Raw genomic sequence first — 224068 nt, 5'->3', positions numbered from 1 at the left:
CGGCAGCTCGGAGGGCTTCTCGATCACGATCCAGGTGTCGAGCCCGATCTTGCGGCCGATCAGTGCCAGGCGGATGTACTCGCGATCCTTGTAGCCATTGCAGACGATGAGCCCACCCGGGCGCGACAGCGCCATCACCGCCATCAGTTCGGGCTTGCTGCCGGCCTCCAGGCCGAAGCCCTCGCCGCGGTGCGAGGCGAGCGTGCCGGCCACGCCCTGGTGCTGGTTGACCTTGATCGGATAGACGGCGGTGTAGCCGCCGGCGTAGTTCCAGTCGGCCATCGCCTGGGCGAAGGCGCCCTGCAGGCGGCCGAGGCGGTCGCCGAGGATGTCGGGAAAGCGCAGCAGCAGCGGCAGCTTGGCACCGTTCCCGCGCGCTTCGTCGACCAGGGTCGACAGCGGGACCGCCGGCCCTTCCCCGCCCCGCGGCTGCACGGTGACGCGGCCAGACCCGTCGACGTCGAAATACCCCTCGGACCAGTGGGGGATCGAGTAGGTCTTGCGGGCCTGATCGGGGGACCATGCGGTCATCGGCGGAGCACCTGTCGGCGGAACCAAGGGGACGCGCATTCTACCGCCCGGCGGGCGATGCCGGCGTGTGGGGTCCGGCCGCGGTCAGCGCGCGGTCACGGCATGTTCGCAGGGGTTCGCTACAATTCGCGGCCTTGAAGGTCCGCCGGACTGGCTCGCATCGCCGCCCGCCGGACACCCTGCTTCCCGGATGCCACGCCGGACGCCGGGATCCGTTCGGAACGACGTGGCGGCATCGCAGGACGAGTGGAATGAACACCCAGACGACGTGGCACCACGAGAACTTCGAACCGACCGGTTCGTCGATCGGCTACCGCATCACCCGCAAGCTGGACGAGGTGCAATCGCCGTTCCAGAAGATCGAGATCTTCGAGAGCACCGACTGGGGCAACCTGATGCTCATCGACGGCGCGATGATGCTGACCACGAAGGACAACTTCCTCTACCACGAGATGATGTCCCACCCGGCGCTGTTCACCCACGCGGCCCCGAAGCGGGTCGTCATCATCGGCGGTGGCGACTGCGGCACCCTGCGCGAAGTGCTCCGCCACCCGGGCGTCGAGAGCGCGACCCAGTGCGACATCGACGAGCAGGTCACGCGCATGGCCGAGAAGTGGTTCCCGGAGCTGTGCGAGTCGAACGGCGATCCGCGCGCCGAGCTGCTGTTCGATGACGGCGTGGCCTACATGGCGAACTGCCCCGCCGACAGCGTCGACATCGTGATCGTCGACTCGACCGACCCGGTCGGTCCGGCCGAAGGCCTGTTCAACAAGGCCTTCTACGAGAGCTGCTTCAAGGCGCTCAAGGACGACGGCATCCTCGTCCAGCAGTCCGAGTCGCCGCTGATGCTGCTCGACCTGATCAAGGAGATGCGCGGCGAGATGGGCAAGGCCGGGTTCACCACCTTCAAGACCCTGCCGTTCCCGCAGCCGTGCTACCCGACTGGCTGGTGGAGCTGCACCCTGGCGCGCAAGGGCGGAGGTTTCGACTTCCGCACCGCCGACGCGCGCGCCAAGGCCTTCCCGACGCTGTATTACACCGCGGACATCCACGCCGGTGCGTTGTCGACGCCGCCGTTCGTGGCCGCGGCGCTCGGCGAGTAACGCCGTCCGCATCTGCGGAGTGCGGGGCCCGCTCCGGCGGGGCCTGCGCGCTTTGGGGGGGCTGCGCGCTCTGGAGCCTTGGGGCCTTGGGAGCGGCGCAGGGCGTCAATGCCGGGACGATGCGACCAGGTCACCGATCTCGTCGTCCGTGATGGGTGTCGAGGGCAGGTGCCAGGTATCGCGCACCAGCCCCAGCAGGGCATTGGCCCAACGGGCGTTCCACACGGTCCCGGCATGACCGTCCGCGAGCGTCGCATGCGTGGGTGCGTTGCCGATGCTGTTGTCGACCCTGACCCCACCGGGCAGCGAGACATCGTGGTAGACGGCCTGTCCGTCGACGATCTCCCCACCGAACTGCGCGTGGAACCAGGCACGGTCGTCGAAGAAGGCGATTCGCGGATCGGCGGCAGCCATCCTGTCCAGGCCCGAATCGAAGCGGTCGAGCGCGGTCGCGACGCGGGCATGCTCGGCCCCGGTCCAGCCTTCATCGAAGTAGCGCGCCCAGTGGGTGTTGTCGAAGATCCCGACGAGCACGATCCGCGTGTCGGGATGCGTCTCATGGATCAACGCCACCGATCGCGCAATCGCCTCGATGCAGGCATCGATGACGGGAACCAACGTCGGATCCCGCGGATCCCGTGCGAGCGCACGCAACTCGCTGCCCATGCCGAAATCCTTCACTCCGATCCGGAACACCACCACGCCGCGCCGCCAGCGCGCCGGATCGGCATCCATCATCGCCACCAGGCTTCGCACTTCGCGGTGACCCTCCAGCAGGTCGCCGCAACCCGCGCCCGTCACGGCGAAGTTGTAGGCACGGTCGTCCTTGCGGGGAGAGCGTGAGGGAATCCCCACCGCATTGAGCACGCGTGCGATGCGGCCCCGGGTGCCCCGGATGCCCCGGACGCCCGTATCGACCTCTTCGCCGCGCAGCCGTCCGACCAGCTCATGCCAGTTGAAGCTGACGGCATGGTAGGCGCCGCCGCGCAGTCCGCCGGAGGGCGGGAAATGCACGCTGTCCTGGTAACCGTGGCTGTCGGAGTCCCCCACCACCGCCAGCGCCCAGCGACCGTCCGGTCCCGGCGATGCGACGTCGGCCCGGCACCCCACCAGAAGCAGGACCCCGGTGAAGAGCAGGAGCCATGCACCCCTCATGCCACGCCGCGCGCCCCCAGCACCGAAGCAATGCCCCGCGCCGCGTTCCACAGGCCCGCCTTGGTAGCCACGCCGGGCGCGCCCATCGCCACGCGACGGGGTTCCATGCCGACGCGCGACAGCCAGCGGCGCGCGCGCTGGTTGAACAGCAGCGCGCGCATCAGGCGCCGGCTCTCGGCCGTCTTGAAGATGATCGACACGGAGATCGACACGTCATCGTCGCCGTTGCGCACATGGTGCCCGGCGGCAAAGGGGATGTGCAGCGCCTGGCCGGGGCTGAACGCGAAGCGCTCGCCGAGCGGCTCCGCTTCCGGCCGCCACGGCGGACGGTCACCGGTGCGGGCGAAGAACTGTTCGGTGTCCCGATCGGCCACCACCCGCGGGTCCCACGGCGGATAGACCACCACTTCCTTGTGGCCACGCACCTGCATCAGGCAGGTCGAGTAGCGATCGATATGGAAGGGCGTGACACTGCCGGGCGAAGCGAGGAACAGGTACAGCATGGCATCGTCGACCACGGGCGGCAGCCCCGCCGCCGTTGCCATCCGGGCGACATCCGCGCACAGGGCGTCGTACAGCGGCTTGAAGGACGCGTGCACCTCGGGCTGGCGGACCATGATGTAGGCGTCGGTGGTACGCAGCTGCTCCAGCGCCTGCGCCAGGCTTTCTTCCGGTCTGTGCAGGTTGTGCGCATTGTCGAAATCGTCGCCGTTCTGCAGGCGACCATTGGAGTGGAACACCTGGTTCGCCGGCAGGGCCGGGATGACCTCGGCCAGGTTCGCCAGGGACATCGCGGGGTGCGCTTCCAGCGTATGCCCGAACAGGAATGCCTTGCGATCCAGGCAGGTCCGCGCCTGGGTTTCATCGATCCCGCTCAGTGCCCTCACGTCCCCCTCCGCTCCGGTCCCCCGGCATCCGGGGCACTCCGGTCAACGGTCAAGGGGACAACAACCGGCCACCGGAGGCCTCAGAGGGCGTCGCCGTCCAGTTCTCCGGTGCGGATCCGCACGACACGCTCCAGGCTGGAAACGAAGATCTTGCCGTCCCCGACCTTGCCGGTCCCGGCTGCCTTCATGATGGCCTCGACCACGGCGTCCACCTGGTCGTCGACCACCGCCACCTCGAGCTTGATCTTCGGAAGGAAGTCCACCACGTACTCGGCGCCGCGGTAGAGCTCGGTGTGGCCCTTCTGGCGGCCGAACCCCTTGACCTCGGTGGCCGTGATCCCTGCCACGCCGACCTCGGCCAGCGCTTCGCGTACGTCGTCGAGCTTGAACGGCTTCACCACCGCCATGACCATTTTCATCGCTTTCCTCGTGTGTCCCGGCCGGCATGGGACCGGCCCCGGCAGGATACCCGCATGCCGGCAGCGCCGGGATCGGCTACAGTGCCGGCCCGCGGCCTGCCGTAGGATTTTCCTGACATCGCGGCGCGGCATCCGCCGACTGCGCCGTCACGCGCGACGGGCCAAGCTGGATGCATCGCCGGAGGATGCCCATGATCGACCTGAGCCACATCGACGAACTCGCACGCCGCCTGAGCAACCTGGTGCCGCCCGGCATGCGGGAAGGCCGGGAGGAGCTGCAGGAGAACTTCCGCAGCGTGCTGCAGGGCGGACTCCAGAAGCTCGACCTGGTCACGCGTGAGGAGTTCGAGGTCCAGCGGGCGGTACTGCAGCGGACCCGCGAGAAACTCGAAGCGCTGCAGCGGACGGTCGACGAGCTGGAATCCCAGCGGGCTCACCCCCCGCACCACTGAGGCCACCCCGCATGAACCTCGCCCTCGTGCACGGACGTGCGCGGTCGGGGGTGCGTGCGCCCGCGGTGCGGGTGGAAGTGCACCTGGCCGGCGGCCTGCCCTCCATGTCGATCGTCGGCCTGCCCGAGGCCGCGGTCCGTGAATCCAAGGACCGGGTGCGTGCGGCCCTGCAGTGCGCACAGTTCGAGTTCCCGGCGCGCCGCATCACCGTCAACCTGGCCCCCGCCGACCTGCCCAAGGACGGGGGGCGTTTCGACCTGCCCATCGCGGTGGGGCTGCTGGCGGCCAGCGGACAACTGCCGCTGGATGCACTGGACGGCCTGGAGTTCATCGGCGAACTGGGCCTGACGGGCATGCTGCGCCCGGTGGACGGCGTACTGCCGGCGGCCCTTGCGGCAGCGGAGGCCGGACGGCGTCTGGTGGTGCCCGCCGACAACGGCGCGGAGGCGGCCCTGAGTGCCGGCACGGAGGTCCTGACCGCACATACGCTGCTGGAGGTCTGCGCCTACCTCCAACAGGGCAAGCCGCTCGCCCGGGCCACGCCTCCCCTCCGACAGCCCGCCGCCTTGCCGGACCTCGCCGACGTGCGCGGCCAGGCGCAGGCCCGGCGCGCCCTGGAAGTGGCAGCCGCGGGCGCGCACCACCTGCTGCTGGTCGGTCCGCCCGGGTGCGGGAAGACCCTGCTCGCCTCCCGCCTGGCGGGGCTGCTGCCGCCCGCCAGCGAGGCCGAGGCGCTGGAGTCGGCATCGATCGCCTCGATCGGCTCCCGTGGTTTCGATCCCGCCTGCTGGCGGCAGCGTCCCTTCCGGGCACCGCATCATTCCGCAAGCGCGGTGGCGCTGATCGGCGGAGGCAGCCGGCCACGTCCCGGGGAGGTCTCCCTGGCCCACCACGGCGTGCTGTTCATGGACGAACTGCCGGAATGGAGCCGGCATGCGCTTGAGACGCTCCGCGAACCGCTGGAATCCGGCACGGTCACGGTGTCGCGCGCGGCGCACAGCGCGGAATTTCCGGCGCGCTTCCAGCTCGTGGCCGCCATGAATCCGTGCCCCTGCGGATGGGCCGGAGACCCGGACGGGCGATGCAGTTGCGGCGGCGACGCCGTGCGCCGGTACCGGGCGCGGATCTCGGGACCGCTGATGGACCGGATAGACCTGCACGTCGCGGTGCCGCGACTGCCTCCGGCCGAATTGCGGCCGCACGCCGGGCGCGGCGAGTCCTCCTCCGTCGTGCAGGTACGCGTGGCCGCCGCACGCCAACGGCAGTTGGACCGCTGCGGCCAGCTCAACGCCCGGCTTGGGCAGGCAGAGACGGACCGGCACTGCCAGCTGGACGGCGCCGACCAGCGTCTACTGGAGCGTGCGGTGGACGCCATGCGGCTCTCAGCCCGCTCGATGCAGCGCATCCTGCGGATGGCCCGGACGATCGCGGACCTCGACGCAGCCGAGTCGATCGCCACGCCCCACCTGGCCGAGGCGATCGGTTACCGCACGCTGGAGCGGCCGGCGTGAACCTCCGCGCGACGCGCGGCTCGCCTACAGCCCGCCTTCCAGCCCCCTGCCGCTTCCGCAATCGCCGCTGCAGCGGGTCGCACGATCCAGGTAGCCACGGGTGTCCTGCTGGACGGCCCGCAGTTCGGCCACGGTCGCGCAGCGCGTCTCCTTCATGTTGGTCCCGACCTTGTGCTCCCGCCAGCATTCCTGGCGATCGTCCTCGTTCTCGGTCAGCACGGCCTTGACCTCCTCGAGCGCGTTGAACAGTTCGGCCTGTTCGCTGCCGGGCAACTGGTCGACCGAGGTCACGCCGTCCAGCAGGTCGAAGATCTGCGTCTGCGCGCTCTCGATGCGTTGCCGCGCCTCGGGGTTGAAGCGGGCGTAGTCGCCGGTCGACTTCTCGGTCTGTTCCTGGATGTACCGTTGCTGCTCGAGGATCTGCCCGACCTTGTCGGCGCTGGCCAGCGCCAAGGCCGGGGCCAGGAGGACGACGGCACCAAAGAACAACGTGGACTTGCCCATGGTCATGCTCCGAAGCGGGGGAAGCTTCGAAGATACGCCGCAAAAAACGGGGGCTCAAGCCAGCCGGCCCGAGCCCCTGCTCGTCTTGCCCGGTCAGTGACGACCCGCGCCGCGCAGGCCCTCAGTTGCCGACGCGCATGTTGCGGTCGCCCCGCATCATCTCGGCACGGGCGCGCTCGCGCATCTCGCGCTGCTGGGCGACCGTCATGCAGACCCGTTCCTTGCGGTTGCTGCCCAGCTGCTTGCGGCGTTCGCAGACCATGCGCTCGTCTTCCGCCCTGTTGATGGCCGCCTCGATCCACTCGAGATCGTTGAACACGGCGATCTGCGCATCTTCGGTGAGCTCGGCGCCGCGGGTCTTTCCGTCGATGGCACGCAGCACGCGGTCCTGGCGCTCCAGCAATTGCCGCCGGTTCGCTTCGCTCATGTCTTCGTAGATGCCGGTGGCGGCATTGACGCCGGCACGGATATCGGCCTGCTGGCTGCGTACTTCATCGAGGTTGAGCGATTCGGTCTCCCCCGCCCAGGCCGAGGAGGCCATGGCCAGGCTTGCAGCCACGACGAAGGTAACGAGCTTCCTGCACATGGGGGTCCCCTGTTTCGTTGCACGATTGCGGAAAAGCGAGGCTAGCCGAGCCGCAAGGGGCCTGTCGAGTGCCCGGTTTCACTCCCCTCGCGGCGCCCATACTTCACCGGCGGGGTCGAACTCGGCCGTTTCCATCCGGGGGGCCCGCCAGCCGAAGCCGCCGATCGCCAGGATACCCTGCCGGGCCGGATCCAGCCCCAACGCGCGCTCCAGCTGGCGGTCATTGACCGCCCCTGTCACGAAGGCGCCCAGGCCGGCCTCCGTCGCCGCCAGGTACAGCATCTGGGACAGGTGGCCCGCCTCCATCAGCACCACGCGGTAGGCCTTCGCGTGCTGGCGGTATTTCCAGAAACTGCGGTCGAAACGGGGCACCAGCACCGCCGCGCAATGGGCGTCGGCGAACCAGTGCTGGCCGGCCATCGCCTGCTCCAGGAACGCACGGACCGGGACGTCCGGTGCGGGCTGCGGGTGCAGCGCATGACGCAAGGGATCGTAGCGATAGATCCCGTCCGCCATGCCCTCCACGCGCTGCAGGACGAGGTGGCAATCGATCGGGTGCAGGCCGCCGCCGGACGGCACGTTCTTCTTCATGAACACGGTGTCTTCCGCGACATGGACCTGCGCCTGTGCCGCGAACACCCGCTGCAGCACCTGTGCGAAGCTGTCGAAAGGCAGCGCGCGCGCGGTGTCGAAGTTGCGGCAGGTCGTACGGCGTGCCAGCAGCGCGTCGAACGCGGTCGGCGGGGCCCAGGGCAGCACGACGCCCTCTCCGTCGCCGGGGGGATCGGCAGCCGGCGGCGGGCCCAGCGAGGCACGCAGGCCCTCCGCCCGGTCCAGCCCGCTTTCGCGCATGTGCGCCACCGCTTCCACGCCGTCCCAGCGGGTGAAGGCATGGAGGGTGGCCGCCAGCGGGTGCCAATGCGCGTCGCGCATGCGCTGGTCCCGCGCCGCCATGGTGGCATGGGCGGGGGCATCGGACAGCACCAGACCCGACTCGAGGAGGAAGGCCAGGCATGCTTCCGGGACGTCCGCGGCGGCGGCCCCGGTCCATTCGCCGGGGCTCAGCGCGGTGAGCACGCGGCAGGCTTCGGCATCGATCTCCACCTCGGCGTCGAGATGGGCGGCCAGCGCGACCAGACGGCGACGCCGCGCCACGCCATCGCCGCCACGAAGCAGACTGCCGAAGTCGAAGACGGCCGACTCGCGCGGCTCGATCAGCAGGATCGCGCAGCGGCGGATCCGCATCCAGGCCTCCTGTGTCCTGAAGATAAAGAATGGCCGGGCGACCGCGATGCCCGCGTGCCCATGCCGGCATGCCTGCTTGTCGGCACGCGGCCCAGCCCTTAGATTCGCAAGCTTACGGCCCGCCGGGCCGCAACGGGGAGATTGCGCGATGACCGATACTTCGAAAGGGGGACAGCACCCCACCCTGTCGGCTGCAGAGGCCGACAAGCTGCTCGACCTGCTCGGCAACGATGATCGCTTCCGTGCCGAATTCCAGGCCAACCCGCGTGCGGCGATGGCGGGCATCGGCTATGCGCCGGCCAGCTTCGGCGAAGCCAGCGGCGTTCCGGCCCAGGGCGAGGCGTTCTACTGCATGACGACCGGCACGCTGGCCTCCAAGGAAGAAATCCAGCAGTCACGCGAGGCGCTGAAGAGCCACCTGACCGCGCAGACCAATCACATCGTGGTGTTCGCCTTCGAGGCGGGCAAGATGGACTCGGTGCTGCGCAGCAAGTAATCGGGCCACCGGCTCCGCGGCCAGGTGTCGAGGAGCCGGTCCACCTCGGCGCGGGCGCCCTCGGCGTCGCCCCCCGCCTGCAGCGACCGTGCCGCCTGCAGGTGCGCCAGGCGTGTATCGACCACGTTCATCAGTTGCAGGACCTGCGAGGCGTTGGCTTCGGCGTAGGCGCGCGGCTGCTGGGCCTGCAGCCAGCGCGCGCGCTCCAGCGCCTCGTCATGGCGGCCTGCCGCGTTGAGTGCCTCCCACATCGCCACGTGGGCCTGGACCAGGCCGGCCCCGCGCACCTGCGGCTGCAGCAGGGCGATGGCGCGCCCGGCATCCCCCGACAGCCGCGCCTGGCCCGACTCGACCACCGCCGCCATGTCTTCGACCTGCGTGCCCTCCAGCGCGGGCAGGTCGTCGTGGAGCGCGGCCAGCACCTGGCGGCCGACGGTCGCGTCGCCACCGCGTTGCGCCAGGTACGCGGCGACCAGCGCCATGAACGCGTCGTCCACGCGGTTCGCATTGTCGGGCTGCCCGAACGCCTCCAGCTGGCGGCGGGCCAGGGCCTCGAGCCGCGACGGGGCGGCACCGCCATCGCCGTTGCGCAGCGCGTCGAGTGCGGCCACTTCAAGCTCGAACTGCCGGGCCAGCGGGCTGTCGGACCCGTCGAGCGCTTCGCGCGCACGCGCGTATGCGGCGCCTGCCGTGTCCCACTGGCCCTCGTCGGCAGCGAGGGTGGCGAGATCGATGTACCGCACGAGGTCCTCGGTGACGACCCCCCGGGACGGCATCGCTTCGATGAGCGCGCGTGCCTCGCCAGGCTTGTCCTGGGCCGCCAGCCACCAGGCACGCCGCCGCAGGGAGATGCCCGGCGTCACGGCTTCGGCGGCATCGAAACGCAGCTTCGCTTCGTCCAGCCGCCCCTGGGCCAGCAACGCGCGTCCCATCATGTCGGCGACGACGCCCTGCATCGGCTGTTGCGGCAGGTTGATGTCTTCCAGCGCCGCCAGGCTCGCGGCGTACTCGTTGCGCTTGAACTGGTGTCCCGCCACGTTCGCCTGTCCCGGCAGCGAGTCCGGATACATCGATGCCAGCACTTTCCAGCGCGACAGCGCCTCGCCGGGCAGGAGCAGCTCCGCATGCCACGCGTCCAGGTAAAGGCGGTCGCGCGGCGGCAGGTGCGCCTTCAGCTCCAGCGCCCGCTGCAGGTGCACGAGGGCGCGCTGGCGATCGCTCAACGCGGTATGGACGCGGGCCAGCGCCTGGTGTGCCAGTGCGAAATCGGGGTCCAGTTCGATCGCCTGCCGGTACAGCCGGATCGCTTCGTCCGCGCGGTCCTCGGCGAAAGCGGTCTGTCCCAGCGCATACGCACGCAGGGCATCGATGTTCGACGTCGTCACCTGTGGCAGGGGCGCGGCGGTCCCGTCGACCGCGGCCAGCGCCTCGCCCAGGTCGGTCCGCAGGGACGCCACCACCCGGTCGATCGACGCCAGCGCGGAATCGCTGCCCTGGCCTTGCGCCTGCAGGGCGTGCACCGTGCTGCCGGTGGCCGGGTCGACGACTTCGACACTGACCCGCAGCTTGCCGCCGACTTCGGAAACGGTCGGCAGCACGACGGCGCGCACGCCCTCGCGCAGCGCGATCTCCGCGCCCACGTTGCGATCGACCACGGTGCCCGGATCCAGTTCCATGCGTCCCAGCGAATCGCGCACTTTCAGGTCGGACAGCACGTTGACGAAGCGGGACTGCTCCAGGCTGATGCGGAAGGCCTGTTCGAGCGAGTCGTCGAGGCGGGCGTCGCCGGTCAGGTTGCGCATGTCGCCCACCACGACCCAGTCGCGCTCGTTGAACGCGATCGCAGGCGGTGGCCGGGTCGCGAACCAGCCCCCCACGGCGATGGCCGCCACCAGCGCCGCTTCGGCCGCGAGTGCCGCGGGCCGGCGCCAGGACGGGACGTCGCGTCGCGCCTTGGGACTTTCGATGGGCCGCTTGAGCGGCACCAGGCCGGGCTCGCCGACCTCGAAGATCTCCTGCCGTTCGGTGACCCCCTTGAAGCGCCAGCGCCCGTGGGATTTCCATACCAGCGACTGTCCGCGCTCGCCGATGTCGCGCACGGCGCGGTGCACCAGCGGTTCCGCGACCGCGGACAACAGGATCTGGCCGGGGCGGGCGATCGACATCAGCCGCGCGGCCATCGGTTTGGCCAGGCCTTCGACCTCGAGCGGCTTCGCGCCCAGGCGCACGGCTTCGTCGCTGTTGCGCCAGGTCAGCACTTCGCCGACGTGCAGGCCGGCACGGGCCTTCAGGTCGAGTTCGCGCAAGCGGCCGATGTCGCGCAGGCCGAGCAGGTAGTCCAGCGCGAACCCGAGGCCGTCGATGGGGCGTTCGAACAGCAGCAGCAAGCCGTCGGACCGATCGATCAGGCGTCCACGCCACTGCTGCTGGAGGCGCAGGACCAGGCGGTCGTGTTCGCGGAACAACTGGGCGGCGGCGGTATCCCCCAGCACTTCGACCAGTTGGGTCGAATCGCAGATGTCGAGCAGCAGCAAGGTGCGCAGCTGCGGGCTGCGAGGATTCTCCTGGGCATGGCCGTCGTTCGGCCCCTGGCCCTCATGGTGTCCGGCGTCGTCCCTAACCCCTTCCATCCTCAATCCTCCGGCGCGTGGGCGTCCTGCCACTCGACGCGGTCGCCGCCCGACCGCTTGGCCCGGTACAGCGCCAGGTCGGCGCGTCCGTACCAGTCCGTCCAGTCGGCGTTGCCCGCCACCAGGCAGGCCCCGACGCTCAAGGGGCAGATGATGGGGGGCGCATCGGCATCGTCGCCCGGCTCGCCATCGAGCTCCAGCAGGCTCTGCGCGGTCCGTACCACGTAATGGGCGAAGCGCATGACTTCGTCGGCCGTACCGGCGCGCACCACCAGGCAGAACTCGTCGCCGCCGAGCCGGCAGGCGATGTCATCGGGCCCGACGACCGCCCGCAGGATGCTGGCCACGCTTTGCAGGACCCGGTCGCCGGCCACGTGGCCGTGATGGTCGTTGACCTGCTTGAAACGGTCGCAGTCCACCAGCACCAGGCCCATGGTCGGCGGCATGCCGATGGTGCGGCATTCGTCGAGGTGCAGCATCAGGCCGCGGCGGTTGTACAGGCCGGTGAGCTCGTCGGTGCGGACCAGCTCCTCGGTCTGGTTGAGCTGGCGGGTGGTGGCGTGGAGGGTGTCGAGCGCGGCCTGCAGGTCGTGGTTGCGGCGACGCAGGCGGCGGATCAGCGACTGCTCGTTGAGCACCACGCGGGTGATCGCGCGCCGCAGGAACGCGCCGACCATGATCGGGTCGCGGTCCACGAGGGACTCGAATTCCTGGTGGTGGAGTTCAAGCAGGCGCGCATCTCGGGCGACGACGGCATCGGCGGTGCGTGCGTGGTTGCCGATCAACAGGCCGAGCTCGCCGAAGAATTCGTACGGCCCCAGGCGCTTGCCCACCAGGTCGTCACCGAAGTGCAGGTCGACCTCGCCATCCTCGATGACGAACATGGTGGTACCCAGGTCGCCGCGGCGGAACAGCGGCTCGCCGGCGCGCGCCTCGCGCATGCGCCCGGCATGGGCGAACAGGCCGAACTCGCCGGCACTGAGTACGGCTGAACTCATTTCGGACGCGCGCAGGGACAGGGGTGCGGCGCTCATCGCGCTACGCACCGGGCGAGCCGAGCCTGTCAGCGCAGCAGTACCGCGGTTCATCTCCATCCCCCGGGGCTTTGACGCCGTGGTCCATGTACAGGGCCTGCGAACCTGAATGACGCAGTCCCACCGAGGATAGCACTACCTGCGTCACACAATGGAAGGCCCGGCCCCGGGCGGACGAACGGTCCACCCGGGGTCGGGCCGGCACGGCAGCGGCGCTACGATCAGGCGGCCAGCGCCTTGGCGTCGCCCTGGAACTGCTCCTCTTCGGTCGATCCCTTCAGCGCGACCGTGGACGACTGTCCGCCCTGGATGGTCTGGGTGACCGCATCGAAGTAGCCGGTCCCGACCTCGCGCTGGTGCTTGACCGCGGTGAAGCCCTTCTCGGCGGCGGCGAATTCGGCCTCCTGCAGCTCGACGAAGGCGCTCATCTGGCGGCGCGCGTACCCATGGGCGAGGTTGAACATGCCGTAGTTGAGCGCGTGGAAGCCGGCCAGGGTGATGAACTGGAACTTGTAGCCGTACGACGCGATTTCCTTCTGGAACTTCGCGATGGTGGCGTCGTCGAGGTTCTTCTTCCAGTTGAAGCTGGGCGAGCAGTTGTAGGCCAGCAGCTTGCCCGGGTACTTCGCGTGGATCGCCTCGGCGAACTTGCGGGCGAACTCGAGGTCGGGCTTGCCGGTCTCGCACCACACCAGGTCGGCATAGGGCGCGTAGGCCAGGCCGCGGCTGATCGCCTGGTCGAGGCCGTTGCGGGTCTTGTAGAAGCCCTCGACGGTGCGCTCGCCGGTGCAGAAGTCCTTGTCGTTGTCGTCGATGTCGCTGGTCAGCAGGTCGGCGGCCTCCGCGTCAGTGCGGGCGACGATCAGGGTCGGCACGCCCATCACGTCGGCGGCCAGGCGCGCGGCGACCAGCTTGTCGACGGCCTCGCGTGTGGGCACCAGGACCTTGCCGCCCAGATGGCCGCACTTCTTGGCCGAGGCCAGCTGGTCCTCGAAATGCACGCCGGCGGCGCCGGCTTCGATCATGCCCTTCATCAGCTCGAAGGCGTTGAGCACGCCGCCGAAGCCCGCTTCGGCATCGGCCACGATCGGCTGCAGGAAGTCGACGTCGCCGCCGCCCTCGCCGCCATTGCGTTCGGCGCACTGGATCTGGTCGGCGCGCAGCAGGGTGTTGTTGATGCGCTTGACCACCGCCGGCACCGAGTCGGCCGGGTACAGCGACTGGTCGGGGTACATCTGCCCGCCGAGGTTGGCGTCGGCGGCGACCTGCCAGCCGGACAGGTAGATGGCCTTGAGGCCGGCCTTGACCTGCTGCATGGCCTGGTTGCCGGTCAGCGCGCCCAGGGCGTTGACGAAGTCCTCGGTCTGCAGCGAGTGCCACAGCTTGTCGGCACCGAGGCGGGCGAGCGAATGCTCGACCTGCACGGTACCGCGCAGGCGGACGACGTCCTCGGCGGAGTACGGGCGGGTGATCCCGGCCCAGCGCGGGCTGCTCGCCCATGCCTGGCGCAACTGGTCGGCGGTGGTCTGGTGGTGGCTCATGGCGGTGGTCCTTTCTTCGTGTGTCGCGGGGCGAACGGCGGAAACGGACAGCGGTGCGCGGCGCGTGGCGGGGGCGCCGGAGCGGATGCCCCGGCATCGGGTCGGGCGGTCAGTCCAGCCGTGCGTACGCCGGCAGGGTGAGGAACTCTTCGAGTGTGTCGGCATGCGTCAGGCGGTCGAGCACGCCGATCGCCTCGTTGATGCGGCTGCCGCCGGGCAGCGCGGCGCGGTCGCCGAGGCGGGCGGGCAGGCCGATCAGCGCGCGCTCGAGCAGCGCGAAGTCGACTTCGGTGCCGTCGTCGAGGTGCAGGCCATCGCTGTGCAGCCATGACCAGAGCTGCGCTCGGGCGATCTCGGCGGTGGCGGCGTCTTCCATCAGGTGGTGGATGGGCACGCAGCCATTGCCGTCCAGCCACGCCGCGAGGTAGCGCACGCAGACATCGACGTTGCCCTCGAACCCGGCGCGGGTGATCGTGCCCAGCGGCGGGCGTACCAGGTCGTCGCGCGACACGCTGACGTCCTCGCGCAGCACGTTCTGCTGGTGGCGACCGGGCATGCGTTCGTCGAACACCGCGCGGGCGACCGGGATCAGCGCCGGGTGCGCGACCCAGGTGCCGTCGTGGCCGAGCGTCACTTCGCGCAGCTTGTCGGCGCGCACCTTGGCGAGTGCGGCGGCGTTGGCCTCGACGCTGGCCGGGTCGGTGCCGGACACCGGGATCTGCGCGGCCATGCCACCCATCGCGTGGGCGCCACGCCTGTGGCAGGTCTGCACCAGCAGCTCGGCATAGGCCTGCAGGAACGGCTGTGCCATGGTGACCTGGCCGCGCTCCGGCAGGACCTTGTCGCGGTGGGCGCGGAAGGTCTTGATGTACGAGAACATGTAGTCCCAGCGCCCGCAGTTCAGGCCGACGATGCGGCCCCGCAGGGCGTGCAGGATCTCGTCCATCTCGAACGCCGCCGGCAGGGTCTCGATCAGCACCGTGACCTTGACCTGCCCGGCCGGCAGGCCCAGCGCCTGCTCGACGTGGCCAAGCACGTCGTCCCACAGGACCGCCTCCTCCATCGACTGCAGCTTGGGCAGGTACAGGTAGGGTCCGCGATCCTTCGCGGCGAGCACGTCCGCATTGTGGAAACAGAACAGCGCCGCATCGAACAGGCTGGCGGCAATGGGCTGGCCGTCGACGCGAACGTGCTTCTCGTCGAGGTGCCAGCCGCGCGGGCGGACGATCAGCACCGCCTGCTCGGCGAAGGGCTTGAGCGTGTAGTGCTTGCCCGGCGCACCGTCGCGCCCGGGGGTGGTGTGCGTGAGCGTGTCCGCGACCGCGCCTTGCAGCGCCTGCTGGCCTTCGACCAGGTTGCCCCAGGTCGGCGAGGTGCTGTCCTCGAAATCAGCCATGTAGCACTGCGCGCCGGAGTTCAGCGCATTGATGACCATCTTCGGGTCGACCGGACCGGTGATCTCGACGCGGCGGTCGAGCAGCGCGCGGGGGATGGGCGCGACGCGCCAGTCGGCGGCGCGGATGCCGGCGGTGTCCTCGCGGAAATCCGGTACGCCGCCGGCGTCGAAGAAGGCCTGGCGCTCGCGGCGGTCCTGCAGGCGTGCCTGGCGGCGGGCTTCGAAACCGCGGTGCAGGTCGGCCAGCAGCCGGAGGGCGGCCGGGGTGAGGAGCGCGTCCTGCCCGGGGTGCCGGGCCAGCACTTCGATGCCCGCCAGGGCGGGGGTGTCGTCGCGGGCCGGGGCCCGGCGGTCTGCCATCACTGCCGACATCATGGATCTCCTGCGGTTCCGGATAACGCGGACGGGAGCTCCCGGCCGTGTCTGGCACCATGCGGCGGCGTCGGGTATTTGACAATCAAGTTTTTGCAATGCACAACATAAGTTCTGCTTATACGGAGTTCCAATGCCACGCAAAAGCGCCAGCGTGCCGCGGTTTTCCTACAAGGCCGACCGCCTCAAGCCGCTCCGGGCGTTCTGCCAGACCGCCCGCCTGGGCTCGGTGTCGCGTGCGGCAGAGGCGCTGTACGTCAGCCAGCCCGCGGTGACGCTGCAGCTGCAGGCGCTGGAACGGGAGATGGGCGTGAAGCTGCTGGAACGCAGCGGCCGGCGCCTGGTCATGACCCGCGAGGGCGAGGCGCTGTACGAACTGGCGCGCCCGCTGGTGGAAGGGCTGGACGGCATCGACGGCGCCTTCCGCGAACGCATGCAGGGCATGGACGCCGGGGCACTCAACGTCGCCGCCGGCACCTCGACGATCCTGTACCTGCTGCCGCCGATCGTGGAGCGCTTCAAGGCCGAACATCCGGACGTGCGGTTGACCCTGCACAACGTGACCGGCGCCAGTGGCCTGGACTTGCTGCGTTCGGACGATGTCGACCTCGCGGTCGGCTCGATGCTGGACGTGCCCGCCGACCTCGACTACGCCCCGGTGCACCGCTTCGAGCCCATGCTGATCACGCCGCCCGGGCATCCCTTGGCGAACAAGCCCGACCTGGCGCTGGAGGACCTGTCGCCGTATGGGCTGATCCTGCCGCCGCAGCGGCTGACCACCTACCGGATGGTCGACCTGGTGTTCCAGCGCGCGCGCGTGCCCTACACGGTGGCGCTGGAGGTCGGCGGCTGGGAGATCATCAAGCAGTACGTGGCGATGGGCCTGGGCATCAGCATCGTCACCGCGATCTGCCTCACCGATACCGACCGTGACCGGCTGCGTGCACGCTCGCTGGCCGGCTGGTTCCCGGACCGCAGTTACGGCGTGGTGGTGCGCAAGGGCAAGTTCCTGAGTCCGCAGGCGCGGGCATTCACCGAACTGATCAAGCCCGCCCTGTTCGTGCGGGGCGGCTACGACGACACGGGCCCCTCGGAGCGCTGAGCTCGCGACTCAGGCAGGCCGCACCAGCGCCTTGCGGGGCCAGCGCCAGGGCAGCACCAGCACGCTGAACAGATCGGTCCACTGCAGGCCGTGGCGCAGCGGCAGCGACGCCACCCCCTTGCCCAGCATCACCAGGCGATCTTCGCGCCGGGTCACTGCCCAGAGCACGGCCAGCCACACCGCCGCATCGATGAGCAACAGGGCGAGCAGCCATCCCCATGCGGCCATGAAGGCCAGCGCCAGCACCGCCGCCGGCATCGCGAGCTTCTCCAGCACCGCGAAGAACAGCACCCAGCCGACGGGGCGCCCATGCCGCTGCGTCAGGCGCTCGCCGAACGGTTGGCGATAGGCCTCCACGACCCGGCGCGCATTGCGCATGTCTTCCTGTCGCCGGCGCGCCTCGGGGCTGCGCTGGTGCCACCAGTAACGCGGCCACTTCACCGGCGTGCGCAGCAGGGCATCGAACGCATGGCAGCCCTGCAGGAAGGCCGCGGTGGCACCGTGGTGCTCGACCGGCAACGCATGCGGCCCGGGCGCCGGGGCATGCGCGACGACATCGGCCACCTGGCTGTTGTGATAGCCCTCGTGGCAGAGCGCCATCGCGATGAACAGGTCCGGACGCGCGGTCAGGCGGTCGCCGTACAGCGGTTCGTAACGGTCGAACATGTCCTTCAGGTACCGGCGTCGATAGGCGGTCGCGGTGAAGGTCGGCGCCCCCACCCCGCCGAACAGCGCCATCTGTCCGCGGTCCAGGAAGCGCTGCTGGAACATCGCGGTGCATTCGCGCGCCGAGGTCGACAGCCAATGCAGCGCACGCCCGATGCGCCCCCCCGGTTGCCGCGGATCGCGGTACACGTCACCCGCGACCCAATGGCGGAAGCTCTCCGTCCCCGCCCAGCGCACCCGGTCTGCCGGTCGGCTGGGCCGGTGCAGGCCGCGGACACTGGCGGTCCCCGCCCCTTCGTACAAGGTCTGGACGCAGCGGGTGATGTAATCGGGCGATTCCAGCACCACGTTGCCATCAAGCACGAAGAGCACGTCGCCGTCGAGTTCACGCGCCTGGCGCTTCAGGGTCGCCGCCCACCCCATCGACCACACCCGCTCCACCACCACCAGCGCCAGCCCGTTGACCCGTGCGAACTCGCGGGCGATCTGCACGGTGTGGTCGCGCTCCGCACCACCGTCATCCACCAGGATGACGCGTCCCGGCGGCCGGTCCTGCGCCAGCAACGACGCCAGGCAATAGACGATGTCGGGCTGGTGGCGGTTGACATGGATGAGCACGTCGACGCGGGCCTCCCGCCAGTCCTCGCCGGGCACCGGCGATACGGGGCTGGGACCGAACCACAGCCCCAGGGCGCTCAGCAGCGTATTGGGTCCAAGTGCGCACACCGAGTGGGCCATGATCGACATTCCGTGTCACCCGGCGCGAACCCGCCCGGGCGACGCCTTCGCGCCACCGGGGGGCCACCGGTTGTGGTTGTTTGCACGCATCGCTGCGTTCCATGGCGACCCACGCCACACGGGCGCACCGGGCCATACGAAACGTCACGCAAAAAACGTGCCATTCCGCACACTTTGCAAGCGCATCCCGGTTCAAAAACGGCCGGCCATCCGCCCGGTGCCGTCAGCAGGTATCGCGGTTGCGCCCCACCCACGGGCGGTACCACTGCCGGATGCGTGCCATCTCCGCTTCCAGGTCCGGGCCGATCTCGAACAGGGGCCCCAGACCGATGCGCTTTTCCGGGTAATGGAAATAGGCCGGCACCACGGGCACGTCGGCCGCGCGGGCGATCTTCAGGAAGCCGGACTTCCACTTCTCCACCCGCTTGCGGGTGCCTTCCGGGGCGATCACGAACCACATCCGCTCCGCGTCGCGGATCATGCGGGCCGCCTGTTCCACCGTGCCGCGCGGTGCCCGGCGGTCGATCGGGATGGCGCCCAGGCGGCGCAGCAGCGGCCCCAGCGGCCACCAGAACAACTGGTGCTTGCCCAGCACCCGCACGTCCAGCCCCAGCGCCAGCTTGGCGGCAAACCCCCAGATTCCGTCCCAGTTGGAGGAGTGCGGCGCGGCGATCACCACCGCCTTGGCGACGTCCGGCACCGGACCGACCACGTGCCACCCACCCAGGCGCAGCACGCTGCGGCCCAGCCAGCGGGTGAAGCGGTTTGGCCGCACGCGCGGCATGGACGGCGGGATTGCCGGCAACAGGGGGGTCGGGTCGGGCAAGGGGACTACTCCCAGTTCTGCGGCGAGCGGCCGCGCTTGATGGTACTGCGCTGGCGTTTCTCGCCCAGGCGCCGCTCCTTCGCACCCCGTCCCGGACGGGTGGCGATGCGCGGCTTGGGTACGTGCAGGCCGGCTTCGATGAAGGTCGCGAGCCGTTGCCGGGCGTCTTCGCGGTTGCGCTCCTGGGTGCGGAACCGCTGCGCGCTGATGACCAGCACCCCATCGCCGGTCACGCGGCGGTCACGGCGCGCCAACAGGCGCTCGCGCACGGCCTCCGGCAGCGACGGTGAACCGGCGACATCGAAGCGCAGCTCCACCGCGGTCGCCACCTTGTTCACGTTCTGCCCGCCCGGACCGGCCGACCGCACGAAGCGTTCCACCAGTTCCGCGTCATCGATTCTCAAGGGTCCAACCTGCAGGGACACGCCGCCAACATGCTATGAAGTGCGCCGATTGTAGTTCGAACCACCGGCAACGGCCCAGCGTTGGGGAATTTGACCCCGATCACGAACGCGGCGAGGATGCGAGCCTGCCGCTCCGGCTTCACAAGGACCCGTCCCGATGACGCGACGCCTGCTCGCCACCCCGCTGCTCGCCCTGTTGCTGGCCTGCGCCAGCCCCGCCCTCCGGGCCGCGCCGCCCAGCGATGCCGAGGTCGACCGGCTGATGGAGCTGACCCGCGTGCGCAGCACGCTGGACGGCATGTGGCCCCAGCTGGAAGCCATGCAGCAACAGATCGTCGCGCAGGTACAGGCCGAACAGGGGGTCAGCCCCAGCGCGGAGGAACAGGCAGAACTCGACGCCCTGCTGCGCCGCCAGACCGCGACCATGCGCGAGGCCATGAGCTGGGAGCGCGTGCAGCCGATCTACCGCGAGATCTACCAGCAGACCTTCGACGCGGCGGATGTCGAGGCGATGATCGCCTTCTACGAGAGCGATGCCGGGCAGAACCTGGTGGCCAAGACGCCGCTGCTGATGCAGAACACCATGCTGGCGACCCAGAAGCTGCTCGGACCGATGATCGAGCAGATGCAGCAGGATATCCAGGCGACGGCCGCGCAACGCGGAACGCCCGCCGACGGCACGCCCTGAAGTTCAGTCCGGGGCCGGGTGTCCAAACAGCGCCAGGGCCTTCGCGAACGCCCGGTCCGGAGGGGCCAGCGCTTCGACCTGCCTGCCGGTGTCCGGATGCCGGAACGCCAACCGCCGGGCATGCAGCAGCATGCGGTGGATACCCAGCATGCGGAAGGTCCGGTTATGGCGGCCATCGCCATGGCTGGTGTCGCCCAGCAGGTGGTGGTTGGCATGTTTCAGGTGCCGGCGGATCTGCCGGTAGCGGCCGGTTTCCAGGCGGGCCTCCAGCCATGCGTACCGGGAGGTCGCGAAACCCGTCGACGGGATGTCGAGCTCGGTGGTGGCCAGCCGCTGGAAATGCGTGGTCGCAGGCTTCTTCAGTGGCTTGCCGGGGCCGCCGTCCAGCGGATGGTCGATGGTGAACGCCTCATCCGGCCAGCCCCGGCAGATCGCCCAGTAGGCCTTTTCCACCTCGCGCGACATCAGCACCTTGCCCAGCGCCGACGCCGTGTCGCGGTCGAAGGCCAACAGCAGGCAACCGCTGGTGGCGCGGTCCAGCCGGTGCACGAGGAAGATCGGCCGGTCGAACTGCGCACGCAGGCGATCGGCGGCGAAGTCGCTCTCCCCACGGGCCAGCGCGCTGTCGTGGACCATCAGGCCCGCCGGCTTGTCGACCACCGCCAGCACTTCGTCGCGATACAGGACATCCAGGTGCAGCGCGGCGGATGGGGTCGGGTCTTCGTTCATGGAACCGGCTTCGTTCGGACGGGGGCCTGGTCTATTGTCCCCCGGTAGCGTCGGGGCGGCCATGCGTGCCCGGTCGCCCCTGTCCCTCCCATCGTGAAAAGGAGTCCCGATGACGCTCCGCCGTACCCGACCCGCCCTGCTCGCCATCGCGCTGGCGCTGTGCGTGCCCTCGCTGGCCGCCCAGGGCATCGATCCCCCTCGTGGCATCGATGCGGGCCCGTGCATCGAAGGCATCTGCGAATACCGGCTCGAGAACGGGTTGCGCGTGCTGTTGTTCCCCGATCCGGGCAAGCCAACGGTGACCGTCAACATCGCCTACGGCGTGGGCTCGGTGCACGAGAACTACGGCGAAACCGGGATGGCGCACCTGCTCGAACACCTGATGTTCAAGGGCACGCCGACCCATCCGGAGATTCCCGCGGAGCTGCAGCGCCGCGGCATCGAGAAGAACGCGACCACCTCCCTCGACCGGACCAACTATTACGGGTCGTTCCCGGCCAATGACGCCACGCTCGACTGGCTGCTCGGCCTGGAAGCCGACCGGATGGTCAATTCCAACATCGCCCGCGCGGACCTGGACAGCGAGATGACCGTGGTCCGGAACGAGATGGAACGCGGCGAGAACAACCCCGGCGCGGTGATGATGCAGCGACTGCGCTCGACGGCGTTCCTGTGGCACAACTACGGCCAGTCCACGATCGGAGCCCGCTCGGACGTGGAGCACGTTCCGATCGAGCGCCTGCAGGCGTTCTACCGGCGCTGGTACCGCCCGGACAACGGGACCCTGATCGTCGCGGGCCGCATCGACCCCGCAACGACGCTGGCCATGGTCCAGCGGCACTTCGCCGGCATCGAACGTCCGGAGGCGGCCCTGCCGGTGGCCTGGACGACGGAACCCACCCAGGACGGGGAACGCGAGGTGACCGTGCGCCGCAGCGGCGACATGCGGCTCCTCGCGGCGGGCTACCACGTGCCCGCCGCGACGCACCCGGACAGCGCGGCGCTCGCCGTGGCGATGAACATCCTCGGCGACACGCCGGGCGGGCGCCTGCACAAGGCCCTCGTCGAGGGCGGCCTCGCGGCCGGCACCGGCACCGGAATGGACACCCTGCAGGCGGCGGGCCTCGCCACGGTCATCGCCGTGACCCAGCGCGACGGCGACGCCGATGCCCTGCAGGAGGCCCTTCTGGCCCAGGTCGAAGCGCTGGCCGAGGCACCCTTCACCGACGCGGAGGTCGCCCTGGCCCGGCAACGCATCGCCAATGGCTACGAGCAGAATTTCAACAACGTCAACGCAGTCGCGATGGCGCTGACCGAATCCGTCGCGGCGGGTGACTGGCGCCTGTACTTCCTGCGCCGCGACCGCATCGCGGCGGTCACGGCGGATGACGTCAACCGCGTCGCGACGGCGTACTTCAAGCGCAGCAACCGCACCCTCGCGCGTTTCGTGCCCACCGATGCGCCCGATCGCGCCGCCATCCCCGAGGCACCGACCGCCGCGGACGCGCTCGAGGGGTACGTCGCCCGGGAGGCGCTCGCCTCCGGCGAGGCCTTCGACCCGACGCCCGCCAACATCGACGCGCGCACCGAACACCTGCGGATCGGCACCCTCGATGTCGCCCTGCTGCCGAAGGAGACACGGGGCGACGTGGTGACCGTCAACGCGACCTTCCGTTTCGGCGATGCGGAGAGCCTGCGGGGGCGCGAGGCCGGCGCCCTGGCCGGCGCGATGCTGATGCGCGGCAGTACCACCCTCAGTCGCCAGCAGATCGCGGACAGGCTCGATGCCCTGCGCACGACCGGGGGCGTCAACGGCGGGCTGCAATCGGCCGGGTTCACCCTGCAGTCGCGCCGCGACACCGTGGCCGAAGCCCTTGAGCTCGCCGCCGACGTGCTGCGCCACCCGGCCTTCCCCGAGGCCGAGTTCGAACAGTTCCAGCGCCAGGCGATCACCGGCCTGGAGGCGTCGCGCAAGGAACCGGGACCGGTTGCCTCGAATGCCATGGGGCTGCACTTCGACCCGTGGCCCGAGGGCCATCCCCTGCATGCGCAGTCGACCGACGAGACGCTCGCGATGCTGCGCGCCACCACCGTCGACGAGCTGCGTGCGTTCCATCGCGAGTTCTACGGCACGGCGCAGGGCGAGATCACGGTGACCGGCGACTTCGATCCTGACGCCATGAAGGCGCAGATCGAACGCCTGTTCCCGGACTGGACGTCCGCGCATCCCTACGCGCCCATCCACACCCGCCATACCGCGGTCGAGCCGGTGGACGTGCGGCTGGAAACCCCCGACAAGGCCAACGCCGTCCTGCTGGCCCGCGGGAACCTGTCGCTGAACGAGGACGACCCCGACTACCCTGCGCTGGTGGTCGCCGACCGCATCCTCGGAGGCGATCCCCTCAAGTCGCGCCTGGGCGACCGCCTGCGCCAGCGCGAGGGCCTGACCTATGGCGTCGGCAGCGGCCTCAGCGCGGATGCCAGCCGGACCGGACGGGACGACGCCGGCCGCTGGATCGTCCAGGCGAGCGCCGCGCCCGGGAACATCGACGCGCTCGCGTCCGGCATCCGCGAGGAACTCGCGCGGCTGGCCGCGGACGGCATCACCGCCGAAGAACTGGCCGATGCCGTGAACGGATTGCGCGTCGAACGCGAACAGGCGCTGGCGTCGGACGGCACCCTGGTCGGCACGCTGGGCCGCAACCTCTACCTGGGACGCACCATGGCGCATTGGGCCGCGTTCGACGAACGCCTGGCCGCATTGACCGTCGAGGACGTGAACGCTGCCCTCCGGCGCCACCTGGTGCCGGAGCGCTTCAGCATGTTCGTGGCCGGGGATTTCGACGGAGCGGACTGATCGCCGGGACCGCGGTGGCAGTCAGCGCCGCCGCGGCCACGCCGCCAGCAGGGCCCACACGCCCCCCAGGCCGGCGATCCAGCTGGACGCCGGCACCGACAGCCAGGACGGGCCGCCGGCCTCCAGCGCGTACATCACCGCGGCCACGATCAGCAGGCCGGTCCCGAGCAGCGCGGCGACGGTGCGGCGCTGCAGGTCCTTGACCGCCCGGGTCAGTTCGGTGAGGTCCCGGGACTGCATGCGCAGCGTATGCTCGCCATCGACCTGCTGTTGCAGCCACGCGTGCAGCAGCCGCGGCATCTCCGGCGCGCGCGTCACCAGCTCCGGCAGGCGCTTGCGGAACTCGCGCGCCAGCCGCGCCGGGCTGTAACGCTCGACCAGGATCTTCTGCAGCACCGGCCGCGCGACCGCCCAGATGTCGAGCTTCGGATCCAGCAGCCGGCCCACGCCTTCGATGTTGAGCAGGGTCTTCTGCAGCAGGATCAGTTGCGGCTGCAGGGTCAGCTCGTAGCGCTGCGCGACCCGGAACAGCTTGAGCAGTACCTCGGCCAGCGAGATCTCGCTGAGCGGGCGGGTGAAGTAGGGCTCGCACACCGAGCGTGCCGCGGCCTCCAGCTCGTCGATGCGGATCGTCGACGGCATCCAGCCGGCCTGCACGTGCAGTTCGGCGATGCGGCGGTAGTCCTGGTTGAAGATCGCCATGAAGTTCTCGGCCAGGTAGTACTGGTCCTCGTCCGAGAGCTGGCCCATGATCCCGAAATCCAGCGCGATGAAGCGCGGGTTCGCGCGCCGCGCCGGGTCGCTGTCGACCCAGATGTTCCCCGCGTGCGCGTCGGCATGGAAGAAGTTGTCCCGGAAGACCTGCGTGTAGAACACGCGCACGCCCTTGGCGGCCAGGGCCTTGCGGTCGATGCCGGCGGCGTCCAGTGCTTCCACGTCGTCCGAAGGGACGCCATGCACGCGCTCCAGCGTCAGCGCGCGCTCCGCGGTGTGGGTCCAGATCACCTCCGGCACGTACAGGTCGTCCGGGTGGTCTTTCCAGAAGCGCCGGAGCACGCTCGCATTCGCGCCTTCGCGCTGCAGGTCGAGCTCCGCCGCGAGCGTGTTCTGGACTTCGTCCACCACCGCGCGCGGCCGGATCTTGTCGGCGTTGGGGTGCGTGCGTTCGACCAGCGCGGCGAGCGCACCCAGCAGCGCGATGTCGCCGGCGATCTGCTTCTCGATGTCCGGTCGCAGGACCTTGACCACCACTTCGCGTCCCGGCCGCCCCCGATCGGACGGCAACGTCGCGGCATGCACCTGGGCGATCGACGCGGACGCCAGCGGAGTGGTGTCGAACGAGGCGAAAGCCTCGGCGATCGGCCGCTCCAGCGCTTCCTCGACGATGGCGCGGGCGCGCTCGCCATCGAACGGCGCGACACGGTCCTGCAGCAGCGACAGCTCGTCGGCGACGTCGGGCGGCACCAGGTCGCGCCGGGTCGACAGGATCTGCCCGAACTTGACGAAGATCGGCCCGAGTTCCTGCAGCGCCATGCGCAGGCGTGCGCCACGCGATTCGTTCGCCACCTCTCGCGGCGCTTTCGGAACGAAGGGCCGCGCGAGCCTGAGCCAGCGTTCGGCCGGGGTGCCGTCGAGCAGGTCGTCCAGGCGATAGCGCAGCAGTACGCGGCCGATCCGCCACGCGCGCAACGCGGACCTCACGTGGCGCCCCCGGCCGTCCCGGCGCGCAGCCGCGCGACACGCGAGGCCAGCCGTTCGACGTCGTCGCGGATCGAATCGACGTCGTCGTGGAACGCGTTGAGTTCGTCCCGGCCGACGATGTCGCGTGATTCCTCGGTCAGGAACTCGGTGGCAGCGGTGGCGAATGCGCCGCCGGCCGCGCGCGCATGGCGCAGCGCCGCCGCCAGGGCCTGTGCCACCTGCACGCCGAGGACGTCACCGAACACGGCCACGAACGGCTGCTGCCAGTCCGGATCGAAACGTTGTGCGAGGCGCTGCAGGCGCCGCGCGAGCTCGGCATCGCCCTCGACGCGCAGCTGGCCCACCGGCGGGGCATCATCGTTCCGCAGGAACGGGAGTTGGCTGACGAGCCCGGCGAGACTGGTGCGGACCGACAGGTCGGGCGACCCGTCCTGCTCGACGACGGGCCCGACTTCCAGCCGCGTGCCGGCCACGCGCACCTGGAGCGCGAGCGGCGGCGCGGCGACATGCAGGGCGACGGAGCGACCGTCCAGCGACGCCAGTGCGTCGCGGGTATCCGGGTCCATTGCCAGCGCCCGGTTGAGCGCCTGCTCCAGCGCACGCCCGGCGACGGGCTTGATCGCGGTCAGGAGCGAATGAGGGAAGGAAGCCATGCGGCATTGTAGCCGTGCCGCACGGCGACCCGGGGTGTCGAACGCCGCGCTAGACGCGCTTGCGGAAGAACGACACGATCGCGAGGATCAGGAAGACGACGAACAGGATCCAGGCGATGTTGCTCGCCGCGCCGGCGATGCCGGTGAAGCCGAGCACGGCGGCGATCAGGGCGATCACCAGGAAGATGATGGCGTAGTGAAGCATGGGAGTGGCTCCTCTCGTGCCCCGTTGGCACGGCTGAAGCATCGCCCCGGCCGCATCAGGACGACGTGAGCGTCCGCCGGGACGTCCAGTCCGCCTTCAGCCTCGTGAGCCCCTCGTCAATGCCGACCCGCGGCACGTAGCCGAAGTCGCGTTGGGCCGGCCCCATGTCGTACCAGTGGGTGGTCGCGAGCTGTTCGGCGAGGAAGCGCGTCATCGGCGGCTCGCCCTTCAGCCCCAGCAGCGGCCAAAGGCCTTCGCAGGCCGCGCCGATCGCGTAGGCGGCGCCGAACGGCAGCGAGCCATGGACGGTCGGCGCGCCCGCCGCGGCCAGCAGGCCGTTGACGATGTCGCGCATCTCGCGCGGTTCGCCGTTGCTGATGAAATAGGCCTTGCCCGCGCATGCGCTGCCGACCGCAAGGTGGTCGAAGGCATCGAAGTGCGCCTGGGCCGCGTTGTCCACGTACGTGGTGTCGATGCGGTTGCGACCGCCGCCGACGAAGCGCAGCCGACCCGCCTCGGCGCGTTCGACCAGACGCGGCAGCAGCTGGTTGTCACCCACGCCCCAGATCAGCCGCGGCCGCAAGGCGACCGTCGCCAAGGTGCTGGAATTTGCCGCAAGCACGGCCTTCTCGGCGATCAGCTTGGTCTGGGCGTACGGCGCCTTGAGGTCTTCGCCATAGGGCACGGTGTCGGCGGTGCCGCCTTCGACCGGATGGGTTGCACGGTGCGTTACGCTGGGCGTCGAGGTGTAGACCAGCTTGCCGATGCCATGCACGCGGCACGCAGCGATCACGTTGTCGGTGCCCAGCACATTGGCATCGTGGTAGCCCTGGTAATCCCCCCACGCACCGGCCTTGGCGGCATTGTGGAACACCGCCACGCAGCCTTCGGCGGCGGCGATCACGCCATCGCGACGCGCCAGGTCGCCTTGCACCTGGTCCACGCCGATCGCCTCGAGCTCGGGATAGAGGCCACGGTTGTAGCTGACTACGTGGTGGCCGCGCGCGCGCAGCCCCCTGCACAGCGCCTGCCCGAGGAAGCCACCGCCCCCGGTCACCAGGATCTTCATCGCACGTCCCCCCGTATCAACGCGTCGCCGCCCAGGCCGCGAGCGTCTCGCGGCCGATCTTCGCATTGTGGCGGATGTCGACGGGAAAACGCGGGTGGCGCAGGAAACGGTCGATGCCGACGCAGTGGGCATGCGTGGCGGCGATCGCCCGCAGCGCCTGTTCGATGGCGGGCCATTCCCGCTTCGGCACGCCCTCGGCCAGTTCGACGCACAGCACCGGCACCTGCCGACCCCGTGGACCGACCCCGACCAGTGCCGTGCGCCGGACCCGGGGATGCACGTTGAAGACCGGCTCGACCTGCTCGGTGTACAGCGGGCCAGCGAACGTTTCGACGCGATGCGACTTGCGCCCGCAGAACCACAGCCGCCCGTCGCCATCGAAGTAGCCCACGTCGCCCATACGGTGGACGACGCGTTCGCTGCCATCCGGTAGCGTTTCGCGGATCTTCGCCAGACGGGTCTGCACGTCGCGCTTGAAGTAGGTGTCGGTGACGGTGGGACCGGCGACGGTGATCTCGCCCACCTGCCCGGCCGCCAGCCCTTCGGCGTCCGGCCACTCGGCGATGGCTTCGTCGGTGATGCGGACGATCCTCACCTCGTTGGGCGGGACCGGGTGGCCCACGCAGGTGCCCGCGCCGGCCTCGGTCGCCGCACGCGCCGCCTGCAGTTCGCGGCCCTCGATGACCGCCACCGGCAGGCATTCGGTGGCCCCGTAGGGCGTCCAGAAGCCGGCATCCGCCGGCAACAGTTCGCGCATCCGGGCGACGACCTCGGCGGGCACCGGGGCCCCCGCGGAGGTCACCCGCTTCAGGGTCGGGAGCGGCTGGCCGTGGCGCGCCAGCACGCCCATCAGGGCTGGCGACCCGAACAGCTGGTCGACGCCGAAGCGCTCGATCGCCTGATGCAGCCGTCGGGGGTCCGCCATGGCGGGCCGGGTCGGGTCCATGTCGGGAATGATCGACGTCAGGCCGAGCGCCGGATCGAACAGGGCGAAGGGCGGAAAGGTCGGCAGGTCCACCCCGCCGGCCTCGATGCCGAAGGCACGCCCCAGCATGTCCACCTGCGCGGCGAAATGGCGATGTCGGTAGACGACGCCCTTGGGGATGCCGGTCGAGCCGCTGGTGAAGAGGATCGCGGCGACGTCGTCCGGTGCGGTGTCGGCGAGTTGCGGGCCGCTGCCCGCACCCGCGGCCTCGACATGGGCGAGGGTGGCATCGGCCAGCCAGGGCCGCCGCGAAGTGGTGATCCGCACCCGCGCCGAGCCGGCCCAGCGCAGCAGCACCCGCGCGACCTGGGCGAGCGGGATGCCGATGAACGCCTCCGCCTCCGCCTCGTCCAGGCATTGCTTCAGCGCGCGCCGGTCGATGCCGGGATCGACCAGCACCGGCACCGCGCCGGCCTTGAACAGGGCGAACATCAGCAGGAAGAACTCGGGCGACGGGCGCACCATGACCACGACGCGCGTGCCGCGCGCGATGCCGTGGGTGGCCAGCCCGGCCGCGATCGCGTCGCTGCGGTTGTCGAGGTCGCGGTAGGTCAGGGCCTGGTCGTATCGCGCGAAGCCGTCGGGCCCCCGCCCGCCGGGACACCGCATGGCGACCCGGTCCGGCGCCTCGGCGGCGAGGCGGGGCAGGCTGGCGGCGATGTTGCAGGGCGTCGGAGCAGTTTGCGAGCGCCCGGGGAGATCAGAGCTGGCGTCCATGAGTCCATTGTCGCCGTTCCGATCGATGCATGGCCACGTCTGCCCCGTGCCTGAACCGTCAGAAGGGCGGCACTTGCGCGGTGCCCGGCAATCGCGACAATGCCGCGACCCGGCGCCGCATCCCGGCCGCGCCTCTTCTTGACCCGACCGGCCATGAGCCACCCCTGCCTGACCTGCGGCGCCTGCTGCGCCCACTTCCGCGTGTCCTTCCACTGGGCCGAGACCATGCCGACGCTGGGCGGCACGGTGCCCGAAGCGCTGACGGAGCGTTTCGACCCGCATCGTGTGGTGATGCGCGGCACGTGGGAGCCATCGCCGCGCTGCGTGGCGCTGGACGCGGAGATCGGGGTGCGGGCGCGTTGCAGCATCCACGCGATCAAGCCGAGCGTGTGCCGGGAAGTGCCGGCGTCGTGGGAGTACGGTGCGCCGAGCCCGCAATGCGACAAGGCGCGCCTGGCGCACGGGATGCCAGTGCTGACGCAGGCGGACTGGGATTTCCCGACCGAACCCACCGAACCCCCGACCGAACCGCCCGCGCCGATCGCGCCGCTGGCGGCCTGAAGTTCGACGCGTTTGGAGTGAAGCATCAGCGAGTGACGCGGGCAGGCATGGCAGTCCGGAACACGCCGTAAACCCATCCCTGGGGGCTCGGACGCGGCATCCATGCCGCGTACGGTTCCGGACTGCCATGCCCACCCACGTCCATCCAGTGGGCTTGGACAGCCAAGAGAAAAGCAGCTCGGTCTTGGTGACCCATCAGCCCGCGCACGTGCCCATACGACGGTCCGCTTTCTTGCCGCAACAACCGGCCTGGTGCCGGGACGTGGGTGGCCGTGCCAGCGGGGGACCGTACGCGGCATGGATGCCGCGTCCGAGCCTACAAGGACGTATTCACGGCGTGTCCCACGCTGGCACGGCCACCTGCGTCATCGCAGCGACTGCCCACCCGGCAACGTCCTTCGCGACAAGACATGCTCTGCTTTACAGAGGATGCCGATCGAGGAACGCCCGGATCGCAGGCACCAGCACCTCGGCCTTGTCCTGCAGCACGTAATGGTTTGCGTCCTCGAACGCATGCACCTCCGCGCCCGGCAGCGCGGCCTTGAAGCCCTCGAGGAAGTGCCGGTCGAACACGAAATCGCGCAGCCCCCAGCCGATGAACACCGGCCGGTCGGCGTACTCGTGCAGCACCCGGCCCGACTCCGCCACCAGCGACCACGCGCGGTCGCCTTCCGCCAGTGGGATGTCCTGCATGAAACGCAGCGTGCTGATCGCGTTGGTCCAGCCGTTGTACGGCGCCTCGAAGGCATGGCGCACGCCGGCCGGCATCTTCGTTTCGACGCCGAACCGGGTCGCACCCCGCGCGAACAGGTTGAACGCGCGGATCAGGAAGCCGCCGATGCGAGAATCGCGGCCCATCGACAGCTGCCACGGCATCGGCTTCGCCGCAGGCAGCGGGAACGCCGCGGTGTTCAGCACCACCAGCCGGCGCACCCGTTCCCGCCGTGCCAGCGCCCAGCCGAAGCCGACCATGCCACCCCAGTCGTGCACCGCCAGCGTCACCGGGCCGGTGACGCCCAGGTGCTGGAGCAGCGTTTCGAGATCGTCGACACGCGACTGCAGCGTGTATGCGTAGGCGGCATCGTCCGGACGATCGGACAATCCCATGCCGACGTGGTCCGGCACGATGCAGCGGTAGCGGTCCGACAGACCCGACACCAGTTTGCGCCAGTAGTAACTCCACGATGGATTGCCGTGCAGCATGACGACCACTTCGCCGTCGCGAGGGCCCTCGTCGAGGTAACTCATGCCGATGCCCGGCCGCACCTCCAGGCGTTTCGGGGTGAAGGGGTACTCGGGATAGGACGCGACGGGCATCGGCAGCTCGGGGACGGCGGGGGCGCCATTATCCCGTGCCGGCGGCCCCCCGCACAGGCCGGTGCCCATAGCGGGCCCAAAGGGCTTCGAATTCGCCCGCGTAACAGCGGACCAGGTGCGTATTGTCGGTGACCGCCAGGTTCTCCTGGTTGTACACGCTGGCACTCCGCGTCCAGTTGAAACTGCCGTTCGCCAGCAGCCGGCCGTCGAACAGCGCGAATTTGTGGTGCATGTGGTGGCGGCTGTCGTCCAGTCGCACCGCGACCCCGCGATCCCGCAACCAGGCAATGTCGTTGCCGGTATCCAGCACCTTCTCGTCGTCACTGATGACCCGCACCCGGACGCCACGCCGATGGGCATCGAGGATGGCTTCGCGCAGGCGATCGTCCGAGATGGTGAACACGCAGATGTCGATCGACGCGCGTGCGTCGCGGCAGAGTTCCCGGAGTTTGCGCAGGCAGGCGTCGCCCGGCGTGAAACAGGCCGTGGAGGCCACCGTGGAGACGGCGGTGGCGCCGTCCAGCGTCCGCACCACCTGCTCCAGCCACTTCAGCAGCGCCCGCGCGTCGCCCGGGTTCGCCTCAAGGCCCTCGCGGACCATCGCGAAGGCGCGGTTGCGCAGGAAGCGCACCTGCTCGCGATCGATGCGTTCACCCAGCTGCCGGAGTTCATGGCGCTCCTCGTTGTCCAGCCGCTGGTCGGCGATGCTGTCCCGGAGCTGCCGGTCGAGTGCGTCGAAGTCCATTTCGCCGATCCTAGCGGGATGTCCGGCCGTGCAGGCGATCGGCGAACTCCTTCAACGCCTGTTCCAACTGCATCTGCCGCTCGGTTTCGCTGAGGACGACGGCATCCGGACTGCGATCGGCGAGCCGCACCAGCTCGGCCAGCAGCCGTGATTGCTGTTCCGCCCGTGCCTGCAGGCTGTCCACCAGCGGGGCGAAGGCCGCGACCACCGCCGCGGCGAGACCCGGCGCCTCCGACGCGTGCGATGCTTCGGTCGGCGGCGCGGCCGCGACCGCGTTCTCCCCCTGTGGCTTCGCGATGCGCTCCAGCACCTCCAGCAACGCAGGCCACGGCGCGTCGGCTACCGCGCTCCGCCGTGTGTCCGCATCGGCGCTCCAGGCGCGCACGCCCTCGGTCAGGTCGGCCAGCTGCGCGACCACGCGCTGGCCGACGTCGGCGTCCTCGCCGCCCATGGCCTTGTTCCGCATGAAGTCGCGCTTGATCTGCGCCCAGCGCTGCTGCTGGTCGGCATCCTGCGTCCCCCGAAGTTCGGCCAGCTTCAGCAGGTTCTCTTCCGCCCCCGTGGTCAGCAGTTGCGCCTCGCCCAGGTAGTGGTCGTCGATCAACTGCTTGAGCTCCGCATCGTTCATGACCGGTGACAGCTTCTCCGCCAGCTTGTTCATGTTGCGGTAGCTGCCCTGCAGCTTGAACGGCGGTTCGGTGCGGTAACGGTCCGCCTGCGCGGCACTGGCGATGTACTGCTGGTTCACGCGGTAGACGGTGTCACGCACCTTGAGCAGGCGCTCGAGTACCGCCGTGATCTCGTTGACCTCCGCGCCGCTGTAGGCATGGCTGAGGGCATTGGCCGAGAACGCGAGGCCACGCGCCTTGTCCACGAAACGGTAGAGGTCGGCGAGATCCCGCGTGGCGAGCGGCGCCAACACGGGATTGGAGGTCAGGCAATTCTCGATGTAACTGAGGGTGAAGGCATCCTCCATGCCGCCCAGCACGTCGCCCAGGTTGTAGATGTCGGCCCGGTTGGCCAGCATGTCGGGGATCCGGAAGACCTCGCCCGACTCGGTGTACGGGTTGCCTGCCATCACCACGCAGAACTTCTTTCCGCGCATGTCGTAGGTGCGGGTATCGCCCTTCCACACGCCCTCGATGCGACGCGTCCCGTCGCACAGCGATATGAATTTCTGCAGGAACTCCGGATTCGTGTGCTGGATGTCGTCCACGTACAGCATCACGTTGTTGCCCATCTCCAGGGCCAGGTTGAGCTTCTCCAGTTCCTGGCGGGAGGTCGCGTCGGGCGCCTGCGCCGGGTCCAGCGAACGCACGTGGTGCCCGAGCGCCGGCCCGTTGACCTTCATGAAATTCAGGCCCAGCCGGTGCGCCACGTACTCCATCAGCGTGGTCTTGCCGTAGCCGGGGGGCGAAATCATCATCAGCAGCCCCATCAGGTCGCTGCGCTTGGATTCGCCCACGGTGCCCATCTGCTTCGCGAGGTTGTCGCCGATCACCGGCAGATAGACCTCGTTGATGAGCCGGTTGCGTACGAACGAGCTCAGCGGCCGCGGCTTGAACGCCTCCAGCTTCATCGCCTTGCGCTCGCGTTCGACCACGGCCTGGCGCTGCGCCTGGTAGCGCTGGAACCCGGGCACGAACCGGTCGCGGTGCTGCCGCAGGCGCGTGGCGAAGTCGTCCACGGCCAGCGACATGCCACCGTCCTCGATGCGCGGATGCTCCCCCAGCAGGCCATCCACGCGGACCGACAACGCGGTTTCCGACACCTTCAACCCGAGCGGCTCCCCGAGCAGCAACAGGCCCACCGCTTCGTCCACGTGGCGTGCCGATGGGGCATGCCCGGGTTCCGCGGCGAGCGCCTGGAGCCAGCTGCGCGCCAGCGCCCACTGCGCGCCGGGACGCGCCTGCAGGACTGCAAGCGCCTGCTCGAGGCCCTCCCAGGCATGGCTGGCGGTCAATCGCGAACGCAGCGCTTCGAGGAGGTCGCGGGCCGGGCCGCTCGCCCACAGGCGCGGATGCGGGGCCGACAATTCGGCGGCAAGATACGCCGCCGCAGAAGCCGCAAGGGCGGGCGCGAAGGGCCAGTCCAGCGCTTCGATCCGGCCGGCAATGGTCTCGGCGATCTCCGCCTCCAGCGCGGCGATGCCCTCGCGGCGTCCCAGCAGCCGCGCGATATCGGCGACCGTTCGGGCACGCCCGGGCCAACGTTCGCCCGGCTCCGTACCCCGCAGCGCGTGCCAGGACAGCCAGGCCAGCGCGCGGGCATCCGGCGCGTGGATCAGGCCGCCTGCGCTCTGTTGCAGCGGGATCAGCGCTTGCAGGATCAACGCGGCATCGTGGTCGTGGATGCCTTTCTCGTACCCTTCCCGATACCGGGGTGCAGCGAACTGCCGGACCCGCGCCGCCATGGCATCGGGTTGCGCGAGCGCCTGCGTGAGCAGCGCCATGTCCAGCCCGTCGCGGCCTTCGCGGGCGGCGTCCAGCACCAGGCCCGCAAGATACTCGCCGCGGTAGAGCGCCGGCGATTCGGAGTCCAGCGAGACCTGCCAGTAGTCGCGCGATGCCTCCAGCACGTCGTCATGCAGCGGTTCGAAGAAGTCGGTCCCGGTCAGGTGCAGGGCCAGTCCGTCGCCACGGGGCAGCACGGTGATGTCGAGGGGCTGGGTATTCACGCTGAAGCGATGGCGCGGCCCCAGCCTGATGACATCGCCGCCGGCTTCGAACAGCTCGCTGCGGTCGCGTTGGCCCCTGACCGCCTGGTCGCGCGTGGCCTTCAGACGCGCTTCGATGTCGTCGGCCCGCACGTTGTCGCGCAGATCGCGCAGGCGTTCGACCAGTTCCCGCAGCTTGAGGATCAGCGGGTCCCCGGCGAAGAAGGCGTTGAGCTCATCCGCGCCCTGCAGGCGTTCCGTGCGGCGCCCCAGTCCGTCGAGGATCCGGGTGGCCGCGTCGGCGACCGCCTGCGCCTTGCGCTGGCGCACGTCCACGAGCGTCTGCTTGTGCGCCTCGAACGTCTCCAGGAGTTCCTCGCGCTTGGCGAGGATGTCGTCGAGGAACTGTTCGTGCTCGCCGAACTGGCTCTCCAGCTCCTCCAGCTGCACCATCAGCCGCGACAACTGCTCGTCGCAGGCCTCGGGATCCTGCGCCAGCGCCAATGCGCTGGCAATGCTCTGCGAGAACAGGCTGAACTGCGCGCCGAACTGCGCCACCGATTCGGCCGAACCCAGTTGCTTCCGTCGCTGCGATGCCCGCGCCTTGGCCTGGTTGAGGCGCGCATACAACGCCGATATCGACTCGACGATGCGGGTGCGCTGGGTGGCATCCTCGACCTTCAGGCGCGCCATCAGTTCCGACAGCATGTCCAGGTCGGCCGACATGGACTGCATGGCCTGCAGCGGGGCATCGATCCCGTTGACGCTGCCCACGGCCTGCGCTTCCGCATCCAGCGTTTCCAGGCGCGCTTCGAACGGCTGCAGGGACCGTTCACTGGCGAGGTAGCGCCCGGTGGCGCTGCCGATGCCTGCCTGCGCCTCCTGCACCCGCGCTTCGAGTTCATCGATGCGCACCGTGTCGACATAGCGCTGCTCGCGCAGCGTCAGCAGGCGGCCCCGGTGGCGGGAGAGTGCGTTCAGCGCTTCCACGAACGGCTGCACCTCGTCCCAGTCGTCCGGCCGCAGTCCGCCCAGCAGCGCCTTCTGCGCCGCTTCGGCCGAGGCCATCGCCTCCGCGGACTGCCGGCGTATGCCCTCGACCTTCTCGTACTCGTCCAGCACCGACTCGCTCGTCGCGACGATCTCGTGCAACAGCGAAGCGATCCCGCCCGACTGGGCCTCCGCGATCCAGTGGTGCAGGTCGAACAGGCGGCGGGCGTCGTGCGCGAGCTGCTCGTAGCGGTGTGCCGATACCTCGCCTCCGCCGATCGCACGCGCCAGCCCGTACAGGTCCGAAATGCCGCGTACCAGCTCGGCATTGCCGATACGCCCCAACGCACTGTTGTCGGCCGGTTGCCGCGCCGCGAACTCGTCGCTGGTGAAGGGGGTCTGCCAGACCTGCATCGGGTGCACGCGGGTCGGTTCGTCGCTCTCGGAGGAGAACAGCACCATCCGGCCATCGGACAGCCGCGCCATGCCGTGGCCGAACATCGGCGTCTGCAAGCGACGCTCGATCATGTTGTAGGTGAACAGCGCGGTGCGGCCCGCTGCCGGCTCATAGAAGACGTAAAGCACGTCCTCGCCATTGGGGGAGCGCAGCGAACGGCTGAAGCGCATGCCCTGCATGGACTGTTCGAACGCCTTGTACTCGCCGTTCTGCAGGTAGTAGCCGCCGGGGAACACGATGCCGTGGTCCTCGGGCAACTGGATGCAGGCCTGGCCGATCTCGTCGATGCGGCGCACCTGGCGGGTGTGGATGTTGTAGACGAGGTAGCGCCAATCGCGCTCCCGGTACGGGAGGATCTTCAGCAGCAGCAAACTGCCGAGCCGGGCGAATGCCACCCGGGCATCGTCGAGCGACTGGGTCGCGTCCTCCACCGGCTCGGTGTAGATACCGGCACCGTCCTCGGTGTTGTCCTCGATCTTGATCGTGAGGTCGCCGCCGAGGGTCTCGACGAACACCGTGTCGAGGATGTTGAGGTGCGGATGGCGGCCGTTGACGGCCATCTCCCGGGTGGCTTCGGTCCATTCGAAGTCATAGGGCGCGGGCAGGGCGATGTCGCGCTCGCCGCGATTGTCGATGTACCGGACCTCCCGGCCCTCGTCCGAAAGCGTCCAGCGGAACACGCGCAGGTCGTCGAGGCGCTCGCCGATCTGGAACGCGGCCAGCAGTTTGCCGTCCCGCACCGCCAGCTGCACCAGCCGGGTGTCCTTGTAATAGGCGTACAGCTCGCGGAAATCCTGCACGAAGGCGTCGTTGCCGAGGAAGCTGTCCGCGATCGCCACCGGGGTGACGTCGTGGCCTTCGGCGGTCTCGACCAGCTGATACAGCGAGAACACGTCCTCGACCCGGGTTTCCTTCTTCAGCCCGAGGAACACGTTGTAGCCGAACAGCAGCCGGTCGCCGACCTGGACCAGGTCGCGTGCGACGCAGTTGTGCCCGGTGCGGACCCTCAACCGCCCCAGCAGCTCCATGCGACTGCTGCCGAAGGTCTCCAGGCGGCGGGCATTGAGCGTCGCCGCATGCGCGTCCAACTGCCGGCCCTGCTCCACCAGGCGGCGCTGCAACACCTCGTAGGCACCGCCTTCCGCGACTGCCTTGTCGACCGCGGAGCCCGGCCGTTCCGGCGCGCCTTCCGTCTGTACGTCCCGTTCCGCCATCGCCTGCCTTCCCCACCCCTTGCCGGGGCCACGTCATGTCGTGGCACGGCGCATGGCCGTGCCGCCCTCCCGTCCGGCCGGCGCGCCGCCCCGGCCGGACGCCGGATCAGGGATCCAGCGCGGACCCGTCCTTGCGGTCGCCGGTCTTGATCGATGCCAGCTTCTCGAGCAGTTCCTGCACGATCGGGCTCTTGCCGGCCACGCCCTCGATGGCCTTGCCGACCGACAGCGCCTTCGCGAAGGAATTGAAGAACTCGCCTTCGCCCCCGACGATGTCGATGTTGGCCTTGCCCAGCGCGGTCGCCAGCACCTCGGCCTGCTCACGGGCAATGTCCTTGTTGGCCTCGATCCCCGCAATCGCCTGCTCAAAGCTCTTCTCAAGCTGCATGCGGAACTCTTCGTGGGAACGGGCGTTCTCGGACAGCGCTTCCAGCGATGCGAACTTGTCCTCCAGTCCCTCGGCCTCGGACTTCAACTTCGTCAGCAGCACCTCGGCCTCGGACAGGCCGACGTCGCGCGTGGCCTTGGCCTTGGCCTCGCCCAGCGACTGCTCGCCGCGCGCCTGCGCCGACAGCTTCTCCTCCAGCACCTTGGCCTCGGTGAGCCCCTTCTCCTTGTCGCCCCGCGCCTCGGCGGTCAGCTTCTCGGCGATGACCTTCGCTTCGGCCAGGCCCTCCTTCTCCAGCGCCGCCGCTGTCACTTCGCGCACGCGTGCGTCGGCCAGGCCCGGCGCGGCGCGCTCCGCCTCGACACCTTCCGCCAGCTTCTTCTTGGCTTCGGACTGCTTGGCCGCCGCCTCCAGGTCCGCCTGCGCCAGCACCGTCACTTCGACCGCCTTGTGGCGTGCCGCCGTTTCGTCGGCCTCGGCCTGCTTCACCTGCCGCACCAGTTCCTGCTCGGCACGGGCCTGCGCATCGAGGATGGTGACCTGCTTCTGGCGGTCCGCCTCGGACACCTCGCGCACCTCCTTGATGCGCTCCTCTTCCTGCGCGACGGTCTTCTCGACCGCGACGCGCTCGCGGATGACGTTGGCGATCTCCTTGCGCTGTTCCTCCAGCGCCTTTTCCTTCTCGATCTTCTGCAGCTCCACCTCGCGCTCGCGCGAAACGACCTCCAGGTCCTTCGCGCGGGTGACCTTCTCGACTTCGATGACCACCGCCCGCTGGCGGTTCTGCTGGGCAACCTCGACTTCACGCAGGCGGTTCTCCTCGCGGATGTCGAGTTGTTCCTGCACGCCGATGCGCGCCTGCTCGGCCTTGAGGCGCTCTTCCTCCTGCACTTTCAGCGTCTCCGCTTCCTCGCGCGCACGGATCGTCTCGATCTCGCGCTTCTGGCGCGCCTCGGCGTCGGCCTGCTGGCGTTCCAGCGCGAGCATGGCCTCGCGGGTCTCGACGTTCTTCTTCTTGATCGCCAGCTCTTCGTTGCGCGAGAGCTCATTGGTGATGACGTTCTGCGCCGCGGTCAGCTCGGTGATCTTCCGGATGCCCTCGGCGTCGAGGATGTTGCTGGGATCGAGCGAGGCCTTGGGCGTCTGCTCGAGGTAGTCGATCGCCACGTCTTCGAGGACATAGCCGTTCAGGTCGTTGCCGATGACCTCGATGATGCGGTCCCGGAACTCCTGCCGGTTCTCGAACAGCTTCACGAAATCGATCTGCTTGCCGACGGTCTTCAGCGCCTCGGAGAACTTGGCGTTGAACAGCTCGTTGACCGCGACGCGGTCGGAGGCGCGATCGACGCCGATCGCCTTCGCCACCTTGAGGACGTCCTGCTGGGTCTCGTTGACGCGCAGGTAGAAGGCGACCGTGATGTCGGCGCGCATGTTGTCCTGGCAGATGAGTCCATCCTTGCCACGCCGGTCGACTTCCAGCGTGATCAGGGAGATCTTCATGAACTCCTGCTTGTAGATCACCGGCAGCACCATGGCACCGGTGAAGTGGACCTTCGGCGTGGCCGACAGGTCGTTCACGATCAACGCGGTGCCCTGCGGCACCTTCACGTAGAAGGCCTTCACCAGGCCGAAAAGCCCGAAGATCGCCACGATCACCACGCCGACGACCACCAGGAACGGCATCAACTGTTCAAGCACCATTGCCCCATCTCCCTAAGTACGGGTTGTCCATCCGATGGATCGCGACACCGTGGTCACGACCCCCTGAATTCATCCTCGCCGACGACACGGTAGGCGTTCACGTCCTCGAGGTATTCCAGCAGTACCACGCGGTCGCCGCGCCTGAATCCGCTGGCGGCGTCGCTGCGCACCTGCAGCACCAGCCCGGCGCCACCGTCCTCGACCGCGGCGATGCCCTGTCCGGCATCGACCACCGGGCTGCGGACGGTGCCCGCCATGCCCAGCAGCGAGCGCGGCGGTTCGGGGCGCAGCCTGTCGTAGAGCGCCCGGACGGGACGCAGCAACACCCCGGTGACCGGCACGGCCGCCACCAGCGTCGCCAGCACCACGCCGCTGCCCAGCAGCAGGCGGAACAGCCCGCCGGGCAGGTGGCGAAGCAGCAGGTAGTCGGCGAAGTAGCTGAGCAGCCAGCCCACCAGCACCAGGACGGTGACCACGATCATCAGGGGCAGGCCGGCGAGGCCGAAGCGCGCCATGATGCCGGCGAAACCGCCGCTGTCGACCGCTTCCGCCGCATCGAGGTCAAGGTCGGCCTCGAACCAGCCGTCCACCGCGTCCAGGTCGATCATGCCGAGCATCGCGACCAGCCAGTACACGACCACCACGGCCAGCAACACGCTGTAGACCACGGTCGGGTAGGACAGAACGATCTGCAGGAATACGTCCATCGGCGATCTCCCCTGATGCCGGCGTGCGGGCCCCGGAGCCGGCGGTACCGGTCGGGTCGCCGGGCATCCATGCCCGGCTTGAGGGCGGCCTCCGTGCCGCTGCGTACGTGTGCGTGCAGGCAGTGCCCGTGGGGGCTCAGCCGGCCTGTTGCTGTTTCAGCCGCTCCAGCACCGACTCCGCGCTGGCATCGTCCGCGATGATGCCGGCATCCCTGAGCTTGGCGTCCACGGCATCCTGGCCTTCGTCCCGGGCCAGTTCCGCGGCCGCGTCCATCCGGGCGCCCCGCTCCGCCTGGCGCTGCTTGATGCGCTCCAGCGAATCCACGGCGGTCTGCATCCGGCTCTGCGAGCCGCTGTACCGGTGCGCGACCGTCGCCTGCGCCCGTTGGACGCTCTCGGTGGCCTTGACCGTGTCCACCTGCTGCTTCAGGCGACGGATATTGGTTTCGGCCTGGCCGATCGCCCTGCGAAGCTCCGCGATGCTGGCCGCGAACTGCTCGACCTGCGCCTGCTCGCCATTGCGCGCCCCCTCGAGCACCGCGATCTTGCCGGCCACTTCGCGCGCGAGCGCTTCGTCGTCCGAGGCCAGGGCCTTCAGTGCGTACGCCTCGTATTCGGCCACCTTTTCGCTGGACTGGGCCAGCCGGGCCTCGGCCAGCTTGTGCTTGGCCATGATCCCGGCAAGCGCTTCCTTGGAACGGCGCAACTCCGCGTCGGAATCACGGATTTCCTGGTCGAGGATGCGCAGCGCCTGTCCGTCGACGATCGACTCACCCACCTCGTTCGCACCGCCGCGCAGTGCGGTCAACAGCTTGCTCCAGATGTTCATGGTGTCTCTCCGTAAAGTCGGACGCTGCGGTCACGCCGCGCGCAGGCGGGGTTCGAAAGCCTCGGTGACCTTGATGACGTTGTCGGCCAGGGTGTCAATTTCGAACACCACGTTGGACAGGCTGGAATTGGCATCCAGTGCGCCGAACATGATGTAGACGGGATCGCCGTCGATCACTTCGATGCCGATGGTCGACAGCGGGAACAGCTTGTGGGTACGCAGCACTTCCTCGTTGAAGGCGGCGGGATCCTCCACCTGGGACAGCGGCCAGAGCAGCGCTTCCACCACGATCTGCTCGCCCACGACCGCCAGGAACACCGGCAGGTCGCCATAGTCATGCATCACCAGATGCAGGCTGGGGGTGGCTCCGTCCAGCAGTTCCACCGATACCGCACCGCTGCGGAAGGCGTCCGTGGCCGACAACGCCTCGTGCAGCGCGGTGGCGGTCCAGACCTTGGGCTCGTTCATACCACTCTCCTTCTGGGTAGGCACCGAGCCTCGCGGCTGGCGCATGCGTCGCTCCACTGCCGCGAGTTCGTCAGCGAACTCCGGCAGGATCCAAAGCTCCTTCTTCACCAGCCCCATCTCGCGCAATCGCTCGCGATGCCGGCGCTGGTAGTAGGCGGAGGTCTTGCGTTCCATGGGTCGACTCTACACATCACATGTGACATCTGTCAACACATTACATGTGGTGTGATATCCGCATTACATGTGAGCGCCGGAGCGACCTCAGACCGGCTGGTCCCACCCAAGGGCCGGATGACGCCGGCAGCCTCGCTCGGCCGTCTATCCTTTGCGGGAGCGGTAACGCCCGTGATCGCGGCGGCGCGCCCCGTGGACGGCGCATGGGCCCACCTTTCGCGCGCGGCGCAAGGTGGGCGGCGAGACGGACACGGACCGTGAAGCGTCATCGTTGCCCGGATGCAGGCGTCGCGCGGGCACGCTCGCGTGGCCGCGGCGGGGGATGCTGGATGCTGCACCTTCGCTCCCCGAGCCCGGCGGCAGGCCGCTCAGGGCGTCGGCACCACGGCCATTCCAGTGGCGAGCATCAACAGCGCGAACACCACGAAGCCCCAGGGACGGCGGGGCGCCTCCTCGACGGTGTCCGGGCGCTCGGCCTCGGCGCTGTGCGCGGGATTGTCCTGCATGACGGTGTACTCCTGGGTGGGCGTGTCCGGGCGGGCATGGGGCTGCCGCTATCGGGGCCGAACCACGGGTCGTCGAACGGCGGTCCTGCAGCGGGACATGCCCAGCAACGCGGATTCGCGCCTGGACAGGCCATCCCCCGGATATACAGCGCGACGAAGACAGAAACGAGAACGCCCCGGCGCATTCGCATCGGGGCGTTCAGCAGGACGCGGCGGTGACGCCGCTTGCAGCGCTTACCAGACCACTTCGGCCATCGAGCAGTTCAGGCCGGACCCGATGCCCAGCAGGGCGACGCGGTCGCCCTTTTTCAGCCGGCCCATCTCACGCAGCTTGCTGAGGACGATCGGCACCGAGGCCGGACCGATGTTGCCGTGCTCGCCGAAGATCGTCAGCACCTTCTTCGGATCGATGCCGAACGCCTTGACGAAGGCCTTGGTGTGGACCTGGCTCACCTGGTGGATCACGAATTCGTCCAGCTCGTCCGCCACCCAGCCCAGCGCCCCGCGCGCGGCGGTCCAGGTCGCCTGCGCCAGCTTGAGGCCCTCGCTGAGCAGCAGGCGGGTATCGGTGACCATCCGGTCGAGGTTGCCCCGGCACAGGCCGTTCCACTGGGTGGCGGCACGGGTCACGCCACCGCGGTAGCGCGGAGCGCCCGGAGCGAGTTCGGCGCGGGCCAGGACCATCGCGGCGGCGCCGCAGCCCAGGGTGAGGGTGGCGAGTTCGTTGCGGAACTGCTCCTCGGTGGTGTCGGGCGACGACAGGCGTTCGAGCGTTTTCTCGTAGGCGAGGCCGGCGGTTTCACCGTCGACGACCAGCGCATAGTCGATCTCGCCGCGCTCGATCATCCGGCTGGCGATGTCCATGCCATTGATGAAGGCCAGGCAGGCGTTGGCGACGTCGAAGTTCTGGCAGTGCTCGGTCAGCTTGAGGTTGCCGGCGACGATGCTGGCCGTGGACGGCTCGAGGTAGTCGCGGCTGACCGAGGTGTTGACCAGCAGGCCGACGCGGTCCGGCTCGATGCCGGCATCGGCCAGCGCCTTCACGCCGGCCAGGGTGGCGGCATCGGAAGCCTGCATCTCACCGTCCCACAGGCGGCGGGCATTGATGCCGGCGATGTCCTTGAGCACGTCGATGCGGATGCCGAGACGATCGAGGGTCGGCTTCAGCCGCTCGTTGATCTCGTCCGAGCTGAGGCGACGCGGGGCGTCGATATGGGCCAGGCCCGCGATGGCGACGTGTTGGAACAGCATGACGGCATGTACCGGAATCGTGATAGCACGCCAGCATACCGCGTCGGGAGCCCCCGTGCATCCGCTACCGCATGGTCGGCTCAGCCGCTGATCGGGTGCGTGGTCGTGCCCGCCGAAGGGGCCGCGGTGGAGCCGTTGCAACGGAAGCCGGCGAACCGCTGGCTGCCGTCGTCGGGGTGGCCGAGCGGCTGGATCGTGTCCGCGCCCAGGCCCGGTGCCTCGTTGCGGGCCAGGGTCTCCAGTTCCTCGCGCACCCGGAGTTCGTTACGGTCGTAGAAGGCCACGTTGTCCTTCACCGACACGCTGATCTCGCCCAGCTTCTGGCATCCGGCCGGGGCAGTGCCCGCCGAGACCACGCGTACCGCGCTCGCGCCCGGCGCCATGTGGACCCAGGTGCAGCCCGCCATCAGGGACAGCGTGGCAACGGCCAGAAGAAGGGACGGTGTGCGGTGGATGCGGGGCATGGAAATCCTCGGAAGGCGTTCACGGCGACGATACCGTGCGTCCGGCCGCGGCAAAAGGCCATGCCGGACGACACGGAACGGACGGGCGGCGCCCTTGGACGCCACCCCTTGGGGCAGAGGGCCATTCATAGCGCCCCCTGCCCTCCCCGCCGCTGAACGGCGGGGCATTCCCGAAGCGAGGTGTTACGGAGCCGCTACCGGCTTGCCGTCGGCGTCGAGCACCGTCACCTCGCCAAGGTCCAACGCGCGGATCGGGGCTTCCATCTGGGCGAGGTCGCCGACCACCACCCAGACCAGCTGCGACGGGTCGATCGCCCTGGACGCCTGGGCGACCTGGGCCGGGGTCATCGCCTGGATCGCCTCGTTGCGCTGCACGACGTAGTCGTCCGGACGGTCGTAACGGACGATGCCACCGATCGTGCCCATCACCGCACCGGCCGTCTCATAGGCACCGGGCAGGCTGCGGCTTTCGTTGGCCTTGATCCGGTCGATCTCCGCCTGCGTCGGCGGAGCCTTCCCGCTGACGTAGTCCGACACCTCGCGCTGGATCTCCGCGAGCGACTCGGCCGCCTTGTCGATCTGGACCGGCGCGACCGCGAGCCACGGGCGCGGGCCCAGCGCGTCGACCAGCACCGTGCGCGCACCGTAGGACCAGTGCTTGTCCTCGCGCAGGTTCATGTTGAGGCGCGCGACGAAGGAGCCACCGATCACTTCATTGGCCATCGCCAGCAGGGTCTCGCCATCGCTGCCGGTCGGCGGCATCAGCTCGCCGGCGAAGATGTTGGCCTGCACCGAACCGGGCTGGTCGATCAGGTAGACCTTGGCGCTGGACGGGCGATCGACGTGCGGGACCTCGATGGCTGCCGGCGCCTGGCCCGCGCCGCGCCAGTCGCCGAAGTGGCGGTTCAAGGCGGGCACGACGGCGTCCAGCGTCGTGTCGCCGACCACCACCAGCGTCGCCCCCTCCGGACGCACCCAGGCCCGGTGGTAGGCGACCAGCTCATCGCGCTCGAGGGCGGCAATCGAGGCCTCGGTACCCGAACCGCTGAACGGCATCGCGTACGGGTGGCCGTCGCCGTAAAGCAGCGGCGGCAACACGCGCAGGGCGGCGGAGTTCGGACGCGCCTTCTCCTGCTTGATGCCGGCGATCCAGCTCGCCTTCACCCGGTCGATCTCCGCCTGCTCGAAGCGCGGTGCGCGCAGCATGTCGGCGAACAGGTCCAGCGACGGATCCAGGTTCTCCTTCAATGCCGACAGGTAGGCGCTGCCGCCATCCAGCGACGCCCCGGCACCGAGGTTGGCGCCCAGCGATTCGGCGCGGTCGCGGAACTCGAGCGCACCGTAGTCGCCCGCGCCCTCGTCGAGCATGCTCATCGCAAAGCTCGACGCGCCGAGGCGGTCCGAAGGATCGGCACTGTAGCCACCGTCGAACATGTAGCTGAACTGCACCACCGGGATGTCATGGCGCTGGGCCAGGACGACCCGGGTGCCGTTCTCGAGGGTCGCCCGCTGCAGCGAGGGGAACTCGAGGTCCGGGAACTCGGTCGGCATCGGCACGCCGCCACTGCGGTCCACAGACGACGGCGATACGGCGTACTTCGGGTCCACGGCCGGAAGCTCGAACGGTGCCGGCGTCACTGCCGGCTCCTCGGCCAGCGGCGTGCGCGCACCGGGTTCCACGACGAGGGTGTGGGAACCGGTACCGAGCCACGTCCGGCCCACCGCCTGCACGTCCGCCGCGGTCGTCGCCTGGACGTTCGCCAGCGACTCGCGGAAGCAGCCCGGGTCACCCTCGAACACCGCGCATTCGGCCAGTGCGTCGGCCTTGCCGCCGAAGCCGCCGATGCGCTCGATGCCGCGGATGAAACCGGCGCGGAACACCGTCTTCGCCTGCGCCAGCTCGCTTGCGCTGGGGCCCTCGGCCACGAGGCGCTCCAGCTCCTCGTCGACGATCGCCTCGACCTTCGCCACGTCCACGCCTTCCTTCACGTTGACCATGACCATGAAGTTCGAGCCCAGCTGCGACCCGTAAGCCCCGGTGCTGACGCTGTCGGCGAGCTTGTCGCCATGCACGAGGCGCTTGTCCAGGCGCGAGGACGCACTGCCGCCCAGCACCTGCGACAGCACCTGCAACTGGTCGAGGTCACGCGTGCCGGTCTGCGCGACGTTCCAGACACGGTAGATGCGCGCCTGCGGCACCTGGTCCTGCATCACCTCGCGCGTGTCGGCCGGGCGCTGGGCCACGTCGACCGCGGGCTGGGCCATGGTCGGGCCGGCCGGGATGTCGCCGAAGTAGCGCGCGACTTTCGCCTTCGCGGTCTCGACGTCGATGTCGCCGGCCAGCACCAGCACCGCGTTGTTCGGCCCGTACCAGGTGCGGAACCAGGTCTTCACGTCGTCAAGCGACGCGGCGTTGAGGTCGGCCATCGAACCGATGGTGCTGTGGTGGTACGGATGTCCCTTCGGGTACATCGCCCGCCCGAGCTTCTCCCAGACCTGGCCGTACGGCTGGTTCTCGCCCTGGCGCTTTTCGTTCTGGACCACGCCGCGCTGTTCGTCCAGCACCTTCTGGTCGATCGCCCCGAGCAGGTGGCCCATGCGGTCCGATTCCATCCACAGCGCCATGTCCAGTGCGGTGGACGGGACGTTCTGGAAGTAATTGGTGCGGTCGGAGTTGGTGGTGCCGTTCATGTCGGTCGCACCGACCAGTTCGAAGGGTTCGAAGTATTCGCCGCGGTGGTTCTCCGAGCCGTTGAACATCAGGTGCTCGAACAGGTGCGCGAATCCGCTTCGACCAGCCGGCTCGTCCTTGCTGCCCACGTGGTACCAGATGTTCACCGCGACGATCGGCGCCTTGCGATCCGTGTGGACGATGACCCGCAGCCCGTTGGGCAGGGTGAACGACTCGTACGGGATATCGACCTGCGGACCCGTCTGCGCGCGTGCGATCTCCGGCGCGGCGAAGCTGAACCCCCCCAGCGAGGTGGCCAGCGCGGCCGCGAGGACGCCGCGACCCAACAGGCGTCGACCGGCATTGGAACGGGACACGGCGCGGCCCTGCGGCCGTTGGTGCTTGGACATCGGTACTTCCCCTTTTCGATGGTGAGCCCGCGCCGACCGTGGCGCGGGATGCATGTGCGTCCACGATCCTAGCCTGAACGGCGGGGGGGCCACAGGGTCACAAGTCAGGGCCGCGGCTCGCATGCATGCCCTTGCTGACCCGGCGCACACGCCCCCGCCAGTACGCTGCAGGCACGCCTGCGGCCACCACCCGGAGCCCTCCCATGCCCGCGCAACGCCGATGCCTCGTGACCGGTGCCAACCGCGGCCTCGGCCTGGGTTTCGTCCGGCACCTGCTTGCCCGGGGCGACGCGGTGATCGCGACCTGCCGCCATCCCGGGCGGGCCACGGCGCTCAACGCGCTCACCGACGAGCATCCGGGCCGCCTGCACGTGGTGCCGCTCGATGTCGGCGATCCGCGTTCGATCGACGCCCTGGTCCACGAGCTGCCGCTGGTCACCGACGGGCTCGACCTGCTGGTCAACAACGCCGGGATCCTGCACGCGGGGGAGCGTTTCGGGACGGTCCCGGCGGGGCATTTCGACGACAGCCTGCGGACCAACGCCACCGGCCCGTTCCTGGTGACGCAGGCGCTGGCACCGCACCTCGCACCGGGCGCCCGTGTCGCCAACATCTCGTCGTCGCTGGGCTCGACGGGGGAGCTGGACGCCTTCCGCACGCCCACCTATGCGGTTTCCAAGGCGGCGCAGAACATGGTGACCGCGCTGCTGGCCAAGGCGCTCGCGGCGAGGGAGGTGGTGGTGCTGGCGCTCAATCCGGGCTGGGTGCGCACCGACATGGGCGGCGGCAGCGCCGAGCACTCGATCGACGAGGCCATCGAAGCCTTGATGCACGTCATCGACACCGCCACCCCCGCCGACAACGGCCGCTTCCTCGACTGGCGCGGTAACGCCGTACCCTGGTGACGGTCGATTTCGAGCCCACGCAGGGTCGCGTTGGCGTTATCCGGACCCTGTCCGGATCAACGGCAACAGTTATTCTGGCGCGCAGTCGCCGGAATAACCCATGTTCGACGTCATCCTTTACCAGCCCGAGATCCCGCCCAACACCGGCAACGTGATCCGGCTATGCGCCAACACCGGCGCCCGCCTGCACCTGGTCGCCCCGCTGGGTTTCTCGCTCGAGGACAAGCAGCTCAGGCGTGCCGGGCTCGATTACCACGAATACGCGAGCGTCCAGGTCCACGACGGCCTGGATGCGGCGCTCTCGGCGATCGGGCCTGCACGCGTGTTCGCCCTCAGCACGCGCGGCCGCACCCGCTTTGACACCCCCCGTTACGGGCCAGGGGACGCCTTCCTGTTCGGCCCCGAAACCCGCGGCCTGCCCGACGAGGTGCTTGGACGCCTGCCAGAGGACCAGCGCCTGCGCCTGCCGATGCGCCCTGGCAACCGGAGCCTGAACCTGTCCAACAGCGTGGCCGTGGTCGTGTTCGAGGCCTGGCGCCAACGGGCGTACGACGGCGGGGCCTGATCCCACGACTTCACATGGGCATGAACAGGGGAAACCAACCCTGAACCGTCCGGTTCAGTATTAAGTTGCGATTCGGTTCGCCCCGGGATACTGGCCCTCACCGGACGACGGCCATGCAGAAGCCTTCGCCGGCCCATAACGGACTACAAGAGGCCAAGACCTTATGAAGCGTTCCCCCATTTCGAAGCTTGCCGCCCTGGGCCTGATCGCCGCCCTCCCCTTCGCCGCCAGCGCCGCCGATGGCGTGTCCTACAGCTACGTGGAAGGCGGCTACATCGCCACCAACCCGGATGAAGGCCAGGACGCCGATGGCTGGGCCATCAAGGGCTCCGGCGCGATCGCCCCCAACTTCCACCTGTTCGGTGAGTACAACAGCCAGGAACTCGACCGCGTCGACGTCGACGTCGACCAGTGGCGCCTCGGCGTCGGTTACAACCACGAGGTCAACCGCAACCTCGACCTGGTCACCCGCGTTGCCTACAAGAAGTTCGACGCCAATCCGGTCGACCTGGACGGCTGGGACGTCGAAGCCGGCGTGCGTGGCGCGTTCACCCCGAACTTCGAGGGGTACGCCATGGCCGGTTACGAGGACTACGAGCGCACCGACGGCAACTTCTATGGCCGCGTCGGCGCCAACGTTAAGTTCAACCCGAACTGGTCGATCAATGGCGACGTGAAGGTCAGCGACGACTACACCGAATGGTTCGTCGGCCCGCGCTACACGTTCTGATCGACCGGCTCCCTCAAACCGCTCCATCGAGTATCCATCGCGCTGTCTCTCTCCCCCTCCCGCAACGCGATGTCAGCCCGGCCGAACGGCCGGGCTTTTTTTTGGCGCGGCGTCAGGACCCACGCCTAGCCGCGGTGCTCCAGCGCGAGGTATTCCGCGCTCTGCATCTCGATCAGGCGCGAGGTGGTGCGCTCGAAGGCATGACCGAGCCGGTGCCCCTGGTAGAGGGAGACCGGCTGCGCGTCGGCCGTGCAGACCAGATTGACGTGGCGGTCGTAGAGCTCGTCGATCAGGTGGACGAAACGCCGCGCGGGATCGTCGTTTCCGCCGTCGAACACCGGAATGCCGCCCAGCAGGACCGTGTGGTGCTCGGTGGCGATCTCGATGTAGTCGCTGGCGGCCCGCGGCCCGTCGCACAGGGCGGCGAAGTCGAACCAGGCATGCCCTTCGGCGAGGCCCCGCACCGGGATCTCGCGCTCATCGATCACCAGCCGTGCCTCGTCGCGCGGGCAGCCGGCGGTCAGCGTGCGCCAGCGCGCCTCGAGCCAGGCGTCCGAACCGGCGTCCAGGGGCGCGCGGTAGGTGGGCGAACGGGTCAGCTCACGCAGGCGGTAGTCGGTGTCGCTGTCCATGTGCATGACCCGGCAGTGCTGCTCGAGCAGGGCGATCGCCGGCAGGAAACGTTCGCGCTGCAGGCCATCCTTGAACAGCCCGGCCGGTTCGATGTTGGACGTGGTGACCAGCGCGACGCCCTCGGCGAACAGGCGTTCGAGCAAGCGTCCCAACAGCATCGCATCGCCGATGTCGTTGACGAAGAATTCGTCCAGCACCAGCACGCGCAGGTCATGGCGCCACTCGCGGGCGATCGACGCCAGTGGATCCGACTCACCCTTGCGCGCGCGCAACGCCGCGTGGATCTCCCGCATGAAGCGGTGGAAGTGGGTGCGCCGCTTCTCGCGGAGGGGAAGGGCATCGAAGAACAGGTCGATGAGGAAGGTCTTGCCTCGACCGACGCCCCCCCACAGGTACAGGCCGGTCGGCGCCCCGGGCGCCCTGCCGCGCAGTCGATCGAACAGGCCCTGCCTCGGGGGGTCGAGCAGCGCCCGGTGCAGCCGGTCGAGCTCGTCGAGCACCCGACGCTGGGCCGGGTCGTCGTTCCAGTCGCCACGCGCCACCCCGTCCGCATACCGTTGCGACGGCAGCGCGGCCATTGCCGGATCCCGAAGGGACTCAGCCATTCGCGGTCGCGATCTCGGCGGGCAGGTAGGGGCGGATGCCGTTCTTGATCGCGCCGCGCAGGTCCATCAACCGGCGGTGGAAGAAGTGACTGGTATCGGGCATGCGCACGACCTCGGGCGCGGTGCGCAGCCCCTCCAGCCCGTCGAGCCAGGCGTACACGGCCTCCGGATCGACCACCTCGTCGGCGTCGCCCTGGATCACCAGCCAAGGGCAATCGGGCAGGTCGATGGCGTCGAAATCCCAGTTGCGGCCGGCCGGCGGGGCGATCGAGACCAGCATGCCCGGCTGCAGTTCGGCCGCCGCTGCCAGCGAGACGTAGGCACCGAAGCTGAAGCCGGCCAGCCACAGGCTGTGGGCCGGCCGCTGCTGCCGGACCCAGGCGGCCACCGCGCGAAGATCGTCCTGCTCGCCGCGGCCTTCGTCGAACACGCCTTCGGACGCGCCGGTGCCGCGGAAATTGAAGCGCACGGTGCCGATGCCGGACTCGCGCAGCGCGCGGGCCGCCATGGTCACGACCTTGTTGTGCATGGTGCCGCCTTCGGTCGGCAACGGGTGGCAGATGATCGCGGTGGCGCGCCGGGCACTGCCGTCGGCGGGCTCGGCGATGAGCTCGATCGCACCTGCCGGCCCGGGCAGGGAGAGGGTTTCAGCGGCGTCTGCGGGGAAACGGGGCGTCTTCATCCGCCCATGATACGGGGCGGCGTTAATTCCCCGTCGAGGCCGGCGGCCGCGTCCAGTCGAAGCCGACCACGATCGGGTCGTGGTCGGAGCTGCGCCAGGGCCCGGCCTCATGCAGTCGGCCGAAGTAGCCCGCGTCGCGCGGCTCGTCGGCATTGCTGTGCCAGATCGCGGCGCCCGCCAGCCGCGCGGCCAGCGCAGGGGTGGCGAGGGCATGATCGAGCCGGCCCGCCTCACCCTCGTGTACGTAACTGTAGGGCTCGAGCACGCCGGCGACGGCGAACGCATCCTGCCAGCCGGCATCGAGGAGGAGCTGGATCGGTGCCTCGGCGGCATAGCTGTTGAGGTCACCGATGATGAGCCCCAGGTCCGTCCCGCTGCCGGTGGGATCGCCGTCGAGCCAGGCGGCGAGCCGGCTTGCCGAGTCCACCCGCACCGCGTTCCAGCACCCGGCGCCATTGTCGGCGTCGTCGCCAGCGGCCTCGTTGCAGCCCTTGGACTTGAAGTGGTTGACCGCCACCACCAGCGCCGGGCCGCCGGCGAGCGGCTCGAACGCCTGGGCGAGCGGCACCCGGCTGCGCGGCCCCAGGGGCCCGTCCGACAGGGTCGCCGGGCGTCCGACCGCACGCACGCGATCACCGCGATAGACCAGGCCTACGCGGATCGCGTCGTCGCCCGGGCCTCGGCCACTGCGGCGACACTGGCGGTCGCAGGCATCGACGAAACGCCATTCACCGCCGTCCGCATTGAGGGCCTCGACGAACCGGGCCAGGCTGGAGTCGGGACCGTACCCGTCGTTCTCCAGTTCCATCAGGCCCGCGATGTCGGGATCCAGCGCGTGCAGCGTCGCGACCAGCTTGGCCTGCTGCCGTGCCAGCTGGTCGGCGGTCCGCGCACCGCGTGGCGTCGGGAAGCCGCCGCCCGCGCCGTCCCCGTTGAACAGGTTCTCGAGGTTGAGGGATGCCACGCGCAGGTCGCCGGCCACGCGGGGCACGGCGGGGCGGGGCTGCGGCTGCAGGACCGGCGGCACGGTGAGCTGGAGGCGGTAACGCCCATGCCGATGGTCGATGATGCCCTCGGCGCGCGTGACCTCGCTGCCGCTGCGCAGGCGCTCCACGCCCTCCGGCCAGACGCTGCCGGCAACGGAAAGGTCGCGGCCGCCGCGGCCATCGTCGAGGACGAAGCGGCGGCGCGCATTGTCGGCGGCGATCGCCCGGGCCGCGTCGCTGCCCGGCGCTGCACGCTCCGCGGGTTGCCATGGACGCCCGTCGAAACTCGCGCCCACTTCGCCGAAGCGCGACAGGTCCGCCAGCGTCGTCACGGTCAGCGGGGCCTCGATCCGCACCCACATGCCCTCCAGCGGCTCCCAGTCCGCCGGCGGGCTGCGCAGCACGGTGGGCGCAACCTCGCCCAGGCCCAGCTGCTCCACTTCCATCGGGACCAGGGCGGTCAGTCGAACCCCACCGCCCGCATCCAGTTCCGTGACCTGGCCGCGCACGCTCAGCCGGGCGCCCTGCCGTACCTGCGCGCGGAACGGAGCATCGGCGTCGACCTGGAGGAAAATCGCGTCGGACGTACCCGGATCGCCATCCCCGGCGTCCTGCAGGTAGACCCCGCCCAGCCCAGCCGCTTCACTGAAGTCCGCCGTCACCACGCCCTGCACGAGGACGTCCTCGCCGACCCGCCGGCTGCGCGCACGATGTCCCTGCACCTCGCCGATCATCAGCTCCGAAGGGGCCGAGGCGTGGACGGCACTGTTGTCATCCCCTGGCAGGGCATCTCCGCATCCTGCAAGGGCAAGAGCAAGGGCGGCCAGAAAAAGCGTCAGGGGCAGGGCCTGGGGACGGCAACAGCGCATTGAAAGCCTCGGAAGCATCACCGGCCATTATCGGCAGGCCCGGGGGTTAAAACGACGACGCCGCCCGGAGGCGGCGTCGCGGTTCAGCTTGCAGACGACTTAATGCAGGTTGTCCAGCATCCAGTCGACGGCCGCGATGACCTGCTCGTCGGTCAGGGCCGGGTTGCCCCCCTTGGCGGGCATCACGCCGGCGTCGCCGGTGAAACCTTCGATGGCGTGCCGGTGCAGGGTGTCGGTGCCCTTGCCGAGGCGCGCGTCCCAATGGCTGTGGTCCAGCGTGGGCGCACCGCCGGCGCCGGTGTTGTGGCAGCCCATGCACAGGCTGTTGTAGATCACCGAGCCGTCAAGCGTACCGCCGTAGGCCACCTGCGACGCGGCGGCGGCCTGCGCGGCGGCGGCGGCGGCGGCCTGCGCGGCGGCGCCGGTGCTGCCGGCATACACGGCGCCGACCGGGGCGATGCGACGCTCGGTGCGCTGCGCGACCGCCGGGTCCACTTCAGGCGGGATCTTGTTGTGCAGGATGCCGGCCCCGACGATCAGGCCCACGGTCACCAGCATCAGGAAGCCGATCACCATCGAGAAGTGCTTGAGGAATTCGAGGTCGTAGTTGCGCACGATCCACCTGTGTGGCGCCGCCCCGGAGGCGGCGCGAAGCCATCAACAAGGACCGCACCACGCGGCCCACGCGCCAGTATACGACCGCCCCCGCCCTCTACCTGGCGGGGGTGGCGCGCCTGGAGGGATTCGAACCCCCGACCAATGGCTTCGGAAGCCACTACTCTATCCGGCTGAGCTACAGGCGCCTGGCTGGTACCCGGCGGGCGACGGAAACGCTCGTCGCTCGCCCGGGGGAGGCATTCTAGCGACAATTGCGAGGTTTCGCGCCATAGTGCCCGCCAATATCCGTCCAGGGTCGCCCGGCACGACGTGCCGCAGGGTGCCCACCGGCCCCGTCCGATGAGCTACGAACGCTTCGAAACCCCCGTCGAACCCGAATGGCGACGCAGGCTGCGCCTGTATTGGACACTCGTGCGCGGCGACCGGCCCATCGGTTGGTTGCTCCTGCTCTGGCCCACCTGGTGGGGTCTGTGGCTGGCGGCGGGTGGGGTGCCTCCGCTGTGGACGCTGTTCGTGTTTTCGGCGGGCGTGTGGCTGACGCGTTCGGCAGGCTGCGTGATCAACGACTATGCGGACCGCTGGCTGGACCCGCATGTCGAACGCACCCGCGGCCGCCCGCTCGCGACGGGTGCGGTCTCCGGACGCGAGGCCCTGTGGGTGTTCGCCGTCCTCATGCTGGCGGCCTTCGCGCTGGTGCTGACGATGAACCGGCTGACGGTGCTGCTCAGCGTGGTCGGCGTCGTGCTGGCCGCGAGCTATCCCTACCTGAAGCGCCACACCTACCTCCCGCAGGTGTACCTCGGGCTGGCGTTCGGCTGGGGCATTCCGATGGGCTTCGCCGCGATCCAGGGCGAGGTGCCGCCGCTCGCGTGGTTGCTGTACATCGCCAACATCGTCTGGTCCACGGCCTACGACACCTGGTACGCGATGGTCGACCGCGAGGACGACATCCGCATGGGCAGCAAGTCCACCGCGATCCTGTTCGGGCAGGCCGACCTCATCGCGCAGGGCGTGCTGTTCGGGCTGTTCCTGCTGGCGATGGCGCTGGTCGGACAGCGCGCGTCGCTGGGGGTGCCGTACTGGATCGGCTGGATGGCCGCGGCCCTGCTGGTGGGCTGGCAGTTCTGGATCTGCCGCCGGCGCGAACCTGCCGCCTGCTTCAGGGCGTTCCTGCAGAACCACTGGGTGGGGCTGGCATTGTTCGCCGGCATCGCGATCGCAGTGTGGCGGTCGCCCGTGGCTGGCTGAGATCAGTCCGGGGCGTCGGCTTTCGCCGGCGTGCCGGGTACCGGCAATCCTTCCCAATGCTCACGGGGCACCAGCTTCGGCGCTTCGGTGTCGCCACGGTAGTTGGGCGACATGATCTGCACGCCCGCCTCGTTGAAGGCGTCCTGGACGTTCGACAGCAGGGTCGTGCGAATGGCATTGCGCCGCATCGGGTCGGCGAGGCGCGTGCGCAGGGTGTACTCCACGTAGAAATCGCTGAGGGCGGTCTGCAGGACGAACGGCTCGGGGGCCTCCTGCACGCCTTCGGTCGCGGCAGCCGCCTGGAGCAGCAGCCGCTGCACCTGGCGCCACGGCGTGTCGTAGCCAATGGTGACGTTCGTATCCATCCACAGCCCCGCACCGTCGGGATGGCGGGAATAGTTCTCCAGCCGTCCGTTGAGCACCACGGTGTTGGGAAAGCTCACCTCGACGCCGGTGAAGGTGCGCAGTCGGGTGGTGAACAGGCCGATCTGCAGCACCACGCCCTCGGTATCGCCGATCCTGACGAAATCGCCGTTCTGCATCGTCCGCGAATACAGCAGCGTAAAGCCGCCCGCCGCCTGCCCGATGATGCTGGAGGCGCCCAGCGAGACCATCAGGCCCACCAGCACGCTCAGGCCCTTGAAGGCGTCGGTCTGCGCGCCAGGCAGGTAGGGGTAGGCCATGGCCAGCGCGAACAGCCAGATCACCGCGACCATGAGCTTGCGGGTGGGCTCGGCGAGCTGCGCATCGATGCCCAGCAGGTTGTAGCGGCCATGCTCGACGCCCTTGAGCATCAGGCCCAGCGTCTTGGTGATGGCACGTGCGAGCAGGAAGATCAGCACCACCGTCAGCAGCCCCGGGATGGCGCTCAGCACGCCGCTGCCGAAATCCTTCAGGCGGGCGACGATCCAGCCGGTCATCGCATCCGCCCAGGGACGGGTATAGGCGAACTGGCCCAGGCAGAAGCGCAACCACTCCTCCACCAGCACCAGCACCACCACCCATTCGATGATCCGCACGGTCCATCGGAGCACCGTGACCATGCCGCGGATCAACTGCCGGCCCGCCTCGGCGCGGGTCGCGGACAGGCGCTTCTGCACCTGCCGCTCCAGCCACTGGTGCAGGCGCAGGACCAGCCAGCGGTAGCCCCACAGCACGCCGACCAGGATGGCCGTGGCAAGCAGGCAGAACAGCGCGCCCCGCAGCAGGTGGCGGGGTTCCTGCTGCTCTTCGGCAGCGGCGATCGCGGCGCCGAGGCGCGATACCAGATCCGCCTGCGCCTGCGCGAAATCCTGGCCGGAGAGCGGGTCCACATCGCCCGGGGTCAGCACCAGCGCAGCGGCCCCGCCCACGGTGATGACCACGCCCTGCGGGACCTTTCGCTCGCCCAGGGATGCCACGCCCGGCTGCGCCACCGCGGTGGCGATGGCACTTTCCGCGTTGCGTGCGCGGCGCTCCGGCGGGATTCCGAGGAAGGGTGCCCGGAACGTGACGATGTCGCGATTGAAATAGGTGACGGTGGCTTCGCGTTCCGGCGTCGCCCCGTCCGTGGATTCGGCGGGGGTCGCCTCGCCGCCATCGACGAGGTCCGGCAACTGCGCCGATGCCAACGGTGCCCACAGGACCAGCAACAGGCCAAGCAACAACGCCCCGGCCGCGCGTCGGGCATGGCCATGGCGGAGCATCGAACGCACCGTTCCCTCCCCCGTACCCGCCCAGCTCAGCCGGCCTTGAGCGAGCGCAGCTTGAAGCCTGCGAACAGCTGCACCAGCCCGTAGAGAAGCGCGCCAATGCCGATCCACAGGCCCACCGCAGCGAGGCCCACCACGGGACTCATCGCGAACAGCAGACCGATCACGATCGCAAGCACGCCGCTCAGCGCAACCAGCCATTCGCCGGAGATCTGCTTGCGGACCCGGATCGCGAACACGAGCCGATAGACCCCGCCCACGATCAGCCAGGCGGCCAGGAACATCACCAGCACGCCGGCGGTGGCCACAGGATTGGCGATGGTCAGCACGCCCAGGGCCAGCGAGGCCAACGCATAGACCACCTGCCAGCCCTTCGACAGCGCATGCTTGCCGGTGAACAACGCGATGACCGCGAAGATGCCTTCAACGAGGGCCATGAAGCCGAAGAGCCAGGTCAGGCTGAGGGTCACCGCGGCGGGGCGGAACAACGCGAACAGACCGAACGCGACCGCGATCAGCCCATAGATGACGAGCAACCACCAACTGCGTGCCAACTCCTGTACCAGCGGCGACCCTGCGACCGCGGCGCGAACCGTGGTGTTCTGTGACGTGCTCATGCGCATCCTCCCCGGATGGACTCGACGGTGGGCCTGGCAGCGGCGCCGACCCCCGTCGCAGGATGCGCGAGGCCATGTAAGCCCGGCGTCAAGGAACCCGTGCGCAGACCCAGGCATCGACGCGCTCGATGCCGGAGCGCCGCAATGCGTTGGCCGCGGCGTGCAGGGTCGTGCCGGTGGTCATCACGTCATCGACCAGGACCACGTGCCGCGGCAGGCCGACGCCACCCCGGACCTCGAATGCGTTCCGCAGGTTGAGCCTCCGGGCCGGGCCGTCAAGCCGCGACTGCGGCACGGTGTCGCGGGTCCGCAACAGCAGGTCGTGGCGCAGCGGCAGGCGCAGGCGTCGCGCCAGCGGCCGCGCCAACTCCAAGGCCTGGTCGTAACCGCGGCGTCGCAGGCGTGCGCGGTGGAGCGGCAACGGCACGATCGCCTCGGGCCATGGAACCGTCGGCAGGTGCCGCCACAGCGCCGCGGCCATCCATTCGCCCAGGACCCGGCTGGCGGCGAGGTCCCCGTGGAACTTCGCCCCCGGCAGCAGGCGATCCATCGGCCAGCGGTAGGCGAAGGTGGCATGGCAGCTCGCCAGCGGCGGCGGGCAGCGCTGGCATGCCCCGCAGGCGCGGCCGGCTTCCTCCATGGGCAGCGGCTGCGCGCAGGCCGGGCAGGCGTGGCGATTCCACGGCAGCACCTGTGCGCACACGGCGCAGAGGCTGTCGAGCCCGCCCTCGCCGGCTTCGTCGACCGGCTCCCCGCACACCAGGCACCCGCGCACCCGGCATTGCCTCAGCAGTTGGCCGACCCGGCCGTAAACTTCGCGGAGACGATGCTGGTTGACAGGAATCTGCATGGTTTCCAGACTGGCCGCCCCGCCCGGCCATGTCTGTCAGAAAAGTCCTATGCCTGCCGTCAGAGAAGTGCCCGCCCTGCGCCACGACTGGGGCCGCGCCGAGGTCCGCGCGCTGTTCGACCTGCCCTTCCCGGTCCTCCTGCGCCGTGCCGGCGAGGTCCACCGCGCCCACTTCGACCCGGCCGAGGTGCAGGTCAGCACCCTGCTGTCGGTCAAGACCGGCGGCTGCCCCGAGGACTGCGGCTACTGCCCGCAGGCGGCGCGCTACCACACTGGCGTCGACGCGACCAAGCTGATGAGCACCGAGGCGGTGGTCGAGAAGGCCCGCCAGGCCAAGGCCGCCGGCGCCAGCCGCTTCTGCATGGGCGCCGCCTGGCGCTCGCCGAAGGATCGCGACATCCCGAAGGTCGCGGCGATGATCCGCGAGGTGAAGTCGCTGGGCCTGGAAACCTGCGCCACCCTGGGCATGCTCAGTGGCGAGCAGGCCACCGCGCTGCGCGAGGCCGGGCTGGACTACTACAACCACAACCTCGACACCGCGCCGGAGTTCTACAACGAGATCATCCACACGCGCGAGTTCCAGGACCGCCTGGACACGCTGGGCCATGTCCGCGATGCCGGCATGAAGACCTGCTGCGGCGGCATCGTCGGCATGGGCGAGGGCCGCGAACAGCGCGCCGGCCTGCTGCAGACCCTGGCCAACCTGCCGGCGCACCCCGACTCGGTGCCGATCAACCGGCTGGTCCAGGTCGAGGGCACGCCGCTGGCCGGGACGACCGAGCTGGACCCCTTCGAATTCGTCCGCACGATCGCCGTGGCCCGCCTGCTGATGCCCCGCTCGATGGTGCGCCTGTCGGCCGGCCGCGAGGCGATGAGCGACGAACTGCAGGCGCTGTGCTTCCTCGCCGGGGCGAATTCCATCTTCTACGGCGAGAAATTGCTGACGACCGGCAACCCCGACACCGAGCGCGATATGGCATTGTTTGACCGACTCGGGCTGCGACCGATGCCCGTGGTCGAACAGGGGGACACCGTCCATGCGGACATCATCGATGCCCAGGCGCGCGGCTGCGCAGCCTGATCCATGCCTTTTCCTCGACGCCGCCCCCTTGGGGGTGCGTCCGTGAGCCGCCCGTCCTGGCATGAACGGGTCGAGCGGGAGCGTGCCGAACGTGACGCCGGGCAACGCCGCCGCCACCGCCGGCGCGTCACCCAGCGCGACGGCGCCCGCTGCCAGGTGGACGGCCACTCCCTGCTCAACTTCTGCGGCAACGACTACCTGGGCCTGTCACAGCACTTCGCCGTCGTGGGCGCGCTGCAGGATGCCGCCGCCCGCGAGGGAGCGGGCGGGACCGCCTCCCACCTGGTCTGCGGCCACCATGCCCACCACGAGGCCCTGGAACGGGAGCTGGCCGACTGGTTGCAGGTACCCGCGGCGCTGCTGTTCGGCAGCGGTTTCACCGCCAACCTCGCGGTCATGCAGGCCCTGCTGGACGACGGTTCGATCTGTGTCCAGGACCGCCTGAACCACGCCAGCCTCATCGACGCCGCGCGTCTCGCCGGCTGCCGCCTGCGCCGCTATCCCCATGCCGATGCCGAGGGTGCGATCCGGCAACTGCGCAGCCTGCCGGACGGCCTGGCGATGCTGGCCACCGATGGCGTCTTCAGCATGGATGGCGATATCGCCCCCCTACGCCAGCTGGCGCTGGTGGCGCGCGTGCAGCGCGCATTGCTGTACGTGGACGATGCCCACGGTATCGGCGTGGTCGGACCCAACGGACGCGGGAGCGTCGCCGAGGCCAAGCTGGGGGTGCAGGATGTCCCGCTGCAGCTCGCCACGCTGGGCAAGGCGCTCGGCAGCTATGGCGCCGTCGTGGCCGGGGATGCCGACCTCGTCGGCCATCTCGCCGAAACCGCCCGCCCCTACCTGTACACCACCGCGCTGCCCCCTGCGCAGGCCGCCGCCACGCTGGCCGCGGTGAAGCTCGCACGCAGCGACCAGTGGCGCCGCGACAAGCTGCGGGACCTCGCCGGGCGCTTCCGCGCCCGTGCGCTGGCAGCGGGGCTGCCGCTGCTGGACAGCGACACCCCGATCCAGCCGGTGATGTGCGGCAGCGAAGCCAGTGCGCTTGCGATGTCCGCCGCGCTCGAGCAGGCTGGTTACTGGGTCGCGGCCATCCGCCCGCCCACCGTGCCCGATGGCCGTGCACGGCTGCGCATCACCCTGTCGGCCCTGCACGGCCCAGGGGATGTCGACGGACTCGTGGACGCCCTCGCACATGCCCGCGACCGCCACCCCATCGAAGCCGCCCACGCCTCATAGCGGCCGGTTGTCCGCCCCTTTCCCCCACCCCTGTTGTCCCGATGCACATTGAAACCCACGGCCGCGGTCCGGCACTGGCCCTGATCCACGGCTGGGCCATGCACGGCGGCCTGTTCGCCCCGCTGGTCGAACGGCTGTCCGACCGCCATACCCTGCACCTGGTCGACCTGCCCGGCCATGGCCATGCGCGCGACAGCGCCACGCCCCTGGACCCCGCGGCCCTGGCCCGGGCGCTGGTCGAGGCCGTGCCCGACGCGGTCTGGCTGGGCTGGTCGCTGGGCGGCCAGTTCGCCCTGCGCGCGGCACTCGACCATCCCGACGCCGTCCGTGGCCTGGTGATGGTCGCGGCCTCGCCCCGCTTCGTCGCCGGCGAGGACTGGCCGCACGGGGTCGGCCCGAACCTGTTCCGTGATTTCGGCGACGCGCTGCGCCGCGACTTCCGGGGCACGCTCGAGGGCTTCCTCGCGCTCGAGGCACTGGGTTCGGCCAGCGCCCAGGAGGAGCTTCGCGCCCTCCGCGCACGGGCATTCGAACGGGGCGAACCGGCCGAACGCGCATTGCAGGAGGGGCTGGTCCTGCTCGACCGGCTCGACCTGCGGGTGGAGCTGCCGGAACTCCAGGTCCCCAGCCTGTGGCTCAGCGGCCGGCGCGACCGCCTGGTGCCTTCCGGCGCGATGCCCGCTGCCGCGGCGCTGGCGCCGGGTGGCCGCAGCGTGGTGATCCCGAATGCCGGCCATGCACCCTTCCTCGGCGCGGCCGACGCCGTGGCCGCCGAAATCGATGCGTTCGTCCAGTCGCTGCCCGCACCGGTGGTCCCGTGAGCACGTCGCCCCCGCTTCCGCTGTTCGACCACCGCCAGGTCCGCCGCGCCTTCTCCCGCTCGGCGGACCATTACGACGAAGCCGCGGCCCTGCAGCGCGAAGTCGCCTCACGACTGATGGAGTCGCTGGATTACCTCTCCGACCCCGCGGTGGCGATGACGCCCGGCTGCGTGCTCGACGTCGGCTGCGGACCGGGCCACGCCGCGATCGCCATGCAGGCCCGCTGGCCGAAGGCACGCGTGGTCGCCCTGGACCTGGCCGCGCCCATGCTCCAGGCGACCCGTGGCAACGCCGCCACGCGACCCGGCGCCGGCCGCCCCCGCTGGCTGGGGGGTCGCGCGGCGCCGCTGCCCGTCTGCGCCGACGCCCGCGCGCTTCCGCTGGCCGATGCCAGCGTCGACCTGCTGTTCTCCAACCTCTGCCTGCAATGGGTCGAGGACCTGCCCGCGGTGTTCGCCGGGTTCCGTCGCGTGCTGCGCCCGGGCGGACGCCTGCTCGTCTCCACCTTCGGGCCCGACACCCTGCACGAGATGCGGAGCGCCTTCGCCGAAGCCGACGCCGCGCCCCACGTCAGCCTGTTTCCCTCGATCGCGCAGTTCGGCGACGCCCTGGTCGCCGCCGGGTTCCGCGACCCGGTGCTGGACCGCGACCTGTTCGTCCACGGCCACGGGACGCTCGGCGGGCTGATGCGCGAGCTGCGCACGCTCGGCGCCACCAATGCGAGCGTCGAGCGGCGCCGCAGCCTGACCGGTCGCGCCCGGTTCGCTCGCGCGGCGGACGCCTACGAGGCGCTCCGCGGGGCCGCCGGGGGCCCGTTGGCGGGCCTGCTGCCCGCGACCTGGGAGGTGATCTACGCGCAGGCCTGGGCACCGCCGCCGGGAACGCCGATCAAGCTCGACGGCATCGACGAAGTCCACCTGCCCGCGCACGGCATCCCGGTTCGCCGGCGCTGAGTTCCAGCCGCCATGACGGGCATGCCGCACGGCGCGCACACTGGCGGCATGCCCGAGCGCCGCACCGCCCTGCTTGCCGTCGCAATCGCACTGCTGTCCGCCCTGTTCTTCACCTGCACCTACGTGATGAACCGTGCGGCAGCGGTCGATGGGGGCCACTGGGCGTGGACCGCATCGCTGCGCTACCTCGCGACGCTGCCGCTGTTGTGGCCGCTGATGCGCTGGCAGGGAGGCAGCGGCGCCGTACTCACGGCGCTGCGCCGCCACCCGCTGCCCTGGCTGGCATGGAGCGCCGTCGGCTTCGTCCTGTTCTACTGCGGCCTGAGCTTCGCCGCGGCCAGTGGCCCGTCGTGGCTGGTGGCCGGCACGTTCCAGTTGACCGTCGTCGCGGGCATGTTGTGCGCTCCCTTCCTGTATCGCGATGCGCGTCGGCGCATCCCACGCGCGGCGCTGGGGGTTGGGCTGGTGGTGGTGGCCGGCGTCATGCTGATGCAGTTCGGCGAAGCCGACGGCGGGCTCGATGCCGCGGGCTGGATCGCGCTGGCCAGCGTCGCGGTGGCCGCCTTCGCCTACCCGCTCGGGAACCGCGGGCTGCTGCTGCACCTCGAGCGCACCGGCGAGCCCCTCAACGCGACCCAGCGGGTCTTCGGGATGACCCTCGCCAGCCAGCCCGCGTGGCTTGCGCTGGCCGCGTTCGCCTGGTTCAGGGCCGGCCCGCCCGGGGGATCGGAAATCGGCCTCGCGATCGGCGTCGCGATCGGCGCGGGGATCATCGCGACGGTGCTGTTCTTCCAGGCCACGGGGATGGTCCGGAACGATCCCAGCGCGCTCGCGGCGGCGGAAGCCATGCAGGCGGCGGAGATCCTGTTCGCAACCCTGTTCGGCGTGATGTGGCTGGGGGAAGCCTGGCCCCACGGACGCAGCGCATGGGGTGCGGTACTGGTGGCCATCGGTATCGTCGCCTTCAGTGCGGTCGCCGCGCGCAGCGCGGCCGGCTCGAGCCGCGCGACCCGCCAGCTCCGCAGCGACCGCGGCGCCTGAACGAACGCCCCGCCGCGCGGCAACGCGTCATGACGGTTCAGCCGCCCGCGGATAGATTCGGGGTTTCGCCCTTGCCGGATCGTCCCGATGCGCCCCTTCGCCGTTTCCACCCTGTGCACGCTTGGCCTGGCGATCGGACTGGCGGTGGCCAGCGCGCGACCCGCGTCGGCCACGCCGCCGCCCGGTCCGGATACCCGCGCGATGATGGAGGCCTGGGGCCTGGACCCCGCGGTGCTGAGCGGAAATGCCTCGCAGCTCCTGCTGCGTACGCCGGACCCGGCGGTCGACACGCTTTACCAGGCGGTGCACCACAGCCTGCAGGACCCACGCGAGGCCCGCCTGCTGTGCGCGGCCTTCGAGCCCGGCGGCGACCGCAGCCTGGACGGCCTGAACCGCGTCGCGGCGGGCCTCAGCGATACCAGCCGGCAACGCTTCGCCAACGCGGTGGTGCTGGTGCTGATGAGTGCGGCGCAGGGCGTGGCCCAGCCGTGGGACGTCGACGCGGCGCGACAGGCGCTCAAGGCCGCCGCGGTGCGTGCGGCCATCCTCAACGACGGGTTCACCGCCGCCCTCAACGGAAACGATGCGGACGCCCGCTGCCGGGCGGTCGGCCAGCTCACCGCCGCCCTTGAAGACCAGCCGCAGGCCGAACGCGCCGCGGTCACCCGCCTGCTGCTGATGGAAGGCGTGGCCATGCTGGCGGGCGCGGCCTCCAGCGACGCCCTCAGCCGCTGACCTGCTCCAGCCAGTCCTGCAGGTTGTAGTAGTTGGTCACGCGGGCGATGCACCCGCCCCGGATATCGAAGAACGCGCCGCCCGGCAGCCGATAGCGCTGGCCGCGCGCCGGCGGCAGGCCTTCGTCGTCGGCCCTGTATTCGCCATGCACCACGTATTCGGCCGCGGCCCGCGAGCCGTCGGAGGACACCAGGACCACCACGTCGTCAAGGCGTTCGCGGTAGCAGCGCGCCATGCGCCCCAGGAACGCCTCGAATGCCGCCTTGCCGCTTTCACGCGGCCCGTTGTTCACGTCGTGCACGACGTCGTCCGCCAACAGCTCGAGCATGCCGGCCCAGTCACCGCGATTGAAAGCCGCGTAGTAGGCCAGCAGAAGCTCGGTGGCACGGTCGTGGCTGCGGGTTCCGTCGATCCTCACGGCGGGCTCCTGCAACGGGAAGGCCGCCATGATGCCACTGCTTCAGGACGTCACGAACATCGCCGACACGGCGTCCAGGTCGACGTTGCCCCCCGAGAGGACGAGGCCGACCCGGCGCCCGGCGAAGCGCTGCGGATGCCCCAGCACCACGGCCAGCGGGATCGCCGCCGACGGTTCCACCACCAGCTTCAGGCGCTCCCACACCAGCCGCATCGCCCGGATCACCGCGGTATCGTCGGCCAGCAGGACCTCTCGCAGGTGCGCCTGCAGGATGGGGAAGGTCACGCTCCCCAGCTCGGCGCGCAGGCCGTCGCAGACGGTATCGGCGATGCGTCCGGTGATGCGCTCTCCGGCGGCAAGCGAATCGTGGGCATCCCGCGCGCCCAGCGGTTCGGCACCATACATCGCAATGTCGGGATCGGAGGCGTGGGCCGCGATGCAGGCGCCCGACAACAGGCCGCCCCCACTGACCGGCGCGACCACGGTGTCCAGCCCCGGGGCCTGCCGCAGCAACTCCAGCGTGGCCGTGCCCTGCCCGGCGATCACCCGCGCATCGTTGAACGGATGCACCAGCACGCCGCCGGTATCGGCGAGCACCTCGGCGGTCGTCGCATCGCGGGACGCCTGGGCGGTCTCGCAGGGGACGATCCGCGCGCCGTAACCGGCGATCGCGGCCAGCTTCACCCGGGGCGTGCTTCGCGGCGCCACCACGGTCGCGTGGGTGCCACGCAAGCGTGCGGCCAGCGCCACCGCCGCGCCATGGTTGCCCGAACTCTGGGTGACGATGCCGCGCGCGGCCTCGGCATCATCCAGGGAGAACACCGCGTTGCAGGCACCCCGGAACTTGAACGCTCCGACGCGTTGCAGGTTCTCGCACTTGAAATGCAGCTCGCAGCCCGCCATCGCGTCCAGCGCGCTGGAGCGCAGCACCGGCGTGACATGGGCATGGGGGGCGATGCGGGCAGCCGCGGCCAGGACGTCGGAGGCCGTGGGAGGAGTCGCTGGATTCATCCCCGAAGCGTATCCCAGCCCCGTCGCGCCAGCACCTTCAACGCGGACTCAGCGGAGCTCGCCCGCAGTCGGTTCCGGGGGGATCGAGGGCGGCAGGGTGGTCACGACCGGTGCCGCCCTGCGCCGTCCCAGCAGGCTCACCGTCACTGAACCCGCGACCACCAGCAGCGCACCCGCCCACCCCAGCGTGTCGATGCGCTCCGGCGCCAGCCAGCCGGGCCAGAGCACCGCGACGGCCGCCGATGCCGCGATGCAGAGCAGCGGCGTCGTGGCGAGTACGACGGACACCTTCGACGCTTCCCAGTGCGCCAGCGCTTCGGCAAACGCGCCGTAGGCCCCGATGGTGTTGAACGCACAGTAGCCGAGGAGCAGCCAGTGCAGGCCATCCAGGCGCAACAGCGCACTGGGCGTCGCGAAGGGCCAGAGGGCCAGCGTGGACAGCGCATAGATGAACAGGAGGATCTGCATGGAGCCCAGCTTGAGCAACAGCTGTTTCTGCAGCAGCGCATAGATCGCCCACGTCACCGCGGCCACCACGACCAGCAGCGAACCGGTGAGGTATCCGGGGCCGCGCGCCCCTTGCCACTGGTCCAGCGAGAACACCACCAGCCCCCCCACCAACATGCCGAAGCCGATCCACTGCGCCGCCCGGAACGACTCGCCGAACACCCAGATCCCGCCCAGGGCCATCAGCAGCGGCGCCAGCTGGATCAGCAACTGGGTGTTGGCCGGCGAGGTGTACTGGATCCCCAGCAGGTAGAACACGTAGTTCGCGAGCAGCATCACACCCGCCAGGGCCAGCAGCCCCCAGCCCACGCCTCCCAACCGGGCATAGCCGCCCAGGCGACCGCGCAGGCCCAGCCACGCCGCGGTGAACACGGTCGCGACCAGGAAGCGGAACCAGGTCAGGGTGATCGCGTCCAGCTCGTCCAGGACCACCTTGAGGGCGATCGGCAGGGTCGCCCAGCACAGGGCGGTGGTCAGCGAGAGACCCAGGCCCAGACGCCAGTTGCCTGAGGCACGGTGAAGGTTCATGGTGGGATGCATCGACGCGGGGAGCGCATGCTCTCACCCTCCCGCACCCCCCACAAGCCTTCGTCCGCCCGCTTCGCGACCCGTACGCCCGGGACCGTTCGGAGAGGGACGAATTAAGCGCGAGTTCAATGACTTACGCGCATGGTGGACCCATCCCAAAAGGGGGATCCTTGTCATGATCCGCACCATCGCCCTTCCCGCCGCAGCGCTGCTCCTGCTGGGCGCATGCAGTACCTATTCGTACCGCCCGACCGGCAACGGTGGCGGTTACTACTACGGCCAACCGTCGGTGGAGTACCGCCAGTACGGCGGCTATGGCTACGGTCGCTACGGGTACGGCTATGGCCCGTGGAGCTACGGTTACGGGTACGCCCCCTGGGGCTATTACAACCGGCCGGGCTGGGGCAATCCCTACTACCCGGGAAATCCCTACTACCCCTACTACCCGCGCCCGCCGGTGGTGATCCGCCCCCCGCACCGGCCGGATCACCCTGATCGGCCTGATCGGCCTGATCGGCCCGACCGTCCCGGCAGGCCGGATCGTGGCGACCGCCCCGATTCGCCCTGGGATCACGTCAACAACATCAACCGTCGCGAGCAGCGACCGCCCAGGATGGTGCCGGACCGGACCGCCCGCGAGGTCCAGACAGCACCCCCGAGGCCGGCCCCGCGTCCCTCGGCCCCGCGCAGCGGCGGGAATCGGGAGCGCAGCCCCTGGGGTGCGCTGGAGCAGGAACGCTGACCCACCCTGCGGCACCGCACGTCGGGGACGTGACCGCCGTCGCTTGACGGCCTGCCGCCCGGAGGCGCAAAGTAGGGCCACCTGACCTAAATCGTCGCATTGCGACGTTGAATGGGTCAGGGAAACTGGAAACTGCAAGCGTCGATGTCGGCGTTCGACGAGGAATCACGGATCCCCCCTGTTCCGTCCCCGTCGAGCGTCGGCGCCTTGCAACGCACCACACTGACTTGGCCGCGAAATGCGGCCATTTTCTTTTTGGGCATTCCCCCGGGAACCCCGCAGACGGATAAGCGGGCAGCAACGGCCCTGGAAGAAGCGACCTCGCGCGCGACGAGAAGCGCGACGAAAGATAAAAAAAGGGCCGAACGTCCCCCGACATTCGGCCCTCTGCTTCCCCGGCGGGCACTTGGCCAGCCCCTGTTCCAATTCCGGCCAGCGCGTGAAGCGCCTGCCCCGTCGGGTGCATGTATAACGATGCAGGATGCGTGCCAACTTTTTGTGGGAACAGGCGATCCGCCCCTCCAGGCCTTAGAATGGGCGCTCGCGGTTTGCGTTCCGTGACCGGCTTCCCATTGACCCCTGCATCCGCGCCGCGTGCTGCGGCCCGCATCCAAGGTATGCACGGCCACTTGGGGTGACCGATTGCGACACCCGTGGCCGGGCCGGGTCACAAGCTGCCATCGGGCGGACCCGCCCACCAATTTCCGAGACCAGAGGCATGGGCAAATCCTTCTACCAGTACGACGTGATCGTGGTCGGTGGCGGCCACGCCGGCACCGAGGCCGCGCTGGCGTCCGCGCGCGCCGGTGCCAGGACCCTGCTGCTGACCCACAACGTCGAGACGGTGGGCGCGATGAGCTGCAACCCGGCGATCGGCGGCATCGGCAAGGGCCACCTGGTCAAGGAGATCGATGCGCTCGGCGGCCTCATGGGGCGCGCCGCGGACGCGGCCGGCATCCAGTGGCGGCGCCTCAACGCAAGCAAGGGCCCGGCGGTACGCGCGACCCGCTGCCAGGCCGACCGGTCCCTGTACCGGGCGTTCATCCGGCGCGCGGTGGAAGGCCAGCCGAACCTGACCCTGTTCCAGGCCGCGGTGGACGACATCGAGTTCGCGGGCGACGCCGTACGCGCGGTGGTGACCCAGACCGGCCTCCGCTTCGAGGCCCCGGCCGTGGTGCTGACCGCGGGCACCTTCCTCGCTGGCAAGGTCCACATCGGCCAGGCCACCCATGCCGCAGGCCGTGCCGGCGACCCGCCCGCGCAGGCGCTGGCGCAGCGCCTCCGTGAAGGGCCCTTCGTGGTCGACCGCCTGAAGACCGGCACGCCGCCGCGCATCGACGGGCGCACGCTGGACTATGCGGTGATGGAAGAACAGCCCGGCGATGATCCGCGCCCGGTGATGTCGTTCATGGGCAGCGCCGCCGACCATCCGCGCCAGGTGTCCTGCTGGATCACGCATACCTCCGAACGCACCCACGAGATCATCCGCGGTGCGCTCGACCGCTCGCCGCTGTACACCGGCCAGATCGAGGGCACCGGCCCACGCTACTGCCCATCGATCGAGGACAAGGTCGTGCGCTTCGCCGAGAAGGCGAACCACCAGATCTTCGTCGAACCGGAGGGCCTGGAGGTCGCGGAGATCTACCCGAACGGCATCTCCACCTCGCTGCCCTTCGACGTGCAGCTCGAGCTGGTGCGCAGCATCCGTGGCTTCGAACAGGCGCACATCACACGGGCCGGCTACGCGATCGAGTACGACTACTTCGACCCGCGCGGCCTGAAGACCACCCTGGAGACCAAGGCGATCGCCGGCCTGTTCTTCGCCGGCCAGATCAATGGCACCACTGGTTACGAGGAAGCGGCGGCACAGGGCCTGCTGGCCGGCGTCAACGCCGCGCGCTTCGTGCGCGAGGCGGCCGGCTGGTCACCGCGCCGGGACGAGGCCTACCTGGGCGTGCTGGTCGATGACCTCACCACGCACGGCACGTCGGAGCCGTACCGGATGTTCACCAGCCGCGCGGAGTACCGGCTGCAGCTGCGCGAGGACAACGCCGACCTGCGGCTCACGCCGGTCGGCCGCGACCTCGGCCTCGTCGACGATGCGCGCTGGTCGCGCTTCGAAGCCAAGCGTGACGCCATCGCGTGCGAGAGCGCCCGCCTCGGCGCCCTGTGGGCAGCGCCGAACAACCCGCTGGGCCGCGCACTGGCCGACACGCTGGGCATCGAACCCAGCCGCGAGACCCGCGCACGCGACCTGCTCAAGCGCCCGGAACTCGACTACGCGAAGCTGGCATCGGTGCCCGGCATCGGTCCCGGCGTGGACGACCCCGAAGTGGCCGAGCAGGTCGAGATCGACGTGAAGTATTCCGGTTACCTGGATCGCCAGCGCGAGGAAATCGAACGCGCGCGCCGCCACGAAGACACCGCGATCCCGACCGGTTTCGACTACGCCACGGTGCGCGGGCTGTCCGCCGAAGTGCAGGGCAAGCTCGACCGCGTGCGCCCGCAGACCATCGGCCAGGCCCAGCGCATTCCCGGCATGACCCCGGCGGCCATCTCGCTGCTGCTGGTGCACCTGACCCGGCAGCGGCGCAGCCGGGTGGCGTGATGGCCCCGGCCAACCCTGCCATCCGCGCGCAGGGTACCGGCACTCAGCGCTGGAGTTCGAACACCGCGCGGACCGACGCGCTGTACTCCACCGTCGGCTGGACGTAGCGACCGGGGTCCAGGCGGGAGCCGCTCACTTCGATCCGGTCGAGTGAGGTACCCCCATAGCCATCCATGACGCGTGAGCCGACGCTGTCGATGCTGTAGACCGGCCCCAACGTGGTTCCGAACGAGCGGGCCATTTCGCCGGCCTCGCGCCGGGCATCCTCCACCGCCTTCGACTTGGCTTCCTGGCGCAGCGCATCCGCCCGGCTCGACTCGAATGCGACGGAAGAAATCGAGGTCGCACCGGCTTCCAGTCCACTGTCACGAAAGGCGTTGAACCGTTCCAGGTCGCGCAGGGTCGCCGTTACTTCGCGGCGGGCGTAGTAACCCTTGCGGACGGAATTTCCCTCGTCGTCGTAATCCACCTCTTCTCCGGTGTCGAGCGACGATGCGACAACGTCTTCCTCGTCGACCTCGAATCCCGGCAGGCCCTCCAGCAAGCGATTGACCGCCGCATCCACACGCTGCTTGGCGGGCAGGGGGGCATCGGCCAGGCTCCGGAACTCGAAGGTGACCGTAACGGCATCCGGTTTCACGCTGACCTCGCCGGACCCGCTCACGACGATGTGCGGTGCGTCAGGCAAGGGTGTACCCGCGCGAGCCGCGGCGAGGGACAGGCACAGCACCGGCAACAGGATGAAACAGGACGACGGTCTCATGGGCGCACTCCGCGCGGGACAATCGGCCGAGCTTACTTCTCCTTGCGCCAGTTGAGATAACCGCGGCTCTCGATCGAGCTGCTCTCGACCTCGACGTCGAAGCCCATGCCGAGCAGGTACTTGAGGGTCAGCACGGTGCCGTTGCCGAGCAGGGAGACGCCGTAGCCGACGTACAGGCGCGGCGACAGGCGCTTGCCGAAGCCGAACACACCGCCGGCCGTGCGGCTCTCCATCATGCCGGCATCGTCCAGGCCAAGCTTGTCGCCCAGCTGCGAGGCCAGCAGGCTGCCGCCCGCCGCCAGCGCGGCGTTGGCGGCGCTGAGGCTTTCGGTCTCGCTGTCGCTGGCGGTCGAAAGCGGGCGTCCCAGGGTCAGGTAGGCCAAGGCTTCCGACTGGGTGGATGCCGGGTCCGACCAGACCTCGACCTTGGGGCTGCTGACGCGCCCGGTGATGGCGACGCCCGCGGTCACGTCACCGATGCCGCGCTCCGCCCGCACGTCGAGGAGCGGATCCGACACCGGTCCACCGGACCAGCCCAGTTCTCCCCGGGTGATGGTGAGGTCCTGCCCATAGGCCTTGTAGCGGCCGGACACCTGCAGGGCGCCGCGCGCCGTCATTTCGCGCCCCGGAACCGCACGCACGCGCATGCCGCCGTCGAGCTTGCCCGTCAGCCCGAAGCCGTTGAGACGCACGTCGTCGCCGAGGGCGACCTCCAGATCGAGTGCCAGTGGCGACGCGCCGGTGTCTTCCGGATCGACGGGGTCGAGCACGACGACGTCGTCCGACGGCGACACCGCGCCGTCCAGCCGTTCCAGGTCGAGCAGGGCCGACGGCACTTCGACCCGGCCGGTGACTGTGATCGGCTCGTCCGCCGCGATGCGCACCTGCAAATCCGGGCTGGCGACCGCGCGCAGGTCGCGGGTATCGGACACCAGCACGTTGTCGCCGCGCACGTTCAACTGCAGCGGCGGCACGCCCTCGCGGAAACCAAGCACGCCGTCGATGTCGAGCCGTCCACCGGCCTCGTCGCCATTGCTGCTGAAGACCGAGCCGCTGAGTCGCGCGCTGCCGTCGCCCTGCGCGGCGAGCGTGATGTCGCCGTCCTGCAGCAGGATGCCGAGCGCGGGCACCTCGGTGGTGAAGTCGGTCAGGCGCAGCTGGCCGCCCAGGTGCGGCGCCTCGCGGGTGCCGGACAGGGCCAGCTGGCCGACCAGGTGCCCCTGCGGCTCCAGCACGTCGGGCGAGAACATCTCGACCCAGACCAGGTCGTCGATGTCGATGCCGATGCTGCCGTCGAGCGCCGACTGCGCGTCCCAGCCCGTCCGCAGCCGGGCGTCGAGCCGGCCGTCATCGTTGATCGTGCTGTCCAGCGTGGCTTCGATGCGGTTGGCGTCGAATTCGGCCGACAGGCGCAGGCCGCTGTAGTGGAAGGGCTCGTTCTGTGCTTCGGGCCGGAACTTGAGGCCACCGGAGGGCGAACTCAGTTCGACGTGGCCGTCCCAGGCGTTGCCGACTGGGCGCAACCGGGCATCCAGCGCCAGCTCGCCACGCATCACCCAGGGACGACCATCCCCGCGCTCGGGCAGGTAGGGCTCGACGAGCAGCAACGGCAACTGTTCGCCCTGCACGGCGACACCCTGCCGCGGCCAGTCCGCGCTTGCGCACAGATGGCCGCCCTCGCTGGCGGCCAGGCAGCTCCGGTCGAGCCGGATGTCCGCACCCGCGATGCGGAAGCCCGCGGGCTGCTCCAGCGTCCAGCTGGCGCCGCGTGCCGGGGCCAGGCGCAGGCGGGCCAGCTGGCCTTGCCAGGCCGCGCCCCGCCGGTCGACACCGCCGGCCAGTGACAGCTCGCCGATCTCGCCGCGGGCCTCGGCGTCGAGCTGCAAGGCTTCCACCGCACCGCGCGCCTGCACGTCGAGGGTGTCCAGGGCGACGCCTGCCTGCACGCCCTGGGCCTGCAGGGACAAGCGTCCGCCGCCGCCGCGCCAGGGCAGGTCGCCCTGCAGCGACAGCCGTTCGGCGGCGTAGCCGGCCACACCCAGCGCATCGCCGCGAAGGTTGGCGCTCAGGTCTGGCGCGTCGCGCCGACCCTCCAGCTGGATCGTGCCTTCGAGCCGGCCATGCCCATCGGGCAGCAGGTCGGCCAACTGCAGGGGTGCGACGCGGGCATCGATGTCGAGCGTGTCGGCGATCCGGCCCTCGGCCTCGATCCGGCTGCCGCCCAGACCGAGCGCGATGTCACCGCTGTAGGTGTCCCCTTCGATCGCGACGTGGGCCTCGCCGTCGAGCGGTCGGTCGCGCAGGCGGCCGCCGAGGTCCTCGATGTCGACGGTCGCCTGCAACGCGCCACCGTCAAGCACGCGCCCTTCGCTGGCGATCCGGCCATCAACCGCGCCCGCCCAGTCGGCGAGGAAGTATCCAGGGTCGAAGCCCGCCAGTCGTGCCTCCGCCTGCCAGGCCAGTGCGGGCGCCCACGCCACGTTGCCTTCGACGTCGAGGCGACCGGTCGGCATTTCGACTTCGAGCTGCTGGATGCGTGCCTTCTCCGCATCACCCCGCGCATCGAAGTGCATGTCGGCCTGCTCGAGGTCGCGGGTCAGCGTGGCGCGGCCGACCGCGGCCCAGGCGTCCAGGGTGCCGGCGACGCCGAGATCGGCGTCGGCGCGAATGGCGGGGGCCGCCGTTTCGCCTGCCGCGGGTGCGGCACCGGTCCAGGTCAGCCCGCGTGCATTCACCGCGACGCGCAGGCGGGTGTGCCCGGGGTCGCTGAAATCGGCATGGCCCTCCGCACGGACGCGTCCCTCGAGCGCCTCGACCACCAGCGGATCGACGTCGAGCACGTTGTCGCGCAGGCGCACGGTCGAAGGCAGCACGCGCGCCGAAAGCTCGCCCTGGACGACCTCGCCCTGCAGTTGCGCCTCGCCATCGACGCCGGCGATGCGCAGCTCCACCTGCAGCGGCGTTTCGGCTGGCACATCGCTGCCCGCCAGCAGGCCGGGATCGATCGCGTCGGCGTCGACGTCGAGATTCCAGCGCACCGGCGATTCGCCACGCAGCGTCGCGGTCGCGCGCAGGGCCCCGGGTACACGACCGCCGATGCCAACATCCATGTGCGCGAGGTCGCCGCGCGCCACCAGGCCCAGGCGGCCCGGGGTACGGCCAGGGGCGGCCGGCAGCACCGCAGTGGCCAGCAGGTCGGTGCGGTAGTTGTCGCCCGGCCGGTACTCGCCGTGCACGTGGAACAGGCCCAGGTCACTGTCGATGTCGAGGCGTTCGACTTCCAGGATTCCGCTGCGCGCGCGCAGGCCACCACGCAATTGGCGGATGCCGACCACCGGCACCGCTTCGACCGCGCCACCCGGGGATGCCTCCAACCGGGTGACGACGAAACCATCGACCTGCACATGGTCGGCCTCGAGCGCCAGCGGCGGCTCGATTGCCGGGAGCACGTCGGGCCAGCGCGGCAGCTCGAAAGGCTCGTCCTCCGACGGCGGCAGCTGCAGCGTCGCATCATCGAGCTCCAGCGCGTCGAGCCGCAGGGTGCGCCCGATCAGCGGGCGGATCGCCGGGTCCACGGTGGCGCGCTCGGCGGTAAACACCAGCCCGTCCATCTCGAAGCGGATGCCCCGCAGGGTCATCGGCCCGGCGACCGGGCCCTCCGCCTCGCGCCACTCCAGGCTGGCGTTCGCGGGCAGCCGGGCCTTGACCTGCGACAGCAGCATGTCGCGGCCGCCGACGGTCATCAGCAGCCAGTACAGCAGCATCGCCACCAGCCCGCCCAGCACGACGCCGAGGATGGCCGCCCGCACGGCCAGCCAGCGCAGGCGCGCGCGTCGCCGTTCGCGCAGCTCGCGGATGCGGGCTTCGCGTTCTTCCGGCGTCGGGCTGGGCGTGTTCGCGGCCATCGTCAGAGATTCGCGCCGATGTTGATGTAGATCTGGTAGTCCGAATCCGGGTCGTCCAGGCCATGCGCCACGTCAAGGCGCAGCGGCCCCACCGGCGAGATCCAGCGCAGTCCGATGCCGACGCCGGTGCGCCAGTCCGGGCTGTCGTCGAAGGCCGAGCCGCTGTCGACGAACACCGCCGCGCCCCAGGTGTCGTTGAAGTAGTGTTCGTACTCGACGCTGGCGGTCACCAGGTTCTTCGCCCCGGTGTAGTACTCGCCGAAGTCGTTCTCGAACGAGGGCCCGACTTCCTGGTAGGCATAGCCGCGTATGCTGTTGTCGCCACCGGCATAGAAGCGCAGGCTCGGCGGCAGGTTGACGATATCGTCGCCATAGGTGTTCCCGAGCTCGCCGCGCAGGATCAAGCGGTCGATGTCGCCGAGGCCGATATACCAGCGACCGAGCACGTAGACCTGGGCGAAGCTGGCGTCGGAGCCGGCGCCCTCGACCGCCCCCTTGACCTGGCCGGTGATGCTGACCGCGTCGCGCGGGAACAGCGGGTTGTCGACGTCGCTGTAGGTCGCCCGCAGGGACGGATAGAAATAGGTCCCGTAGAGATACTCGGGCAAGGGAGCGAGCGCGCCGCCGCCGTCATCGGCTACCGCATAGCGCCAGCGCTCCCGCAGGAAGTGCACCGATGCGGTTGCATTCCAGTGCCGGTTGATCTGTCCGCTGCGCGAGCCGACGAATTCCACGCGCCGCGAATCCACGTAATCGGTCTGTTCGTCGGCGTACTGCCCACTGATCGTGTACCAGCCGTCCAGCCAGGCGAACGCCGGGATCAGGTACTGCACCGTGGCGGTCTTCTTCTTCTCGGCCCAGTCGATCTGGCTCTTGAGCTTGTGGCCGCGGTCGTTGAGGTAGCGGCGGTCGAGTCCGAGGCGGATGCCGGCCCCGGTGTCGGTGCCATAGCTCAGGCCGGCCGTGTACACGGTGCGCTTGGCCGGGGTCAGTGTCACCGTGACCGGGACTTCGCCGTCCACCGCCTGCGAGGGATCGGGAGCGATATCGATCGTCGAGAAATAGTCCAGCGCGGACAGCGACTGGCGCAGGCGGTCCAGCTTGCCCTGGTGGTAGTAGCTGCCCTGCTCCCAGTACACGAGCCGTTCGATGATGCCCGGGCGGATGATGGTCTCCGGGTCCTGCACGAAGGTGATCGGCCCCATGTCGTAGCGGATGCCGCTTTCCCAGACCAGGTCGATGTCGGCGGCCTTCGCGGCGCGGGTGACTTCGACCCGGTGCGACAGGTAGTCGGAATCGAAGTAACCGCGCTCGGCCAGGCGGCGGCTGATCCGTACCTTGCTCGCCTCGTACGCGGGATGGTTGAAGACCTCGCCCGGCGCGGGCTTGAACTTGGCCAGATCCTCCTTGAGGTACCGGTCCTGGGCGCCCTCGCCGATGATCGCGATGTCGGAACGGCGCACCTTCACCGGTTCGCCGGGTGCCACGGTGATGGTGACGGAGACCGTTTCGCCCACGCGCTCGCGCTCGACGGCGATCTCGGGGTCGTAGTAGCCGAAGGGCTCGAGCGCCGTGCGGGTCTCGTCCTCGGCCTGCCTCACCAGGAAACCCAGTCGCCGCGGCCGCATCTCCTCGCCCTCGGCGTCGACCAGCGACAGCGACTCGCGGACGTTGGTTTCCATGGCCTCGTCGTCGAGGCCGACGATCGTGACCTCGCCGACCTTCGCCGCCCATGCCGGCCCCACGCTCGCGACGAGCAGCAGGGCGGCGATGGCAGGCAGGCGAGGGGGCATGGCCGCAGGATACCGGGCGGGTGTCAATCGTCCATGAAAGCCGCCGGCCGGTCGATCCGGCCCTGCGGCGTCCGGTCAGGCAGACAGGTGTTCGATCGCCGCCACGCTGCCCAGGCGTTCGCCCAGGCGCCGCAACAGGGCCAGGCGGTTGGCCCGCACCGCCGGGTCGTCGGCGTTCACCATCACCGCGTCGAAGAAGGCATCGACCTGCGGGCGGACGCGCGCCAGGTGGGTGAGCACGTTGGCGTAGTCGCCGCTGCGCAGCGCGCCGGCGGTTTCGCCGTAGAGCGCCTCGACCGCCTCGGCCAGCGCGCGCTCGGCCGGCTCCGACAGCAGGGCCGGATCCTCCATGCGCGGCACCTCGATGTCGGCCTTCTTCAGGATGTTGCCGATGCGCTTGTTCGCCGCGGCGAGTGCCTCGGCTTCGGGCAGCTGCGCGAAGCCGCCGATCGCGTCGATGCGGCGGTCGAAGTCGTATAAATGCACGCCGCCAAGAGGAATGTGTCGTGCAGCCCGCACCTCGGAGTCCGCCAATGCGTAGGCAGCTACTGCGTTGAAGTGCTGTGCCGGCACGCCCTTATCGGCGTAGTAGCTACGAAGTCGTTCGATGACGAAGTCATGGAGCTCCAGCTGAATCGTGTCCGAATTCTGATCAGCGCTCGCCTGAACCTGACTCGGGAGCAATCTGAAAGCATCGTTGATCAACTCGAAGAGGTTCAGTGAATATCCACTCTCGATGATCGTCCGCGCCAGTCCCAGCGCGTTGCGGCGCAGTGCGAACGGGTCTTTGTTGCCGGTGGGCTTCAGGCCCGCGGCGAAGCCGCCGGCCAGCGTATCCAGGCGCTCGGCGATCGCCAGCACCTTGCCGGCCGGCGACAGCGCGATGTCGTCGCCACCGAAACGCGGGCGGTAGGCCTCATCGACGGCATCGGCCACCTCGACCGGCTCGCCGGCCGCGACCGCGTAATAACGTCCGGCGATGCCCTGCAACTCCGGGAACTCGCCGACCAGGCGCGATTGCAGGTCGTTCTTCGACAACTCCGCCGCACGACGTGCGAGCTGCGGATCGGCGCCCACCGCCGTCGCCACGGACGCGGCCAGTGACGCGACACGCGCGGCCTTGTCGGCCACGCTGCCCAGCTTCGCCTGGTAAGTGACCTGCTTCAGGCCCTCGCCCATGCCCGCCAGGCCCTGCTTCATGTCCTCGACGAAGAAGAAACGCGCGTCGGCGAAACGCGGACGGATCACCCGCTCGTAGCCCTTGCGGACCTCGGCCTCGTCGCTGGACTCGATGTTGGCGATGCCGACGAAATGCTCCGACAGCCTGCCGTCGCCATCCAGCACCGGGAAGAACTTCTGGTTGGCTTCCATGGTCGCCACCAGCGCCTCGGCCGGCACCGCGAGGAACTCCGGTTCGAAGCCGCAACGCACGGCCTTCGGCCACTCGACCAGGCCATTGACCTCTTCGAGGTTGCCGGCATCGATGCGCGCCGTGCCGCCCACCTCGCGCGCCGCCGCCTCGACCTCGGCGACGATGCGCGCGCGGCGCTCGTCCGGGTCGACCAGCACTTTCGCGCCGCGCAGGAACTCCACGTAGTCCTCCGGCGCGGAGAACCACACCGGCTTGTCGTGCATGAAGCGGTGCCCGCGACTCATGCGGTCGCCGGTGACACCCATCAGCGGCGCCTCCACCACGTCCTTGCCCAGCAGCACGACCAGCCAGTGCACCGGCCGCGCGAAGCCGTGCGCGTGCGCGCCCCAGCGCATCGGCTTGGGAATCGGCATGCCGGCGACCGCTTCGGCGATCACTTCGCCGAGCAGGTCAGCGGTGCGCGCACCCGGCGTTACCGAGCGGTGCACGAAACGCTCGCCCTTGGCGTCGGTGGTGCGCTCCAGGGCCTTCCAGTCGACGCCGGCCTTGGCCGCGAAACCCTCCAGCGCGCGCGTCGGCAGGCCGTCGGCATCCAGCGCGATGTTGAGGTAAGGGCCGAGCACTTCGCCGCGCTGCTCGGGCTGCTCGACGGCCACGCCGTGCAGCAGCACCGCGAGCCGGCGCGGTGTGTACAGCGGCCTGGCGTCCGTCGCATCGACCTCGATGCCGCGCTTGCCCAGCCCGGCGACCACGCCGTCGAAGAATGCGCGGGCCAGGCCCGGCAGTGCCTTGACCGGCAGTTCCTCGGTGCCCAGTTCGATCAGCAGGGGCTGCAGCTTGGCGCTCATGCCGCCACCTCCGCGCTTGTGGCCGCCTGCTTCACGCCGGGGAACCCGAGTTTCTCGCGCTGCGCGAAATAGGCCTGGGCCACGCCCTGCGCGATCTTGCGCACGCGCAGGATGTAGCGCTGGCGCTCGGTCACGCTGATCGCGCGACGCGCATCGAGCATGTTGAAGCTGTGGCTGGCCTTGCAGACCTGCTCGTAGGCCGGCAGCGGCAGTTCGAGCTCGATGAGCTTTGCCGCCTCGGCCTCGCAGGCGTCGAAGCGATGGAACAGCTCGGCGACGTCGGCATGCTCGAAGTTGTAGGTGCTCTGCTCCACTTCGTTCTGGTGGTAGACATCGCGGTAGGTCACCGGAGTGCCGTCGGGGCCGTGCGTCCAGACGATGTCGAAGACGTTGTCGACGTTCTGCAGGTACATGCACAGGCGCTCGAGGCCGTAGGTGATCTCGCCCAGCACCGGCCGGCATTCAAGGCCGCCTGCCTGCTGGAAGTAGGTGAATTGGGTGACTTCCATGCCATTGAGCCAGACCTCCCAGCCCAGGCCCCAGGCACCGAGCGTCGGCGACTCCCAGTTGTCCTCGACCAGTCGCAGGTCGTGCACGCGCGGGTCGATGCCCAGCGCCTTCAACGAGTCGAAGTACAGCTCGACGATGTTGTCGGGCGACGGCTTCATCGCCACCTGGTACTGGTAGTAGCGCTGCAGGCGGTTGGGGTTCTCGCCATAGCGGCCGTCGGTCGGTCGGCGGCAGGGCTGCACGTAGGCGGCGTTCCACGGCTCCGGGCCCAGCGCGCGCAGGAAGGTCGCCGGGTGGAAGGTGCCGGCGCCGACCTCGAGGTCGAGCGGCTGGATCAGCACGCAGCCCTGTTCGGCCCAGAAGGCGTTGAGGCGCTGGATGAGTTCCTGGAAGGTCGGTGCGGCCATGCGTGTGCGATGGATCGGGGGACGGGGCAGTATAGCGGCCCCGTCGGCGCGGGCCCGCGCCCAGGCCGCGGCTGCGCGCACGCGGCGCGCATGCGCGAGAATGGACGCCCTTCTCCGTGCGGATCCCGTCGTGCCCCAGCGCTTCCTGATCGTCGAAACCGGCCAACCCCTGCCCGCGCTGCGCCGCCACGGCGGTTTTCCCCACTGGATCCGGGTGGCGGCCGGGCTCGCGGAACGGGACACCGCCACGGTCGACGTCGAGGCCGGCGAAACGCTGCCCGCCGCCGACGGCTTCGCGGGCGTGATCGTCACCGGCTCGGGGGCGATGGTCAGCGACCGGCTCGACTGGAGCGAGCGCACCGCCGCCTGGCTGGCCGAAGTGGCGCGTGCCGGCATCCCGGTGCTGGGCATCTGCTACGGCCACCAGTTGCTCGCGCACGCGCTGGGTGGCGAGGTCGGCGACCACCCGGGCGGTCGCGAGATGGGGACGTTCGAGATCGTCCTTGAAGACGCGGCCCGCGACGATGCCGTGCTCGGCCCGCTCCCGTCCCGCTTCGACGCCCAGCTGACCCACGTGCAGAGCGTGCTGCGCCTGCCGGATGGCGCGACCGTCCTGGCCCGCTCCGCCCATGAGCCCGTGCAGGCGTTCCGGTGGGGCGAGGCGGCCTGGGGCGTGCAGTTCCACCCGGAGTTCAGTGCCACCCACATGCGGGGCTACATCCGGGCACGGCGGGTGGCGCTGATGCGCGAGGGCCAGGATCCCGACGCGTTGTCGAAGGCGGTCGGTGCCGCGCCGCAGGGTCGCCGGGTGCTGAAGCGGTTCGTCCACGTGGCGCGCGAGGCCCGCGCCTGATGCGGCCATCGCGGCGTCGCTCCGGTGCTGGCACACTGGCGCCGGAGCGGCCGTGCCCGCTCGCACCGGCTCCCCCTGAACCCCCGCAACGCATGCAGGCGTCATGATGTCCCAGATCAACAAGGTTCCCGCCAGCAATGGCGCCCAATGGCTGCTCGATGGCTTCGCCACGCTCCGCAAGGCGCCGCTCGCGCTCGGCATGATCGGTCTGGCGTGGGGCCTGGTGTCGGCACTGGTCGCCGTGAGTGGCCAGCTCTGGCTCAACGCCATCCTGACGGTGCTGGGCCCGGTCCTGTTCGGGGGCGTCGTATTCGCCGCACGCGAGGTCGAGCAGGGTCGCAACGCCCATCCGCTGCACCTGTTGCAGGGCCTGCGGGACGGCAAGTTCGTGCACTTCCTCGCCCTCCTGCTGCCGCAGGTCGTCGCCCTGATCGTACTGGCGGTCCTGCTGGTAGTGATGGTCGGCGGCGACCAGTTGCAGCACATGGTCGACGTGATGGAAAAGCTGCAGGCCTCCCCCGAGCCCGATCCGGCGCTGGTCGAGTCGCTCCCGCTCAACGCCCTGTTCGCCTGGTTGATCGCGGTCCTCGTGGTCAGCGTGGTCGCGGGCTTTTTCACCTTCGTCGCGGTACCCGAAGTGATGCTGGGCGACCGTGGCGGTTTCGCCGCGATGGGCCTGAGCTTCCGCGCGTGCCTGCGCAACCTTGGCGCGGTACTGGTGTTCATGCTGCTGTTCGTCGTGATGCTGTTCGCCATCACCCTCGCCGTGCAGATCCTGGTGGCATTGCTGCAGTGGATGCTCGGCCAGGCGTTCGCGGTGTTCACGGGTCAGCTTCTGTTGACGGCGGTCCTGCTGCCCCTGCTCGGGGGCACGCTGCTGTCGGCGTGGCGTTACCTGTTGGGTGCGGGTGCGGGTCTTGGCGTCGCACCGCCGCCGATGCCCAGTACCGGGATCGAGGCCTGATCCCGGGAGCAGCGATTCACCGGCTCAGCCCAGCGCGGCCGTCAGGGCCGCCTCCGCGAGCTGCGACAGCGAGACTGACAGCACGACCACCAGCGCCAGCGTGCCCAGGCCGAGCAGGGCCAGCCATGCACGGCCCCATGCAGGCAGGCGCTGCGGTCCGCCCACGACACGGGTGCCCGTGAGACGGTCGTGCAGGGCGGCATGCGCGGGGGGCACCGCGGCCAGCGCATGACCCACGTTGAGCGTGAGCCAGGACAGCACGCCGGCCAGCTGGCGCGACAGCGCCCGGCCCGGCGTGAGCCGCCCGCCCTCGGACGTGGCCACCCGCAACCCCAGCAGCCGCTTGCCGGGGCCGCCCTGCCACGGACTCGCCTCGCCCAGCGCCTGCAGGATGATCGCAACGAGGACGAACAACAGCAGCGGCATGGCGAACGTCGTCCACACATCCGCATGGAGGGCGGCAATGCCCTCGTGCAGCCAGGGCGCACGCAGCGCCCGCGGCAGGAAGGCCAGCGGCGCCTCGCCGCCGGCAAACGCCAGGTGCATCTCGCGATATGCCGCGGTCAGGAACGCCAGCAGGTCCGCCCGGAGCCTGGCCAGCCCCCGCGCGAGCGGTCCTGCCAGCCATGGCGCGCACAGCAGGGCCGCAAGCAGCATGTCCAGCGACCACGCCACGCTGCGTGGCCAGAAACGCGCCGGCGCCGTCACTCCGGCGTGCGATCGGGCGCGGGCGAAGGCGCCAGCCAGCGCGACGCGAGGATACCCAGCTCGTACAGCGCCATCATCGGCACCGCGAGCATGAACTGCGAAATCACGTCAGGGGGCGTCACGATCGCCGCCACAACGAAGACACCCACGACCGCATAGCCACGCGCATCGCGCATCTGCTGCGGCGTTACCCAGCCCAGCAGCGACACGATCACCAGCGCCACCGGCAATTCGAAGCTCAGCCCGAAGGCCAGGAAGATCACCAGCACGAAGTCGAGGTAGGCGTTGATGTCGGTCATCATCGCCACGCCCTCCGGCGTGACCCCGGTGAGGAAACCGAACACGGTGGGCAGCACGAGGAAGAACGCGAACGCGCACCCGGCGTAGAACAGCAGCACGGCGGACACCAGCAAGGGCATCGCCAGCCGCTTCTCGCGCTGGTACAGCCCTGGCGCGACGAACGCCCAGGCCTGGTACAGCAGCCACGGCATCGCCAGGACCAGGGCGACGAAGAACGCGAGCTTGAGCGGCGCGAAGAACGGCGAAGCGACCTCGACCGCGATCATGTGCGCGCCTTCCGGCAACTTCGCCAGCAGCGGCGCCGACAACCACGCATAGAGGGTATTGGCGAACGGCAGCAGCGCGACCAGGGCCACCAGCAGGCCCAGCACGGCGCGCATCAGACGGCTGCGCAGCTCGACCAGATGGTCGATCAGGCGCGGCTCGTCCGCGTCTGCATGGCCGTCGCTGGCGTCAGGCGCGCGGTGCATCGCGTTTCTCGTCGGCAGCGCCGGGGCGGTCGTCCCGGGGGCCGTCACCCTGCTCCACGGTCGGCGGGTCGTTGGCATCCGGCAAGGTGCCCGTCGCGTCGCGGACCGCATCGCGCACATCGCTGGCGGAGCCCTCGATGTCGCGCTTCAGGCGTTCGCCGCCGTCGCGCATCACGCGGCCGGCATCCCGGATGTCGTCCTGCATGTCGCGCAGGCTGCGCTTCAGCTCATCGTCGGCGAGTTCGCGCTCGAACTCGGACTTCACCGAGTACCACTGCGCGCGCGCGCGCCGCACCCACAGGCCGGTGAAACGGGCCGCCTTGGGAAGGCGCTCGGGGCCAAGCACGAGCAGGGCCACGACCGCGATCACGAAGATCTCGGAAAAACCGATGTCGAACATGGTCGGCTGGAAGGCTTGACCCGGAGGGACTCAGCGCGGCGTGCGCTGGTCCTCGGGCTGTTCGGTGCGCTTGGCCTCGTCGGCCGCGTCGTCCTGCGCGATGCGCGCGGACGGCTTGTCATCGCCAACCCCGTCCTTGAAGCCCTTGACGGCTTCGCCGAGGTCCTTGCCGACGTTCTTCAGCTTCTTGGTGCCGAACACCAGCACGATGATCAGAAGGACGACCAGCCAGTGCCAGATACTGAAACTGCCCATGGGATTGCCCGTGGAGAGAGGACGCTCAGGATACCGCAGCCCGATGACAGCCGATGCGCACGCCGATCACACGGCCGGTTCAGGTTTCCGGCGGGAGCGGCTCGGCCTGCACGGGCTGCTCGACGGTCTCGAACGGCGCCGGCTGGGGCGCCTGGCCGGTCGCGGGCGGTACCACCGGGGCGGTGGCGGCCTCCGGCTGCACCGTCGTCGCCGGCATCGTGTACTGCGCCGGCTCGGCGCTGCCATCGCTGCGATTGGCCCGGGCGAAGGCGGTGGCTTCTTCCAGCTGGTCACGGAACGCGACCACGGCGTCCGACGGCGCCTGCGGGGCACGCCCCTCGAACACCATCCGCGGGGTCGTGCCGGACCCGTACACGGCCAGATTGGCGTCGTCGTCGATGCTCAGCACCGCGCCATCCAGGGCGATGCCGGCAAACAGGCCGCGCGCACGCGACCACGACCAGATCTCGGCCTTGAGCTGGCCATCAGTGGCGGTGGCGGCGTTGCGCCCGACCGGACCGGCGGCGACACCCGCATCGGCGCCCAGCGTGACCTTGCCGTTGACGATCGAATCCAGACCGCGCTCGCTGCGGAACACCAGCACCACGTCGGCCGACTGCACGCCGGCCTGCAGGCCGATGCTGCCGCCGGTCAACTTGACGAAACTGGGGTTGGACCAGGTGCCGTCGGGGTTCTTCACCGACATCAGCCCGTGGCCGCGACGACCGCCGAGGACCAGGCCGATCTTGAGGGTGTCCGGCACCACCACGATCCCCTTCGCCTCGTCCAGCAGCTTGTCCGGGATCGCCGACTCCGGGATGGCCTGGATCTGCGAGAGCACGCGTACCGCGTTCTGGGCGCGCTCGTCCTCCTGGGCACCGGCGAACGCGGGCGCACTGGCGAGCAGCGCGGACACCGACAGGAGCAACGCGGCGGACAGGCGGCGGATCGGGGCGTGGGGCATGGGTCAACTCCGTCATGGCGTCGTGGCACGCGACGGCGGCGCGTGCGAAGGTGGGCCGGTCTTCGCGTCGGTCCGGTTCATCGCAGGCTACGGCCGCTCGAATGAATCGTCACGAAATCCGCGACAATGTTCGCATTCTCCGGCGCAGGATGCGCGTCCACGCACCCTTGACGAACCCATGAGCCCTGCCCCCCACTCCGCCCTGGTCCTGGTCAACCTCGGGACGCCCGACGCACCGACGCCCGCCGCGGTACGTCGCTACCTCGCCGAGTTCCTCGGCGACCGCCGCGTCGTGGGCTTGCCGCCGCTGGTGTGGCAACCGATCCTGCGCCTGGCCGTGTTGCCGCTGCGGGCGCGGCCGGTCGCCGCCAAATACGCGAGCATCTGGCTGCCGGGCGAGGACGGCGGCTCGCCTCTGGCGGCATACACCCGTCGGCTGGCGCGCGCGGTACAGGCCGAGCTGCCCGGCGTACGCGTGGTGCATGCGATGCGCTACGGCCGGCCATCGCTCGCCTCGGCCCTGGACGGGCTGCGCGAGGCCGGCATCCGCACGATCGGGGTGCTGCCGCTGTACCCGCAGTATTCGACGACCACCACGGCGTCGGTCGGCGACGTGGTCGCGGCGTTCCGCGCGCGCGCGCGCGACACGCGGGTGACGATGGTCGATGACTACCATGTGGATGCGGGCTGGGTCGCGGCGGTCGCGGCGGCGATCCGCGAACACCGCGGCGCGCACGACCGCCACCTGCTGTTCTCCTTCCATGGCCTGCCGCAACGCCTCGTCGACGCGGGTGATCCCTACCAGCGCCAGTGCGAAGCCAGCGCGGCCGCGATCGCCGACGCCCTCGGCCTGCCGGAGGATGCCTGGTCGTTGAGTTACCAGTCGCGCTTCGGCCGCGACCGCTGGCTCGAGCCCTCGACCGAACACACCCTGCAGGCGCTCGCCGCACGCGGCGTGAACGACGTGGACGTGGTCGCGCCGGGCTTCGCGGTGGACTGCATCGAAACGCTCGAGGAAGTGGCGATGATGCTGGCCGAGTCGTTCCACGCCCAAGGCGGGCGCCTGCACTACATCCCATGCCTGAACGACCGTCCCGCGCACGCGGCCGCCCTCGCGGCGATCGCCGCCCCGGCCCTCGCGGAGCAGGCCTGATGGACCCCTTCTCCCTGGAGACCCCGCTGGGCACGGTGGCGGCCCTGCGGACACCCCCGGCACGCCGCCCCGCGGATGGCCCCCGCGTGCTGGCCCTCCATGGCTGGCTGGACAACGCCGCCAGCTTCCTGCCGATCGCCCCTCACCTGCCGGGCCTGGACCTGGTCGCGCTGGACCTGCCGGGCCATGGGTGCAGCGCCCACCTGCCGCATGGCGCCGACTATTCCTTCCCCGGTTCGGTCAACGCCGTGCTGGACGCGGCCGACGCGTTGGGCTGGGAACACTTCGTTCTGCTGGGGCATTCGATGGGAGCGGGCATTGCCAGCCTGCTGGCGGCGTCCTGTCCGGAGCGTGTGTCGCGCCTGGTCGTGATCGAAGCGCTGGGCGCGCTGGCCGAGGAGCCGGCCCGCACCGCCGAGCGCATGCGCGATGCCATCAGCGCCGCGCGGGCACTCCGGGGCAAGCAACTGCGCACCTTCCCCGACCTGGCCGTCGCGGCGCGGGCACGCATGGCCGGCGGGCAACGCGTCGGCAGCCGCCTGGAAGAGGACGCAGCGCGCCTGCTGGTGGAGCGCGGGACCCGCCCCGTCGATGGGGGCTACTGCTGGAGCAGCGACCCGCGCCTGATGCTGCCCACCTTCCTGCGTCCCACCGAAGCCCAGATCCGCGACCTGGTCGCCGCGATCACCTGTCCCACGCTCGCGCTGTTCGCGGACCCGGCCCAGCCGTACCTGCCGGATGCGCTGCGGCGGGAACGCGCCGCGCTGCTCCCGGACGGCCGGCTGGTGGTGATGGAAGGCGGCCACCACCTGCACATGGAGCAGCCGGAGGCCGTGGCCGCGACCATCGGCGAATTCCTGCGCGGCTGAGGCCGGCTTACTGCCGGTCGCGCAGCTGCATGCCGACCTGGACGTCGCCGTCCTCGCCGGCACCCACCGAGATCACCGCGTTGCGGTCGTCCTTCTCGAAGGTCGACATCGCGCTCCGGTCGTCCTGCTGGAGCGTCAGCGTTTCCTTCCAGCCCTGGTCCTGCATGCGCGCACGCGCATCGGCATACAGCGACAGCGGGTCACCCTTCGCCGTCAGCGACAGCACCTGGGTTCCGGCCATCTCCAGCATGCTTTCGACCCGGTAATCCACGGGCAGGAACACGTCGTCGGGGAAGTCTTCCGGCAAACGGACACCTTCGCCGCTGGCGACACTGATCTCGCCCTGGTCGGTGGAGATCGTCATCCGTTCGCCGTCCTGTTCCACCTGCACGTCCTGACCCGACGCGGCCTTGATCGCGCTCTCGGCGAGGCGTTCCTCGACCGACTGCTGGCAACCCACCAGCACCAGCGCTCCGGCAAGCATGCAGGAGGCGGCCAGGGGCTTGCATACGGTCGACATCGGGACGGGCATGGCAGGTATCCAGGGGCAGGGCCGCGACAGGGCCGGTCCTACGAATGACGCAATCCGCGGGAGGGGCCGGCCAGCCCTGTCAGCCCAGCAGCGCACGCGCCTCGGCCTTCAGTCGGCGACCCTCTGTCCGGAAATAGTCGCGCTCGTCCCGCCAGCGCGGGCACCGCGCTTCCACCTCGGCCCAGAAGCGGGGGGAATGGTCGGCGTGGATCAGGTGGCACAACTCGTGCACCAGGACGTACTCGAAGGCCGAAGGCCGCGCCAGCACCAGCGACAGGTCCAGCGCCAGGGTGCCATCGGGGGCAAGTGAACCCCATTGGGAGCTCATCAGCTTGAGGCGGGTGCGCCGTGGCGCACGTGGCAACGTGGGCAGGTACCGCGGCAGCCAGCGACCAATGTCGGCCCGGGCCTCTGCTTCGTAGAACTCGCGCAACGCGCGTCGCAGGGCCGGCTCGCCGGCGCGTGCGGACGTGGTGAAGCACAGCCCTTCGCCGGACGCGGCCAGGTGGGTGAAGCGCCCCGTCTGCCAGGCCACCGGCTGCAACGTGCCGCGCAGGGGCAACACGGCGGTCTCGTCCCTGGCCAGCGCCGGAAGGACATCCACGGTAAAGCGGGTGACCTGCTCGGAAAGCCACGCCGAATGCGTGTGCAGGAAATCATCCGCCGTCGCCGCAGAGAGCCGTGGCGGCAGCGTCAGCCGCGCGCCGCGCTCGTCCACCGACAGGCGCAGGCGCCGCGCACGCGGGTTGCGTACCCGCAGTACTTCGATCACGCGACCATCGGGCAGGACGTGCGGCACGACGTCCCGCTCAACGCGCGCGGCAGGCCGGGGCGGGGAAGCCAACAGGCGGAACGGAGGAGTCATGGGATCTTCGGATGCAGCGGGGCGCGGGTGCCAGGCACGCCCCATCCCTGGGGGCGCACCCATCATAGCGCCACGGCGCCGCGCAGAGATGTCAGGACGATGACGCGATCAGGCGTCGACGCGGCTGAGCTTGAGCGCCTGCTCCAGCACGGCGAACAACCGCTTGGTCTCGCCGGCCATCAGGATGAATCGCGCGTCGAGTTCCGCACGGATGTCCTCGGCCTCGGTGTGCTCGAGTTCGTCCACTGCACCGTCCAGCAGTTTGAACTTGCGGATGACCAGGTCCTCGCCGAGCACGAAGCTCACGTGGTCGTCGAGGTTGAGTGCGAGGCGGGTGACCTGCTTGCCCGATTCCAGGTGCTTGTTGATCTCGTCCGACTGCAGCTCCATGCGCTGCACCTTGACTACCGCGCCCTGATCGACCGGATCGCGCAGTTCGCATTCGTCGCCGAGCGACAGGCCTTCCGGCAGGGGTTCGCCCGCGACCCAGCCGGTGAGCACGCTCCGCGGGGCGACTTCGGCATTGAGCGGCAGCGCGGGGAAACTGCCCAGCGCACGGCGGATCTCGCTGACCACCGTCTCCGCATTCTTGCGGCTCGATGTGTCGACGACGACGATGCCGTGGCCCAGGTCGATCAGGGCATCGGTCCGGCTGGGCTTGATGAAGGCGCGCGGCAGCAGGTCGGTGATCAGTTCGTCCTTGATGCGCTTGCGGGTGCGGCCGCCGGGTTTGCGGCCCTCCTTCTGTTCGATCTCCGCCAGCTTCTTCGCCAGCATGTCGTTGACGACGCTGCCCGGCAGCAGCCGGTCTTCGCCACCGACCGTCAGCCACATCGCGTCGCCGGCGGTGTGGGACATCGCATCGGCATCACGGCCGAAAGGCGAGATGAACCCACGACTGGACAGTTCCAGCGGGCCGACCGGCTTCAGCTGGCATTCGTCGAGGCCGGCATCGAGGCCATCGAACTTGTGGGACGTGGGGAAGCGGAACAGCGTCAGGTTGCGAAAGAACATTCAGGGTCCAGGTGGTGTGTCGGAAGGCAGGGCCATCGCGGGTGCGGCTCAATCGTCGTCACGTGCGGACGGATCGGCATCCGCCCAGGCCCCGGCAGCGGACGGCAGGTCGCCGGCCGTTCGGCCGAGCGACAGGAAATCGAACAGCTTCGGGTCGCTGAGCTGCGACGGCCGGATGTCGGCCAGCGCGCGGGCGATGGTCTCGATGCGGCCCGGCGTCTCCGCCTCCCAGGCGGCCATCATCTTCTGCACCTGCTTGCGCTGCAGGTTCTCCTGCGAGCCGCACAGGTTGCAGGGAATGATCGGGAACCGGCGGAGGTCGGCGTAACGGGCGATGTCGGCCTCGCTGGCCAGCGCCAGCGGGCGGATCACCACGTGCTTGCCATTGTCGCTGAGCAGCTTGGGCGGCATGCCCGAGAGCTTGGCGTGGAAGAACAGGTTGAGGAAGAACGTGGCCACGAGGTCGTCGCGGTGGTGGCCCAGCGCGATCTTGTTGTAACCGTGCTCTTCGGCATACGTATACAGCGCGCCGCGTCGCAGGCGCGAACACAGCGAGCACATCGTCTTGCCTTCGGGCACGACGCGGCTGACCACCGAATAGGTGTCCTGCTCGATGATGTGATGGTCGACGCCGATCGAGCGCAGGTACTCCGGCAGGACGTGCTCCGGGAAATCCGGCTGCTTCTGGTCAAGGTTGACCGCGGTGATCGAGAACGATACCGGCGCCTTCTTCTGCAGCTGCAGCAGCACGTCCAGCATCGTGTAGCTGTCCTTGCCGCCCGACAGGCAGACCATCACCCGGTCGCCGTCCTCGATCATCCCGTAGTCGGCGATCGCGCGGCCGACCTGGTGGCGCAGGCGCTGCGCCAGCCGGCGGATGTCCCGTTCGGAATCACAGGGGTCGGCCTCGCGGCGCGAACGGGGTTCAAGCAGGGGCAGGACGGTACTCATGGACCGTGCATTCTACTGCAGGGACGCGACCTGCCCGCCTGCCGGCCTGCGTCATGACGGCATCCCGCCCCCGCGCTAAGCTCGGCCCATGTCCGAGGCCCAAGACCCCGCCGAGACCGCCCGCCGCCTCACCGAGTTGCGGCTGGAGCATCGCGACCTCGACGCGGCCATCGAACGCCTGGCGATCCTCCTTGACGGCGACGCCCACGACGACCTCGCCCTCAAGCGCATGAAGAAGCGCAAGCTCTGGCTGAAGGACTGCATCGCGCGACTGGAGAGCGCGATGATCCCGGACGAGCCGGCTTAGCGCACCCCCGTGGGTCAGGCCTCGATTTCGACCGCCTCCCCCGAGACATTCGACAAGGTGCCGGGTCGCAGCTCCTGCACGATCCTCCCCTGCTCCATGACCAGCACCCGGTCCGCGCTGTTGATGGTCTCCGGACGATGAGCAACGATCACCTTGGTCAGGCTGAGCTGCTTGACGGCGTCGTTGACCAGACGCTCCTTCATCACGTCCAGATGGCTGGTCGCCTCGTCCAGGAACAGGAGCTTGGGGTCACGATAGAGCGCGCGTGCAAGGATCACCCGCTGCTTCTGGCCGCCGGACAGCGAGCTCCCCATGTCACCGATCAGGCTGTGGTAGCCCATTGGCATGGACGCGATCTCATCGTGAACGGCCGCCAGGCGGGCCGCGGCCTCTACACGGGCCAGGTCGAAGTCGGGATCGAAGAAGCTGATGTTGTCGGCGATGCTCCCCGCGAACAACTGGTCGTCCTGCATCACCGCGCCCACGATGCTGCGGATGTTGTGCGGGCCGACCTTGTGGAGATCCAGCCCCCCGATTGAGATGCTGCCAGAAGTTGGCCTGAGCAGGCCCAGCATCAGCTTGACCAGGGTCGTCTTGCCGCACCCGGAGGCGCCGATGATGGCCAGCGACTCACCCGCCTCGACGGTGAAGCTGCAATCCTTCAGTACCCATGGCTCGCCATCGGCATAGCGGAATGACAGATTGTCGACCTGGATCCGGGCGGTCTCCGGTACCGCGACCTCGGGCAGGCGGTCGCCACCCTCCGGCTCGCTCAACACGATGTCGGCCAGTCGCTCGCCATGCAGCCTCAGCATGCGGAACTCGATCCACTTGTCGATCAACGCGCCCATGCGTCCTGCGAACTGGTCCTTATAGGCCAGGTAGGCGATCAGCATGCCGACCGAGAACACGTTCTGCAGTGCCAGCAGCGCGCCGATCCAGATCACCGCGATGCGCTCGATACCGAACACCAGCTGGCTGGCACTCGAGAAGCCCAGCCCCATGCGCGCCAGGCTGACATCCTTGTTGACGGTCTCGTTCATCAGGTTGTCGTAGGTGGAGCGGCGAAGTGACTCCTGACCCGCGATTTTCAGGCTCTGCATTCCGCGCAGCGATTCCAGCAGGTGGGTCTGCTGCTTCGCCGCCGCGACCAGCTGCTGCTCGGTGCGGTCGCGTATCGGCCGGTAGGCCACCGCTCGGATGCCCAGGTACAGCGCGACCGCCAGCAAGGTCACCAGCGCCAGCTTCCAGCTGTAGAGCAGCATCATGCCCAGCGTGACCACCGCCATCAGCCCGTCGATGATCGCCTCGACGAAACTGGTGGTCAGAGTCCGCTGGATGGCCTGCACCGACGACATCCGCGACGTGATGTCACCCAGATGACGCTTTTCGAAGAAGTCCAGCGGGAGCCGCAGCGCGTGGGCGAAGACGTTGCCCATCCACTGCAGGCCCAGTCGCGACGACAAATGCACCACCGACCAGCCGCGCAGCAGCCCGATCGCTACCTGCAGCAGCATCGCCAAGCCAAAGCCTAGGGCCAGCACCACCAAGAGGTCGCGGTCGGCCGACACCAGCACCTGATCGACCACCCACTGCATGAAGAATGGCGCCAGCACCACGAACACCTGCAGCGCCATGGACAGCAGCAGGATCTGTATCAGTGCGCGCCAGAGGCCAGTAACCCGGCCCGCCAGTTGACGGGCGCTCACCGCAGGCACCGCCTTCCGCGGCTTGAACTCTTCGGCAGGCGTTAGCTCAAGCGCGATACCGGTGAAACGATCGGAGACTTGCGACAGAGCCAGTATCCTCTTTCCTCTTGCGGGGTCGAGTATGGTGACTTTGCCCTTGCTTATCCGGGAAAGCACTACGAAGTGATTCAGATCCCAGTGCAGGATGCAGGGCAACTTAAGTTGCGCCAGCTCTTCCATATCGAGCCGAAGTGCCCGCGCGCTAAAACCCAGCTGTTGCGCAATTTGAATCAATTGGGTGAGCTTGGCGCCCTTCAGGGAGAGGGAGAAACGACGACGCATCGCCGCCAGGTCGATAGGCAGACCATGCGCAGCAGCCACCATCGAAAGGGACGCCAACCCGCATTCCGCAGCTTCGGACTGGATGATTGCTCTCATACCTCGAGCGCACTCACGGCGTTACCAAAGAAGGATCTGCGATGCGCAGTCGTGAAGTACCCACTCATCTGATGCCTTCTTGCGCACAACAGTTGTGCCATCAAGCCTACAAATCTTCCTTTCACTTAAGGCTTCATCCGCTCTTGACGCAACGCGCCTTCCCGCTCCTGAATTGAGTTATCACGCTCAGCCATCCTTGTTCCTATATACAAGCCAAGAACCAGCACGCCAACTATACTTGCGGCTATCGCGTACATAATTTTTTCATTGATCTTCATGGTTAGTTCTTAAATTCCCAAATCAGCAGAATATTAGTACTATTTCTCTATAGTTCGATTATCTCGCTCTACCATCTTTTCCCTTAGTTGCGCAGCAGCGCCAATCGAAGGAACAACCTGCAGGTTCCTGCTTCGCCCCACGCTGCAGTCATCTGTCGAACACAGTTCCTTGAATCGAATACAGCGGTTCCAGCACCCATTCGATCAGGGTGCGGCGCTCGCCGAGCACGTCGGCCTCGAGCAGCATTCCCGGTTTCAGCGGCTCGGGTTTGCCGTACGCGGTGATGGCCTGGCGGTCCAGGGTCACGTTGATGCGGTAATGGGGTTCACCACCGGCCCCGCCGTTCCCATCGGCGGTGGCCATGGTGCTGCGGCTGACGCGCGACACCTGGCCGGGCTGGTGGCCGAACTTCTGGTAGGGGTAGGCCTCGTAGCGCAGCAGCACGGCATCGCCGGGCTCGATGAAGCCGATCGCGCGGCTGGGCACGAACAGCTCGGCTTCGAGCGTCCCGTCGCCGGGTAGCACGGTCATCAGTACTTCGCCGGCCTGTACGGCCTGCCCGGGTTTGAGCATCTGGGTGGCCACAACGCCGCTAACGGGGGCGACGATCGCCAGTTCGCCGCGTGCGAGGGTCTCGACCTGCTCCTGCTCCAGCAAGGCGAGGTCGCGCGCGAAACCGGCATCCTGAGCGTCACGCTGGCCGGGCAGCTCGCTGATGGCCTGCTCCAGCTGGGCAATCAAACGACGTGTGGCGGTGGCCTGGCGTTGCAGTGCCTGCATATCGCCAACCTGGGCCAGCGCGGCTGACTCCTGCTGTTTGATCTGCAGCAGGCTGACATAGCGTTCGTCTTCCAGCTCCCGCAGCCGCCCCAAGGTTTCCTCGGCGATACGAATCTGCTCGCGACGGGTGGCGATTCCGGTTGCGACCTGGGCCAACTCGTGGCGAGCCGCCCCCAGCTGGCCGGAGAGGCCGGCGGCCTGTGCATCCAACAACCGCTGCTGGGCCGTGCGCGCATCCTTCAGTCCAGTAACACGGCGCTGCAGTCGGCTTTCCAAGGCGGCTAGAGTGTCGCCGCCGGTGACCGTAGCCCGCGGCACGGTGACCACGGCGAGCGTCTCGCCAGCTTCTACACGACCGCCTTCGGGTGTGTCCATCCGCGTCACGATCCCGGTCGCGGGCGCCAGCACCGACGCCATGCCCTTCACCGGCACCAGTTGGCCGACGACGCGGGCACGTCGCGTGTAGGTACCGAAAACGAGGAACAGCACGATGGCCAGCGCGGCAAAGCCGGCGAGCGCAGTCAGGATCCAAAGCCGCAGCGGCTGAGCGAGGGAGATGCCGCCCAGCCAACTGGCGCGGCGCGCTTGCATGACTTCGGGTCGGAAGAGGGGTTGCGTCATCGTCCTTGACCATGCCGACCCATCCATAGGATCGCGCTTCTCTACTGAAAGCAATGCTAAGCGGCGCGCTCCGGAAGCGTCAACGAAGAATACCGGGTGTGCACTCGCTGAGCCTTCGAAAGAGCCTGATGCCTACCCCAGATGCCAGGCAAGGATTCCAAGGTTGCATAGGCCGTGGGCGACAGCCCTCTGTCCGCTCGTGAAACCACGAAACGCAGCGATGCAGAAGACGACTGACGCCAGGAACGACCAAACCATCGCCTTTTCGTGGGCGATTGCAAACAGCGAAGAGACCAGCAGCGTGGAGGCAACCGGTCCGAGGCTGACAAGTCCCCTGAGCATAAGGAACCGCACAAGCTTTTCTTCGTATAGCGGCGCAACGACCCCAACGCCCACCAGAAGATGGACGAGATCAGTGCCGGACAAAGGACCGGCCGGGTCGAAACTGGCTTGCTCGTTATGAGAAGGTGAGAGAGAGAAGACCCAACCGGATACCAGTGCTGAGCCGAGCACAAGCATGGCCACTACTGATCGAAGGCTCCACTTTCTTCCCCCTCTTTCCGGAAACGCGCCGTACAGTGCGATAACAAGAACAAGCTCGACCAGCACCTTGGCGAAAGGGAAGCCCAGGAGCGACAGCAGCCTGATCGACACGCTCCCGATCAGGAGTATTCCTATACTCGCTGCGAAAAGAACAGCCGGCTCGCTCGGCTGATTCCAATGCCTGGAACTCATGCTCATCCTTCGCGCGAAGATCGGCGCCGCGTTCACGGCGCCGATTCGACGGTCGGTCAGATCAACCTCAACCCCAAACCGATCAGCCCGAGTCCACTGAAGGGCGCAATCTTCGAATACTGCTTCGCCAGGTCACCGAAGTCCGACAGTGTCCCGTTACAACCCACCTTGTCCGTAGACACCTCGCACTCTATGTCGCCTGCGGCGCCTCCACATACGGCCAAGGATTGCGTCATGGTCAGCTCCTTCATCTTGCCTCTCCTTTGTTGTTTGTAAACACAATGACAACACCGATCGGATGATCGGCAACTCGCTGTTCTCGACCCGCTCCGTGGAGGTGGATCGAACACAGATTCGCGATGGGACGCTCCGCAAATGGAGAGAAAGCCCTTGGAAAATCCGCATGCATGGGCCACGTCGGCAGAGCGGACGCGCGAAGACCCCTCAGAGACATCAACTTACGGGGCGTCCGGAATGTGGTGGCGGCAGCGTAGTTCATCGTCCTTGACTTTCGAGCCCGTCCATTAGGCAGTGGAGACATGGCTCCGTTGCGTCGAATCTATGCGAGGCGATTTCCCCGAGTCAAACGCTGCCCTGTCACATCAAGCAGGGAGATCCGGTCCGGGGATTCACGTCATGTGTTCTGAAACGCGGAGCGTTCGAGGCTCATTGCCCACCTCCATCGCTAACTTTACGGTCCCCTTCCGACGGCACCATCTCCGGACTGATCTTCTCGATGGTGTGGCGCAGTTCGCGGCCGAGGATGAACTTGGCGTCGCGCGCCCAGCCTTCGAGGCGTTCGTCGAAGGCGAGCTTGCCGTTCTCGTCGGTCCAGACGAGACCCAGGTCGCGCAGTTTCTGGATGAAGCCGCGGAACAAGGTCTTGTCGAAGAACTCCGGCGCGGCCGGGGCGTACAGCAGGCTGAGGCGCTGCGCGGCGAGCTGGCACAGGCTTTCCAACTGCGCGGCGGTCAGCGTGCCGGCACCGTTCTTGGCCAGCACCGAGGTGGTGATGTAGTAGCGTTCAAAGGCCTGCTGCAGCGAGTGGCCGATCGCACGCAGGCGGAACACTTCGTCGGTCTGCCCGGCATTGCGCGCGAGGATGCCGCCATCGTCCTCGCTCACCTGTTCGAGCAGGCCTTCGCGGATGAACACCTCGATGGTGCGCTCGATGCGCTGGGCGAACGCGTCCTCGGTCCAGGGCAGGAACAGCTCGGCCTGCAGGAAGGGGTACACGCTGCGGCCCAGGCGCACGAGTCGCTGGCGGCTCATGCGGCGGTTGTGCTGGAAGCAGCAGGCCAGCCACGAGGCGGCGGTGAACAGGTGCAGCACGTTGTTGCGGAAATAGCTCAGCAGCACTGCGTTGTCGCCGGTCACGCCGAGCACGTCGCCGAGCGGATGGGCCACGCGCGCGAGCACGTTGATCTCTTCGCCATGGGCGACGATCTGCTCGGGCGTGTGCGGGGTGACGGTGACGCGCTCGCCATAGGGCACTTCGTCGAGCAGGGTCTTCGACAGGGCGATCTGCGCGAGCAGGTCGCTCTCGCTCATCGCGTGCTTGGGCGTGGAGAGCAGGGCCATCGCCAGCAGGTTGATCGGATTGACGTCGGCGGCGCGATTGACGTTGACCTGGATGGACTGGGCGAGCACGTCGACGGTGGTCGACAGCCACGCGGGCTTCTCGTCCTCGCCGACGGCCTCGCCGTTCCATTCCGGTGCGTGCTCGGCGAGCACGTCATTGAGGCGGATCGGCTCGCCGAAGTTCACCACCACCTGGCCGTAGTTGCTGCGCAACACCTTCGGGATGCCGCCCAGCAGTTGCCAGATCGACTCCTTTTCCTTCGGCTTGCCGGTGAGCTCGTCGAGGTAGCTGTTGCCTTCCATCAGCTTCTCGTAACCGATGTAGACCGGCTGGAACAGCACCGGGCGCGTCGGGCGGCGCAGGTAACCGCGCAGCACCATCGAGATCATGCCGCCCTTGGGCTGGAGCAGGCGGCCGGTGCGGGAACGTCCACCTTCCACGAAGCATTCGATCGAGTAGCCGCCCGACACCAGTTGCGCGACGTATTCGGACAGCACCGCCGAGTACAGCGCGCTGCCGCGGATGCTGCGGCGGATGAAGAACGCACCGCCCTTGCGCAGGATGCTGCCGACCACCGGCAGGTTGAGGTTGACGCCGGCGACGATGTGCGGCGGCACGATGCCCTTGGTGTACAGCAGGTAGCTCAGCAGCAGGTAGTCCATGTGGCTGCGGTGGCTGGGCACGTAGACGACTTCGTGCCCCGGCGCGTCCTGCTTGAGCTTCTCCAGGTGGTGGACCAGCACGCCGCGGTAGATGCGGTTCCACACCGGCGCGAGGATGAAACTGGCCGAACGCACCAACGGATGCGAGTAATCGGCAGCGATCTCGTAGGCGTAGGCATGGGCCTTCCGCCAGGCATCCGCGAGCGAGGTCTTGTCGCGTCGGGCCTGGTCGGCGATGGCGTCCTTGACGGACTCGCTGGCCAGCACGCGGTCGATCAGCAGCCGGCGCGTCGAGAGGTCGGGGCCGATGATGGCGGTGCGGATGCGGCGGAAATGCGCGCGCAGCACGCGGGACAGCTTGCGGACCGCACGTTCCGGGCCGATTGCTTCGTCGGCCACTTCGCGCAGCGATACCGGCGGTGCGAAACGGACCAGGGTGTCGCGGCCGTTCAGCAGGATCGCGAGCAGGCGGCGGAAACGCCCGACCAGCGCCCAGTTCTCCGAGAACAGCACCGAGAACCAGCCGCTGTCCTTGTCCGGCGCACGCCCGACGAAGATCGACACCGGCACGAGTTGCACGTCGAGCGCCGGGTCCTCGCGGTGGGCATCGAGCAGGCGCGCCAGCGATTCGGAATGGCTGCTCGCCTTCTTCGGCGGCGCGCCAAGCGGCGACAGGGTCGCGTTGCGGCGGGACAGGGCGACATAGGCGCGCTTGCGTCCCAGTGGATCGCCGGGCAACGGTTGCAGCGGGGGCGGCAGGCCCGCCTGTTCGCAGGCGCGGTCGAGGATCAGCGCGTTCGACAGGCCGTAGTCCTCGAGCACGTAGCAGACGGGGCGGCCGCGGCCATCTGCGTGTGAGGCGGGATCTTCCGGCTCGATCGTGATCGCGACCCAGGGCGACAGCACCCAGCCCAGCAGCCGGGCCCACCACGGACGTCTGCGTGGCGTTTCGGGGCCCGCGGGCTGCGACGGCCGCCGATCCTCGCCCCCCTGCGGCGGCGATCCGGCGCCGGACGCATCCTCGGGAAACAGCGACGGCGTAGCGGGCGGAGCCGCCTCCTGCCGCACGCCATCCGGCGCTGCTTCGGTGGCCTCGCCGGCGGCCGCACGTTCAAGCCCGTTGGCTTCAATGTCGGCATCGGGGCGGGACCCGTCAGGGCGGGGTTCGTCGGGGAACAGCAGGGGCGTCTGTTTCGGCATCGCGGCCATTATGCCTGTCGTGGCCAGACCGCACGGCGATGCCTTCAGTCGGCGGGCGGGGCCACGCTTTCCCCCTCCACCGGCGCCCCTGCCGGCCCGTCGGCGGGCGTGGCGGGCAGGCCGGCTTCCAGGCGGGCGTGGCGCAGCAGGTCGCTGAGGTACCACGCGTCGCCATGCCGCTCCACCGGCAGGATCGCATCGATATCGCGACCGGCAAGCCGGTAGCGGACGCGTACCCGGGCGGTGTCGCCCGTCTGGTCGACCAGCGTGGCCTGGACGCTGTCCAGCGCCGCGTCGAGATCCAGTCCGTACTCGGCCATCACGCGTTTCAGGCGCGCGCTGAAGCGGGCGAAACGCGCCAGGCCGTCGTCCATCCCGGCGGCGGCAAACGCCTCGGGGCTGTCCAGCCCACTGAGGCGGGCGCCGGCGATCAGTTGCCGCAGGGCGGGGCGCGCGCGCTTGGCGTCGTGGAGCGGCGCCTGCTGGCCCCATCCGCTCACCGCCTGGACGAGCTGGACCAGATGGTCTCGCTCCGATTCGCTGTATTCGGGTTCGTTGGCGATGTACTGGGCCGCGAACAATCCCAGTGCCGAAGCGCTGGCGGCGAGTTCGCGCCGCGCGCCCGCGAACTGCCGGTTGTAGCTGGCCATGAGGGTCTTCTCGGCGTCCGGGGCCGATAGTGCCGCCAGCATCGCCGGCATCTGGGCATCGAGCGGCAGCTCGGTCAGGGGCCATCGGGTGCGGCCTTCGCGCCAGGCCGCGTCCAGGCGGGCATGCAGGTCGGGAGGGACCGCGTGCCGCGCATAGGCGGCCAGGTCGTCGCTGCGGAGGTCCGCGACCAGTACTGTCACGGCGTCCGCCGGTTTCGTCGGCGCGGCCTCGACCGGATCCGGAGCGGGCGCCTCCGTGCACGCCGCCAGCAGGAGCGCGCCCAGGGCGCCCAGCCAGACAGCACGGATCAGGGTCATGACTCGGGGCATTCGGGAGGGCCTGTCGGGTCCACGTTCATCTTGGCGCGGCCTGGCGACAGGCACAAGCCACCGCTAAGCAACCGGTTTTCTTGACAAAAATGAACACGCGGAACGCAACCCCACGCGCATGAACAGGGGCTGGGAAGTGACCCACCGCGTCACTTCATGACCGCCGTCACGGCGCTGAGCGGCGTCTCCGGGTCAAGGCGACGGCCATTGGACTTTCGTTGCATGCGTTGGCGTACGGCAAAGGCTGTTTGTGACGGGGTTCGCATTTGTTGGCACGGATCCTGCGATTACCCCGGTGAAGCCGTCACGCGAGCTTCACGCCGCTGTACGGCGCCCGACCTCAACGCATTCCTCGATTACGTATTGGAGCTCCTCATGAACATGTCCCGCACCCTGCTTGCCGCCGCCCTGCTCGGCCTGTTCGCCGCCCCGGCGACCGCTGCCGACGACAGCACCACCTTCAACGTGAAGATCACCATCACCAGCACCTGCGACATCAAGACCGTGGCCGCCACCGACGTGAACTTCGGTTCCGTTGCTTCCACGGCGACGAACGTCGACCAGCAGGGCACCCTGACCGTCAACTGCACCAGCGGCACGCCCTACAACATCGGCCTCGGCTTCGGCCAGAACGGCACCGATGCGGCCTCCCGCAAGATGAAGAGTGGCGCGAACCTGGTGCCCTACCAGCTGTACAAGGCCGCCGCACGCGGCGCGAGCGACGTGTGGGACAACACCGGCACCGGCCGCCTGGCGGGCACCGGCACCGGCGCCGCGCAGACCGTCAACGTGTTCGGTCGGGTGCCCTCGGCCAACTTTCCCGCTGGTGCTTACAACGACGTGGTGACCGCGACGGTAACCTACTGATCCGACCGCACCCGGAGCTGCAGACGATGCCGATCATGCCCGCCCGACCGTTCGCCCGATGCTGCCGCTTGGCGGCGCTGGCGGTGGCTTGCGCGCTGGCCCCGGCGTTCGCCTCCGCCAGCGGCCTGCAGGTGTCGCCCACGTCGTTGACCCTGCAGGCCGAACAGGCGGCCGATGGCCTGTGGCTGAGCAATTCCGGGGACGCGCCCCTCCAGGCGCAGGTCCGGGTCTATGCCTGGACCCAGGTGGACGGCGAGGACACGCTCGAGCCCGCACAGGCCATCGCGATCAGCCCGCCGATGGTGTCCATCCCGGTCGGCGGCCGTCAGCTGGTCCGGGTGATCCGCACCGGCGCACCGGCCATCGACCGGGAGCTGGCGTTCCGCGTGGTCGTCGACGAACTGCCCTTGCCGGATGGAGAACGCGACCCGGGCCTGCAGTTCGTGCTGCGCTACTCGGTGCCGGTGTTCCTGGCGCCGGAGGGAGAGATCGCGCCGGACCTGGAGGCGCGGCTGTCCCGATACGACGGACGGCCCGCCCTGGACGTCGTCAACGACGGGCGCATGCATGCGCAACTCGCGGATCTGGACTACGTGGACGGCAACGGCCAACGCCACCGCCTGAAGCCCGGCCTGATCGGCTATGTACTGCCGGGCCAGCGCATGCGCTGGCCACTGGACGCACCCGCGGGCCTCCTGGAGTCTCCGGGCGGCCACTTCGAAGCAAGGATCAATGGTGAGCCCGAGGCCCGCGCATTGCCGTCGTCGGCACCGGCTCGCTGAGGCGCTGCTGCTGGCGCTCCTGGTCCCGACCGCACTCGCGAACGCCCAGGCCCCGCAGGACACCGCCCAGCAGGACGCCCTACCGCTGTACCTCGAAGTTCGCCTGAACCAGGCGCGCTCCGGCCTCCTGTTGCCGTTCACCCTGCATGACGGCCGCCTCTCCGCCAGCGTGGCCACGCTGCGCCAGGCCGGTTTCTCCCTGCCCGGGCGCGATGCGGCGGATACGGTGGCGCTGGATGCGATTCCCGGCGTCGAGTATGCGTACGACGCCACCGAACAACGCGTCGCCATCGATGCCCCGCTGACGGCGCTGGCGCTTGAAACCACCCTGGCCAATGCCACGGCCGAAGACATCCCCCGGGCGACGCGCTCCACCGGCCTCCTGCTCAACTACGACCTCTACGCAAGCCACGACGACAGCGGCCAGAACGCCTCCGCGTTCGCCGAGCTGCGCCTGACGACCGCGGCCGGTGTGTTCACCCAGACCGCGGTGAGCCGCGCGTTCCGGCGCGACCAGGACCCCCGCGACGACTGGCGTGGCGACTCGGTCCGGCTCGACACCCAGTGGCGATGGTCGGATCCCGGTTCCATGCTCAGCGTCACCGCGGGCGACACCATCAGCGGCGGGCTCGGTTGGACGCGTCCGGTCCGCCTGGGCGGCGTCAGCATCGCCCGCGACTTCAGCCTCCAACCCTACCGGGTGACCACGCCCCTGCCCGCTTTCGTCGGCGATGCGGCCGTGCCGTCCTCGGTCGAGCTATACGTGGACGGCATTCGCCAGTACAGCGGCGAGGTGCCGGTGGGGCCGTTCCAGGTCAATGCAATGCCGGGGATTTCCGGCGCGGGCGTCGCACAGATGGTCGTGACCGATGCCTACGGCGCGACCCGCAGCATCGACTTCCCCTTCTACGCCGCACGGAACCTGCTGGCCGACGGCCTGACCGACTGGAGCGTCGACCTGGGCCTGGTCCGCGACGACTACGGCCTGCGCTCCTTTGCCTATCACGACGAGCCGGTGGCCAGCGCCGGCCTGCGCCATGGCGCCAGCGACAGCCTGACCCTGGAAGCCCACGCGGAAGCCGGCGGTGGCCTGACCAACGCCGGCGGCGGCGCGTACTGGGCCCTCGGCCAGTTCGGCGTGGTGAACGCATCCGCGGCACACGGACGCGCGAACGGCGACGCAGGCTGGCAGGTGGGCCTCGGCTACCAGTGGAGCAACCGCAGCTTCAACGCCTCCATCGACAGCCTGCGCACGCACGGCGAGTACCGCGACATCGCATCGCTGTACGACGAGCGGCCGCCGTCAGTCAGCGACCGCGCGCTGCTGGGCTGGTCGCATGGCGTCGCCGGCAGTTTCAGCCTCAGCTACGTCCGCCTCGCGTACCCGGAGCAGCAGTCGGATGCGCGGTATGCGAGTGCGAACTGGTCGCGCAACCTCGGGCGGCGCTGGTACCTGAGCGTGTCGGCGAACCAGAACCTGGACGACAGCGGCGACCGCAGCGTGTTCGTCGGCGCGACGTACAGCTTCGAGGCTCGCGGCACCGCGACCGCGTCCTACCAGCGCAACGGCGACCGCCGCGACCTCGCCATCGACATGACCCGGCCCGTGCCGGGCGACGGTGGACATGGCTGGCGGGCACAGCTCCGCCACAACGACGAGGGCAGCACCGGCCTCGCCGAACTCGGATGGCTGGGGCAGGCCGGACGGCTGGACCTGGGGGTGGCGAGGCTGGCCTCGGGCGACCAGGCCTACGGTCGCGCGAGCGGCGGCCTGGTCCTCATGGGCGGCCACCTGTTCGCCTCCCGCTACGTCGACGACGCGTTCGCGGTGGTCTCCACCGGCCTTCCCGACGTGCCCGTGCAACTGGAAAACCGTGCCATCGGCCGGACCGACGCCAACGGCATGATGCTGGTCACCCGGCTCAACGCCTGGCAACGGAACACGCTGGCGATCGACCCGATGTCGCTTCCCGCCGACGTGCGCCTGCCGGACATCTCCGAACAGGTGACGCCCGCCGACCGCGGCGGCGCCCTGGTCGAGTTCCGGATGACGCGCGTCCGCAGTGCCCTGCTGGTGCTGCGGGATGCCGCTGGCGAACCGCTTCCGCTGGGCGCCCGCGTGCGCCTGCGCGGCAGCGACCAGACCGCCATCGTCGGCTACGACGGCGAAACCTATGTGGAAGGCCTGGATGCGGTAAACGTGCTCGATGTCGCGTCCCCGGCGGGCACCTGCCACGTGCGATTCGAACACCCGGGGGTCCCGGGGGACATCCCGCGGCTCGGCCCCCTGACCTGTTCGACCGAGGAACCCCGATGAACCTGCTGAAACGCCTGTGGTCGAAAACCCCCCGCTTGCTGGTGCTGGGGCTGATCGTCCTGCTTTCGCAACTGTGGCTGGTCTCCAGCGCGAAGGCGGCGACGACCTGCAGCGCGACCGCCACCAACATGGCGTTCGGCAACGTCGCTTCCGCCGGCAATACCGACTCCGATGCCACCATCACGGTCACCTGCACCACGAATGCCCTGTTCGTGGCCAGCTATGTGTCCGCCTGCCTGGACATCGGCATCGGCAGCGGGGGCAGCAGCGCGGGTCGCCGGATGTTGAACGGGTATTCCGACGGCCTCGCCTTCGAGTTCTACGAGGACGGCAGCCGCAGCCGGGCGTGGGGCGGATCGGCCTACATGCCGCCCGCGTACCAGGCCCAGTTCGCCTACGGCGTCTACTTCGGGGGCAGCTACACCCGGACGTTCACCCTGTACGGCCGCATCCCCGCCCAGAGCGGCCTTGCCTCCGGCAACTACCAGAGCACGTTCAGCGCCGGCCACGCGCGCCTGTCGTACCGGTACAACGAGGTCAGCCTGTTCACGGGCGGCGGCACCTATCCCGCATCCTGCACCGCCGGCGGCGACGGGGGCGGTACCAGCGGCAGCTTCCCGTTCACCGCGACCGCGAACGTGCCCGACCGGTGCGAGCTGGGCATCGCCAGCGACCTGGATTTCGGCAACGTCCCCGGACTCATCGCCTCCAACCGCGACCAGAGCTCCAGCATCAGCCTGACCTGCACGCGCCGCACTCCCTGGCAGCTCGGCCTCAACGATGGCCTGCATGCGAACGGCACGCAGCGTCGCATGCGCAGCGGCAGCGGGCAGTTCGTACGCTACGAGCTCTACCGGAACGCCGCCCGCAGCCAGCGCTGGGGCAGGACCCTGAACCTCGACACCGAACTGGGCACCGGAAGCGGAACGGCGCAGTCGATCACCGTCTACGGCCGCGTGCCGGCGCCCCAGAGCGTGCCCGCCGGCAGCTACAGCGACACCATCGTGGTCACGGTGACGTACTAGACGTCCGGTCGCCGGTAGCGCGCAAAGAAAAAGGAGGCCGGAGCCTCCTCTCAAATCCGGCCGGAGCCGGATGACGTCAGTTTGGACATGGCGCCGGCCCTCGGGCCGGACGAGGACAGCCTAGCCGCCCCGGCCATCTTATGCAATCACTTGATGAAGCGACTGCAAGCCATTGATTTTCATCGCGCATCATCGAGCGCTGCGCGCTTGGCGCGGCGGCGCTCGGCGGCCGGCTGGCCCCAGTCGTTGTTGAACACGGCCGGCTCCCACGAGCCGTAGGTCGGGTTGGGCAGCATCCACCAGCGCTCGCCGAACCAGTCGCCGTATTCGTCGAGCAGGGCGGCGCGGCCCGACGGCGAGTTGTCGCTGATCTCGACGAAGTCGCCCAGCTGGTCGCCGAACTGCATCAGCACGCGGTACTCGCGGCCGGCGAGCTGGCGGCGGCAGGCCTTCTCGCTGCCGTTCTGCTCGCAGCCCTCGACATGGGTGCCGAGGCCGAGGAACACGCTTTCATCCGCCACCGGCAGGCCGACGGCGCGCAGGTTGGCCAGTGTCGCCTCCTGCAGGTGCTCGGCGCGGTTGGACAGGTAGATCACCGTCACGCCCTTGGCCGCGGCCGCACGCGCGAAGTCGACCACGCCCGGCACCGCCTCGGCCTGCTTCTCGGCCACCCAGGCGGCCCAGCTCACTTCGTCGTAGCTCGCGCCGTCGCGCACCAGGCGCGCCTGGTAGGGCGCGTTGTCGAGGACGGTCTCGTCGACGTCCATGATCACGGCGGGCTTGAGTCCGGTGCCTGCGTTGGCGCGCTCTTCGGGGACCAGCGCATCCCAGTGCGCCTCGGCCAGGGCGGCATCCAGGTGGTCGGCGGCGGCCTTGTAGGTCTGCGTGGTGAGCGCCCGGTATTCGGCCGAGGCCTGCACCCACAGCACCGCATTGAGGTTGTCGTCGGCCGGTGCGTCCACGGCGCCCGCAGGCGCGGACTGCGAGGGCGGCGCGACCGGCGCCGGCGCGCGCTGGCAGGCGGCAAGGACGAGGAGGCTGGCGAGGAGGCCGGTCGTGGCCAGGGCGTGCTTCGACATGGAACATCCGGGATCGGGAATGCCCCCGAGTGTAGCCGCCGATCCCGACGACAACGTTTCGACGCGCCGCTCAGCCCTCGTCCAGCAGCGCGCGGATCGCCGCCAGCCCGGCCTGTGCGCGCTCCTGCTTGCGCACGGCGTCCGCCTCGGGATCGGCGCCATCGCGCTGGATCTCGGCACTGGGCAACTCGTCGAAGAAGCGGCTGGGCCTGAGCCGGATGCGGTCGCCCCAGCGCTGGGTCTCCCGGCTGTGCGACAGCCACAGCTGTTCCTTCGCACGGGTGATGCCCACGTAGAGCAGGCGGCGCTCTTCTTCCAGGCTGCCCTCTTCCACCGCGACCTCGTGCGGCAGGGTGCCGTCGTCCATGCCGACGATGAAGACGTAGCGGAACTCCAGCCCCTTCGCCGCGTGCAGGCTCATCAGCCGCACCTGGTTGCCCGCCTCGCCCTTGTCGGCGTGCGACAGCAGGGCGAGCTGCGCGGCGAGTTCACCGGGGCCGCTGGCCTTGCCGCCTTCGAACCAGTCCGCCAGCTCTTCCAGGTTCACCTTGCGGCGCTGGAAGGTCGCCTCGTCCTTGCACTGCGCACGGATCGAGGCGAGCAGCCCGCTCTTCTCGGCCAGCACGCGCACCAGCTCGGACGGCGGCAGGCGCTGGGCGTCGGCACGCAGCGAGCGGACGATGCCGACGAAGCCATCCAGCGCGTTGCCCGCGCGCGGCGCCAGCTGCTTGAGCACGCCGACCGACTCGGCGGCGCGCGACATCGGCATGTGCACCTTCTGCGCCATCTCGGCCAGCTTGGCCAGCGTGGTGGCACCGACCTCGCGGCGCGGCGCCTGCACCGCGCGCAGGAAGGCCGCGTCGTCGTCCGGGTTGGCGACCAGGCGCAGCCAGGCCAGCGCGTCCTTGACCTCGCCCCGCTCCAGGAACGCGGTGCCGCCGGTCAGGTGGTAGGGCACGCGCAGCAGCTGCAGGGCCTTTTCCAGCGCGCGGCTCTGGTGGTTGCTGCGGAACAGGATGCAGAAGTCGCTCCACGGCGCCTGCTTCGCGGTGGCGATGAAGTGGATCTCGGCGGCGACCTTCTCCGCCTCGTGCGCGCCATCGCGGCATTCCCAGATGCGGATGCGCTCGCCGTCGGCGTTGTCGCTCCACAGGGTCTTGAGGTGCTCGTGTGGATTGTGCGCGATCAGCGCGTTGGCCGCGCGCAGCACGCGGTTGGAGCAGCGGTAGTTCTGCTCGAGCTTGACCACCTTCAGCGCCGGGTAGTCGGTGCCCAGCGACAGCAGGTTGTCCGGGTTGGCGCCGCGCCAGGCGTAGATCGACTGGTCGTCGTCGCCGACGCAGGTGAACAGCCCGGCCGGGCCGGCAATCGCCTTCAGCAACCGGTACTGGGCGTCGTTGGTGTCCTGGCACTCGTCGACCAGCAGGTAGCCGATGCGCTCGCGCCAGCCGAGGCGGGCGTCCTCGTCGTTCTCCAGCAGTTCCACGGGCAGGCGGATCAGGTCGTCGAAGTCGACGGCGTTGAAGGTCGTCAGCCGCGCCTGGTAGCGCGCGTACAGCTGCGCCGCCTCGACCTCGCGCGGGCTGCGCGCGACCGCCAGCGCCTGTTCGGGCGACAGACCGGCGTTCTTGGCGCGCGAGACCAGGTTGCGGGCGTTGTCCAGCACGTCCGGCTTGCTGCCGGGCGGCAGCAGGTCCTTGAGCTGGGCGGCGGTGTCGTCGGCATCGAAGACGGAGAAGCCGCGGCGCAGCCCGACCTTGGCATGGTCGATCTGCAGCATCCGCAGGCCGAGCGCGTGGAAGGTGCAGACGGTCAGGCCCTCGGCAGCGTCGCCCTTGATGCGCTTGGCGACACGCTCCTTCATCTCCTTGGCGGACTTGTTGGTGAAGGTGATCGCGGCGATGCGCCGTGCGGGCATGCGGCCGCTGGCGATCAGGTGGGCGATCTTTTCGACGATGACGCGGGTCTTGCCGCTGCCGGCGCCGGCGAGCACGAGCAGGGGGCCGTCGGTGTGGAGGACGGCGGCGCGCTGGGGGGGGTTGAGGCCGTGCATGCGGGACTTCCTGGAGCGGCGGACAGTGTAGCGGGTGGGCCCGTACACTGGCCCCACCCCACTGTCGGAACCGCCCATGCGCATCGGCCTGGCCGCCAACCGCCTGCACCACGCCACCGAGGACGCCGCCCTGTTCAGATGGCTGCGCGCTTGCGAGTCGGGCATCCGCGACCTGCAGCTGGACCTGCATGCGGTCGGGCGGACGCACGATGCGATCGTCGCCGCCGGCATGCTGGGCGGGTATCGCGGGCTGAAGCGTTACCCGTATGGCCGCGAAGGCGGGCTGATGAAGCTGGTCGCCGAGGTGGTCGGGCTGGAGGAGGACACGCGACGGCTGGACGGTGCGATCTACCTGATCGACCCGGTCGACCCCTCCTCGACCTTCCCCGAGGCGGTGGCGCTGAAGCGGCAGTGCGTGATCCACGGCAAGCCCTTCATTTCCACCGTGGCCTCGGCGCGCGACTGGATCGAACAGGAGCGGGTGCTGGCGGGGCTGGAGCCGGACCCGGCGGCCGACCGCTTCTTCAGTCCGGAAGGGCAGACGCTGGCGCTGATCGCGCATGACGCGATGAAGGCGGCCATGCTGGCCTTCGCCGGCGAGCACTTCGACCTGCTGTCGCGGTTCGCGCGCCGGGTCGGCACCGGTACCACCGGACAACGCCTCAACGAGCTGGCCTGGAGCCGCGGCTGGCCCGCCGACACCCCGTGGGTGCATCGCTACGAGAGCGGCCCGCTGGGCGGCGACGCGCAGATCGCCGACCGCGTGCTGGAGAAGCGCTGCCAGCGCGTGGTGTTCTTCGAGGACCCGCACGTCGCGCGCCAGCACGAGGCCGACATCCAGCTGCTCGAACGCGCGGTCACCACCGTCACCGACGACGCCGTGTGCACCACGTCGCCGGCGATGGCGCAGCGCTGGGCCGAAGGCATGGCGGCGCGCGCGCGGCGCCGCACGGCCTGAGCCGGCGCGGTGACGGCGGGCGGTGGCCCGCCCTACACTGCCGCCATGGCCAAGCTGTACTTCTACTACTCGGCGATGAACGCCGGTAAGACCACCACCCTGCTGCAGTCCGCGCACAACTACCGCGAGCGCGGCATGCGCGTGGCGATCCTCACGCCGCGCCTGGACGACCGCGCCGGCGAAGGGCGGGTGGCCTCGCGGATCGGGCTGGCCGCCGACGCGCTCGCCTTCGGCCCGCGCGACGACCTGCTCGAACGCGTGCGCAGCGACATCGACACGCACGGCCGCCTGCATTGCGTGCTGGTCGACGAAGCGCAGTTCCTGACCCGCGCGCAGGTCTGGCAACTGAGCGAAGTGGTCGACGCGCTGGGCATCCCGGTGCTGTGCTACGGCCTGCGCACCGACTTCCGCGGCGAACTGTTCGAAGGCAGCATGCACCTGCTCGCCTGGGCCGACGAACTCAGCGAGATCAAGACCATCTGCCACACCGGCAGCAAGGCGACCATGACCGTGCGCGTCGACACCGCCGGCCGCGCGGTGCAGGACGGCCCGCAGGTCGAAATCGGCGGCAACGACCGCTACGTGTCGGTGTCGCGCGCCGAGTACAAGCGCGTCATGCGCGGCGAAGGCACCATCGAACCCGCGCAGCCGCCGCTGCTGCTGTAGCCCGGGGGCGCGGGGCAGCACGCCTTGATCCAGCACCGGGCGTTGCGATGTTCATACCATGGTGATACCGTTCGGCCATGAAAGTCGCCATCTCGCTCCCGGACCCGGTCTTCGCCGCTGCGGAGAAGCTTGCCCATCGCCTGCGCGTGTCCCGCAGTCAGCTCTACGCGCAGGCTCTCGAGGAATACCTTGGCAAGCGGCAGGATGCGCTCGTGACCGAGCGACTCAACGCCGTATATGCCGGGGAGCAGGAGCCTGTCGATCCCGCCCTGGCCGCTGCCCAGCTTGGAGCTGTCGGCCATGAAGCGTGGTGAGGTCTGGTGGGCCAGTCTGCCCAACCCCATGGGTTCGGGTCCTGGATACAAGCGTCCAGTTCTTGTCGTCCAGTCCAACCCATTCAATGCCAGCCGGATCAGCACCGTGGTCGTCGCAGCGATCACGTCCAACCTGGCACTGGCAGAAGCCCCGGGCAACGTGCGCGTTGCCAAGTCGGACTCCGGCCTCCCCCAGCCTTCCGTCGTAAACGTGTCGCAGCTGATCACGCTGGATCGGTCAGTCCTCACCCACAAGGTCAAATCATTGGCGGGTGCCGCGATGGACAAAGTGGACAGCGGCTTGAAGCTTGTCCTCGGGCTTCAGTGAGCCGCCCATGACGCACCAGCCAAGCAGAAGCCGCCCCGTGGCCCGGCCTGACTGATGCGGCAGGCCGAACCAGACCTGGCGGTGTTGCCGATGGACGAGAGTCAGCCCCCCGCATCCCTGCACGGCGCCTGCCATTGCGGCGCCGTGCGCCTCACGCTGCCGGCAGCGCCCGACACCGCGACCTCCTGCAACTGCTCCTGGTGCCGGCGCACCGGCGGCATCTGGGCCTACTTCGAACTCGGCACCGTCCTCATCCAGGGCCACCCGGAGCACACCGAAAGCTACGTCTGGGGCGACCGGACCCTCCGGAACGTCCGCTGCCGGACCTGCGGGATCATCACTCACTGGGAGCCCCTCGACGCCACCCCCGGCGCCCGCCACGGCGTGAACCTCCGCAACTTCGAACCGGCGCTGCTGGAGGCCGTCACCATCAGGCGCTTCGACGGCGCGGACAGCTGGACGTTTCTTGATTGAGGGCTGGGTGCCTAGCGGGTCTGACGCTCGAAAGCCCACATATGCCGCGTGACATCTCACTGGCAGCGAAATCGCTTAGAGCGCCGGGCTGGTGCCCGTCGTCACTACGGGCCCGAAAGCCTTGGTGCGATCCGAGTCAGCGTGCCCTGCGATCAGAGCCCCTGTGTGCATATGATTCGATCACGGAGGCGCCAGGACCTGACCACTTGCCATACGGACGGGCAGCTTCCGACCCAAAGCGGACGCTCGGCGTCCGAACTGGGGTGTCACCCGTAAAGTTCGAACGGCGCTACGCGCAAAGCGGCAACCGAGTGTCTACGGAACTCTGGTCGGTCCAGGTGTAGGAAGCTACGATCTGCCAGTAGCTTGATCGTGATTGTGCCAAGGAAGGCGCGATCTCATGGGCGCGTTCAATGAGGAGAAGGTAATCTATGGGCCGCGTACAGCCGTTTGAGTTGAGCGACCTTCGCGCATTGGGCGACAAGGGGCGCTTAACCACTGGGCATCGTAGTCTTCAGTGAGGCGCTACCTGGCGTTCCTTACCGTCGGTGTGGCGACAGCTTTCGCATCGGGGTGCATCTCCATGCCACCCCGAGTTTTGGAACAGGTAGCCGAACAAGGCGCCGTCGCCACTAGCAAGAAGTCTATCGGACCGCTTGCATACATCGAGACCTACTCTGTCTTGCCTGGCCCGGGGCACCGAAGCTGGTCGGGTACTCGCACCCTTGAGTGCTTCGCCCAGAATGCAGCGTTTGAACTATCTTGGATAGAAAGCGACGTCCCTACCGAAACTGCGACGCAGGCCTGTCGACACGGCGCGAGCACGTTGTCATACATGGCGGACGTCACTGGGATCACCAGAGAAGCAATTTCGCCACGCATGCGTCTAGCGCCGGGCGGATGGGGCTTCGAGGTGCGTGATCTCTCACTAATTGCATGGAGGCCGATCCGTCCTTTGTATGCCAAAGGCTATCGCGAGAGCTCTATGCGATTGGATATCGAAAGAGCAGTAACGATAACGCTGGCACATGAATTTGTTCATCTGGCTATCGACTTAGCTGGATCTTCCATTAAGAAGACTGACGAAGAACGGTTGGCGCACACGGCTGGCTATTGCGCGGCCTGGAATGTCCTTGGGGGAATCGATCCCACGTGGTTGGCGATCGGTCGCGTACAAGACTCCAGTTCTTTGCCAGATGGCGTGCTCGCATCTAACTCAGCAGGCATCGACGTTGCGGCGCACATTTCAGATCTGCTGGAGGGGGTGGAAGGGAGCGATGAGTCACAGCGGGTTTCCCAATACTGTGAAGGGGAGCTTCGGGCATTGTGGAACTCTATGGGCAATCCTGCGACGTCTAGTGGGCATCCGAAGCAAGGGTCGACAATAGTGGATCGGCCGGAGTTCCGTAGACGCTGAGCGTCTGCTCTTGGCCGATTTCAGCCGGTAGGAGGTGACTGGCTCTTCGAGATGCTCTCCGGAACGCATCGCCGCTGCAGGCAAGTGATCACCGCCCTGCACACAAAAAATCGGACACTCCCCCGCCTTCCACCTCACCCAGTGGAACTTTCGACCTCCCGAGCTCTACGGTTGGACCTCCAGGGGTCCAAGCTCCGACCTCCATAGCTCCAGCCTTCGAGCTCCAAGGGTCCAACGTTCGACCTCCTGGGGTCCAGCTTCCACCCCTTGAGCTCCAAGGTTCGACCTTCAGGGGTTCACGGTTCGACCTCTTGGGGTCCAGGCTTCGAGCTCTTGAGGTCCGAGCTTCGACCTTTAAAGGTCCAACCCTCGACCTCCCGAGGTCCAAGCTTCCACCTCCAGAGCTCCAGGGTTCGACCCCTCGGGCTCCACGCTTCGACCCCTGGAGATCCAACGCCCGACCTTTTGGGGTCGACGCCCCTGTTCCGCCGCGCTAACCCGCAACCGGGCTGGCCGGCAGGCAGGCCTGGCGGGCCAGGTCGACTTCGCGGCGGAGGGCGCTGCCGTCGCGCTGGCGGGAGGCGAGTTCGGTGTCGAGCTGTTCCAGCAGGGCGTCGCCGCCGGGGCCGTCGCCCGCGGCGCAACGGGCCTGGGCGGCGTACAGCGCGGCGCGCCATCCGAGGGCGCGTCGTGCCGGCCCCATGCCGGTTTCGCCGCGGGCCAGGGTCTGCAGGCGGGCCAGCGCGACCGGGTCGCCGGCCCGGGCTTCCCAGCGCCACAGGGCCACCTGGGTGCGCAGGCGTTCGAGCGCATCGTCCGGTTGCGGGCGGGTGTCGCCGAGCAGGCCGCGCAGGATGGCCAGGCCCGCGTCGCGTTCGCCCTGCGCGATCCGGATCTCGGCCGCCAGCCGGTCGATGGGCTCCAGCGTCGCGGTGCCGCCGGCCGCACCGGCGCGCAGTTTGCGCGCTTCCTCCAGCGGCGCCCGCGCGTCCCCGTCCCGGCCGGCCTGGTGCAGCAGGCGTGCCAGTTCCAACAGGGCATCGGCCAGGACGGCGGAACCGGCCGGGGCCTGTCCGGCATCCAGCCGCGCGGTCCGCACCGCTTCATGCATGTGGACCAGCGCCGCGGCCAGGTCGTTGCGCTCCCAGGCGATGCGCCCGAGCTGCAGGCGCACCGGGACCAGCGCCGCCTGGTCCGGCCCCTTCGCGGCCTCGCGCTGCTGGCGCACCTCCTCGAGCTGGCGGGCGGCATCGGCGAAGCGGCTGTCGTCGAGATACGCTCCGGCGAGGTCCTCGCGCAGGGCCAGGGTGGCGCCATCGGCCGGGCCGAGCGCCTGCATCGCCACCGGCAGGGTCGCGCGCAGGGTGTCGATGGCGGCATCGGTCCGGCCCTGCTGTCCCTGCAGGCGGGCGAGGCGGTGGCCGATCTCCACCCGCTGGCCGGGGCGCGTGGCGACCTGGTCGCGCAGTTGCCGCACGGCCTGGCCATAGCCCGCGACGGCCGCGTCGATGTCGCCGGCATCGGCCTGCAGTTCGGCGAGGTCCACGAGCGTCTGGACCATGCCGCCGGGGTCGCCGTCGACGCCCCGCCGGACCGCCAGCGCGCGTTCGTACATCTGCCGGGCGCCCTGCAGCGCCCCGGCGGCCTGGCGGCAACGCCCCAGCTCGGAATAGAAATCGGCCACCTGGTGCGGCAGGCGCGCCTGCTCGCGGCGGGCATCGGCCAGCGCCGGTTGAAGCAGGGCGCTGCAGGCGGCCGAGTCCCTGCTTTCGCGCGCGAGGCGCCCCTGCAGGGTCAGCGACTCCAGCTGCAGGCTGGCCGGGACATTCGGGGTCTGCGCCAGCAGGGCGGCCTGCTGCTCCAGCAGCCCGCGCGCGCGTTCGGTGTCGCCCAGTCCGAGCCGCAGGCGCGCGATGACCCCCAGCAGTTCGGCGCGCGCGCGCGGTTCCTGCGCGAGCTGCAGGTTGCCGCGCTCGACCGCGCCATCCAGCAGGCGGTCGACATCGAGCGGCTCGCCCTCGCGCACGCCGGCATCCTCGAACAGGCCGATCATGAAGTCCTGCATGGCCTGCGCGCGCGCCGCTTCGGCGACCGCCTGGCGCGCCTGCCACGCGACCAGCCCCAGCGACAGCGACAGCACCAGGGCGACGACGAGCCCGGTCGCCAGCGCCCAGCGGTGCCGGCCCACGTATTTGCGGAAGCGATAGCCCAGCCGCTGCGGCTGCGCGAGCACCGGCCGGCCGGCTTCGTAGCGGCCGACATCCTGCGAGAGGGCCTCCACCGAGGGATAGCGTTGCTCGGGCCGCTTGGCCAGCGCTTTCAGGACGATGTTGTCGAGGTCGCCGGCGAGGCGCCGGCTGTGCCGCCGGAGCGCCTGCCGCTCCCCGCCGGCCGACGTGTCCTGCAACACGCCCTGCGACGGCCGGACCGGGTCGGCGTTGAGGATCGCCTCCTCCCATTCGGCGTCGCTGTGGCGCTTGAGCCGATAGGGCTTGCGGTCGGCCAGCAGCTCGTAGAGCACCACGCCGAGGGAGTAGACGTCGGTCATCGTGGTGACCGGCTCGCCGAGGATCTGTTCCGGCGCGGCGTAGTGCAGGGTGAAGGCGCGCATGCCGGTGCCGGTCTGTTCGGGCGCGGGCGCCTCGCCGTCCAGCAGCTTGGCGATGCCGAAGTCGAGCAGGCGGACCTGGCCCGCCGGCGTCACCAGGATGTTCGACGGCTTCAGGTCGCGATGGACGATCAGGTTGGCATGGGCGTGGCTGACCGCATCGCAGACCTGCCGGAACATCTCCAGGCGCTGGTCCAGCGGGGTGCGGTGCTCGCGGCAGTAATCGGTGATCGGCGTGCCGTCGACGTATTCCAGCGCCAGGTAGGGCAGGCCCTCGGCGCTGACGCCGGCGTCGAGCAGGCGGGCGATGTTGGGATGCGCCAGCCGGGCGAGGATCTCCCGCTCGCGGGTGAAGCGCAGCCTGAGGTCCTGGCTCGTCAGTCCCGGCCGCAGCAGCTTCAGCGCGACCCGGCGCTGGTACAGGCCGTCGGCGCGCGAGGCCAGCCAGACCTGGCCCATGCCGCCCTCGCCGAGCAGGCTTTCCAGCCGGTAGGGCCCCACTTCCATGCCACTGGCCGGGCCGGCGGGCGGCACCACCAGCGGCTCCGAGAGGAAGTCGCTGTTGTCGTCCTCCAGCGCGATCAGCGCCTGCAGGTCGGTGGCCAGCGCGGGGTCTTCCTCGCGCAGTTCGGCCAGCCGCCGCGCGCGGGCCTCCGGTTCCAGTTCCAGCAGTTTGTCCAGCAGCGGCGACAGGCGTTGCCAGCGTTCGGCGTCCATCCGCCCCCCTCGCCGCGGTCGGCGCTCAGTCGTCCTTCAACGAGGCCAGCAGGAACATCCGGGCCTTCTGCCAGTCCCGGCGGATGCTGCGCTCGGAGCGGTCGAGCAGGCCCGCGATCTCCAGCTCGGAGAGGCCGCCGAAGTACCGCAGCTCCACCACCTGGGCGAGCCGTGCGTCGACATCGGCGAGGCGGGTCAGCGCGATGTCCAGGCCGAGCGTTTCCTCGTCCAGCCGCAGGCCGCCTTCGAGGTCTTCCGGCAGGTCGGTCACCCGGTGCAGGTCGCCACCGCGCTTCTGCGCCAGTCGCTGGCGCGCATAGTCCACGACCACGCTGCGCATGGCCGACGCGGCATAGGCGAAGAAATGCGCGCGGTCGTCGAACTGCGCTTCGCGCCGCCCGATCAGCTTGATGTAGGCCTCGTGGACCAGCGCGGTCGCGTCCAGGGTCTGGCCATGCTGGCCGGCCAGCTGGCGGCGCGCCATGCCATGCAGCTCCTGGTAGAGGGTGGCCAGGACGTTATCCAGCGCCGCGCGATCACCGCCGCGCGCGGCACCCAGCATCCGTGTGATGTCGGCGCGTTGCGCCGGGGTCTCGTCCTCGATCATGGGGCGACTATAGCGCGTTCACGCGGCCCCGGAGGGGGGCGGGATGGCATGGAAATTGCGGGTTCCGCGCGGGTCCGATCCGCCTGTTCCACGCCGTTTCAGCGCTGGCAGCGCGGGCACCACACGGTGGCGCGCTGGCCCACCGACGCATGCCGCAGGCGGCTGCCGCAGACGGTGCAGGCGCCGCCGGCGCGACCGTACACGGCCAGTTCCTGTTCGAAGTAGCCCGGGGCACCGTCCGGGCTGATGAAGTCGCGCAGGGTGGTGCCGCCCCGGGCGATGGCATGCGCGAGCACGCGCTTGACCTCGTCCGCCAGGCGTTCGTAACGGGCCCGGGACACCTTGCCCGCTTCGCGCAGCGGCGAGATGCCGGCGGCGAAGAGCGCCTCGGCGGCATAGATGTTGCCCACCCCCACGACCACCGCCTGGTCCATCAGGAAGGTCTTCACGGCCGCCTTGCGGCCCCGGCTGAGCGCGAACAGATGGGCACCGTCGAAGGCCGCGGACAGCGGCTCCGGTCCCAGCGTGGCCAGCAGCGGATGCAGCGCCCCCGGCGGCTGCCACAGCAGGCAGCCGAACCGGCGCGGGTCGTTGAAGCGCAGCACCCGCCCGTCGTCCAGGACGATGTCGACATGGTCGTGCGCCCGCACGGGGGTGTCTCCCGGCAGCACGCGCAGGCTTCCGGACATGCCCAGGTGGAGCAGGGCGCTCCCCGCGGCGGTGTCCAGCAACAGGTACTTGGCGCGCCGCCGGACGGCCGCGATCCGCTGTCCCGGCAGGGATGCCGCCACCTGCGGCGGAATGGGCCATCGCAGGTCGGGGCGGCGCAGGGTCACGGCCACCACGCGCCGGCCCTCCACGTGCGGCGCCAGGCCGGCACGGGTGGTTTCGACTTCGGGCAGCTCGGGCATCCGCGAAGGGTACTGGAAGGCGATCGCGGCCTGCACGGGCCGGGACCGGCGGGCGGCGGATCGGCTTGTGTTCCGCCCCGATGCGCCCCACGTCGTTACCTGTACACACCCTGCCCATACGGGCGCGAACGGACAGGTCCGGATGGCATGATGGCCCCGGGCGCATGCACCCGCGCCCGCTGTCCGGCCGCGCCGCGGCCGGCCTCGCCCAACAGGACCGCGGTCCCCGGAGTTTGAAATGCCCGCTTCACTGCTCGACTTCCTCGCCGGCGGACTGCTGCAGGCCGGTTTCGGCACGCTGGTGATCTACTTCCTGGTCGCCACCCAGCTCACCATCTTCTCGGTGACGCTGTACCTGCACCGCTCGATGGCGCACCGCTCGGTCGACTTCCATCCGGCCGTCGCCCACGTGTTCCGGTTCTGGAGCTGGCTGACCACCTCGATGATCACGCGCGAGTGGGCGGCGATCCATCGCAAGCACCACGCGAAGTGCGAGACCGAGGAAGACCCGCACAGCCCGCAGGTGAAGGGCATCAAGACCGTGTTCTGGCGTGGCGTCGAGCTCTACCGCGAAGCGCGCAGCGATCGCGAATCGATCGAGAAGTACGGCAAGGGCTGCCCCGACGACTGGATCGAGCGCCACCTCTACACCCCGCACGCGACGATGGGCCCCACCCTGCTGCTGTTCATCAGTTTCGCGCTGTTCGGCTTCGCCGGCGTGGCGATCTGGGCGCTGCAGATGGCGTGGATCCCGTTCTGGGCGGCAGGCGTGGTCAATGGCCTGGGCCACTGGTGGGGCTACCGCAACTTCGAGAGCGCGGACACCTCGACCAACCTGACCCCGTGGGGCGTGTGGATCGGCGGCGAGGAGCTGCACAACAACCACCACGCCTTCCCGAGCTCGGCGAAGTTCGCGCTGCGCCGCTTCGAGTTCGACATCGGCTGGGCCACCATCCGCGTGTTCGAGAAGCTGCGCCTGGCGAAGGTCCTGCGCGTGGCGCCCACCCTGGACGTGCGCCCGAACATCGCGATGCCCGACGGCGAGACCCTGAAGGCGCTGCTGGCGATCCGTTTCCAGGCGATGACCGACTTCTACCGCAACGTCACCCTGCCGACCCTGCGCGAAGGCCGCGACACGCTGCCGCGCCCCCTCCGCAAGGGACTGGCCGACGGCGGCCGCTGGCTGGACGACGGCAAGCGCGCACGCCTGCAGGCCTGGCTGGCCGAGCGGCCCAAGATGGCCACGCTGGCCGAGCATCGCCAACGCCTCGCGCAGGTGCTCGACGACCGCTCGCACGATGCCCAGGCCACGCTGCAGCGCCTGCACGCCTGGTGCGCGGACGCGGAAGCGAGCGGGATCCAGGCCCTCCAGGCGTTCTCGCATCGGCTCAAGGGCTACGCGCTGGCGCCCGCACGGCGCTGAACGCCACCTGATACGCTCCCGGGGCCCGCACGTGTTGCGGGCCTTTTTCATGCGCGCACGCGCTCCCGTGGGGTAGCCTGCCCGCATGCCACGCACACGCCTACTTCTTGCCACCCCGTTCCTGTTGCTGGCCGTCTGCGCCGCGCAGGCGCAGGTGCAGGCCACCAGTGACTACCTGCAGCGGATGGACACCGACGGCGATGGCCGGGTGTCCCTGGAGGAATACCAGGCGTGGATGAGTTACGCCTTCGAACGCATGGATGCGAACGGCGATGGCACGCTCACGCCGGACGAGTTGCCGGGCGGACGCGGCAAGCCGGTCAGCCTGGTCGAGCACCGCGCGAAGCTGGCCCGGACGTTCAACCGCCAGGACCAGGACCGCAACGGCTACCTCGACGCACGCGAGCTGTCCGCGCCGCCGCTCTGAGCGGCATCGGGAAGGCGCTTTTCCTGGGTGACGTGGAGTGGCTTCGGAAGGGGCGGCTTCGGAAGGAGTCGCCGCCCGCCGGGATGGGGGTTGCTACGCCCTCCTGACGACGTCCTGTCTTTAGGTCGGGTCGCCGGACGTCCTGTCCGGCTCTCCGCAACCCCCATCCCGTCGACCGGCGCCTTCCGCGACCGTGGAGTTCCGGGCTTCGGACGCTTTTGAAACGGCCACCGGCTTCGTCGCGAGTAGCCAAGAAAAAGCCCGCCATCAGGACGATGGCGGGCCGTGGAGAGAGCACGCGGCTCTGGAGAAAACGTCAGTGCGCGGTGGCCTGTCCCGCACCGCGCGGCACGCGGATCTCGTCGACCAGGTCCTGCACCTCCTGCGGCGGCGGCGGCGTCATGCGCGACACCACGAAGGAGATCACGAAGTTCAACAGCATGCCGATCACGCCGATGCCTTCCGGCGAAATCCCGAACAGCCAGTTCTCCGGGATGTTCTCCGCCATCGGCGCCATGAACACGCCCTTGAAGTACACGATGTAGCAGACCGTGAACGCCAGGCCGACCAGCATGCCCGACACCGCTCCCTGCATGTTCGTGCGCTTGTCGAAGATGCCGAGCACGATCGCCGGGAAGAACGAGGCGGCCGCCAGGCCGAACGCGAAGGCCACCACCTCGGCCACGAAGCCCGGTGGATAGATGCCCAGCAACCCGGCCACCACCACCGCCGCACCCGCCGCGATGCGTGCGTACATCAGCTCCTGTTTCTCCGTGATGTCCGGCATCAGCACCTTCTTCATCAGGTCATGCGAGATCGCCGCCGAGATCACCAGCAACAGGCCCGCCGCGGTGCTGAGCGCCGCCGCGAGACCGCCCGCCGCGACCAGTGCGATCACCCACGCCGGAAGGCGCGCGATCTCCGGGTTGGCGAGGACCATGATGTCGCGGTCGATCGTCATCTCGTTGCGGTCGTCCTTGGCGTAGAACATCCGGCCGTCGTTGTTCTTGTCTTCCCAGGTGATCAGCCCGGTCTTCTCCCAGTTCTTGATCCAGCTGGGCGCGGTCGCGTACTCGGTGCCCTGCATGTCCTGGCCGTTGATGGTCTGGATCATGTTGACGCGGGCGAAGCTCGCCACCGCCGGTGCGGTCGTGTACAGCAGCGCGATGAACAGGATCGCCCAGCCGGCCGAACGGCGCGCGTCGCGCACCTTCGGCACCGTGAAGAACCGGACGATCACGTGCGGCAGGCCCGCGGTGCCGACCATCAGCGCCAGGGTGATCGCGAAGACGTCGATGGTCGATTTGCTGCCCTCTGTATAGGGTGCGAATCCGAGCTCCGTACTCAACCCGTCGAGCTTGTCGAGCAAGTACATGCCCGAGCCATCCGCCAGCTCGCTGCCGAAGCCGATCTGCGGGATCACGTGGCCGGTCATCATCATCGAGATGAAGATCGCCGGCACCATGAACGCGAAGATCAGCACGCAATACTGCGCCACCTGCGTGTAGGTGATGCCCTTCATGCCGCCGAGCACGGCGTAGAAGAACACGATCGCCATGCCGATGATGACGCCGGTCGTGATGTCCACCTCGAGGAAGCGGCTGAACACGATGCCGACGCCGCGCATCTGCCCGGCGACGTAGGTGAAGGACACGAAGATCGCGCACACCACCGCGACCAGTCGCGCCACGTCGGAGTAGTAGCGGTCACCGACGAAGTCCGGCACGGTGAACTTGCCGAACTTGCGCAGGTACGGCGCCAGCAGCAGGGCCAGCAGCACGTAGCCGCCGGTCCAGCCCATCAGGTACACGGCGCCGTCGTAGCCCATGAACGAGATCAGGCCGGCCATCGAGATGAACGACGCGGCGCTCATCCAGTCGGCCGCGGTCGCCATGCCATTGGCGACCGGGTGGACGCCGCCACCGGCGACGTAGAACTCCTTGGTGCTCGCCACGCGGCTCCAGATCGCGATGCCGATGTACAGCGCGAAGCTGAGGCCGACGAGCAGGTAGGTCCAGGCTTGAACAGACATGGTCGCCCCTCAGTCTTCGTGCAGGTCGAGCTCGCGCTCGAGTCGGTTCATGCGCCACGCGTAATAGAACGTGATCAGCACGAATACGTAGATCGAGCCCTGCTGGGCGAAATAGAAGCCCAGCTTGAAGCCCATGAAGCGGATGTTGTTCAGGGCGTCCGCGAACAGGATCCCGGCGCCGAACGACACCAGCGCCCAGATGGCGAGCAGGATCGCCATCAGCCGCAGGTTCTTCCGCCAGTACTCCTTGGCGTTGATGTGCTTGCCAGACATGGTGCTGCCTCCCCGTTGCTCAGAAGCTGTACTTGACGGTGGTGTGGATGCGCTTGAGGTCGCCCTCGCGGTCGTCCTCGAGCATGCGTTCGCCGTAACTGAGCTCGGCGCCGATATCCAGCTTCGGGAACGGCGTGTAGATCAGGTTGGCGCGGATCGACTGCGAGCGTTCGGTGACGCCATAGCCGGTCAGGCTGGGGTCGTTGTCGTAGTGGGCGGCCGAGTAGATCAGGTTGCCGCGCAGGCTCGGGCTGAACACGTGCCGCCAGCCGGCGAACAGGCCATAGGCGGTGATCGGCTCGATGTCGCCATCGGCGTCGGCCACCACGTCGGCTCCCATGCCGAACGCCATGTAGCGGCCGATGCCCTGGCCGGCGTTGACCATGTAGCGGATGTCGTCGCTGGCGCCGAGGTTGAACTTGCCGGCGACGCTGACGGCACCGCCGCCCGCGGTCTCGTCGTCGTTCTTGAACTGGCGCAGCATGCCGGCGACGCTCAGATGGCCCCAGTCGCCCTTGGTGGTCCAGCGACCGGTCACGTCCGGGACGACGCCGTCGCCGGTGTTGCCGCGCGCGGTGCCCTGGTAGGCGTTGAGCAGGGTCTGCGGGTTCTCGGCCGAGAACGACCACGGGCCGTTGGTGTAGCGGATCTGGGCCTGGCGGACGAAGATCGTGCCGTCGGTGACGCCGAGGAAGTCCACCGTGTCGGGCAGCGACGCGGTGTCCTGGAAGTTGGTCCAGGTCTGGCCGGCCAGCCAGTTGTTCCAGGTCACGAAGGCATGGCGGATGGTGATGCCGTGCGTGTTGGTCGAGGTCTCGTTGCCGATGTTGTTGCTGCCGCCACCGAACAGGTCGGCCTCGATGTAGCCGCGGAACTTGTCGCCCTCGTCGCTGGTGTAGTCGGCCGCGAACCAGAAGCGCGAGAACTGCGCGGTGAAGTCGGTGTACGGGTCGCTGTCGGGCTCCGCGCCGTTGGCGGTGACCGGGATCGTGCTCGGCACGTAGAACAGGCGGCCGGCCGAACCGTCGACGATCTCGCCGTCGCTGGTGTCGGTGGTCATCGCGTCCAGCTTGATGAAACCGCCGTAGGAGAAGCGTGCGCCCTCCGGGCTGCCGGTCAGGATGGGCTGCGTCTGGATCGCCGGCGTGGCTTCCGCCTGCGCCGGGCTGGTCGCCGCGGGCGCGACGCCCACGGGCGCCACCGGTGCGGGCGTGGCGGTCGGCGCGGCCTGCTGTTCCACCAGCTGCTGGACCATGCGTTCGAGTTCGGCGACGCGCGCCTCCAGTTCGATCTCTTTCGCGGTCTGCGCCTGTGCGCCCAGCGGTAGCAACAGACCCAGGACGATGGCCGCGGCCAGCGGTCGCCGGCGGACCAATGCCGGCGAACCACCGGCACGACTGCACGATGCGTTGCGTATCGACATGATTCCCTCCCAGGAATGCCCGTGTCTGTGCACGGTGGAGGCAGCCTGCGCGCGCCGATTCAGGCGGAACCATTCGCCATTGGTCGTAAACAGCGGTGCACTGCCGCCACGGCGGTGATTTTTCGACCAAGGTCTAACGGAATCCATACCGGCGACGCGGAACGATGCGTCAAACTGCATGTCCGGCGGGACATTTACGCCGCACTGCAACACGAATTCACGCCAATGGAGCGCCGCATGAACCACCCCAATGCCCTGTATCCGGTCCCCGACGACTTCGCCGCGAACGCGCGGATCGGGCGGGATGACTATGCGCGCCTCTACGACGCCTCGGTGACCGACCCGGAGGCCTTCTGGAAGCAGGTCGCCCAGCGCCTCGACTGGTTCAAGGCGCCCACGAAGATCAAGGACGTGAGCTTCGCGGTCGAGGATTTCCACATCCGCTGGTACGAGGACGGTGAGCTCAATGCGAGCGTCAACTGCCTCGACCGCCACCTGGCCACGCGCGGCGACAAGACCGCGCTGATCTTCGAACCGGACCATCCGGACACGCCTTCGAAGCGCGTGAGCTACCGCGAACTGCATGCACGCGTGTGCCGCCTCGCCAATGCCCTGCGCGCGCTCGGCGTGCAGAAGGGCGACCGGGTCACGATCTACCTGCCGATGATCGTCGAGGCGGTCGTGGCGATGCTCGCCTGCGCACGCGTCGGCGCGGTGCACTCGGTGGTGTTCGGCGGCTTCGCGCCGAACTCGATCGCCGACCGCGTCGCGGACTGCGGCAGCAAGCTCGTCATCACCGCCGACGAAGGCCTGCGCGGCAGCAAGAAGATCCCGCTGAAGGCGAACGTCGACGAGGCCCTGAAGCTGCCGGGCACGAACTCGGTCGAGACCGTCCTCGTCGTGCGCCACACCGGCGGCGCGGTCGACATGCAGATGCCGCGCGACCGCTGGTACGACGCGGTGGTCGAGGGCCAGCCCGACACCTGCGAACCCGAACGGATGAATGCCGAGGACCCGCTCTTCATCCTCTACACCTCCGGCAGCACCGGCAAGCCGAAGGGCGTGCTGCACACCACCGGCGGCTACCTCGCCTACGCCAGCTACACCCACGAGTGCGTGTTCGACCTGCGCGAGGACGACGTGTACTGGTGCACGGCCGACGTCGGCTGGGTCACCGGGCACAGCTACATCGTCTACGGGCCGCTGGCGAACGGCGCGACCGCGGTGGTGTTCGAAGGCGTGCCGAACTACCCCACCGTCTCGCGCTTCTGGGAGGTGATCGACAAGCACCAGGTCACCCTGTTCTACACCGCGCCGACCGCGATCCGCGCCCTGATGCGCGATGGCGACGAGCCGGTGAAGCGCACCTCGCGTGCCTCGCTGCGCCTGCTGGGCACGGTCGGCGAGCCGATCAATCCCGAGGCCTGGCGCTGGTACTACGAGACCGTGGGCGACAGCCGCTGCCCGGTGGTCGACACCTGGTGGCAGACCGAGACCGGCGGCATCCTGATCTCGCCGCTGCCCGGCGCGATCGACGCCAAGCCCGGTTCGGCGACGAAGCCCTTCTTCGGCGTGCAGCCGGCGCTGGTCGACGCCAACGGCGCCTTCCTCGAGGGCGAGGCCGAAGGCAACCTGGTCCTGCTCGATTCCTGGCCGGGCCAGATGCGCACGGTGTACGGCGACCACCAACGCTTCATCGACACCTACTTCAAGGCCTATCCGGGCATGTACTTCACCGGCGACGGCTGCCGTCGCGATGCCGACGGCTACTACTGGATCACCGGGCGCGTCGACGATGTGATCAACGTCAGCGGCCACCGCATCGGCACCGCCGAGGTGGAGAGCGCGCTGGTCAGCCACCCGAAGGTCGCCGAAGCGGCGGTGGTCGGCTTCCCGCACGACCTCAAGGGCCAGGGCATCTACGCGTACGTCACCCTGATCGCCGGCGAGGCCAGCAGCGAAGAACTGCGCAAGGAACTCGTCGCGCACGTGCGCAAGGAGATCGGCCCGATCGCCACGCCGGACCACCTGCAGTGGGCACCCGGCCTGCCGAAGACGCGTTCGGGCAAGATCATGCGCCGCATCCTGCGCAAGATCGCCGAGAATGCGCCCGACCAGCTCGGCGATACCTCGACCCTGGCGGATCCGTCGGTGGTCGATTCGCTGGTCAAGGAACGCCGCGACGCCTGACCGTATTGGCCCCGACGGGGCCACCCGGCGGTGCCGTTGAATGCCGGCACCGCCGCCCCCACCCCCACGGACCCCGCGATCGCGGGGTATGTTGTCGCTTCCAAGGCCCCCGATGCCCAGCCCCCCCATGCCCACCGTCATCGTCGCCGACGATCATCCGCTGTTCCGCGAAGCCCTCCGCGGCGCCGTCGCGCGCGTGCTGCCCGACGCCCGCCTGCGCGAGGCCGACGGCGTCGACTCGCTCTACGCCCTGGTCGAGGACGAGCCCGACGCCGACCTGCTCCTGCTCGACCTCAACATGCCCGGCGCCCAGGGCTTCAGCGCCCTCGTCCACCTGCGCGCGTTGCACCCGCAACTGCCGATCGTCGTGGTCTCCGCGCGGGAAGAGCCCGCGGTCATGCGCCGCGCGCTCGACCACGGCGCGGTCGGCTTCATTCCCAAGTCCGCCGATGCCGGCACCCTGGGCGAGGCGATCACCGCCGTGCTCGACGGCGACCGCTGGGCGCCCGAGGCCGCGCTGTCCGCCGCCCCCGCCGACGAGGCCGAGCACGATGCCGCCCAGCGCCTGCGCGACCTGACCCCCCAGCAGTTCCGCGTGCTGCAGATGCTGGGCGCGGGACTACTGAACAAGCAGATCGCCTACGACCTCGGCGTGTCCGAAGCGACGATCAAGGCGCATGTCACCGCGATCCTGCGCAAGCTCGGCGCCAACAACCGCACCCAGGCCGTGCTGATCGCCGGCCGCCTCGCGGTCGACCCGGGCGCGATCACGCCGCCGCCGGAGGAGCTGGACTGACGCCGGGCGCGGCTCCCGGCGAAACGCTCGAGACGGGGCGACTTCGCCTGGAACTCCTTCGTCCGGACGATCCCGACGACGAAGCGCTCTATCTCACGCTGTACACCAGCGCGGAGGTCATGGCCCGGATCGCGCCCCCCTTGGACGAAGGCAGTGCCCGGCGCGCGTTCGGCCGCGTCGCCCGCTTCAACGGCACGGACCGGCCAGGCCACAGGCACTGGTCGGTCCGTGCGCGCGACAGTGGCGATCGCATCGGCATCGTCGGTCTCTTGCGTACGGGCGCGGACGTGGAGCTGGGCGGGCTTCTGCTGCCGGAGTGGTGGAACCGGCGCGTCTCCCGCGAGGCATACGGGCGAGTGATCCAGCATGCCTTCGAGACGCCCGGGATCGACCTGGTCTTCGGCGAACGGCCAGACGACGACCATGCCCGGATCATCGACCGCCTGTTCGCGCCGCTCGGCTTGGCCCGCGTCACGGGGAAAGCACGTGCGCCCGACGCATGCCGTTGGGAGCTGTCGCGCTGGAAGTGGGCCGCACGTCCTTGACTGCCGGCATTTCCATCTGCGGGGTGACAGGGTATCGTCGTGGTCTGCCGTCGGGGAGCGAGGGAGCATGGCCGCGTCAGCGGATGGATCGGGCGGAAGGCTGGCCTGTGTCGGACTGGGGATGATGCTCGGCGCCCATATCGGGCCCCGTGCACGCAGCCATGTCGAACAGGCAAACGTCGTTTTCGCCGCCGTCTCCGACCCCCTCGTCGAACAGTGGCTGCAAGGCATGAACGACGATGTTCGCAGCCTGCAGGTGTACTACGCCGAAGGCAAGCCGCGACGGGAGACCTACCGGCAGATGGTCGAGGCCATGCTTGAGCCGGTCCGCGCTGGCCGGTTCGTTTGCGGTGCCTTTTATGGCCACCCGGGCGTTTTCGCGCGCGCGCCGCACGAGGCGATCGCCCAGGCACGAGCCGAAGGCTTCATCGCGTACATGGAACCGGGCGTGTCCGCCGAGGCTTGCCTCTACGCGGACCTCGGCATCGATCCAGGTCGCTTCGGCTGCCAGCACCACGAAGCCAGTCAACTCTTGCTTTACCGCCGTCGCCTCGATCCGTCCGCGCACCTCGTCGTGTGGCAGGCGGGCTGGGTGGGTGACCGCCAATGCCTGCGGTTCTCGACGGGTCCGGCCCAGCGCGCACTTCTGGTCGAGCGCTTGCGCGAGGACTATCCGGCAGACCACGAAATCATCGTCTACGAAGCCGCGACCCTGCCGGTCGGATCACCCCGCATCGAGCGCCTCCGCCTGGACCGGCTGGAGGCAGCGGTGTTGAATCCGCACAGTACGCTTGTGCTGCCGCCTGCCATTGCGTTGCAACCTGATCTTTCGATGCAGGCACGCATCGACGCCCTCGCACGCTCGGAGGCCATCCCGGCCGCCGTGTGACACCCACCACTGGAGAGAACAAGGAGCTGTCTGATGTCGAACATCGTGGAATTCCTGGAGTCCCTGGGCCGTAACCCCGCACTGGCATCCAGCGTGGATGTCGAGGCGGCGGCATGCGCTGCAGGACTGGACCCGGAGACGGCCAAGGCCGTCGCAACCGGAGAAGCCAATGCGATCGCGCGCCTGTCGGCTGCGCCTCCCATCGTCTTCTGCGGCCTGTTCTCACCCGAAGAAGACGCACCTGCCCGCGAAGACGAGCCCGCCGAGCCCGACGAGGCACCGGACGAGGAGAAGGCATCGATCGCGGCCTGATCGCCACGTTCGACCGGTTGTATGGGCCCCGCCCCCGCCACCACCGGATGCATTCCGGTGGTGGCACAAAGCCCGACCAGCATGCCTGGATTCAAGAACACGCGTGATGCTGATCCGCCCCTCGCTACAACTCGCCGTGTTGCTCGCCGTGGCCGCCAGCCCGTTTCCGCTGTTTGGCCAACAGGACCTGGCCGGACGGATTGCCGAGATCGATGCTGTGCGCAGCTCGGATCCACAGGCGTTCGTCATCGCACTGGAACAGCTCGAGCAATCGATGGCGGGTGCTTCGCTCAAGGACCGGCAGCACATCGAGCTGCTCCGGGCCTACCGTGAAGGATTCAGCGGTCGCGTCGACGAATCGATCAGGATTGCGGAGGGCTTGCATTCCAGCGCGGTGGACCCGCGGATCAGGCTTCGCGCCTCGCTCCTGATCGCCAACACCTCTGCCGCGACCCGCGGCTTCGCATCAGGCCTTGAGCATCTCGGCGCAGCCTTGTCGATCCTCGAGACCGAGACACTGGGTGTCGAAGAGCAAAGCAACGTATTGGCCGTTGCGACGCTGCTGTACAACCAGTTGGAGAAGCCCGAACTGGGCCTCCAGTACGCTGATCGATTGCTTGCGCTCGACATCGATGACCGGACGCGCTGCATCGGGATGCAGCAGCGCCTATCCGCGCTGCAAGCGCTCGGCCGCTGGTCGCGTGAGCGCGAGGAGTTCGATGCGGCCCTTCACCTGTGCCAGGAGATCGGCGAACAGGTGTTCGCGGGCTTCCTGCACCTCGACGCGGCGCGCCAGCTGGTAAGCGATGGAAGGCCTGCCGCGGCGGAAGCGCTGCTTGAATCCGAGCTCGAGCGAGCTCGTTCAGCCGGGTACCCGCGCCTGATCAGCGAGTTCCACTCGATGCTTGCCGCGTCCCGGCTCCAAGCGGGCGAGCTTGAGGCGGCGCGCGGACACGCGCGCGCCGCCATCGACGTCGATGCCGCGAGCAGCGCATCGCTTCCACGCGTCCAGGCCTGGTGGGTACTGTACGAAGCCGCGTCCCAGAGCGGGGATACCGCGGCTGCGCTCGATTACCATCGCCGCTATGCGGAAGCAGACAAGGCCTACCTCGACGACGTAATGGTCCGGGAGCTGGCGTTCCAGCAGAGCCGCAACGAAGTTCGCCAGAAGGACCAGGCGATCGAGCTGCTGAGCAAGCAGAACGAGGTGCTCACACTGGAACAGGAAGTGGCTCGAAAGTCGGAGCAGAACACTCGCCTCGCCTTGGCGCTCCTGACCGTGGTGCTGGCGGCCATCGTCTTGTGGATCTACAAGATCAAACGGCTGCAGGGCAGGCTGCGTTCTCAGGCGCAGACCGACGACCTGACCCGGATCAGCAATCGCCGCCATTTCAGGGAGCGCGCCGAAGCGCTGCTGCGCGAGTGCACGAGCTCAGGGCGGGATGCGGCGCTGGTACTGTTCGACCTCGATCATTTCAAGGACGTGAACGATCACCACGGACATGCAACCGGCGATTGGCTGCTGGTCGAGGTGGCGAAAGTCTGCCGGCGCGTGTGCGGGGATGGCGACGTGTGCGGGCGGCTGGGCGGTGAAGAGTTTGGCCTGCTTTCGTGCGGAGGAGACGTCCATGCGGCGCGCCGGATCGCCGAGCGGCTGCAGCAGGGTCTTGCAGCGATCGACGGCAGCGCGATCGGCTATCGGGACGTGGTGACCGCTAGTTTCGGCTGCACCTCGGTGTCGCGCTCCGGACCCAAGTTCGAGCGCCTTTTCTCCGATGCCGACGCCGCCATGTATCGCGGCAAGCGTGAAGGACGCGACCGGGTCGAACTGCATCCCGGCGGCGCGGCTGGCATGGCGGCGGCGCCGGGCTGACATCAGGCCCGCTTGGACTGCCGCTGCGCGGCCAGGAACGCACGCATCGACGCCGGCTTGACCGGCTTGGTCAGGACCCGGCAGTCGTGCTCGCGCGCGGCGTGCTTGAGTGCGTCTGAGCCATCGCCCGTGAGCAGTGCGGCCGGGAAGCCGGGCCCGAACTTCGCGCGCAGCGCGTCGATCACGCCGAGCCCGTCCAGCCGGTCGTGCAGGTGGTAGTCGACCAGGGCCACATCGGGCGGGATGTCGGCACCAGCGGCCTGCATCGCCTCGTCGACGTTCGCCGCGGTGATCACGATCGCGCCCCAGCGCTGCAGCAGGGTGCGCATGCCCTCGAGGATTTCGCGGTCGTTGTCGACGCACAGCACGCGCAGGCCGGCGATCGCGTCGGTGTCGCCCAGCGTGCGGGCCGGCACGGGCTCCGGCGGCGCCAGGCCCTGGCCGAACGGCACGGTGATCGAGAACACGCTGCCCGCACCCACGCGAGAACGCACGCGCAGCGGGTGGTTGAGCGTGCGCGCGATGCGCTGGCAGATCGACAAGCCGAGGCCCAGGCCGCGCTCCCCCCCTTCGGTGGGCGCATCGAAGCGCCGGAACTCGTCGAAGATCTGGGTGAGGTGGTGCTCGGAGATGCCCGGGCCGGTGTCCCAGACCTGTAGCTCGATGGCGCCATCGCGCACGCGGGCGGCGATCAGCACCCCCCCGGTGCGGGTGTAACGCAAGGCATTGGCCAGGAAGTTCTGCAGCGCGCGGCGGAGCAGGCGGCGATCGCTGCGCACCGGGCGCGGGCGCTGCGGCGCGCGCACGCGCAACTGCAGGCGATGGTTGGCCGCAACCGGTGCGTACTGCGCGACGAGCTCGCGCAACAGTTCATTCACATCGAAGTCGGTGATTTCCGGGCGCAATGCGCCCGCGTCCAGGCGCGAGATGTCGAGCAGGCCGTCGAGCAGGTCCTCGGCGGCGCGCAGTGCGGCATCGACGCGTTCGGCGAGGCGCGCCTGTTCGTCGCTGTCGTTGCTCTCGCGCAGCGCGGTGGTGAACAGGCGCGCGGCATTAAGCGGCTGCAGCACGTCGTGGCTGACCGCCGCGAGGAAGCGGGTCTTGGACTGCTGCGCGGCCTCGGCTTCGCGGGTTCGCTGCTCGACGCGCTGCTCGAGGGTTTCGTTCACCTCCCGCAGGGCCTGTTCGGCGCGCTTGTAGTCGGTGATGTCGCTGTAGCTGGTGACGTAGCCACCGCCGGGCAGCGGTCGGCCGCGGACTTCGACCACCTGGTCGTTGTCGCGCAGGCGCTCGAACACGTAGGGCCGTCCGGCACGCAGGTGCTCGATGCGACGCTGCACGTGCGCGTCGGCATCGCCGTTGCCCATCTCGCCGCGCTCGGCGTTCCAGCGCAGCAGTTCGATGACCGGCCGACCCACGTAGAGCATGCCGTCGGGATAGTCGTAGAGCTCCTGGTACTGGCGGTTCCAGGCGACCAGGCGGAGTTCGGCATCGACCACGCTGACGCCCTGGCTGATGTTCTCCAGGGTGGTGGACATGATCTGGCGGTTGAATCGGAGTTCCTGGTTGGCTTCGTCGAGCAGGGCCACCACCTCGCCCAGCTCCATGCCCGACCCGCGCAATGCGCTGGTGAGGGTGAGGCGGGCGGACGCCGCGCCGATCGCCGAGGCCAGCAGGCGTTCGGTGAACTGCGCGAGCGCGCGGTCGGCCGGCAGGCCGGGCTGCCAGGCGTGGCCCTGCTGTTCCGCATGCGCCTCGAAGGCCCGGCGGGCATGGCGCTCGCCGACGATGCGTTCGGCGAGCGCCAGCAGTTCCCCGGCCCGCACGCTGCCGGCCCAGCCTCCGGGGCCGAGTGCCGGGCGTTGTGCATAGGGATCGAGGAACGGGGTCGCGAGCAGCTGCTCCTGCAGGCGGGGGCGCTTGCGCATCGACATGAAGACGAAGCCGCCGACGTTCAGCAGCAGGGACCAGAACACGCCGTGGGTCAGCGGGTCCCAGCCCTGCAGGCCGAACAGCTGTTCCGGACGCAGCCACGCCACGCCCCACGGGCCCTGCTCGATCCAGTCGGCCGCGAACCAGCCGCCCCGCGCCAGCGCCGGCAAGAGCAGCGTGTAGGTCCAGACCAGCGCGCCCGCGGCCAGGCCGCTGAACGCGCCCACCCGGCTGGCGCCGCGCCAGTACAGCCCGCCGATCAGCGCGGGGGCGAACTGGGCGACCGCGGCGAACGCGAGCAGGCCGTGCTGGGCCAGGCCCCCGGCGTCGCTGCCGTCGCGCAACAGGTCACCGCGGTGGTAGGCGTAGGCCAGCATCGCCAGCATCACGATGGTCAGCCGGCGGACCCACAGGACCTGGCGGTCGATCGCCGGGGTCTGGTGCAGGTGCCCGGCGCGCAGCAGCAGCGGCATCACCAGGTCGTTGCTGACCATGGTCGCCAACGCGACGCTGGTGACGATGACCATGCCGGTGGCGGCGGAGAAACCGCCGATGTACACGACCATCGCCAGCAGTTCCTGGTCCAGCGCCAGGGGCAGGGCCAGCACGTAGCTGTCGGGCGAGACGCCGGTGCCGGACAGCACCGACTGGCCGGCGAGGGTGATCGGCACCACCAGGACGCTGATCACGGCCAGGTAGGCCCCGAACAACCATCGCGCGGTGCGGGCATCGGCCGGGTTCTGGCATTCGACCACCGCCATGTGGAACTGCCGAGGCAGGCACAGGATGGCGGTGAACGCGAGCAGGGTCTGGGCAACGAAGCCGGTCGGCAGGCCGGGAGCGAGCACCACGTCCGCGGCCTGCACCATGCGCTGGCCGAGGTGGCCGGTGCCGGGCAGGTGGGCCAGCGCGAACGTGCCGATGGCCACGAACGCCACCAGTTTCACCACCGATTCCAGTGCCACCGCCAGCACCATGCCCCGGTGGTGTTCGGTGGCATCGATCTGCCGCGTGCCGAACAGGATCGCGAACACCGCCAGCAGGATGGCCGTGTAGAAGGCGGGGTCCGAGAGGGGCGGCGCGTTTGCGGGCAGCCCGGCCAGCACGTCCACGCTCATCGCCACCGCCTTGAACTGCAGGGCGACGTAAGGCACCGCCGCGACCAGCGCCAGCAGCGCCACGAGCGCCGCCAGGCCCGGCGCCCGCCCATAGCGCGAGGACAGGAAGTCGGCGATCGACACGATGCGGTGCTCGCCCGAGATCAGCACCAGCCGTTCGAGGATCCGCCAGGCGAAGAACAGCAGCAGCAGCGGCCCCAGGTAGATCGGCAGGAAGCCCATGCCGGTCCGCGCGGCCGTGCCCACCGCGCCGTAGAAGGTCCAGGAGGAGCAGTACACGGCCAGGGCCAGCGAGTACACGGCCGGGCGCAGCCAGCGATGCCGCGCCATCCAGCCATGCGGCCGGTCGCCGACGTGGGCCACCGCGAACAGCAGCACCACGTAGCCCAGTGAAACCAGCAGCAGCACCCAGCCCGCGATCACCGGCACCCTCCCCCGTTCGAGTGCGCCGAGTGTAGACCGGGCCCGCGCGGATCGCAGCGTCGTCGAAACGGTCGCGCCGGGCACCTCGTTCACCGGGCGGCACGATGGGCCGGCGCATCGCCCTGTAGCGGCGGCATGGGGGCCTGACGTGCCGGGCCGAACGCGACCCCATCGTTCCAGATTCAGAACATATTCTACAAAGATGCCGTGTCTGTCGCGTCCATATAGACAAAATGTAAGAAAAGAGGGGTTTTTTAGAAGTATTTGAATACGCCGTAGAAGTTTACGGAGGGGTGACCGGCGTACATCTGGTCCCGGACTTCACGCATGACCCGCCTGACCCATGCATCAGGCCCCACGTGAAGGCCGCCTGCCACCCACACGGATGCGGTGGCCCAGGAATCTTCGGGAATGGATTTCCGGCCGGGGCGGTCGCGGGACGCGACGGCCCCGGCCCTCCCACGGAAACGATGGGCACGGATGCCTGCTTTTCCGGGAATGCCGCTCACGCAGCGCCCCGGAAAAGGACGCTTGCCACCCGGGGGACGCGATGGAGGCCGACAGAGCGCTCGTCGCGAGACCCACCGGGGCCGGCCATGCCTGCGGGCGTGCGTCGGCATCACCTCTCTTTCCGGGCCCGGACTAGGCTCGATTGCGCCGGATCGCCGGCCCTTGACGCCCCGGTCCCCTGCCGGGGCGTTCTTACGTGCGGCGCCTGCATCGAAAGTCCGGATGTGTTGCCGGGACCGCCGTGGCAGGCTGCGGCCATGGAACCGCTTCCCGGCCTCGACCTGGACGCCCCGCCGTTCGACCTGCTCGACGCGGCGGCACGGCGGCGGCTGCAGCGCAGCGTAGACATGGGCTTCCACCCCGCCGGCGAGGTCATCCTGGAGGCCGGCACCGCCTCGTCCCACGTGCACGTGATCCTGAAAGGGGTGGTGCGGGCCTGGGACCTCCACGCGGAGGGCGCGCGGCTGTTCGCCGACTTCGACAGCGGCGACATGTTCGGGGCATGGGCGGTCATCGCGGGACGGGCCCGGCACCGGTACCAGGCGGTCGAGGACGTGCTCGACTTCCTGATCCCGGCGGCGCTGTTCCGCGAGCTGCTGGACGCCCACCCGCGGTTCGCTGCCTGGTTCCATGAAGGCCTGGCCCTGAAGCGCCGCGTCGCGGCCGACGAACAACAGCCGTCCGAACTGTCGCAGCTGATGTTGACCCGGGTCCGCGACGCCCATCTGGCGCCGGCCGTGCAGGTGCCCGCCACCACCACGATCCAGGAAGCCGCGCAGCGGTTGCGCGAAGCACGGGTGGACTGCCTGCTGGTCGAGGGTCGCCGCGGGCGCGACGACGGTCCAGGCATCGTCACCCGTACCGACCTGCTGGAGGCGATGGCGCTGGAAGCCCAGGGGCGCGACGCTGCCGTGGGGCCACTCGCCCGGCGGCCGCTGATCGAAGTGCGCGCCCGGGACGTCCTGTTCCAGGCCCTGGTGACGATGACCGAGCACGGCATCGAACGGGTCCCGGTGCGGGACGACGGGGATGGCAACCTGCTGGGGACGCTCGGGATGGCCGAGGTGTTGGCCCACTACACCAGCCATTCCCATCTCATCCAGCTGCGCCTGGAGCGGGCGCGAAGCCTGGACGACGTGGCCGAGGCCGCACGCGGGATGACCGCGCTGGTGCGCCAGTTGCACGCCCAGGGCGCTCGCATGAGTTATCTGATGGAGCTGGTCTCCGCCCTGAACAGCCGCATCCTGGCGCGCGTCTTCGACGCCGTGGTGCCGGCCGACCGCCGCGACGCGTTGTGCCTGCTGGTGCTCGGCAGCGAGGGTCGCCGCGAGCAGATCCTCAAGACGGACCAGGACAACGCCCTGGTCATCGCGGATGGCCACGATTGGGACGGCCTGCCGGCGGCGATGGCGCGGTTCGGCGAAGCCCTTCGCGACATCGGCTACCCGCCGTGCCCGGGCGGGGTGATGGCCACGCGTCCCGACTGGCGGATGCCGGAACGTCGTTGGCGCGAACGCATCGCGGGCTGGGCGCGGGAGCCCGACGGCGCCCACGCGATGGCCTTGTCGATCATGCTCGACGCGCGACCGGTCGCTGGCAACACCGCGCTGTTCGCGGGCGTCGAAGACGCGCTTCACGCCCTGGGCCGGGACGAGCTGCTGCTGCGGGCGCTGGCCCGCGCGACCCTGGAGTTTTCCACGCCGCTGGACCTGTTCGGGCGCATGCGCGACGGCGGCGCGGGCATGGACCTCAAGAAGGGGGGCGTCTTCCCCATCGTGCACGGCATCCGCGTCCTCGCGCTGCGCCATGGCGTGAGGCGGCACAACACCTTCGACCGCTGCGAGGCGCTGCGTGCGGCCGGCGCACTCTCGAGCGAGCTCGGTCGCGACCTGCCGCAGGCCCTGGCGGTGTTCCTGCGCCTGCGGCTGGGGGCACAGCTGCAGGCGCTGGCCGCCGGCGAGCCCGTCGACAACCGGGTGCATCCGGCCAGCCTGCGGCGACTCGACCGCGAACTGCTCCGCGACGCCTTCCGCGTGGTCAATGCATTCAAGGATCACGTGCGCGACAGCTTCCACCTGAGGGCCGGATGATGCGGGCCCTGCGCGTCTGGCGCGATCGCCACCGCCACCGCCGCGGACCCTGGGCGGCGTTGCTGGCGCCGCCGCCGGCAAGCCAATGGGTGTCCCTGGATTTGGAGACCACCGGCCTCGACCCCCGCCGCGACCGCATCCTCAGCATCGCCGCGGTGCCGATCGCCGGCCGCCGGATCCAGCTGGGCGCGCGCTTCGAGGCCCTGGTCCGGCCGGACCCGACCGATGCCCCGCCCGACCTGGATGCGATCCGTCACCACCGCCTGCGTCCGCAGGACCTCGAGCACGGCGTCGCATTGCACGACGCGGTCGCGGCGCTGCTCCACTGGCTGGGGCCACGCGTGCTGGTGGGCTACCGGATCGGTTTCGACATCGCGATGCTGGACCGCGTGGTGCCCACGATCACGGGCTTCCGGCTGCCCCATCGCCGCATCGACCTGGTCGATCGCTTCCGCGCGCGCGCGCGCCACCGCCAGCCCGACGCGATCGGCGGAGAGGTGGATTTCGAGCACATGGCCGCCGCACTCGGCGTTCCCATGCTCGCGCGGCATTCCGCGCTGGGCGACGCGATGACCGCGGCGGCATGCTGGCTGGTGCTGGACGCCCCGGCCCGGCGCAGCCCGGATGCTGCATCGCAACATGACGTCGGCGCGGGGCCGGCCCGCCCGCCCCGCCCGGGGGATGAGAACTATTTGATTTGACCGGGCCATCGCGTCCGTGTCTTAGTCGAACAGGGCAGGGGACCGCATCCAGCGGATCCGCCCGTCGAGCCCGATCGATTCCGCACCGACGTCGCCACGTACAACGTTGCCTCCCGGGGGATGGCCAGGCGCGCATGCATGCCGTGGACCGCAGACCGGCATGCCCGCGCCCGGGTGCATGGACAGTTCATTGTGAATAGGGAGAGAACATGATGAATCCGAACCAGACGCCGATCCCAGCGGCGATCCTCGCCGCACCCGCGGCCGCGCTGTCGCTCGCCCTGTCGCTGGCCCTGGGCGGCACGGTGACGCCCGCCCACGCGGCGGACATCAAGCCGACTTCGGCACCGCGGCCCGCGCCGATCGTGGTGGGCACCCCGCGCAACAAGCGCGTGGTCCTTCGCCGCCCCGCCAGTGCCGGGGCCACGACCTCAACGGCCTCCACCGCCGACCAGACCGTGATCGAGACGCCCGACGCCGCGTTCATCAAGGTGCATTTCGACCATTTCGAGCTGCCCGCCGGCGTGGTGCTTGAGGTTTCCAATGCCGATGGCAGCGAGGTCTACCGCTATGGCCAGTCGCATCGGGATGCCCACACCGTCGATGCCTCGCTGGGCCAGAACGGCATCAGCAGCTTCTCCGCGATGTCGATCAGCGGACCGGTCGCGATCCTGCGCCTGGTGGGAACCGCCACCGAGCCCTGGGAAACCCGCCACAGCGTGGACATCAGCAGTTACCTGGAAGGCTATCCGGAGGACATGCTGCAGGGCCTGCAGGGGGACGGCCTGCTGACGCCCGCCGGACAGATCGGCACGCAGTCGATCTGTGGCACCGACGACAAGCGGCCGGTCGCCTGCTACGTGGACAGCGACCCCGCCGCCCACGACCGCTCGCGGCCGGTCGGGCGCATGCTCAGCAGCAGCGGCAGCCTGTGCACCGTGTGGCGGGTGGGACCGGACAACCGCCTGTTCACCAACAACCACTGCATTTCGACCCAGTCGGGTGTCAGCGGGGCGGAGTTCTGGTTCAACTACCAGCTCGCGACCTGCAGCGGCAGCACCACCGGCGCCGTCACCAAGGTGACGGGCGACCAGATGCTGAAGACCGACGCCCCGCTCGACTACACCCTGTTCACCGTCAACGATTTCGCGTCGCTGGCCCCGTTCGGCTACCTCGGCCTGGATACCGGCGCGCTGTCGGTCGGCGACGGGCTCTACATCGCGCAGCATCCGGGAGGGCGGCGCAAGGAGCTGGGCGTGATGGACGGCAGCGCCATGTGCGCGGTCAAGAGCACCAATGGCTCGGGCACCAGCGGCAGCCCCGGCAGCGACATCGGTTACACCTGCGACACCGAGGGCGGCAGTTCCGGTTCGCCGGTGATCTCGCGCAGCTCCAACAAGGTCATCGCCCTGCACCACCTGGGCGGCTGCAACAACCAGGGGGCCAAGATCTCGCGCATCTGGCCGCAGGTCGCCGGGTATTTCAACAACCAAGTGCCCGACGGTGACGATGGCGGCGGCACGCCCGGCCCGGATCCGACGCCCGGCAGCCTGCAGCGGGGCGTGCCGGTCACCGTCAACGGGGTCTCCGGCAGCGAGACCCGCTTCACCCTTGCCGTGCCGGCCGGCGCAAGCAACCTGACGTTCACCACCAGCGGCGGCAGTGGCGATGCGGACCTGTACGTCCGGTTCGGTGCGGCCCCCACCGCCTCGGCCTACGACTGCCGCCCGTATCGCAACGGCAACGCGGAAAGCTGCAGCTTCGCCAGTCCGCAAGCCGGCACCTGGCACGTGATGCTCCGCGGCTACAGCGCGTTCAACGGCCTGACGCTGCTGGCGAACCACGCGACCTCGGGGGGCGCGCCCTGCACCGGCTGCGATGCCTACACCGGCAGCCTGTCGGGCACCGGCAGCACCGCGGTACAGCCCAATGGCACGTACTACACCTCGGTGGCGGGCGCCCAGAGGGCGTGGTTGCGGGGCCCGGCCGGCAGCGACTTCGACCTGGAGCTGTATCGCTGGAACGGTTCGGGCTGGTCCCGGGTCGCATCATCGGCCGGTCCCACCAGCGAAGAGTCGGTGACCTACAACGGAAGCGCGGGCTACTACTACTGGCGCGTGCTGGCCTATGCGGGCAGCGGCAGTTACACCCTCTGGCTGGACACGCCCTGACAGGCGAAGGGGCACCCCGCATCGGGGATGCCCCTGCCGGCCGCGCTGGCGCCCCTCCATGCCCCGCCGGGCAGGCCCCGCGAAAACGACAATGGCCCGCCAAGGCGGGCCATTGCATCCCCGGGAATACCGGGGCAGGTCGGCAGGGCCTCGACGGCCCGTCAGATCACTTGATCTTGCCTTCCTTGTACATCACGTGCTTCCGGACGACGGGGTCGTACTTCTTGACCTCCATCTTGTTCGGCGTGTTCTTCTTGTTCTTGTCGGTGGTGTAGAAGTGGCCGGTGCCGGCCGAGGAGATCAGGCGGATCTTGTCGCGCTTGGAAGGCATGGGTCAGGTCTCCTCAGATCTTTTCGCCGCGGGCACGGAGCTCGGCGAGAACGGCATCGATGCCCTTCTTGTCGATGGTGCGCAGGGCCTTGGTGGAAACGCGCAGCTTCACCCAGCGGTTTTCGCTGGCAACCCAGAACCGGCGCTCATGCAGGTTCGGGAGGAAACGGCGACGGGTCTTGTTCATCGCGTGCGAGACGTTGTTGCCGGTCGTCGTACGCTTGCCGGTGACTTGGCATACTCGGGACATTACGCACCTCGTAGGTGTATGGAGCTTCCCTTGGCCAGGGAGGCGTCGGCCCCGCCGCCGGCCGGATTCCCGGGGCGACATGCGATGCAGGTGGACGGATCGCGCTGCCAGCGGTGGTCGGGATCGCATTCCCGGGCCACCCGGCGGTTCCCACGGAGGAACCCACCGGACACAGCGAGCCGAGCATTATGCACGTGCCCGCCCGCCGGCGCAAGACTTATCCACAAGCCGGGGCCGGGGAGCCCAGCCGGACGGTTCAGCCGGCGGCGCTTTCCTGCGCGTCGTCCCCGGCGGCCTTCGTCTCCGCGATCCAGGCCCGCACTTCGGCCTCCAGCACCGGCAGCGGCAGCGAGCCCTGGCGCAGCACGGCATCGTGGAAGGCCTTGATGTCGAAGCGATCGCCGAGTTCGCGCTCGGCCTCGCCGCGCAGGCGGACGATCGCGATCTCGCCCAGCTTGTAGCTCAGCGCCTGCGCGGGCCAGGAGATGTAGCGGTCGACCTCGGTGGTGACCTCGTGCTCGCTCAGCGCGGTGCGGTCACGCAGGTAGGCCAGCGCCTGGTCGCGGCTCCAGCCCTGGGCGTGCACGCCGGTGTCGATCACCAGCCGGCAGGCGCGCCACATCTCGTAGGTCAGGCGCCCGAACTCCTCGTAGGGCGTCTCGTAGATGCCCATCTCCTGCCCGAGCTTCTCGGTGTACAGCGCCCAGCCTTCGCCATAGGCGGAGATGTAGGACTGGCGGCGGAACGCCGGCTGGCCGGTCTGTTCGCGCGCCAGCGCCCCCTGCAGGGCATGGCCCGGCGAGGCTTCGTGCAGGGTCAGCGCCGGCAGGTTGTACAGGGGGCGCGACGGCAGGTCGTAGGTGTTCAGCCAGTAGGTGCCGGGGCCGCCACGGCCGGCGGTCCAGAACGGGGCGATGTCGTCCGGCACCTTGATGATGGTGAAGCGCGCGCGCGGCAGGGTGCCGATGAACTTGCCGACCTCGCCGTCCACGCGCTTGGCGATCCACGCCGCGCGCTCCAGCAGCGCCTGCGGGGTGTCGACGTAGAACCGGGGATCGGTGCGCAGGAAATGCAGGAAGGCCGGGGAGGTCTCCTGGCCCGCGGGCGGCTCGAAGCCTACCTTGGCGATGATCGCGTCCATCTCCGCCTGGATGCGCGCGACCTCGTCCAGGCCGATGCGGTGGATCTGGTCCGGTGTCAGGTCGAGCGTCGTGTAGTGGTGGATCTGCTGCTGGTACCAGGCTGCGCCGCCCGGCATCTCCGAGGCACCGAGCGTGGTCCGCGCATTCGGCACGTACTCTTCGACGAAGAACACCCGCAGATCACGGAAGGCCGGGATCACGCGGTCGCGGATGGCGGCCTGGGCGGCGGCGCGCAGGCGCCCCTGTTCGGCCGCGGGGATCCGCGCCGGCAACTCGCGGAACGGCGCATAGACGTTCGCCTGGGTGGGATCGTCGAGGTCGGCGGTCGCGGCGATGGACACCTCGCGGCCGTCGAGCACGGCGCGCGGCACGCTGAAGCCCCGTGCGAGCCCGGCCCGCATGTTGGCGACCTGGTCATCGAAGTATCGCGGCACGTCCTCGAGGCGGGCGATGTAGGCCTCGGCGTCCTTGGCATCATCGAAACGCGTGCGTGCCATGAAACCGAGGTTCGACCAGAACGAGGAGTCCGAGTTGAACGGCATCTCGTAGTCGCGCATGCGCACTTCCGCGGCGAGGTCCTCGACCTGGCGGCGGTACACGGCATAGTTGATCCGGTTCGCGGCGGACAGCGCGTCCGCGTCCAGCGCGTCCAGCTCGGCGATCACGCCCTCCCAGACGGCGAGGCGTGCCTGCTGGCTCGCGGCATCCACGCGCGGCATCGTGCGGTTGGCCGCTTCGCCCTCGTTGTCCTCGTCCGCGCCGCCGAACTCGCGCTGGCGCCATTCCCATTCTTTCGTGTAGATCGACTCGAAGCGGGTGTCGGCGGCGCTGGCCGTGGCGGCGGTCGTGGACCCGTCCGCGGCGACATCGGTCGCCGGTGTGGCGAGGGCCAGCGCGCTGGCGAGGGCGGTCGCGAGGACCAGCGGGAGGGGCAACAGGGCAGCTCGGCGCATCGGGGTTCGGGTTCGTCGGCACGAAAACCCGATTCTCTCACCCCGGCAGCAGCGCCGGATGTGCCGGAACGGCCGGGCGGTTGGCCCGGTGGCCGGCTCAGTGGCTGGCGCGGTCGCGGTGCCAGCCGCGGTGGCGGATGTCGAGGTACAGGCTGTAGGCGGCGGTGAACGAGGGGAACAGGTTCTGGATCACGCCGACCGCATCCTGCTTCTGCGAGAACAGGAAGTAGCTGAGGGTCATCGCGCTGCCGCACAGGCTCATGTACCAGAACAGCCGCGGGATCACCGGCTTGCCGTGCCGGCGCGAAGCGACGAACTGGACCACCCAGCGCCCGCCGAACATCAGTGCGCCGGTCAGGCCGATCAGCTTCCACGGCGACATGTGGATGCCGGTCCACTCCAGCCACCCGATCGGGTCGTTCATGAAATCGCCCATGGCTCAGAACTCCTCGGTGCGGGTCACCTTGCCGCGCTTGATCAGCCAGGCCACGCCACGCAGGTCGCTGATGCCGACCAGCGCGCGGCCCAGGTTGTTGTATTTGGACACGCCCGCGGTGCGGTGGCGGTGGTTCACCGGGACGCTCACGGTCCCGTGGCCCGCGCGCTGCATCAGCGCCGGCAGGTAACGGTGCATGTGGTCGAAATGCGGCAGCTCGAGGAAGGCCTCGCGCTCGAACAGCTTGATCCCGCAGCCGGTGTCCGGAGTGTCGTCGCGCAGCATGCGGGTGCGGATCGCATTGGCCCATTTCGAGGCCCAGCGCTTGCTGCCGCTGTCCTGGCGGTCGACCCGCCAGCCGGCGAACAGCTTCACGGTGGGGTCGACACGGTCTCGTTCACGCAGCAGTTTGGGGATGTCGGCCGGGTCGTTCTGGCCGTCGCCGTCCAGGGTGGCGATCCACGGCGCCCGCGCGGCCTTGACGCCATTGCGCACGGCGGTGCTCTGCCCGCTCTGGGTGACGTGGTGGACCACGCGCAACTCGGGCACCCCGGCCTTCAGCGCGCGCAGCACGTCCAACGTGTCGTCGCGCGAATGGTCATCGACGTAGACGATCTCGAACGGCACCACGCCGCGCAGCGCGGCCGTGATCTCGTGCACGAGGGGGGCGACGTTGTCGCGCTCGTTGAACACGGGCACGACGACGGAGAGCTGGGGATCGGTCTGGCTCATCGGGATGGACGCTCAAGGGGCCGTCCTGGCGACGGCGGGCGATGCGCCGGGCCCTCGCGGGCATGGCGCGCACATCCTACCGCCCTGGCGGGAGATTGGCCGAACGGCGCCCCAATGGACGACGGATCAGGCGCGCTCGCCGAAATACGCGCGGCACCATTCCACCACCTCGGGCAAACCGTCCTCGATCGCGGTGCGCGGCTCGAAACCGAGTGCGTCGTGGGCGCGCGCGGTGTCGGCCATGGTCTCGACCATGTCGCCGGGTTGCATCGGCTTGTAGACCTTCTCGGCGGCGCGGCCGGCGGCGCGTTCGATCACCGCGATGAAATGCTCCAGCTCCACCGGCGTGTGGTTGCCGAGGTTGAACACGCGGTGCGGCGGCACGCCGTCCACGCAGGCCGGCGGCGGGTGGTCGAGCGCGGCCAGCACGCCGTCGACGATGTCGTCGATCCAGGTGAAGTCCCGACGCATGCGGCCGTTGTTGAACACGTCGATCGGCCGTCCGGCCAGCACCGCGCGCGAGAACAGCAGCGGCGCCATGTCCGGCCGGCCCCACGGTCCGTAGACGGTGAAGAAGCGCAGGCCGGTGGCGCGCAGGCCATACAGCTGCGCGTAGGTGTAGCCCATCAGCTCGTTCGCCGCCTTGGTCGCGGCGTACAGCGAGCGCGGCTTGTCGATGCGCTGGTCTTCGGAGAACGGCGGCGTGGCCGAATCGCCGTAGACCGACGAGGAACTGGCATAGGCCAGGTGTTCGACGCCTCGGTGCCGGCACAGCTCCAGCAGGTTGACGAAGCCGGCGAGGTTGCTGTCGACGTAATCGTGCGGATGGGTCAGCGAGTAGCGCACCCCGGCCTGCGCGGCCAGGTGGACCACGCGGACGAAGCGGCACTCATCGAACAGCGCGGCGAGGCCCTCCCGGTCGGTCAGGTCGAGCGTGCGGATGTCGACATCCGGGCACAGCGCGGCGACGCGGTCGCGCTTCAGCTGGGGATCGTAATAGGCATTGAAGTTGTCGAGGCCGATGACGGCCTCGCCGCGCGTACGCAGTGCACGGCATACGTGCGCGCCGATGAATCCGGCGGCGCCGGTGACGAGGACGGGCGGGACGGTGTCGTTCATGGCGCTCGGGTCAGGGTAGGCGCCCGGACGGAGCGGGCTGGATATCGAAGGACAGCGACAGGCGCAGCCGCGCGACGGCCTCGCACAGCCATGGGCCGAGATCGAAACCGTAGCCGGGATCGGCGGGCAGGCTGATCGCCAGTTCGCAACGGCCGCCTTCGGCGACCAGTGCCTGCAGCAGTGGCTGGTGCGGGGCCAGGCGGTCGAGCTCGAGGCGCAGCTGCTGGGCGAGGTCGACCGCCTCCCGGCCCGCAGTCCCGGCGGTGTCCAGCGGCGCAGTGGCGTAGCTGTCGCCGTGGACGCCCCCGCGGGCGCGCGGCTCGCCCGCCCGCCAATGACGGCTGGGATGCAGCCCCAGCCGGTTGAACAGCGGCGCCAGGTCGGCGCGCGGATGCGTGGCGCGCAGGGCCACGCGATAACGGCGTTCGGTCACGTCACGAGGCTCCGGTGGCGCCAGACGCTCAGTCGGGCTGCGGGCCGCGCAGCTTCTCGAGGACGCCGTCCAGTGCGTCGAGATCGCTGTAGTGGATGACCAGGCGCCCCTTTCCGCCGCGACCGTGCAGCACGTTGACGCGGGTGTTCAGGCTTTCCGACAGCTGGCGCTCGAGGGAGACGATATCGGCCTGCGGCGCGACCCTCGCCGGCTTCGGCTTGCCGCCTGCCGGCACCTTGCCCGCGGCGAGCTGTTGCACGCGATGCTCCACCTCGCGCACCGACCAACCGTGTTCGGCCGCCTGCCGTGCCAGCGCCACCGCGGCCTGCGGGGCCAGCGTCAGCAAGGCGCGGGCATGGCCCATCTCCAGCGCGCGGGTCTCGACCAGTACGCGGATTTCCGGTGGCAGCTCCAGCAGGCGCAACAGGTTGGACACCGCGGCGCGCGAACGGCCCACCGCCTCGGCCGTCTGCGCGTGGGTCAGGTCGAACTCGTCGATGAGGCGCTGCAGGGCCTGCGCCTCTTCCAGCGGATTGAGGTCCTCGCGCTGGATGTTCTCGATCAGCGCCATCGCGACGACGGTGCGGTCGTCGACCTCGCGCACCACCGCCGGGATCTCCAGCAATCCGGCACGCTGGCTGGCCCGCCAGCGCCGTTCGCCCGCGATGATCTCGTAGGTCTTGCCGCCGCGTTCGGCGATCTCGCGCACGACGATCGGCTGGATCACGCCCTGGGCCTTGATCGATTCGGCCAGCTCGTCGAGCTTGTCTTCGTCCCAGTGCTTGCGCGGCTGGTACTTGCCCGCGGTCAGCGCATCCATGGGCAGGCTGCGCAGGACGTCGCCGGGCGCGGCCTCCAGCGCCGGCGCTTCGGCGGCCTTCGGCCCGAGCAGGGCTTCCAGGCCGCGGCCCAGGCCCTTCTTCTTCGCCGCGCCCTTCGCCGCCGTCCTGGACGTGGTCATGCCGCGACCTCCGGCGCCGTCGCGGCGCGCTCACGCTCGCGCTGCCGGCGGATGACTTCGCCGGCCAGGCCGAGGTAGGCGATGCCGCCCCGGCTGCCGCGGTCGTAGCCGACGATGCTCTGGCCGTGGCTGGGCGCCTCGGCCAGGCGCACGTTGCGCGGCACGATGGTGCGGAACACCTTGTCGCCGAAATGGTTCGTGAGTTCGGCGGAGACTGCGTTGGCGAGGTTGTTGCGCACGTCGAACATGGTCCGCAGCACGCCCTCGATCTCGAGGCTCGGGTTGAGCCGCTGGCGGATCGCCTCGATGGTCTCCAGCAGCGCGCTGATGCCTTCCAGCGCGTAGTACTCGCACTGCATCGGCACGATCACCGAGTCGGCGGCGGTCAGCGCGTTGAGGGTCAGCAGCGACAGTGCCGGCGGACAGTCGATGAGGACGTAGTCGTAGTTGCCCGCGACATCGGCCAGCGCACGCTTGAGGTGCTGCTCGCGGCCGTCGCGCTCCATCAGCTGGATCTCGGCGGCGGTCAGGTCGATGTTGCCCGGCAGCAGGTCGAAGTCCTCGACGGTGCGCACGATGGCGTCGGCCGCGGTGGCCTCGCCCAGCAGCACGTCGCAGATGGAGTTCTCGAGCTCGCGCTTGTCCACCCCGCTGCCCATGGTCGCGTTGCCCTGCGGATCGAGGTCGATCAGCAGCACCTTCTTCGGCGTGCGCGCCAGTCCGGCGGCCAGGTTGACGGCGGTGGTGGTCTTGCCGACCCCGCCCTTCTGGTTGGCGATGGCGATGATGCGGGCCATTCGGCGGTATCCCCTGGCGTGAGCGCCTGCTGTGCGGAGGGTGCCCCTGCGGGCATGCGGTGCGGTTCGTCGGCGGTCCGTGCCACCCGCGGGAGGCCCGGTGGCGTCGGGCCGGCCACGGGCCGGACTGGGGATTATGCCCGCCTCGGCCGGTGTGTCCCACCTCGGACCGCTTGACGGGCGTCGAAGCTTCAGCCGGGGGCGTCCTCGCGGGCGACGATCACGAGGTGGCGTTCAGCCTCCAGCCCCGGTACCGACAGCGGCTCGCTCGCCTGCACCGCCCAGCCCTCGGGCAGCGTGGCGATCTCATCCACCGGATGGACGCCCTTCATCGCCAGCAACCGTCCGTCGGGACGCAGCAGGTGGCCGCCCAGCTGGAGGATCAGCGGCAGGGTGGCCAGCGCGCGCGCGGTGATCGCGTCGAAGCGGCCGGCCTCGTCCACCGCCTCGATCCGCGACTCCAGCACGCGCACGCGCGGGGCGAGCCCCAGCTTGCGCACCGCTTCGCGCAGGAAGCGCGCCTTCTTGCCATTGCTTTCCACCAGCGCCACGCGCAGGCCGGGCCGGGCGATCGCCAGCGGGATGCCCGGCAGGCCGGGACCGGTGCCGAGGTCGGCCAGCTCGCCGCCCGCGTCGGCGATTTCCGCGACGTGACGGTGCATCGCCAGCGAATCCAGCAGGTGCTTGACCAGCATCTCGCGCGGGTCGCGGATCGCGGTGAGGTTGTAGGTCTGGTTCCAGCGCAGCAGCAGGCGCAGGTAATCCAGCAGCGCCGGCGCCAGGGCCGGCGGCAGGTCGAGTGCGCGGAGGCCCTGCTCGAGCGTGGGGCGGAGGTCGGGGGGCAGCGGGTCGGCGGTCATCGGCATCAGTATGAAGGCTGGCGGCGTTCAGGCCTCGCGGCGCCAGGCCACCGCGCCCAGGTAGCCCGGCGCCGGCACCAGTTCGCGCAGTGCCCAGCGCTCCGGCGATCCGAGGTCGGGGTGGCTCTCGACCAGGCGCAGCCCCCCGGGGCCCTCCTCGAAGCGCAGGCGGTCCAGGCCGAATGCGATGCCGCGACCGTGCGCTTTCAGCACCGCCTCCTTGGCGCACCAGAGGCGCAGGAAGGCCTGCTCACGCGCCAGCGGCTCGTGCAGGGTGGCCAGCCAGGCGTGTTCGGCGGGATCGAAGTAGCGCGCAGCCAGCGCCAGCGCGCGCGGGCGGGGCCGGCGACGCTCCAGGTCGATGCCCACGCGCACCTGCTGGCCCAGCGCGACCAGCAGGCCGTCGCCGCTGTGGCTCCAGCTGACATCGCGCTGCTCGAAGGGGGCGTCCACCCAGGGCCGACGCCAGGCATCGCGGCGCAACGGCAGGCTCGCGGCCGGGGCACCGAGTTCGGATGCGAGCCAGTCCCGCACCTGCGCCTCGGCCGGCCGGGCGGCCTGGCGCGGCAGCCAGGTCCAGCGGACCGGCAGGGCGACGGACGGCGGCGGCGGAAGCGGCATGGGACGGTTTGGCATGGCGGGGTCTGCCCAGCGTAAGCTAGGCGCAGGGGAGCGGCCTGGCCGCCAGGGACAATCTGCAGGGCCGACCCATGATGCCAGCCGCATCCAATGCCACGCCACGTTCGGCGCCGCGCGACCCCCTGGTGGTCGGCGACCCGTCGGCGACGCTCGCGTTCGACGGCAAGCGGACGATCACCCGGGGCGCCTTCCTGGCCGAGGCGACGCGCCTGGCCGCGTGCCTGCCGGACAGCCCCCACGCGATCAACCTGTGCGAGGACCGCTACCGCTTCCTGCTGGCGTTCGGCGCCGCTGCCCTCCGCGGCCAGACCACGCTGCTGCCGCCGGCCCGTACCGAAGCCGCGATCGACGAGATCCGTCGCCGCCACCCGGGCCACCACCTCCTGCACGATGCCGCGGTCGAGGCCCTGTGCGCCGCCGATGCCGGACAGGTGCCCGCCGTCCCGCGCATCGCGCCGGGGATTGCCGGGACGCAGCGTGTGGCGGTCGGCTTCACCTCCGGGAGCACCGGCCAGCCGGGTGCGAACCCGAAGACCTGGGCGGGTTTCCGGGCGAGCACGGCGCAGAACCTGGCGGCGCTGGCCGACCTGCTGGACGGCCCGGCGACGCCCCTGGTGGCCACGGTGCCGTCGCAGCACATGTATGGCATGGAGATGTCGGTGCTGCTGCCCCTGCTCGCACCGGTGGCCCTGCACACGGCACGCCCGTTCTTTCCCGGCGACGTCGCCGGCGCCCTCGCCGACGCGCCGAGCCCGCCCCTGCTGGTCACCACCCCGGTCCACCTCCGGGCGCTGGTGGAATCGGGTCTCCGGTTGCCGCGCCTGGCCGGGATCGTCTCGGCCACTGCCCCGCTGCCGGTCGCCCTCGCGGAGCGCGCCGAGCAGCGGTTCGGAGCCGAAGTGCGGGAGCTGTTCGGGTCGACCGAAACCTGCGTGATCGCGCGACGGCGCACCGCCCGCGAGGCGGCCTGGCAGCCGTTGCCCGGGGTCCGCCTGCAACCCCGGCCCGACGGCACGGCGGTCACGGCCCCGCACCTGGCCGCACCCGTGGTGCTGGCCGACCTGGTGGCGCTGCACCCGGAGGGGGGATTCGTCCTGCACGGGCGCAACAGCGACCTGCTGGAGATCGCCGGGAAGCGTGCCTCACTCGGCGACCTCACCCGCAAGCTGCTCGACGTCGAGGGCGTGCGCGATGGCGTGGTGTTCCAGCTCGACGAGGCGGATGCCGCCGGGGTGCGGCGGATCGCCGCGCTGGTGGTGGCGCCGGGCCGGCAGCCGGCGGAGCTCATCCGTGCGCTGCGTGCCGCGGTCGATCCGGTGTTCCTGCCGCGTCCGCTGTTCTGCGTCGACGCGCTGCCCCGCAACGAGACCGGCAAGCTGCCCCGCGAGGCCTTGCTGGCCATGGTGAAGGGCGCCTCACAAACCTGAAGGGCGGGCCGGACAGACAAGACGCTTCCGTCACGTGCCCCGGGAGAGAGTGTCGCCAGCCCGCCGCGGCGGGTCCCACCCCCCACCCCAAGCCCGAGGAGTGAAACCCGTGGAATTCATCATCATGTTGATCGTCGGCGGCATTGCCGGCTGGCTCGCGAGCATGGTCATGCGGACCGATGGCCAGCAAGGCATCATCCTGAACATCGTCGTCGGCATCATCGGCGGCTTCCTCGGCGGATTCCTGCTGCCGATGGTGGGCCTCCAGTTCGGCGGCTGGATCGGTTACCTGGTGACCGCCCTGATCGGCGCCATCATCCTGCTGGCGATCGTGAACCTGTTCCGGCGCGGCCGCGTGCGCTGATCGCGTCGAACGGCTGGCCTGATCCGTGAAGCCCGGGGAAACCCGGGCTTTTTTTCGTCCGCCCGCCAATGCCCTCCAGGGCGGCCCTTGCAGGCCTGCGGTCGGCTAGACGTCGAGCGCGACCCACGCCGGCGCGTGGTCGCTCGGGCGTTCCCAGGTCCGCGGTTCGCGGTCGATGCCGGCATCGCGGCACTTTGGCTTCAGCGCGTCCGACACCAGGGTCAGGTCGATGCGCAGGCCCCGGTCCCGACGAAACCCCGCCTGCCGGTAATCCCACCAGCTGAACACGCCACCGGCCTCGTGGTGCAGGCGGTAGGCATCGTGCAGGCCCAGTGCATACAGCCGCCGCAGGGCGTCCCGCTCGGCGGTGGAGGTAAGGATGTGGTCCTCGTTCCAGACCTCGGGATCGTGCACGTCACGCGCGTCCGGTGCGATGTTGAAATCGCCCATCACCACCAGCCGGGGATGCGCCTGGATCTCGGCGGCCAGCCAGTCGTGTACCGCCGCCAGCCAGCGCAGCTTGTAGGCATACTTGTCGGTGCCGACGTCCTGACCGTTGACGACGTACAGGTTGACGATGCGCAGGTCGCCGACCGTCGCCGCGATTGCCCGCTTCTGTTCGTCCTCGAACCCGGGAATGCCCATCTGGACGTCCAGCGCGGGCTCGCGCGAGAGGAGGGCCACGCCGTTGTAGGTCTTCTGCCCCGAGAACACGCTGCGGTACCCCCGCTCCAGCAACGCCGTGTCGGGGAAGCGCGGGTCTTCGAGCTTGGTTTCCTGCAGGCCAACGATGTCGGGCGTGGCGTCGGCCAGCCATTGATGCAGGTGCGGCAGGCGGACGTTGAGGGAATTGACGTTCCAGCTGGCGATGCGCATCGGAATCTGCCTGTGTGCCCGGGGATCAGGGGAACCCGCGCGGCGCGCGGGCCCACATGCTAGCGCAAGCCCCCGGACGGGCCCTCAGGCGCCCGGGCCGCAGTCGATGCAGCGCGGGGGCGGGTGCGGCCCCATGCCCAGCGCCTCGTTCAGGAGGCGCAGCGCAGTGCGGACGCCCTCCTCGATCACCGGATGGTAGAACGGCATTTCCAGCACCTGGCCCACGGTCAGGCGCGCCTGGATCGCCCAGGCCAGGAGATGTGCGAGATGCTCACCGGCCGGCCCGATCATCTCCGCGCCCAGCAACAGGCCGCTCTCCCGCTCGCCGTACACGCGCAGCAGGCCGTGGTTGACCTGCATGACGCGCGCCCGCCCCTGGTCCTCGAAGGCCACCTCGCCCACTTCGAACTCCACCCCCGCCTGCTCCAGCGCCGCATGGCGCTGTCCGACGAAGGCGATCTGCGGATCGCAGAAGACGATCCCGAGCGGCGTGCGGCGATCCTGTCGCAGGACTTCCGGGAAGCGCGCGGCGTTCTCCCCCGCGATCCGGCCCTCGTCCGCCGCCTCGTGCAGCAGGGGCAGGTCGTCGTTGGCATCGCCGGCCACGAAGACGTGGCTGTCGCCCGCGCGCAGGCTGTGGCGGTCGAACACGGGCACGCCGCGGCCGTCGCGTTCCAGTCCAGCATGCTCCAGTCCCAGGTCGTCGACATTGGGGCGGCGCCCGGTGGTGGCGAGCACCCACTCGAACGGCTCGTTGCACGGCCCGGTGCCGGGGTCCCGGAAGCGGACCGCCACCGCGTCGCCATCGCGCGACACCGTCACGTCGCGTGCATCCAGGCTCATCGGGAGGTCATCGGACAGGATCCCGACCGCACGTTCGCGCACCGCCGGGTCGCTGATGCCGGCGAGTTCGCCGCCCCGCCCGAACAGCCGTACGCGCACGCCGAGCCGGTGCAGGGCCTGGCCCAGTTCCAGCCCGATCACGCCCGCCCCGAACACCGCGACCGAGCCCGGCAACGTGTCCCAGTCGAAGATGTCGTCGCTGGTCAGCAGGCGGTCGCCCGCCGCACGCAACATGTCGGGCACCGCGGGGCGGGAACCGGTGGCGATCACGATACGTCCCGCCCTCAGGCGTGCCACCGCACCCCCGGTCCCGTTGCCGGGCAGTTGCAGGCGCAGGGTGTGGGGATCCTCGAAACGGGCCCGCGCCCGGATGACATGGGCCGGGTCGAAGCCCTCCACCGCCGCCTGCACGAAACCCACGAACCGGTCGCGCTCGTCGCGTACCCGCTGCATCACCGCGCGCCCGTCCACGGTGCCGGCATCGCTGTGGATGCCGAACGCCGGCAACACCGCGAGCCGGTGCCGGGCCTCCGCGGGCGCGATTAGCAACTTGGACGGCATGCACCCGACCCGTGCGCAGGTGGTACCGAACGGACCGCCTTCGATCAGGGCCACGCGATCGGTGTGCTTGCGGACCTGGCGATAGGCGGCCATCCCGGCCGTACCGGCACCGATGATGGCGACGTCCACCTCGTCCGGCAGGGGGACCGGGATGTCAGAGCGGGCTTCGACGGGCATGGCGGGACTCCTGCGGCGTGCCGGCCAGACCATGCCGCGATCGCCGTCGCCACGACGTGATGCACTGGAGGCGTGCGACCATGGGCGGATGGAGCCGGACGCACGCGACACCATCGCTGCCATCGCCACCGCCGCAGGGAGTGGCGGGGTCGGCATCGTGCGGCTCTCCGGCCCCCGGGCCCGTGCCATCGGCGAGGCCGTCTGCGCTCGCGCGCTGCGCCCGCGCCATGCGCACCATGTGCGCTTCCGCGACAGCGACGGCGGGGCACTCGACGACGGCATCGCCCTGCTGTTCCGCGCACCGGCCAGCTATACCGGCGAGGACGTCGTCGAACTGCAGGCGCACGGCAGCCCGGCCGTGCTCCATGCGCTCGTGGCCGCCTGCGTCGCGCGGGGCGCCCGACGGGCCCGGCCCGGCGAGTTCAGTGAACGCGCCTTCCTCGAGGGTCGGCTGGACCTGGCCCAGGCCGAGGCGGTCGCCGACCTCATCGCCGCGGCCGACCTGCAGGCCGCGCGCGCCGCGCGGCGCGCACTGGACGGCGTGTTCTCGCGCCGCGTCGAGGCGATCGCCGAGACGATGCTCGCCGTGCGCGTGCACGTGGAGGCCGCGATCGACTTCGCCGACGAACCGATCGACACCCTCGGCGGCGCCGCGCTCAGGACCCGGCTGGCGGCGCTCGACGAAGCGCTCGACGTGCTGCTCGTCGATGCCGAACGGGGGCGTCGCCTGCGCGACGGGTTGCACGCCGTCATCGTCGGTCCGCCGAACGCCGGCAAGAGCTCCCTGCTCAACGCACTCGCCGGCAGCGACCGGGCGATCGTCACCGATGTCGCCGGCACCACCCGCGACCTGTTGCATGAAGTCATCCGCGTCGACGGCATGGAGCTGTCACTGGTGGACACCGCCGGACTGCGCGATGGCGGCGATGCGATCGAACGCGAAGGCATGCGTCGCGCGACGGCGGAGCTGGAACGGGCCGACCTGGCGATCATCGTGCTGGATGCGCGCGATCCGGAGCACGGGCGACGGTCCGTCGACGCGGCGATCGCAACCGTGCCGCGCCGGCTGTGGCTGCACAACAAGGCGGACCTGCTGGACGCACCGCCCGCCCCGGCCGACGACACCCTGTGGCTGTCCGCCCGTACCGGCCAGGGCATCGAAGCCCTGCACCGGCGCCTGTCGGAACTGGCGGCGGACCGCGCCGGCGGCGAGGCCGGCGGGGCGTTCACCGCGCGCACGCGCCACGTGGAGGCCCTGCGCGAAGCGCGCTCAGAACTGGCCGATGCGCGCGTCCACCTGGAACACGAAGCCCTCGAACTTGCCGCCGAGGCCCTGCGCGGTGCGCACGACGCACTGGGCAGGATCACCGGACGCGTGCACGCCGACGACCTGCTGGGCCACATCTTTTCCAGCTTCTGCATCGGCAAGTAAGGCACCTCCCGCGGGGCGGTCCACATCGAAGCGGGCATGCGGTCGAAGCTGAATCGCGCTTGCGGCAGACGCGGTATCGAAACTGTGATGGATTTCACTATGCGCTTGACAAAACCCCGCGCCGGAGGCGATCTAATGCTCCTGTTCGCAGCACGCGAATTCCAGGGGAGAGTTTCACCAATGACATTCAGACCATCATCCGAACGGTCTCGGGCCGCCGTGGCCGCCCGGACCGCACTTCTGTTGGCCCTCGGGCTGGGGATCGCCGCCTGTGGCGGCCAGGACGACGCCAATACTGCGGCGGGACCCGCGGCCGAAGCACCCGCCGAAGCCGCCGCACCGGTGGCCGATGCCACGGCCGAGGCAGAAGCCGAGGCCGCCGCCACCGCCGGCAAGCTGGCCGCGATGAGCGCCGAAGAACTGCGCGAGGCCGGTCGCACCGCGTATGCGGAGAACCGCCTGTACGCCCCGGCGGGCGACAACGCGGTCGAGTACTACCTCGCCCTGCGCGAGAAGGCACCGGGCGATGCCGCGGCCTCCAGCGCCCTCACCGACCTGTTGCCGATGACGGTCATCGCGATCGAGCAGAGCGTCCAGCGCGAAGACTTCGCCGAAGCAGCGCGCCTCGCGGCGTTGCTGGAACGCGCCGACCCGCAGCATCCCGCGGTCGCGCGCCTGAAGGCCAGCATCGCCGAGCAGCAGGTGGCGATGACCCAGCGACTCGAGCAGGAGCGCGTCAGCGCCGAGGAGCAGGCCCGCCGCCAGGAAGAGCTGGAGCGCCAGCGCGTGGCCGACCAGCAGCGCCAGCAGGAGGAAGCCGCGCAGCAGCTCGCCGCCCAGCAGGAAGCCGCGCGCCAGCAGGCCGAGCGCGAGGCCGCCGAACGGGCCGCCGCGGAGCAGGCAGCCGCCCAGGCAGCGGCTGCGACGCCCGCCCCGGCCCCGGCCCAGCAGGCAGCACCCGCCCGTGCGACGGCGGCCGACCTGCGTCCGATCTCGACGCCGGCCCCGCGTTATCCGTCCGCGGCGATGCGTGCGCGGACCTCGGGTGAAGTGCAGGTCGAGTTCACCGTAGGGACGGATGGCTCGGTGACCAGCGCGCGCGTGGTGCGTTCCAATCCGGCCCGCGTGTTCGATCGCGAGGCGGTGGCCGCCGTTCGTGAATGGCGCTTCCAGCCGATCCCGAACACCGTCACCACCCGTCGCACCATCGGTTTCAACCCGGGCGGCTGATGCCGCCGCGTACCGTCACCGCCCACCGGCGGTGACGCCACCGGGCGGCGCATCACGCGTCCCGCTCCGGCTCCGCCAGGCGCCCCACCCGGGGCGCTTGGCCGTTCGGGGCCGGGATGATGCCTCCGCCGCGACGTCCGCCGCGACTCAGTTCTCGATGCCGCGCGCGGGGGCGGGCGGGACCGGGGCATCGCCGCCGGCACCGGCCTCGTCGCCCTGCGGTTTCATGTACGGCGCATCCGCATTGCGCTCGCGTTGCCGGGCGCGTTCCTCGAATACCCGCTCGGCCTGGTCCTCGCTCATCTGGAATTTCGGCGCCACGTAGGGCAGGAGCAGGCGCAGCCATGCGCGGCTGACGCGCCGCGACTCCTCCGGGCAACCCTTGGCGCGCGCCTCGGGCAGGTCGCCGCGGGTCACGATGTCGAGGTAACGCGCCGGATCGCTTCCATACAGCAGGCATTGCAGGTTGAAGTAGCGCTGCTCGCCCAGGGCGTGGTCGTCGGCATACACGTCCAGGTTGTACTGGCCGGTGCTGCGCGCCAGGAACCAGTTGGAGGCCATCCGCAGGTTCTCGGCCACGACTTCGGTCGGCTCGTTGATCCCCGCGAAGCGCAGCATCAGCGTGGTCGCGAGCTGGTCGACCGCATCCTCCTCGCGCCCGGTGATCGGGATCTCCAACATCGAGATCAGCGCATGCCCGGTCTCGTGCAGCAGGATGAAACGGACGTTCGCGTCCAGGTAGCGCTGCGCGAAGCCCGCATCGAGCTTGTTGCCCTCGGCCAGTTCGGCACCGCGCTGCTGCAGCACCTGCATGGTCTCGTAGCAGATGACCACTTCACCGCGCTCGTCCGAGTAGAACGCGCCGCTCTCGCCGCACTCCGCCGTCGTGTAGCGGATCGGCCGCGGCAGCATGAACATGCCGTCGATGGCCTGGATTTCCGGCTGCTGGTGAAGCAGGTCGGATTGCACCGCCATGTCGTAGAGCGGACGCAGGGCCTCGTCGCGCGGCTCCACGTATTCATATTCGAAATGCACGCCGCCGGGCTTGTTCTCCGACGCGGGCGCTTCTTCGATACGGAGCGGCTTGAGGGCGGCCATTTCCGCCTCGAGCTCGGATTCCGCCGCTTCGCGGCCCGCCAGCCGCCCCTCCTCGCGTGCCTCGCCGCGCGCCGCCTCGAGCGCTTCGGCATGGCGCTTCCCGATCCACAGCGAGTAGCCGAACGCGCCACTGACCAATCCGAGGGTCAGCGACAGGAGGATGATCAGGACACGTTGCGACATATGCTTCCCCAAGGCATGGGCGCGGCCCCCGAACCCCCGGGCGCCGCGCGGCTAGGGGGATCGTACCCATTCCGCCCCCGGGGCGGAACCGCGAGGCTTCAGCCCGGGCGCGCCGCCATGCCGGCCCAGACGCTGTTTGGCTCGCCGCTGCGGGCACGCCGCCCCGTCACCCGGGCCAGCCAGGCGAAGCCGGCGGCCAGGGCCAGGGCGCCCGCGTCGATCGCGAAGAGCGCGCCGTTCCCCACCGAAAGGGAGCGCCACCACCAGGCCCCCGTGGCCAGTCCGTGGGCGACCGGGACAAGCGCGGTCGCCACCGCGGCGACGCCGAGCAGCTCGATTGCCGCGCGCGCCGGCGGGCGCCATGCGGCCCACAGCAGGCACAGCGCCCAGCTGCCGAAACAGGCGACGGACACGCCGGTCGCCAGCGAGCCCGTGTAACCCAGTGCCGGCCACTGCAACAGCTGGACCGCGCAGAACGCCACCGAGATCGCCACGCAGCTGCCGATGCAGAAGCCCGCGGTCATCCGCGCCATCCACCACGGAGCGCGGTCCTGCGTGGCCTGGCGGCGCTTGCGCCTCGATTCGATCCACAGCAGGTTGCCGGAATAGAACAGGAACGCGCCGCCCAGCCCCAGCAGGAAGTACAGCCATGGCACCCACGCGTTGCCGTACTCGCCGAAATGCAGCGCGTAGGCCGCGGCGAGGGTCGCGTGGTTGGCATCGCGCGCGCCCGGCAACTGGTCGGCGATCAACACGCCGGTGGACGCATCCAGCGCGATCGAACCCAGCGGTCCGAGCGCACCCGGCGAGGCGCCGGTGACTTCGACGATCGCATGAGCATCGCCGGCGTTGGCCAGCTTCAGGTAGGCCGGCTCGAAGTCGGCAAGACCCCGTTCGCGTGCGACCTCGACCGAGCGCGCATGCCACATCGCCATCGGCCCGGTCGGCGCCGCGCGGCCCGCGGGCGCGACGATCGGTGCGGTGTCCATCGTGCCCGCCAGCGACGGCATCAGCCCGCCCCGGTAAACCAGCGCATCCAGCGCGGGCATCACCAGGAACATCAGGCACAGCAGGGCGCCGGTCACCGCGAACATCAGGTGCATCGGCAGGCCGAGCACGCCGATCACGTTGTGGGCGTCCTGCCAGAAGCGCTTGAGGTTGCGGCCCGGGCGCAACGCGAACAGGTCGGCGAGCAGCTTCGGCAGGTGGATCACGATGCCGGAGAACAGCGCGACGCCATACAGCAGGCTCACGATGCCCATCAGCCAGGTGCCGGCGACCGGGATGCCCAGGGAGTAGTGCAGGGCGTTGACGAGTTCCGAAAGCACGCCGCCAATGGGCTGCGTACTGCCTTCGAGGTCCTCGAGCGTGGCGAACTTCCAGGTGCCGTCGGCTTCCTGCCAGTAGCTGGTCGCGACCGGGTACTCATGGCCCGGGAACACCATGCCGAGGTGCACGCGCGCCGCCGGGTGGCGGGCCAGCGTCTCGTCGAGCAGGCGCTGCGCGTCGTCCAGCGTCTGCGCCTGCGCGTGCAGGCCCTGCGGTGACTCCCACAGCTGCAGGTCGTGGTGGAACACCGTGATCGCACCCGCATAGAAGGCGACGAACAGGGCGAAGCCCGCGACCAGGCCCGTCCAGGTGTGGACGGTGGTGAAGCGGCGGAGCGTGGCGGCTGGAATCTTCATCGAAGCGGTCTCACATCACCCAGCCGGCAACCTGCAGGCCCCGGAGCAGTGCCAGGCTGGCGACCGCAAGCCCGCCGAGCCACAGCCACGCGCGCAGGCCATCGCGGAAAAAGAACGCGCCGGCCGCGAGGCCCATCCACAGCGGGAAGAACACGACCAGCCCCGGCACCAGCGCCGCCGTCCACGGTCCGGGCAGCGACCAGCCGACCAGCCCGACCAGACCGGCCGCGAGGAAGAAGCCCGGCACGGCACCGGCCAGTGCACGCGCCCACATCAGCGCGTCGCCTCCGGCAGGCTGGCCGCATAGGGCACCGCGATCATCGCCAGCATCCAGCCACCGAGCATCGCGCACAGCCCGGCGCCGATGCCCAGCGCCAGGCACCACGCGACCAATGACGCGCCCGCCAGCACGAGCCCGGCCGCGCTGCCGCCGCGCTGCCAACGGCCCAGCCATGCGACGCGCGCATGGCCGGAGCCGGCATAGAGCGCCAGCGCCGACGCGATTCCCAGCAGCAGGCCGAGCAGCGGCATCACCAGCGCACGCGGGCCGTTGCGGTGACCGCGCGCGGGTAGCCGTAATAGCACCACGCGGCGCTGTTGCAGGCGCTGATGTATTCCTTGTCGGCGAGGTTGCTGGCATTGAGCTGCAGGCGCCAGTTCCCGAGGTCGTAGTGCACGGCGGCATCGACCAGCGTGTAGGACGGCGTCTCCCAGTCGTTGTAGGCGTCGCCGTAATGCTCGCCGGTGTAGCGCACGCCGGCCCCGAAGCCCAGGCCCGCGAGCACGCCGTAGGGGATGGTGTAATCCGCGCCCAGCGATGCCGCCTGCTTCGGCTGCAGCGGGATTTCCGCGCCCAGCGACAGCGGGTCGGTCGTCTCGGTCACTTCGGAGTCGACTTGGGCGTAGGCGCCGTACAGGCTGAAGCCATTGCCCGCGTTCCAGCGGCCCTCCAGCTCCACGCCGCGTACGGTGACCTCGCCCTGCTGGATCTGGAACAGCGTGTGGTTGGGGTCGACCACCAGCGTGTTCTGCTGGCGCAGGTCGTACACCGCCAGCGTGGCCAGCACGCGGCCGCTGGCCGGCTGGTACTTCAGGCCGAGCTCGACCTGCTCGCCGGTCGTCGGCACGAAGGCGTTGCCGTCGAAATCCGTGCCGACGGTCGGCTGGAACGACTGCGAGTAGCCCACGTACGGGGCCCAGCCGTTGTCGAACAGGTAGTTCACGCCGACGCGGCCGCTGGCCTTCTCGTCGCTCTGGTGCGCACTGCCGCCATTGATCAGGTCGTCGGTGTCGGTGCCGACCCAGTCCTGGCGTCCACCGAAGGTGATGCGCCAGCGGTCGACGCTGACCTGGTCCTGCACGTACAGGCCGAGCTGCGACTGCGTCTGCAGGGTGCGGCTGGTGTAGTCGGGCCGGACCACCGGCGCGCCGTAGACGGGATCGAACACGTCCAGCGTCGGTGCGTTGAAGCTGAAGGCCGACGCGTAGTCATTGCGCCCGCGCCGCCAGTCGAGGCCCACCAGCACTTCGTGGCGCACGGTGTCGCCGAACGCGAACTGCAGGTTGTTGTCGAGGCCGAGGTTGTCCGAATGCTCCTCGGTCGGGAACAGGTAGCGGAACAGCGTGCGCTGGTCACCCAGATAGCCGAACGGGCCGACGGTGGGACCGGTTTCAACGTCGGTGCTGGCGTAGCGCAGGCTCTGCTGGAAGCGCGTGCCATCGCCGAAGTCGTGGCTGAACTCGTAGCCGGCCGAGCGGCGGGTCTTGTCGTAGCCGTTGGCATCCGGTTCGCCGGTGAAGCGGTTCGGCGGGATCTTGCCGTTCGGGTTCGGCAGCAGGGTGCCCTCGGCCGGCAGGAACCCGGCGCCGGACATCGTGTCGGCCTCCTGCCAGGACGCCAGCAGGGTCAGCGAGGTCGCTGCGTCCGGTGCCCAGGTCAGGGCCGGCGCGACGTAGTAGCGGTCGTCATGGATGTAGTCGACCGGGTCGTCACTGTTGCGCGCCATCGCGGTCAGGCGGTAGCGCCAGCGGCCGTCATCGGTCAGCGGGCCACCGAAGTCGACCCCGGCCTGGAACAGGTTGAAGCTGCCGGCCTGCAGTTCGATTTCCCGCAGCGTTTCCGCGGTCGGCCGCTTGCTGACGTAGTTGACCATGCCGCCCGGCGGCATCGCGCCGTAGGACACCGATGCCGGGCCCTTCAGCACCTCGACGCGCTCCAGGCCATAAGGCTCGATGCGGGTGATGCCGGTGCCCGAACCGTCGGCCAGTGCCAGCCCGTCCTGGTAGCGCGCCGGGGTGAAGCCCCGCAACAGCATCCAGTCGCTGCGCGAATCATTGCCGTAACCGCCGCCCTGTGCGCCCGCCACGTACCACATCGCTTCCTCGACGCCGTGCACCGCGCGATCGCGCAGGTCTTCGGCCGTCACCACGGAAATGGACTGCGGGATTTCGCGGATCGGCGTATCGGTCTTGGTCGCAGTGTCCGTGCTGGGCGCGATGCCGACCACCTCGAGGCGATCGAGCGTGGTGGCATCGTCGGCGTTGCCGTCGGTGGACTGGGCCCCGACGTTGGATGCGGCCAGCAGCAGGCCGGTGGACAGGGCAATACGAAGCGCGGCCGGAAGGGCCGCGAGGGACGGGGCAGTGGTGCCGGAGGGCATGGGGAAACCTCGAGGGGGCGGGCGATGCGCCCCTCCCTGGGCTTCTACGGTCGTGCCGGCCGCGCCGGGACCTCAACCGCAATCAAGAATCATTCTGAATTTTAGTGCCCACGTCCACCCGGCTTCAATGCCCGGCCGTATGGCCGGATTCAGCTGCAGCTGGGACGGGGGTTCCGTACCGCCCCTGGCCAGCGCAACGGAGCCGCGCCCGCAGGGTGCGCGCGGGCGGCGCGTGCACGGCGGGCGTTCACGGTCGCAGCGTCCTTCCTGTCCGGACGGACGGGTACGTCGTCGAGGATGCGGGAATCCGTGACATGCCCGTGGAGGAACAGCAGATCCTTGTAGATGCTCATGGGGAACTCCAGGATGCCGGCCGCCCGGAATGGACAGCCTTGTTGGGCAGGACGCAAGATAGCCTTGGCCTGTTTCAGTAAAAAGCGACATTTACGCAAGCCAATGTTGAATTTCATTCAAGTCTTGGAGTCCCGATGTCCCGTCCTCCGCTGCATGCGCTGATGGGGTTCGTGGCGGCGGCACGCGCGGGCAACCTGACCCGCGCCGCCGAGGGCATGCATCTCACGGTCAGCGCCCTGAGCCACCAGATCCGCGGGCTTGAAGCGCGCCTGGGCAGGCAGCTGTTCGAGCGCAGCGCGCGCGGCGTCCACCTGACCGCCGAGGGGCGCCACCTGCTGGGACGGGTCGCCGCGCACATCGACGCGCTGGAAGACGCGCTGCGTCCGTACGGACCTCGCCACGACGACGTCCTGACCCTCAGCGTGACGCCCTCGATGGCCTCCGCCTGGCTGGTTCCGCGGCTGGGCGCCTTCCTCGCCGCGCAACCCCAGCTGGAACTGAACCTGCAGTCCACGGTGGCGGTGGTCGACTTCGAGCGCGATCCCGACGTGGACGCCGCCATGCGCATCGGCAACGGGCATTGGCCGGGCGTGGCAAGCGAGCACCTGTTCGACGAGTGGGCGGCGCCAATGGCGAGCCCGGCCCTGGTCGAACGGCTCGGCGGCCCGCCGGCCCTGGAACGCCTGGGGGACTGGCCGCTGATCGGCGAGCCCGACGACGGCAACGAACAGTGGCTGGCCTGGTTCGCGGAATTCGGCGGACGCCCCCCGAAGCGCTACGCCGCCAACTTCGACGACACCGAGGCCTCGCTGCGCGCGGCGGTCAGCGGCGTGGGGGTCACCCTCGGCCGCCTCACGCGTGCCCGGCTCCTGCTGGAATCCGGGCAACTCGTGCGACTGACCCGCGAGCGCATGCGCACGAACTACGCGCACTACCTGGTCTACCCGGCCCGCGCGAGCGATCACGCCGGGCTGCAGGCCTTCCGCCGCTGGCTCCAGGAGGAAGCCCGCACGTACGCGGCCCAACTCTCCGCCGACACCTGAACGGACCCGGCCCGGCTGGGGTAGGCTGGACGCCCTTCGACATCCATTCGACCGGAGCCCTGCCATGCCACGCCCCCTGACCCTGGCGATCGCCGTCGCGCTGCTGCCCGCATTGGCCGCCTGCAACGCGTCCACCGATGATGCGGCCACACCCGACGCACCGTCGGCCGCGACCCCGGCGACCGCGCCCGTCGCCGACACCCCGGCCGCAAATGCCGAGCAGGCCCTGGCCGATGCGGTCGCGGGCGAGTGGCGCACGCCCGCCAACGTCACGCGCGATACGTATCGCCACCCCGCCGCGACCCTGGCCTTCTTCGGCATCGAACCGGGCCAGACCGTCATCGAGATCACCCCCGGCGGCGGCTGGTACGCCGAGATCCTGGCGCCCTACCTGCGTGACGAGGGCCAGTACGTCGCCGCGGTATGGGACGACGCGATCGAAGGCCAGCCGGACTACCGCTACCGCCTCAACAAGGAACTGCGCGAGAAGTTCGCCGGCAACGCCGCGGCCTACGGCACGCCGGAGGTCCGCGTGTTCGACCCCAAGGCGCCCGGGTTCGGCCCTGCCGGCTCCGCCGACGCCGTGGTCACCTTCCGCAATGCCCATAACTGGGTCGCGTCGGGCGATGGCGAAGCCTACTTCAAGGCGTTCTTCGACGTGCTCAAGCCCGGCGGCGTGCTCGGCGTGGTCGACCATCGCGCGAAGCCCGGCACCGACGCGGCCACGATGGCCGACTCGGGCTACCTGACCGAGGATGTCGTCGTCGAGCTGGCGACCGGTGCCGGCTTCAGCCTGGAGGAAAAGAGCGAGGTCAACGCGAATCCGAAGGACACCGCCGACCATCCGAACGGGGTCTGGACGCTGCCGCCGAGCAACCGCCACGACGAAGCCGACGCCGGCACCTACGAGGCGATCGGCGAGAGCGACCGCATGACGCTGCGCTTCCGCAAGCCGGGCGCCTGAGGGATCGGATCCCGTCCCGCGCATAATGCATCGGCCCCGGGCAGCCGGGGCCGCTTGAGACCACCACAGGGGAAACCAAAGGAGATCGCGTGCGTTCCACTCTGAAGACCGTTCTGGCGCTTTCGGCGCTGACCATTGCCACCACCGCCCATGCCGGCGACCCCAACCTCCGGGTCGGCCAGACCCACGAGGGCCGTCTGGACAACACCTCGCGACCGAGCGACGGCGGCGGACGCAGCCAGGACTTCATGCTCGAGCTCGCCGCCGACCAGCTGGTCGCGATCAGTGCGAAGTCCGACGACTTCGACCCGGTCGTGATCCTGTTCGGGCCGGAGGGGCAGCTCGTGGGCGAAAACGACGACCGCGGCGACGACGACACCAACGCCCTGCTGGTCACCGGCACCGGGGAAGCCGGCACCTACCGTGTACGGGTGAACTCCTACGGCTCCGGGGACAGCGCGTCCGGCGCCTTCACGCTGAAGGCGACCGTGGTGGCCGACGACTGAGGCCAGCCCGCCAGCCCGCACGCGACGACGCCGGCCCCGGGGGCCGGCGTCGTTGTTTCCGCATCCACCCTCCACCCCGTGCCCCGGGGATGGACTCGGGGATGGGAGATCCTTCAAAAGGCTCCCGGTGCGAGCGGGATCAGTGCGCCTTCATCGACCACTTGCGGTCGCGCATGAGGTCATGCTGGGCCTTGACCTTCGGCAGGTAGGTGGCCACCGCGCTCTTGACCGGGGCCGGGGTGCCGTCGTCGCCGATCACGTCCTTCATGGCATCGAGCATGCGGTCCTCGGACTCCTCCAGCTCGGCTACGTAGGCATAGTCCTTGTTGCCCAGCTTGGCGCGGATATCGCCATAGAACTCATGCAGGCGGCCGCGGAACGTACCGCCGCTCGCCGGCTTGCCGCCCTCGGCGCGGACCTCGCGGGACAGCGCGCCGACCAGTCCCTGCTTGGACTCGGCCATGCCGTTGAACAACTGCCTGAGCTCCGGATTGTCGACCTTGCCGGCCGCCTCGCCGTAGAACTCGGCGCTGTCCCGGCTGACTTCGATCAGCTCGTTCAGGGTCTCGATCTTCTCGTCGCGGATGTGGCTCGTGGTATTCATGTGGAGTCTCCGTATCCTGTGGGGAAGGGCCGGCCGGCGTCGCAATGCTGCACGGCGACATGCCGTCTGGCCACGCGATGGATGATCGCGCATTGCCCATGACGGAAGCGTGTAAATCATTGTTTTTTAAATAAATTATTGCTTAACGTGGGCATCGCCGGATGGCCCGTGTCGCGGAGGACGCTGCTGCGGCACGGGTTTCACGGCCTCGCCCCCGGTTCCACGGACCCCACGCCCCGGCCCGACGTGCTCATCGCCTTCAACAAGCCCTTCAACGTGCTGTGCCAGTTCACCGACCGCAGCGATCCGCCGCGACGGACTCTGGCGGAATTCGGCTTGCCCCCCGGCGTCTACCCGGCCGGGCGGCTGGACCACGACAGCGAAGGCCTGCTGCTGCTGACCGATGACGGGCCGCTGGCGCACCGCCTCACCGACCCGCGCCACAAGCAGCCCAAGACCTATTGGGTCCAGGTGGAAGGGGAACCGGACACCGCGGCGATGGCGTCGCTGCGGTCGGGGGTCGAGCTGAAGGACGGACGCACACGCCCCGCCCGCGTCCGCGCGCTCACCCCGCCTCCCGGGCTGTGGCCGCGGGACCCGCCGGTACGGTTCCGCCGGACGGTTCCGGACGCCTGGCTGGAACTGACCATCACCGAAGGCCGCAACCGCCAGGTACGGCGCATGACCGCGGCGGTCGGCCTGCCCACCCTCCGCCTCGTGCGCGTCGGCATCGGGCCTATCGCGCTGGACGGCCTCGCACCCGGCGAACATCGGCCGGTCACCCTGTCGGAATGACCCTCCGAACGGTCGTTCCATCCGTATTGCCGGACCAAAGGCGCATCGATTTTGTCTCACAATCTGCTAACGTTGGCTTCCATTCAGGTTAAGACCGCTCCGCGCCTGGGGGGACGGACGCAAGGGCTCATGGGGCAGCACGCATGACGACTCCCGCCAGCAACCAAGGCCGCATCCTGGTCGTCGACGATCAGGCCGCCAACCTGCGCGTGGTCAGCGCCCTGCTCAGCCGGCAGGGCTACGCGGTCAGCACCGCATCCTCGGGCGGACAGGCCCTCGAGCTGTACGAGGAGGCCAGTCCGGACCTGATCCTGCTCGACGTGATGATGCCGAGCATGGACGGCTTCGAAGTGCTGGCCGCCCTGCGCGAACAGTCGCCGGAAACCCGGATCCCGGTGATCTTCGTGACCGCCGCGCACGACCGCGACCTGCTGTTGCGCGCTTTCGATGCCGGCGTGGTGGATTACGTCACCAAGCCCTTCCTGCCCGAAGAACTGATCGCGCGCGTCAACGCCCATATCGGCCTGAAACTGACCGTGGACCGGCTGGAACGCGTGGCCCGCGAGCGCGAGGAACTGGTCAACCTGGTCGCGCACGACCTGAAAAACCCCCTGACCAGCGTGATGTTCGCCAGCGAGCTGTTGCGCGAGGACCACTGCAAGCCGGAGCGGATCCCGCGCTACCTGGAGATCATCCACGAGAGCGCCTCGGATGCGCTCGGCTACATCCACCACTATCTCGAAAGCCGGCACCAGCGCGACCGCAACAATGCCGACGCCCGTGCGGGACTGTCCGATACGCTGGAGTGGCTGCACAAGCGCTACGAGATGCAGCTCGAAGCGAGCGGCATCGAAGTGGAGCTGCGCCTGCCCCTGGCGGACGCCGCGGTCGCGATCGACGAACGCGTGCTTCGCCAGGTCACCGAGAACCTCGTCACCAACGCGATCAAGTACGCACCCAACGCACCCTTGACCATGACGGCCTACGCGGCCGCGCCGGGATACTGGCAGATCGAGGTCGCGGACCGGGGGCCCGGCATTCCGGAAGCGAAGCAACGGGACCTGTTCAAGCCCTTCACTCGCCTGACCGACGAGGAAGACGACATTTCCAGCGGGTTGGGCCTGTCGCTGGCGCGGCAGATCATTGCCCAGGCGGGTGGGCAGCTGTGGTACGAGCCCCGCCGCGGCGGCGGCTCCCGGTTCATCGTGGAGTTGCCGGTGGCGCGCCGCCAGGATCGCATGCGGCTGGAAGACTCCACCGCGGCCTGACGATCCACGGCCTGTAGGGGCTGTAGGGGGCGGCGGCGCGGCCGTCGTCCGGGACGCGCCGGGCTTTCGCCCCCCGGCGCGGTGCGCCGTTCGCCGTTTTTCGCCCCGTTGCTCCGCTTACTCGACTCCGTTACTCGCCGCTGGGCGTCACCGCACGCGTGCGGCTGCGTCCGCGGCGCGCCTCCACCCGCTTGGCCCGTCCTTCCACGGGCCGTGCCGCACCCGTGCCGGCGTCGTGTTCGAGCACCGCCTGCTGGTGCTTGCGCCGCCGCGCGGCGTACCAGACCAGGCCGATGCCGGCGACGGTGGCCACGGCGACCACCGGATGGCGCCGGGCCACGCTGCCGACGGCCTTCGCGCCGGTGCGCAAGGCCCCGATCTTCAGCCCGGCTTCCAGCCATTTGGCCGCGTCGGAGCGGCGCAGGGCGTGGCCGACGTCGCTGGCCCAGGCCTGCGCGTCGTGCGCGGTATCGCTGGCGACGCGGCGTGCGTGTTCGACGTGGTCGTGGATCGACGGCTTGTTCATGGTCGGCTTCCGTAGGCGGGGGATACCGGAGTCTCGCTCAGGGCGCGTCGAACCGCCGTGAGCGGTTGCCGGCCCGCGGCTGAATGCCGATCATGGCCGCAGCCCACCGCCGAGCCCGCCGATGATCCGCATGCTGCCCAACGTCCTCACTGCCGCCGAGCTGCAGGCGGTACGCGAGCTGGTGCCGCAAGTGGGGTTCGGCGACGGCCGCGCGACCAACCCCGGCTCGCAGGTCAAGCACAACCTGCAGGCGCCCCAGGACGATCCGGCCAATGCGCGGATCGCGCAGATCGCCCGCGAGGCGCTGTTCCGCAATCCGGACCTGCGGAGCTTCGCGCAGCCACGCTCCATGGCGCGGCTGACCACCGTGCGCTACGAGCCCGGCATGGATTACGGCTGGCATGTCGACGAGGCGCTGTTCCCGTCGCAGCCGCCGATCCGCTCCGACCTCTCCTGCACGCTGTTCCTCAACGATCCCGATGAGTACGAAGGCGGCGCACTGACGATCCAGATGGGCGGCCAGGAGCTCGCGTACAAGCTCGATGCCGGCAGCGCGATCCTCTACCCCTCGACCACCATCCATCGCGTGTCACCGGTGAGCCGAGGCGTGCGCATCGCCGCGATCACCTGGCTGCACAGCTGGATCGCCGACGGCCAGCAGCGCGAGCTGATGGTGCAGATCGACGAAGCGCGCGCGCTGGTCGCCCGGGGCGCGGTCGGCCAGGAGCAGCAGATGCGGCTGCAGGTGCTGCTGGAATCGCTGCGCGCGAACCTGTTCCGGATGTGGTCCGATACCTGAGCCGGATGCGGGGCTAACCGCCCACCGTGCCGCCGAACGACGCGTCCGGATGCGCCGCCTGCCAGCGGCCCAGCCAGGCTTCCGCCTCGGCAATCGACGCAGCATGCCGCTGCAGCGACAAGGCCAGGTCGTGCGCGCGGTCGTCGCGGCCGTAGTCGTGCGCCTGCGCCTTGGCATAGCGGCCCCAGGCCGGTGAGGTGACGGCGACCGCCACGCCCTCCGCGGCCAGGCCGAGGTGATCGGCGATCGTGGCGAGCGTCGGTCCCGGCGCGTCCAGCAGCGTTTCGAAGTCGACTCGCAGCACGCGATGGCCAAGCGGTCCCGCGGCCAGCGCGTCGAAGCGCAGGCGCTCGGCCAGCCAGCCCATCGCGCACTGCTCGGGCAGCGACATCGCATGCAGTGCCAGCCCGTCCGCGAGTCCGCGCGACTGCAGGTAGCGCAGGCGCGACGGCGCCGCCGATGCGGCATCGGACATCGAATCCGGCGACTTGAACAGCGTCGCCAGCCACGGCCGCAGCGGCATGTCGAGCAGCACCGCGCGCAGCGTCGGCTGGCGTTGCAACAAGGGCTCGACCAGACCGTTGCAGCCGCTGGTGGCCTTGACCAGCGAGCGCGAGCGCGGCGGCAAGGGACGCGACCACGCCGCCCACGCGGCATCGAGCAGCGCTTCCGCATCGTCCGCGGATACACGCGACAGCGCGTCGCCGCGGCTGTCCCAGACTTCCGCAAGGCTGCGCAGGGGCAGGGGCTCGCGCAGCGCTTCGACCTCGGGCCAGCTCTCGAGCAGGCGCGAGAGCAGGGTCGAGCCGCAATGGCCGATGTGGAAAATCGCGTCGGCCGCCGGGGCGCTCGCCGCCGGCGCGGCCTGTCGCCAGGCCTCGAGCGACAGCCAGCCGCCTTCCGGCGACGGCGGCAGCGCACGTTCGTCGAGGAAGGCCGCATCGCGACGCTGCGTGGCGTCCAGCCGCACCCAGAGCGCGCGCTGCCCGACCAGGTCGAGCTTGAAGGGCAGGAAGCGTGGATCGCGCAGCGGTTCGGGGGTCATCGGGGCAGTGTAGCGGTCGCCTCAGCGCGGGCGCGGCTTGGCGCGGTGCGTGGCCTGGGCCGTCCAGGGGTCGTCGGGCCACGGATGCTTCGGATACCGCCCTTTCATTTCCTTCTTCACTTCGGGATAGGTGCGGTCCCAGAACCCGCGCAGGTCGCGGGTGATCTGCAGCGGCTTGCCGCCCGGCGACAGCAGGTGCAGCGTCAGCACGTGTCGCCCGTCGGCGATGCGCGGGCTGTCGGCCAGGCCGAACAGCTCCTGCAGCTTCACCGCCAGCACCGGTTCCAGCGGCGCGTCGGCAGCCTCGTCCCAGCCGTAGGTGATCGCGCGCTCCAGCCCCGACGGCACCGCGATGCGCGTAGGCGCCAGCGTGTCGATGCGTTGCCGCGTGGCCCAGTCGACGCCGGACTTCAGCGCCTCCGCCAGCGCGGCTTCGTCGAGCGCATCGAGCCGCGTCTTGCCGCTCAGTGCCGGGCGCAGCCAGGTGTCGAGCGTGTCGAGCAGCTGCGCGTCGGACAGGTCGGGCAGGGCAACGGCCAACTCCGGCATCCAGCGTCGCAGGCTGCGCACGCGCGCGCGCCATTGGCGCAGGCCTTCGGTCCACGGCAGTGCATCCAGGCCGAGCTGGCGCACCGCATCGACCAGCGCGTCGGCGTAGCGGGCCGGGTCGGGGCGGGCCAGCGGGCGGCTGTCGAGCACGATGCGGTCGAAGCGCGATTCGCGCACGGCGGCGATGCCGCGCTTCTCCGCATCCCACAGCACGCGGTCGTCCTGCACGAAGCGGCGCGGGAACTCGCGTCGCAGGCGCGCCTCGTCCAGTGGCGCCGCGCGCAGGATGCGCGCCTCGCGCACGTCGTCGCGCAGTTCGGAAACCACCAGCCACGGTTCGCCGTACAGCGCGCTGTCGTCGAACAGCCGCGCGATGCGGCCATTGGCCAGCGCATAGCGCAGCGGCTCGGTCGGGTGCTGGCGGGCGATGCGGTCCGGATAGGCGTGCAACAGCAGGTCGCCGAGTGCATGCGCGGGTGCCGACGCCGGCGGCAGGGTGTCGACACGCAGGCGCCGCCGCCACTGCTTCGCGGCCTGGTCGATCGCGGCCAGCGCCGGGCGCGAGGCATCCGGGCCAACCCGACCCAGCCGGAATGCCGCCAGGGCCTGCCAGCGCTCGGCCAGCGCGTCGCTGCGGCTGCGCAGCGGGTCGCGGGCTTCGACCAGGGCGGCGAGGTCGCAGGCCAGGGCGGCCTCGGCCGCATCGTCGGGCGCAAGCAGCATCGCCGCCAGACGTGGATGGGTGCCGAGCGACAGCATGCGCCGACCCAGCGGGGTGATCGCGCCGCCGTCCAGTGCGCCTAGCCGTTCCAGCAGGTCGCGCGCCGCGGCGAGTGCGCCCGGGGGCGGAGCATCGACGAAGCGCAGTTCGGCATCGCCCCAGGCGGCCAGTTCCAGCGCCAGGCTGGCCAGCTCCACCTGGGCGATCTCCGGGCGGCGCTGCGGCTCAAGCCGCTGCGACTGCGGCCACAGGCGGTAGGCCCAGCCTTCGGCGACGCGGCCGGCACGGCCCGCGCGCTGGTCGGCGGAGGCCTGCGCGATCGCCACCACGTCGAGACGGGCGAAGCCGCTGTTGGGGTCGTAGCGCGGTTCGCGCGCCAGGCCGGCATCGACCACGACGCGCACGCCGGGCAGGGTCACGCTGGACTCGGCCACGTTGGTTGCCAGCACAACGCGGCGCTGGCCATCGGCCGCCGGCTGCAGCACGCGCGACTGCTGCTCCACCGGCAGGTCGCCGTGCAGCTCCAGCACCTCGGCGCTGCAGTCGCCCAGCGCGGACGCGGTACGGGCGATCTCGCGGCGGCCGGGCAGGAACACCAGCACGTCGCCGGGGTGCGTGGCCAGCGCCTGGGTCACGGCGCGCCGCGCCTGGTGTTCCAGCGCCTCGTCGCGGCGGCCGGGGAAATGTTCGATGGCGACCGGAAAGGCGCGCCCTTCGCTGGACAGCCGCGGCGCGTCGAGAAAGCCCGCCAGCCGTTCGCCGTCCAGGGTGGCCGACATCACGACGATGCGCAGGTCATCGCGCACTTGGGCCTGCACGTCGAGGGCGAGGGCGAGGCCGAGGTCGGCGGCCAGGTGGCGCTCGTGGAATTCGTCGAACAGCAGTGCGCCGACGCCGTCCAGCATCGGGTCGTCCTGGATCATCCGGGTCAGGATGCCTTCGGTGACGACTTCGATCCGGGTGCGCGCGGAGACCTTGTTCTCGAAGCGGATGCGGTAGCCGGCGGTCTCACCCACCGGCTCGCCGCGCTCGCGTGCCATGAACATCGCGGCGGCGCGTGCGGCGACGCGGCGCGGTTCGAGCATGACGATGCGCTGGCCCCGCAGCCAGGGGGCGTCAAGCAGGGCGGGCGGGACGCGGGTGGTCTTGCCGGCGCCGGGCGGGGCTTCGAGCACGAGCCGGGGATGGGCGGCCAGACTGTCGCGGATCTGCGGCAGCAGGGGATCGATGGGGAAGGCTATAGCAGCGCTCCATAAGCAATCATTTCTAGTGCACCCGAGTTTGAAATAGCAAGAACGGGCTATGATGCCCATGCCCCCATCCATTACCAAATCGGCGATGCGGAAAGCCGTGAGCGGGCACCTCAACTCAAGGAAGGAGAAGATCTGTGAGGCCCTCGGAGCGTTCCACGTGGCTGGGAATCAGCCAGTATCTTGCGGCCATTGTTGCGCCTAGCCGATCACTATTTGCCGCCTCCCTTGTATTGGTGCTTTGCTCGGCGCTACTGACGCTAAGTGTCCCTCCTACCATCAGATCGATAATCGATGGCCACCTGAGCAACGGTACAGGGAACTTGATGTGGGGATTGACCACCGCACTCGTCCTGGCCGTGGCGATGGTCCTATGCATGTGCGCACGCAATTATTCATTAACGATGCTCGGGACACGGGTGTCCTGCAGGACCCGGGAACTGCTTTACTCAAGGTTTCTTGAGCAGGACATAGCATTTCACGACGAAAATCACTCCGGAACACTCGCATCTAGACTCTTTGCCGATTCGCTCCTGGCGCGCGACCTTGTAGCGTCCACCAGCATCAACTGCTTGCGGTCGGGTGTCGTGTTGATCGGCACCGCTGGCGTATTGTTCGTGACAAACCCCGGGATGACCGTAGTGGCCATGATAGGCGTCGGTGTCGTCTTCCTTCCACTTACACTGGCGAAGACCGCCCTGATCTCCACCTCAGCGCGCTGCCAGGGCGCTCAGGCGCGACTCAGTGAACGCGCCGTCGATACTTTCAAGGGAATCAGAGTGGTAAGGGCGTTCCGGAACGAACAGGGCGAGAAACAGAAGTTCGAATCGCTTCAGCGTTCATTTGTCGAGGCAGAGAGGAAAAAGGCAGGTCTTAGAGCCAGCGTCGCAGGAAGCTCATTGACCTTGATGGCATGCCTCATCGCTTTCGTGACGTTCAAGGGTCTTGAGCAGGTTGCAGAAGGCACTCAAAGCAGTGGCGACCTTGTTCAGTTCCTTGCGTACCTGATTCTCGCTGGCATGTCCGCAGGCACGCTCGTAGAAGCATGGTCAGAGATACAGGAGGCTCGGGGAGGACTGGCTGAGGTGGTTAAACACCTGCAGTCGGAGCCGACGTTGGTACAAGGCTCCAGCTCCACGCCCGTGCCTGGAAATCTGCGACCAATCATCTTCGACAATGTGGACTTCAGCTACCACGTCGGCGGGCCCCGGGCCCTTTCAGGTATAAGCTTCGAAGTTGCGGAAGGGGAGCAGGTGGCAATTGTCGGTCATTCCGGCTCCGGCAAAAGCACGCTGTTATCCCTCATCCTGCGTCACTACGATGTTGATAGCGGCCACATCCTGGTCGGAGGCATCGACGTTCGGGACTGGTCGCGCAAGGGCCTTTCACGCGTTCTGTCCTATGTGCCGCAGGACGTGCAAATCTTCAAAGGTTCCATCCGCGACAACGTCATGTATGGCCCAGAAGCGAGTCCGGAGAGCGAGATCTGGAGTGCGCTCGAAGGCTCCTATGCCGCGGGCTTTGTACGCGCGCTACCCGAAGGCCTTGAAACACCCCTTGGAGAGAGCGGAACGCGGCTTTCAGGTGGCCAGCGGCAACGAATCGCCCTCGCAAGAGCACTTCGTCAAGCGAGGCCTATTCTTTTGCTGGATGAAGCTACAAGTGCTTTGGATACGAACAGCGAAGAGGCCGTCAAGAAAACTTTGCAGGACCTGAAGCGGAGCGCCACTGTAATCGTGGTTGCGCACAGGCTATCGACTGTCGTCAGCGCTGACCGCATCGTCGTCATGGATCAGGGGAGGCTACAAGCAGTCGGAACGCATGACCAGCTACTCCGGGATTCCAGCGCCTATCGCAAGTTGGTCGAACTTCAGCTGGTCGCCTGAGCCTTCAGATGAGTAGACACGATCGTTGTTATTGGAGTAGCGTCTCTGTGGGCCCGTCGGCCCACCTCAGAGCACGCCCCTTATAGGGTCGAGCTTCGATGAAACTAACTTTATGAAAGGATGCAAACATGGATAGCAATTATTCTGTCGGGTTAACAGAGATGGAAAGCGTCATGAACCTTCAGAAAATGGCTGTTGAGACCGAGGAGCTTTCGCTGTGTCTTTCCATGCATAGCACTACAAGCACCACCAACAGCTGGCCGACGCTGAAAACCAAGTAGGAAGACCGGATGGGCGGCAATGCCGCCCATCTTTCGACTGAGCAGAAGGCCATGGGCGCGGCTCCATGTGACTTCAAGGACGATCTTGCATGGAAGAGATATGAACTCCGTTCCTTACCTTATTTATTCGTTTCTTGACCCCGAATTCTACGAGAACATCGATCAGTATGATGCTGGAGATGAGTATGAAAGAATTGTACGGTCACTTAAGACGGACACGTGGTCAGTTACACGACGAGGCTTCTGGACCAACTGTTTCCCCGACGACTGGAATGGAGCGAGTCATGGATGGAAGATCCATGTGTCGTCCACGTCCGAGAATGCAGAACAGACGTTAAGGCTCGCATGTAAAGTGCTGGTCGAAGCCGGGGTGGGCTTCAAGTTCTGTGCCGACCAGGCCATGCTGGGCATGTCACTAAGCAAGTCATGGTCGCGGTTCCAATCCGGGAAGTTCATTGCCGCCTATCCTCGTGACGAGGTGGAGTTCAAATATCTCGCACAGAAGCTCGCGGAAGCGACGGCCCATCTGAACGGACCACATGTCCTTACTGACCGAGCCGTTCCCGGCAGCAACGTTGTCTACTATCGCTATGGCGCGTTTACAGATGTCAGTCGAGTAGACTGTTATGGCGTTCATACGTCTGGCTTTCGGCGCGATGACGGCGAGTGGCAGGAAGACATCAGGGATGCAAGGTTTCGTTTGCCTCCAGGCATCATTGATCCCTTCTCCGTATCGGCCGAACCTTCGAGATCGAACTCCGGCAATCCAGATGATCAGGCTCCGGTCGTGCTGGTTGGGCGTTACAAGGTAGAAGGCGCCCTAAAATTCAACGCAAGCGGCGGCATCTATGCCGGCAGGGACCTCGTTACGGGTCAAGAGATAGTGCTACGTGAGGTCCGCGAAACGCTGGGGCACCTTGAGAATGAGAACCCCGAGGATCCTGCCCACGTCCTCAAACGAGAAGCTCGAATTATCCAGAAGCTCTCCAGCACCGGCTACGTACCAGAGTATGTCGATATATTCAAATGCTGGAAAAGCTGGTTCCTCGTGGTAGAGCGAATCGACGCGATATCGCTCTGGGGGCACTCAATGGAGTTCTTTTATTCGGAAGAGTTCCAAAGTTCGGCGCTTTCAACGGATAAAATCGTCGAGACAGCGATTGACATTGGTCGCGGGCTCCAAGAGGTGCATACGCGCAATGTCGTGTTGCGAGATCTCACACGGAACAATGTCATGTTCGCGAAGGACAAGGATCGCGTAAAATTTATCGACCTTGAGTTTGCGTACGATCTGGATTCCGACGATCAATGGATAAATGGCTGGACACCTGGCTACGGATCCTCTGACCAGACTGCGTCGCAGCGTCCCGCCAAGACTGACGACTATTACGCATTCGGAGTTCTCATCCTTGACATGCTCACGTTCTGCGCTGCGGGACTGGAGCTGAACAGGCTCGCGATATTCGCCAAGCTCAGACTCGTTCTCGAGGACATGGGGCTGCCAGCTGGACTCTACGACATCGTCACCGGTTTGATGGACGAAGATCGGGCTACCCGCTGGAACATAGAAAAAGCCATGGCAGAACTGCAGTTACTCGCTGTGCCCCGGGCGGAGCAGCATGTCCTCCCCAGTAGATCCCGTTTGCTAGCGATTGAGCACCCCAGTGAATCCCTGCTTGCATCGGTAACGTCAGCAGAACGGGGAGTTGCACGGTACTTGGAGGCAAAGGTCTGCTTCGCTCGCAGCGATCGATTGTGGCCGGTTTCGCCTGAAGGATTCTCTACCAATCCCATCTCTATCCAATATGGCGCGAGCGGCATAGCATGGTACTTGTTGCGTCGATCAGGGACGTTGGATACCCGAATCATTGATTGGATCGAAGCCAGGCTTGGTGAGCACGATTGTCCGCCGGGACTCTACTCCGGTCTATCTGGTGTTTCGTTGCTACTTCTCTACTCGGGTCGTGAACAAACAGCCCGCAAGATCCTGGCGGTAGCGGAGGAAAGCCCCCTGCTGTCGACAAACTCAAGTCTTTACTTTGGTGCGGCCGGCATGGGTATGGCGTACCTGCACTTCTGGAAGACAACTGGGGATAGTAAGTTCCTGCATCTGGCTGAAAATGTAGGCTCCCGACTCCTCGCGTCTGCTGCAAGCAATGACAGAGGACTTTCATGGCCAACGGCCAAGGCGACTTACCTGGGCCTCGGTGACGGTCAATGTGGCATTGCCATCTTTCTACTTTCCTTATTTAAGGCAACGGGCCAAGAAGTATTTCTCGCTACAGCAAAAAAGGCGATTGAGTTTGACTGTTCTTACGGAGTTCTGGTGGCTGGAAGGACTGTCTGGAAGACTCATACAGAAGCCCGCGAAGGCTCCCCCAACCTCCCTCATATGCGATTCGGATCAGCCGGCGTTGGATCCGCGTGCATAAGGTACTTCGCTGAGACGGGTGACAGGCGCTTTCTAGACCACGCCGAGGAGTGCGCCCATGCCATAAGGCCGAGGATTTCTAACAAAATCTGGCAGGATGAAGGCTCTTCAGGCTACGGCGAATTCTTGCTGGACATGCACCACTTCACGGGCGACTCCCGCTATCGGGATTTGGCGTTTCATCATGCCGAAGCTATCCTGGTTCATGGTCTAACGCGCCCGGAAGGCATGGCCTTCGGCGGTGTCGATCATTACAAGATATGCAGCGACTACGCGAGCGGCAGCGCCGGTATTGGTATGTTTTTGCATCGCCTTGTTAAGGGAGGCAACCGCTTCCTTTTGCTTGATGACGAGCTACTTGCAACACCTGCGGTCGCTCAACCACTCGATGCAGACATAAGGGCATTGGCTTAGCATACGGTCCTCCCTTTATCCGCAACAATCCGCCATGACGTGTCGGACCCATGCGACGTGCGATCTGATCGACATCGGCGCCAACCTCACCCACGACAGCTTCGACCACGACCGCGATGCCGTCATGCAGCGCGCACGCGAGGCCGGTGTCGTGCAGATGGTCATCACCGGGGCCAGCCGCGAGCACTCGCCGAAGGCCCTCGCGCTCGCGCAGGCGCATCCCGGTGAACTGTTCGCCACCGCCGGCGTGCACCCGCACCATGCCGTCGAGTACACCGCCGAGTGCGATGCCGAGATGCGCGCGCTGCTGGCCCATGACGAGATCGTGGCGGTGGGCGAGTGCGGGCTCGACTACTTCCGCGACTTCTCGCCGCGTCCGGCGCAGCGACGGGCGTTCGAGATGCAGCTGCAGACCGCCGTCGACACCGGCAAGCCGCTGTTCCTGCACCAGCGTGACGCGCATGCCGATTTCATGGCGATCATGAAGCAATTCGACGGCCAGCTCGGCCCCGCCGTGGTGCACTGCTTCACCGGCACCCGCGAGGAACTGTTCGACTACCTGGACCAGGACTGGCACGTCGGCATCACCGGCTGGCTGTGCGACGAGCGCCGCGGCCAGCACCTGCGCGAGCTGGTGCCGTCGATCCCCGCTCACCGCCTGATGATCGAGACCGACGCCCCCTACCTGCTGCCGCGCACCGTCAAACCCGCGCCCTCACACCGCCGCAACGAGCCGATGTACCTGGCGCACATCGTCGAGGAACTGGCCCGTGACCGCGGCGAGGACGTCGCGGTCACAGCGGCGAACGCGACGGCGACGACGCGCGCGTTCTTCGGGTTGCCGGGGGGCTGAGGACTGGCGGACAGATCAGGGAAGCGAGGCTGGAGCGCTGGCACCGGACTCGGCAGGTAGCAGCGTCAATTCAATGTTCCGTCCGCTCTCCCGGGATGGCTCCGTATCGGCACTCGGTACCACGGACAGTCGGTCCGGATCGATGCCCGCGGCAACGAGGGCGGACACCACCGCCTGTGCACGGGCGTCAGCGAGCTGGGCCGCTTGCGCGGGACCGACGCCCGCACCCGCGTACCCGCTGACGGCGAACCGCCAATCAGCCTCCTGATCAAGTACTTCGGCAATAGCGTCGATCCGCGGAGCCTCGTTCTCCAGGATATCGGCGGCCGCGCTTTGAAAGGCAAACGGGACGGTGGCGAGGCCGTCGGTACGCAGACGGGAGGCCAACCCGCCCGCATCGAGCGGTTCCGGATCAGGCAGCGAGTTCTCAGCCTCGACGATCACCCAAGCGGCGCCGATGCCTCCGTAGGTACAGGCGTGGATCCAGATGTCCTTGTCGCTCCGGCGGACGACGTACGTCTGCACCGGCTCGCTTGGCCAACACAGTCCGTTCCTGAACTCCTGGGTGAATGAACGCGTCAGTACCTCTTCGCTCCTGGAGCGGGGGATCTCCATGTTTGCGACCTCGACACCGCCAACTCCCAGGATGGTGTCGCGAACCGCTTGCTCCACTTCGCTCGTGGAGAACGTCTTGCCTTCGTTTACACGGATGTTGGCCTGATGGATGCGACCTTCCACCCCAATGAACAGTTCGCCGACCCAGAACGGGAACCGGCCTGCCTCGATGGTCGACGAGAATTGTTCGCTCGTGTGATAGCCATCTGGAAGCGGAAAATAGGGATAGCTGCCCAACGGTGCGTCGGACACCGGAATGCCGCTGACGTCGAACCCCTTGGGCTTCTCGGGCTCGGGCTCGATGGGGGTTTGAGTGGCCGGGTCGGTTTCGGGGGGCGTCACCGGCGCCGGGACTTCGCCGCAGGCTGCCAGTACAAGGCACGCGGCAAAGCAAGCTATAGGAAAGGAACGCGGAATCATCGTTACATCCTAGGGGAGTTTGGATTGACAGCGCGGCCATGCAGTGGCGCCGACATATCGGCGCCGGCAGCGGCGAACAGCAGCAGACAGGCAGTGACCCCTACAAAGGGTTCCCGCACCACGATGATAACGGGAGCGCGTCAACGCCCGGCGTCACCCTCCGGAATCGAGACGCTTTCGGGTAGCGTGAAAAGCGCGTCGGGCAGCGCACCATAGGTGATGGTCGAAGCCTCCATACCGTACGTCCTGTCCCAGCCGCGCCTCCTGCCGCTGTAGGCCAGGACCGCCCCCTGCTCCGGATCCACCCACACCTCGCCGTCGCTGGTGCCGGCAGGGCCCCGGCCATGGGCATCGCGATATCGCCAGCCCTCGACGATTCTCCCGGCCAGGTAACGCCGTCCCGAGGGCCGACACTGTACACGCATGTGCTGGCAGGGCTGCCCCGGATCGACAACCAGTTGGCCCAGCACGGGAGCCTGAAGTGGCACGGCGATGTTCTCGCCCAGGCTGATGAGCCAGCCAGAACCGGTTTCCGCGTCTTGCATGACGAGGCCATGCTCGCCAGCGGGCCCGGTGAAGTCGATCCGAGTGCTTGGCCCTTGCGCGTGTATGGTGACCGGATACGGCTCTGGATCGTAGCCCCCTCGGTAGGGGCTGTCCCCGGTCAACGTCGCCCGCATCACGAAAGAGACGGGCTGGGGCGCCTCTTCCGCAGCTGCCGGGGTCGAGGCCGCGATACCCACGAGTAGCAGGCCCCATCCCCAAGCGCGCCCACGCCCTCGCATGCCGCCGGCCGTCACTGCCTGAACGCACCCAGAGGAATCGGCGCCGGGGGAACGGTGGGCACCGGCATCTCACAGTCACCGCCCGTGCCGGTTCCCGCGCACTCGAGTGCGTAGGCGTCGATCGGAAGACGCACAGTCTCCACGAACGTACAGACCGGTCGCTGGGCTGGGTCATTGCAATCGGCGTTGAATCCCAGCATGCCAGCCTGCAACCAGCGTTGGACCAACGGGAGGTGGACGGCCAGGGCGTCGTCATCACGCGCGAACAGGGTCACGGCGGGGGTGCTTCCTCGCTCCGCGCGTTCAGCCGCATACGCGTCATACGCGGTCTGGTCGGCGATGGCACGCCCGGACCGGCGGCTATAGAGCATTGGAAGGTCATCGATGGCGCCGAGCAGTTGAAGATCGCCACCGGTGCCCCGGATAGCGATCGACTTCACGAAGGCCTGGCCCTGCTGCCATCCCCAGTAGATCGTTACGCCGCTTTCCAGCCGCAATTGCCGGGGAGGGTCCTGCTCGAACCCGGCCACGATCCGGTCGGCAACCGGGATCGGATTCGCGCTTTCCGCACCGTGGGGCGACGTCATCCGGGCGCCGCCCGCCACCTGTCGGATCTCATCGATGAAGGCCTTGAACGCGTCGGCCGATGGGGCCCTGGTCCTGCTCGGCGCCGCGTTCTCATCCGGACCGGCGGTGGGGTCATCGTTGCTCCCGGGCGTGGCACTGCATGCGGCAGCTCCCGACAGGAGCGCCGTTGCCAGGCAAGTTGCGATCAATCGGTTCACTTCGTACCCCCTCTCATTCCTTCCAGCCGGCGAAAGCCCGTGGCAGGCATTGTCATTCCCCCGGGCATGGGTCACCGGTGTTCGGGATCTGATGATTGTCGATGGCATCCTGAAGCAGCTCGCCTTCACGCCGTCGTCGCCTGGTGTAGGGATCCGGATTGCTGTCGAGCCACTCGGCCAACTCCAGCCATTCGCCGCGGTACACGTGTCCCCAGAACGTCTGGCGGATATTGCCGCGGGTGTCCGAGAGCCCGTACTGGTAGGCGAAATCCATGATCACCGTCTGCGCCGCGGCGGGCAATTGCCGGAACGTCATGCCCAGTTCGTTCTCCGCGTCGAACTGGTCCGCGATCTCGTTGAGGAAATGGAACTTGAATGCCTCCGCGAGTAACTCCGCCTCGGCCTCCGTCACTGTCAGGGGTTGGGCAGCCAAGGCATCCGCGGCCGCCTGCCGCCTGAGGCCGAAGTACGGGTCCAGCGTATCCATCAAGGCATCCACGTCCACATTACCGGCGTTACCGTGCTCGGCGATGTAATTGTCGATGATCGTGCGGGTGCCGGCAGCGCTCTGCTGGCCGAGGTCGATGCCCGTGCTGATGGTGACACCGCTCTGGCCGAGGATCTCCCCGTTCCGGCGCGGAATGTAGCCGTCCAGGACAAGCGCCCCTTCGCTTTCCTCCAGGAAGTCATCGTCCAGGCGCCAGGCTTCGGTACAGGCCTCGGCCGCGGGATCTTCCTCCTCTCCGAACTCGCAACCCTGAGCTTCGGCCCAAGCGTCCTTGGCTTCCTGGTTGACGAAACACATCCCGGGATCCGGACATGGCGGAAGCGTACTGTTCTGCTGGGCATGCAGCGGCGATACCGCGAGGGTTGCCGCGAAGACGAACAGCATGGTCCGGAAGCATGAAAGTCCCAGGGCGAAACGGCCCCGGAACGATCCTGGATTCCTTTGGTCGTCAAGAACTGCGCTCATTGCGTTTTTGCTCCTTCCTATGGAGTGCCGCCCCATGCTTCGTAGCGCCGGGCAGAAGGTGCCGCCATCTCCAGCACGGGCGCCACGAACGATTCGTTGGAGCCCAGTGCCTGCAAGATGCGACCGTCCCGAGTGCGCACCACGATCATCGGCGTGAACCCGCCCCATTCCTTCCACGCCTGCTCGAGCGCCCCGTGGCTGGCACCTAGGCGCAGGCCGTTGGAAGCCGGGACATGTCCGCCGTGCCGCGCGTCGAAGTCGTAGTCTCGGTAGTTCGCTATCAGTGCGGCAACGGGGTCCTCTGAAGAGAGCAGCGACGCGGCGACCGCTTCGCTGTCCCTCTGGAAATAGGCCGTCGGAACCCAACGTACCGCCAGGCTCGGGTACTTTTCCCGCAATGTGCGGTCCAGTCGGGCGCAGTACGGGCAGTTCGCATCGCATATGACCTGTACATTCGCCTGAAGACCGCTGGCTCCCATCCACCGGATGCCGCTTGCCGCCTCCAGCGTCCGCCAGGCGTCGTCGGGTAGCGGACGGTACTGGCGGACCTGGGCATCGGCAGCCCACGGAATCGAGAGCAAACCTGCCAGCAGAACGGCGCGAACGAGCTCAAGGCAAGTTTTCATCGTCGTGGACTCCAGTCTTTCGTCATGTACATGTGTTAAGCGGCGAGCTGCGCAAACAGGTGAGCTGCCCGCGTGCCTAGTAGCCAAGTTCCTGCAGGCGCGTCCGGAACGCGCGCTCGTCTGCGAAGGGATACTCCACCTTCTCGCCTTCCCTGATGCCATCGAAGCCGAAGGAAAGGCTGGGGTCAGCGAGTTCGACCCGCTGCATCAACGTTCGGCCATCTTCGATCTTGAAGACATGGGGCTCATACATGGTCCCGACGCTGCCCAGTGCGTTTTCCACTTTCCATGCAACGAGCACGATGAGCTCGCCCGCGGGGTTCGCGTCGGCATTGGCGACGAATATCCGCGTTACCTCGGGGTGTTGCCCGCCTTGGGAGCCTATGGCAGCCGAGTGGGTGGCATGGCCGTCGGACCCTTTGAGGCAAACCTCGAGCTGCAGTTCGTCATTGACGTCAAAGCCGTAGGCAAGCTGGAGGACGCCTTCGCCGGAGGGAAGATCGATGGGCCGTGGCCGGGTGGCATATTGCAGGCGGGAACCGGAACGCACCCTCAGTACCTTGAGCGAGGACCCGGAGAAGTCGGGCCCTAGCGCGGGCACATCCTCGTAGGCGATGCCCGGTCCGAGCAGCGCACAGAGTGATGCGGCGACGTCGGCCTGGGCGGGCGCCGTCGCCACCGGACCTGGCTTGGCCGGTTCAGGGGCCGGTACCGCGCCCGAACACCCTGCCAGGAACGCCGACAGGGTCAGGGAGGCCAACTGCAATGTCTGCTTGATGTTCAACTTCCGCAATCCACGTCTTCGAACACGTTGTTGCTCCAGATGGCATCGAAATGGTCGCGCCGATCTCCGTAACTGCTTGTGTGGCGATTGATGACCCGCGTGATCGCGTCGACGTCGCCACCCCCGGTGCCGGCATCCGCGGACAAGTGCAGGCCATTCTCGGTCCAGTAGTGCGCCGCAGATGCGAGCGCATACTGCGGCTGCTCGAGCAGCTCGGGATTCTCTACGAAGTCGATACCGTCGTCTCCCGAGGAGTTCTCGTAAGCGTCCTGCAGCGACTGGTAGTTGTCCCGACCCGTCGTCTGCAGGAGCCCGCCGCCGCGGAAGGCCCAGCCATCGCCACTGGCGACGTCGCCGTTGCCGATCCTGCCGGCATACGCCCGGTTGGCGATTGCTTCCTGATCGGCAACCTGGGTCACCCGGCCGTTGGCATCCTGCAGCCTGCCGTACCGGTCGGCTTCGTCAGGGTTACGGGCGAAGTAGCTGAAGGTCGCCTTCAGCGCGGCAGACGTGTAATTCATGCTTTCGCGCAAGCGGAGCCGGGGGCCCGTTTCCTCCCGGACCTGCGCGAAGAAATGCGACAGCCGTTCCGGCGTGTCGAGGTTGTACTCGACGAGGTTGCCGTCCAGTTGATCCGCGAAATCCTGCAACAGATCGGCATCCGCGTTGGGCCACACCTCACCCAGCATCTCCGCGGTTACCGTGCAGTCGCCGTTCTCCTCCGGGCCCGCGAATGCACACCCGCGCTCCGCGGCCCAGGCATCCTTCGCGTCCTGGTCGAGGAAGCACATTCCCGGGTCGGGGCATTCCGGCACGTCCTGGCCCCAAGCACCGGGGACGACGACGCCGAGGCCGATCAGCAGGAAGAAGAGCGGGGACAGCGAACCCCGCAAATGACGATGCGTCGCCCGGGACTCAGGCCTGGCCGCCCGCGCGAATGCCCGGGGGGAAGCAGTCGAGTCTTTTCCGGGCGTCACCATGCGTCGTACGCCTGTTTGCTCCGCCCTGCCCGATCCAGTACGGGATCCAGGAAAGCAGGAGAGGTTCCGGCGGCCTGCAGCACAGTGCCGTCCCCGGCCCGGACAAGGACCATCGGCGTGAAGCGGCCCCAACCCCTCCAGCGCTCCTTGAGCGCCGCATGTGATGCATCGAGTTTGAGGACGTCTGCGGATGCGTCGCCATACCCACCGCGGCGTGCCGCATGATCGTATGCCCGATAGTTCCGGTCGAGGGCCGCCCGGGGATCCGGTGCCGCCAGGATCGCCGCGGCCACCCGATCGCTATCCGGCTTGAAGTAGGCGATGGGAACCCACCTCACGCGAAGTGCGGGCCGGCGTTCAACGAGCTGTGTATACACCCGCGCGCAATAAGGACAATGAACGTCGCAAATCATTTGCACGTCCGGGATTCCGGGCGTCGTTCGGCCGAACACGATCCCCGGCGTACCCTTGACGTGGTCCCACGCGGAGGCAGGCAATACTTTCGGTGCGACGATTTCGTGTGCCGTTGTCGCCGCTGCTGCGACGGGAGCGGCGGCCAACCACGCCAGAAGCACGCAGCCAATCACGAGGGAACCCACCTGGGCACCGAGTCGTTTCCCGCGGGGGTGAACGGGTAGGGTCATGCGCAAACCGGTGGCTCCCAGGGATCGGGCTCAACGGGCGGTTCGGGGTCACCACCACCAGGCGGATCACCACCTCCGGGGGGATCACCACCACCGGGGGGATCACCACCACCGGGGGGATCACCACCACCGGGGGGATCACCACCACCGGGGGGATCACCACCACCGGGGGGATCACCGCCACCGGGGGGATCACCGCCACCGGGGGGATTGCCACCACCGGGGGGAGTCCCGCCACCTGCATCGGCCAGCAGCTCGGCACTGTAAATCGGCGACTGCATGCGTACGATCGCCGTGGACTCCAGAGGAATGCGAAAGTGCCTTCCCATGACCCATTCGCCATGCATGGGATCGGGACCGCTCAGCAGCGGATCCTTCATGTCGACGGTGCCGGTGTCGAAGAGGCCATTTCGCTTCACGTAGTCCGATTTCCCGCGAAGCACGCGATCGACGAAGGGGACGATCAGCGGGAAGTCATAGCGCACCTTGATCTTCAGGATGTTCGCGTCCTGGATGTTGACACCGCTACCGCCTATTCCGTTCGCCCGGAACGCGAGGTTGTCGTTGGGAAGCGCCTCGCGACCGTCGTACTGCCGCTCCTTGAATTCCTCCCAAGCCTGCTTGGTCGGACTGATGATCTCGATCTCGGCGTTCCCCCCATATCCGCTGACGCCGTTTACGTCGAGGGCCGCAGCACCATACGCCCGCACCAGACCGGCAACGTCGCTGGAGCTCGCGTACAGGGGCGTCAGTCCACGAATGAGGCCGTCGCGCATGTCCTCCATATTGGCGCCGTTCACCGCTCCCGCACGCGCGGCTTCGAGTGCGGCGTAATCAAGCGTCGTCTTGGCGCGGTAGATGAGCACCATCTGGAACACCAGAAGCACCAGGAACAGGAACACGGGCACCACCACGAGGAATTCGGGCAGTGACTGTCCACGCTGCGGGCTGGCGGCGTTGGGCCTCTTGCGTCGAGTGGAGTTCTTGCGTTCCATGGCATGCGCTCCGTGTGCTGCCTCAGCTCCCGGTACGGGGCCTTGTCGGCGTTGCCGGTGTCATCGCGTCTTCCGGTCCCGCGGTCTTACCTCCGCCGTCGTCCGGTCGGGGTGTCGCCCCCTGGTTCGACGGCGGTGCAATCAGGGAGAACACTGCCGCCGACAGCTTCAGACTCTCGTCGAACACGCGCTCCCCTGAAGTGGAGTTCTGCACCCCAGCCGCGAACGACGTCTGTGCCTGATGCAGGCGTACCAGACCGAGGTTGTGCCAGGCCTTGCCGTTGTCGGGGTCGAGCTGAAGGGACTTCTGGTAGGCGAAGGCGGCATCATCATGGCGACCGGTCCTCACCAAGGCATTGCCGAGCCGGTACCAGTAAGGACCCTCCGTGGGCAACTGCTCAACCAGATCGCGGTACAGTTGCGCCGCCTCTTCATCACGACCATTCGCATAGGCATCGTTGGCCCGGCGTTCGACCTCTAGCAGGTCGACCGCATCCGGAGTGGTCCTGTGCTCGTTGCCCGCGCAGGCCGCCATGGTCGTGCAGAGGGCTAGCAGCAGCGCAAGCAGGGATGGATGTTTCATCTCCATTCGATCACGTCTCCAGGCTTGATCGAGAGCCGGCGTGCAGCACCAGCGTGGAACTCGATGACGCTGCGCGCACCCTTCTGTATGCGTGCGCGCCAGGGCGAGACGTGCTCGCGGACACCGAGCACGGTGCCGGCTCCGTCCACGAACACGGCATCGATGGCATAACCCATCCCGAAGGTGTGGATGCTGCCACATGGCGATATCAACATGGCCTCGCTGCCATCGCTTGCAAGCGGTGAGCGGAACAGCAGGCCCCGGAGCCGCGCCCACCACGAAAGCGCAGCCCAGCCATTCGGTACCAGGCATTCCCCGCCCCGATAGAAGCTCATGCGTTTCACAGGATCCCGTCCTCCACCATCTTGAGGTAGATGAAGTACGCGAGGATGATGAAGATCAAAGGGAAGAAGAACATGACCAGAGGCGCCATCATCTTCACCGGCGCCTCAAGCGCAAGCTTCTCCGCCCGGAGGAAGCGTTCCTCGCGGCGCTGCATGGCCTGGGCCCGCAGCGTCTCGCCCAGGCTCGCGCCCACCCGGTCGGCCTGGATCAACGCGCTGGTAAAGCTGGAAATCTGCGCGATATCCATGCGATCCGCCAGACGTTTGAGGGCTTCCGACCGTGGCAGGCCGGCGCGCAGGTCGCGCAGCATCCGCGCGAACTCCTGGGACAGTGGACCGGCGGGGCCTTTCATCACCGCCTGCTCGATGGCCCCGGTGATGTTGAGGCCGGCTTCGACGGACATCGTGATGAAGTCGAGGAAAATGGGGAGGTCACGGATCACGTGCTTCTGTCGGGTCTTGCGTCGTTCCCCCAGCCAGAGACTGGGATAGAGCCAGCCCAAGGGAAGGCCGAACACGACGCAGAATGCGAACGTAGCCAGGTTGAGCTGCTCGAGGAGCACCACCGCGAGCAGGAAGAAAGCAACCATCAGCCCAGCGGATACCACACGCAAGCCGGCCAGCTCCTCCGGGGTCACGAGGTAGTCCTGTCCGGCCGCCTGCAGGTTGCGATGAGCCTTCTCGAGGTCACTCGACTTCATCCTCGGGCCAATGATGTACGTCGCAGCGGTCACCAGCGGCCAGATCACTTTGAGGCCGAAGGGCAAGGGATCCTGATAATCACGCTCGTCCTGCGGCACCTGGTTCAACAGGCCGCGCGTGCCGATGATGACCATGACGATCGCGGCGATGACGCACAAGGCTAGAAGTGACAGCTGGATCATATGTCGATCGTCATGATCTTGACGCAGAACTTGTAGCCGATGTACTCGAGGATCGCGCAAAGCGCGATCACGCCGTATCCCAGCCAGGTGTTGAACATCGGCTCCATGGTCGTCGGGTAGGCCGACGCCAGATAGGCAGTGATTGCGATGGGCAACATCGCCATCACGATCCCCTGAAGCTTTCCCTGTGACGTCAGTGCTTTGACCTTGTTCTCCATGATCAGGCGTCGGCGAAGGGTCTCGGCAAGGATCTTCAGGCTCTCCGCAAGGTTGCCGCCCACCTCGCGCGAAATGGATACCGCCGACACGAAAAGCTTCACGTCGAGCACCGGTACCCGCTCGGCAAAATGATCGAGTGCATCTTCGGTCTTCACCCCAAGGTGTTGCTCGCGCAGCACCAGGGCCAGCTCCTGCGCCAGAGGCGGATAACCGTCCTTGACCAGGCTTTCCATGGCCGGGGAGAAGCCAAGTCCTGCTTTCATGGTGCCCGAGAGCATCATCAAGGCATCCGGCAGCTGCTCCTGGATCTTGTTGATGCGTCGCTGCTTGAGCCATCGGTAGATCTTCTTCGGCATTACCGCCAGCAGGACGGCAGCGACGATCGCGATGAGGGGGTTTCCGGTAACGGCCCAGAGCAGCAGGGGCACGATCACCAGCACCATGATGTTGGCGATGTAAAGTTGCCGGGGATCAATGAAAAGGAACATGTCCGCAAGGTTGACCCGGGCCTGCTCCATGAAGGCCTCGTGGTAGCGGGCCATGAAGACGTCGCCTGCACGAATGGCGTAGATGCCTGCCAGGGCCACCGCCGTGAACGCGGTGATGGCAATCAACCAGACTTCCATGGCTAGAACTCCTCCTCGGGCTTGCGGAAGATCGACAAGTCGATCTTTACGCCGCGATCCGCCAGTTCCTCCATGAACTCGGGGATCGCCCCCGTCGGCTCGAAGGCGCCACTCACCTTGCCATCCTCGCCATGATGCGTCCGGACCCTGAAATGGAAGATGTCCTGCAGCTGGATGGTCCCGCTCTCGATGCCGGTGATCTCGGTGATGTGGGTCACCTTCCGGGACCCGCAGGGGAAGCGGCGCTGGTGCACGATGAGGTCTACGGCCGATGCGATCTGCTCGCGCACGACGGCCATCGGCAACTCCATGCCCGCCATCAGGACCATGACCTCGATACGGGAGATGGCGTCTCGCGGTGAGTTGGCGTGAGCGGTGGTGAGCGAGCCTTCGTGGCCCGTGTTCATTGCCTGCAGCATGTCGAGCGTTTCGCCCCCGCGGCACTCGCCGACGACGATGCGATCGGGACGCATGCGTAGCGCATTCTTCACGAGGTCACGGATGGTGACTTGCCCCTTGCCTTCCAGGTTCGGCGGACGCGCCTCCAGGGAAACAAGGTTGGGCTGCACCAGCTTGAGTTCCGCCGCATCCTCAATGGTCACGATTCGATCGTGGTTCGGGATGAAGTTCGACAGGATATTCAGCAGGGTCGTCTTGCCGGAGCCCGTGCCCCCGGTCACCACGATGTTCTTGCGTTCGCTTACCGCCGTCTCGAGGAATGCCAGCATGCTTTCGTCGATCGAGCCGTATCCCAGGAGATCGCGGCCGTCGAGTTTCTTCTTGGCGAACTTTCGGATGCTGATGCTGGGGCCCCGGAGCGCGATCGGCGGGATAATCGCATTCACTCGGGAACCGTCCTTGAGTCGTGCGTCCACCATCGGGGAGCTTTCGTCGATCCGGCGGCCTAGAGGCGCTACGATGCGCTCGATCGCCGACAGTACGGCACGATCATTGGTGAAGTACACGGCAGATTTCTCGATCCGACCGCTTCGTTCGATATAGATCTGATCGTGGGCGTTGACCATGATCTCAGTGACGGTGTTGTCGTCGATGAGGTCCTCGAGAGGACCCAGCCCGATCGCTTCATCGAGTACCTGTTTGGCCAACATCCGCCGGTTGATCGTTTTCGGAAGCTCTGCGTACTCCTTGTCCAGAACGGCTTCGATCAGCTCGATGGTCTTCTCACGGAGGGCGGCGTCCGTCAGGCCGCGGACATCGACGCGGCGCAGGTCCATCTGCTTGACCAGGGACGCGTGGACGCGCTCCCGCCAGATCACGATGTCCGGCGGCGTGTCCGCGGTGGTGGCGATCTCGGTTGACTCGCTCGTGACTGGCGCCGTGGCCCGGAGCCCGTCGTCGGAAGCGGGCCGGATGGACGCAACCGACACAGGCGCCGGATCTGGCACCCTTGCCGGGGCTCGGGTGCCCGAATCGGAGAAGATTCGCAGGCGGTAGTCCCCGATCTCGATGATGTCGGCGCTGCTGATGGGACCCTGGCGGTCCTTGATGGCGGTTCCGTTCAACCGGACCTGGGCGCGTCCGCCGGTTGACTCGATGAACATGCCTTCGTCCTGAGCGCGGATGAGCGCGTGCTGCTTGGCAATGCTCCAGCCTTGGAGAATCACCAGATTTTCCTCCCCGCGGCCGACCCCACACTCGTTGTGCAGGCATCGGATCTTTCTCGGCTCGCTTCTGGGAGCTTCTACTACGACGTTGAACATGTGGCTGCTCAGTCAAATATGTCCGTACCGATGGTTTCCTTGAAGTCCTCGAGCATGCGCTCGCTCTTCTGGATGCCATCGATATTGGCCGGATCCCCCGGACGCACGATTCGAGGCGTCACGAACACCACGAGGTCGGTCCGTCCCGCACGAAAGTTGTCCGACCGGAACAGCCGGCCCAGGACCGGGATGTTGGCCAGACCCGGTATGCCGCCGAAGCCCTTTGAGCCGGTGATGTCGACAAGTCCCGAGATCACGATGGTTTCGCCCGAGCGAACGTTGAGCTCCGTGCCCGTGCGTCGGGTCAGGAACCCGGGGATGCCCTGCACCGAGACCGCCGGATCGATCTTGCTGACCTCGGTCATGATGACGGTGGATATCTCGTCGTTGTCATTGACGACCGGCTCGATGTTGAGCTTGACGCCGTACTCCTTGAACTCGACGTTGGTGGCACCGAAGCTGCTGGTCAGCGGGATTGGAATCTCGCCCCCGGCGAGGAAGTCGGCGCTACCGCCGCTGCGTGCACTCAGCTGTGGTGAGGCCAGCTCGTAGGCATTGCCGGTTTGCGTCAGCAGGTTGATGCGGGACGTAATGGAGGTGGCGATCCCGAAATAGGTTTCCATCGGGTTGATGCGGGCCGGCAGCGGCAGGTCCTCGAACGGACTGCCGTCCGGAAGGATCCGGAAGAACGAACTGGAGAAATCCTTGATGGCGCCACCGGCCGGCCCATCGATGCTGTCCTGCCAGTCGATGCCAAGGTCGCGGAGGGCATCGCGCTTGAACTCCATGATCCTGACGTCCATCAGCACCATGGGCTGCATCGCGACGAGGTCGGGCGTGCTCAGGTTGACCACGTTTGGATAAAGCTTGGCGATCACACCCACGCGCTCGGCCTCCAGTGCCGTCAGCTCGCCAGTTACGACGACGCTGTCGCCAATGTCCTGGACGCGCGCCTTTGAATCGGGCTCAAGCGCCAGCAGGTCACGTACGAGCAGCGATGTGCTGCTGGTGTCCACCGGGCTCACGCTGACGTCGACCGAACGCTGTCCTCCGTCCTCGTACCAGAGGTGCAAGGTCGTGGTTCCGGCCTGCCCGGCGCCGGCTATGACGACCAGCTGCCGCTTCTCGATCGTGGTGACTTCGATGAGGTCACCGTTACCAACCGCCACGCGCGCCAGCGGGCGGTTGCTGGTGTACACCTTGACCTGCCCTCCGTAGAGATCGAGCTGGCTGGGCAACGAGGCTGCTTGCGCGCGAACTGGTCCGATGGGCGCGATCGCCCCTGCGACAGCCATTGCGAACACTGCCAAAAGTCCGAGAATCTTGTCCCTTCGCATTGATGATCTATCCATTTCGATTATTAGTTCCCGCCGATGATGTATTCGACATCATCGCCACCGTCGCCACCGAAAAGACTCATCAACGTTTTCTCGGAAATTCCCGACAGGCCGAAGGGGGTGTTGTCCTCGAAGTTGCGCAACAGAACGCGTACTTCGCCGGCCTTCTGGCCTACCGTCAGCAGCTCCGCCTGGTCCGGATCGAGCTCCAGCGTGACGCTCGAGAACGCCGCGCTTTCAGTCCCGTCCGGGAGGTCGCCAATCTGCGTCCCGGTCGCGAGGACCGTGATGTTCTCAAGGAGGGGGGCAACCCGCTCGCCTTGCTTCTGCTTGGTTGCGGAACCATTCCCGGTGTCGGCATCGGCGTCGTAGGTCAACAGAATGTCAACGCGATCGCCCGGGGCGATCATCCCGGAAATGGAGTTGTTCTCGTTGACGGAAAGCGTATAGCCGACCTTCCCAGGCACGATCACATGGGAGAACTTGTCGTACATCGGCACGAGCGCGCTCGCGCTCAAGGGCGTTCCCTGCTTGATCGGCGAGCGGACCATGCGGTCGATGAACCCGGTGTAGTTCTCGGTCGTCACGGCATCTGCCGGAACGAAATCCACGGGAACCGTGCGGGTGACCATGTCGGATTCCGCTATGGTTTCGCCCACCTCCAGGTTCCGGCGAGACACCACGACCTCGGTTTCCGTGACCGTGACGCGCGCCGCGGCGGTAGCCTCGGCGACGCGTTCCTGGATGTAGCTGACGCTCAACAGCGCAGCGATAAGTCCCAGTACGATTGCCCCCCCAAGGAACAGGACATTCTTGTTGAGTTTAGGTAATGCCACGCGCTCCCCTTTGCATTGATTTCTTCAGGAATTCTTGTTCATGGCGATGGGAACGTCACCGACAGTGCGTGGGTGAACGCTCCGTACAGATCCTTGATCGCCTGCATCAGCTGGCCGACGACGTTCTCGTTGGCGACCAGCACGACGATGACCAGCATGGCGATGATGCTGTACTCGATAACTGCGCTGCCGCGCTGATGCCGCGTTCCCAGGCGAGGCATCCTTCGTTTCATCGGCCAGACATCTTCAGTCTTCATTCGATGGTCACCACGGTTGACGTCACCATCCGTTCGTCACGCGTGATTGCCAGCGCCATCTTCCCGCCCTGCGAACGCTCGAAGCGGGCGACGCACTGGGTGGAACTCGGCCTGCAGCCCGCGGACTCGACCACGCTCCAGCCCTCCGCGCGCATCCGCTGTAGATAGCGCTGTTGGTTGACGTAGGGCGAAAGTTCGTTCTGCAGCACCAGCGTGCGCGTCTTGCCGGGCGTATCGAGATAGACGATGTCGCTGACCACCTCCGTTCCCGCTGGTCGATAGAAACCCTCGCCCAAAGTAGGAACCTGGCCGTCGGCGGGCATCTTCATGATGCCGACCGTGCCGCGTGTGCCTCCACCGACGTCCTCAAGCTCCACCGTGACAAAGTGATCCCCTTCGGCATGCCCGATGATCGTCTTCGACTCCACCTTGTCCACGACATGCTGCCCGGGCCATTGCTCCGCGTAGAAGGCAACGATGTCGTCGACGCCCTGTCGGGAGACGAACCGGCTCGACTGCATGTCGAGCCCGTTGTACTTCATGTGCTCGCTGACCATCTCCCCCGTGCTCCCCGCCGGCAGGCGCACGTTCGGCCACGCCCATGCCTGCGCCGAGTTGCAAAGCAAGGCACAGGCGATGATCGCCCCCTTGAGCGGCATACCCGTCGCGCGCGCCATCTACTGCTGGTACTCCTGCAGGCGGTCACGCGGCACGATGTCGGGCTCCATGTAGCCTGGGCGGATGCGGAAGGGAACCCCGACCAGGGGGACTTTCTCCATGAACTCGATCTTCTCCAGCACATCGGTCACGCCGCTCAACCAGGAGCTGGGTACCAGAGGACCCGCCAGTTGGTCTTTCACGCGTCGGCTGTTCCTGGACCCTGCGTCGATCAAGCCGCTGCCAGACGCACCCCATGTGTCCGCCAGCAACACGTGCCGGCTTTCGATCGAAAGGTCGAGGCTGTCAAAAGGCGCTACAAACGTTGCAGCTGATCCATCGCTGGCCTTCAGGTTTTCCGGCGTGACCACCATTCGCGCGGTGACCAGCCCGTCGCTGTTGGGTGGGACACTGGAACCGGGCAGCGAATCGAGCAGGCCACCTGCGCCTTCCAGAAACCCGGACAGCGGCCCGCCGGCGTCGTTGCCAAAGGGCTCGAGGGAGATGCCGTTGCGCTTCAGCAGAGGCTGGTCCGAGAACGTGTTCATCATCGCTGCCGGAACGCCGGCATCCTGCTGCGCCTGTTCGGGCGTGCTCAGGATCCGAGTTTCGGCAAGCGCGAAGTGCCGGTCCACGAGCAGGTTGCGCTGGCGACTTCTCCATGCGGAGCTCTTCAGGGACGAATCCCAGTCATAAGCATCAACTGCCGTCGCCTCCCACGCGGCCGCACGCGTCGCCTGCTGGGCAACCTGGCGCATGTGGGCATACTTCGCGAGCATAGGGATCAGCAGGAAGAGGGGCACGAGCACGACCGCCAGGATGGCCATCTCAGTCAACGCCTGACCCCGTTGCGATCGCGGACCCGGTGAGTGCGAGAGGCGCCACGCCGGCTGCGAAGTCGTTGGAAGGTGTCCTTTCATAGCCATCTCCAGGATGCCCGGGGTAAGCCCGGTTTCATTCGGGCCGCATCGCGGCGGTATCGATGGCCCCATCGAGCACGAACTGTTCGGTCCTCAGCCGTGAACCGGCTTGGCCCGGTGCAGGCTCCGCCTTGAGGACGAGGCTGTATCGATCAGGGCCGAGGTTGGCCTCGAACTCGCCGGGGTTGGAAGCGTCGAACCCCCATTCGGCCCCGCCAGACCAGCGGCAGACCACCGCGCCGTCCGCAGAACGCCATTCCATGCAAGGCTGTCCCTGCACGGCCTGTTCTTGTGGACCGGTCCATCCGGCAACCGATTCGGCCTCGGATGATTCCACCGGCATCGGTTCCAGTTCGTCGGGATTGGCGGGCGATACGTCCCGTGTCCCGCTTTCAAGGTCCAGGACAATGGACTGGTTGGCATCGAAGAACTCGTGATACCCCGTGCGCTGCGACCGGAACAGGCAATGCTCCTGGCGCGCGCTGTCCCCGCTGGTGTACCCCCATTCCTCGACGCGATAGGCCGATTGGCCCGCTGTGCGCCAAAGTTGCCAGCGTTCGGTGCCGACGCGTCCGGCGTCATCCTCGGGAAGCGGTCGAGTTGGCAACCCGGCTTCCTGGCATGCAGAAAGCGCTTCCCGATATCCTTTCTGCGGGCCATTGCTGCCGTCCGCTTCAAGCACTTCAACCCAGCGATCGACGTAGAGCGACGGCAAGTGCCGGCCCGATTCGTCGATGTCCGCGATTGCCGGGCCAGCATCACTGTCCCCGGCATCCGGTGAGCAGGCCACCAGAGTCAACCCCACCAGCGCGGCACAGGCAGCGAACCCCGGGGCCATCGCATGCGGGCGAGCACGCCTGCCTGAAATGATGTTCTCGGCCATCTTCAACTCAACCCCCAGAAATCAAGGCGTCTAGCCCCGCGGCGATGTAGTCCTCCTTGGGGGTCTCCACCAGGCGGGCTTGCCAGTAGGGGCTGAATACGCTGCCCTTCTCCAGTTCGTTCACCGCCTGCGGCTCGCCGCCCCACTGCCTCGGCACCTTCCTCATGAACCATCTAGCGGTGCTGCTGGCAGGATCGAAAGGACGCACGAAGTAGGTCTGGGCTGACGCGATCGCCGTGAGCTTGTCGCCCCTCATTGCATTGTCCAGTTCCAGCTGACCGCCTTCGGGCCCGCCGATCCCATCGATGTCTTCGCTGGTGCGCGCGGCCTGACGCTCGCTTTCGACCAGAACGGTAAACGTGGGCCCTGGATGCTCCTCGCTCGATGAATCCACGACGTCCTGCTTGACGTCGTGGTAATCCCGAAGTCCCTGATAGCCGCTGAAGTAGGCGTCCCTCTTCCGGTTGCGCTGACCGGTGGGGCGCATCGGCGTGAAGAACGGCACGCTGGCCGGCGCGTTCACCGAGGGATACCGGTCGATCAAGCCGCGACGTCCGCCGAAGGTGTCACCGGCGCCGTTGTACTGCTTGTAGGTTCGCTCGCCGGGATGGTAGTCGGAGTACCAGCCCTTGCCGCGGCGATTCCGGCCACCGGCGCAGATGCCCCCGTTGCGATTGTTCGGGCAGCCACCCTGGAAGAAACCCGGTTGGCGATTGCGGCTCTCCAGTGCCTGGGCACCGCCGAAACCCAGCGGGACGTCGAAATCGATGTCGAACAGTCCGAGGTCGATCTCCGCGGTGAAATCCAGGCCATCGGCGGCCACCCAGCGGTTGTACTGCACCATGTCGGTGCCACCGGCTTCGTTGAAGCCGATCTTGACCACCGAGAAATCGATCCCGAGAAAGTCGTTGCGGTCCGCCGTGAAGCGATCACGGGAGGCCATCACCACGTTACGGTAACGATCCATCCCCGGATTCGGGCTTCTGGCCCGATGCTCGTCAAACAGCTTGCCGCCGGGCAGCGCCGACGCCTCCAACAGTTGTTTCAGCAGCAGTGCATGACCCAACGGAGCGATCCTCGCGGTGGGATCGTTCTTTTCGACCACCTCGCGGGCGATCATGAAGCCATTGGAACCCCCTCCGAACCGCAGCGTCGCGCTGGCCGCGGTTGCAAGAATGCCGTTCACTCCGTCCACGGCCCCAATGACCCCGTTCGCGAACGGATGGTAGGCGTCGCGCGCCCGGCCAATCACCCGTTCCACCTGCTTGTAGACCTGCGCCATGGGTCTGGCGACGATGTTGATGTAAGGGACGAAACTCAGGTAAGTCATCAGGTTGTGGCCGATGACCGCATGCGAATGGAACATGTTCATCCAGGACCACATGCTGACCAGCTGCGCGATCGCGACTTCGTTGGCGACGCGGGCACGATTCATGTAGGCGGCGAAGTTCATCGCCCGGGCCTGTTGCACCGCGACGCTATAGGCCGCGGCGTCGGCAGTATGGGTCAGGCTGACCTTTTTGTTCACCGCCTGCCCGGTGTTGAACATCAGGATGGCGCCAAGGCACAGGATCCCGACCAACACCAGGAACAACACCATGGCTTGCCCGCGATGCTTGTGCATGGCCGAGACAAGGCGTGCGCGTGCGACGGGCCCACGCGAGTCCCTTGTCGGGGAGAGATCCTTTGGCTGCATAGCGCGTCACTCCATGTCACGTGCCGACCAACACCTAAGACCCGGACCGCAGCCCGGTCACGGGCGCACGGATGTACGCCCGGTCACGGGTCCTGCAGTTGGGCTGCACCTCAATCGTGCATGCGGGTCGGTGCTGCAAGCACGTCAACTCCTTGGCCTTGTCGCCAAGGGTCTCTCGGGCGTTACTGGCTAACGGTGTTCTCGTACGAGCCCATGTTCTTTTCGGTCTGGGCGTCGCCCGACGCAACGTCCGCTGCATTCTGCGCTGCGGAGATCTCGTCAGTGGCCTTCTGGCCGGACAGCTCAGTGGCCATGCCGGCCATCTGGTTACGCACCGTGCCACCAAAGAAGCTGACAACAGTGATCGAAGCGATCGCGATCAACGCGACGATGATGATGTACTCGGTCATGCCCTGACCGGTCTGACGCTTGCCGAACTTGCGCTGCTTGAGTTCCATGAGTGGCCTCTCCTTCTCGATAGTGATTCCCTGCTCCGCGACGTTTCCAGATGCAGGGTCTGGTCGGACGTATACGGCTGTTCCGGCCCCCTGCGGACATTTCGCGACACGGAACGCCACTTAGTGACGCCTGAGGGCACGCGAAAGGTAACCGTCAACGATGACGAGATCAAGACTTGACCGTATGGCCAATGTCGAAAGTCAGGGATCGCACTTGGCTTCGTGACATTCATCACGATTTACCCACGTTTCACGAGTTCCACCCTGCGGTTCTGCGCACGTCCCGATTCAGTGGCGTTGTCGGCGATGGGTCGGTCCGGTCCGAATCCCTGGGCCTTGAGACGGGAGGCGTCGACGCCACCCTCGTTCAACTCAGCCACGACCGCCTGCGCACGCGCCTCTGAGAGCGCCCGGTTGTGGGTCGCACTGCCTGTGTTGTCAGTGTGGCCGTCGACCGAGAGCGCGAGGCCTGGATCCTGCTGCAGCAGCTGAAGCACTTCATCGATCTGCGGCTGGGATTCGGGCAGGATCTCGGCCTTGTCGGTGGCGAAGTGGATCTGCAGCGAGATGCGGCCATCGTCGTCAAGGAGCTGACGCAACTCGCTGGCGGGGATCAGCGTCGCGGTCGGCACGAAAGCTTCCGACTCGGCGATGGCGAGGCTGCCGCCGGCGCTGTAGGTGTTCAGATACACCCAGATGTTGCGCTCGGGCTGGCGTAGCAGCCAGACCACACTGGGTCTGCCGGCGATGTTGCCCAGGCCGGTGTTGTACTCGACCATCACATCGTTTCCGAGTGACTCCACCGCTTGTGCCGGCACCTGCCCCTCGAACACCTTGACACCGCCCGCACCGGCAATGATCGCATCGAGATTGCGTGCGATCTCGTACTGCGACATCTTCTTGCCGGCTTCGGTGCCGATGAAACTGGCCCACAGCTTGCCCTCTACCCACTCGAAACGGTCACCAACCCAGAACGGGAAACGGTTGTAATCATGGGTCTCGCGGCTCTGCGGCTTGTAACCGGCCGGAAGGGTGAAGTAGGGGAATTCGCCCAAGGTCTCTTGCGAAACCGGCACCGAGGTCACGTCGAAAGTGTCCGCGCCGGTGTCCGGCTCCGTGGCTTGGGGCCGCCCACTGTCATCCTCCGCGGACGCGGTCGCGGCAACGGGTGCCTGCACGGCCGACGGGGCTGTGCCGTCGTCAGCCGGACGCTTGCAGCCTGCCAGGGCCGCTGCGACGGCGAGGGGAATGAAGGTGAGGAGTACGAGGCGGGGTCGAGTTTCGTTCAGCGACACCAGGAGGCTCCTTGGTTCCGTAGGAAGTGACGTTCAGTTCGGGCATGTGCGGTCGCGGACTCGATTGAAAAAGTCCACGCTGCACCTCTTGATCGTGTCAGCGTCGCACCAGTTCCACGCGCCGATTCGCCGCCTTGCCCACTTCGGTACTGTTGTCGGCAACCGGCTGGCTCTGGCCGAAACCTTGTGCCTGCAAACGCGCAGCTTCGATGCCTTTGGAGGCCAGTGCGGTCACGACCGCGCCTGCCCGCGCCTCCGACAGTGCCTGGTTGTGCTCGGCGTCGCCGGTGTTGTCCGTGTGGCCGTTGACGGCAAGCTCCAGCGACGGATGCTGCTCCAGCAATTCCAGGATCTGCGCGATCTGCGGCTGCGATTCCGGCAGGATGTCGGCCTTGTCGGTGGCGAAGTGGATCTGCAGGGCGACCCGGCCGTCCGCATCCAGCTTCTGCTTGAGCGCATCCGCGGGAAGGAGCCGGGACGTGGAAACGAAGGCCTCCTCTTCGGCGACGATCAAGCCGGCGTAATTCTGTGCTTGGCAGGTGCGGACCCAGATCGTCGCGCCTTCCCGTCGAATCACGAAGGTCTGGATGGGCGCATGGGCCCAGCACCGGGCCTCGGCGTGATACGGCTTCATCAGCGCCTCGATGGATGGATCATTGCGGACTTCGGTCGGGGTTTCGCCCGAAAAGACCTCCACGCCGCCTGCCTGCTTCACCACGTGTTCGAGGTTGCGTGCCACCTCCAGTGGCGAGAATTGCTTTCCGCTGTCGCGATCCACGCGGATCCCGGTTGCGTAAACCTTGCCCTCGACCCGTTCGAAACGGTCCCCTGTCCAGAACGCCGCCTGGCCGAAGTCGAGGCGACTGACATTGCGCGGCGCGGCTTCCTTGTAGCCGTCCGGGATGGAGAAGTAGGGAAACGCTCCAAGAGGCACGGCCGAAACCGGAACATCTTCGATCGTGAAGGGCGCATCCCCCGGTGCGGCTCCGGCGGCAATATCCGCCGCCTCCTGACGCGGCTCGACCACCGGACTTGGGCCCGGCTCTGCAGTCCCGTCGCCAGTCGGCGCTTCGGCATCGGCGCCTTGGTCGCTACCGCAGGCCGCTAGCGCGCCGGCCAGCAAGACGACCGCGAGGCTGCGGCCCAATGCAAGGGAAAGTCGTTCGTTCACTTCCAGGTGTCTCCCTGACGAACGTCGGTCAATCGACAGGATCGCCGACGTCCAGCGCATTCATGGAATTTTATGGGGTTTGGCTCACTGGCCGTAGGTCTGGCCGAGCTGCCGGGCCATCTCCTCGAACTGCTGTTTGACCTCGACGCAGGCGTTGGTCCGCTCGGATGCGGAGAGGGTCTGCCACTTTTGCTGGACCTGCTGCTCACCGGACGAGAAGCCGCGATCGAACGAGGCGGCATCCATGCCGGACTGCTGGTGCTGGGCGCGCTGTTTCTGCTTGAGCATTGCGAGCTCGCTGTCCGTGGCATCTCCGCACAGGCCGGCGATGGTGTTCATCGCGCCTACGCTTTTCCCCATCTGTTCGCCGATCGCGGCGAGGTCTCCTCCTTGAGCGGATACGGAGGGGGGAATTGCCAGCGAGGCGAGCGTCACGGTCATCGCGCAGATCAGGGGCTTGAAGGCATTCGACATGAAAGAGCACTCCAGTCAGGGGGTGGGGGATTGGGATCAGGGGAACGGGGCAGGACTTGGACAGGGCCGCGGTGGCCGCTGGCGACACGCAGCGACACCTTGCTGGGCTGGGGAACGCACGGCGGGCTGCAGGCGCCCCGACAGGCATGTCGGGGCCGTGCCAATGTGCGGAATGTGTTCCTTCACGTGCCAACCTCGTCCTGTGTCGGGTGCGACGGTGATCGCGGCTCAAACGCGGTCGAACACGCCTGCACATCCCGAAGATAGCAAAAGCGCCACGGCACAGGCATGGCATGTGTCCCGATCTTTCTATATCGACTGTCGTCGGGTCCGTTCCGCGACGGCGACCCCGGTCGACGTCGTGGAACGGTGTGCAGAGGTGATCAGATCCTGACCAGCTCCACCCTTCGGTTCTTCGCGCGGCCGTCCCCGGTCGCGTTGTCGGCCACCGGCTCGCTCTGGCCGAAGCCCTTGGCCTGGAGCCGCGAAGCGTCAATGCCGCGCTTGACCAGCGCGGCGACAACGGATTCCGCACGGGATTCGGACAGCATCTGGTTGTGGACAGCGTCGCCGCTCGCATCCGTGTGGCCGTGGATGGCCAGTTGCAGCGCGGGGTCGTTCGCCATGAGGTCGGCTACCTGCTCGATCTGCGGCATCGAGCCGGGCAGGATGTCGGCCTTGTCGACCGCGAAGTTGACCTGCATCGCGACCTTGCCGTGCGCCTCGATCTCGCGCTTGAGCCGGTCGGCCGGCAGCAGGCTGGCGGTGGCCTCGAAGGGCTGGGCCTCGACGATCATGAGGCCCGCGCCGGCGCTGTCGGCGCACAGGTGCAGCCATACCGTGCGCTCCGCGGTGCGGATCACGTAGGTCTGGACCGGGTTGTTGTAGACGTCGCCCCAGCCGTCGACGAGGTTCTTGCGGACGTCACGAGGCACGGCCTGCAGGATGTCCGGCGCGATGGCGGAATCGGTGATGCGCACGCCGCCGGCCTGTTCGATGACATGCTGGATGTTGCGCTCGAGTTCGAGGTCGGAATAGGCATGGTCTTCGCGGGCCTGGAGCGTCGCCAGGTAGGCCTTGCCCTCGACCTCCTCCAGACGGTCGCCGGTCCAGAAAGGCACGCGCGCGAGGTTCAGGGTCTGTTCGTTGATGGCTTCGTAGCCGTCAGGCAGGGCGATGAACGGGAAGGCGCCGAGCACCCGGTCCGAGACGGGGACCGAGCCGAGCTCGAAACCCGTTGGCCCGGCATCCGTCGCCGCGACGGGCGCGTCCGGCACCGTATCCGCTGCCTCGGCCGCCGCGTCGGGCGTCGTGCCCTCTGTCGTGGCGGGAGTGGCATCGGGCCGATCGGCGCTGCCACATGCCGTCAATGCGAGCGCCAGGATGATTCCCGCCCCGCGTTGCATCGTGCTCGTTGACCGACAGATCTCCATTCCGTTCCTCCGATGGGTTCTGGCGCAGCATCATAACGATGCCGCGACGACAACACGCATCCGCACGCGGGGAGTGTCGGATTCGTCACCTTTCGGAGGCGGACAACGCGGTTTGCGTCACACCTTCGCCCATCGTCACCGGGGACGCGGAAGCGCGAGGGCGCCCGCGCATGACGGGCGCCCGCGCGAAGCCGCTCAGCTGCGCAGGCCGACGCCCTTCTTCAGCAGGGTCAGGCCCACCGCGGCCAGCACGACGACGAAGCCGAGCATCAGCACGTAGGCCACCCACAGCGGCACGTCGCTGACCCCGAGCAGGCCATAACGGAACGCGTTGACCATATAGAAGATCGGGTTGGCGTGGGTGGCGGCCTCGGCCCAGTCCGGCAGCAGCTTGACCGAATAGAACACGCCGCCGAGGTAGGTCAGCGGGGTCAGGATGAAGGTCGGGACGATCGCGATGTCGTCGAACTTCTTGGCGTAGACCGCGTTGACGAAGCCGGCCAGGGCGAAGATCGTCGCGCCCAGCAGCACCGTGGTCAGGGTGACGAAGGGGTGCGGGATGCGCACCGGCGTGAACAGCATGGCGATGCCCAGCACGATCACGCCGACCGCCAGGCCGCGCGCGACCGCGCCGGTGACGTAGCCGGTGAGGATCACCCAGTTCGGCATCGGGCTGACCAGCAGTTCCTCGACGTGGCGGCCGAACTTGGCGCCGAAGAAGCTCGACGAGATGTTGCCGTAGCTGTTCTGGATCACGCTCATCATCACCAGCCCCGGGACGATGAAGTCCATGTAGCTGATGCCGTCCATGGTGCCGATCCGCGAGCCGATCAGCCCGCCGAAGATCAGGAAGTACAGCGTCATGGTGATCGCCGGCGGCACCAGGGTCTGGCCCCAGATGCGCAGGATGCGGCTGATCTCGCGGCGCACGATGGTGCCCAGCGCGACCAGGTGCAGGCGGAAGGGGCTGGGCGCGGTGGCGCCGGTGTCGATGGCGCTCATGCGGTGGGCTCCGGTGCGACCTGGGCGGTGCCGTCGGCGGCGTTGTCGCCGGTCATGCGGACGAAGAGTTCTTCCAGGCGGTTGGACTTGGTGCGCATCGAGCGCACGCGGATGCCGGCCTCGCCGAGGACGGCGAACACGCGGTTGAGGTCCATCGCGCGCGGCATCTCGATGTCGAGGGTGTGGTCGTCGGCCGCGCTCAGCGTGGCGCCCTCGATGGCGGGCAGGCGCGCCGGCAGCTGGCCATCGATGTCGAGCAGGAAGCCCTCCACGTCCAGCCGCGCCAGCAGCGACTTCATCGGCCCGGCCGCGACAATGCTGCCGCGGTCGATGATCGCGAGGTTGCGGCACAGGCTCTCCGCTTCCTCCAGGTAGTGCGTGGTCAGGATGATCGTGGTGCCGGCGGCGTTGATCTCGCGCAGGGTGTGCCACATGCCGCGGCGGATCTCGATGTCGACGCCGGCGGTGGGCTCGTCGAGGATCAGCAGCCGCGGCCGCGTCATCATCGCGCGGGCGATCATCAGCCGGCGCTTCATGCCGCCGGACAGGGTGCGGCTCATCATCCGCGCCTTCTCCCACAGGTGGGCGCGGCGCAGTTCCTGCTCGGCGCGGACCAGCGCTTCCTCGCGCGGGATGCCGTAGAAGCCGGCGTAGTTGACCAGGATATCGAGCGGCTTCTCGAACATGTTGAAGTTGATTTCCTGCGGCACCAGGCCGATCAGGCGCATCGCCGCCGCGCGGTCGCTGGCAAGGTCGGTGCCGAACACGCGGACCTCGCCACCGCTGAGGTTCACCAGCGAGCTGACGATGCCGATCAGGGTGCTCTTGCCGGCGCCGTTGGGGCCGAGCAGGGCGAAGAAGTCGCCCTGGGCGACGTCGAGGGAGACGCCCTTGAGCGCCTCGACCTTGGTGTCATAGGTCTTGCGCAGGTCGCGGACCGAGAGAGCCGGTGGCGAGCCCGCAGGATCGGGGGGTGGGGTCATCGCGGAAGCCATGCTGTGGGGGGCGCCGTGACGGAGGTCGCGGCGCGAACCGCTATTATAGGCGGCCCGACGTCCCCGGTCCGGGCTACTGTGTTCCACCCCCGTCCCCGGCGGCGACCGCGGCGGGGTGCCCGGTCCGGACGAATCACCCGAGGAGCCTGTTGCCGACGTGGCCATTCCGCATTTCCCGCTCAAGCTCGTCTCGCGCCGCATGCTTGCGCCCGCCGTGGGCCATTACACGCTGGTGCGGGATGACGGCCAGCCGCTGGACTTCATCCCCGGGCAGTTCATCCAGGTCCACTTCACCTATGCGGATGGCACGGCGACCAAGCGCAGCTACTCGTTGGCGACCATCCACGACCATGCGATGGGACCGGGCGAAGCGGTCGAGATCGCGGTGAGCTACGTGCCGGGCGGTGCGGCGACGGCACTGTTCGAAGGGCTGGATGTCGGCGACACCGTCGATGCCAGTGGCCCGTTCGGGCGTTTCTGCCTCCTGCCGGGCGACGACAATGCCCGCTACCTGCTGATCGCCACCGGGACCGGCGTCACGCCCTACCGCGCCATGCTGCCGCAGCTGGACGCCGCGATCCGCGAGCGCGGCATCAAGGTCGTACTGCTGTTCGGCGCACGCACGCCGGACGAGCTGCTCTATGGCGACGAGTTCCGGGCGTTCGCCGACCGTCATCCGTCGAATTTCCGCTTCATGCCGTGTTTCTCGCGCGAACTCCCGGCCGCGGGCAGCGCGCATGCGCATGCCGATGTCCGCCATGGCTACGTGCAGCAGCACCTGGCGGAGATCGAACCGGATGCCGGCGCGGACATCGCTTACCTGTGCGGCAACCCGGACATGGTGGATGCCTGTTTCGAAGCACTCAAGGACGGGGGGCTGGAGATCAAGCGCATCCGTCGCGAGAAGTACGTCAGCAGCAAGTAACTCGACTGGCTTTCACCGTCTCCCGCACGTCCGCCGCCGCGCCGGGGATCGCCGGCGCGGCCGGCCCGGTGCCTTCGGTCACATTCAAGCGGTCGCTCCCGTCTGTCATGCTGTTGGTGATCGACCAACGACCTGACGGGACACCCATGCAGCACTCTTCTATGAACCGCCCGGGCCGCCGGGCGTGGCCTCGCGCCGCCCTCGCGGCCGCCACCGCAGCCGTCCTGTTGGCCGCCGGCTGCCAACCGGGCCCCGAGGCGCCGCTGGAAGACGACACAACGGTCCATCGCTACGGCGAGATCGCGTTCCAGCCCTGCGTGCTGGGCGGCGAGGATGGCATGCCGACGGTGGAAGCCCAGTGCGGCGGCTTCGAAGTCGCCGAGGATCCGGCGAGTCCCGGGGGCCGGCAGATCCGCCTCAACCTGGCCTGGCTGGAGGCGGAGAAGGGCGGTGGCAGCGACGATCCACTGTTCTTCATCGCGGGCGGCCCCGGACAGGCGGCAACCGGGGTGGCGCCGATGGTCGAGATGGCCCTCAAGGACGTGCTCAAGCAGCGCGACGTGATCCTCGTCGACCAGCGCGGCACCGGCCAGTCGAACCCGCTGGATTGCCGCGATGCCGACGGTGAGCTGCTGGGCTTCGACGCCGCGGCGAGCGGTGACGTCGAGGAGGTCAAGGCCTACTTCCGGCAATGCCTGCGCTCGCTGGAAGGCCGGGCCGACACCCGTTTCTACACCACCACGCACGCGATCGCCGACCTGGACGCGGTGCGCGCCGCACTGGGCGTCGACCGGATCAACGTGATGGGTGGGTCCTACGGCACGCGCGTCGCCCAGCAGTACGCGATGCGCTACCCGTCGCATACCCGCACCGTGGTGCTGGATGGCGTGGTCCCGAACCGGCTGGTGGTGGGCGGCGAGTTCGCGCGCATGCTCGACCGCGCGCTCGACCGCCAGGACGCGCAATGCGGTGAGCAGCCGGCATGCCGCGAGCGCTTCGGCGACGACCTCGTGGGGCGCATCCGCGCACTCGAGGCCAAGCTGCGCGCCGAGCCGCTCGAAGTGGGCTACCGCCACCCCACGACGTTCGCCGCCGAAACCGGCACGCTGGACGCCGACACGCTGGTCGGACTGGTGCACGGCGTGTCCTACGTGCCGCAGCTCAGCGCATTGCTGCCGCTGGTCATCGACGAGGCGGAGGAAGGCCGCTACGGACCGCTGATGTCGATCGCGCAGTTCTGGAGCGGCCGCATGGAGGGGATGATGAACCTCGGCATGCGCCTGTCGGTGGTCTGCGCCGAGGACGCGCCACGCTATACCCCCGACGATGCCGATGCCGGCACCCTGATGGGCGCCGACCTCGGCCCGCAGTTCTTTGCCGGCTGCGAAGGTTGGCCCGCCGGCGACGCGCCCGCCGGTTTCAACGACGCCTACAGCGGCGACATCCCCACCCTGCTGATCTCCGGCGACCTCGACCCGGTCACCCCGCCGGAGTACGGCGATGAAGTCGCGGCGGCGCTCGGCAACGCCCGCCATCTGGCCCTCAAGGGCCAGGGCCACGGCGTGATGGGCGTGGGCTGCATGCCGCGGCTGGTCGCGCAGTTCGTCGAGTCGGCCGATCCGGCGGCGCTGGATGCCGACTGCCTGGACACGCTGTCCTATGTCCCGCCCTTCACTGGCTACAACGGCTGGGAGCCCTGACGCGCCGCGCGCGACTCCCGAACCGTCCACCCGCATACGAGACCGCATACCCCATGATTTCCGCACACGACCTGCACAAGGCGTTCAAGACCCGGACCGGCACGGTCAAGGCGGTCGATGGCGTCAGTTTCGAGGCCCACGACGGGCAGATCACCGGCCTGCTCGGCCCCAACGGCGCCGGCAAGACCACCACCCTGCGCATGCTCTACACCCTGATGACGCCCGACAGCGGCACGGTCGAAGTGGACGGCCTGGATGCCACCGCCGAACCGACCGCGGTGCGACGTGCACTGGGCGTGCTGCCGGATGCGCGCGGCGTCTACAAGCGCCTCACCGCGCGCGAGAACATCGCGTACTTCGGCGAGCTGCACGGCCTGTCGCGCAGCGACGTCGCCCGCCGTACCACAACGCTCTCAGAAGCCCTGGACATGACCGACATCCTCGATCGGCAGACCGAGGGGTTCAGCCAGGGGCAGCGCACCAAGACCGCGATCGCGCGGGCGCTGGTCCACGACCCGAGGAACGTGATCCTCGACGAACCCACCAACGGCCTGGACGTGATGACCACGCGCGCGATGCGCGAGTTCCTGTTCAAGCTGCGCGCGGAAGGGCGCTGCGTGATCTTCTCCAGCCACATCATGCAGGAGGTCGCGGCCCTGTGTGACCGCATCGTCATCATCGCCAAGGGCCAGGTGGTCGCCGCGGGCACCGCGGACGAGCTGCGGGAACGCTTCGCGGAGACCAACCTCGAGGACGCCTTCGTCAAGGCCATCGGCTCACCGGAGGGCCTGCACGCATGAACGGCATGAAGACGAAGGCGCCGGGGTATTTCGCCACGCTGGTGTCCGTGATGCGCAAGGAGCTGCGCGACATCGCACGCGACCGCCGCACCCTCGCGATGACCCTGCTGCTGGCACCGCTGCTGTACCCGTTGATGATCATGGGGATGGGCCACCTGGCCGAGTCGCGGGCGCGCACCCAGCTCGAGGGCGAACTGGAGCTGCCCGTGGTCGGTGCGGAACGTGCGCCGAACCTGGTCGCCCATCTCGCCACCCAGAGCATCAAGGCGGTCCCGGCCCCGGACGACCTGGAAGCCGCGATCGTGCGCCAGGACCATGATGTCGGACTGGTGGTGTCGGAGGACTACGGCGCGCACTGGTCGCAGGGCCGGAGCGCGCAGGTGGAGATCCTGGCCGACAGCACCCGCCGCAATGCCGAGATCCCGGTCGCGCGGGTCCGGCGTGCGCTTGAGACCTACCGCAACCAGGTCGGCTCGCTGCGGCTGATGGTGCGCGGCATCGATCCGGCGGTGGTGGCGCCGATCGCCGTGGGCAACCGCGACCTGGCCAGCGCACAGGCCAAGCAGGGCCGGCTGCTCGCGGTGATGTTGCCGTACCTGCTGATCCTCAGTGCGTTCCTGGGCGGCGCCTACCTCATCATCGACGCCACCGCGGGCGAGCGCGAGCGCCAGTCGCTCGAACCGCTGCTGGCCACGCCGGCGCCCCGCGGCGCCATCGTCAGCGGCAAGATCGCCGCCGCCTGCCTGCTGGGACTCACCACCCTGCTGCTGACCCTGCTCGCCTTCAAGGGCAGCGCGATGCTGGCACCAAGCGTCGCCAGGATGGTCGATGTCAGCCTGATGGCGATCCTGCGGATGCTGGTGATCCTGCTGCCGATGCTGCTGATCGGCACCGCCTTGTTGACCTTCCTCGCCGCCTCCGCGAAAAGCATGAAGGAAGCGCAGAGCCACACCGTGTGGCTGATGCTGATGCCGATGGTGCCCACCTTCGTGCTCATGGTGAACCCGGTCAAGTCCGAGCTGTGGCAGTACGCCGTCCCCTTCCTCGCGCAGAACCAGATGCTGTTGAAGGTGATCCGCGGCGAGTGGATCGGTCCGGACGTCTGGGCGGTCTATCTCATCGCGGGCCTGGGCCTCGCGGCCCTGCTGTGGGTACTCGCGGTGAACCGCTACAAGCAGGAGAAGCTCGCGATCTCCGGCTGAGCAGCTCCCGGCTCAGCTGCGCGCGGCCAGGCGCAGCCCGCGGGGCGTCACCCGGCGCTCCAGCACCTCGAACAGGCCCTGCACGGCCAGGGCCATCAGGGCGGCGGGTATCGCCCCCTCGAGGATCAGTCCGATGTCGTCGAGGCGGATGCCGGCCAGGATCGGCTGGCCGTAGCCGCCCGCGCCGATCAGCGCACCGAGGGTGGCGGTCCCGACGTTGATGACCGCGGCGGTCTTGATGCCCGCCAGGATCGTGCCCGCGGCCAAAGGCAGTTCGACCCGCCACAAGCGGGTGCGCGGCGGCAGGCCGATCGCCGCCGCGGTCTCGCGCAGGTCGCGCGGAATACCGGCGAGGCCGGCGTGCGTGTTCCGGACGATCGGCAACAGGCTGTACAGGAACAGCGCGGCGATGGCCGGGGCGGCGCCGATCCCGAACAGCGGGATCATGAAGACGAACACCGCCAGCGACGGCAGGGTCTGCAACACTCCGGTCAGCGACAGCACGACCTGCCCCGCCTTCGGCCTGCGCGCGGCAAACACACCCAGCGGCAGCGCCACCACCAGCGCCATTCCCAGCGACACGCCGACCAGGCCCAGGTGCTCCAGCGTGCGGCGGGCGATCCGTGAAAGCCGCCCGCGCGAGACGGGCGCGGCCTGCCCCAGCCAGGCGGCGGCCACCGCCGCTTCCGGGCGCCGCTCCAGCTTCACCTCCGCGTTCATCGCGCGCATGGACGGCGCATCGATCGTACCGGCCAGCGCGGACAGCGCGGCACTCCACTGCGGCGCGCGCGCGTCCACGTCCGCGCGGTACAGGTAGACCGCCTGGTAGGACGGGAAGTAGCGGCGATCGTCGTCCAGTACGACCAGGTTGTAGTGGGCGATCTCCGCATCGGTGCTGTACAGGTCGATCACGTCGACCGATCCGCTCTCCAGCCCGCGATACGCGAGGTCGTGGTCGAGTCCGTTGGCGGACTGGGGCAGGCCGTACGCCTCGCGCAGGCCGGGCCAGCCATCCTCGCGCTGCATGAACTCGTTGCTGAGACCCAGCACCAGGCCGGGGTGCGAGGCCAGTGCGGAAATCCGATCGATGTCCAGTTCCAGTGCGCGGTCGGCGCGCATCCCCAGCGCGTAGGTGTTGTCGAAGCCCAGCGGGCCGGTCATGCGCAGGCCGCGCTCCGCCAGTGCGGCCTCCAGCGCATCGATGTCGGCGTCGGGCATTCGCAGCAGTTCGCGCGCCAGCGTGCCGGTGTATTCCGGATAGGCATCGATACTGCCTTCCTGCAGCGCGCGCCACAGGATCCGGGTGCCGCCCAGCTGGCGGCGATGTTCGACCTCGACCCCTTCGGCGCGGCCCACCCCCACTGCGATCTCCCCCAGCAGCACCGACTCGGTGAAGTTCTTGCTGCCGATGCGCACGGGCTCGCCGGCATGGGCCGACAGCACCAGCGTGGCCATGAGCCATCCCAGCCAGCGCTTCACAGGCATGCCTCCAGACTGCGCTGGGCATGGAGGAAGTCCGTGACGAAGGGTTCGACCGGCGCATCGAGCAATTCGCGCGCGGTTCCGGTCTGTACCACGCGACCGTCGCGCAGCAGGACCAGGGTATCGGCAAGATAGGCCGCCTCCGCGAGGTCGTGGGTGACCATCACCACCGTTTTGCCCAGGCGCTCGAACAGGCCCCGCATCTGCGCTTGGAGTGCATGGCGGATGATGGGGTCGAGCGCGCCCAGCGGCTCGTCGAGCAGCAGCACGGGCGGGTCGAGCATCAGCGCGCGGATCAGCCCCACGCGCTGCCGCTGGCCGCCCGACAGCGCCGCCGGATACCGCTCCAGCGCATCCTCCGGCAGCTGGCACAACGCCGCGAGCGTCTCCAGCCGGTTCGCGATGCGCGGACGCGACCAGCCGAGGGTCCGCGCCAGCAGCGCGGCGTTGTCCGCGGCGACGAGATGCGGGAACAGCCCGCCTTCCTGGATCACGTAGCCGATCCGGCGCCGGTGCTCGAGCAGGCCCTTCCGATGCAGGGGCGCGCCATCGAAGACCACCTCGCCCGCGTCCGGCCATTCCAGCCCCACCAGCATGCGCAACAAGGTTGACTTGCCCGCCCCGCTGGGCCCGATCAGCGCCGTGGTGCGGCCGGGCGCGATCGACAGCGACACGTCGCGCAGGGCGAACCGGGGGCCATACTGCTTGCTCACGCCATGCAGCTCGAACATGCGGCGAGCTTATCGCAGCCCGCGCGAAGCCCCTGTACGCTGCCCCCTGTCCGCCGCCGGATCCCGCCATGCCCCGTTCGAGCGTCCTTTCCCTGGCCTTTTGCCTGGTCGCACTTTCCAGCTGTACGCCCGACGCGCCCCGCCCGGCGCCCGAACCCTACGACGCCACCGCGGGCGCGGATGCCCGGCGCATCGAGGCGGATGTCCGCTTCCTCGCCGACGACCTGCTGGAAGGACGCGAGGCCGGCACCCGCGGTTTCGACCTGGCGGCCCTGTACGTGGCCCAGCGGATGCGCGCCACCGGCCTGGCACCTGCGGGCGAGGGGGGCTACTACCAGACGGTGCCGCTGCTGAAGGGCGAGCGGCGCGAGGAGGACGCGGCCTTCGTGATCCACCGCGATGGCACCGACACCGCGCTGCGCTTCGGCGACGACTTCCTGCCCGACGTCGACTTCAACCGCGGCACGGCATCGGTCACCGCACCGCTGGTGTTCGTCGGACAGGGCGTGCATGCCCCCGCGCTCGGGCACGACGACTTTTCGGGCGTCGACGTGACGGGCCGGATCGCGGTGCTGTTCGGAGGCGCGCCGCGCACCTTCGATACCGACCGGCGGGCGTTCCACGCCTCGAACCGCGAAAAGCTGCGCACGCTGGCCGACCGCGGTGCGATCGGAGCGATCTTCGTCGCGACCGATGCCGACGAGGCGCGCAGCCCGTGGGCGCACGGCACGCTCAACTGGCGAAGGCCGTCGATGCGCCTGCGCAGCGAAGACGGCACGGCGCTCGACACCTTCCCCGGGCTGCAGGTGGTCGCACGGGTCCGGGCAGGCGTCGCGGCACAGCTGCTCGACACCGGCGGCCACAGCGCGCGGCAGTTGTTCGCGCATGCGGAGGCCGGCACGTTGCGGGCGTTCGAATTGCCGGGCAGGGTGACGCTGGCCTCGCGCACCCGGGTGACGCCCGTGGCCTCGCGCAACGTGGTCGGCCTCTTGCCCGGCAGCGACCCCACCCTCGCCGCCGAGCACGTGGTGTTCAGCGCCCACCTCGACCATGTCGGCATCGGCGAACCGGTGGATGGCGACGCCATCTACAACGGCGCCCTCGACAATGCGCTGGGCGTGGCGATCCTGCTCGAAGCGGCGAAGCGGCTGGTGCAGTCGGACACCGCGCCCCGGCGCTCACTGCTGTTCGTGGCGGTCACCGCGGAGGAGAAAGGCCTGCTTGGCGCGGAGTGGTTCGCCCGGCATCCGACCGTCGCCCCCGGCACGCTGGTCGCCAACGTCAACATGGACATGCCGGTCCTGCTGGCGCCCACGACCGACGTGGTGCCGGTCGGCATCGAGCACTCCACGCTCGCGCCGCTCGTCGAAGCCGCCGCACGCGAGGTCGGTGTCGGACTGTCGCCGGATCCGGTGCCCGAGGCCTCCATCTTCGTCCGCAGCGACCAGTACGCCTTCATCCGCGCCGGCATTCCCGCCGTCTACCTGGTCGGCGGTCACCAGGGCCGCGATGGCGTGGACGCCAAGGCGATCAATGGCGCGTTCATGCGCGAGCACTACCACCGACCCGGCGATGACGCCTCGCAACCGATCCGTTACGACGATGCCGCCCGCCTGGCCCGCCTCAACGCGGTGATCGGCCAGCGCATCGCCGACGCGCCGGACCGGCCCCGCTGGAACGAGGGCGACTTCTTCGGCGAGGCGTTCGGCACGCCGCGCGAGTGAGTCCGGACCGGCCCGGCGGGTGCGCGCGGCGCCTCGTCACTTCAAGCGTTCCAACCGTCCCTTGCGCTTGACCAGGTGCTTGTAGTCCCACTGGATGTCGCGTGCCTTGGACAGCCAGCGCTGGAGATCCGCGGTGTCCACCTGCTCGACCGCGGTGTAACGCCGCTCGGCGGCCTTGAACGTGCCTTCCTTCGACAGGCCCTCCTCGTCGAAGGACTGGCCGCTCCAGAACAGCAGGCGCACGCAAGCCTTGAGCTGGCTGTAGCCGACCACGGGATTGCCGTCGAGGAACCAGACCGGGTGCGCGTGCCAGATCCGGTTCGCGGCCTCCGGCAGGTGGGCGTCGATCTCCCGTGCGAGGAGACTGCAGATCTCCCGCGTTTCCGGTGGCAGGGCCGTGTTGTAGGCGGAGGTATCCGGGTGCATGGCCATCTTCCGTTCGCCAGGGGGCAGGCAGTTCGCATCGCGGGGTGACCTCCGGGCGATGCGCGAACTTCACGTCCATATACACTCCATCGCTCCCCCGAACAAAGGATTGCCCGATGAGCACGTGGTATTTCGTCCCCCCCAACGGTGAACGCGTCGGTCCGCTCGAGATGGAGGCCGCGCAGGCCTATGTCCGCCAGAACCCGGCCGCGCAATGCTGGCGGGAGGGCATGAGCGGCTGGCAGCCGGCGCGTTCGATGCCGGAGTTCGCCGAGGCCACCGGCAGCGCGCCCGCGCACCTGCCGCCGGCGCCCCCGCCGATGAAGGGCCGCAGCGACGATATCGACTACCGCATCGTCGGCACCGACATGCAGTTCGTCGAAGTCGAGCTCGACCCGGGCGAGACCGCGATCGCCGAGGCCGGCGCGCTGATGTACAAGGATTCCAGCGTGCAGATGGACACCGTCTTCGGCGACGGCTCGCACAGCGGCCAGGGCGGCGGCGTGTTCGACAAGCTGCTGTCGGCCGGCAAGCGCGTGGTCACCGGCGAGAGCCTGTTCACGACGACGTTCACCCACACCGGCAGCGGCAAGGCGCATGTCGCCTTCGCGGCGCCCTACCCCGGCACCGTCCTGGCGATGAAGCTCGACGAGCACGGCGGCCGGCTGATCTGCCAGAAGGACAGCTTCCTGGCCGGCGCGCGCGGGGTGTCGCTGGGCATCCACCTGCAGCGCAAGATCCTCACCGGCCTGTTCGGCGGCGAGGGCTTCATCATGCAGAAGATCGAAGGCGACGGCTGGGTGTTCGTGCACGCGGGCGGCACCATCGTCGAGCGCGACCTCAAGGCCGGCGAGCGGCTGGACGTCGACACCGGCTGCGTGGTCGCGTTCCACGACAGCGTCGACATGGACATCCAGCGCGTGGGCGGCATCAAGAGCATGCTGTTCGGTGGCGAGGGCATGTTCCTGGCCACGCTGAAGGGCCCGGGCAAGGTCTGGCTGCAGTCGCTGCCGTTCTCGCGCATGGCCGGCCGCATGCTGGCCGCGGCGCCGCAGGGCGGCGGCCAGGCCCGCGGGGAAGGTTCGATGCTCGGGGGCCTCGGCCGCCTGCTGGACGGCGACAACAGCTTCTGATCCAGCGGCATCGGGCCGTGCCGGCGCGGCCCGATGCCCCTTTCCGCCGGCTCGCGGTCGCCCTGCGGCCGCCCTGCGGGAGATGGCCGGATGCGCGCGATCGGATTGACGGTGCTGATGCTCACACTCAGCAACGTGTTCATGACATTCGCCTGGTATGCCCACCTCAAGGACATGAGCCAGAAGCCGTGGATCGTCGCGGCGCTGGCCAGCTGGGGCATCGCCCTGTTCGAGTACCTGTTGCAGGTGCCGGCCAACCGGATCGGCTACACCGTGCTGACGCTCGGCCAGCTGAAGGTGCTGCAGGAAGTCATCACGCTGTCGGTGTTCGTGCCCTTCGCATTCTTCTATATGAAGGAGCCGCTGAAACTGGACTACCTGTGGGCCGGCCTGTGCCTGATGGGCGCGGTGTTCTTCATGTTCCGCGGCCACTGGGCAGCGGCCTGACGGCCGTTTGGCCTGCAGCAGGCCAAGGGTGTGGGCGGGCCGCTATGCTGGCCGCTCGCCCATGCCACCCTGTCCGATGCGCACGCCTGCCCGCCGCCTGTTCCGTCCCGCCGCCCTGCTCGCCGCCGTCGCGGTGCTGGCCGCCTGTGGCGGCAACCCGACGCGCCCGGCGCCCCCGCCTGCAGTGGTGGCACCGCCGCCGCCCGAACTCAAGGTCGGGCTGGCCCTGGGCGGCGGCGCGGCCAAGGGGTTCGCGCACATCGGCGTGATCAAGATGCTCGAGGCCAACGGCATCCGGGTCGATACGGTCGCCGGCACCAGCGCCGGCAGTGTCGTTGGTGCGCTCTACGCAAGCGGCATGGACGCGTTCCAGATGCAGGACCGCGCGGTGGCGCTGGATGAATCCAGCATCCGCGACGTGCGCCTGTTCTCGGGCGGCCTGGTGCAGGGCCAGGCGCTGCAGGATTACGTGAACGCGCAGGTCGGCGGCAAGGCGATCGACGCGCTGCCGCGCCCGTTCGCCGCGGTATCTACGGAGCTCGACACCGGGCGGCGCGTGGTCTTCGTGCGTGGCAACACCGGCCAGGCCGTGCGCGCATCGAGCAGCATCCCCGGCGTGTTCGAGCCGGTCGCCATCCGCGACAAGCGTTACGTCGATGGCGGCGTGGTCAGCCCGGTACCGGTCGATGCCGCCCGCGAACTTGGCGCGGATTTCGTGATCGCGGTGGACATCTCAACCAAGGCCAACGGCAGCGCACCGAGCGACATGCTCGGCATCGTCAACCGGTCGATCGCGATCATGGGCCAGCGTGCCGGCGCCGAGGAGCTGGCCCGCGCCGACGTGGTGATCCGCCCCGAAGTGCAGCAGATCGGCCCGGCGGATTTCGAGCAGCGCAGTGCGGCGATCATGGCCGGCGAACGCGCCGCGCTCGCCGCATTGCCAGTCATCCGCGCCCGCCTGGCCGAACAGGCCCTGCAACGCTCGAACGCTGCGCAGCGTGCCGCGACCGCCCGCGCCGAGCGCGAAGCGGCCCAGGCACGTGCCGACTGCGAAGCCCGGCAGGGGACGGTGGACCGCTGGTTGCGGCGTGATGCCTGCGTCCAGTGAGTCGCCCGGCAGCGCGTCCGCGTCCGCGTCCGCACGGTTAACACAAAATTGACATCATGCAGGCCGCCCGGCAGGATGCCGGCGCCCAAACGGGGCGACATCAACATTTATGGACGATTGCATGAACAAGACCCTCATCCTCGCCGGCACCAGCCTGGCCCTCGCGTTGTTCTCCAGCACCGCCGTGGCCGGCCAGGGTTTCCTGCGCGCGGAAATCGGCAACAGCGAGACCGAGCTGGACTACGCCGGCGTGCGTGCCGACGACTCGGACACCTCCGCGATCTTCGGCGGCGGCTACTGGTTCAACCCCAACTTCGCCATCGAAGGCCATGTCGGCACCCTGTACAACTCCGACCTCGGCGATGACCAGGAAGCCGACCTGGTGACCATGGGCATCGGCGTCGCGGGCCGCACCCACTTCGGTCCCGACAACACCGGCTTCTTCATCGGCGGCCGCGCCGGCGTGGCGCGCCTGACCGCGCAGGTGCGCGAAGACACCTTCGACGTCGTCGACGACATCAGCTCCACCAAGCCGTACTACGGCGTCAGCGTCGGCTACGACTTCAACCAGAACTGGGGCCTGAGCCTGAACTACGACCGCCGCCAGGGTGATTTCGACGGCGTGGACGTGGACGTCGACACCGTCAGCATCGGCGGCGAATGGCGCTTCTGAGCCCGTCCGTGCCTTGACCGGGGAGCGGCCGCGTCATGCGGCCGTTCCCGTCGCTGGCCGCGGCCGTGCGCGCTCAGCCGGCCACCGGCCCAGCCGCGGGGCCCGGCGTCGACGCGCACCACTCCTCGAAGCGCCCGGCCTCGTTGGGGAACCCTTCGCGCTCGGCCAGCTCCCATGGCCGTTCGCAGGCCTGGCTGCGCTCGCACCAGCGATAGCCCGCCGACGGAATGCAGCCCTGGGCATCGCGGTCGCCCCCCACGGGCGCGTCCGCGGCAGGAGTCCCGCTGGAGTCGCCGGAAGCGGGCGGGTCGGCAGGCGGCGCGCTACAGGCCGCGAGCAGAGCGCAGAGGACGGACACGGCAACCGTGGGCACTCGTCGCATGGGCAACACACTCCCGGATCGTGGACGCGACCAGCATACGCCCTCAACCCGCGAGGGTCGGCAGCGGCAGCCCGCGGAACGGCTTGACCGTGCGCAGCACGAAGCTGGAATTGACGTCGTCGACCCCGGCCTGGTTCAGCAGGCGGTCCAGCAGGAAGCGGGAAAAGTGCTCGAGGTCCTGCACCGCGACGTGCAGCAGGTAGTCCATGTCGCCGGTCAGGGCATGGCAGGCGATGACCTCGTCCCACTGGTTGACGAAACGGCTGAATGCCTCGATCGCCTCGACGCCGTGGTCGGCCAGCTGCACCCGCACGAAGGCCTGCAGGCCCACCCCGATGGCCTCGGGCTCGACGACCGCGCGGTACCCGGCGATCACGCCGTCGCGCTCCAGCCGCTGCACCCGGCGCAGACAGGCCGAGGGCGACAGGTGAACGCGCTCGGCCAGCTCCGCATTGGCCTGACGGCCGCTGCGCTGCAGTTCGGCGAGGATCAACAGATCGATGCGGTCGAGCTCGATGGCGGCCATTCGGTGCGTGTATTTACATAATGTCGCAATCATGTTGCGCTCATTCAGCCGTGGCGCGCAACTTTGCAATCCGCTTGCGCGGTCCCGGCCCTACAGTGAAAGGTCCCCGGATACGCACCCGCGCAAGGAGACCGCCATGGACACCGCCCCCAAACGCGTCGAGCACCAGATGACCGACAAGGGCTACGTCCCGGTCTATACGACCGCCGTGGTGGACCAGCCCTGGGATACCTACACCTCGATCGACCACGATGTCTGGGCGACCCTGTTCGAACGCCAGCAGAAGCTCCTGGTCGGCCGCGCCGGCGATGAGTTCCTCGCCAGCCAGCGCGCGATGGGCATGGCCCCGGACCGCATCCCGAAGTTCGACGACCTCAACCGCATGCTGCGCAAGGCCACCGGCTGGGAGCTGGTCGGCGTCGAGGGCCTGCTGCCGGAGCTGACCTTCTTCGATCATCTGGCGAACCGCCGCTTCCCCGTCACCTGGTGGATCCGCACGCCGGAGCAGCTCGACTACCTGTCCGAGCCGGACCTGTTCCACGACCTGTTCGGCCACGTGCCCCTGCTGATGAACCCGGTGTTCGCCGACTACATGCAGGCCTACGGCCGCGGCGGCGTGAAGGCGCACGGCATCGGCGAGGCCGCGCTGGTCAACCTGACCCGTCTGTACTGGTACACGGTCGAGTTCGGCCTGATCCGCCAGCCGGACGGGCTGCGCATCTACGGCGCCGGCATCGTCTCCTCGAAGGGCGAGTCGATCCACTGCCTCGAAAGCGCTGCTCCCAACCGGATCGGCTTCGACCTGGAGCGGGTGATGCGCACGCGTTACCGCATCGATACCTACCAGAAGACCTACTTCGTCATCGACAGCTACGAGCAGCTGATGGAGGCGACCGGGCCGGACTTCGCACCGATCTACGAGAAGCTGGCCGCGCTCGACTCGATCCCGGCCGGCAACGTCCTCGACACCGACACCGTCTTCAACGCCGGCACCGGCGAGGGCTGGCTGGACGACGGCGACGTCTGAGCCCGCGCACCGGGCCCGCCGGGCGGCTTCCACGCGGGAAGGAATTGGCTAAGCTTGCCGGCAATCCGGTTGCCGGCGCCCGCCCTTGTCCGTCCTGACCCACCCCGAGACCCTGTGGCGCTGGTTGCGCCAGTGGCGCACCACGCACCTCAATACCGATCGCAGCGACGTGGTCGCGCACGTGGACGAAGCCGGTGCGCTGGGCCCGCGCTATGCCTTCATGATCGTGATGTCATGCGGCATCGCGACGCTGGGCCTGTTGCAGAACTCGGTCGCGGTGATCATCGGCGCGATGCTGATATCGCCGCTGATGGGGCCGATCGTGAAGATGGGCATGTCGCTGGCGACCTTCGACCTGCGCAGCCTGCGCGAAGCATTGAAGACGCTGGTGGTCGGCGTGCTGCTTTCGCTGGGGATCGCCGCGCTGATCGTGCTGGTGTCGCCGCTGCAGGAACCGACCCCCGAGATCCTGGCGCGGACCGCACCCAACCTGTTCGACCTGCTGGTGGCGATCTTCTCCGGCCTCGCCGGCGCCTATGCGACGGTCACGCGCAAGGGCGAGACCATCGTCGGCGTCGCGATCGCGACCGCCCTGATGCCGCCGCTCGCGGTCACCGGCTTCGGGCTGGCGGTGGGCAACGGAAGCATCGCCGGCGGCGCGGGCTTCCTGTTCATGACCAACCTGCTGGCAATCGCGCTGTCGGTGACGATCATGGCGCGCTGGTACGGCTTCGGCCGGCACGACTCGCCCAAGCAGACCGCATGGCAGGCCGCGCTGATCGTCACCACCTTCGTGCTGCTGTCGATCCCGCTTGGCATCGCGCTGCGCAACATCGCCGCCCGGGGCCTGGCCGAACGCACCGTGCGGACCACCCTCAACGACGCCGCCCGCGAGGCCAATGCCCGCGTCACCACCCTGCGCGTCGAGCGCGCGGACGAGACCATCCTGGTCGACGCCGTGCTGCTGACGCCGTCCGCCCAGCCGCGGATGGCGAAACGCCTGGAGGACCAGCTGGAAGACGTGCTCGAGCGGCCGGTCCGGGTGACCCTGAGCGAGGTGCTGACCGCGGACGAGGCGGCGCTCGCGCGGGACAAGGCCACCCTCGCGGAGCTGCGCGCGAGCGTGCAGCGCCTGCAGACCGCGCAGCGCGATTCCAGCGCGGCGCAGCATGCGGAAGTCGAGAAGACCCAGGCCCTGGCCCAACGGGCGATGGCGTCCCTGGGGCAGTTCGACGTGGTCGACCAGGGCCGCCAGGCCCGCTGGCTCCTGAGCCCCCAGGCCGGGCTGGACGTGCCAGCCGCGCGGCGGCTCGAACAGGCGATGGTCGTGGACGATGCGACGCGGGTACAGGTCGTCCCGGCCTTCCAGCCCCTGCCGATGCTCCATTTCGAAGACGACAGCAGCGTGCTCGACGCCGACGCCGAAGCACGCCTGGCCGACATCCTGTGGGCGCTGCAGCGATGGCAGTACGACCGGGTCGACGTGCTCGGCCACGCCGGGGGCGAAATCGTGCTGGCACAGGCCCGGGCCGACGCGGTCGCCGAGTGGCTGCGCGCCCGCGACGTGGAGGTCGCCGCGGCCACCGCGGCCGATCGCGACGCCTCGCGCCAGCTCATCGCCGAGCAGGGCCGCGACGCAATCCGCGTGGTGCAGGTCAGTCCGGCCGCGCGCTGAGGCTCAACCCACGCGCTGGCCGAGGCAGGCAGCGGTCAGCGGCCCGGACTGCTCGCGCACGCAATGGCGGAAGTCCAGCGGCAGGTCGCTGACGTCGCGCTGTTCGCCGACCTGGAGATCGAACTGCAGCCGTGGCGACGCGGTCTCGGCGCAACGCACGATGCGGTCGCCGAAGGCGGCGGTCAGGCCGCCACAGGCCCCGCCGAAGACGGCGTAATGGCAGCGTCCGGTTTCGCTGGCGTGGCACTCGAAGCGCGCGCTGCCCGGGAAGGCCTCGGTCACGCTGTGGAAGCCCAGTTGGCCGTCGTCGGCGCGACGCAGCACGACCGTGGTGCCCGGCGTGCCGGTGCAGGCGGTCGACAGCGCGACCAGGGCAAGCAGGACGATGTGGCGCATCAGCATTTCGATTCCTTCCTCCGCGGCGGTCCGCGGTCACATGTGCTTGAACAGGGCCATGAACGGCGCGCTGACCGGCAGGGTCTCGTCGCGCTGGCGCAGCCGCAGGCTGCCGCGGCCACTGTCGTCGCGGACGATGGCGGCGACCGCGCGCAGGTTGACGATGGTCGAGCGGTGGACCTGCTTGAACACGTTGGGGTCGAGCACCTGCAGCAGGTCGCGGATCGGCTTGCGGATCACCGACTCGCCCTCGGCGGTGACCACCACGGTGTACTTGTGGTCGGCGCGGAAATAGGCGACGTCGTCGACCAGGATCAGCCGCGTCTCACGACCGGCGCTGGCGGTGATCCAGGTCAGCGGCTCAGCCGGCGACAGGCTGCCGCCGCCCCTAAGGCGCGCCGCCAGGGCCTCGATCAGCGCGGCATCGACCGGATTGGCGGGGGCCGCCTGCAGGCGCTTGATGGTGGTGGCGAGGCGCTCGCTGTCCACCGGCTTCAGCAGGTAGTCGACCGCGCCGTGCTCGAAGGCCTCGATCGCGTGCTGGTCGTAGGCGGTGATGAAGACGATGCGGGTCGACGGGCTGGCCTCGGCGGCGGCGGCGGCGACGTCCAGGCCGGTCAGGCCCGGCATGCGGATGTCGAGGAAGGCCACGTCCGGGCGATGCTCACTGATCGCATCCAGTGCCTCGGCCCCGTCCTCGCACTCGGCGAGGATCTCCAGGCCGGGCCAGGCCCGCATCAGCTGCTCGACCAGCGACTGCCGCAGCAGGGCTTCGTCCTCGGCGACGATGGCGCGGAACTCAGGCATGGGGAGCCTCCTCGGCATCGGCGGCGGGCACCGGCGGCGGCAGCGGGCGGTCCAGCGGCACGGTGATCGTCGCCGCGACGCCCTGCGGGAAGTTGGCGACGACGGCCAGGTGCGCGGCCTCGCCATGGGTCAGCCGCAGGCGTTCGCGCACGTTCTTCAGGCCGATGCCGGTGCCGCTGTTCTGGGTGTTGAAGCCCATGCCGTCGTCGGCGACGGTCACCGCCAGCTTGTGGTCGGAGGCGCGCGCCAGCAGCCAGACGGTGCCGCCACCGGGCTTGGGCTCCAGGCCGTGCTTGATGGCGTTCTCGACCAGGGTCTGCAGCATCATCGGCGGCAGCGCGACGCCGCGCAGGTCCGCGGGCACGTCGACCTGCACCTGCAGGCGCGGCCCCATGCGCAGCTTGAGGATCTCCAGGTACGCAGTGGAGCGGTCCAGCTCCGCGCCCAGCGTCGACATCGACTCGTCGGCACGCGGCAGCGAGCGGCGAAGGTAGTCGATCAGGTGGCCGAGCATCACGTCGGCGCGCTGCGGGTCGTGGCGGGTCAGCACCTGCGCGCTCGCCAGGGTGTTGTAGAGGAAGTGCGGTTCGACCTGCGCATGCAGGAGGCTGAGCTTGGCCACGGTGAGTTCCTTCTCGGTTTCGGTCTGGCGGACGGCGGCCTGTTCGCGGCGCCGGTGTTCGGCCACGCGGCGGGTGATCGCACGGGCCAGGGCTTCGGCGTTGTCGAGGTTGCTGCCGTCGTCGATGCGGAACCAGTCGCTCCAGGCATCGGTGTCGGGTTCACAGAGCACGGTCGCACGGCTGCTGCCGTCGCCCGGCGCCAGGGTGGCGACGATGCGGCCGCAGGAGGCGCGCACCAGGCCGTCGAGGAAGGCCAGCACGCGGGAGACCCAACCTTCCGCCGGCTTCTGCGTCGCGACCCGCGCCCGCACCTGCAGGCTGTCGCGTGCCGTGTCGACATGCACCACGCCGGGCAGGTCGCGGATCGCGGCATCGAGCAGGGCGAAGGCCTCGTCGGCATCCAGCGGGATCTCGATCTGGCGGCGCTGGCGGCTGGCCACCGTGGTCGCGTCGACGTCGCCAGCGATCATGCGCACCCGGCGCAGGTGCGAGGTGCCCAGCGACACCACCGCGATCGCCGCGATCAGGAACAACAGGAAGAACGGCACCACGTCCGGCAACGGCAACTCGTCCCAGAGGATGGTCAGCACGATGAAGACCGCCGCCCAGGCGGCGACGCGACGTGCGATGAAGAAGAAACCGAAGCTCATGGGAGGCGACCGGGAAGACGTTGGCAATGACGATGGACCGAGCATAGCCAGCCCCCCGGCGGGGAAAAGGGGGCAGGCGACGAACCCGGGTATACGGCGACGAACGAAGGGATGCGTGGATCGACGCGGCGGTTGCAGGGGCCGACGGGCGGTGCTCAGCCGGCCGGTCGTGCCTCATCCGCTCGCATGGCACGGAGGTAGGCGTCCAGCCCGCGGGCCGGGTCGTCCGGGTACACCTCGCCGGTCTCGCGCCAACCCACGATGCGGTCCGGGCGGAAACTGCGGAAGCTGGCGCGCAGCCGGCACCAGGCCCCCAGCGTCCAGCTGCCGCCCCAGAAGGCGAGGCACAGGGGTTCGATGTCCCGCTCGCTCGGCTGTCCCGCTTCGTCGCGGTACGCCAGCCGCAACAGTCGGCGGGCGGTGATCGCCTCGTGCAGGCCGTCGATCAGGCCGCTGTTCTCGAGCCGCTCGACCTCGGGCGCGAAGATCCGGCTGCGGTCGGCGATGTCGGCCAGCCCGGGCGGCAGCACCGCTTCGATCTTGAGCAGGGCGGACGTCGCGCCGCGCCCCAGCCGCACGCCCCCGAAGGCACGGACGAACCGCGTGCCGACCACCAGGGCTTCGAGCTCGTCCGGGGTGAACATCAGCGGCGGGATGTCCGCACCCCGGCGCAGCAGGTAACCGACACCGGCCTCGCCCTCGATCGGCACGCCGGAGCGCTGCAGGTCGGCGACGTCGCGGTAGACCGTGCGCAGCGAGACTTCCAGCGTGTCGGCCAGCTGCTGGGCGGTGATCGCACGGCGGCGGCCACGCAACGCATGGATCAGCAGGAACAGGCGGTCGGCGCGGCGCATGCGGCATCTTCGCCCGGGGCGGTCGCGGGGGAAACCCGGGCATCCGCTGCCACGGGATCGAAATTGAAAGCGGGGCGCATCGTGTCACTCCGTGTGATGGCGTCCGGTCCAGCCTGCCACCTGCCTCCTGCCAGCCTGCTGGCAGCAGCCGTCGGCCGCAGCCCGGCGCGTCTGAACCGAGCGCAACCGTCACCCTGAACGCACGCCGGTGTCATGCACGCCGCCCACACTCCGCCCGTCGCAAGCTCCGCGACCCGATCCGCCAAGAGTGTGGGCATGACCCGACCCGACCGTACCCTCGAAGACGTCCACGCCGGTATCGAAGCCGCGTTCCAGCATGTGGTGGCGCATGCGGGCGTCGGACTCGACCCGGCGTTCGAGCGGCGTCTGGACCGGCACCAGCGCCAGCTGCGGGCCCTCCTGGGCGAAGACGCCGATCTCGCCAGCGATGCGATCGAAGCGGCGAGGCGCGTGATGACCTCGGCCGATCCCGCCGCCCCGCTGCTGATGCTGGCCATGGCCCGCGACGCGCTCGCCCGCGCGGTGCGCCGACATGCCCACCGGATGCGCATCGCGGCCTGAGGTCGCCGCCGCGAGTGGGGTGGGCGGCGTTTCCGGAGTGCGGGCGTTCGAGGCTTGCGAGGTTCTCGAGGCACGGGCTTCGGATGGCGTCGCCGCCCGGCGGGAGGGGGGTTGCTGCGCCCTCCTGACGACGTCCTGTCTTTAAGTCGGGTCGCAGACCTTCGTGGTCTGCTCTCCGCAACCCCCCTCCCGCCGGGCAGCGCCTATCGCGAACGTGTAGCTCCGGGTTTTCGGTTGCTTCTCATCACAGGCGCCGATCAGCCGGTCAGAAGCCGGTGGCTCTGGAAGTCGCGTGACCGTGCGCGGCATGGATGCCGCGCCCGAGCCTCCAAGGACGGATTCACGGCGTGTCACGCGACTTCCAGAGCCACCGGCTTCCTACGACCCCCCACCCCGCAATCACGAATGCCTTTCTGCCCGACGACTCGTCCCAACAGCGCTCGCATGGACCGCATCGGGTTCGCGCGAGGGCCAGCGCGGTTCGCCTGCGGACCGCGGGCGTCCGGCCGGGGCCCCGCCAGGTCCATCGGCGGGCACGACGGGGACCTCGACGGGGCCGGCGCGGTGCGCGTGGACGCCCGGCGGGCCGGCCGCAGGGCCGGGGTGCCCCGTTCGGAGACGGTCCCGTGTCCGCTTGCGCGCCGCGCTGGCCCGTGCACGGCGCCCGCACCCGAGTACGTGGACCGCTCCTGCCCCGGCGTCGCGGCAGGAGCGCTGCCTACCGGGCATGCCAGCTGACATCGTTGTCATTGTTTTTGCTGGGTTTTTCCTCCGCCCGAAGGCAGCACCGCCGGTGGCTTTCGGCGACAATGGCGCCCCGTTTCCGCAGGCCTGCACCCGCCATGTCGCCGTCCAGCACCGTTTCACTGACCCGCCATCTCCTCGAGGAACAGCGTGCCGGGCGCATCAATGCCGATGCCCGCCTGCTGATCGAAGTCGTGGCCCGGGCCTGCAAGAGCATCTCGATCGCGGTCGGCAAGGGCGCGCTTGGCGGCGTGCTCGGCGATGCCGGCACCGCCGGCGAGGCCAGCATCAACATCCAGGGCGAGGCGCAGAAGAAGCTCGACGTGCTCAGCAACGAGATCCTGATGGAGGCCAATGCCTGGGGCGGGCACCTAGCCGGCCTCGCCTCGGAGGAGATGGACCACAGCCAGCCGATCCCGGACGTCCATCCGCGCGGCAACTACCTGCTGCTGTTCGATCCGCTGGACGGCAGCTCCAACATCGACGTGAACATCTCGGTCGGCACGATCTTCTCGGTGCTGCGCTGCCCCGACGGCGTCACCACGCCGGCCGACGAGCACTACCTGCAGCCCGGCACCGCGCAGGTCGCGGCCGGCTACTGCACCTACGGGCCCAGCACGATGCTGGTGCTGACCATCGGCCACGGCACCCATGCCTTCACCCTGGACCGCGAGATCGGCAGCTTCGTGCTGACCCAGCGCGGCATGACGATTCCCGAGGAGACGAAGGAATTCGCCGTGAACATGTCCAACCAGCGCTTCTGGGAAGCGCCGATGCAGGCCTATGTCGGTGACCTCCTGGCCGGCAAGGAAGGCCCGCGCGGCAAGGACTTCAACATGCGCTGGGTGGCCAGCATGGTCGCCGACGTGCACCGCATCCTGACCCGCGGCGGCATCTTCAGCTATCCGCTCGACAGCAAGTGCGCGGCCAAGGGCGGCAAGCTGCGGCTGATGTACGAAGCCAACCCGATGAGCTTCCTGGTCGAGCAGGCCGGCGGTGCCGCCAGCACTGGCCGCCAGCGCATGCTCGAGGTCCAGCCGACCGGCCTGCACCAGCGCGTGCCGGTGTTCCTCGGCTCCAAGGCCGAGGTCGAGGCCGCGGTGGGCTACCACGCCCGCCACGACGCCGGCTGAGGCCCCTGCCCCGGGCGCACGGTTTGGCCCTCCCCCGGGGCTTCATGCGAGGATGCAGGCCGGCTCCGACACCGGCATTGGCATGGACGACACCGCCCCCGACTTCATCGAAGTCTTCCCGGATGCGCTCGACCGCGCGCAGTGCGCGGCGATGATCGAGCGCTTCGAGCGCAGCGGCGCCGACCAGCCCGGCCTGGTCGGCGGCGGGCACCGCCCGGACCTCAAGGACAGCCGCGACATCACGCTGGCGGGCAAGCCCGAGTGGCAGGACATCGAGCAGCAGTTGAATGCCGCGGTGTTCAAGGGCGTGATGGCCTACCTGCGCCGCCATCCCTACACCCTGATCGCGCCGTTGATGCTGGAGGTGGCCGATCCGGACGGCCGCCGCCACCGGCTCACCGCCGAACGCCTGCAGGCCATGGACGACGAGGCGCTGGCCGGGGTCGCCCAGACCGTGCTCCGTCCCGGCGCGATCAACCTGCAGCGTTACACCGGGGGGCGCGGCGGTTATCCCTATTGGCACTGCGAGCTGTTCCCGCGCGATGCCCACGGCGAGACCCTGCATCGCCACCTGCTGTGGACGGTGTACCTCAACGAGGGGTTCGGGGCCGGGGAGACCGAGTTCCTGCACCAGCGACGCAAGGTCGCGCCGCGGACCGGCAGCCTGCTGATCGCGCCGGCCGCGTTCACCCATACCCATCGCGGCAACCGCCCCGAGGGCGGCGACAAGTACATCGCCACCAGCTGGGTGCTGTTCCAGCGCGCGGAGACGCTCTACGGCGGTGGCGCCGGGGCGCGCGGCTGAGGCGCGCCGGCGCGGCTCAGGCGGTGCGGGCCTGGTTGAGCACCAACCAGTACAGGCCGACCTGCTTCACCGCCCACACGAACTGCTCGAAGTCCACCGGCTTGCGGATGTAGCTGTTCGCGCCCAGCGCGTAGCAGGCGTCGATGTCCATCGGTTCGGAGCTGGTGGTCATCACCACGACCGGGATGGTGCGGGTGCGCGGTTCGGCGCGGATCGCTTCCAGCACTTCGCGGCCGTCCACCTTGGGCAGGTTGAGGTCCAGCAGGATGATCGACGGCAGGTCGTGCGGGTCGCGGTCGGCGTGGGGGCCGCGCGCGAACAGGTAATCCAGCGCCTGGACGCCATCGCCGGCCACCACCAGCTGGTTGGCGACCTTGGCCTCGTCGAAGGCCAGGCGGGTCAGCTCGATGTCGTCGGGATTGTCTTCGACCAGCAGTATCACTTTGTCCACGTATCACGTTCCCCCTGTTCCAGCGGGTGGCACCGGCAGTTCAAGCGTGAACGTGCTGCCGTGTCCGGGCCGTGATTCGGCCGTGATGCGCCCCCCGTGGCGTTCCGCCACCCGCTGGGCAATCGCAAGGCCCAGCCCGTGTCCCGCGCCGTCTTCCAGGCCATGCAGGCGCTGGAACGGCTCGAACAGTTTATGAAGGTAACGCATGTCGAAGCCCGTGCCGTTGTCACGGATCCGCAGGCGGAGCCGCCCGCCTTCGCAGCGCCCGTCGACCTCGATGCTAGCCGCCTCGCGGCCGCGGGTGAACACCCAGGCATTCGCGGCGAGTTCGTCGAGCATCAGCTTGAGCAGGCGTTCGTCGCCCTCGGCGAGCAGGCCCGGTTCGACGCTGATCTCCACCTGCCGGTCCGGATCGGCGTCCTGCTGTTCGGCCAGCGCCCACTCGGCCAGCAGGCTGAGGTCGACGCGCCTGGGGTTCAGCGGCGCGCGGGTGGCGCGCGAGAGCCGGCCCAGCCCGTCCAGCAGGCTGGACATGCGGTTGGCCGCCGAGTGGATGCGCTGCAGGTGCTCGCGGGCCTCGTCGTCGAGGTGCGGGGCCAGGCGCTGGCCGAGGCGCTGCGAGAAGCTTTCGATCGACCGCAGCGGCGCGCGCATGTCGTGCGCGACGGCATCGGCGAACAGCTGCAGCTGGTGATGCGAGGCCTCCAGCTCCAGGCCGCGCTGGTCGGCGCGCGCGCGCAGGGCCTCCTCCCGCTGGACTTCGTCGCTGATGTCGCGCACCTGGGAGAGCAGGTACATCGGCTCGCCGTCGGCGTCGCGGATGACCGCGCTGTTCAACTGCGCCCAGAACATGGAGCCGTCGCGGCGGAGATAGCGCTTGCGGGCATCGAGCAGGCCGTCCGGGCCGTGGGTCAGGCGCCGGGTGAACTGCTCGACGAGCGGGCGGTCGTCAGGATGGGTCACGTCCTGGAGGCTGCGGCCAGCGAGGTCTTCGCCCGCGTAACCGAGCATTCGCGACAACACGGCATTGGTTTCGACGAAGTGGCCGTCGATGGAGACGATTGCCATCCCGATGCCCGACGCCGCCATGACCAGACGCAGTGCCGTATCGCCCGGCAGGCTGGAAAGCGTTGCAGTGGTTTGCATCGGCATCGTGGTTCCGGGGTCGATGCCAGTGTAGCCGGGACGGTCGTGATGGCCCGGTGCAGGCGAACGGCGCCTTATGCCGCACAATGCGCCCCATGGATGCCGTCGCCTCCCCGTTCACGCAGACCTTGCTCAGCCAGGTGTCCTGGCAGCAGGTGGCGTTCCTGCTGATCCTGGCGGGCACGCTGTACCTGTTCGTCAGCGAGCGCCTGCGCGTGGACGTG

General features: G+C 68.7%; 208 protein-coding genes and 1 tRNA gene (2 of these 209 running past the window's edge). 75 read left to right on the top strand and 134 right to left on the bottom strand.

Features of this window, described 5'->3' with window-relative positions; all coding sequences use genetic code 11:
• Positions 1 to 531, bottom strand: the 5' portion of a protein-coding gene (gene speA / locus H4F99_RS10280) for an arginine decarboxylase (RefSeq protein ID WP_182669645.1). The gene continues 1383 nt to the left of window position 1, outside the view; the window shows 531 of its 1914 coding nt (coding positions 1–531); it begins with the start codon at positions 529 to 531; the stop codon falls past the left edge of the window.
• A gap of 251 nt (positions 532 to 782) precedes the next feature.
• Here speA and speE point away from each other — a divergent pair, with 251 nt between their 5' ends.
• Positions 783 to 1634: a polyamine aminopropyltransferase gene (speE, locus tag H4F99_RS10275; protein ID WP_182669644.1), complete on the top strand. Its 852-nt coding sequence runs from the start codon at positions 783 to 785 to the stop codon at positions 1632 to 1634.
• A gap of 105 nt (positions 1635 to 1739) precedes the next feature.
• On the opposite strand, the gene H4F99_RS10270 is transcribed toward speE, so the two are convergent.
• The 3 genes from H4F99_RS10270 to H4F99_RS10260 all read right to left on the bottom strand — a co-directional run bounded on the left by H4F99_RS10270 (position 1740) and on the right by H4F99_RS10260 (position 4095).
• Complete coding sequence (locus H4F99_RS10270; RefSeq protein ID WP_182669643.1) at positions 1740 to 2789, bottom strand: SGNH/GDSL hydrolase family protein; 1050 nt, start codon at positions 2787 to 2789, stop codon at positions 1740 to 1742.
• Complete coding sequence (locus H4F99_RS10265) at positions 2786 to 3676, bottom strand: cupin-like domain-containing protein (RefSeq protein WP_182669642.1); 891 nt, start codon at positions 3674 to 3676, stop codon at positions 2786 to 2788. The genes H4F99_RS10270 and H4F99_RS10265 overlap by 4 nt, the downstream gene beginning before the upstream one ends.
• 80 nt (positions 3677 to 3756) lie before the next feature.
• Positions 3757 to 4095, bottom strand: coding sequence for a P-II family nitrogen regulator (locus H4F99_RS10260; protein WP_182669641.1), 339 nt, complete (start codon positions 4093 to 4095; stop codon positions 3757 to 3759).
• 191 nt (positions 4096 to 4286) lie between these two features.
• On the opposite strand from H4F99_RS10260, the gene ubiK reads away from it, so the two are divergent.
• Both ubiK and H4F99_RS10250 read left to right on the top strand, forming a co-directional pair.
• Positions 4287 to 4547, top strand: coding sequence for a ubiquinone biosynthesis accessory factor UbiK (ubiK, locus tag H4F99_RS10255; protein ID WP_182669640.1), 261 nt, complete (start codon positions 4287 to 4289; stop codon positions 4545 to 4547).
• A gap of 11 nt (positions 4548 to 4558) precedes the next feature.
• Positions 4559 to 6058 carry a YifB family Mg chelatase-like AAA ATPase gene (locus tag H4F99_RS10250; RefSeq protein ID WP_182669639.1) on the top strand — a complete coding sequence of 500 codons (1500 nt, stop codon included), beginning with the start codon at positions 4559 to 4561 and terminating at the stop codon, positions 6056 to 6058.
• Positions 6059 to 6082: 24 nt separating this feature from the next.
• Here H4F99_RS10250 and H4F99_RS10245 read toward each other — a convergent pair whose 3' ends face one another.
• The 3 genes from H4F99_RS10245 to H4F99_RS10235 form a co-directional block, all read right to left on the bottom strand.
• Positions 6083 to 6562 (bottom strand): hypothetical protein, encoded by a 480-nt coding sequence (locus tag H4F99_RS10245; protein ID WP_182669638.1) that lies wholly within the window; start codon positions 6560 to 6562, stop codon positions 6083 to 6085.
• A gap of 121 nt (positions 6563 to 6683) precedes the next feature.
• On the bottom strand, positions 6684 to 7148 hold the full coding sequence (locus H4F99_RS10240) for a hypothetical protein (RefSeq protein ID WP_182669637.1): 465 nt from the start codon (positions 7146 to 7148) through the stop codon (positions 6684 to 6686).
• A gap of 78 nt (positions 7149 to 7226) precedes the next feature.
• On the bottom strand, positions 7227 to 8393 hold the full coding sequence (locus tag H4F99_RS10235) for a putative peptide maturation dehydrogenase (protein WP_182669636.1): 1167 nt from the start codon (positions 8391 to 8393) through the stop codon (positions 7227 to 7229).
• Between the two features lie 148 nt (positions 8394 to 8541).
• On the opposite strand from H4F99_RS10235, the gene H4F99_RS10230 reads away from it, so the two are divergent.
• Positions 8542 to 8889, top strand: coding sequence for an NHLP-related RiPP peptide (locus tag H4F99_RS10230; protein ID WP_182669635.1), 348 nt, complete (start codon positions 8542 to 8544; stop codon positions 8887 to 8889).
• On the opposite strand, the gene H4F99_RS10225 is transcribed toward H4F99_RS10230, so the two are convergent.
• From H4F99_RS10225 to aceB, 4 genes are all read right to left on the bottom strand, one after another.
• Positions 8829 to 11519 carry a putative peptide modification system cyclase gene (locus H4F99_RS10225; RefSeq protein ID WP_182669634.1) on the bottom strand — a complete coding sequence of 897 codons (2691 nt, stop codon included), beginning with the start codon at positions 11517 to 11519 and terminating at the stop codon, positions 8829 to 8831. The two genes, H4F99_RS10230 and H4F99_RS10225, sit on opposite strands and share 61 nt — an antisense overlap.
• A 2-nt stretch (positions 11520 to 11521) precedes the next feature.
• Positions 11522 to 12553 (bottom strand): GGDEF domain-containing protein, encoded by a 1032-nt coding sequence (locus tag H4F99_RS10220; protein ID WP_246371689.1) that lies wholly within the window; start codon positions 12551 to 12553, stop codon positions 11522 to 11524.
• A gap of 221 nt (positions 12554 to 12774) precedes the next feature.
• Positions 12775 to 14094, bottom strand: coding sequence for an isocitrate lyase (aceA, locus tag H4F99_RS10215; RefSeq protein WP_182669632.1), 1320 nt, complete (start codon positions 14092 to 14094; stop codon positions 12775 to 12777).
• Positions 14095 to 14203: 109 nt separating this feature from the next.
• The gene (aceB, locus tag H4F99_RS10210) at positions 14204 to 15862 is read right to left on the bottom strand and encodes a malate synthase A (protein ID WP_182669631.1); all 1659 of its coding nucleotides are present in this window, start codon (positions 15860 to 15862) and stop codon (positions 14204 to 14206) included.
• A 133-nt stretch (positions 15863 to 15995) separates the two neighbouring features.
• Here aceB and H4F99_RS10205 point away from each other — a divergent pair, with 133 nt between their 5' ends.
• Positions 15996 to 16964 carry a LysR family transcriptional regulator gene (locus tag H4F99_RS10205; RefSeq protein ID WP_182669630.1) on the top strand — a complete coding sequence of 323 codons (969 nt, stop codon included), beginning with the start codon at positions 15996 to 15998 and terminating at the stop codon, positions 16962 to 16964.
• A gap of 9 nt (positions 16965 to 16973) precedes the next feature.
• On the opposite strand, the gene H4F99_RS10200 is transcribed toward H4F99_RS10205, so the two are convergent.
• From H4F99_RS10200 to arfB, 3 genes are all read right to left on the bottom strand, one after another.
• Positions 16974 to 18368, bottom strand: coding sequence for a glycosyltransferase (locus H4F99_RS10200; protein WP_182669629.1), 1395 nt, complete (start codon positions 18366 to 18368; stop codon positions 16974 to 16976).
• 223 nt (positions 18369 to 18591) lie between these two features.
• A complete protein-coding gene (locus H4F99_RS10195; protein WP_281369243.1) occupies positions 18592 to 19194 on the bottom strand; it encodes a lysophospholipid acyltransferase family protein in 603 nt (200 codons plus the stop codon).
• 5 nt (positions 19195 to 19199) lie between these two features.
• Complete coding sequence (arfB, locus tag H4F99_RS10190; RefSeq protein ID WP_182669628.1) at positions 19200 to 19619, bottom strand: alternative ribosome rescue aminoacyl-tRNA hydrolase ArfB; 420 nt, start codon at positions 19617 to 19619, stop codon at positions 19200 to 19202.
• 136 nt (positions 19620 to 19755) lie between these two features.
• Here arfB and H4F99_RS10185 point away from each other — a divergent pair, with 136 nt between their 5' ends.
• Positions 19756 to 20286: a DUF2059 domain-containing protein gene (locus H4F99_RS10185; RefSeq protein WP_182669627.1), complete on the top strand. Its 531-nt coding sequence runs from the start codon at positions 19756 to 19758 to the stop codon at positions 20284 to 20286.
• A 3-nt stretch (positions 20287 to 20289) separates the two neighbouring features.
• Here the strand turns inward: H4F99_RS10185 and H4F99_RS10180 are convergent, their stop codons facing one another.
• Positions 20290 to 21015 (bottom strand): pseudouridine synthase, encoded by a 726-nt coding sequence (locus H4F99_RS10180; protein ID WP_246371681.1) that lies wholly within the window; start codon positions 21013 to 21015, stop codon positions 20290 to 20292.
• A 109-nt stretch (positions 21016 to 21124) separates the two neighbouring features.
• Between H4F99_RS10180 and H4F99_RS10175 the strand changes: the two genes are divergently transcribed.
• On the top strand, positions 21125 to 23872 hold the full coding sequence (locus H4F99_RS10175) for a M16 family metallopeptidase (RefSeq protein ID WP_182669625.1): 2748 nt from the start codon (positions 21125 to 21127) through the stop codon (positions 23870 to 23872).
• A gap of 21 nt (positions 23873 to 23893) precedes the next feature.
• On the opposite strand, the gene ubiB is transcribed toward H4F99_RS10175, so the two are convergent.
• From ubiB to oleC, 5 genes are read right to left on the bottom strand one after another with little or no spacing between them, the layout of a single operon-like run.
• A complete protein-coding gene (gene ubiB / locus H4F99_RS10170; RefSeq protein WP_182669624.1) occupies positions 23894 to 25573 on the bottom strand; it encodes a ubiquinone biosynthesis regulatory protein kinase UbiB in 1680 nt (559 codons plus the stop codon).
• A complete protein-coding gene (locus H4F99_RS10165; RefSeq protein WP_182669623.1) occupies positions 25570 to 26226 on the bottom strand; it encodes a ubiquinone biosynthesis accessory factor UbiJ in 657 nt (218 codons plus the stop codon). The genes ubiB and H4F99_RS10165 overlap by 4 nt, the downstream gene beginning before the upstream one ends.
• 49 nt (positions 26227 to 26275) lie before the next feature.
• A complete protein-coding gene (locus H4F99_RS10160) occupies positions 26276 to 26431 on the bottom strand; it encodes a DUF1328 domain-containing protein (RefSeq protein ID WP_182669622.1) in 156 nt (51 codons plus the stop codon).
• A 55-nt stretch (positions 26432 to 26486) separates the two neighbouring features.
• A complete protein-coding gene (oleD, locus tag H4F99_RS10155) occupies positions 26487 to 27500 on the bottom strand; it encodes a 2-alkyl-3-oxoalkanoate reductase (protein WP_182669621.1) in 1014 nt (337 codons plus the stop codon).
• Positions 27501 to 27516: 16 nt separating this feature from the next.
• Entirely contained in the window at positions 27517 to 29202 is a 1686-nt protein-coding gene (gene oleC / locus H4F99_RS10150) for an olefin beta-lactone synthetase (RefSeq protein WP_182669620.1), read from the bottom strand.
• Positions 29203 to 29355: 153 nt separating this feature from the next.
• Here oleC and H4F99_RS10145 point away from each other — a divergent pair, with 153 nt between their 5' ends.
• The gene (locus H4F99_RS10145; RefSeq protein WP_182669619.1) at positions 29356 to 29763 is read left to right on the top strand and encodes a YkgJ family cysteine cluster protein; all 408 of its coding nucleotides are present in this window, start codon (positions 29356 to 29358) and stop codon (positions 29761 to 29763) included.
• Between the two features lie 420 nt (positions 29764 to 30183).
• On the opposite strand, the gene H4F99_RS10140 is transcribed toward H4F99_RS10145, so the two are convergent.
• The 11 genes from H4F99_RS10140 to H4F99_RS10090 all read right to left on the bottom strand — a co-directional run bounded on the left by H4F99_RS10140 (position 30184) and on the right by H4F99_RS10090 (position 46711).
• Positions 30184 to 31080, bottom strand: coding sequence for an alpha/beta fold hydrolase (locus H4F99_RS10140; RefSeq protein WP_182669618.1), 897 nt, complete (start codon positions 31078 to 31080; stop codon positions 30184 to 30186).
• A 28-nt stretch (positions 31081 to 31108) separates the two neighbouring features.
• Complete coding sequence (locus H4F99_RS10135) at positions 31109 to 31825, bottom strand: phospholipase D-like domain-containing protein (protein WP_182669617.1); 717 nt, start codon at positions 31823 to 31825, stop codon at positions 31109 to 31111.
• A gap of 10 nt (positions 31826 to 31835) precedes the next feature.
• Complete coding sequence (locus H4F99_RS10130) at positions 31836 to 37142, bottom strand: DNA repair ATPase (RefSeq protein ID WP_182669616.1); 5307 nt, start codon at positions 37140 to 37142, stop codon at positions 31836 to 31838.
• Between the two features lie 106 nt (positions 37143 to 37248).
• Positions 37249 to 39231: a flotillin family protein gene (locus H4F99_RS10125; protein ID WP_182669615.1), complete on the bottom strand. Its 1983-nt coding sequence runs from the start codon at positions 39229 to 39231 to the stop codon at positions 37249 to 37251.
• A gap of 53 nt (positions 39232 to 39284) precedes the next feature.
• Positions 39285 to 39938, bottom strand: coding sequence for a hypothetical protein (locus H4F99_RS10120; protein WP_182669614.1), 654 nt, complete (start codon positions 39936 to 39938; stop codon positions 39285 to 39287).
• Between the two features lie 136 nt (positions 39939 to 40074).
• On the bottom strand, positions 40075 to 40767 hold the full coding sequence (locus H4F99_RS10115) for a PspA/IM30 family protein (protein WP_182669613.1): 693 nt from the start codon (positions 40765 to 40767) through the stop codon (positions 40075 to 40077).
• Between the two features lie 30 nt (positions 40768 to 40797).
• Positions 40798 to 41409, bottom strand: coding sequence for a biofilm formation regulator BacA (gene bacA / locus H4F99_RS10110; protein ID WP_182669612.1), 612 nt, complete (start codon positions 41407 to 41409; stop codon positions 40798 to 40800).
• Positions 41410 to 41777: 368 nt separating this feature from the next.
• On the bottom strand, positions 41778 to 41915 hold the full coding sequence (locus H4F99_RS10105) for a hypothetical protein (RefSeq protein ID WP_182669611.1): 138 nt from the start codon (positions 41913 to 41915) through the stop codon (positions 41778 to 41780).
• Positions 41916 to 42149: 234 nt separating this feature from the next.
• Positions 42150 to 43166 carry a 3-oxoacyl-ACP synthase III gene (locus tag H4F99_RS10100; protein WP_182669610.1) on the bottom strand — a complete coding sequence of 339 codons (1017 nt, stop codon included), beginning with the start codon at positions 43164 to 43166 and terminating at the stop codon, positions 42150 to 42152.
• A gap of 80 nt (positions 43167 to 43246) precedes the next feature.
• Complete coding sequence (locus H4F99_RS10095) at positions 43247 to 43630, bottom strand: DUF4156 domain-containing protein (protein ID WP_182669609.1); 384 nt, start codon at positions 43628 to 43630, stop codon at positions 43247 to 43249.
• Between the two features lie 183 nt (positions 43631 to 43813).
• Positions 43814 to 46711 (bottom strand): M16 family metallopeptidase, encoded by a 2898-nt coding sequence (locus tag H4F99_RS10090; RefSeq protein ID WP_182669608.1) that lies wholly within the window; start codon positions 46709 to 46711, stop codon positions 43814 to 43816.
• A gap of 203 nt (positions 46712 to 46914) precedes the next feature.
• Here H4F99_RS10090 and H4F99_RS10085 point away from each other — a divergent pair, with 203 nt between their 5' ends.
• From H4F99_RS10085 to H4F99_RS10075, 3 genes are all read left to right on the top strand, one after another.
• A complete protein-coding gene (locus H4F99_RS10085) occupies positions 46915 to 47616 on the top strand; it encodes an SDR family oxidoreductase (protein ID WP_182669607.1) in 702 nt (233 codons plus the stop codon).
• A 100-nt stretch (positions 47617 to 47716) separates the two neighbouring features.
• Positions 47717 to 48181, top strand: a complete 465-nt coding sequence (locus tag H4F99_RS10080; RefSeq protein WP_182669606.1) for a tRNA (cytidine(34)-2'-O)-methyltransferase — start codon at positions 47717 to 47719, stop codon at positions 48179 to 48181.
• 163 nt (positions 48182 to 48344) lie between these two features.
• A complete protein-coding gene (locus tag H4F99_RS10075; RefSeq protein WP_182669605.1) occupies positions 48345 to 48911 on the top strand; it encodes an OmpO family porin in 567 nt (188 codons plus the stop codon).
• Positions 48912 to 49036: 125 nt separating this feature from the next.
• Here the strand turns inward: H4F99_RS10075 and zapE are convergent, their stop codons facing one another.
• The 5 genes from zapE to H4F99_RS10050 form a co-directional block, all read right to left on the bottom strand.
• On the bottom strand, positions 49037 to 50122 hold the full coding sequence (gene zapE / locus H4F99_RS10070) for a cell division protein ZapE (RefSeq protein ID WP_182669604.1): 1086 nt from the start codon (positions 50120 to 50122) through the stop codon (positions 49037 to 49039).
• A gap of 19 nt (positions 50123 to 50141) precedes the next feature.
• Positions 50142 to 50831, bottom strand: a complete 690-nt coding sequence (locus tag H4F99_RS10065) for an alpha/beta hydrolase (RefSeq protein ID WP_182669603.1) — start codon at positions 50829 to 50831, stop codon at positions 50142 to 50144.
• A 22-nt stretch (positions 50832 to 50853) separates the two neighbouring features.
• Positions 50854 to 52551 (bottom strand): ExeM/NucH family extracellular endonuclease, encoded by a 1698-nt coding sequence (locus H4F99_RS10060; RefSeq protein ID WP_182669602.1) that lies wholly within the window; start codon positions 52549 to 52551, stop codon positions 50854 to 50856.
• Between the two features lie 234 nt (positions 52552 to 52785).
• A complete protein-coding gene (locus H4F99_RS10055) occupies positions 52786 to 53301 on the bottom strand; it encodes a c-type cytochrome (protein ID WP_182669601.1) in 516 nt (171 codons plus the stop codon).
• A gap of 111 nt (positions 53302 to 53412) precedes the next feature.
• A tRNA-Arg gene (locus H4F99_RS10050) sits at positions 53413 to 53489 on the bottom strand.
• A 154-nt stretch (positions 53490 to 53643) separates the two neighbouring features.
• On the opposite strand from H4F99_RS10050, the gene ubiA reads away from it, so the two are divergent.
• Positions 53644 to 54552 (top strand): 4-hydroxybenzoate octaprenyltransferase, encoded by a 909-nt coding sequence (ubiA, locus tag H4F99_RS10045; RefSeq protein WP_182669600.1) that lies wholly within the window; start codon positions 53644 to 53646, stop codon positions 54550 to 54552.
• A 2-nt stretch (positions 54553 to 54554) separates the two neighbouring features.
• On the opposite strand, the gene H4F99_RS10040 is transcribed toward ubiA, so the two are convergent.
• The 3 genes from H4F99_RS10040 to H4F99_RS10030 all read right to left on the bottom strand — a co-directional run bounded on the left by H4F99_RS10040 (position 54555) and on the right by H4F99_RS10030 (position 57710).
• Positions 54555 to 56237: a mechanosensitive ion channel family protein gene (locus tag H4F99_RS10040; RefSeq protein WP_246371799.1), complete on the bottom strand. Its 1683-nt coding sequence runs from the start codon at positions 56235 to 56237 to the stop codon at positions 54555 to 54557.
• A 35-nt stretch (positions 56238 to 56272) separates the two neighbouring features.
• The gene (locus H4F99_RS10035) at positions 56273 to 56860 is read right to left on the bottom strand and encodes an HdeD family acid-resistance protein (RefSeq protein ID WP_182669598.1); all 588 of its coding nucleotides are present in this window, start codon (positions 56858 to 56860) and stop codon (positions 56273 to 56275) included.
• Between the two features lie 88 nt (positions 56861 to 56948).
• On the bottom strand, positions 56949 to 57710 hold the full coding sequence (locus tag H4F99_RS10030; RefSeq protein ID WP_182669597.1) for a ComFC family protein: 762 nt from the start codon (positions 57708 to 57710) through the stop codon (positions 56949 to 56951).
• Positions 57711 to 57759: 49 nt separating this feature from the next.
• Here H4F99_RS10030 and bioB point away from each other — a divergent pair, with 49 nt between their 5' ends.
• The 6 genes from bioB to H4F99_RS10000 all read left to right on the top strand — a co-directional run bounded on the left by bioB (position 57760) and on the right by H4F99_RS10000 (position 63583).
• Entirely contained in the window at positions 57760 to 58791 is a 1032-nt protein-coding gene (bioB, locus tag H4F99_RS10025) for a biotin synthase BioB (protein ID WP_182669596.1), read from the top strand.
• Positions 58792 to 58833: 42 nt separating this feature from the next.
• Positions 58834 to 60033, top strand: a complete 1200-nt coding sequence (gene bioF / locus H4F99_RS10020; protein WP_182669595.1) for an 8-amino-7-oxononanoate synthase — start codon at positions 58834 to 58836, stop codon at positions 60031 to 60033.
• Positions 60034 to 60074: 41 nt separating this feature from the next.
• Entirely contained in the window at positions 60075 to 60854 is a 780-nt protein-coding gene (gene bioH / locus H4F99_RS10015; RefSeq protein ID WP_182669594.1) for a pimeloyl-ACP methyl ester esterase BioH, read from the top strand.
• A 20-nt stretch (positions 60855 to 60874) separates the two neighbouring features.
• Positions 60875 to 61807: a malonyl-ACP O-methyltransferase BioC gene (gene bioC / locus H4F99_RS10010; RefSeq protein ID WP_182669680.1), complete on the top strand. Its 933-nt coding sequence runs from the start codon at positions 60875 to 60877 to the stop codon at positions 61805 to 61807.
• Positions 61808 to 61855: 48 nt separating this feature from the next.
• Positions 61856 to 62848, top strand: a complete 993-nt coding sequence (locus H4F99_RS10005; RefSeq protein ID WP_182669593.1) for a multidrug resistance efflux transporter family protein — start codon at positions 61856 to 61858, stop codon at positions 62846 to 62848.
• Positions 62849 to 62935: 87 nt separating this feature from the next.
• Positions 62936 to 63583 carry a hypothetical protein gene (locus H4F99_RS10000; RefSeq protein WP_182669592.1) on the top strand — a complete coding sequence of 216 codons (648 nt, stop codon included), beginning with the start codon at positions 62936 to 62938 and terminating at the stop codon, positions 63581 to 63583.
• Here H4F99_RS10000 and H4F99_RS09995 read toward each other — a convergent pair.
• From H4F99_RS09995 to H4F99_RS09985, 3 genes are read right to left on the bottom strand one after another with little or no spacing between them, the layout of a single operon-like run.
• Entirely contained in the window at positions 63573 to 64001 is a 429-nt protein-coding gene (locus H4F99_RS09995; protein ID WP_343064185.1) for a ketosteroid isomerase-related protein, read from the bottom strand. The genes H4F99_RS10000 and H4F99_RS09995 overlap by 11 nt on opposite strands.
• Positions 64002 to 64043: 42 nt before the next feature.
• The gene (locus H4F99_RS09990) at positions 64044 to 65012 is read right to left on the bottom strand and encodes a pyridoxal-phosphate dependent enzyme (protein WP_182669590.1); all 969 of its coding nucleotides are present in this window, start codon (positions 65010 to 65012) and stop codon (positions 64044 to 64046) included.
• 48 nt (positions 65013 to 65060) lie between these two features.
• Complete coding sequence (locus tag H4F99_RS09985) at positions 65061 to 66047, bottom strand: DMT family transporter (protein ID WP_182669589.1); 987 nt, start codon at positions 66045 to 66047, stop codon at positions 65061 to 65063.
• A gap of 175 nt (positions 66048 to 66222) precedes the next feature.
• On the opposite strand from H4F99_RS09985, the gene H4F99_RS09980 reads away from it, so the two are divergent.
• Both H4F99_RS09980 and mnmG read left to right on the top strand, forming a co-directional pair.
• A complete protein-coding gene (locus tag H4F99_RS09980; RefSeq protein WP_182669588.1) occupies positions 66223 to 66789 on the top strand; it encodes a hypothetical protein in 567 nt (188 codons plus the stop codon).
• 718 nt (positions 66790 to 67507) lie between these two features.
• Complete coding sequence (gene mnmG, locus H4F99_RS09975; RefSeq protein ID WP_182669587.1) at positions 67508 to 69397, top strand: tRNA uridine-5-carboxymethylaminomethyl(34) synthesis enzyme MnmG; 1890 nt, start codon at positions 67508 to 67510, stop codon at positions 69395 to 69397.
• Positions 69398 to 69440: 43 nt separating this feature from the next.
• Here the strand turns inward: mnmG and H4F99_RS09970 are convergent, their stop codons facing one another.
• The 5 genes from H4F99_RS09970 to glyQ all read right to left on the bottom strand — a co-directional run bounded on the left by H4F99_RS09970 (position 69441) and on the right by glyQ (position 78995).
• On the bottom strand, positions 69441 to 70160 hold the full coding sequence (locus H4F99_RS09970) for an SIMPL domain-containing protein (protein WP_182669586.1): 720 nt from the start codon (positions 70158 to 70160) through the stop codon (positions 69441 to 69443).
• 32 nt (positions 70161 to 70192) lie between these two features.
• The gene (locus tag H4F99_RS09965) at positions 70193 to 74065 is read right to left on the bottom strand and encodes a translocation/assembly module TamB domain-containing protein (protein WP_182669585.1); all 3873 of its coding nucleotides are present in this window, start codon (positions 74063 to 74065) and stop codon (positions 70193 to 70195) included.
• A 2-nt stretch (positions 74066 to 74067) separates the two neighbouring features.
• Entirely contained in the window at positions 74068 to 75858 is a 1791-nt protein-coding gene (locus tag H4F99_RS09960; RefSeq protein ID WP_182669584.1) for an autotransporter assembly complex protein TamA, read from the bottom strand.
• A 75-nt stretch (positions 75859 to 75933) separates the two neighbouring features.
• Positions 75934 to 78078, bottom strand: a complete 2145-nt coding sequence (glyS, locus tag H4F99_RS09955) for a glycine--tRNA ligase subunit beta (RefSeq protein WP_182669583.1) — start codon at positions 78076 to 78078, stop codon at positions 75934 to 75936.
• Complete coding sequence (gene glyQ / locus H4F99_RS09950) at positions 78075 to 78995, bottom strand: glycine--tRNA ligase subunit alpha (protein WP_182669582.1); 921 nt, start codon at positions 78993 to 78995, stop codon at positions 78075 to 78077. The genes glyS and glyQ overlap by 4 nt, the downstream gene beginning before the upstream one ends.
• Before the next feature lie 100 nt (positions 78996 to 79095).
• Here glyQ and H4F99_RS09945 point away from each other — a divergent pair, with 100 nt between their 5' ends.
• Together H4F99_RS09945 and H4F99_RS09940 are read left to right on the top strand one after the other, a co-directional pair.
• Entirely contained in the window at positions 79096 to 79848 is a 753-nt protein-coding gene (locus H4F99_RS09945) for a glutamine amidotransferase (RefSeq protein WP_182669581.1), read from the top strand.
• 106 nt (positions 79849 to 79954) lie between these two features.
• Positions 79955 to 80812 carry a BPSS1780 family membrane protein gene (locus tag H4F99_RS09940; RefSeq protein WP_182669580.1) on the top strand — a complete coding sequence of 286 codons (858 nt, stop codon included), beginning with the start codon at positions 79955 to 79957 and terminating at the stop codon, positions 80810 to 80812.
• A 24-nt stretch (positions 80813 to 80836) separates the two neighbouring features.
• Here the strand turns inward: H4F99_RS09940 and H4F99_RS09935 are convergent, their stop codons facing one another.
• From H4F99_RS09935 to H4F99_RS09915, 5 genes are all read right to left on the bottom strand, one after another.
• Positions 80837 to 81520: an RDD family protein gene (locus H4F99_RS09935; protein ID WP_182669579.1), complete on the bottom strand. Its 684-nt coding sequence runs from the start codon at positions 81518 to 81520 to the stop codon at positions 80837 to 80839.
• Positions 81517 to 82290, bottom strand: a complete 774-nt coding sequence (gene tatC, locus H4F99_RS09930) for a twin-arginine translocase subunit TatC (RefSeq protein ID WP_182669578.1) — start codon at positions 82288 to 82290, stop codon at positions 81517 to 81519. The genes H4F99_RS09935 and tatC overlap by 4 nt, the downstream gene beginning before the upstream one ends.
• Complete coding sequence (tatB, locus tag H4F99_RS09925) at positions 82274 to 82690, bottom strand: Sec-independent protein translocase protein TatB (RefSeq protein WP_182669577.1); 417 nt, start codon at positions 82688 to 82690, stop codon at positions 82274 to 82276. Before tatB ends, tatC begins: the two co-directional genes overlap by 17 nt.
• A 30-nt stretch (positions 82691 to 82720) precedes the next feature.
• Positions 82721 to 82945 (bottom strand): Sec-independent protein translocase subunit TatA, encoded by a 225-nt coding sequence (gene tatA / locus H4F99_RS09920; protein WP_182669576.1) that lies wholly within the window; start codon positions 82943 to 82945, stop codon positions 82721 to 82723.
• Positions 82946 to 83024: 79 nt separating this feature from the next.
• On the bottom strand, positions 83025 to 83894 hold the full coding sequence (locus tag H4F99_RS09915) for a YSC84-related protein (RefSeq protein WP_182669679.1): 870 nt from the start codon (positions 83892 to 83894) through the stop codon (positions 83025 to 83027).
• Positions 83895 to 84087: 193 nt separating this feature from the next.
• On the opposite strand from H4F99_RS09915, the gene hemH reads away from it, so the two are divergent.
• Positions 84088 to 85062: a ferrochelatase gene (gene hemH, locus H4F99_RS09910; RefSeq protein WP_182669575.1), complete on the top strand. Its 975-nt coding sequence runs from the start codon at positions 84088 to 84090 to the stop codon at positions 85060 to 85062.
• A complete protein-coding gene (locus H4F99_RS09905) occupies positions 85062 to 85931 on the top strand; it encodes an alpha/beta fold hydrolase (RefSeq protein WP_182669574.1) in 870 nt (289 codons plus the stop codon). The genes hemH and H4F99_RS09905 overlap by 1 nt, the downstream gene beginning before the upstream one ends.
• Positions 85932 to 85938: 7 nt before the next feature.
• On the opposite strand, the gene H4F99_RS09900 is transcribed toward H4F99_RS09905, so the two are convergent.
• The 4 genes from H4F99_RS09900 to ttcA all read right to left on the bottom strand — a co-directional run bounded on the left by H4F99_RS09900 (position 85939) and on the right by ttcA (position 89293).
• The gene (locus H4F99_RS09900; protein WP_182669573.1) at positions 85939 to 86463 is read right to left on the bottom strand and encodes a hypothetical protein; all 525 of its coding nucleotides are present in this window, start codon (positions 86461 to 86463) and stop codon (positions 85939 to 85941) included.
• Positions 86464 to 86542: 79 nt separating this feature from the next.
• The gene (locus H4F99_RS09895) at positions 86543 to 87328 is read right to left on the bottom strand and encodes a M48 family metallopeptidase (protein ID WP_182669572.1); all 786 of its coding nucleotides are present in this window, start codon (positions 87326 to 87328) and stop codon (positions 86543 to 86545) included.
• A gap of 108 nt (positions 87329 to 87436) precedes the next feature.
• Positions 87437 to 88342 (bottom strand): recombination-associated protein RdgC, encoded by a 906-nt coding sequence (locus H4F99_RS09890; RefSeq protein ID WP_182669571.1) that lies wholly within the window; start codon positions 88340 to 88342, stop codon positions 87437 to 87439.
• Positions 88343 to 88390: 48 nt separating this feature from the next.
• Positions 88391 to 89293: a tRNA 2-thiocytidine(32) synthetase TtcA gene (ttcA, locus tag H4F99_RS09885; protein ID WP_182669570.1), complete on the bottom strand. Its 903-nt coding sequence runs from the start codon at positions 89291 to 89293 to the stop codon at positions 88391 to 88393.
• Positions 89294 to 89381: 88 nt separating this feature from the next.
• On the opposite strand from ttcA, the gene H4F99_RS09880 reads away from it, so the two are divergent.
• Entirely contained in the window at positions 89382 to 89600 is a 219-nt protein-coding gene (locus tag H4F99_RS09880; RefSeq protein ID WP_182669569.1) for a YdcH family protein, read from the top strand.
• Between the two features lie 14 nt (positions 89601 to 89614).
• Here the strand turns inward: H4F99_RS09880 and H4F99_RS09875 are convergent, their stop codons facing one another.
• From H4F99_RS09875 to H4F99_RS09845, 7 genes are all read right to left on the bottom strand, one after another.
• On the bottom strand, positions 89615 to 91726 hold the full coding sequence (locus H4F99_RS09875) for a peptidase domain-containing ABC transporter (RefSeq protein ID WP_182669568.1): 2112 nt from the start codon (positions 91724 to 91726) through the stop codon (positions 89615 to 89617).
• 125 nt (positions 91727 to 91851) lie between these two features.
• Positions 91852 to 92004, bottom strand: coding sequence for a hypothetical protein (locus tag H4F99_RS09870; RefSeq protein ID WP_182669567.1), 153 nt, complete (start codon positions 92002 to 92004; stop codon positions 91852 to 91854).
• Between the two features lie 148 nt (positions 92005 to 92152).
• On the bottom strand, positions 92153 to 93406 hold the full coding sequence (locus H4F99_RS09865; RefSeq protein ID WP_182669566.1) for an HlyD family secretion protein: 1254 nt from the start codon (positions 93404 to 93406) through the stop codon (positions 92153 to 92155).
• A 132-nt stretch (positions 93407 to 93538) separates the two neighbouring features.
• Positions 93539 to 94060, bottom strand: coding sequence for a CPBP family glutamic-type intramembrane protease (locus H4F99_RS09860; RefSeq protein ID WP_182669565.1), 522 nt, complete (start codon positions 94058 to 94060; stop codon positions 93539 to 93541).
• Between the two features lie 137 nt (positions 94061 to 94197).
• Complete coding sequence (locus H4F99_RS09855; RefSeq protein ID WP_182669564.1) at positions 94198 to 94392, bottom strand: hypothetical protein; 195 nt, start codon at positions 94390 to 94392, stop codon at positions 94198 to 94200.
• Between the two features lie 415 nt (positions 94393 to 94807).
• Positions 94808 to 97594 carry a glycerol-3-phosphate 1-O-acyltransferase PlsB gene (plsB, locus tag H4F99_RS09850; protein ID WP_182669563.1) on the bottom strand — a complete coding sequence of 929 codons (2787 nt, stop codon included), beginning with the start codon at positions 97592 to 97594 and terminating at the stop codon, positions 94808 to 94810.
• Between the two features lie 35 nt (positions 97595 to 97629).
• On the bottom strand, positions 97630 to 98553 hold the full coding sequence (locus H4F99_RS09845) for a hypothetical protein (RefSeq protein WP_182669562.1): 924 nt from the start codon (positions 98551 to 98553) through the stop codon (positions 97630 to 97632).
• A gap of 387 nt (positions 98554 to 98940) precedes the next feature.
• On the opposite strand from H4F99_RS09845, the gene H4F99_RS09840 reads away from it, so the two are divergent.
• The 4 genes from H4F99_RS09840 to H4F99_RS09825 are packed head-to-tail and all read left to right on the top strand — an operon-like array spanning position 98941 to position 103556.
• Entirely contained in the window at positions 98941 to 99432 is a 492-nt protein-coding gene (locus H4F99_RS09840; protein WP_182669561.1) for a Csu type fimbrial protein, read from the top strand.
• Between the two features lie 35 nt (positions 99433 to 99467).
• Positions 99468 to 100214 (top strand): fimbrial biogenesis chaperone, encoded by a 747-nt coding sequence (locus H4F99_RS09835; RefSeq protein ID WP_182669560.1) that lies wholly within the window; start codon positions 99468 to 99470, stop codon positions 100212 to 100214.
• A complete protein-coding gene (locus H4F99_RS09830) occupies positions 100165 to 102531 on the top strand; it encodes a fimbria/pilus outer membrane usher protein (protein ID WP_182669559.1) in 2367 nt (788 codons plus the stop codon). Before H4F99_RS09835 ends, H4F99_RS09830 begins: the two co-directional genes overlap by 50 nt.
• Complete coding sequence (locus H4F99_RS09825; RefSeq protein WP_182669558.1) at positions 102528 to 103556, top strand: Csu type fimbrial protein; 1029 nt, start codon at positions 102528 to 102530, stop codon at positions 103554 to 103556. The genes H4F99_RS09830 and H4F99_RS09825 overlap by 4 nt, the downstream gene beginning before the upstream one ends.
• 179 nt (positions 103557 to 103735) lie before the next feature.
• On the opposite strand, the gene H4F99_RS09820 is transcribed toward H4F99_RS09825, so the two are convergent.
• A complete protein-coding gene (locus H4F99_RS09820) occupies positions 103736 to 104635 on the bottom strand; it encodes a 5'-nucleotidase, lipoprotein e(P4) family (RefSeq protein ID WP_182669557.1) in 900 nt (299 codons plus the stop codon).
• A gap of 70 nt (positions 104636 to 104705) precedes the next feature.
• Entirely contained in the window at positions 104706 to 106688 is a 1983-nt protein-coding gene (locus H4F99_RS09815) for a UvrD-helicase domain-containing protein (RefSeq protein ID WP_182669556.1), read from the bottom strand.
• A 76-nt stretch (positions 106689 to 106764) separates the two neighbouring features.
• On the opposite strand from H4F99_RS09815, the gene H4F99_RS09810 reads away from it, so the two are divergent.
• The 6 genes from H4F99_RS09810 (at position 106765) to H4F99_RS09785 (ending at position 110845) form a co-directional block, all read left to right on the top strand.
• Complete coding sequence (locus H4F99_RS09810) at positions 106765 to 107646, top strand: methylglyoxal synthase (protein WP_182669555.1); 882 nt, start codon at positions 106765 to 106767, stop codon at positions 107644 to 107646.
• Positions 107647 to 107691: 45 nt separating this feature from the next.
• Positions 107692 to 108312 (top strand): thymidine kinase, encoded by a 621-nt coding sequence (locus tag H4F99_RS09805; protein WP_182669554.1) that lies wholly within the window; start codon positions 107692 to 107694, stop codon positions 108310 to 108312.
• 77 nt (positions 108313 to 108389) lie between these two features.
• On the top strand, positions 108390 to 108626 hold the full coding sequence (locus H4F99_RS09800; RefSeq protein ID WP_182669553.1) for a ribbon-helix-helix domain-containing protein: 237 nt from the start codon (positions 108390 to 108392) through the stop codon (positions 108624 to 108626).
• Complete coding sequence (locus tag H4F99_RS09795; protein ID WP_182669552.1) at positions 108613 to 108954, top strand: type II toxin-antitoxin system PemK/MazF family toxin; 342 nt, start codon at positions 108613 to 108615, stop codon at positions 108952 to 108954. The genes H4F99_RS09800 and H4F99_RS09795 overlap by 14 nt, the downstream gene beginning before the upstream one ends.
• Before the next feature lie 90 nt (positions 108955 to 109044).
• On the top strand, positions 109045 to 109428 hold the full coding sequence (locus H4F99_RS09790; RefSeq protein WP_182669551.1) for a GFA family protein: 384 nt from the start codon (positions 109045 to 109047) through the stop codon (positions 109426 to 109428).
• Positions 109429 to 110263: 835 nt separating this feature from the next.
• The gene (locus H4F99_RS09785) at positions 110264 to 110845 is read left to right on the top strand and encodes a hypothetical protein (RefSeq protein ID WP_182669550.1); all 582 of its coding nucleotides are present in this window, start codon (positions 110264 to 110266) and stop codon (positions 110843 to 110845) included.
• 493 nt (positions 110846 to 111338) lie between these two features.
• Here H4F99_RS09785 and H4F99_RS09780 read toward each other — a convergent pair whose 3' ends face one another.
• The 3 genes from H4F99_RS09780 to mutM form a co-directional block, all read right to left on the bottom strand.
• On the bottom strand, positions 111339 to 114170 hold the full coding sequence (locus tag H4F99_RS09780) for a serine/threonine-protein kinase (RefSeq protein WP_182669549.1): 2832 nt from the start codon (positions 114168 to 114170) through the stop codon (positions 111339 to 111341).
• Between the two features lie 25 nt (positions 114171 to 114195).
• Complete coding sequence (locus tag H4F99_RS09775) at positions 114196 to 114777, bottom strand: ECF-type sigma factor (RefSeq protein WP_182669548.1); 582 nt, start codon at positions 114775 to 114777, stop codon at positions 114196 to 114198.
• Between the two features lie 98 nt (positions 114778 to 114875).
• Positions 114876 to 115688 carry a bifunctional DNA-formamidopyrimidine glycosylase/DNA-(apurinic or apyrimidinic site) lyase gene (gene mutM, locus H4F99_RS09770; RefSeq protein ID WP_182669547.1) on the bottom strand — a complete coding sequence of 271 codons (813 nt, stop codon included), beginning with the start codon at positions 115686 to 115688 and terminating at the stop codon, positions 114876 to 114878.
• A gap of 238 nt (positions 115689 to 115926) precedes the next feature.
• Here mutM and H4F99_RS09765 point away from each other — a divergent pair, with 238 nt between their 5' ends.
• Both H4F99_RS09765 and H4F99_RS09760 read left to right on the top strand, forming a co-directional pair.
• Positions 115927 to 117111, top strand: coding sequence for a DesA family fatty acid desaturase (locus H4F99_RS09765; protein WP_182669546.1), 1185 nt, complete (start codon positions 115927 to 115929; stop codon positions 117109 to 117111).
• A gap of 85 nt (positions 117112 to 117196) precedes the next feature.
• Positions 117197 to 117538, top strand: coding sequence for an EF-hand domain-containing protein (locus tag H4F99_RS09760; RefSeq protein ID WP_182669545.1), 342 nt, complete (start codon positions 117197 to 117199; stop codon positions 117536 to 117538).
• Positions 117539 to 117854: 316 nt separating this feature from the next.
• Here the strand turns inward: H4F99_RS09760 and H4F99_RS09755 are convergent, their stop codons facing one another.
• From H4F99_RS09755 to H4F99_RS09745, 3 genes are read right to left on the bottom strand one after another with little or no spacing between them, the layout of a single operon-like run.
• Complete coding sequence (locus H4F99_RS09755) at positions 117855 to 119570, bottom strand: sodium:solute symporter family protein (protein WP_182669544.1); 1716 nt, start codon at positions 119568 to 119570, stop codon at positions 117855 to 117857.
• A 9-nt stretch (positions 119571 to 119579) separates the two neighbouring features.
• Positions 119580 to 119843 (bottom strand): DUF4212 domain-containing protein, encoded by a 264-nt coding sequence (locus H4F99_RS09750; RefSeq protein WP_182669543.1) that lies wholly within the window; start codon positions 119841 to 119843, stop codon positions 119580 to 119582.
• 19 nt (positions 119844 to 119862) lie between these two features.
• Positions 119863 to 121266, bottom strand: a complete 1404-nt coding sequence (locus tag H4F99_RS09745) for a DcaP family trimeric outer membrane transporter (protein WP_220481113.1) — start codon at positions 121264 to 121266, stop codon at positions 119863 to 119865.
• Between the two features lie 237 nt (positions 121267 to 121503).
• Here H4F99_RS09745 and acs point away from each other — a divergent pair, with 237 nt between their 5' ends.
• The 6 genes from acs to H4F99_RS09715 all read left to right on the top strand — a co-directional run bounded on the left by acs (position 121504) and on the right by H4F99_RS09715 (position 127871).
• Positions 121504 to 123456 (top strand): acetate--CoA ligase, encoded by a 1953-nt coding sequence (gene acs, locus H4F99_RS09740; RefSeq protein ID WP_246371677.1) that lies wholly within the window; start codon positions 121504 to 121506, stop codon positions 123454 to 123456.
• 127 nt (positions 123457 to 123583) lie between these two features.
• The gene (locus H4F99_RS09735; RefSeq protein WP_182669677.1) at positions 123584 to 124252 is read left to right on the top strand and encodes a response regulator transcription factor; all 669 of its coding nucleotides are present in this window, start codon (positions 123584 to 123586) and stop codon (positions 124250 to 124252) included.
• A complete protein-coding gene (locus tag H4F99_RS09730; protein ID WP_182669676.1) occupies positions 124249 to 124797 on the top strand; it encodes a GNAT family N-acetyltransferase in 549 nt (182 codons plus the stop codon). Before H4F99_RS09735 ends, H4F99_RS09730 begins: the two co-directional genes overlap by 4 nt.
• Positions 124798 to 124864: 67 nt before the next feature.
• Positions 124865 to 125686: an SAM-dependent methyltransferase gene (locus H4F99_RS09725; protein WP_182669541.1), complete on the top strand. Its 822-nt coding sequence runs from the start codon at positions 124865 to 124867 to the stop codon at positions 125684 to 125686.
• A gap of 33 nt (positions 125687 to 125719) precedes the next feature.
• Positions 125720 to 125998: a hypothetical protein gene (locus H4F99_RS09720; protein ID WP_182669540.1), complete on the top strand. Its 279-nt coding sequence runs from the start codon at positions 125720 to 125722 to the stop codon at positions 125996 to 125998.
• Positions 125999 to 126104: 106 nt separating this feature from the next.
• Positions 126105 to 127871: a GGDEF domain-containing protein gene (locus H4F99_RS09715; RefSeq protein WP_182669539.1), complete on the top strand. Its 1767-nt coding sequence runs from the start codon at positions 126105 to 126107 to the stop codon at positions 127869 to 127871.
• Positions 127872 to 127873: 2 nt separating this feature from the next.
• On the opposite strand, the gene H4F99_RS09710 is transcribed toward H4F99_RS09715, so the two are convergent.
• The gene (locus H4F99_RS09710) at positions 127874 to 131344 is read right to left on the bottom strand and encodes a NahK/ErcS family hybrid sensor histidine kinase/response regulator (protein WP_182669538.1); all 3471 of its coding nucleotides are present in this window, start codon (positions 131342 to 131344) and stop codon (positions 127874 to 127876) included.
• A gap of 767 nt (positions 131345 to 132111) precedes the next feature.
• Here H4F99_RS09710 and H4F99_RS09705 point away from each other — a divergent pair.
• The 3 genes from H4F99_RS09705 (at position 132112) to H4F99_RS14380 (ending at position 136816) form a co-directional block, all read left to right on the top strand.
• Positions 132112 to 133944 (top strand): putative nucleotidyltransferase substrate binding domain-containing protein, encoded by a 1833-nt coding sequence (locus H4F99_RS09705; RefSeq protein WP_182669537.1) that lies wholly within the window; start codon positions 132112 to 132114, stop codon positions 133942 to 133944.
• Positions 133941 to 134645, top strand: coding sequence for an exonuclease domain-containing protein (locus H4F99_RS09700; protein ID WP_182669536.1), 705 nt, complete (start codon positions 133941 to 133943; stop codon positions 134643 to 134645). The genes H4F99_RS09705 and H4F99_RS09700 overlap by 4 nt, the downstream gene beginning before the upstream one ends.
• Before the next feature lie 209 nt (positions 134646 to 134854).
• The gene (locus tag H4F99_RS14380; RefSeq protein WP_220481112.1) at positions 134855 to 136816 is read left to right on the top strand and encodes a serine protease; all 1962 of its coding nucleotides are present in this window, start codon (positions 134855 to 134857) and stop codon (positions 136814 to 136816) included.
• Between the two features lie 166 nt (positions 136817 to 136982).
• On the opposite strand, the gene rpmG is transcribed toward H4F99_RS14380, so the two are convergent.
• The 11 genes from rpmG to H4F99_RS09640 form a co-directional block, all read right to left on the bottom strand.
• Positions 136983 to 137147, bottom strand: coding sequence for a 50S ribosomal protein L33 (rpmG, locus tag H4F99_RS09690; RefSeq protein ID WP_182669535.1), 165 nt, complete (start codon positions 137145 to 137147; stop codon positions 136983 to 136985).
• A gap of 13 nt (positions 137148 to 137160) precedes the next feature.
• Positions 137161 to 137397 (bottom strand): 50S ribosomal protein L28, encoded by a 237-nt coding sequence (rpmB, locus tag H4F99_RS09685; protein ID WP_182669534.1) that lies wholly within the window; start codon positions 137395 to 137397, stop codon positions 137161 to 137163.
• Positions 137398 to 137653: 256 nt separating this feature from the next.
• Positions 137654 to 139492 (bottom strand): DUF885 domain-containing protein, encoded by a 1839-nt coding sequence (locus H4F99_RS09680; protein ID WP_182669533.1) that lies wholly within the window; start codon positions 139490 to 139492, stop codon positions 137654 to 137656.
• A gap of 97 nt (positions 139493 to 139589) precedes the next feature.
• The gene (locus H4F99_RS09675) at positions 139590 to 139928 is read right to left on the bottom strand and encodes a lipid-A-disaccharide synthase N-terminal domain-containing protein (protein ID WP_182669532.1); all 339 of its coding nucleotides are present in this window, start codon (positions 139926 to 139928) and stop codon (positions 139590 to 139592) included.
• Between the two features lie 3 nt (positions 139929 to 139931).
• Positions 139932 to 140660 (bottom strand): glycosyltransferase family 2 protein, encoded by a 729-nt coding sequence (locus H4F99_RS09670; protein WP_182669531.1) that lies wholly within the window; start codon positions 140658 to 140660, stop codon positions 139932 to 139934.
• 126 nt (positions 140661 to 140786) lie between these two features.
• Complete coding sequence (locus tag H4F99_RS09665) at positions 140787 to 141779, bottom strand: NAD-dependent epimerase/dehydratase family protein (protein WP_182669530.1); 993 nt, start codon at positions 141777 to 141779, stop codon at positions 140787 to 140789.
• A 10-nt stretch (positions 141780 to 141789) separates the two neighbouring features.
• Positions 141790 to 142212, bottom strand: a complete 423-nt coding sequence (locus H4F99_RS09660) for a hypothetical protein (RefSeq protein WP_182669529.1) — start codon at positions 142210 to 142212, stop codon at positions 141790 to 141792.
• Positions 142213 to 142240: 28 nt separating this feature from the next.
• A complete protein-coding gene (locus H4F99_RS09655; RefSeq protein ID WP_182669528.1) occupies positions 142241 to 143173 on the bottom strand; it encodes a ParB/RepB/Spo0J family partition protein in 933 nt (310 codons plus the stop codon).
• Entirely contained in the window at positions 143170 to 143970 is an 801-nt protein-coding gene (locus H4F99_RS09650) for a ParA family protein (RefSeq protein ID WP_182669527.1), read from the bottom strand. The genes H4F99_RS09655 and H4F99_RS09650 overlap by 4 nt, the downstream gene beginning before the upstream one ends.
• A 191-nt stretch (positions 143971 to 144161) precedes the next feature.
• Complete coding sequence (gene rsmG / locus H4F99_RS09645) at positions 144162 to 144830, bottom strand: 16S rRNA (guanine(527)-N(7))-methyltransferase RsmG (protein ID WP_182669526.1); 669 nt, start codon at positions 144828 to 144830, stop codon at positions 144162 to 144164.
• Positions 144831 to 144857: 27 nt separating this feature from the next.
• Complete coding sequence (locus tag H4F99_RS09640; RefSeq protein ID WP_182669525.1) at positions 144858 to 145466, bottom strand: 4'-phosphopantetheinyl transferase family protein; 609 nt, start codon at positions 145464 to 145466, stop codon at positions 144858 to 144860.
• 77 nt (positions 145467 to 145543) lie between these two features.
• Here H4F99_RS09640 and H4F99_RS09635 point away from each other — a divergent pair, with 77 nt between their 5' ends.
• Positions 145544 to 146896 (top strand): AMP-binding protein, encoded by a 1353-nt coding sequence (locus tag H4F99_RS09635; protein WP_182669675.1) that lies wholly within the window; start codon positions 145544 to 145546, stop codon positions 146894 to 146896.
• A 109-nt stretch (positions 146897 to 147005) separates the two neighbouring features.
• Positions 147006 to 147260 (top strand): GlsB/YeaQ/YmgE family stress response membrane protein, encoded by a 255-nt coding sequence (locus H4F99_RS09630; RefSeq protein ID WP_182669524.1) that lies wholly within the window; start codon positions 147006 to 147008, stop codon positions 147258 to 147260.
• A gap of 105 nt (positions 147261 to 147365) precedes the next feature.
• Here H4F99_RS09630 and xth read toward each other — a convergent pair whose 3' ends face one another.
• Together xth and H4F99_RS09620 are read right to left on the bottom strand one after the other, a co-directional pair.
• Positions 147366 to 148136 carry an exodeoxyribonuclease III gene (xth, locus tag H4F99_RS09625; RefSeq protein WP_182669523.1) on the bottom strand — a complete coding sequence of 257 codons (771 nt, stop codon included), beginning with the start codon at positions 148134 to 148136 and terminating at the stop codon, positions 147366 to 147368.
• Positions 148137 to 148220: 84 nt separating this feature from the next.
• Positions 148221 to 149717, bottom strand: coding sequence for a dihydrolipoyl dehydrogenase (locus tag H4F99_RS09620; RefSeq protein ID WP_182669522.1), 1497 nt, complete (start codon positions 149715 to 149717; stop codon positions 148221 to 148223).
• An 88-nt stretch (positions 149718 to 149805) separates the two neighbouring features.
• Here H4F99_RS09620 and mnmE point away from each other — a divergent pair, with 88 nt between their 5' ends.
• The gene (mnmE, locus tag H4F99_RS09615; protein WP_182669674.1) at positions 149806 to 151149 is read left to right on the top strand and encodes a tRNA uridine-5-carboxymethylaminomethyl(34) synthesis GTPase MnmE; all 1344 of its coding nucleotides are present in this window, start codon (positions 149806 to 149808) and stop codon (positions 151147 to 151149) included.
• A 180-nt stretch (positions 151150 to 151329) separates the two neighbouring features.
• Positions 151330 to 152379 (top strand): energy transducer TonB, encoded by a 1050-nt coding sequence (locus H4F99_RS09610; protein ID WP_182669521.1) that lies wholly within the window; start codon positions 151330 to 151332, stop codon positions 152377 to 152379.
• 147 nt (positions 152380 to 152526) lie between these two features.
• Here H4F99_RS09610 and H4F99_RS09605 read toward each other — a convergent pair whose 3' ends face one another.
• The 6 genes from H4F99_RS09605 to H4F99_RS09580 form a co-directional block, all read right to left on the bottom strand.
• The gene (locus H4F99_RS09605) at positions 152527 to 153660 is read right to left on the bottom strand and encodes a DUF4344 domain-containing metallopeptidase (RefSeq protein ID WP_246371673.1); all 1134 of its coding nucleotides are present in this window, start codon (positions 153658 to 153660) and stop codon (positions 152527 to 152529) included.
• A 98-nt stretch (positions 153661 to 153758) separates the two neighbouring features.
• On the bottom strand, positions 153759 to 155345 hold the full coding sequence (locus H4F99_RS09600; RefSeq protein WP_182669520.1) for a PepSY-associated TM helix domain-containing protein: 1587 nt from the start codon (positions 155343 to 155345) through the stop codon (positions 153759 to 153761).
• 10 nt (positions 155346 to 155355) lie between these two features.
• Entirely contained in the window at positions 155356 to 155619 is a 264-nt protein-coding gene (locus H4F99_RS09595) for a hypothetical protein (protein WP_182669519.1), read from the bottom strand.
• The gene (locus H4F99_RS09590) at positions 155619 to 155879 is read right to left on the bottom strand and encodes a hypothetical protein (protein WP_182669518.1); all 261 of its coding nucleotides are present in this window, start codon (positions 155877 to 155879) and stop codon (positions 155619 to 155621) included. The genes H4F99_RS09595 and H4F99_RS09590 overlap by 1 nt, the downstream gene beginning before the upstream one ends.
• The gene (locus H4F99_RS09585; RefSeq protein WP_182669517.1) at positions 155876 to 158005 is read right to left on the bottom strand and encodes a TonB-dependent siderophore receptor; all 2130 of its coding nucleotides are present in this window, start codon (positions 158003 to 158005) and stop codon (positions 155876 to 155878) included. Before H4F99_RS09585 ends, H4F99_RS09590 begins: the two co-directional genes overlap by 4 nt.
• A gap of 149 nt (positions 158006 to 158154) precedes the next feature.
• On the bottom strand, positions 158155 to 158475 hold the full coding sequence (locus tag H4F99_RS09580; RefSeq protein ID WP_182669516.1) for a hypothetical protein: 321 nt from the start codon (positions 158473 to 158475) through the stop codon (positions 158155 to 158157).
• 18 nt (positions 158476 to 158493) lie between these two features.
• Here H4F99_RS09580 and H4F99_RS09575 point away from each other — a divergent pair, with 18 nt between their 5' ends.
• The 3 genes from H4F99_RS09575 (at position 158494) to H4F99_RS09565 (ending at position 160872) form a co-directional block, all read left to right on the top strand.
• Positions 158494 to 159402, top strand: a complete 909-nt coding sequence (locus H4F99_RS09575) for a LysR substrate-binding domain-containing protein (protein ID WP_182669515.1) — start codon at positions 158494 to 158496, stop codon at positions 159400 to 159402.
• Positions 159403 to 159466: 64 nt separating this feature from the next.
• Complete coding sequence (locus tag H4F99_RS09570; RefSeq protein ID WP_220481111.1) at positions 159467 to 160366, top strand: class I SAM-dependent methyltransferase; 900 nt, start codon at positions 159467 to 159469, stop codon at positions 160364 to 160366.
• An 89-nt stretch (positions 160367 to 160455) separates the two neighbouring features.
• A complete protein-coding gene (locus tag H4F99_RS09565; RefSeq protein WP_182669514.1) occupies positions 160456 to 160872 on the top strand; it encodes a pre-peptidase C-terminal domain-containing protein in 417 nt (138 codons plus the stop codon).
• A gap of 139 nt (positions 160873 to 161011) precedes the next feature.
• On the opposite strand, the gene H4F99_RS09560 is transcribed toward H4F99_RS09565, so the two are convergent.
• Positions 161012 to 161476, bottom strand: coding sequence for a PA2169 family four-helix-bundle protein (locus tag H4F99_RS09560; RefSeq protein ID WP_182669513.1), 465 nt, complete (start codon positions 161474 to 161476; stop codon positions 161012 to 161014).
• 246 nt (positions 161477 to 161722) lie between these two features.
• Here H4F99_RS09560 and H4F99_RS09555 point away from each other — a divergent pair, with 246 nt between their 5' ends.
• On the top strand, positions 161723 to 162271 hold the full coding sequence (locus H4F99_RS09555; RefSeq protein ID WP_182669671.1) for a pseudouridine synthase: 549 nt from the start codon (positions 161723 to 161725) through the stop codon (positions 162269 to 162271).
• 143 nt (positions 162272 to 162414) lie between these two features.
• Entirely contained in the window at positions 162415 to 163539 is a 1125-nt protein-coding gene (locus H4F99_RS09550) for a hybrid sensor histidine kinase/response regulator (protein ID WP_182669512.1), read from the top strand.
• 130 nt (positions 163540 to 163669) lie between these two features.
• On the opposite strand, the gene H4F99_RS09545 is transcribed toward H4F99_RS09550, so the two are convergent.
• Entirely contained in the window at positions 163670 to 164065 is a 396-nt protein-coding gene (locus H4F99_RS09545) for a hypothetical protein (protein ID WP_182669511.1), read from the bottom strand.
• A 121-nt stretch (positions 164066 to 164186) separates the two neighbouring features.
• Between H4F99_RS09545 and H4F99_RS09540 the strand changes: the two genes are divergently transcribed.
• A complete protein-coding gene (locus tag H4F99_RS09540) occupies positions 164187 to 164864 on the top strand; it encodes a Fe2+-dependent dioxygenase (RefSeq protein WP_182669510.1) in 678 nt (225 codons plus the stop codon).
• A gap of 13 nt (positions 164865 to 164877) precedes the next feature.
• Here H4F99_RS09540 and H4F99_RS09535 read toward each other — a convergent pair whose 3' ends face one another.
• Positions 164878 to 165909: a hypothetical protein gene (locus H4F99_RS09535; protein WP_182669509.1), complete on the bottom strand. Its 1032-nt coding sequence runs from the start codon at positions 165907 to 165909 to the stop codon at positions 164878 to 164880.
• Between the two features lie 21 nt (positions 165910 to 165930).
• Entirely contained in the window at positions 165931 to 168492 is a 2562-nt protein-coding gene (hrpB, locus tag H4F99_RS09530) for an ATP-dependent helicase HrpB (protein WP_182669508.1), read from the bottom strand.
• Between the two features lie 74 nt (positions 168493 to 168566).
• Here hrpB and H4F99_RS09525 point away from each other — a divergent pair, with 74 nt between their 5' ends.
• The 4 genes from H4F99_RS09525 to H4F99_RS09510 all read left to right on the top strand — a co-directional run bounded on the left by H4F99_RS09525 (position 168567) and on the right by H4F99_RS09510 (position 174294).
• Complete coding sequence (locus H4F99_RS09525) at positions 168567 to 170315, top strand: ABC transporter transmembrane domain-containing protein (protein ID WP_182669507.1); 1749 nt, start codon at positions 168567 to 168569, stop codon at positions 170313 to 170315.
• 128 nt (positions 170316 to 170443) lie between these two features.
• The gene (locus H4F99_RS09520) at positions 170444 to 170596 is read left to right on the top strand and encodes a hypothetical protein (RefSeq protein WP_182669506.1); all 153 of its coding nucleotides are present in this window, start codon (positions 170444 to 170446) and stop codon (positions 170594 to 170596) included.
• A gap of 100 nt (positions 170597 to 170696) precedes the next feature.
• Positions 170697 to 173441 (top strand): class III lanthionine synthetase LanKC N-terminal domain-containing protein, encoded by a 2745-nt coding sequence (locus tag H4F99_RS09515; protein WP_182669505.1) that lies wholly within the window; start codon positions 170697 to 170699, stop codon positions 173439 to 173441.
• Positions 173442 to 173475: 34 nt separating this feature from the next.
• Positions 173476 to 174294 carry a TatD family hydrolase gene (locus tag H4F99_RS09510; protein ID WP_182669504.1) on the top strand — a complete coding sequence of 273 codons (819 nt, stop codon included), beginning with the start codon at positions 173476 to 173478 and terminating at the stop codon, positions 174292 to 174294.
• A gap of 15 nt (positions 174295 to 174309) precedes the next feature.
• On the opposite strand, the gene H4F99_RS09505 is transcribed toward H4F99_RS09510, so the two are convergent.
• The 28 genes from H4F99_RS09505 to H4F99_RS09370 form a co-directional block, all read right to left on the bottom strand.
• Positions 174310 to 175329, bottom strand: a complete 1020-nt coding sequence (locus H4F99_RS09505) for an OmpA family protein (protein ID WP_182669503.1) — start codon at positions 175327 to 175329, stop codon at positions 174310 to 174312.
• A gap of 140 nt (positions 175330 to 175469) precedes the next feature.
• Entirely contained in the window at positions 175470 to 175874 is a 405-nt protein-coding gene (locus H4F99_RS09500; protein ID WP_182669502.1) for a hypothetical protein, read from the bottom strand.
• Between the two features lie 251 nt (positions 175875 to 176125).
• Positions 176126 to 176899, bottom strand: a complete 774-nt coding sequence (locus tag H4F99_RS09495; protein ID WP_182669501.1) for a hypothetical protein — start codon at positions 176897 to 176899, stop codon at positions 176126 to 176128.
• A gap of 52 nt (positions 176900 to 176951) precedes the next feature.
• A complete protein-coding gene (locus H4F99_RS09490) occupies positions 176952 to 177704 on the bottom strand; it encodes a pesticin C-terminus-like muramidase (RefSeq protein ID WP_182669500.1) in 753 nt (250 codons plus the stop codon).
• Positions 177705 to 177889: 185 nt separating this feature from the next.
• A complete protein-coding gene (locus H4F99_RS09485; protein WP_182669499.1) occupies positions 177890 to 178498 on the bottom strand; it encodes a hypothetical protein in 609 nt (202 codons plus the stop codon).
• A gap of 76 nt (positions 178499 to 178574) precedes the next feature.
• Positions 178575 to 179282: a hypothetical protein gene (locus H4F99_RS09480; RefSeq protein ID WP_182669498.1), complete on the bottom strand. Its 708-nt coding sequence runs from the start codon at positions 179280 to 179282 to the stop codon at positions 178575 to 178577.
• A complete protein-coding gene (locus tag H4F99_RS09475) occupies positions 179279 to 180262 on the bottom strand; it encodes a glycoside hydrolase family 19 protein (RefSeq protein WP_182669497.1) in 984 nt (327 codons plus the stop codon). Before H4F99_RS09475 ends, H4F99_RS09480 begins: the two co-directional genes overlap by 4 nt.
• Positions 180256 to 180861, bottom strand: coding sequence for a hypothetical protein (locus tag H4F99_RS09470; protein WP_182669496.1), 606 nt, complete (start codon positions 180859 to 180861; stop codon positions 180256 to 180258). The genes H4F99_RS09475 and H4F99_RS09470 overlap by 7 nt, the downstream gene beginning before the upstream one ends.
• A 41-nt stretch (positions 180862 to 180902) precedes the next feature.
• Positions 180903 to 181901 carry a TadE/TadG family type IV pilus assembly protein gene (locus tag H4F99_RS09465; RefSeq protein WP_182669495.1) on the bottom strand — a complete coding sequence of 333 codons (999 nt, stop codon included), beginning with the start codon at positions 181899 to 181901 and terminating at the stop codon, positions 180903 to 180905.
• A 22-nt stretch (positions 181902 to 181923) separates the two neighbouring features.
• Entirely contained in the window at positions 181924 to 182490 is a 567-nt protein-coding gene (locus tag H4F99_RS09460; protein WP_182669494.1) for a tetratricopeptide repeat protein, read from the bottom strand.
• Positions 182481 to 182819, bottom strand: coding sequence for a DUF192 domain-containing protein (locus tag H4F99_RS09455; RefSeq protein ID WP_182669493.1), 339 nt, complete (start codon positions 182817 to 182819; stop codon positions 182481 to 182483). Before H4F99_RS09455 ends, H4F99_RS09460 begins: the two co-directional genes overlap by 10 nt.
• Before the next feature lie 5 nt (positions 182820 to 182824).
• A complete protein-coding gene (locus tag H4F99_RS09450; protein WP_182669492.1) occupies positions 182825 to 183712 on the bottom strand; it encodes a type II secretion system F family protein in 888 nt (295 codons plus the stop codon).
• Positions 183709 to 184557 (bottom strand): type II secretion system F family protein, encoded by an 849-nt coding sequence (locus H4F99_RS09445; protein WP_182669491.1) that lies wholly within the window; start codon positions 184555 to 184557, stop codon positions 183709 to 183711. The genes H4F99_RS09450 and H4F99_RS09445 overlap by 4 nt, the downstream gene beginning before the upstream one ends.
• Positions 184558 to 184559: 2 nt before the next feature.
• Positions 184560 to 186278 (bottom strand): TadA family conjugal transfer-associated ATPase, encoded by a 1719-nt coding sequence (locus H4F99_RS09440; protein ID WP_182669490.1) that lies wholly within the window; start codon positions 186276 to 186278, stop codon positions 184560 to 184562.
• 8 nt (positions 186279 to 186286) lie between these two features.
• Complete coding sequence (locus H4F99_RS09435) at positions 186287 to 187615, bottom strand: type II and III secretion system protein family protein (RefSeq protein WP_182669489.1); 1329 nt, start codon at positions 187613 to 187615, stop codon at positions 186287 to 186289.
• 23 nt (positions 187616 to 187638) lie between these two features.
• Positions 187639 to 188451, bottom strand: coding sequence for a Flp pilus assembly protein CpaB (gene cpaB, locus H4F99_RS09430; RefSeq protein WP_182669488.1), 813 nt, complete (start codon positions 188449 to 188451; stop codon positions 187639 to 187641).
• Positions 188452 to 188489: 38 nt separating this feature from the next.
• A complete protein-coding gene (locus H4F99_RS09425; protein ID WP_182669487.1) occupies positions 188490 to 188708 on the bottom strand; it encodes a Flp family type IVb pilin in 219 nt (72 codons plus the stop codon).
• On the bottom strand, positions 188705 to 189385 hold the full coding sequence (locus H4F99_RS09420; RefSeq protein ID WP_182669486.1) for a hypothetical protein: 681 nt from the start codon (positions 189383 to 189385) through the stop codon (positions 188705 to 188707). Before H4F99_RS09420 ends, H4F99_RS09425 begins: the two co-directional genes overlap by 4 nt.
• Positions 189386 to 190285, bottom strand: coding sequence for a TadE family protein (locus tag H4F99_RS09415; RefSeq protein ID WP_281369242.1), 900 nt, complete (start codon positions 190283 to 190285; stop codon positions 189386 to 189388). It lies immediately after the preceding gene.
• A gap of 34 nt (positions 190286 to 190319) precedes the next feature.
• Positions 190320 to 191168: a hypothetical protein gene (locus H4F99_RS09410; RefSeq protein ID WP_182669484.1), complete on the bottom strand. Its 849-nt coding sequence runs from the start codon at positions 191166 to 191168 to the stop codon at positions 190320 to 190322.
• A gap of 7 nt (positions 191169 to 191175) precedes the next feature.
• The gene (locus H4F99_RS09405) at positions 191176 to 192792 is read right to left on the bottom strand and encodes a Tad domain-containing protein (RefSeq protein ID WP_182669483.1); all 1617 of its coding nucleotides are present in this window, start codon (positions 192790 to 192792) and stop codon (positions 191176 to 191178) included.
• Positions 192793 to 193046: 254 nt separating this feature from the next.
• Positions 193047 to 193322 (bottom strand): pilus assembly protein, encoded by a 276-nt coding sequence (locus tag H4F99_RS09400; RefSeq protein ID WP_182669482.1) that lies wholly within the window; start codon positions 193320 to 193322, stop codon positions 193047 to 193049.
• Positions 193323 to 193561: 239 nt separating this feature from the next.
• Positions 193562 to 194617, bottom strand: a complete 1056-nt coding sequence (locus H4F99_RS09395; RefSeq protein WP_182669481.1) for an OmpA family protein — start codon at positions 194615 to 194617, stop codon at positions 193562 to 193564.
• A 97-nt stretch (positions 194618 to 194714) separates the two neighbouring features.
• Positions 194715 to 195848 (bottom strand): OmpA family protein, encoded by a 1134-nt coding sequence (locus tag H4F99_RS09390; protein ID WP_182669480.1) that lies wholly within the window; start codon positions 195846 to 195848, stop codon positions 194715 to 194717.
• A 24-nt stretch (positions 195849 to 195872) separates the two neighbouring features.
• The gene (locus tag H4F99_RS09385) at positions 195873 to 196262 is read right to left on the bottom strand and encodes a hypothetical protein (protein ID WP_182669479.1); all 390 of its coding nucleotides are present in this window, start codon (positions 196260 to 196262) and stop codon (positions 195873 to 195875) included.
• Positions 196263 to 196645: 383 nt separating this feature from the next.
• Entirely contained in the window at positions 196646 to 197668 is a 1023-nt protein-coding gene (locus H4F99_RS09380) for an OmpA family protein (RefSeq protein WP_182669478.1), read from the bottom strand.
• 222 nt (positions 197669 to 197890) lie between these two features.
• On the bottom strand, positions 197891 to 198697 hold the full coding sequence (locus H4F99_RS09375; protein WP_182669477.1) for an ABC transporter permease: 807 nt from the start codon (positions 198695 to 198697) through the stop codon (positions 197891 to 197893).
• Positions 198694 to 199680, bottom strand: coding sequence for an ABC transporter ATP-binding protein (locus H4F99_RS09370; RefSeq protein ID WP_182669476.1), 987 nt, complete (start codon positions 199678 to 199680; stop codon positions 198694 to 198696). The genes H4F99_RS09375 and H4F99_RS09370 overlap by 4 nt, the downstream gene beginning before the upstream one ends.
• Before the next feature lie 127 nt (positions 199681 to 199807).
• On the opposite strand from H4F99_RS09370, the gene H4F99_RS09365 reads away from it, so the two are divergent.
• The 4 genes from H4F99_RS09365 (at position 199808) to H4F99_RS09350 (ending at position 204319) form a co-directional block, all read left to right on the top strand.
• A complete protein-coding gene (locus H4F99_RS09365) occupies positions 199808 to 200617 on the top strand; it encodes a ferredoxin--NADP reductase (RefSeq protein ID WP_425488014.1) in 810 nt (269 codons plus the stop codon).
• 161 nt (positions 200618 to 200778) lie between these two features.
• On the top strand, positions 200779 to 202317 hold the full coding sequence (locus tag H4F99_RS09360) for an alpha/beta fold hydrolase (RefSeq protein ID WP_182669475.1): 1539 nt from the start codon (positions 200779 to 200781) through the stop codon (positions 202315 to 202317).
• Between the two features lie 53 nt (positions 202318 to 202370).
• Positions 202371 to 203117, top strand: a complete 747-nt coding sequence (locus H4F99_RS09355; RefSeq protein ID WP_182669474.1) for an ABC transporter ATP-binding protein — start codon at positions 202371 to 202373, stop codon at positions 203115 to 203117.
• Entirely contained in the window at positions 203114 to 204319 is a 1206-nt protein-coding gene (locus H4F99_RS09350) for an ABC transporter permease (RefSeq protein ID WP_246371661.1), read from the top strand. Before H4F99_RS09355 ends, H4F99_RS09350 begins: the two co-directional genes overlap by 4 nt.
• Before the next feature lie 12 nt (positions 204320 to 204331).
• On the opposite strand, the gene H4F99_RS09345 is transcribed toward H4F99_RS09350, so the two are convergent.
• Together H4F99_RS09345 and H4F99_RS09340 are read right to left on the bottom strand one after the other, a co-directional pair.
• Positions 204332 to 205774, bottom strand: a complete 1443-nt coding sequence (locus H4F99_RS09345; RefSeq protein WP_182669668.1) for an ABC transporter permease/substrate-binding protein — start codon at positions 205772 to 205774, stop codon at positions 204332 to 204334.
• A gap of 20 nt (positions 205775 to 205794) precedes the next feature.
• Entirely contained in the window at positions 205795 to 206532 is a 738-nt protein-coding gene (locus H4F99_RS09340) for an ATP-binding cassette domain-containing protein (RefSeq protein ID WP_182669473.1), read from the bottom strand.
• A 68-nt stretch (positions 206533 to 206600) separates the two neighbouring features.
• Between H4F99_RS09340 and H4F99_RS09335 the strand changes: the two genes are divergently transcribed.
• Entirely contained in the window at positions 206601 to 208256 is a 1656-nt protein-coding gene (locus H4F99_RS09335; RefSeq protein ID WP_182669472.1) for a M28 family metallopeptidase, read from the top strand.
• A gap of 36 nt (positions 208257 to 208292) precedes the next feature.
• Here H4F99_RS09335 and H4F99_RS09330 read toward each other — a convergent pair whose 3' ends face one another.
• Complete coding sequence (locus tag H4F99_RS09330) at positions 208293 to 208682, bottom strand: DUF1801 domain-containing protein (RefSeq protein ID WP_182669471.1); 390 nt, start codon at positions 208680 to 208682, stop codon at positions 208293 to 208295.
• 116 nt (positions 208683 to 208798) lie between these two features.
• Here H4F99_RS09330 and H4F99_RS09325 point away from each other — a divergent pair, with 116 nt between their 5' ends.
• From H4F99_RS09325 to H4F99_RS09310, 4 genes are all read left to right on the top strand, one after another.
• Positions 208799 to 209815, top strand: a complete 1017-nt coding sequence (locus tag H4F99_RS09325; RefSeq protein ID WP_182669470.1) for a TIGR00266 family protein — start codon at positions 208799 to 208801, stop codon at positions 209813 to 209815.
• 90 nt (positions 209816 to 209905) lie between these two features.
• The gene (locus H4F99_RS09320; RefSeq protein WP_182669469.1) at positions 209906 to 210262 is read left to right on the top strand and encodes a DMT family protein; all 357 of its coding nucleotides are present in this window, start codon (positions 209906 to 209908) and stop codon (positions 210260 to 210262) included.
• A gap of 76 nt (positions 210263 to 210338) precedes the next feature.
• Positions 210339 to 211370 (top strand): patatin-like phospholipase family protein, encoded by a 1032-nt coding sequence (locus tag H4F99_RS09315; RefSeq protein WP_182669468.1) that lies wholly within the window; start codon positions 210339 to 210341, stop codon positions 211368 to 211370.
• A gap of 121 nt (positions 211371 to 211491) precedes the next feature.
• The gene (locus H4F99_RS09310; RefSeq protein ID WP_182669467.1) at positions 211492 to 212043 is read left to right on the top strand and encodes an outer membrane beta-barrel protein; all 552 of its coding nucleotides are present in this window, start codon (positions 211492 to 211494) and stop codon (positions 212041 to 212043) included.
• Positions 212044 to 212116: 73 nt separating this feature from the next.
• On the opposite strand, the gene H4F99_RS09305 is transcribed toward H4F99_RS09310, so the two are convergent.
• Both H4F99_RS09305 and H4F99_RS09300 read right to left on the bottom strand, forming a co-directional pair.
• A complete protein-coding gene (locus tag H4F99_RS09305; RefSeq protein WP_182669466.1) occupies positions 212117 to 212425 on the bottom strand; it encodes a hypothetical protein in 309 nt (102 codons plus the stop codon).
• A gap of 43 nt (positions 212426 to 212468) precedes the next feature.
• Entirely contained in the window at positions 212469 to 212951 is a 483-nt protein-coding gene (locus tag H4F99_RS09300; protein ID WP_182669465.1) for an Lrp/AsnC family transcriptional regulator, read from the bottom strand.
• Positions 212952 to 213087: 136 nt separating this feature from the next.
• Between H4F99_RS09300 and phhA the strand changes: the two genes are divergently transcribed.
• Both phhA and H4F99_RS09290 read left to right on the top strand, forming a co-directional pair.
• A complete protein-coding gene (phhA, locus tag H4F99_RS09295) occupies positions 213088 to 213978 on the top strand; it encodes a phenylalanine 4-monooxygenase (RefSeq protein WP_182669464.1) in 891 nt (296 codons plus the stop codon).
• Between the two features lie 85 nt (positions 213979 to 214063).
• Positions 214064 to 215653: a DUF389 domain-containing protein gene (locus H4F99_RS09290; protein WP_182669463.1), complete on the top strand. Its 1590-nt coding sequence runs from the start codon at positions 214064 to 214066 to the stop codon at positions 215651 to 215653.
• A 3-nt stretch (positions 215654 to 215656) separates the two neighbouring features.
• On the opposite strand, the gene H4F99_RS09285 is transcribed toward H4F99_RS09290, so the two are convergent.
• The 4 genes from H4F99_RS09285 to H4F99_RS09270 form a co-directional block, all read right to left on the bottom strand.
• Complete coding sequence (locus tag H4F99_RS09285; protein ID WP_182669462.1) at positions 215657 to 216049, bottom strand: hypothetical protein; 393 nt, start codon at positions 216047 to 216049, stop codon at positions 215657 to 215659.
• 36 nt (positions 216050 to 216085) lie between these two features.
• On the bottom strand, positions 216086 to 216856 hold the full coding sequence (locus tag H4F99_RS09280) for a LytR/AlgR family response regulator transcription factor (protein WP_182669461.1): 771 nt from the start codon (positions 216854 to 216856) through the stop codon (positions 216086 to 216088).
• Positions 216849 to 218129, bottom strand: coding sequence for a sensor histidine kinase (locus H4F99_RS09275; RefSeq protein WP_182669460.1), 1281 nt, complete (start codon positions 218127 to 218129; stop codon positions 216849 to 216851). The genes H4F99_RS09280 and H4F99_RS09275 overlap by 8 nt, the downstream gene beginning before the upstream one ends.
• Positions 218130 to 218284: 155 nt before the next feature.
• Positions 218285 to 218983 (bottom strand): helix-turn-helix transcriptional regulator, encoded by a 699-nt coding sequence (locus H4F99_RS09270; protein ID WP_182669459.1) that lies wholly within the window; start codon positions 218981 to 218983, stop codon positions 218285 to 218287.
• 276 nt (positions 218984 to 219259) lie between these two features.
• Here H4F99_RS09270 and H4F99_RS09265 point away from each other — a divergent pair, with 276 nt between their 5' ends.
• From H4F99_RS09265 to H4F99_RS09255, 3 genes are all read left to right on the top strand, one after another.
• A complete protein-coding gene (locus H4F99_RS09265) occupies positions 219260 to 219565 on the top strand; it encodes a hypothetical protein (RefSeq protein WP_182669458.1) in 306 nt (101 codons plus the stop codon).
• A gap of 842 nt (positions 219566 to 220407) precedes the next feature.
• Positions 220408 to 221442, top strand: a complete 1035-nt coding sequence (locus H4F99_RS09260; RefSeq protein WP_182669457.1) for a class 1 fructose-bisphosphatase — start codon at positions 220408 to 220410, stop codon at positions 221440 to 221442.
• Between the two features lie 82 nt (positions 221443 to 221524).
• Complete coding sequence (locus H4F99_RS09255; RefSeq protein ID WP_182669667.1) at positions 221525 to 222247, top strand: 2OG-Fe(II) oxygenase; 723 nt, start codon at positions 221525 to 221527, stop codon at positions 222245 to 222247.
• Between the two features lie 16 nt (positions 222248 to 222263).
• On the opposite strand, the gene H4F99_RS09250 is transcribed toward H4F99_RS09255, so the two are convergent.
• Both H4F99_RS09250 and H4F99_RS09245 read right to left on the bottom strand, forming a co-directional pair.
• Positions 222264 to 222698 (bottom strand): response regulator, encoded by a 435-nt coding sequence (locus H4F99_RS09250; RefSeq protein ID WP_182669456.1) that lies wholly within the window; start codon positions 222696 to 222698, stop codon positions 222264 to 222266.
• 3 nt (positions 222699 to 222701) lie between these two features.
• Complete coding sequence (locus tag H4F99_RS09245; RefSeq protein WP_182669455.1) at positions 222702 to 223850, bottom strand: sensor histidine kinase; 1149 nt, start codon at positions 223848 to 223850, stop codon at positions 222702 to 222704.
• Between the two features lie 89 nt (positions 223851 to 223939).
• On the opposite strand from H4F99_RS09245, the gene H4F99_RS09240 reads away from it, so the two are divergent.
• Positions 223940 to 224068, top strand: the start of a protein-coding gene (locus H4F99_RS09240; protein ID WP_220481110.1) for an SLC13 family permease. The gene runs 1725 nt beyond the window's last position; 129 of the gene's 1854 nt are visible here — the first part of the coding sequence; the start codon lies at positions 223940 to 223942; its stop codon lies off the right edge, out of view.

Origin of the sequence: Marilutibacter penaei (assembly GCF_014145395.1) — a bacterium.
GTDB lineage: Bacteria > Pseudomonadota > Gammaproteobacteria > Xanthomonadales > Xanthomonadaceae > Marilutibacter > Marilutibacter penaei.
The sequence above is the reverse complement of the archived record's forward strand: the minus strand, read 5'-3'. Positions and strand labels throughout refer to the sequence as shown.

What these genes read in the sequence shown, in the direction of transcription:
- H4F99_RS09270 (WP_182669459.1), bottom strand. Translation starts at nt 218,983, where the DNA reads ATGCGCCGCGCCGACCGCCTGTTCCTGCTGATCCATGCGTTGCGTGGC.
- H4F99_RS09650 (WP_182669527.1), bottom strand. Translation starts at nt 143,970, where the DNA reads ATGGCCCGCATCATCGCCATCGCCAACCAGAAGGGCGGGGTCGGCAAG.
- H4F99_RS10140 (WP_182669618.1), bottom strand. Translation starts at nt 31,080, where the DNA reads ATGCCCGTCGCGTCCTATCCCGAGTACCCCTTCACCCCGAAACGCCTG.
- H4F99_RS10240 (WP_182669637.1), bottom strand. Translation starts at nt 7,148, where the DNA reads ATGTGCAGGAAGCTCGTTACCTTCGTCGTGGCTGCAAGCCTGGCCATG.
- H4F99_RS09610 (WP_182669521.1), top strand. Translation starts at nt 151,330, where the DNA reads ATGACATTCAGACCATCATCCGAACGGTCTCGGGCCGCCGTGGCCGCC.
- H4F99_RS09440 (WP_182669490.1), bottom strand. Translation starts at nt 186,278, where the DNA reads ATGTTCAACGTCGTAGTAGAAGCTCCCAGAAGCGAGCCGAGAAAGATC.
- H4F99_RS09945 (WP_182669581.1), top strand. Translation starts at nt 79,096, where the DNA reads ATGGACGCCCTTCTCCGTGCGGATCCCGTCGTGCCCCAGCGCTTCCTG.
- H4F99_RS09680 (WP_182669533.1), bottom strand. Translation starts at nt 139,492, where the DNA reads ATGCGCCGAGCTGCCCTGTTGCCCCTCCCGCTGGTCCTCGCGACCGCC.
- H4F99_RS10225 (WP_182669634.1), bottom strand. Translation starts at nt 11,519, where the DNA reads ATGGAAGGGGTTAGGGACGACGCCGGACACCATGAGGGCCAGGGGCCG.
- H4F99_RS09655 (WP_182669528.1), bottom strand. Translation starts at nt 143,173, where the DNA reads ATGACCACGTCCAGGACGGCGGCGAAGGGCGCGGCGAAGAAGAAGGGC.
- H4F99_RS10075 (WP_182669605.1), top strand. Translation starts at nt 48,345, where the DNA reads ATGAAGCGTTCCCCCATTTCGAAGCTTGCCGCCCTGGGCCTGATCGCC.
- H4F99_RS09330 (WP_182669471.1), bottom strand. Translation starts at nt 208,682, where the DNA reads ATGCACCCGGATACCTCCGCCTACAACACGGCCCTGCCACCGGAAACG.
- H4F99_RS09400 (WP_182669482.1), bottom strand. Translation starts at nt 193,322, where the DNA reads ATGGAACTCAAGCAGCGCAAGTTCGGCAAGCGTCAGACCGGTCAGGGC.
- H4F99_RS09775 (WP_182669548.1), bottom strand. Translation starts at nt 114,777, where the DNA reads ATGATCGAGGACGAGACCCCGGCGCAACGCGCCGACATCACACGGATG.
- H4F99_RS10245 (WP_182669638.1), bottom strand. Translation starts at nt 6,562, where the DNA reads ATGGGCAAGTCCACGTTGTTCTTTGGTGCCGTCGTCCTCCTGGCCCCG.
- H4F99_RS09815 (WP_182669556.1), bottom strand. Translation starts at nt 106,688, where the DNA reads ATGCACGGCCTCAACCCCCCCCAGCGCGCCGCCGTCCTCCACACCGAC.
- H4F99_RS09595 (WP_182669519.1), bottom strand. Translation starts at nt 155,619, where the DNA reads ATGTGGGCGCGTGCACTGGCCGGTGCCGTGCCGGGCTTCTTCCTCGCG.
- rpmG (WP_182669535.1), bottom strand. Translation starts at nt 137,147, where the DNA reads ATGCCTTCCAAGCGCGACAAGATCCGCCTGATCTCCTCGGCCGGCACC.
- H4F99_RS09335 (WP_182669472.1), top strand. Translation starts at nt 206,601, where the DNA reads ATGCCCCGTTCGAGCGTCCTTTCCCTGGCCTTTTGCCTGGTCGCACTT.
- H4F99_RS09805 (WP_182669554.1), top strand. Translation starts at nt 107,692, where the DNA reads ATGGCCAAGCTGTACTTCTACTACTCGGCGATGAACGCCGGTAAGACC.
- H4F99_RS10165 (WP_182669623.1), bottom strand. Translation starts at nt 26,226, where the DNA reads ATGGCTTCCTTCCCTCATTCGCTCCTGACCGCGATCAAGCCCGTCGCC.
- H4F99_RS10005 (WP_182669593.1), top strand. Translation starts at nt 61,856, where the DNA reads ATGCCCGAGCGCCGCACCGCCCTGCTTGCCGTCGCAATCGCACTGCTG.
- H4F99_RS10120 (WP_182669614.1), bottom strand. Translation starts at nt 39,938, where the DNA reads ATGGACGTATTCCTGCAGATCGTTCTGTCCTACCCGACCGTGGTCTAC.
- H4F99_RS09375 (WP_182669477.1), bottom strand. Translation starts at nt 198,697, where the DNA reads ATGAGCGCCATCGACACCGGCGCCACCGCGCCCAGCCCCTTCCGCCTG.
- H4F99_RS09405 (WP_182669483.1), bottom strand. Translation starts at nt 192,792, where the DNA reads ATGCACAAGCATCGCGGGCAAGCCATGGTGTTGTTCCTGGTGTTGGTC.
- H4F99_RS09835 (WP_182669560.1), top strand. Translation starts at nt 99,468, where the DNA reads ATGCCCGCCCGACCGTTCGCCCGATGCTGCCGCTTGGCGGCGCTGGCG.
- H4F99_RS09245 (WP_182669455.1), bottom strand. Translation starts at nt 223,850, where the DNA reads ATGCCGATGCAAACCACTGCAACGCTTTCCAGCCTGCCGGGCGATACG.
- ubiK (WP_182669640.1), top strand. Translation starts at nt 4,287, where the DNA reads ATGATCGACCTGAGCCACATCGACGAACTCGCACGCCGCCTGAGCAAC.
- H4F99_RS09370 (WP_182669476.1), bottom strand. Translation starts at nt 199,680, where the DNA reads ATGACCCCACCCCCCGATCCTGCGGGCTCGCCACCGGCTCTCTCGGTC.
- H4F99_RS09315 (WP_182669468.1), top strand. Translation starts at nt 210,339, where the DNA reads ATGCGCACGCCTGCCCGCCGCCTGTTCCGTCCCGCCGCCCTGCTCGCC.
- H4F99_RS09500 (WP_182669502.1), bottom strand. Translation starts at nt 175,874, where the DNA reads ATGCAAGACGCGGAAACCGGTTCTGGCTGGCTCATCAGCCTGGGCGAG.
- H4F99_RS09810 (WP_182669555.1), top strand. Translation starts at nt 106,765, where the DNA reads ATGCGCATCGGCCTGGCCGCCAACCGCCTGCACCACGCCACCGAGGAC.
- H4F99_RS09605 (WP_246371673.1), bottom strand. Translation starts at nt 153,660, where the DNA reads ATGTCGCAACGTGTCCTGATCATCCTCCTGTCGCTGACCCTCGGATTG.
- H4F99_RS09895 (WP_182669572.1), bottom strand. Translation starts at nt 87,328, where the DNA reads ATGACTCCTCCGTTCCGCCTGTTGGCTTCCCCGCCCCGGCCTGCCGCG.
- aceA (WP_182669632.1), bottom strand. Translation starts at nt 14,094, where the DNA reads ATGAGCCACCACCAGACCACCGCCGACCAGTTGCGCCAGGCATGGGCG.
- H4F99_RS09410 (WP_182669484.1), bottom strand. Translation starts at nt 191,168, where the DNA reads ATGGCCGAGAACATCATTTCAGGCAGGCGTGCTCGCCCGCATGCGATG.
- H4F99_RS09600 (WP_182669520.1), bottom strand. Translation starts at nt 155,345, where the DNA reads ATGAAGATTCCAGCCGCCACGCTCCGCCGCTTCACCACCGTCCACACC.
- H4F99_RS09355 (WP_182669474.1), top strand. Translation starts at nt 202,371, where the DNA reads ATGATTTCCGCACACGACCTGCACAAGGCGTTCAAGACCCGGACCGGC.
- H4F99_RS09580 (WP_182669516.1), bottom strand. Translation starts at nt 158,475, where the DNA reads ATGAAATTCAACATTGGCTTGCGTAAATGTCGCTTTTTACTGAAACAG.
- speE (WP_182669644.1), top strand. Translation starts at nt 783, where the DNA reads ATGAACACCCAGACGACGTGGCACCACGAGAACTTCGAACCGACCGGT.
- H4F99_RS09545 (WP_182669511.1), bottom strand. Translation starts at nt 164,065, where the DNA reads ATGAACAAGCCGTCGATCCACGACCACGTCGAACACGCACGCCGCGTC.
- H4F99_RS09420 (WP_182669486.1), bottom strand. Translation starts at nt 189,385, where the DNA reads ATGGCGCGCGCGACGGGTATGCCGCTCAAGGGGGCGATCATCGCCTGT.
- tatC (WP_182669578.1), bottom strand. Translation starts at nt 82,290, where the DNA reads ATGCACCGCGCGCCTGACGCCAGCGACGGCCATGCAGACGCGGACGAG.
- H4F99_RS09720 (WP_182669540.1), top strand. Translation starts at nt 125,720, where the DNA reads ATGTCGAACATCGTGGAATTCCTGGAGTCCCTGGGCCGTAACCCCGCA.
- H4F99_RS09390 (WP_182669480.1), bottom strand. Translation starts at nt 195,848, where the DNA reads ATGCGCTGGACGTCGGCGATCCTGTCGATTGACCGACGTTCGTCAGGG.
- H4F99_RS09965 (WP_182669585.1), bottom strand. Translation starts at nt 74,065, where the DNA reads ATGGCCGCGAACACGCCCAGCCCGACGCCGGAAGAACGCGAAGCCCGC.
- H4F99_RS09465 (WP_182669495.1), bottom strand. Translation starts at nt 181,901, where the DNA reads ATGGAACGCAAGAACTCCACTCGACGCAAGAGGCCCAACGCCGCCAGC.
- H4F99_RS09970 (WP_182669586.1), bottom strand. Translation starts at nt 70,160, where the DNA reads ATGAGACCGTCGTCCTGTTTCATCCTGTTGCCGGTGCTGTGCCTGTCC.
- H4F99_RS09380 (WP_182669478.1), bottom strand. Translation starts at nt 197,668, where the DNA reads ATGCAACGCGGGGCGGGAATCATCCTGGCGCTCGCATTGACGGCATGT.
- H4F99_RS09675 (WP_182669532.1), bottom strand. Translation starts at nt 139,928, where the DNA reads ATGGGCGATTTCATGAACGACCCGATCGGGTGGCTGGAGTGGACCGGC.
- H4F99_RS09325 (WP_182669470.1), top strand. Translation starts at nt 208,799, where the DNA reads ATGAGCACGTGGTATTTCGTCCCCCCCAACGGTGAACGCGTCGGTCCG.
- H4F99_RS09855 (WP_182669564.1), bottom strand. Translation starts at nt 94,392, where the DNA reads ATGAAGGAGCTGACCATGACGCAATCCTTGGCCGTATGTGGAGGCGCC.
- acs (WP_246371677.1), top strand. Translation starts at nt 121,504, where the DNA reads ATGAACCACCCCAATGCCCTGTATCCGGTCCCCGACGACTTCGCCGCG.
- H4F99_RS10080 (WP_182669606.1), top strand. Translation starts at nt 47,717, where the DNA reads ATGTTCGACGTCATCCTTTACCAGCCCGAGATCCCGCCCAACACCGGC.
- H4F99_RS09285 (WP_182669462.1), bottom strand. Translation starts at nt 216,049, where the DNA reads ATGCGCCACATCGTCCTGCTTGCCCTGGTCGCGCTGTCGACCGCCTGC.
- H4F99_RS10030 (WP_182669597.1), bottom strand. Translation starts at nt 57,710, where the DNA reads ATGCAGATTCCTGTCAACCAGCATCGTCTCCGCGAAGTTTACGGCCGG.
- H4F99_RS09550 (WP_182669512.1), top strand. Translation starts at nt 162,415, where the DNA reads ATGACGACTCCCGCCAGCAACCAAGGCCGCATCCTGGTCGTCGACGAT.
- H4F99_RS09620 (WP_182669522.1), bottom strand. Translation starts at nt 149,717, where the DNA reads ATGCCCGTCGAAGCCCGCTCTGACATCCCGGTCCCCCTGCCGGACGAG.
- H4F99_RS09745 (WP_220481113.1), bottom strand. Translation starts at nt 121,266, where the DNA reads ATGTCGATACGCAACGCATCGTGCAGTCGTGCCGGTGGTTCGCCGGCA.
- H4F99_RS09300 (WP_182669465.1), bottom strand. Translation starts at nt 212,951, where the DNA reads ATGGCCGCCATCGAGCTCGACCGCATCGATCTGTTGATCCTCGCCGAA.
- H4F99_RS10090 (WP_182669608.1), bottom strand. Translation starts at nt 46,711, where the DNA reads ATGTCCAAGCACCAACGGCCGCAGGGCCGCGCCGTGTCCCGTTCCAAT.
- phhA (WP_182669464.1), top strand. Translation starts at nt 213,088, where the DNA reads ATGGACACCGCCCCCAAACGCGTCGAGCACCAGATGACCGACAAGGGC.
- H4F99_RS09635 (WP_182669675.1), top strand. Translation starts at nt 145,544, where the DNA reads ATGCCAGCCGCATCCAATGCCACGCCACGTTCGGCGCCGCGCGACCCC.
- H4F99_RS09280 (WP_182669461.1), bottom strand. Translation starts at nt 216,856, where the DNA reads ATGCCTGAGTTCCGCGCCATCGTCGCCGAGGACGAAGCCCTGCTGCGG.
- ttcA (WP_182669570.1), bottom strand. Translation starts at nt 89,293, where the DNA reads ATGAGTACCGTCCTGCCCCTGCTTGAACCCCGTTCGCGCCGCGAGGCC.
- glyQ (WP_182669582.1), bottom strand. Translation starts at nt 78,995, where the DNA reads ATGGCCGCACCGACCTTCCAGGAACTCATCCAGCGCCTCAACGCCTTC.
- H4F99_RS09385 (WP_182669479.1), bottom strand. Translation starts at nt 196,262, where the DNA reads ATGTCGAATGCCTTCAAGCCCCTGATCTGCGCGATGACCGTGACGCTC.
- aceB (WP_182669631.1), bottom strand. Translation starts at nt 15,862, where the DNA reads ATGTCGGCAGTGATGGCAGACCGCCGGGCCCCGGCCCGCGACGACACC.
- H4F99_RS09490 (WP_182669500.1), bottom strand. Translation starts at nt 177,704, where the DNA reads ATGTGTTTCGTCAACCAGGAAGCCAAGGACGCTTGGGCCGAAGCTCAG.
- hrpB (WP_182669508.1), bottom strand. Translation starts at nt 168,492, where the DNA reads ATGGGCATCATAGCCCGTTCTTGCTATTTCAAACTCGGGTGCACTAGA.
- H4F99_RS10060 (WP_182669602.1), bottom strand. Translation starts at nt 52,551, where the DNA reads ATGATCGGCGAGGTGCAGGGACATCGTGCGCGCAGCCGGCGGGTCGGC.
- H4F99_RS09830 (WP_182669559.1), top strand. Translation starts at nt 100,165, where the DNA reads ATGGTGAGCCCGAGGCCCGCGCATTGCCGTCGTCGGCACCGGCTCGCT.
- H4F99_RS09700 (WP_182669536.1), top strand. Translation starts at nt 133,941, where the DNA reads ATGATGCGGGCCCTGCGCGTCTGGCGCGATCGCCACCGCCACCGCCGC.
- H4F99_RS10130 (WP_182669616.1), bottom strand. Translation starts at nt 37,142, where the DNA reads ATGGCGGAACGGGACGTACAGACGGAAGGCGCGCCGGAACGGCCGGGC.
- H4F99_RS09455 (WP_182669493.1), bottom strand. Translation starts at nt 182,819, where the DNA reads ATGAGCTTCTATCGGGGCGGGGAATGCCTGGTACCGAATGGCTGGGCT.
- H4F99_RS09725 (WP_182669541.1), top strand. Translation starts at nt 124,865, where the DNA reads ATGGCCGCGTCAGCGGATGGATCGGGCGGAAGGCTGGCCTGTGTCGGA.
- H4F99_RS09985 (WP_182669589.1), bottom strand. Translation starts at nt 66,047, where the DNA reads ATGAACCTTCACCGTGCCTCAGGCAACTGGCGTCTGGGCCTGGGTCTC.
- H4F99_RS09900 (WP_182669573.1), bottom strand. Translation starts at nt 86,463, where the DNA reads ATGCCCGTCCCGATGTCGACCGTATGCAAGCCCCTGGCCGCCTCCTGC.
- H4F99_RS09760 (WP_182669545.1), top strand. Translation starts at nt 117,197, where the DNA reads ATGCCACGCACACGCCTACTTCTTGCCACCCCGTTCCTGTTGCTGGCC.
- H4F99_RS09905 (WP_182669574.1), top strand. Translation starts at nt 85,062, where the DNA reads ATGGACCCCTTCTCCCTGGAGACCCCGCTGGGCACGGTGGCGGCCCTG.
- H4F99_RS09940 (WP_182669580.1), top strand. Translation starts at nt 79,955, where the DNA reads ATGTCCCAGATCAACAAGGTTCCCGCCAGCAATGGCGCCCAATGGCTG.
- H4F99_RS10235 (WP_182669636.1), bottom strand. Translation starts at nt 8,393, where the DNA reads ATGCGGATCCGCCGCTGCGCGATCCTGCTGATCGAGCCGCGCGAGTCG.
- H4F99_RS09275 (WP_182669460.1), bottom strand. Translation starts at nt 218,129, where the DNA reads ATGAGCTTCGGTTTCTTCTTCATCGCACGTCGCGTCGCCGCCTGGGCG.
- H4F99_RS09305 (WP_182669466.1), bottom strand. Translation starts at nt 212,425, where the DNA reads ATGCGACGAGTGCCCACGGTTGCCGTGTCCGTCCTCTGCGCTCTGCTC.
- H4F99_RS09520 (WP_182669506.1), top strand. Translation starts at nt 170,444, where the DNA reads ATGGATAGCAATTATTCTGTCGGGTTAACAGAGATGGAAAGCGTCATG.
- H4F99_RS09350 (WP_246371661.1), top strand. Translation starts at nt 203,114, where the DNA reads ATGAACGGCATGAAGACGAAGGCGCCGGGGTATTTCGCCACGCTGGTG.
- H4F99_RS09585 (WP_182669517.1), bottom strand. Translation starts at nt 158,005, where the DNA reads ATGCCCTCCGGCACCACTGCCCCGTCCCTCGCGGCCCTTCCGGCCGCG.
- H4F99_RS10065 (WP_182669603.1), bottom strand. Translation starts at nt 50,831, where the DNA reads ATGAAGACGCCCCGTTTCCCCGCAGACGCCGCTGAAACCCTCTCCCTG.
- H4F99_RS10100 (WP_182669610.1), bottom strand. Translation starts at nt 43,166, where the DNA reads ATGCTGTTCCAACACGTCGCCATCGCGGGCCTGGCCCATATCGACGCC.
- H4F99_RS09820 (WP_182669557.1), bottom strand. Translation starts at nt 104,635, where the DNA reads ATGTCGAAGCACGCCCTGGCCACGACCGGCCTCCTCGCCAGCCTCCTC.
- glyS (WP_182669583.1), bottom strand. Translation starts at nt 78,078, where the DNA reads ATGAGCGCCAAGCTGCAGCCCCTGCTGATCGAACTGGGCACCGAGGAA.
- H4F99_RS09445 (WP_182669491.1), bottom strand. Translation starts at nt 184,557, where the DNA reads ATGGAAGTCTGGTTGATTGCCATCACCGCGTTCACGGCGGTGGCCCTG.
- H4F99_RS09360 (WP_182669475.1), top strand. Translation starts at nt 200,779, where the DNA reads ATGAACCGCCCGGGCCGCCGGGCGTGGCCTCGCGCCGCCCTCGCGGCC.
- H4F99_RS09845 (WP_182669562.1), bottom strand. Translation starts at nt 98,553, where the DNA reads ATGACCCTGATCCGTGCTGTCTGGCTGGGCGCCCTGGGCGCGCTCCTG.
- H4F99_RS09865 (WP_182669566.1), bottom strand. Translation starts at nt 93,406, where the DNA reads ATGACGCAACCCCTCTTCCGACCCGAAGTCATGCAAGCGCGCCGCGCC.
- H4F99_RS09435 (WP_182669489.1), bottom strand. Translation starts at nt 187,615, where the DNA reads ATGCGAAGGGACAAGATTCTCGGACTTTTGGCAGTGTTCGCAATGGCT.
- H4F99_RS09800 (WP_182669553.1), top strand. Translation starts at nt 108,390, where the DNA reads ATGAAAGTCGCCATCTCGCTCCCGGACCCGGTCTTCGCCGCTGCGGAG.
- H4F99_RS09870 (WP_182669567.1), bottom strand. Translation starts at nt 92,004, where the DNA reads ATGAAGATCAATGAAAAAATTATGTACGCGATAGCCGCAAGTATAGTT.
- mutM (WP_182669547.1), bottom strand. Translation starts at nt 115,688, where the DNA reads ATGCCCGAGCTGCCCGAAGTCGAAACCACCCGTGCCGGCCTGGCGCCG.
- H4F99_RS09795 (WP_182669552.1), top strand. Translation starts at nt 108,613, where the DNA reads ATGAAGCGTGGTGAGGTCTGGTGGGCCAGTCTGCCCAACCCCATGGGT.
- H4F99_RS10205 (WP_182669630.1), top strand. Translation starts at nt 15,996, where the DNA reads ATGCCACGCAAAAGCGCCAGCGTGCCGCGGTTTTCCTACAAGGCCGAC.
- H4F99_RS09715 (WP_182669539.1), top strand. Translation starts at nt 126,105, where the DNA reads ATGCTGATCCGCCCCTCGCTACAACTCGCCGTGTTGCTCGCCGTGGCC.
- oleC (WP_182669620.1), bottom strand. Translation starts at nt 29,202, where the DNA reads ATGGACGCCAGCTCTGATCTCCCCGGGCGCTCGCAAACTGCTCCGACG.
- H4F99_RS09450 (WP_182669492.1), bottom strand. Translation starts at nt 183,712, where the DNA reads ATGATCCAGCTGTCACTTCTAGCCTTGTGCGTCATCGCCGCGATCGTC.
- H4F99_RS09310 (WP_182669467.1), top strand. Translation starts at nt 211,492, where the DNA reads ATGAACAAGACCCTCATCCTCGCCGGCACCAGCCTGGCCCTCGCGTTG.
- bioH (WP_182669594.1), top strand. Translation starts at nt 60,075, where the DNA reads ATGCACATTGAAACCCACGGCCGCGGTCCGGCACTGGCCCTGATCCAC.
- H4F99_RS10125 (WP_182669615.1), bottom strand. Translation starts at nt 39,231, where the DNA reads ATGGTGCTTGAACAGTTGATGCCGTTCCTGGTGGTCGTCGGCGTGGTG.
- H4F99_RS09415 (WP_281369242.1), bottom strand. Translation starts at nt 190,285, where the DNA reads ATGAAAGGACACCTTCCAACGACTTCGCAGCCGGCGTGGCGCCTCTCG.
- H4F99_RS09340 (WP_182669473.1), bottom strand. Translation starts at nt 206,532, where the DNA reads ATGTTCGAGCTGCATGGCGTGAGCAAGCAGTATGGCCCCCGGTTCGCC.
- H4F99_RS09320 (WP_182669469.1), top strand. Translation starts at nt 209,906, where the DNA reads ATGCGCGCGATCGGATTGACGGTGCTGATGCTCACACTCAGCAACGTG.
- H4F99_RS09665 (WP_182669530.1), bottom strand. Translation starts at nt 141,779, where the DNA reads ATGAACGACACCGTCCCGCCCGTCCTCGTCACCGGCGCCGCCGGATTC.
- hemH (WP_182669575.1), top strand. Translation starts at nt 84,088, where the DNA reads ATGAGCCCTGCCCCCCACTCCGCCCTGGTCCTGGTCAACCTCGGGACG.
- H4F99_RS09535 (WP_182669509.1), bottom strand. Translation starts at nt 165,909, where the DNA reads ATGACCCCCGAACCGCTGCGCGATCCACGCTTCCTGCCCTTCAAGCTC.
- H4F99_RS14380 (WP_220481112.1), top strand. Translation starts at nt 134,855, where the DNA reads ATGATGAATCCGAACCAGACGCCGATCCCAGCGGCGATCCTCGCCGCA.
- H4F99_RS09875 (WP_182669568.1), bottom strand. Translation starts at nt 91,726, where the DNA reads ATGAGAGCAATCATCCAGTCCGAAGCTGCGGAATGCGGGTTGGCGTCC.
- plsB (WP_182669563.1), bottom strand. Translation starts at nt 97,594, where the DNA reads ATGGCCGCGATGCCGAAACAGACGCCCCTGCTGTTCCCCGACGAACCC.
- H4F99_RS10135 (WP_182669617.1), bottom strand. Translation starts at nt 31,825, where the DNA reads ATGGACTTCGACGCACTCGACCGGCAGCTCCGGGACAGCATCGCCGAC.
- H4F99_RS10160 (WP_182669622.1), bottom strand. Translation starts at nt 26,431, where the DNA reads ATGCTTCACTACGCCATCATCTTCCTGGTGATCGCCCTGATCGCCGCC.
- H4F99_RS09575 (WP_182669515.1), top strand. Translation starts at nt 158,494, where the DNA reads ATGTCCCGTCCTCCGCTGCATGCGCTGATGGGGTTCGTGGCGGCGGCA.
- H4F99_RS09260 (WP_182669457.1), top strand. Translation starts at nt 220,408, where the DNA reads ATGTCGCCGTCCAGCACCGTTTCACTGACCCGCCATCTCCTCGAGGAA.
- H4F99_RS09670 (WP_182669531.1), bottom strand. Translation starts at nt 140,660, where the DNA reads ATGAGCCAGACCGATCCCCAGCTCTCCGTCGTCGTGCCCGTGTTCAAC.
- H4F99_RS09780 (WP_182669549.1), bottom strand. Translation starts at nt 114,170, where the DNA reads ATGGACGCCGAACGCTGGCAACGCCTGTCGCCGCTGCTGGACAAACTG.
- H4F99_RS09265 (WP_182669458.1), top strand. Translation starts at nt 219,260, where the DNA reads ATGACCCGACCCGACCGTACCCTCGAAGACGTCCACGCCGGTATCGAA.
- H4F99_RS10000 (WP_182669592.1), top strand. Translation starts at nt 62,936, where the DNA reads ATGCGCCCCTTCGCCGTTTCCACCCTGTGCACGCTTGGCCTGGCGATC.
- H4F99_RS10260 (WP_182669641.1), bottom strand. Translation starts at nt 4,095, where the DNA reads ATGAAAATGGTCATGGCGGTGGTGAAGCCGTTCAAGCTCGACGACGTA.
- rpmB (WP_182669534.1), bottom strand. Translation starts at nt 137,397, where the DNA reads ATGTCCCGAGTATGCCAAGTCACCGGCAAGCGTACGACGACCGGCAAC.
- H4F99_RS09505 (WP_182669503.1), bottom strand. Translation starts at nt 175,329, where the DNA reads ATGATTCCGCGTTCCTTTCCTATAGCTTGCTTTGCCGCGTGCCTTGTA.
- H4F99_RS09475 (WP_182669497.1), bottom strand. Translation starts at nt 180,262, where the DNA reads ATGGTGACGCCCGGAAAAGACTCGACTGCTTCCCCCCGGGCATTCGCG.
- mnmE (WP_182669674.1), top strand. Translation starts at nt 149,806, where the DNA reads ATGGAGCCGGACGCACGCGACACCATCGCTGCCATCGCCACCGCCGCA.
- zapE (WP_182669604.1), bottom strand. Translation starts at nt 50,122, where the DNA reads ATGGCCGCGCTGCCGTCGCAACGGTATGCGGACGGGGTGGCGCGTGGC.
- H4F99_RS09255 (WP_182669667.1), top strand. Translation starts at nt 221,525, where the DNA reads ATGGACGACACCGCCCCCGACTTCATCGAAGTCTTCCCGGATGCGCTC.
- H4F99_RS10270 (WP_182669643.1), bottom strand. Translation starts at nt 2,789, where the DNA reads ATGAGGGGTGCATGGCTCCTGCTCTTCACCGGGGTCCTGCTTCTGGTG.
- H4F99_RS09705 (WP_182669537.1), top strand. Translation starts at nt 132,112, where the DNA reads ATGGAACCGCTTCCCGGCCTCGACCTGGACGCCCCGCCGTTCGACCTG.
- mnmG (WP_182669587.1), top strand. Translation starts at nt 67,508, where the DNA reads ATGGGCAAATCCTTCTACCAGTACGACGTGATCGTGGTCGGTGGCGGC.
- H4F99_RS09560 (WP_182669513.1), bottom strand. Translation starts at nt 161,476, where the DNA reads ATGAATACCACGAGCCACATCCGCGACGAGAAGATCGAGACCCTGAAC.
- H4F99_RS10185 (WP_182669627.1), top strand. Translation starts at nt 19,756, where the DNA reads ATGACGCGACGCCTGCTCGCCACCCCGCTGCTCGCCCTGTTGCTGGCC.
- H4F99_RS09510 (WP_182669504.1), top strand. Translation starts at nt 173,476, where the DNA reads ATGACGTGTCGGACCCATGCGACGTGCGATCTGATCGACATCGGCGCC.
- H4F99_RS09485 (WP_182669499.1), bottom strand. Translation starts at nt 178,498, where the DNA reads ATGAAAACTTGCCTTGAGCTCGTTCGCGCCGTTCTGCTGGCAGGTTTG.
- H4F99_RS09880 (WP_182669569.1), top strand. Translation starts at nt 89,382, where the DNA reads ATGTCCGAGGCCCAAGACCCCGCCGAGACCGCCCGCCGCCTCACCGAG.
- H4F99_RS10145 (WP_182669619.1), top strand. Translation starts at nt 29,356, where the DNA reads ATGAGCCACCCCTGCCTGACCTGCGGCGCCTGCTGCGCCCACTTCCGC.
- H4F99_RS09640 (WP_182669525.1), bottom strand. Translation starts at nt 145,466, where the DNA reads ATGCCAAACCGTCCCATGCCGCTTCCGCCGCCGCCGTCCGTCGCCCTG.
- H4F99_RS09765 (WP_182669546.1), top strand. Translation starts at nt 115,927, where the DNA reads ATGCCCGCTTCACTGCTCGACTTCCTCGCCGGCGGACTGCTGCAGGCC.
- H4F99_RS09990 (WP_182669590.1), bottom strand. Translation starts at nt 65,012, where the DNA reads ATGAATCCAGCGACTCCTCCCACGGCCTCCGACGTCCTGGCCGCGGCT.
- H4F99_RS10250 (WP_182669639.1), top strand. Translation starts at nt 4,559, where the DNA reads ATGAACCTCGCCCTCGTGCACGGACGTGCGCGGTCGGGGGTGCGTGCG.
- H4F99_RS10095 (WP_182669609.1), bottom strand. Translation starts at nt 43,630, where the DNA reads ATGCCCCGCATCCACCGCACACCGTCCCTTCTTCTGGCCGTTGCCACG.
- oleD (WP_182669621.1), bottom strand. Translation starts at nt 27,500, where the DNA reads ATGAAGATCCTGGTGACCGGGGGCGGTGGCTTCCTCGGGCAGGCGCTG.
- H4F99_RS09515 (WP_182669505.1), top strand. Translation starts at nt 170,697, where the DNA reads ATGAACTCCGTTCCTTACCTTATTTATTCGTTTCTTGACCCCGAATTC.
- H4F99_RS09980 (WP_182669588.1), top strand. Translation starts at nt 66,223, where the DNA reads ATGATCCGCACCATCGCCCTTCCCGCCGCAGCGCTGCTCCTGCTGGGC.
- H4F99_RS09425 (WP_182669487.1), bottom strand. Translation starts at nt 188,708, where the DNA reads ATGAAGACTGAAGATGTCTGGCCGATGAAACGAAGGATGCCTCGCCTG.
- H4F99_RS09755 (WP_182669544.1), bottom strand. Translation starts at nt 119,570, where the DNA reads ATGTCTGTTCAAGCCTGGACCTACCTGCTCGTCGGCCTCAGCTTCGCG.
- H4F99_RS10230 (WP_182669635.1), top strand. Translation starts at nt 8,542, where the DNA reads ATGACCGATACTTCGAAAGGGGGACAGCACCCCACCCTGTCGGCTGCA.
- H4F99_RS10175 (WP_182669625.1), top strand. Translation starts at nt 21,125, where the DNA reads ATGACGCTCCGCCGTACCCGACCCGCCCTGCTCGCCATCGCGCTGGCG.
- xth (WP_182669523.1), bottom strand. Translation starts at nt 148,136, where the DNA reads ATGCGCATCGCCAGCTGGAACGTCAATTCCCTCAACGTCCGCCTGCCG.
- ubiA (WP_182669600.1), top strand. Translation starts at nt 53,644, where the DNA reads ATGAGCTACGAACGCTTCGAAACCCCCGTCGAACCCGAATGGCGACGC.
- tatB (WP_182669577.1), bottom strand. Translation starts at nt 82,690, where the DNA reads ATGTTCGACATCGGTTTTTCCGAGATCTTCGTGATCGCGGTCGTGGCC.
- H4F99_RS10035 (WP_182669598.1), bottom strand. Translation starts at nt 56,860, where the DNA reads ATGAGCACGTCACAGAACACCACGGTTCGCGCCGCGGTCGCAGGGTCG.
- H4F99_RS09570 (WP_220481111.1), top strand. Translation starts at nt 159,467, where the DNA reads ATGCCACGCCCCCTGACCCTGGCGATCGCCGTCGCGCTGCTGCCCGCA.
- H4F99_RS09840 (WP_182669561.1), top strand. Translation starts at nt 98,941, where the DNA reads ATGAACATGTCCCGCACCCTGCTTGCCGCCGCCCTGCTCGGCCTGTTC.
- H4F99_RS09785 (WP_182669550.1), top strand. Translation starts at nt 110,264, where the DNA reads ATGGCGGACGTCACTGGGATCACCAGAGAAGCAATTTCGCCACGCATG.
- rsmG (WP_182669526.1), bottom strand. Translation starts at nt 144,830, where the DNA reads ATGACCGCCGACCCGCTGCCCCCCGACCTCCGCCCCACGCTCGAGCAG.
- H4F99_RS10115 (WP_182669613.1), bottom strand. Translation starts at nt 40,767, where the DNA reads ATGAACATCTGGAGCAAGCTGTTGACCGCACTGCGCGGCGGTGCGAAC.
- H4F99_RS10200 (WP_182669629.1), bottom strand. Translation starts at nt 18,368, where the DNA reads ATGGCCCACTCGGTGTGCGCACTTGGACCCAATACGCTGCTGAGCGCC.
- H4F99_RS10105 (WP_182669611.1), bottom strand. Translation starts at nt 41,915, where the DNA reads ATGCAGGACAATCCCGCGCACAGCGCCGAGGCCGAGCGCCCGGACACC.
- H4F99_RS10180 (WP_246371681.1), bottom strand. Translation starts at nt 21,015, where the DNA reads ATGAACGAAGACCCGACCCCATCCGCCGCGCTGCACCTGGATGTCCTG.
- H4F99_RS10220 (WP_246371689.1), bottom strand. Translation starts at nt 12,553, where the DNA reads ATGAGCGCCGCACCCCTGTCCCTGCGCGCGTCCGAAATGAGTTCAGCC.
- H4F99_RS09790 (WP_182669551.1), top strand. Translation starts at nt 109,045, where the DNA reads ATGGACGAGAGTCAGCCCCCCGCATCCCTGCACGGCGCCTGCCATTGC.
- H4F99_RS10085 (WP_182669607.1), top strand. Translation starts at nt 46,915, where the DNA reads ATGCCCGCGCAACGCCGATGCCTCGTGACCGGTGCCAACCGCGGCCTC.
- H4F99_RS09960 (WP_182669584.1), bottom strand. Translation starts at nt 75,858, where the DNA reads ATGCCCCCTCGCCTGCCTGCCATCGCCGCCCTGCTGCTCGTCGCGAGC.
- H4F99_RS09825 (WP_182669558.1), top strand. Translation starts at nt 102,528, where the DNA reads ATGAACCTGCTGAAACGCCTGTGGTCGAAAACCCCCCGCTTGCTGGTG.
- H4F99_RS09460 (WP_182669494.1), bottom strand. Translation starts at nt 182,490, where the DNA reads ATGGAGATGAAACATCCATCCCTGCTTGCGCTGCTGCTAGCCCTCTGC.
- H4F99_RS09890 (WP_182669571.1), bottom strand. Translation starts at nt 88,342, where the DNA reads ATGTTCTTTCGCAACCTGACGCTGTTCCGCTTCCCCACGTCCCACAAG.
- tatA (WP_182669576.1), bottom strand. Translation starts at nt 82,945, where the DNA reads ATGGGCAGTTTCAGTATCTGGCACTGGCTGGTCGTCCTTCTGATCATC.
- bioB (WP_182669596.1), top strand. Translation starts at nt 57,760, where the DNA reads ATGCCTGCCGTCAGAGAAGTGCCCGCCCTGCGCCACGACTGGGGCCGC.
- H4F99_RS09345 (WP_182669668.1), bottom strand. Translation starts at nt 205,774, where the DNA reads ATGGCCACGCTGGTGCTGTCGGCCCATGCCGGCGAGCCCGTGCGCATC.
- H4F99_RS09735 (WP_182669677.1), top strand. Translation starts at nt 123,584, where the DNA reads ATGCCCACCGTCATCGTCGCCGACGATCATCCGCTGTTCCGCGAAGCC.
- H4F99_RS09540 (WP_182669510.1), top strand. Translation starts at nt 164,187, where the DNA reads ATGATCCGCATGCTGCCCAACGTCCTCACTGCCGCCGAGCTGCAGGCG.
- H4F99_RS09750 (WP_182669543.1), bottom strand. Translation starts at nt 119,843, where the DNA reads ATGTCTGGCAAGCACATCAACGCCAAGGAGTACTGGCGGAAGAACCTG.
- H4F99_RS10040 (WP_246371799.1), bottom strand. Translation starts at nt 56,237, where the DNA reads ATGCTCCGCCATGGCCATGCCCGACGCGCGGCCGGGGCGTTGTTGCTT.
- bacA (WP_182669612.1), bottom strand. Translation starts at nt 41,409, where the DNA reads ATGGAACGCAAGACCTCCGCCTACTACCAGCGCCGGCATCGCGAGCGA.